Source organism: Streptomyces sp. NPDC004327 (assembly GCF_042873935.1).
Classification (GTDB): domain Bacteria; phylum Actinomycetota; class Actinomycetes; order Streptomycetales; family Streptomycetaceae; genus Streptomyces.
In genome coordinates this window covers 222,946-449,347 of sequence record NZ_JBIAME010000006.1, presented here as the reverse complement: position 1 = coordinate 449,347, position 226,402 = coordinate 222,946, and the positions used below count along the sequence as shown (strand labels likewise).

Below are 226,402 nucleotides of genomic sequence, written 5' to 3'. Positions count from 1 at the left end.
TTCAACGCCTCGGCCAACGCCAACGGTCCGGTCACGATGACGGCCCAGCTCTACACCGAGGACGGGACGCCCTATGGCGCCCCGATGACGTTCACCGTGAAGGTCTCCGAGATCACCCCGACGGTGATGCTCGTGATCGCCGGCGGTGTGCTGCTGCTCGTCCTCGCCGGCATCCGGATGTACTCCCAGCGCAAGCGGGCCGCCGCCCGGAACGCCGAGGCCGAAGCCGCCGCCGAGGCCACTGAAGAGGACGCGGACGAGACCTCTCACGACGCCGAAGCGGAGTCGGCCAAGGCTGCCGAGGCCGCCGAAGACGCGGGCGAGACCGCCGACGAGGGCGCCGAACCGGAACCGGACGGCAGCCCCGAGACGGCGCAGCCGAGTGACCCGACGCCAAACACCGGGCCCGAAAGCGGCGACCCGTCCGGCACGGGTGAGAAAGTGGACCGTTGAGCGATGTCGTGGCCGGTCGGCCGGGGACGATGAGGTGGGGTAACCATGAACGCGCCGTACGACGGTGACCGCGGCCAGGGCGCGGGCAACGCGCCGTCCGGTGGGACGCCCGCTGCCCCGCCGCCCGGCCCCGCGCCGGTCCCGCCGCCGCAGCAGGCCGCCGCTGACCCGCACGCGCCGCAGCAGCCGAACCCGTACGCCCCGGACGCCTACGGCCAGGACCCGTACGTCCAGGACGCCTACGCCCACGATCCGTACCAGGCGCGCGACCTGTCCGCCCAGGACCCGGTGACCGAGGCGCTCTACGACCGGGCCGCGCACCCGCCGCCCCCGCCGGGCACCTACGCGGAGCCGCAGCCGCTCTACCAGCAGCCCGCGGCCCCCGCGCACGCCCCGGACCCCCGCGTATGGGCCCAGACGCCCGCGCCCGAGCCCGACGGCCCCTCGCGCCACCTGCCGTACGGCGACGACGCCCGCACGGTCCAGTTCACCGGTGTCGACGACCTGGTGACCCGGGCGGGAGAGGAGGAGCCGGAGCCCGACGCCTTCGCCCACCTCTACCGGGACCAGCAGGCGCCCGGCCAGGTGCCGCCGCCGTCCCCGGAGCCGACCCCCATGCCCGCGCCCGCCCCGAAGAAGGCCGGCCGCGCCTCCGGGCTGCTCAAGTCGAGCGCCGTGATGGCCGCCGGCACCCTCGTCTCCCGGCTGACCGGCTTCGTCCGCAGCCTGGTGATCACCGGCGCCCTCGGCGCCGCGCTGCTCGGTGACACGTACACCGTCGCCTACACGCTGCCGACGATGATCTACATCCTCACCATCGGCGGCGGCCTCAACTCGGTCTTCGTGCCGCAGCTGGTCCGCTCGATGAAGAACGACGAGGACGGCGGCGAGGCGTACGCCAACCGGCTGCTCACCCTCGTCATGGTGGCGCTCGGCGTGATCGTCGGCATCGCCGTGTTCGCGGCACCGGTGCTGATCCGGCTGATGTCGAGCACGATCGCCGACGACGCGGCCGCCAACAGCGTCGCCGTGACCTTCGCCCGCTACTGCCTGCCCACCATCTTCTTCATGGGCGTGCACGTGGTGATGGGTCAGATCCTCAACGCGCGCGGCAAGTTCGGCGCGATGATGTGGACCCCGGTCCTCAACAACATCGTCATGATCACCACGTTCGGCCTGTTCATCTGGGTCTACGGAACCTCCGCCGAGTCCCACATGGGCGTCCAGACGATCCCCGACGACGGCGTCCGGCTGCTCGGCATCGGCACCCTGCTCGGCCTCGTCGTGCAGGCCCTGGCGATGATCCCGTACCTGCGCGAGACCGGCTTCCGCTTCCGTCCCCGCTTCGACTGGAAGGGCCACGGCCTCGGCAAGACGGTCAAGCTGGCCAAGTGGACCGTGCTGTTCGTGCTCGCCAACCAGGCCGGTGTCCTGGTCGTCACCCAGCTCGCCACCGCGGCCGGCGAGGAGTCCGGCAAGAACGGCGCCGGCTTCCTCGCCTACTCCAATGCCCAGCTGATCTGGGGCATGCCGCAGGCCATCATCACCGTCTCCGTCATGGCCGCCCTGCTGCCCCGCATCTCCCGCGCCGCCTCCGACGACGACCCGGGCGCCGTCCGCGACGACATCTCCCAGGGTCTGCGCAACTCGGCCGTGGCCATCGTCCCGATCGCCTTCGCCTTCCTGGCCCTCGGCGTCCCGATGTGCACCCTGCTCTACGCCTCCAGCGGCATCGAGGCCGCCCAGGGCATGGGCTTCATCCTGATGGCCTTCGGCCTCGGCCTGATCCCGTTCTCCGTGCAGTACGTGGTGCTCCGCGGCTTCTACGCCTACGAGGACACCCGGACGCCCTTCTACAACACCGTCATCGTCGCCGCCGTCAACGCGGCCGCCTCGGCGGTCTGTTACGTCGTGCTGCCCGCCCGGTGGGCCGTCGTCGGCATGGCCGCCTCCTACGGCCTGGCCTACGCCGTCGGCGTCGGCGTCGCCTGGCGCCGGCTGAGCAAGCGCCTCGGCGGCGACCTGGACGGCGCCCATGTCATCCGCACCTACGCCCGGCTGTGCCTGGCCTCCCTGCCGGCCGCCGTCGCGGCCGGAGCGGCCGGCTTCGGCCTCCTGAAGGTGCTCGGCGAAGGCGCCCTGGGCTCGCTCGCCGCCCTGCTCGTCGGCGGCGCGGTGCTGCTCGGCGTCTTCTTCGTGGCGGCCAAGCGCATGCGGATCGCGGAGCTCAACTCCATGGTCGGCATGGTCCGCGGCCGTCTGGGACGCTGATCGAACGACAGGTGCGCGGGGTTCGCACAACCATCGCCTGCCGACGCGTGTCGTGCATAGCGCCGGACTGTGGGCACAATTGGCATGGCTGTTGGATGTGGCGCAACGGATGGGGAGGCAGGAACGACGGTGGCGGAACGTAGCACGGCTGCCGTCGACGTGGCCGACAACAGCGGTGACGACCCGCTGACCGCCAAGGCGGACACGGCCGCGACCGACGGGGTGGCGGAAGCGCAGAAGAAGGCGGGCACACCCGCCGAGGCCAAGAAGAGCAAGGCGGTCGAACGACAGAACGGCGAACAGTCCTCCATCACCGCACCCGAACTGCACAGCGGCCACAAGCTGGCGAGACGGTACCGGCTGGAGGAGTGCGTCACCCGACTGGACGGATTCAGCAGCTGGCGTGCCGTCGACGAGAAGCTGCGGCGTGCCGTCGGCGTGCACATCCTGCCCGCAGACCACTCGCGTGCCCGCTCCGTCCTCGCCGCGGCCCGCTCCGCCGCGCTGCTCGGCGACCCTCGGTTCGTACAGGTCCTCGATGCCGTCGAGGAGAACGACCTGGTCTACGTCGTGCACGAATGGCTGCCCGACTCCACCGAGCTGACCGCGCTGCTCGCGGCCGGCCCCATGGAGCCGCACGACGCCTACCAGCTCGTCAGCCAGGTCTCCCAGGCCATGGCCGCGGCGCACCGCGAGGGCCTCTCGCACCTCCGGCTCACGCCGAGCGCGGTGCTGCGCAGCTCCACCGGCCAGTACCGGATCCGCGGGCTCGCCGTGAACGCCGCCCTGCGCGGCATCAGCGCCGAGCGCCCGCAGCGCACGGACACCGAGGCGATCGGCGCCCTGCTCTACGCGGCGCTCACCCAGCGCTGGCCGTACGAGAACGACGCCTACGGGCTCTCCGGCCTCCCCAAGGGCGTCGGGCTGCTCGCACCCGACCAGGTGCGGGCGGGCGTCCACCGGGGCCTGTCGGAGATCGCCATGCGCGCCCTGGCGAACGACGGGGCCACCGCCTCGCGCCAGGAACCGCCCTGCACCACCCCGGACGAGCTGGCCAAGGCCGTCGCGGCGATGCCGCGCATCCGCCCGCCGGAGCCGGAGTTCCCGCTCCCCACGCCGCCCGAATACCAGCGCACCACGTACCAGCAGGGCACCTACGGGCGTCCCCAGCCGCGCCCCCAGGTCACCCAGCCGGTCATGGCCCCGCCGCCCCCGCTGCAGAGCCGTACCGGCAAGGCTCTCAAGTGGGCCGTCTCGGCCCTGCTGATCGCCGCCCTCGGCCTGGGCAGCTGGCAGATCGCGGACCGGCTCCTGGACCAGGGCAAGAAGGCGGATCCCCCGCCGACCCAGCAGCAGCCGTCGAACGAGGACAACAAGCCGAAGGCGGACGGCAAGCCGGTCGCGATCGTCGGCGCCCGGGACTTCGACCCGCAGGGCAGCGACGGCAGCGAGAACCCCCGGGACATAAAGAACGCCTACGACGGTGATCCGAACACCACGTGGACGACCAGCAGTTACAAGGGGTACTCGAAGCTCGGCAACCTGAAGGACGGGGTCGGCATCATCCTCGACCTCGGCAAGGTCCAGCAGGTCGCCAAGGTCGAGGTCATGTTCCACGGCGTCACGACCGTCGAACTGCGCACGACTCCGGAGAACTTCTCCTCGGAGCCCAGCGCGCTCGGTGACTTCACCAAGCAGGCCACGAGCACGGGATCCCAAGTGGGCCTCGTCCCCGGCAAGCCGCTGATGACGCGCTACGTGCTCGTCTGGCTGACCGATCTGCCGGCCGGCGGAGACGGCTACCGGGGCGAGATCTCGGAGATCAAGGTCACCAGCTGACGTCACCCCGGGGGAGGGGCTCACCGTTGGACGACGTCCCGCACGACGAGCGGAGCGACCAGGATCTGCTGGCCGACCATGTGGCCGGCGATCCTGACGCCTTCGGCGAGCTCGTACGGCGTCACCGCGACCGGCTGTGGGCGGTGGCCCTGCGGACCCTGGGGGACCGCGAGGAGGCCGCTGACGCCGTCCAGGACGCCCTCGTGTCGGCATTCCGGGCCGCCCACACATTCCGGGGCCAGTCGGCCGTCACGACCTGGCTGCACCGCATCACGGTGAACGCCTGTCTCGACCGGGCCCGGAAGGCGGCCTCGCGCCGCACCTCGCCCATGGACGACACCGCACGGTTCGAGCAGCTCCTCGAACCGCACGAGTCGGCCGAGGCACCCGCCGAGCGTCAGGATCTGCACCGCCAGCTCCTGGCCGCACTCGCCACGCTGCCGGCGGAGCAGCGGGCGGCGCTCGTCCTCGTCGACATGCAGGGATACCCGGTGGCCGAGGCCGCTCGTATCCTCGATGTTCCCACCGGGACCGTGAAGAGCCGCTGTGCGCGGGGGCGGGCGAAGCTGCTGCCGATGCTCACTCATCTGCGCGGGGACACGGTGGGTAACGAAGGCCCCGACGGGGGAAGGAACCGGACGCCGGGGGCATCCGTCCCACCGGTGCCGGGACCGACGGATACCGGACCGAGCAATCCAGCTGCTGTGAAGGGCGGAGGTGGGCGCGCGTGACTTCCACGGCCGACACGACTCAGCACCCGGACGTCTCGGAGATCTCCGATCTCACCGAGGGCCTGCTCTCCCCCACGCGCGGCGCGGCCGTGCGGCAGCACGTCGATGCCTGTTCCCTCTGCGCGGACGTACGGACCTCCCTGGAGGAGATCCGGGGGCTCCTGGGCACGCTTCCCGGCCCGCCCCGGATGCCCGCCGAGATCGCCGGGCGGATCGATGCCGCCCTCGCCGCCGAAGCGCTGCTGAACGCGACCGCGCCGGACTCCGACGCGCATGTTTCACGTGAAACAACGCACACCCGCCCCGAGTCGTCCGTCCCGGCCGACCGACCCGCGGCCCCGGCCACGAACCGGCCCGCGGACCGTCCCGCCGGACGCCCCTCCGCCGCCACCGGCCCCGGCCGGCCCCGCCGCTCCCGGCGCCGGGTCGCCGCGCTGGGCGCGGCCTTCGGCGCAGCCGCCCTGGGTCTGGGCCTGTTCTTCACCCAGTCGGGTGTGCTCGGCGACGGCACTGCGGCCGGCGACAAGAAGGCCGATGCCGTCGTCGCCGCGAGCGCGGCCTCGTTCGACGGCCGGCCCGTCGAGTCCACCGTGCAGAACCTGCTGCACCGCAGCAGCCTCAAGACCACCCAGAACCGCAGCAGCGCTCCCGAATCGCTCTCGGCCGAGAGCGGCGGCGACGGACAGGCCCGTACGACGAACGCCGCCCTCCCCGACTGCGTCAAGGCCGGCACCGGCCGCACCGACCCGGTCATCGGCTTCCAGCAGGGCGACTACCAGGGGACGCCCGCCTATCTCGTCGTCCTCCCCGACACCGAGGACGGCGGCCGGGTGCAGGTGTTCGTGGTCGATTCCTCCTGCGCGTCCGGCGGCGGGAACGGCAAGGCCGAGGTGCTTCTGAACGAGTCCGTCCCCCGCTCCTGACCTGCGCCCCGTCTCGACGCCGGTCTCACCATCCGTCTCGCGCCGCGCCGGGTGGCCGTCTCGGGAATGCTCGCCCCTTAGGATCCGTTGGGTGGGGTGAGAGTCACCGAGCCGCCCCGTAGGCAGTAGGCAGTCTGCAGAGACGAGGAAGAAACCCGTGAGCGACGTCCGTAACGTGATCATCATCGGCTCCGGTCCCGCGGGTTACACCGCGGCGCTGTACACCGCCCGTGCGTCGCTGAAGCCTCTCGTTTTCGAGGGTGCCGTCACCGCCGGTGGCGCCCTGATGAACACGACCGAGGTGGAGAACTTCCCCGGCTTCCGTGAGGGCATCATGGGCCCGGACCTCATGGACAACATGCGCGCCCAGGCGGAGCGCTTCGGCGCCGAGCTCATCCCGGACGACATCGTCGCCGTGGACCTCACCGGTGACATCAAGACCGTCACGGACACGGCCGGCACCGTCCACCGCGCCAAGGCCGTCATCGTCACGACCGGCTCCCAGCACCGCAAGCTCGGCCTGCCGAACGAGGACGCCCTCTCCGGCCGCGGTGTCTCCTGGTGCGCCACCTGCGACGGCTTCTTCTTCAAGGACCAGGACATCGCCGTGGTCGGCGGCGGCGACACCGCGATGGAGGAGGCCACCTTCCTCTCGCGCTTCGCCAAGTCGGTCACGATCGTCCACCGCCGTGACACCCTGCGCGCCTCCAAGGCGATGCAGGAGCGTGCCTTCGCCGACCCGAAGATCAAGTTCGCCTGGGACAGCGAGGTCGCCGAGATCCACGGCGACCCGAAGCTCTCCGGTCTGACCCTGCGCAACACCAAGACGGGCGAGACCAGCGAGCTGCCGGTCACCGGTCTCTTCATCGCCGTGGGCCACGACCCGCGCACCGAGCTCTTCAAGGGCCAGCTGGAGCTGGACGAGGAGGGCTACCTGAAGGTCGACGCCCCGTCCACCCGCACCAACCTCACGGGTGTCTTCGGCGCCGGCGACGTCGTCGACCACACCTACCGCCAGGCGATCACCGCCGCCGGCACCGGCTGCTCCGCCGCGCTCGACGCGGAGCGCTTCCTGGCCGCCCTCTCCGACAGCGAGAAGCTGGCCGAGACCCCCGCGGTCTGACCCCTCCGCCTTCCTCACCCCACACCCCGCCAACCAAAGGAGGACGCCGTGGCCGGCGCCACCGTTATCGCCACCGACGCTGACTTCGACGAGAAGGTCCTCAAGAGCGACAAGCCCGTCGTGGTGGACTTCTGGGCCGAGTGGTGCGGCCCGTGCCGCCAGATCGCCCCGTCGCTCGAGGCCATCGCCTCGGAGCACCCCGAGATCACCATCGTGAAGCTCAACATCGACGAGAACCCGACCACGGCTGCCAAGTACGGCATCATGTCGATCCCGACGATGAACGTCTACCAGGGCGGCGAGGTCGTGAAGACCATCGTCGGCGCCAAGCCGAAGGCCGCGCTCCTGCGTGACCTGGACGGCTTCATCGACGCGAAGTAACGCTCTCGCTGTTTCACGTGAAACAGCAGCGGCCCGCCCCCTTCCCGAGGGGGCGGGCCGCTGTCGTCTGTCCGGCGGCCTCCGTCAGAGCGGCCGCAGCACCGGCTCCTTCTGCACGGCCCCGAGAAGCCGGTCCAATGCCATCTCGACGTCCTCCTTCCAGGAGAGCGTCGTCCTCAGCTCCAGCCTCAGCCGCGGAAAGCTCGGGTGCTGCCGCACCGTTTTGAAGCCCACGGCGAGCAGATGGTCGGCCGGGAGCACACAGGCCGGCTCCTTCCAGCGGGCGTCGCCGAACGCCTCGATCGCCTTGAAGCCGCGCCGCAGCAGGTCCTTCGCCACCGTCTGCACCATCACCCGCCCGAGCCCCTGCCCCTGATAGCCCGGCATGATCCAGGCCGTCATCAGCTGCACCGCGTCCGCGGCGACCGGACTCGTGGGGAAGGCGGTGGAACGAGGCACATAGGCCGGAGGCGCGTAGAGCACGAAGCCGACGGGCACGTCGTCGACATAGACCACCCGGCCACAGGAGCCCCACTCCAGAAGCACGGCGGAGATCCAGGACTCCTTCTCCAGCTCCGGGCGGCCGGCCTTGACGGCGGCCTCCCCGCTCACCGGATCGAGCTCCCAGAACACACAGGAGCGACACCGCTTGGGGAGATCCGGAAGGTTGTCCAGCGTGAGCGGTACGAGCCGACGCCCCACGGCTGCTCCTCGCTTCTCTCGGCCTTCGCTGTACGCATATGCCTTTTCAGAATCGTAACGAGGGGCCGAGAAGGGCGATACCGCGGAGAGGCAAAGGGCGGAGCGCGTTCCGATGAGTGCCGGAACACGCCCCGCCCGGGACGAAAACGAGGGCTCAGCCCGCCGATTGACTAGTCGTCCTGCTCGTCCTTGCCCTGGTCGAGAACCCGCCCCTCACCCGGGGCCAGCGTCGAGAGGATCCGCTCCAGATCCTCCATCGAGGCGAACTCGACGACGATCTTGCCCTTCTTCTGGCCCAGGTCGACCTTCACCCGGGTCTCGAAGCGGTCGGAGAGCCGAGTGGCGAGCTCGCTCAGAGCCGGGGAGACCCGGGCGCCGGCCCGCGGCCCCTTGGGCTTCACCGACGAGGAGGGCTCCGAGCCCATCAGCGTGACGATCTCCTCCACCGCCCGCACCGAAAGCCCCTCGGCGACGATCCGGTAGGCGAGCTTGTCCTGGGCCTCCGGGTCCTCCACGGAGAGCAGGGCACGGGCGTGACCCGCCGAGAGGACGCCCGCGGCGACCCGGCGCTGCACGGGCGGGGAGAGGCGCAGCAGACGCAGCGTGTTGGAGACCTGCGGACGCGAGCGCCCGATGCGGTCGGCCAGCTGGTCATGGGTGCAGTTGAAGTCCTTGAGGAGCTGGTCGTAGGCGGCGGCCTCTTCCAGCGGGTTCAGCTGGGCCCGGTGCAGGTTCTCCAGGAGGGCGTCGAGGAGCAGCTTCTCGTCCTCGGTGGCCCGCACGATCGCCGGGATCCGCTCCAGGCCGGCCTCACGGCAGGCCCGCCAGCGGCGCTCGCCCATGATGAGCTCGTAGCGCTCGGGACCGATCTGGCGGACGACGACGGGCTGAAGCAGACCGACCTCCTTGATGGAGGTGATCAGCTCGGCCAGGGCGTCCTCGTCGAAGACCTCGCGCGGCTGACGTGGGTTCGGCGTGATGGAGTCCAGCGGCAGCTCGGCGAAGTGCGCCCCGGCGGGGGCCTCCGGCTCGGGCTCGGCCACCGGCACCACGGAGTCCGGGGACTGAGGGCTCGCGGGAAGCGTCGCCAGCTTCGCGGCGGCCACACCCCGCTCCGAGCCGAGCGCCGGAAGGGCACCGGTGGTGGCCGTGACGGTGGTGGTGCCCCCGCCGGCCGCGGGGAGCTGTCGTTCCTGGGGAGCAGCCGGGATCAGCGCACCGAGCCCACGCCCCAATCCCCTACGTCGCTCGCTCACTGGATCCCCTCCGACATTCGCTGGTTGTTCTGGTGGCCCGGGTGCGGGTGTCCGCCATGGGCCTGACTGGCGTCGTAGGCGAGATCGACGCCACGCAGCGCGATCTCACGCGCCGCTTCGAGATACGACAGGGCACCGCTGGAGCCCGGGTCATAGGTGAGCACGGTCTGCCCGTAGCTCGGCGCCTCCGAGATGCGCACAGACCTCGGGATGCTGGTCCGCAGCACCTCCTCGCCGAAGTGCGTGCGCACCTCGTCGGCGACCTGCGAGGCGAGCCTCGTCCGGCCGTCGTACATGGTGAGGAGGATCGTCGACACATGCAGCGCGGGGTTGAGGTGCCCGCGCACCAGATCGACGTTCCGCAGCAGCTGACCGAGGCCCTCCAGCGCGTAGTACTCGCACTGGATGGGGATCAGCACCTCTGCTCCGGCCACCATCGCGTTGACCGTCAGCAGGCCGAGCGAGGGCGGGCAGTCGATGAGGATGTAGTCCAGCGGCTGCTCGTACGCCTGGATCGCCCGCTGCAGCCGGCTCTCGCGAGCCACCAGCGACACCAGCTCGATCTCCGCACCGGCGAGGTCGATGGTGGCGGGCGCGCAGAAGAGTCCTTCGACGTCCCTGACGGGCTGAACGACCTCGGAGAGCGGCCTGCTCTCCACGAGGACGTCGTAGATCGACGGGACCTCGGCGTGGTGGTCGATGCCGAGCGCGGTGGAGGCATTGCCCTGTGGGTCGAGATCGATGACCAGGACCCGGGCGCCGTGCAGCGCGAGAGAGGCGGCCAGATTGACGGTCGTGGTGGTCTTGCCCACGCCGCCCTTCTGGTTGGCGACCACCATCACGCGGGTCTGGGCAGGCCGGGGAAGTCCTTCTCCGGCACGGCCCAGGGCCTCCACGGCCAGTTGGGCCGCACGGCCGATGGGGGTGTCGTCCATCGGAGGCGGTGTTTCACGTGAAACATCCGCCCCTACCGATTCGGTTCGGGGACCGGGGACCGGTTCGGTCATCGGTCCCGCGATGTTGGCGTCGGACCGCAAGGACTCACTCTCCTCGGCTTCAGACTCGCGATGGAGAGAGCCTGCCATGCCTTCGGGGTCCTGAACCAGCGAGGCCCGTGGTTCTGTGGATGAATCCACCTCTGTGGACAACCCCCTCACCCTCACGGAGGGTTTCGCCGGAGGTTGACGGTCCCGGGGCGTGGCAGCCGCGCGGCCACGGCTGATGATGCCCTGCAGCAGTGAACGACGTTTCACGTGAAACACGATGCACGCGCCGCAGGGCCGGGACCGCCCGACACTCCGAAATCAGCCCGTATCGCAGCAGCCCGACAGATCGGCGGGGCCGGATCGACGTGGCCAGATCGACGGGGGCCCGATCAGCAGTGCTGGATCAGCGGCAACGGATCAGGGCAACGGATCAGCGGCTGCGGCGACGGGGCCGGCTGGTCCGGGCCGCCTTGGCCCGCTTGGCGGCGAAGCGCACACCGCCGGGGCTCTCGCCGACCTCGACCCGGACCACCGTGGTCAGCGGGTCGACGATCCCCTCGCCCGCGTGCAGCACGGACGCCTCCACGACACCGAGCTTGGCGAGCGCGGCGCGGGCGCCGGAGATCTCCTCCTCGGCGGTGTCGCCCTTGAGGGCCAGCATCTCGCCGTAGGGACGGAGCAGCGGCACGCCCCAGCCGGCGAGCCGGTCGAGCGGTGCCACCGCCCGGGCGGTCACGACGTGCACGGACTGGAGCTTGCCCAGCATCTCCTCGGCGCGGCCGCGGACGACGGTCACGTGGTCGAGGCCGAGCAGCTCGACGGCCTCCTGGAGGAAGGTCGTCCGGCGGAGCAGCGGTTCGAGCAGGGTGATCTTCAGGTCCCGGCGGACCAGGGCCAGCGGGATGCCCGGCAGGCCGGCACCGGAGCCGACGTCGCAGACCGTGACGCCCTCGGGGACGACCTCGGACAGCACGGCGCAGTTCAGCAGGTGGCGCTCCCACAGACGGGGGACCTCACGCGGGCCGATGAGGCCGCGCTTGACCCCGGCGTCCGCCAGGAGCTCGGCGTACCGGACCGCCTCCGGGAAGTACTCGCCGAAGACTGTCCGCGCCTGCTCCGGCGCCTGGGGAAGCTCCGTTGCCTCCGTCACGGGGAACCGTCCTTCCGTACCGCGCGCGTACCGTCCGAGCGCAACTGGGTGCTGACTATCAGGCTGACAAAACGCGGCCCCGTCTGCGAACAGACGGGGCCGACTTCAGATGAGGGTTCAGGCAGGGAGCACGACGACGAAGCGCTGCGGCTCCTCGCCCTCGGACTCGCTGCGCAGACCGGCGGCGGCGACCGCGTCGTGCACGACCTTGCGCTCGAACGGCGTCATCGGGTCCAGCTTGACCGGCGCGCCGGTGGCCTTGACCTCGTCGGCGGCCTTGGCACCCAGCTGGGCGAGCTCCTCGCGCTTCTTGGCACGGAAGCCCGCGATGTCCAGCATCAGCCGGCTGCGGTCGCCGGTCTCCCGGTGCACGGCGAGCCGGGTCAGCTCCTGCAGGGCCTCCAGCACCTCTCCGTCACGGCCGACGAGCTTCTGCAGGTCGCGGCCGCCGGAGTCGCTGATGATCGAGACCGAGGCCCGGTCCGCCTCGACGTCCATGTCGATGTCGCCGTCGAGATCGGCGATGTCGAGCAGGCCCTCGAGGTAGTCGGCCGCGATCTCACCCTCCTGCTCCAGGCGGGTCAGGGTGTCGCCACCCTCGGCGGCGGAGGTGGTGCCTTCCGTCACGGATGGACTCCTTCTAGCTTCGTCGAGGCTTACTTCTTGGAGGAGGGGTGCTTGGGCCGCTGCTGGCCCTTGCGCTGGCCGGAGTTGGCGCGGCTCGGCCGGGCCGGCTTGTCGCCCGCGGCCGCACCGCCGGCCTTGGTGCCCTTGGCCGAAGACTGCGGCTTCTTCTCCAGCGAGGGAGCGGCCTTGTCCTCGGTCCCGGCGTCGGAAGCCTGCTCGTCCGAAGCCTGCTCGTCCGAGGACTTCGACTCCGCCTGCTGGCCGCCCGCGGCCTGGCGCTGGGCCTTGGTCTGGCGCTTGGGCTGCTGGCGCCGGGTGGCGGCACCGCCCTCCGCCTCGACGGAGACGCTGTCGCTCTTGATCACGGTGCCGTCGGCCTGGGCGGCGAAGCCGGCCTTGGCCAGGCCCGCGAAGAAGCGGCGCTCGTTGTCGTTGCGGTCGGCACCCTTGGCGACGATGGCCTTGACGATGTTCTTGCGGCGGCGGCCGCGGACCTCACCGTGCTGACCGACGTTCTTGAGCAGGCGCTGCAGGTAGGCGTCCTGGGCCTTGCTGCCCGGGGTCGGGTTCTGGTTGATCACGTACATCTGCTGGCCCATGGTCCACACGTTGGTGGTCAGCCAGTAGACGAGGACACCGACGGGGAAGTTGATGCCCATGCCCGCGAAGATCAGCGGGAAGATGTACATCAGCATCTTCTGCTGCTGCATGTACGGGGTCTTCACCGACAGGTCGACGTTCTTCATCATCAGCTGGCGCTGCGTGTAGAACTGCGAGGCCGACATCATCACGATCATGATCGCGGTGACGACGCGCACATCGGTCAGCGAGGCACCGAGGGAAGCGACCTTCTCGGCGCTGTCCGTGAACTTCGCGGCCAGCGGGGCGCCGAAGATGTGGGCCTTACGGGCGCTGGCCAGCAGGTCCTCGTTGATGACGCCGATCGTCTGACCGTTGGCGATGCTGGAGAGCACGCGGTACAGGGCGAAGAAGAACGGCGACTGGGCCAGGATGGGAAGGCACGAGGAGAGCGGGTTGGTACCCGTCTCCTTGTACAGCTTCATCATCTCTTCGGACTGACGCTGCTTGTCGCTCTTGTAGCGCTCCTGGATCGCCTTCATCTTCGGCTGGAGCGCCTGCATGTTCCGCGTCGACTTGATCTGCTTCACGAAGAGCGGGATCAGGCAGATGCGGATCAGCACCACCAGGGACACGATGGACAGACCCCAGGCCCAGCCCGTGTCGGGGCCGAAGATCGCCCCGTACATCGAGTGGAACTGGACGATCACCCAGGAGACGGGTGTGGTGATGAAGCTGAACAGACTGGCAATCGTGTCCACTAATCAGGCTCCTTGAGCATTGGGCGAGGTCTCTGCGGCAGGGCTTGTCTCGCCGGAGAACCCGCCCTTGTCGCCACGAAGGGCGGCGCGCAGCATCTCGTGCCAGCGCGGCCGCTTGCGCGGGGGGACATGGTCCACGCCGCCGGGCGACCACGGGTTGCACCGCAGGATGCGCCAGGCGGTCAGGGCTGTGCCCTTGATCGCGCCATGCCGGTCGATGGCCGTGAATCCGTAGCGGGAACACGACGGGTAGTACCGGCAGACGGGGCCCAGAAGCGGGCTGATCGTCCACTGGTACAGCTTGATGAGAGCCAGCAGCGGGTACTTCATCGCGTGCCCCCTCCCAGCAACCGCTGGAGAGCGGCATCCAGGTCTCGGGCCAGCTGTGCGTGGTCGGCGTCGCCGGCTCCGGGCAACGCCCGTACGACCACCAGGCTACCGGGGGGCAGCTGGGTGATGCGGTCGCGCACGAGATGGCGAAGACGGCGCTTCACCTGGTTGCGGACGACCGCTCCGCCAACGGCCTTGCTCACGACGAAACCCGCACGCGTCGGGGGAGCGCTCTCCCCAGGCGCGTGCGGGTCCGTTGCACCGCTGTTGCGTAGATGGACGACGAGGAGCGGGCGGCCGGCCCGGCGTCCTCGGCGTACCGCGGTCGCGAAGTCCTCGCGCCGCCTCAGCCGATTCTCGGTAGGCAGCACGTCATGACCTGTTTAGACAGATCAGGCGGACAGGCTCGCGCGACCCTTGGCGCGGCGGTTCGCCAGGATGGCGCGGCCGGCACGGGTACGCATGCGCAGGCGGAAACCGTGGGTCTTCGCGCGACGACGGTTGTTCGGCTGGAAGGTGCGCTTGCTCACTCGGGGGCTCCAGAAATGAATCGTTGGTGGCGGGACATCGCCTGGCTGTCACCGTGCGCCCACGATTAGCTCGCATACGCTCGAGTGCACCGCTTCGCGATCACATAGAGTGATCTTCGCCCATCGGTAGGCAGGCGGCAGCAGCCATCGACAACTCGACCTGGTTACGGTACGCGCGGCTACGCCATCCGGTCAAACCGGCTGGTCGTGGGGGCATCCTTGTACACAGGCTGTGGACAACAACTTGAACCACGTCAGCCGCCCCGACTACCGTGGCTGAACTCCACAATCTTTTCCGATCTGTCCTTACCTGTCCTTACGGACTCCGACCGACCGTCCCCGAGAACCACACCTTCGTGGGACCTGCGAGGAAGCGTGCCCCGTGGCTGACGTACCTGCCGATCTTGCCGCAGTGTGGCCGCGTGTCCTCGAACAGCTCCTCGGCGAAGGCCAACAGGGCATCGAGTCCAAGGACAAGCAGTGGATCGAGCGCTGCCAGCCGCTCGCGCTGGTGGCCGACACCGCACTGCTCGCCGTGCCCAACGAGTACGGCAAGCAGGTCCTCGAAGGCCGGCTCGCCCCGCTGATCAGCGACGCGCTCAGCCGCGCCTGCGGCCGGCCGATCCGGATCGCGATCACCGTCGACGACTCCGTCGGCGAGCCGACGCCGCCCGCGCCGCCGGCCCAGCCCATGCGGCCGGCCCCGCAGCCGTACGGCCAGCGCGAGACGTACGACACGTACGAGAAGTACGACGACTACGGGCGGCCGATGCCGGAGGACGGGCTGCCGACGGCCCGCCCCGCCTACCCCGAGTACCAGCAGCAGCGCCCCGACCCGGGCGTCTGGCCGCGCGCCCAGGAGGACGTCACCTGGCAGCAGCAGCGGCTCGGCGGCTTCCAGGAGCGCGATCCGTACGCGACGCCCCGCCCGCAGCAGCCCCAGCCGCCGCGGTACGACGAGCGCTCCGCCTACGAGCAGCCGCAGCGCCCCGAGCGGGCGGAGCTGCCGGAGCCCGAGGGCCGTGGCGCGGGCCACGGGCCACGTCCCGGCGTCCCCGGCGGCGGCGTCTCCGGCTCGTCCGGCCAGGGCGGCGGCACCGGCGCGCCCGGTGAGCAGCACGCCCGCCTGAACCCCAAGTACCTCTTCGACACCTTCGTCATCGGTTCCTCGAACCGCTTCGCGCACGCGGCGGCGGTCGCCGTCGCCGAGGCGCCGGCGAAGGCGTACAACCCCCTCTTCATCTACGGCGAGTCGGGGCTCGGCAAGACCCATCTGCTGCACGCGATCGGTCATTACGCGCGGAGCCTCTACCCCGGCACCCGGGTGCGGTACGTGAGCTCGGAGGAGTTCACCAACGAGTTCATCAACTCGATCCGCGACGGCAAGGGCGACGCGTTCCGCAAGCGCTACCGGGACGTGGACATCCTGCTGGTCGACGACATCCAGTTCCTCGCGAGCAAGGAGTCGACGCAGGAGGAGTTCTTCCACACCTTCAACACGCTCCACAACGCCAACAAGCAGATCGTGCTCTCCTCGGACCGGCCGCCCAAGCAGCTGGTGACCCTGGAGGACCGGCTCCGCAACCGCTTCGAGTGGGGCCTGACCACGGACGTGCAGCCGCCGGAGCTGGAGACGCGCATCGCGATCCTGCGCAAGAAGGCCGTGCAGGAGCAGCTCAACGCCCCGCCGGAGGTACTGGAGTTCATCGCCTCCCGGATCTCGCGGAACATCCGTGAACTGGAGGGCGCGCTGATCCGGGTGACAGCGTTCGCGAGCCTCAACCGGCAGCCGGTGGACCTCGGACTCACCGAGATCGTCCTCAAGGACCTGATCCCGGGCGGCGAGGACACGGCGCCGGAGATCACCGCCGGCGCCATCATGGCGGCGACGGCCGACTACTTCGGCCTGACGGTGGAGGACCTGTGCGGCTCCTCGCGCAGCCGGGTCCTGGTCACCGCCCGTCAGATCGCCATGTACCTGTGCCGGGAGCTCACCGACCTGTCGCTGCCGAAGATCGGCGCGCAGTTCGGCGGCCGCGACCACACCACGGTCATGCACGCGGACCGCAAGATCCGCGCGCTGATGGCCGAGCGGCGCTCCATCTACAACCAGGTCACCGAGCTGACCAACCGCATCAAGAACGGCTGACGACGCCCCCTCGCAGGGCGGGCACGAAGGGCGCTCCGGACACCTCCGGGGCGCCCTTCGGCATTCCCGGACGCCTCATGCCGCCCCTCGCGACAGCCTCCGACGGCCCTCCGTGACCCCCTCCCGGCATCCCCAGAGGCGCTCGCAACGCCCCTGCGAACCCGTCCCGACGCCCTTCCGGACAGCTCCCGGCGCCCCTCAGAGGCCCTCCCGGCACCCCTCCGGCCCTCTTCCGCCACCGCTCCGGCCGCTCTCGGCGCCAGCCCGCTGTTCGATTACTCCGTTCCGGTGGCGGGTTCTCCACAGATTGGGGGATGATCTCCCGTCCACAGGGTGGGGACTTCCGAGTTATCCGGATTGCATCCACAGGCAGCCCTGGTGACAGAGCATCACCCCAGCTCAGAGCCTTGTGGAATTGTTGGCAACCGATCTCCACAGCCTGTGGATGAAAAATCTGTCCACAGGGGTCCCGCGCGGTTGTCCACGGGCAACCCACAGGGAGGCGGCGGTTGCCCACAGCTTCTCCACACCGCTGTCCACTGTTCGGCAACGAAACGCCCGGGCTCACTGGGGCGAGTGAAAGCGGTCACACCAAGGGAGACGTTTGGGCTGTGGGGAACCTGGGGAAAGCTGGGGACAGCACTGGGGAGAACTCCCCATGGCCTGTGAATCGGGTGTGCAGAACTTTGCTGTGTCCACAGCGCACCCCGGTTGTCCACCGGTGCCATGCACAGGGGCAGTGGACAAAAAACCGGCTCTGACCTGCGTGGACGGCGTTATCCACGGTTTCCACAGCCCCTACTACTACTCCCACTCATAGTTAGCCCGGAATCCGCTTCGAAGTGGGGTGTGTGGACAACTCGAGCCCGGAGCCTCGGCGAGCTCTTGTCGCGACTTGACCCCGAGCCGCACCGAGTGTCGGCGGCGTGCGTCAGACTGGTTCCCGCAGTCGACGAAGAGCCAGCAACAAGCAGGAGGCGGTTCCGGTGAAGATCCGGGTGGAGCGCGATGTACTCGCGGAGGCGGTGGCATGGGTGGCCCGCAGCCTTCCGGCCCGTCCGCCGGCTCCCGTCCTCGCGGGCCTTCTGCTGAAGGCCGAGGACGGCGCGCTGAGCTTCTCGAGCTTCGACTACGAGGTCTCGGCCCGCGTCTCCGTCGAGGCCGAGGTCGAGGAGGACGGCACCGTCCTGGTCTCCGGCCGCCTGCTCGCCGACATCTGCCGCGCCCTGCCGAACCGTCCGGTGGAGATCTCCACAGACGGTGTACGGGCGACCGTGGTCTGCGGCTCCTCCCGCTTCACCCTCCACACCCTGCCTGTGGAGGAGTACCCGGCGCTGCCCGAGATGCCCACCGCGACCGGCACCGTCCCCGGTGAGGTCTTCGCCTCCGCCGCCGCGCAGGTGGCCATCGCCGCCGGCCGTGACGACACGCTGCCCGTCCTCACCGGTGTGCGCATCGAGATCGAGGGCGACACGGTCACCCTGGCCTCCACCGACCGCTACCGCTTCGCGGTCCGCGAGTTCCTGTGGAAGCCGGAGTCCCCGGACGCCTCCGCCGTCGCCCTGGTGCCCGCGAAGACCCTCCTGGACACCGCCAAGGCGCTCACCAGCGGCGACACGGTGACCCTGGCGCTCTCCGGCTCCGGCAAGGGCGAGGGCCTGATCGGCTTCGAGGGCGCGGGCCGCCGCACCACCACCCGCCTGCTCGAGGGCGACCTGCCGAAGTACCGGACGCTCTTCCCCACCGAGTTCAACTCAGTCGCGGTGATCGAGACCGCCCCCTTCGTCGAGGCCGTCAAGCGCGTCGCCCTGGTGGCCGAGCGCAACACCCCGGTCCGGCTCAGCTTCGAGCAGGGCGTGCTCATCCTGGAGGCCGGCTCCAGCGACGACGCACAGGCTGTGGAGCGCGTCGACGCGCAGCTGGAAGGCGACGACATCTCGATCGCCTTCAACCCGACCTTCCTCCTGGACGGCCTGAGCGCGATCGACTCCCCGGTCGCCCAGCTCTCCTTCACGACCTCCACCAAGCCGGCTCTCCTGAGCGGCAAGCCCGCGGTCGACGCCGAGGCGGACGAGGCCTACAAGTACCTGATCATGCCGGTACGCCTGAGCGGCTGACCCCACAGGTGTGCACAGGGGTCCGGGCGTAGGCTCGGACCCGGGTACACCGCACACGACGCTTAAGGAATCTCTGATGGAGCTCGGTCTCGTCGGTCTCGGCAAGATGGGCGGCAACATGCGCGAGCGCATTCGCCGCGCCGGCCACACCGTCATCGGATACGACCGCAACCCGGACCTCGCCGATGTCCACAGCCTGGAAGAGCTTGTGGGCAAGCTCAAGGGTCCGCGCGTCGTGTGGGTCATGGTCCCCGCCGGTGCCGCCACCCAGTCGACCATCGACGAGCTGGCCGACCTGCTCTCCCCCGGCGACATCGTCGTGGACGGCGGCAACTCCCGCTGGACGGACGACGAGAAGCACGCGGAGGAGCTCGCCGCCAAGGGCATCGGGTTCGTCGACTGCGGCGTCTCCGGCGGCGTCTGGGGCCTGGAGAACGGCTACGCGCTGATGTACGGCGGCGACGCCGAGCACGTGGCCCGCGTCCAGCCGATCTTCGACGCGCTCAAGCCCGAGGGCGAGTTCGGCTCGGTGCACGCCGGCAAGGTCGGCGCCGGCCACTTCGCGAAGATGGTCCACAACGGCATCGAGTACGCGATGATGCAGGCGTACGCCGAGGGCTGGGAGCTCCTGGAGAAGGTCGACTCCGTCACCGACGTCCGCGAGGTCTTCCGCTCCTGGCAGGAGGGCACCGTCATCCGCTCGTGGCTGCTCGACCTCGCGGTCAACGCCCTCGACGAGGACGAGCACCTGGACAAGCTGCGCGGCTACGCGTCGGACTCCGGCGAGGGCCGGTGGACCGTCGAGGCCGCCATCGACAACGCCGTGCCGCTGCCGGCGATCACCGCGTCGCTCTTCGCGCGGTTCGCCTCGCGGCAGGACGACTCGCCGCAGATGAAGATGATCGCCGCGCTGCGCAACCAGTTCGGCGGCCACGCGGTCGAGACGAAGAAGTAATCCACAGGCTGTGCACCCCGCGGTGCACAGCAGCCGCGGGGAAGGTCGGCGCCCACCATGCACGTCACGCATCTGTCGCTGGCCGACTTCCGCTCGTACGCCCGGGTCGAGGTTCCGCTCGATCCGGGCGTCACCGCTTTCGTGGGCGCGAACGGCCAGGGCAAGACCAATCTCGTCGAGGCCGTCGGCTATCTCGCCACCCTCGGCAGCCATCGTGTCGCCTCCGACGCCCCGCTCGTGCGGATGGGCGCGGAGCGGGCGGTCATCCGGGCCGCCGTCACCCAGGGCGAGCGCTCCCAGCTGGTCGAGCTCGAACTCAACCCGGGCCGCGCCAACCGCGCCCGCATCAACAGGTCCTCGCAGGTCAAGCCGCGTGATGTGCTCGGCATCATCCGCACGGTGCTGTTCGCGCCGGAGGACCTGGCGCTGATCAAGGGCGACCCCGGCGAGCGCCGGCGCTTCCTCGACGAGCTGATCACGGCGCGCTCGCCGCGCATGGCGGGCGTGCGCTCCGACTACGAGCGGGTGCTCAAGCAGCGCAACACGCTCCTCAAGTCCGCCGCCATGGCCCGGCGGCACGGCGGACGCGGCATGGACCTGTCCACCCTCGACGTCTGGGACCAGCACCTGGCCCGGGCCGGCGCCGAGCTGCTCGCCCAGCGGCTGGACCTCATCGGCATGTTGCGGCCGCTCGCCGACAAGGCGTACGAGCAGCTGGCGCCCGGCGGCGGGCCGGTCCAGCTGGAGTACAAGCCGTCCGCGCCCGGCGACGGGCACACCCGCGAGGAGCTGTACGGCCAGCTGATCGCCGCCCTCGCCGACGTGCGCAAGCAGGAGATCGAGCGCGGCGTCACGCTCGTCGGACCGCACCGCGACGACCTGCTGCTGGGGCTCGGCGACCTGCCGGCCAAGGGGTACGCGAGCCACGGCGAGTCCTGGTCGTACGCGCTGGCGCTGCGGCTCGCCTCGTACGACCTGCTGCGCGCGGAGGGCAACGAGCCGGTGCTCGTCCTCGACGACGTCTTCGCGGAGCTGGACGCCCGGCGCCGGGAACGGCTCGCGGAGCTGGTGGCGCCCGGCGAGCAGGTGCTGGTCACGGCGGCGGTGGACGACGACGTGCCGGGGATCCTGACCGGGACGCGGTACGCGGTGTCCGCCGGAGAGGTGGAGCGCGTATGAGCGAGAACCCGTCCGCTTCCCCACAGCCTGTGGACAAGGTTGCGACTCCCGCGACCCCCGAGCCCTCCGGCGTCGACCTCGCGCGGGTCGCGCTGCGCGCCGCCAAGGAGCAGGCGCGCGCCCGGGGCGCCGCCGCGGCGCAGAAGAAGCAGGCCCGGCGCGGCGGCGGCCTGCGCTCCGGCGCGCGCGCCGACGGACGCGACCCGATGGCGCTCGGCGCCGCGATCAACCGGCTGATCACCGAGCGCGGCTGGGAGACGCCGGCGGCGGTCGGCGGGGTCATGGGGCGCTGGCCGCAGATCGTCGGCGAGGACCTCGCGAAGCACTGCGTACCGCTGAAGTACGACGAGGACCCGGAGGAGCGGGTGCTGACCGTGCAGTGCGACTCGACGGCGTGGGCGACGCAGCTGCGGCTGCTGGCGCCGCGGCTGGTGGCGCGGCTGAACGAGGACCTGGGGCACGGGACGGTGCGGATGATCAAGGTCCTGGGGCCGGGTGGGCCGCGGCGAGGGTACGGGCCGCTGCGGGCGCCCGGGTCCACGGGGCCGGGCGACACGTACGGGTAAGCGCGCCGGCGGGTCCGTCGGGGCGGGAGTCCAGGCGGGAGGGGCGCCGTGCGCGTGGGGTTTTCGTGTCCGCCCTCTCCCGGACTCCGTCCGGGGAGACCCCCGGCCCGGCGGAACGCATGCCCGCAAACCGACGACGTCGCGACGGGCCGCCACTACGCGCTACGACCCGAAGCGCTAGGTGGCCGCCAGGGGCGCCTGGAGCCCCTCTCCGGATATGGGGAGTCGTCTGATGCCCGGCTAGGGCGGCACATGAGCATTCAGGGACCGGCAAACCCCCATGACTGTCAGTGGTACCGGTAGACTGGGAGACAATCCCGCCACCCTGCGGAACATGTCGAACGACGCAGCCGCTCCCGTATGCCCGGAGAACGGCCTGTGCTGTGCCAGAAAGGGCGCTTCGTGGCCGATTCCGGCAACCCCAACGAGAACAACCAGTACACCGCCAGCAACATCCAGGTCCTCGAGGGTCTGGATGCGGTGCGCAAGCGCCCCGGCATGTACATCGGCTCGACCGGTGAGCGCGGTCTGCACCACATGGTGCAGGAGGTCGTCGACAACTCCGTCGACGAGGCCCTGGCGGGCCACGCGGACACCATCGACGTGACGATCCTGGCCGACGGCGGCGTCCGCGTCGTCGACAACGGCCGCGGCATCCCGGTCGGCATCGTCGAGTCCGAGGGCAAGCCGGCCCTCGAGGTCGTGCTGACCGTCCTGCACGCCGGCGGCAAGTTCGGCGGCGGCGGCTACGCCGTCTCCGGCGGTCTGCACGGCGTCGGCGTCTCCGTCGTGAACGCCCTGTCCACGAAGGTCTCCGTCGAGGTCAAGACCGACGGTCACCGCTGGACGCAGGACTACAAGATGGGCGCCCCGACCGCGCCCCTCGCGAAGCACGAGGCCACCGAGGAGACCGGCACGTCGGTCACCTTCTGGTCCGACCCGGACATCTTCGAGACGACCGAGTACTCCTTCGAGACGCTCTCGCGCCGCTTCCAGGAGATGGCCTTCCTCAACAAGGGCCTCACGATCCAGCTCACCGACGAGCGCGAGTCGGCGAAGGCCACGGTCGGCGCGGACGACCCGGACGCCGAGGCGGCCGCCGAGCCGACCGCGCGCACGGTGAAGTACCACTACGAGGGCGGCATCGTCGACTTCGTGAAGTACCTCAACTCGCGCAAGGGCGAGCTGATCCACCCGACCGTCATCGACGTCGAGGCCGAGGACAAGGAGCGCCTGCTCTCGGTCGAGATCGCGATGCAGTGGAACTCCTCGTACAGCGAGGGCGTGTACTCGTTCGCGAACACGATCCACACCCACGAGGGCGGTACGCACGAGGAGGGCTTCCGCGCCGCGCTGACGACGCTCGTCAACAAGTACGCGCGCGAGAAGAAGCTGCTGCGCGAGAAGGACGACAACCTCACGGGTGACGACATCCGCGAGGGTCTGACCGCGATCATCTCGGTCAAGATCGGCGAGCCGCAGTTCGAGGGCCAGACCAAGACGAAGCTCGGCAACACCGAGGCGAAGACCTTCGTCCAGAAGGTCGTCTTCGAGCACCTCACGGACTGGTTCGACCGCAACCCCAACGAGGCCGCGGACATCATCCGCAAGGGCATCACCGCCGCCACCGCGCGCGTGGCCGCCCGCAAGGCCCGCGACCTGACCCGCCGCAAGGGTCTCCTGGAGTCGGCGTCGCTGCCGGGCAAGCTCTCCGACTGCCAGTCGAACGACCCCACCAAGTGCGAGATCTTCATCGTCGAGGGTGACTCCGCCGGCGGCTCGGCCAAGTCCGGCCGCAATCCGATGTACCAGGCCATCCTGCCGATCCGCGGCAAGATCCTGAACGTCGAGAAGGCCCGGATCGACAAGATCCTGCAGAACACCGAGGTCCAGGCGCTGATCTCCGCCTTCGGCACCGGTGTCCACGAGGACTTCGACATCGAGAAGCTCCGCTATCACAAGATCATCCTGATGGCGGACGCCGACGTCGACGGCCAGCACATCAACACCCTGCTGCTGACCTTCCTCTTCCGCTTCATGCGCCCGCTGGTCGAGGCCGGTCACGTCTACCTGTCCCGTCCCCCGCTGTACAAGATCAAGTGGGGCCGGGACGACTTCGAGTACGCCTACTCGGACCGCGAGCGCGACGCGCTCGTCGAGCTGGGCAAGCAGAACGGCAAGCGGATCCGCGAGGACTCGATCCAGCGCTTCAAGGGTCTCGGCGAGATGAACGCCGAGGAGCTGCGCGTCACCACCATGGACGTCGAGCACCGCGTGCTCGGCCAGGTCACCCTGGACGACGCCGCCCAGGCCGACGACCTGTTCTCGGTGCTGATGGGCGAGGACGTCGAGGCGCGGCGCTCGTTCATCCAGCGCAACGCCAAGGACGTTCGCTTCCTCGACATCTGAGTCGGTCTCAGCTGACCGTACGAAAGGACTGACGACCAGCAATGGCCGACGAAAACACTCCTGTGAACACCGAGACCCCGGAAGAGGAAGAGCCGCAGCTGCGGATCGAGCCGGTCGGGCTCGAGACCGAGATGCAGCGCTCGTACCTCGACTACGCGATGTCCGTCATCGTGTCCCGCGCGCTGCCCGACGTCCGTGACGGTCTCAAGCCGGTGCACCGCCGCGTGCTCTACGCGATGTACGACGGCGGCTACCGGCCCGAGAAGGGCTTCTACAAGTGCGCCCGCGTCGTCGGCGACGTCATGGGCAACTACCACCCGCACGGCGACTCCTCGATCTACGACGCCCTGGTCCGCCTCGCCCAGCCCTGGTCGATGCGGCTGCCGCTCGTCGACTCCAACGGCAACTTCGGCTCCCCGGGCAACGACCCGGCCGCCGCCATGCGCTACACCGAGTGCAAGCTGGCGCCGCTGTCGATGGAGATGGTCCGCGACATCGACGAGGAGACCGTCGACTTCACGGACAACTACGACGGCCGCTCCCAGGAGCCGACCGTCCTGCCCTCCCGCTTCCCGAACCTGCTGATCAACGGCTCCGCCGGCATCGCGGTCGGCATGGCGACCAACATCCCGCCGCACAACCTGCGCGAGGTCGCCTCCGGCGCCCAGTGGTACCTGGAGAACCCCGAGGCCAGCCACGAGGAGCTGCTCGACGCGCTCATCGAGCGCATCAAGGGCCCCGACTTCCCGACCGGCGCGCTCGTCGTCGGCCGCAAGGGCATCGAGGAGGCGTACCGCACCGGCCGCGGCTCCATCACCATGCGCGCGGTCGTCGAGGTCGAGGAGATCCAGAACCGCCAGTGCCTGGTGGTCACCGAGCTGCCCTACCAGGTCAACCCGGACAACCTCGCGCAGAAGATCGCCGACCTCGTCAAGGACGGCAAGATCGGCGGCATCGCCGACGTCCGCGACGAGACCTCCTCGCGCACCGGCCAGCGCCTGGTCATCGTGCTCAAGCGGGACGCCGTCGCCAAGGTCGTCCTCAACAACCTGTACAAGCACACCGACCTGCAGACGAACTTCGGCGCCAACATGCTGGCGCTCGTCGACGGCGTGCCGCGCACCCTCTCCCTGGACGCGTTCATCCGCCACTGGGTGACGCACCAGATCGAGGTCATCGTCCGCCGGACGAAGTTCCGGCTGCGCAAGGCCGAGGAGCGCGCCCACATCCTGCGCGGTCTGCTCAAGGCGCTCGACGCGATCGACGAGGTCATCGCCCTCATCCGGCGCAGCGAGACGGTCGACGTCGCCCGCACGGGCCTGATGGACCTCCTCACGATCGACGAGATCCAGGCCAACGCCATCCTCGAGATGCAGCTGCGCCGGCTCGCCGCCCTGGAGCGCCAGAAGATCGTCGCCGAGCACGACGAGCTCCAGGCGAAGATCAACGAGTACAACGCGATCCTGGCCTCGCCCGAGAAGCAGCGGGCGATCGTCAGCGAGGAGCTCGCCGCCCTCGTCGACAAGTTCGGCGACGACCGCCGCTCCCAGCTGGTGCCCTTCGACGGTGACATGTCCATCGAGGACCTCATCGCCGAGGAGGACATCGTCGTCACCATCTCGCGCGGCGGCTACGTCAAGCGGACGAAGACCGAGGACTACCGCTCGCAGAAGCGCGGCGGCAAGGGCGTGCGCGGCACGAAGCTGAAGCAGGACGACATCGTCGACCACTTCTTCGTGTCGACCACCCACCACTGGCTGCTGTTCTTCACCAACAAGGGCCGGGTCTACCGGGCCAAGGCGTACGAGCTGCCGGACGCCGGCCGGGACGCCCGCGGCCAGCACGTGGCCAACCTGCTGGCCTTCCAGCCGGACGAGCAGATCGCCCAGATCCTCGCGATCCGCGACTACGAGGCCGCGCCGTACCTGGTGCTCGCCACCAAGGCCGGCCTGGTGAAGAAGACCGCGCTGAAGGACTACGACTCGCCGCGTTCCGGCGGTGTCATCGCGATCAACCTGCGCGAGCGCGAGGACGGCAGCGACGACGAGCTGATCGGCGCCGAGCTGGTGTCCGCCGAGGACGACCTGCTGCTGATCTCCAGGAAGGCGCAGTCGATCCGCTTCACCGCGACGGACGAGGCGCTTCGCCCGATGGGACGCGCGACCTCCGGCGTCAAGGGGATGAGTTTCCGCGAGGACGACGAGCTTCTCTCGATGAATGTCGTCCGCCCGGGTACCTTCGTGTTCACCGCGACCGACGGTGGCTACGCCAAGCGCACCGCGGTCGACGAGTACCGCGTCCAGGGTCGCGGCGGCCTCGGCATCAAGGCCGCCAAGATCGTGGAGGACCGCGGTTCGCTCGTGGGCGCGCTGGTGGTGGAGGAGACCGACGAGATCCTCGCCATCACCCTGTCCGGCGGTGTGATTCGTACGCGAGTCAACGAAGTCAGGGAGACCGGCCGTGACACGATGGGCGTCCAGCTGATCAACCTGGGCAAGCGCGACGCCGTCGTCGGCATCGCCCGCAACGCCGAGGCCGGCAGCGAGGACGATGACGCCGAGGATGGCGTCGACGTCGTGGAGACGGCTGAGTCGGCTGAGTCGGCCCTGGGCACGGAGCCCACGGCCGGGGAGTAACGAGGAGCAGAGCGTGAGTGGAGCCACGGGCACCGGTCCGGTCGACGGACGGTCCACAGGATCGGGCGGTGCCCGTGGCTCCGCCACGGACTCCCAGGGGGTTACGGTGACGGACACTCGGGGGCAGCGGCCCTACGACACGTACAACGGGCCGCTGCCCGGCGAGCGGGCGGGGGCGGCCCAGCAGGGCCCGTACCACCCTCCGCAGGCGTACGGCACGCCGGCGCAGGGCACGCCCGCCCAGGGCGGCCAGGCGGCCGGTCACACGGCCGGCGGGCAGAACGGCGCCGCCGCCGCGCGCAAGCCCCGCACCGGGGCGCGCACGACCCCGCGGACGCGCAAGGCGCGGCTGCGGGTGGCCAAGGCCGATCCGTGGTCGGTGATGAAGGTGAGCTTCCTGCTCTCCATCGCGCTCGGCGTCTGCACGGTGGTGGCCGCGGCCGTGCTGTGGATGGTCATGGACGCCATGGGCGTCTTCTCGACCGTCGGTGGCACGATCAGCGAGGCGACCGGCTCCAACGAGTCGAACGGCTTCGACCTGCAGTCCTTCCTGTCGCTGCCGCGCGTCCTGATGTTCACGTCGGTGATCGCGGTGATCGACGTCGTCCTGATGACGGCGCTGGCCACGCTCGGCGCGTTCATCTACAACCTCTCCGCCGGTTTCGTGGGCGGTGTCGAGCTCACGCTCGCCGAGGACGAGTAGGGCGCCGGGGGCCGGTCCCGGGATCGGATTTTGGGACTGGCCCCCACGTGCGCTAATCTTCAGGAGTCAGCGAGCGGGACACACACCGCGAAGCAACGGCGGGGCTATAGCTCAGTTGGTTAGAGCGCATCCCTGATAAGGATGAGGCCACAGGTTCAAATCCTGTTAGCCCCACACAGAAGATCGGCCCGGACGGTTCACCCGTCCGGGCCGATTGCTTTGTCGGCGCTTACCCATGTGTAGAGTGGGCGTCAGAAGTCTCCTACGTCAACGAAAGACGAGGTCGCGCGGTGAAGAAGCTTCTCCTGGTCGCACTGGCCGCCATCGGCGGGCTCCTCGTGTACCGCCAGATCCAGGCGGATCGCGCCGAGCAGGATCTGTGGACGGAGGCGACCGACTCCGTGCCCGCAGGTTCGGGTGTGTGAGACGAAACCGTCCGGGCGAGGCCCCGGCCGCGAAAGCGGCCGGGGCCTCGCTCTGTTCGCGGCAGTGAACGTTCTGATTGCTTTTGTGAAGCCTAGGCCGCGATGAGCGCCCAGATCCCCACGGCGAAGCACACCAGCGCGGTGAGCAGCACCGGCACCGCGACCTTCGCGGGCGGCCCCAGGCGGCGCACGGGGACGGCCGCGGTCGGTGCGAGCGGCACGGCCGGCGTGGTCGGTGCGGTCGCCTCGTAGGGCAGCGGGGCCGTGGGGGCGTACGCCGGGGGCGGCGGAGGCAGCGGCGGCGGTGGCGGTACGGGTACGGGCGCGCGTACGGGCTCCGGAGCGTGCGCCGGGGCCGCCGGCGTCCCAGTGGCGGCCTCCGGGACGGTGGCCTCCGGGGTGGCGGCCTTCGCAGCGGTGCCCTGCGGGCCGTCGGGGCCGAAGCCGGGCGGCAGCGGGCCGATCTGGTCGAAGATCTCGACCGGTTCCTCGCCGGCCACCGGCTCGGGCAGCAGTTCGAGCGCCGCGTGCAGCGCCTTGCGCGCCCCCGTGGCCGTACGGAACCGGTTCCGCGGATCGGGCTGGAGCAGGCCCGCCAGGACCTGCCAGAGGGGCTCGGGGACGCCCTGGGGGGCGCCGGGGGTGCCGCGCTCCAGGAAGACGCGTACGACGGCCTGGGAGTCCGGCTTGCGGCCCTCCAGGAGATAGAGGCCGACCAGGCCGACCGCGAACAGGTCGGCCGTGAAGTCGGGTTCGGCGCCGGTCAGTTGCTCGGGCGCGAAGTAGCCGGGCGTCCCCATCACGTGGTCGGTCTCGGTGAGCCGGGGCTCGCCCTTGCGCATCGAGATGCCGAAGTCGGAGAGCCGCAGGTGCGGCCGGCCGCCGCCGGTGGCCTCCAGGAGGATGTTGGCCGGCTTGACGTCCCGGTGCACGACCCCCTCCGCGTGCACCGCGGCGAGCCCGGAGAGCAGCTGGTCGAGCAGCACGCACACCAGCCGGGGCGGCAGCGCGCCGTAGTCGCCGATGACGTGGGCCAGGGAGCCACCCGCCACCAGGTCCATGGTGAACAGGACCTTGTCGTCGTCCGCGGCCCAGCTGGCCGGGGCGAGGACGTGCGGGTGGTCGATCCTGAGCGCCTGCTCGCGCACGAAGCGCAGCAGGGTGTGGGCGTCGCTCTGCTGGAGCACCTTCGCCGCCACGTAGCGGCGGCGCCGGTGGTCCCAGGCCCGCCACACCGCGCCGATCCCGCCGCGGCCGATCGGGTCGACCAGCTCGTACCGGCCCGCGAACACCTCACCCATCGCGCTGCGCCCGCTCCCCGCCCCGTACTACGGCGTCAGTTCCGGTGTCGGTACCCGTGCCGGTACCGGTGTCAGTTCTGGTGCGACTCGTAGTGGGCGACCGCGTCCGCCGTGCGCCCGGCGCCGTACACCCGGAGGAACTCTGCCAGTTCGGGGTGGGCGGGCGCGAGGGTGTCGGCCGCGTCGAGGATGTCGCCGGCCGCGGCCACGGAGCGCAGCAGGGACTGGATCTCACGGACCACCCGGCGCACGGTGGGCGCGCCGCTGGTGCCGGTGGTCTGGCTGTTGGCGGTGAGCACCGAGCCTCCCTGGGACTTCTTGATCTCGTCCATCCGGTCGCCGGCCTCGGCGGCGCTGACGCTGCCGTCGGCGACCTGGCCGGCCAGCTCCTGCAGGGCCTGCACCCGCTGCACGACGGCGGGGTTGCCGATCTTGGCCCGCTGGCCGCTCATCAGCTGGGAGAGCATGGGCGCCGAGAGCCCGAGCACGGCCGCCAGCCTGGCCTGGTTGAGCCCGAGATCGTCGATGAGCCGGCGGAAGAGCGCCCCCAACGGCTCCCCGTACCAACTGCGCTGAAGCTCCCGGGCTCTGGCCGTGGCTTCCTGCTGCGCTGTATCCATTACCACTTCTCCCCATCCCTGGGTTCACCACTGCGAACCCCGGTCAGCATCTTACGGAGCGTGGTCGTCTCGGGGGAGTCCCAATCCTTTTGCGGGATACGGGGGGTGACCCGGTACTCTGGTCTCGTTCCGGGGCCTTAGCTCAGTTGGTAGAGCGCTGTCTTTGCATGGCAGATGTCAGGGGTTCGACTCCCCTAGGCTCCACTCCGAGACGCCCTCGCTGACCTGCGGAAACGTGGTCAGCGGGGGCGTTTTTCGCGGTCAGGACCCGGCCGAGGTCGAGGACGCTGAGGCCGAACATCAGCACGCCGAGCGGGACGTGCAGCGCGGGCTGGTGCGCGATGCCGAGGACGACCTGGGCGGAGGCGAGGACCAGGAAGCCGGACGAGTAGAGGACCGGCCGGGGCGAGCCGCCGCCCGGGCGCCAGGCGAGGACCGCGGCGAGGACGTAGAGCATCGTGGCCCCGTACATCACCCGGGCTCCGACGCCGTGCAGCGTCTCGCCGTAGGAGGTGGAGAGCAGCAGGCCGGCGGTGGTGGCCTGGAGGAAGAGGGTCAGGGTCTGCAGGGCGACCGAGACCTTGACGAAGGTCCTGGTCCTTCCGGCCGCGGTCGTTTTGGCCGCCGTCGTCTGGGCCGTGGTGTCTGCGGCCGTGGTGTCTCCGGTCATCGTGGTGCGGTCCTTTCCGGTGTTCAGCGGAGGGTGAGCGGGGTCCCGGCGGTGACCCGGGTGAGCTTCTCGGGGTTGCGAACGAAGTAGATGCCGCTGATGCGGCCGTCCTCGACGCGCAGGGCCATCACGCCGTCGAGTTCACCGTCGAGGTGGACGGCGAGCGCGGGGCTGCCGTTGACGAGGGTCGGTACGCAGGTGATCGCGGCGCCGGCCCGGCGGGAGCCGCCGAGGTAGAAGCGGACGAACTTGTCGGCGCCGACGACCGGGCGCAGCGCGGCCTTCTTCAGGCCGCCGCCGTCGGCGAGCAGCACGACCTCGGGCGCGAGGACGTCGAGCAGGCCCTGCGGGTCGCCGGTCTCGATGGCGCGGCGGAACGATTCCATGGCGGCCCACGCCTCGCTCGCGGAGGCCGTCTTGCGGGGGCGGCGGGCGTCGACGTGCTGCCGGGCGCGGTGGGCGATCTGCCGGACGGTCGCCGGCGTCTTGCCGACGGCCGCGGCGATGTCCTCGTAGCCGACGTCGAAGACCTCGCGGAGCACGAACACGGCCCGCTCGGTGGGGGTGAGCGTCTCCAGGACCAGCATCATGGCCATGGACATGCTCTCGGCGAGTTCGACGTCCTCGGCCACGTCGGGCGCGGTGAGCAGCGGCTCCGGCAGCCACTGCCCGACGTACGCCTCCCGGCGCCGCTTGACCGTCCGCAGCCGGTTGAGCGCCTGCCGGGTGGTGATGCGGACCAGGTACGCGCGCGGGTCGCGCACCTGGCCGTGGTCGACGCCGGCCCAGCGCAGCCAGGTCTCCTGGAGCACGTCCTCGGCGTCGGCGGCGGAGCCGAGCATCTCGTAGGCGACGGTGAAGAGCAGGTTGCGGTGCGCGACGAAGGTCCCGGTCGCCGGGTCGGCGGTTTCGGGGGCTTCGGGGAGACCGGGTGCTTCGGGAAGATCGGGCGCTGCGGGGAGATCGGGCACTGCGGGGTCGGGATGGTCGGCGTCCACGGCAAGGTCCTTTTCCTCGGGGGCGGTCGGCCGGGTCAGAGTGCCCGCTCGGCGGCGGAATCCGCCATGTCGTTTCGTCCGCGCAGGAGTTCGTGGCGGTACGGGCCCTTGGGCCAGTGGTGCGAACCGGGCCTGCGGGCCTCGGTGACCAGGTGCTTGACGCTGAACTCGCAGGAGATCTCCTTGAGTCGGGCCCCCGCGCGGCCGCCGACGTAGAGCCGCTTCGCGGTGTCGTCCCTGTTCGCGAGCTGGAAGACCGCGGCCCGCCGGCCGAGGCTCACGCACATCGCGTTGAACGAGAGGTCGACGGGCGCCGCCGGCTCGCCCGCGATCCGGTGCAGCACCGTGTCGGCGGCGTGCGCGCCGAGGCAGCCCGCGACGTACGCGCTCATCCGGAACGGCAGGCCGGACGGCGCGGCCGAGTCTCCGGCGGCGACGATCCGTTCGTCGTCGAGGCTGGTCAGCGTCTCGTCGGTGAGCAGCCGGCCGGCCGCGTCCGTGCGCAGACCGCTGAGGCTCGCCAGGTCGGGCACGTCGAAGCCGGCCGTCCAGACGGTGACCGCACCGGCCACCTCGCGACCGTCGGCGAGGGTGACGGCGCCCTGCCGCACGGCGGTCACCTCGGTGCCGGGCCCGTCGAGCACCGTCGCGCCGAGCGCGGCCAGCCGCCGGGCCGCCGAGCGCCGCGCCTTCGGGTGCAGATACGCGCCGAGCACGCCGCCGCACACCAGCGTCACCGGCCGTCCCCGCTCGGCCAGCTCGGCGGCCGTCTCGATGCCGGTCGGGCCGCCGCCGACGACCGTCACGGGGGCCTCGGCCGGCGCCCTGTCCAGGGCCGCGCGCAGCTCCCGGGCCGTCTCCAGGGTGGCCATCCGGTGGGCGAACTCGGCGGCGCCGGGGACGCGCGGCTCGGCGCCGTGGCTGCCGACCGCGTAGACCAGGTAGTCGTAGCCGAGCGATCCGCCACCCCACAGCGTGACCCGCCGGCCGGCCGGGTCGATCCGGGTCACGTCGTCGACGACGATCCGTACGCCGGCGGCGAGCACCTCGGCGTACGGGACGGTCGCCTCGTGCGTCCCGGCCACCAGCTGGTGCAGCCGGAGCCGCGGGACGAAGAGCGGGCGTGGATTGACGAGCGTGACGTGCACGTCCGGGCGCCCGGTGAGGCGGTTGGCGGCCATGACGCCCGCGTACCCGCCGCCGATCACGAGCACCTCGGTGGTGGTGTTCCGCCTGGTGTTCCCGCTGTCGTCCATGGTCTGTCTCCTCCGTCTCCCGGCCCGTTTCCGGGGGGTCGGCCTCAAGACACCGGAGGCCCTCCCGGCGTGACACCCTGTGACCCGGATCACTTCGGCCGGGTTCGTCTCGCCGCGGTGGAGGAGGGCGCACACTGGCAGAAGGGGGCAGCTTCGGAAGAGGGTGCTCGGATGGCCAGAACGCGAACGGGGTCGCGCTACGCCCCGGACCGTGGGCTCTCGGCGCGCATGGCGACGACGATGTTCCTGATCGGACTCCTGTACGTGGTGTTCGTCGGCGTCCTGATGGTGCTGCTGCGCGGGTCCTGGCCGATCATCCTGCTGCTCGCGGGCGGCCTGTTCGTCGCACAGTTCTGGTTCAGCGACAAGATCGCCGCCATGGGCATGGGCGCGCGCGAGGTCACCCGGGAGGAGGCGCCCGAGCTGCACGGCACGGTGGACCGCATCTGCGCGCTCGCCGACATGCCGAAGCCCAAGGTGGCGATCGCCGACAGCGACGTGCCCAACGCCTTCGCCACCGGCCGAGGCGAGAAGACCGCGCTGGTCTGCGTCACGACCGGGCTGCTGCGCCGCCTGGAGCCGGAGGAGCTGGAGGGCGTCCTCGCCCATGAGATGTCCCATGTGGCGCACCGCGACGTCGCCGTGATGACCATCGCCTCGTTCCTCGGCGTCCTCGCCGGGATGATGACCCGCGTCGCGCTCTACAGCGGCCTCGGCCGCAGCCGGGACAGCAACACGGCCATCGCGATGATCATCATCCCGGTGGTCAGCGGGTTCGTGTACGTGATCAGCTTCCTGCTGACCCGGGTGCTCTCCCGCTACCGCGAGCTCGCCGCCGACCGGGCCGCCGCGCTGCTCACCGGCCGGCCGTCGGCGCTCGCCTCCGCGCTGACCAAGGTCACCGGGCAGATGGCCCGGATCCCGACCCAGGACCTGCGCAAGGCGGAGCCGTACAACGCCTTCTGGTTCGCACCGGCCTTCTCCTCGAAGGAGAGCCTGAGCCGGCTGCTCGCCACCCACCCCACGCTGGAGCAGCGGCTCGACCAGCTGGCCCGGATCTCGGCCCAGCTGGGCGAGGGCTGAGGGCGCGGTCCGATGGGACTGCTCGACAGCATCCTCGGGCGCAGCAAGCCGGTACGGCCCGACCTCGACCGGCTGTTCGCGCTGCCGGCGGCCGCGCTGACCCTCCAGGCCGGCACCGGCTACGTGCCGACCGGCGCCGGGTCGGTCTGCTTCGCGGGCGTGGAGGGAGGCGCGTTCACGCAGCTGAAGGAGGAGGTGCGGGAGCTCCTCGACGTCGACGTCGACGTCGACGCGGCAGCGGCCGCGGGCGCGGGCGCGGACGGGGGCCGGGGCGGGGCCGCCGTGACCTTCACCCGGGACGCGTACGGCTACACCTGGCTCGCCGCCCACCGTCCGGCCGGCGACCTCGTCGCGCTGGTCAACGACCTCCACGCGGTCAACACGCTCCTGGAGGAGGCCGGCTTCGGCCCGCACCTGCTGTGCTCGCTGACCGCGTTCCAGGCGCCGGAGGCCGGCCACGACCTGGCCCTCGTCTACCTCTACAAGCGCGGCACCTTCTATCCCTTCGCGCCCCGCGCGGACGGTTCCGAGAGCCGTGACAACACGCTGGAACTCCAGGTCAGAGGGCTGCTCGCGGGCGATCTGGCGATGGAGCCGGAGCTGGAGCGGTGGTTCCCGGTGTGGGGCGCGCCGGGGCTCGGCGGCACCTGAAGTGGCCCAGTGATCCAAGGGCTTAATGGACCAGGAACGGTGGGCCACTGAGCCATAAAGTCGTGTCCATGGCGAAGACTCACCGGGCGCTGCTCCTGGCCCAGCTCAGCAACTCCGTCGGCGACGGAGCCTTCTACACCACCTCGGCGCTCTACTTCTCCAAGATCATCGGCCTGTCCGCCCCGCAGATCGGCGCCGGCCTCGCCGTCGCCTGGGGCGTCGGCTCGCTCGCCGGCGTTCCGCTCGGGCACCTCGCCGACCGGCGCGGACCGCGCGGCAGCGCCGTCCTGCTCGCCCTGACGACCTCGGCGGCCGTCGCCTCCTTCCTGCTCATCCGCTCCTTCGTGCCCTTCCTGCTCGCCGCCGTCGCCTACGCCACCGCGCAGAGCGGCCTCGCCGCCGCCCGCCAGGCCCTGCTCGCCGGACTGGTCGAACCGGCCGACCGGGTCGCGACGATGGCCAGGCTCCAGGCCGTGCTCAACGCCGGACTCGCCGTCGGCGCCGCGCTCGGCGGCCTCGCCCTGAGCGAGGGCACCCGCTCCGCCTACCTCGCCGTCTTCGCCCTCGACGCGCTCGGCTTCCTGCTCTGCGCCGCACTGCTGCGCGGCCTGCCGCCGGTGCCGGGGACGGCGGCCGCGGCCGCATCCTCGTCGGGGTCGGGGTCGGGGTCGGGGTCGGGGTCGGGGTCGGGATCCGCATCGTCCGCATCGGGGTCGGGGTCCGGGTCCGGGTCCGGGCCGCGGCTCGTGGTGCTGCGGGACCGCCCGTACGCCCTGCTCACCCTTCTCAACGCGGCCCTGCTGCTCCGGCTGCCGCTGCTCAGCCTCGCCCTGCCGCTGTGGATCGCGGAGCGCACGACGGCGCCCGGCTGGACGGTCTCGGCCCTCTTCGTCCTCAACACGGGCGCGGTGATGCTCTTCCAGGTCCGTGCCGCGCGCTCGGTGACCGGGCTGCCGGAGGCGGTACGGGCGGTGCGCGGCTCCGGCTTCGTGATGCTGGTGTCGTGCGCGGTGTTCGCGGTGACGGCGGCGGCCGGCCTCGGGACCCGGACGGTCGTCGCGGTGCTCGTGCTGGGCGCGGTCCTGCAGGTCGTCGCCGAGATGCGGCACTCGGCGGGCTCCTGGCAGATCGGCCTCGGGCTCGCCCCGGCCGACCGGATCGGCCAGTACCAGGGCTTCTACGGCACGGGCGTGCCGGTCGCGAGGACGCTCGGCCCGCTGCTCGTCACCACGCTGCTCATCGGGCAGGGCGCGGTGGGCTGGCTGGTCCTGGGCGGGATCTTCCTGGTGGCGGCGCTGGCCACGGGCCCCGCGGTGCGGTGGGCGCAGTCGCGCGCCGCAAGCCGTACTGAGCCGGACGGGTGGTGTTCATCCGAAGAACTGCACGGCGACGGCGTCGTTCCGGGGCATTCCGGTCGCGCTTCCTCATGATGAGGACTGTACGAAAAGCGCGCAATCCGAAATGAACCATCCGAGAACACCCGGAACTCTCGGAACGCCCACATCGGACCACGAAAGAAAGTGAGGGGTCATGGCCGCCGCCAAGCAGTGCTGGACCGCCTTCGTCTCCGTCCTCTTCGCCCTTCTCGCCTCCCTCGGCCTCGCCACCCCGGCCGCCGCCGCCGCCCAGCCCGCGCTCACGCAGGGCGAGGAGCCGGCGCTCACCGGTGCCGCCGCGACCGCCGCCGCGCGCCCCGCCGTCCCCGTACCCGCGCAGCGCTCCCATGAATGGCGCCGCGCCCAGGGCCGCGCCCTGCCGCCCACGATGAAGCAGCGCATCGGTGCCGAGGCGCACGGTTCCTCTCCCGCCGTCCGCCACCTGCGCTCGGACGCGCTCACCGACGGTGCCGACGGTGCCGACGGCGACCTGACGGGCCTGGCCCTGGCCGCGGCCGGCGGCTCGACCGCCTCCGGTCCGACCGCCCTCGCTTCTACCGCCTCCGGTTCCACCGCCCTCGCCCCGACCGCTCGTACGGCCGCCGGCTCCGCGGCCGCGTAGGGCGTGGCGGAACGCTCCGCCGCGCCCTGCCGGCCCGTGATCCGGCGGCGTGACCCAGCGACAGCGGCACCGGCTCAGCGCCGGTCCTCGCCGCGGTCCGAGGGCCCTTCCGCCCCGGCCTCCTTGGCCTCCTTGGCCTCCACCTCGGGATCGAGGGACGCGTCGTCGTCGACCGACGACCGCGGGTTCCGCTCGTCCACCTCGGTGGGCGCGGGCGGCTCGACCAGCCAGTCGGGGTTGGCCTGCTTGTCCCACCACTTCCAGGCGACGAAAGCGCCGCCGACCACCACGCCGAGGATCACCAGACCCTTGGCGACGCGTCCGGCCCTGGCCCGGCGCTCACGCTTCCTCATGATCTTCCGGACGTCCTTCGGCGTCACCTGCCCGCGGAGCGCGGCCCAGGCGGCAGCCGAACGCGACCCGGCCTCCTCGTAGAGCTCCTCGAGGACGGGACCGGTCGCTGCGACCGCGTGCTCGACACGCGGAACGGTGTAGTCGGTCGCCTGACGGGCGGCCTTGCGGGTCACGGCCGCGGCGCGTTGCGCGGCCTCGTCGACCCGCGGCGGCACATGTGGTGCGACATGCGCGTCGTACTGCAGACGGGCCTGAGTGCGGGCCTGCGACGCCGCCTTCGAGACTTTGGGTGCGAGCCTGTCACGCGCCTCCTGCGCGTACTGCGCGGTCACCTGCGCGTACTGAACGGCCTGGTCCTTGGCCGTGCCGGCGTACGGCGCCACCACGTCCGCGGCGTGCAGGACGCTCTCCTTCGCCGAACCTGTCGCGGCGCGCACGCTCTCCATGCGGGTCACGGGCTTCCTCCTCCTCGGTGGCGATGTCGGGTTTTCACCTTTCCATCCTTTTCGGAATCATGCCTGTCCGTCCGCCGCCCGGCATGCGGGGCGGGCATCCGGGGCATGCGAGGATGCGGACGGACGTGAAGTGGTGGAGGAAGGCGGAACGTGGCCGAGCAGCTGTACGCGACTCTGAGGACCAGCCAGGGGGACATCGAGATTCGGCTGCTGCCGTTCCACGCCCCGAAGACGGTCCGCAACTTCGTCGAACTCGCCCGCGGTGAGCGCGAGTGGACCGACCCGGCGAGCGGCGCGAAGTCCACGGCCCCGCTCTACGACGGCACGGTCTTCCACCGGGTGATCAAGGGCTTCATGATCCAGGGCGGCGACCCGCTGGGCAACGGCACGGGCGGCCCCGGCTACGAGTTCGCCGACGAGTTCCACCCCGAGCTCTTCTTCGACAAGCCCTACCTGCTCGCGATGGCCAACGCCGGCCCGGGCACCAACGGCTCGCAGTTCTTCATCACGGTCGGCGCGACGACCTGGCTGAACCGCAAGCACACGATCTTCGGCGAGGTCGTCGGCGCGGAGAGCAGGAAGGTCGTGGACGCGATCGCCGCCGCCGAGACCAACCCGCGCACGGAGCGCCCGGTCGAGGACGTGGTCCTGGAGACCGTCGTCATCGAGAGCCGCTGAGCCCCTGCCGCTGAGGCACGCCGCCGAGGCACGCTGCTGAGCCGCGCCCACCGAGGCACGCTGCTGAGCCGCGGCCGCTGAGCGCCGTCCCGCATACGGGAAACTTTGCGCCCCGCCCGTCCGTATGGAGGGCGGGGCGATGTGCTGCCCCGCCGAACCGCCCTCGGAGGACCTGATGCACTGTTATCGCCACCCGGACCGCGAGACCGGCATCCGCTGCACCCGCTGCGACAGGCCGATCTGCCCGGAGTGCATGGTTCCGGCGGCCGTCGGCTTCCAGTGCCCGGACTGCGTCAGGAACGGCTCCGGTACGGGCCACGCGCCGTACGCCAACCAGCCGCGGACGATCGCGGGCGGCCGGGTGACGGCGGACGGGCGGCTCGTCACCAAGATCCTCATCGCGGTCAACCTGGCGCTCTTCATCGCGGCGCAGGCGGCCGGGAACCGCTTCGTGGACGAGCTGGTCATGATCGGCTACGCCTACAACCCGGCGCTCGGCGAGGTCGTCGGCGTCGCGGACGGCGAGTGGTACCGGCTGATCACCTCGGCCTTCCTGCACCAGGAGGTGCCGCACTTCGTCTTCAACATGATCGGCCTGTGGGTGATCGGCGGGATCGTCGAGCCGGAGCTCGGCCGCTTCCGCTACGCCGTCCTGTGCCTGCTCTCCGGGCTCTCCGGCTCCGCGCTCGTCTATCTCCTCGACGCCCCGAACCAGGCGTCGCTCGGCGCCTCCGGGATCGTCTACGGCCTGATCGGCTCCTGGGTGGTGCTGGCCCGGCGCCGGCGCTACGACATGCGGCCGGTCTTCCTCTTCGTGGCGATCTCGCTCGTCTTCACCTTCGCCCGGCCCGGGGTCTCCTGGCAGGCGCACATCGGCGGTCTGGTGGCGGGCGCTCTGGTGACGTACGCGATGGTGCACGCGCCGCGGGTCAGGCGGGACCTCGTGCAGTACGGGGTCTGCGCGCTGGTGCTGCTGATCGACCTGGGGATCGTGCTGGCCCGGACCGCTGCGCTCACCTGAGCGGGGAGGGCTGTGGACGAGCTTCCGGGAAAGCTTTCCCCAGAGTTATCCACAGTGTGTGCCGATCAGGTCACGCTGATCTGGGCATGACCAAGCCCTCCACCTCTGACCAGGTGTTATCCGTCAGAAGTGGAGGGCGAGGCAGGTGCGTGAATGAGTTCGACCGGTGATCTCGCGGTCGTACCGGCGTCAACCTGGTGCGAGTTATCCACAGATCTTCGTAAGTTATCCAGTGCTGTGCACAACGCTGTGGATAACTCAGGGCAGAGCTTTACGCGACGGTCGCGCGCGTCACTTCCACTGCGTGGAGACGCCGAACCCGGCCGCGATGAAACCGAAGCCCACCACGATGTTCCAGTTGTTGATGGCCTTGACCGGCAGCGTGCCGTCGGTGACGTAGAAGACCACGATCCACACCAGTCCGATGGCGAACATCGCCAGCATCACCGGCGCCACCCAGCTGCGGTTCGTCAGCTTGATGGACGCGGCCTGCTTCGTCGCGGGCGGCGGCGTGTAGTCGGCCTTCTTGCGGATCCGTGACTTCGGCACGAGGGACTCTCCTGTCGATGCGCTGCGTGACCGCGCAGGGAACTGTGGCTGGCCGGGACGGACGGGCGCGGGACGTGACGCAGCGAACCGCTTGGTCCCCCGGGCGTCCGTTAGCGTAGTGGTTCCACGGCACTGAAGGGGATCAGGGTACGTTGAGCAATTCCGCCGACACTCCCGCAGGGCCGGGCCGAAGCCTCAGGTGGCGACCGGTCCGGGTGCTGACCGCTGCCGTCTTCGCCCTCGCCGGACTGATCTTCGTGACCAGCTTCCTCGCGGCCAAGGGCACCAACCTGCGCACCGACGCCTCGCTGCTGCGGCTCTCCGACCTGATCGAGGAGCGCAGCCACAAGAACGCCGTGCTCGACGAGAACGCCGCCGGCCTGCGCCACCAGGTCGACGCCCTCGCCGCCCGCGACGACGGCTCCACCCGGGCCCAGGACGCCCGCCTGCGCGCCCTGGAGACCGCCGCCGGCACCACCGAGACCTCCGGCCCCGGCCTCAGCGTCACCCTCAACGACGCCCCGCCGAACGCCCAGGCCGCCCCCGGCTACCCCGAGCCGCAGGCCAACGACCTCGTCATCCACCAGCAGGACCTCCAGGCCGTCGTCAACGCCCTGTGGCAGGGCGGCGCCAAGGGCATCAAGGTCATGGACCAGCGGCTCATCTCCACCAGCGCCGTGCGCTGCGTCGGCAACACCCTGATCCTCCAGGGCCGCGTCTACTCGCCGCCCTACAAGATCACCGCCGTCGGTGACCGCGACAAGCTGAACAAGGCCCTCGCCGACTCCCCCGCGATCCAGAACTACCGGCTCTACGTGAAGGCGTACGGCCTCGGCTGGAAAGTCGACGAGCACAAGGCGGTGACTCTTCCCGGCTACTCGGGCACAGTGGACCTCCACTACGCGAAGCCCGTGGGCTGAGCCGGGGGGAGCCGGATGCGGTGACGGTTCGACTGGTCGTACGGACCCTCAGCGAGCTGTGCATCACCGCCGGCGCCCTGATCGTGCTCTTCGTCGCGTACGTCATGTACTGGACCGGGATCCAGGCCGACGGCGCCGTCGCCGGACAGCTCGACACCCTCCAGCGGGAATGGGTGGCCGCCCCCGCCGACCCCGACCCCGACCCCGCGCCCGCCCCGCCCGCCCGGCGCCCCTACGCGGCGGGCCGGGGCATCGCCGTCATGTACGTGCCCCGGCTCGGCGACGACTGGGAGTGGCCCGTCCTTCAGGGCACCGGCACCGGCGTCCTGAAGAAGGGCCTCGGCCACTACGCCGGCACCGCCCGCCTCGGCGCCACCGGCAACTTCTCCGTCGCCGGCCACCGCCGCACCTACGGCGACCCCTTCAAGGACTTCCCCCGGCTGCGCCCCGGCGACGCCGTCGTCCTCACCGACGGCACCACCTGGTTCACCTACCGGATCGACCGCGCGCCCTACCGGACCGTCCCCACCGACGTCGCCGTCATCGACCCCGTACCGCGCAAGTCCGGCTTCCACGGTCCCGGCCGCTATCTCACCCTCACCACCTGCGACCCGGAGTGGGGCAGCAGCCACCGGCTGATCGTCTGGGGGCACCTGGACGCCACCCAGCCGGTGACGGCCGGCCGTCCGCAGGCTCTCGACCGACCCTAGGTTCCGGGTTGTCCACAGGTTCGGACAGCTGACCCCTGCGCACCGCCGCGACCCGTACTCTGGTCCCCGTAACGAACGGAAGGGGCTGCGGACGTCATGTACGGATGGATCTGGCGGCATCTGCCGGGCAACGCCTGGGTGAAGGCGCTGATCTCGGTCGTGCTGGTCCTCGCGGTCGTCTACGTCCTCTTCCAGTACGTGTTCCCCTGGGCGGAGCCGCTGCTTCCGTTCAACGATGTGACGGTGGACGGCCAGTGAGCGCGCGAATTCTCGTCGTCGACAACTACGACAGCTTCGTCTTCAACCTCGTTCAGTACCTCTACCAGCTCGGTGCCGAGTGCGAAGTGCTCCGCAACGACGAGGTGGAGCTCTCCCACGCCCAGGACGGCTTCGACGGCGTGCTCCTGTCGCCCGGTCCCGGCGCGCCCGAGCAGGCCGGCGTCTGCATCGACATGGTGCGCCACTGCGCGGCGACCGGCGTGCCGGTCTTCGGCGTCTGCCTCGGCATGCAGTCGATGGCCGTCGCGTACGGCGGGATCGTCGACCGCGCGCCCGAGCTGCTGCACGGCAAGACGTCGCCGGTCACGCACGAGGGCAAGGGCGTCTTCGCGGGCCTGCCCTCGCCGTTCACCGCGACCCGCTACCACTCGCTGGCCGCCGAGCCCACCGCGCTCCCGGCCGAGCTGGAGGTCACCGCGCGCACCGAGGACGGCATCATCATGGGGCTGCGCCACCGTGAACTGCCCGTCGAAGGCGTGCAGTTCCACCCCGAGTCGGTGCTCACCGAGCACGGCCACCTGATGCTCGCCAACTGGCTGGTGGAGTGCGGCGACAAGGGAGCGGTCGCGCGGTCCGCGGGGCTCGCGCCGGTGGTGGGCAAGGCCGTCGCGTGACGCCCGGGTCGCCCGGGTCGCCGTGGTTCCGGGCGACGCCCTCGCCCGGACCGGACGGCGAGCCCGGCCCCGCACAGCAGCCGAGGCCACCACAGCCGCCGTACGAGGCGGAAGGCCCCGTCTACGGGCCGATACCCGGCCAGAGCGGCTACGGGGCCCCTGAGCGGCCCCAGGCGCCCCAGGAGGCCTCCCAGGCCCCGTACGAGCACAGCAGCGCCTACGGGTACGAGACCCCGCAGCCGTACGAGCCGCCCTACGAGCGGTCGCACGAGGCGCCGTACGAGCCGTCGCACGCGGCCCCGTACGCACCGGCCTACGAGGAGCCGTACGAGCCCGCGTACGAGACCCGCGCGTACGAGACGCCGGACGAGCCCGCCTACGAGACCCGGGCTTACGAGAACCCGGCCTACGAGGCCCGCCCGTACGAGACCGGCGCGTACAAGACGCCGGACGAGCCGGAGCCCGAACCCGAGCCCGAGTCCGAGCTCGACGAGCCCTCCGCGCGGACCGCCGGCCCGGTCTCCGAGCCGCTGCCCGGGCCCGGACGGGCCGAGCGCCGCCGCGCCGCCCGGCGCAAGGGCCGCGGCGCCGCCGGACCGGCGCCCGCCGCCACCGCACCCGCCGAGCAGCCCGCCCGGCCGCTCTCCCGCGTCGAGGCGCGGCGAGCGGCCCGCGCCGCCAAGGATTCCTTCGGCGTCGTCCTCAGCCGCGGCGTCGGCGAGCTCTTCATCACCTTCGGCGTCGTCATGCTCCTGTTCGTCACCTACCAGTTGTGGTGGACGAACGTCCGCGCCGGGCAGCAGAGCGACGAGGCCAAGCAGCAGATCGAGAACTCCTTCGACCAGGGCGGCGGCCAGCCGGGCGCCTTCGAGCCCGGCAAGGGCTTCGCCATCATGTACATCCCCAAGCTGGACGTCGTCGTCCCCATCGCCGAGGGCACCAGCAAGACCGAGGTCCTCGACAAGGGCATGGTCGGCCACTACGGCGAGGGCAGACTCAAGACCGCCATGCCCGCCGACAAGCAGGGCAACTTCGCGGTCGCCGGCCACCGCAACACCCATGGCGAGCCGTTCCGTTACATCAACCGGCTGCAGCCCGGCGACCCGATCGTCGTCGAGACCCGCGACGCCTACTACACGTACGAGATGGCGAGCATCCTGCCGCAGACCCCGCCGTCGAACGTCACGGTCATCGCCCCCGTACCGAAGCAGTCCGGCTTCAAGGGCCCCGGCCGCTACATCACCCTGACCACCTGCACCCCCGAGTTCACGAGCACCTACCGCATGATCGTGTGGGGCAAGATGGTCGAGGAACGCCCGCGCAGCAAGGGGAAACCGGCCGCGCTCACAGGCTGACACCTCACACTCAGGTCACTCAGGACGGGACGACGCAGTGGCACGTGCGCGCAACCGGATCGCCGGGATCATCAGCGTCTTCGGTGAACTCCTCATCACCGCGGGCCTGGTGCTCGGCCTCTTCGTCGTCTACTCGCTGTGGTGGACCAACGTCGTCGCCGACCGCGCCGCCGACAAGGAAGGCAGTCAGGTCCGCGACCACTGGGCCGCCGCCGGCCCCGGCGCGCTCGACACCAAGGACGGCATCGGCTTCCTGCACGTGCCCGCCATGGCCAACGGCGAGGTCCTCGTGAAGAAGGGCACCGGCAGCGACGTCCTCAACGGCGGTGTCGCCGGCTACTACACCGACCCGATCAAGGCCGGCCTCCCGCAGGACAAGCAGGGCAACTTCACGCTCGCCGCGCACCGCGACGGCCACGGCGCCAAGTTCCACAACATCCACAAGCTGAGGAACGGCGATCCGATCGTCTTCGAGACCAAGGACACCTGGTACGTCTACAAGGTCTACAAGATCCTCCCGGAGACCACCAAGTACAACGTGGACGTCCTCAAGGCCGTCCCGGAGGAGTCCGGCAAGACCCGGCCGGGCCGCTACATCACCCTGACGACCTGCACCCCGATGTACACCTCGGACTACCGCTACATCGTGTGGGGCGAACTGGTCCGCACCCAGAAGGTCGACGCGGCCCGCACGCCGCCGGCGGAGCTGCGCTGACCCCGTCCTCGACCAATGGAGCGAGCCCCGGCATCCACGGATGCCGGGGCTCGCTCCATGAGCGGGAGGAGAGGGGCTTACTGGCCGAACCAGCCGTTGCCGCCGCTCTTCTCCGTCTTCACGTTGACCGCCTGGTTCGGCTGGCCCTGCGTGCCGGGCTGCGGGTCCTGCTCCTTGACCTTCGCGTCGCCGCTGTTGGGGCCGTCGACGCTGCCGAGCTGGTAGCCGAAGGCGGCGAGCGTGGCGCGGGCCTGGTCGAGGGTCATGCCGGTGATCGGCGGGACGGGCTGCCCCGTCTGCTGCTGCGGGCCCTTGGAGACCTTCAGCGTGATCTGGACGTCCTTCGCCTGGCCCGTGTTGCCCTTGGGGGTCTGGTCGATGACGGTGCCCGCGGGCTGGTCCGAGTCGACGTCCTGCCGGGCGATGTTGGTGAAGCCGAGCGTCTGGAGCTGCTGGACGGCCACGTCGTAGCTGCGGGTGGTGACGTCCGGCAGGTTGGACTTCTGCTTCTTCGCCACGGTGATCGTGACTTTGGAGTTCTTCTCCGCCTTGGAACCGCCGTCAGGGCTCTGCTTCAGCACCCGGCCCGGCTCCTGGTCGGACTCCTCCTCCTCGATGGAGACCTGGAAGCCCTTCTCCTTGAGCAGCTCCTCGGCCTTGTCCTGGAACTTGTCCGTGACGTCCGGGACCTCGATCTGCGGAGCGCCCTCCGAGACGACGACGGTGATCGTGTCACCGACGTTCATCTTGGCGTCCTGCGCGAACACCGGGTTCTGGCTGCAGATCGCGCCCTTGGGCTGGTCGCAGCGCTGGCTGCCGTTCTGCTCGACCTTCACCTGCGAGTTCGTCGCCAGGCCCTGGGCCTCCTTGAGCGACTTGCCGACCAGCAGCGGCACGGGCACCTGGTTCGCGTTGTCGTTGCCGGAGGTCAGCGAGACGCCGATGAAGATCGCGCCGATGAGCACCAGGAGGCCGGCGACGGCCAGCAGTATCGTCGACGTGTTCGACTTCTTCTGGCGGTTCTGGCGGCGGCCGCCCGAGCGGTCGTCGTAGCCGTAGCCGCCGTCGTCCGGGTTCATCGGCGGCAGCATCGAGGTCTGCGCGCCCGCCGGATCGGCCTGGCGCAGCGCCGTCGTCGGCTGGTCCGGCGGCGGGTAGCCGCCGTAGCCGGCGCCGTAGCCGACCGCGCCCATCGCGGCGGTCGCCGCGACCGGCTGGCCGTCCAGGCACGCCTCGATGTCCGCGCGCATCTCGTCGGCGGACTGGTAGCGGTAGTCGGGGTCCTTGACCAGCGCCTTCAGGACGATGGCGTCCATCTCGGGCGTGATCTCGGGGTCGTAGACGCTCGGCGGCTGCGGCTCCTCGCGCACGTGCTGGTACGCGACGGCGACCGGCGAGTCGCCGACGAACGGCGGCCGCACGGTCAGCAGCTCGTAGAGCAGGCAGCCGGTGGAGTACAGGTCGGAGCGGGCGTCGACCTGCTCGCCCTTGGCCTGCTCCGGGGAGAGGTACTGGGCCGTGCCGATCACCGCGGCGGTCTGCGTCATCGTCATGCCCGAGTCGCCCATGGCGCGCGCGATGCCGAAGTCCATGACCTTGACCTGGCCGGTGCGGGTCAGCATGACGTTCGCCGGCTTGATGTCGCGGTGCACGATCCCGGCGCGGTGCGAGTACTCCAGCGCCTGCAGGATGCCGACGGTCATCTCCAGCGTGCGCTCGGGCAGCAGCTTGCGCCCGGAGTGCAGCAGTTCCCGCAGGGTGGACCCGTCGACGTACTCCATCACGATGTACGGGATGGAGACCTCGTCCACGTAGTCCTCGCCGGTGTCGTACACGGCGACGATCGCGGGGTGGTTCAGGGAGGCGGCCGACTGGGCCTCACGGCGGAACCGGGCCTGGAAGGACGGGTCACGGGCGAGGTCGGCCCGCAGCGTCTTCACGGCGACGGTGCGGCCGAGCCGGGTGTCGTGCGCGAGGTACACCTCGGCCATGCCACCACGGCCGAGCACCGAGCCCAGCTCGTACCGGCCGCCGAGGCGACGCGGCTCTTCCATAGCTTCTCCAGCCCTCTCCGACTGTCCCGACCGCACCCATGGGTGGTCCGGCGGTGTGTGCTGTTCGCGCATACGCTACCGGCCGCGGCGAGGCCGTTCGCCCGTCGACCGCCACCTGATACCCGACCGGTACACGGCCCCGAGCGGCCCGGAGCCCTTCCGGAACGGTCCCTTCCCAGGTCGCGGGCGGGGTCCCGGCCGAGGGCGTGGCATCGGTCACGGTTCCGCCCGGTTCGATGGGATCGAACCGTTTTCCGGCCGCTTCCCCGGCGAGCTCCCGCGGGTCTCCGCGGATTTCGGTGGGGCCCGTGGGACCGGTGGGACCGGATGCCCACGGAACCCGTGGATTCCGTGGGCATCCGGTCGGAAGGATCAGCTCTTGCTGTTGAGCACCGCCTTCATCACGGCCTTCGCGATCGGCGCCGCCAGGCCACCACCGGTGATGTCCTCACGGTCGGTGCCCTCCGAGTCCTCGACGATCACGGCGACCGCGACCGGCGAACCCTGGTCGGTCTTCGCGTACGAGATGAACCACGCGTACGGCCGCTTCGAGTTCTTCTCGCCGTGCTGCGCCGTACCGGTCTTGCCGCCGACCTTCACGCCGCCGCCGAGGGCCGCGTTCTGGCCGGTGCCGTTCTCGACGACGTTCTCCATCATCGCCTGGAGCTGCTGCGCGGTCTTCTGCGAGACCGGGCGGCTGAGCTCCTCCGGCTCCGTCTTCTTGATGACGTCGAGGTTCGGCGCCCGCAGCTCGTCGATCATGTACGGCTTCATCAGCTTGCCGTCGTTGGCGATCGCGGCCGTCACCATCGCCATCTGCAGCGGCGTCGTCGCGGTGTTGAACTGGCCGATCGAGGAGAGCGCGTTGCCACCGGCGTCGGCGTTCTTGTCGTAGACGGACGCGACGGCGCGGACGGGCACGAACTGCTCGGAGTTGAAGCCGAACTTCTGCGCCATGTCGACCATCTTGTCGCGGCCGACGTCGGCACCGAGCTTGGCGAAGACCGAGTTGCAGGAGATCCGCAGCGCCTCGTTGATGCTGGCGTTGGCGCAGCCGGTGGCGTGGTTCTTCATCGGCACCGTCGAGAGCGGGATCTTCCAGCCCTCGGGAGTGTCCGTCGGCGCGTTGATGTCGCTGATCTTGCCGCTCTCCAGCGCCGCCGCGGCCGTGACGACCTTGAAGACGGAGCCGGGCGGGTAGATCTCACGCAGCGCGCGGTTCAGCTTCGGCTTGTTCTTGTCCTTCTCCAGCGCGTTCCACGCCGCGGAGTCCTTGTTGTGGTAGCCGGCGAAGGAGCCCGGGTCGTACGACGGCGTGGAGGCGAGCGCCAGGATCTTGCCCGTCGACGGCTCGATCGCCACGACGGCGCCCGTCTTCGAGCCGAGGCCCTTGAACGCGGCCTTCTGGGCGGCCCCGTTCAGAGTGGTGACGACGTTGCCACCCTTCTTCTCCTCGCCCGTGAACATCGCGAGCGTGCGGTCGAAGAACAGCCGGTCGTCGTTGCCGGTGAGGACGCCGTCCTCGAGCTTCTCGATCTGGCTGGCGTCGAACGCCTGCGACGCGTACCCCGTCACCGGCGCCCACATGGGGCCGTCGACGTACGTCCGCTTGTACCGGTAGAACGTGTCACCGGAATCGACGGAGCCGGTGATCGGCTTGCCGTCGACGATGATGTTCCCGCGCTTGCTCGCGTAGCGCTCGATCGTCACCCGCTTGTTCTTCGGGTTGGCGTTGAGCTCTTCGGCGCGGGCGAACTGCAGCCAGTTGTCCCGCAGCAGCAGGGCGAGGACCAGCAGGCCGCAGAAGATCGCGACTCGGCGCAGCGGCTTGTTCACGGACGGACCACCTGCGTCATCTCGGCGTCGGGGTTCGGGGCGGGGGAGGGCGCGGGACGGCGCGCCGTGTCGCTGATACGGATGAGGATGCCGATCAGCGCCCAGTTGGCGATCACGGACGAGCCACCGTAGGCGAGGAACGGCATCGTCATACCGGTCAGCGGGATCAGGCCCATCACACCGCCGGCGACGACGAAGACCTGCAGCGCGAACGCGCCGGACATGCCCATCGCGAGGAGCTTGCCGAACGGGTCGCGGGCCGCGAGGGCGGTGCGCACACCGCGCTCGATGATCAGGCCGTACAGCAGCAGGAAGACCATGACGCCGGCCAGGCCCAGCTCCTCGCCGACCGTGGCGAAGATGAAGTCGGAGTTGGCGGCGAAGCCGACCAGGTCCGAGTTGCCCTGGCCGAGACCGGTGCCGAGGATGCCGCCGGAGCCGAACGACATCAGCACCTGCGTCATCTGGTCGCAGGCCATGGCCATGTTGGAGCCCTCGGGCGCCGTCTTCAGGCACTCGAACGGGTCGAGCCACGCGGCCACACGGGACTGGACGTGGGAGGCGGTCGAGCCGACGACGACCGCGCCAGCCGTCGACATCAGCAGACCCATGACGACCCAGCTGGTCCGCTCCGTCGCCACGTACAGCATGATCACGAACATGCCGAAGAACAGCAGCGACGTACCGAGGTCGTTCTCGAAGACCAGGATGAGCAGGCTGATCGCCCAGATCGTCAGGATCGGGCCCAGGTCACGGCCACGGGGCAGGTAGAGCCCCATGAACCGGCGGCTGGCCAGCGCCAGCGCGTCCCGCTTCACCATCAGATAGCCGGAGAAGAACACGGCCAGGACCAGCTTGGCGAACTCACCGGGCTGGATGGAGAAGCCGCCGATGTGGATCCAGATCTTGGCGCCGAAGACGTCCGAGCCGAGGCCCGGCACCAGCGGCAGCAGCAGCAGGACGAGGGCCGCGGCCATCGAGATGTACGTGTAGCGCTGTAGCACGCGGTGGTCCTTCAGGACCAGCAGCACGCCCACGAACATGGCGACGCCGATCGCCGAGTACAGCATCTGCTTCGGCGCGTCCGGGCTGAAGCTGTTGAACTGCGCCATCGACCGGGCGATGATGCGCGGCGACTGGTCGAGGCGCCAGATCAGCACCAGGCCAAGCCCGTTCAGCAGCGTCGCCAGCGGCAGCAGCAGCGGGTCCGCGTACGGCGCCCACTTGCGCACCACGAGATGCGCGACGCCCGCGAGCAGCGTGAGGCCGGCCCCGTACCCGAGCATGCCCGGCGGCACCTTGCCGTCGATCGCCAGACCGACGTTCAGGTACGCGAACACCGGGATGGCGACGGCGAACGCGAGCAGCGCCAGCTCGGTGTTGCGACGGCTCGGCGCCTCGATGGCGCCGATGGTGGTCGTGTTGGTGACAACGCTCATGGTGGTGAAAGGCCCCCTACGGGTCTGCTTACTGCTTGCCGCAGTTCGAGGCCAGCTTCTGCTCCTCCGCGGACAGGGTCGGTCCGGGCGACGGCGCGGCCGTGGTCGGCTTCTTGTTCGGCGAGGCGGCGCCTTCGGTCGGCGGCGGGTTGCTCGCCTTGTCCGCGGCCTCCGCGGCGGCCTTGTGCCGCTGTTCGGTCTTCCTGCAGGCGGACGCCTGCAGCCCCAGCTCGGCGATCTTCGTCTGCGCCTTGTCGAGGCTGCCGCCCGCGATGGTGTCCTCGACCTGCTTGCGCTGGTACGCCGGCAGGTACTTGAGTTCGATCTCGGGGTGGTCGGTCTCGACCTCCGAGAGCTTCACCCAGGCCAGGTCCTGGCTGATGCCCCGGTACAGCGCCACGTGCCCGTCCTTCGAGCCCACGAAGTACTGCGTCTGCGTCCAGCGGTACCCGCCGTACAGGCCGCCGCCGACGACGGCGAGGGCGAGCACGAGGAAGAAGGAGCGCTTCAGCCACTTCCGGCCGGCCGAGCGCGGCTTGACGAAGTCGTCGTCCGTGTACGCGTCGAAGGAGCCCTGAGGCGGCATCCCGCCGTACCCGTAGCCGTGCTCCTCGCCGCTGCCGGGCGGGCCGAAGCTGCCGGCCGGCGGCTGCTGGTGCGGGGCCGGCCGGCCGAGGCCGGAGGCGCGGCCCGCGGGCGTGTGCATGGCGCCGCCGTCGTGCAGCTGCGGCTGGTTCTCGGCGACCGCGCCCACGATCACCGGGGTGTCGCTGATGTGGCCGGCGAGGGTGTCGCCGCCGTCGACGTCGAGGACGTCGGCGATGATCACCGTGATGTTGTCCGGGCCGCCGCCGCGCAGCGCGAGCTGGATCAGCTCCTGCACGGTCTCCTGCGGGCCCTGGTAGCTGGCGAGGGTCTCCTCCAGCGTCTGGTGCGAGACGACACCCGACAGACCGTCGGAACAGACCAGATAGCGGTCGCCGGCCCGCACCTCGCGGATGGAGAGGTCCGGCTCGACGTGGTCGCCGCTGCCGAGCGCCCGCATCAGCAGCGAACGCTGCGGATGGGTCGTCGCCTCCTCCTCGGTGATCCGGCCCTCGTCGACGAGCCGCTGCACCCAGGTGTGGTCCTGCGTGATCTGCGTGAGCACGCCGTCGCGCAGCAGATAGGCGCGGGAGTCGCCGACGTGGACGAGACCGAGGCGCTGGCCGGTCCACAGCAGGGCGGTGAGCGTGGTGCCCATGCCCTCCAGCTGCGGGTCCTCCTCGACCATCATCCGCAGCTGGTCGTTGGCGCGCTGCACCGCCGTACCCAGCGAGGTGAGGATGTCGGAGCCGGGGACGTCGTCGTCGAGCGTCACCAGGGTGGAGATCACCTCGGACGAGGCGACCTCACCTGCGGCCTGGCCGCCCATGCCGTCGGCGATCGCGAGCAGCCGGGGACCGGCGTAGCCGGAGTCCTCGTTGCCCTCGCGGATCATGCCCTTGTGCGAGCCCGCGGCGAAACGCAGTGAAAGACTCATGCCCACCTGCCCTGTCGGCGCAGCCTGGGGGTGCCGCCGGTCTCGAGCCACACTGCCCACCCTCCGGTCGCTCCGGTCGCTCCGGTCGGGAGCCCGTACCCGCCCGGGCCCGCTGCCCGGGCTGCCGCGCGGTCCCCGGGGCGGCCCGTCGTGGGAACCGTCCCGGCGCGCTCGCTCCGCTCGCGCTCACTCATGATGTAGCACTACTTCCGAAGCTCGATGACGGTCTTGCCGATGCGGATCGGCGCGCCCAGCGGAATCGGCGTGGCCGTGGTGAGGCGGGTCCGGTCGAGATACGTGCCGTTGGTGGACCCGAGGTCCTCGACGATCCACTGACCGTCCCGGTCCGGATAGATCCTGGCGTGCCGGCTGGACGCGTAGTCGTCGTCCAGCACGATCGTCGAGTCATGGGCCCGGCCCAGCGTGATGGTCTGGCCCTGCAGGGCGACCGTCGTGCCGGTGAGGGTGCCCTCGGAGACGACCAGCTTGGTCGGCGCGCCGCGGCGCTGCCGCCCGGCCGCCGGCGCGGCGGCCGGCTGGCCGCCTCGCTGCTGCGGGGGCGCGGCCTGGCGCCCGCCCTGCTGGGGGCGCGCCTCGGCACGGCGGGAACCGCGCTGGGTGACCCGCGTGCCGAACAGGTCACTACGGATGACCTGGACGGCCACGATGACGAACAGCCACAGAACGGCCAGGAAACCCAGCCGCATGACCGTCAGGGTCAGCTCTGACATTGCCCCCGCTTCACCCTTCGGCTTGCCGGTAAACGATGGTGGTGCTGCCCACGACGATCCGCGAGCCGTCGCGGAGCGTAGCGCGGGTGGTGTGCTGCCCGTCCACCACGATGCCGTTGGTGGACCCGAGATCCTGGATCGTCGAGGGCGTGCCGGTCCGGATCTCGCAGTGCCGGCGCGAGACGCCGGGATCGTCGATCCTCACGTCCGCGTCGGTGCTGCGGCCGAGGACCAGGGTCGGACGAGAGATCTGGTGGCGGTTGCCGTTGATCTCGATCCAGCGACGCACCTGGCCGCCGCCGCCCGAAGTGGGCGCGGACGGACGGTGCGCGGGCATGGCCGGGGCGCCGGGCGGCGGCCCCGCGGGCATCGGCGGGGCGCCGGCCGGCGGGTAGCCGTAGCCGCCGCGGGGCGGCTGCGGGTGGCCCTGGCCGTGTCCCTGACCGGGGTGCGGGGACTGGCCGGCGGGCGGCTGCGGCTGTGACGAACTCGACGCGAGCGTACGGCTGCGCACCCGGTACAGACCGGTGTCGAGGTCGTCGGCCTTCTCCAGGTGGACCTTGATCGGTCCCATGAAGGTGTACCGCTGCTGCTTGGCGTAGTCCCTGACCAGGCCGGCGAGCTCGTCGCCGAGCTGACCCGAGTAGGGGCTGAGGCGCTCGTAGTCCGGCGCGCTCAGCTCCACGATGAAGTCGTTGGGGACGACGGTCCGCTCGCGGTTCCAGATCGTCGCGTTGTTGTCGCACTCGCGCTGGAGCGCGCCGGCGATCTCGACGGGCTGGACCTCGGACTTGAACACCTTGGCGAAGGTGCCGTTCACCAGACCTTCGAGTCGCTGCTCGAACCGCTTCATGACTCCCATGGGGCACCTCCTCCGTCGTTGTCGTCCTGGTACTGCTTACTGATCGTATCCACGCGTCGGGAAATCGGCTGGTTCCCCTTCTCTGCCCTGTGGACGAGTGTCACCTCTCACAGACCTTCCGCCGGGCTTTCCCCACGGATCGTAGAGGCGGCCTGTGGACAGTGTCCCGCACCGGGCGCCGAAGCAGGAGGGCCCCATGCGTCACCTGTCTCACCCTCTTCTCCCGCCGCGTCCGCTGCCGCGCTCCCCGCGGAGCTCTCCCGCCGCGCTCTCCTGCGGCGTTCCTCCTCGTTCCTCCTCGTTCCCCCTCTCTCCTTGGTCGGTCGGGGCGGGGTCGAAACAACGGATGTGAATCCACGGCCCGCGACGTGCTAATCTTCAGATGTCGCCAGGCAAACGAACCGAAAAGGTGAGGGAGCCGGGAGACCACCCAATGCGCGGGTGGCGGAATAGGCAGACGCGCTGGATTCAGGTTCCAGTGCCCGAAAGGGCGTGGGGGTTCAACTCCCCCCTCGCGCACCAGACGGAAGCCCCGTAGGTCTCAGACCTACGGGGCTTCCGCGTTGTCGTCTCCGGGTCTCTGCCTCTGTCCTCTGCCTCCTGTCTTCTTGTCTTCTTCTCCTCGGTCTTCGTTCTTCAGCGGAGGGGCTCCCGTCCGACGTCCGACGTCCGTCTTTCGTCGTCGTCCGGCATCGACCTTCGTCGGCCCGGGGAGCGACGAAAGAGGAACGCGCAGGGACCGGGCAGTTGCCTATCGTTCGGGCGTGGAAGCTCGTACGAAGATCCGGGACGTCGTGAACATCCGGACCGTCAGGTCGTGGCCGGCCGCCGCGTGGCACTGGTTCGTGGTGCCCGGGCACTGGTCGCGGCGCAGGACCGCCGGCGAGCTGGTGCTCGCGGTCGTCATGGCGCTGCTCGCCGCCGGTACGCAGGAGATGCTCGGCGGAGAGGGCTGGAAGACCGCCGCGGTCGCGGTGGCCTCCGCCGTGCTGTCGCTGGTGCGGCGCCGGCTGCCCGCGAGTGTGCTGGTCGTCACGTCACTCCTCGCACCGTTCATACCGGGCTTCATGGCGCTGCTGATCCTCATCGGCTGGTCGGCCGGCCGCTACATCGCGGGCGCCGGCAGGGCGCTCGCCGCGTTCTCCACCGCGTACGCGGTGAACATCGTGGGCACCCTCCTCGAAGCGTGGGACCAACGCACGATGCTGACGGTGTCGTTCCTCTCCACGCTGTACTTCCTCGGTACGACGCTGGCACCCGGTCTCGCCCACCGCTACTGGACCCAGCGCCGGACCCTGCTCCACGCCCTGCAGGAGCGCAACGTGCAACTGCTGCGCGAGCGGGCGATGCTCGTCGGGCAGGCCAGGATGCGGGAGCGGCAGCGCATCGCCCAGGACATGCACGACAGCCTCGGCCACCAGCTGGCGCTGATCTCCGTGCACACCGGCGCCCTGGAGGTGGACCGGGACCTGACCGACCGCCAGCGGCAGGCCGTCGCGGTGCTGCGCAACGCCTCGGTGGACGCCATGCACGAACTGCGGGAGGTCGTCGGCATCCTGCGCGACGGCGTGGCGGCCCCCGACGACGGCCTGGGCGTCCCCGTCCTGCCGCCCGGCGACGAGACGGGCAGGGCCGCGCGCGGCACCGCGGGCATCGAGGGGCTCGTGACGGCCGCCCGGCACGCCGGGACCGCGATCAGCCTGACCCGGCACGGCGACGCCCGCGCGCTCGCGCCCGCCGTCGACCACGCCGCCTACCGGATCGTGCAGGAAGGCCTGACGAACGCGTACAAGTACGCGCCGGGCGCCACGATCTCCGTCGAGGTCCGCTACGAGCCGGACGCGTTCATCGTCGAGGTCTTCAACGAGGACCCGGCCGAGCCGCCCGTCGGAGTCGTCAGCGGCGGCCAGGGCCTGACCGGACTGCACGAACGGGCCCGGCTGGTCGGCGGCATCATCCACGCCGGCCCGGCGGACGGCGGCGGCTTCCGGGTCGCCGGCGTGCTGCCGTACGGGGCGGTGGAGGCCGCGCCGTACGTGGATCCGTTCGCCGTCCCCGACGACAACCCGTACGCGGCGCCGTCCGACAACCCGTACGCCGTGCCTTCCGCCGCGCCTTTCGTCGATGCGGCCGACGACTTCCGGCAGCAGATGAAGGGGCCCCTGCGCGGCCATCGTGGCCGGGTCGCAGTCGGACCGTCCGACTGGACGGTGAGCGAGCGGGAGCTGGCGATGGCGATGCAGGCGGGCAGGGGTCGGAGCACGGGGGCCGGGATCGCGATCGGCTGCGGGATAGCGGCTGTCGTCGTGGTCCTGCTGATCGTGGCGGCGGGCTTCGCCCTGTTCTTCGGCGTGAAGAACGCGATGAGCGACGGAATGATCGACCAGGGCCAGTACGACTCGGTCACGATCGGGCAGAACGAGCAGGAGGTCCGCGACAGCCTTCCTTCGGGGGACACCATCGCCACCACCGGCCTGCACGGCAAGGGCCCCAAGGAGCCCGCGGGATCCACGTGCCTGGTGCTGATGAGCGCGGAGGTCAACGACGACGTGGAGAAGGAGCCGGTTTTCCGGTTCTGCTTCAAGGACGGCAAGCTGATCGAGAAGAAGTCGTACGACGTGGTGCGCTAGCGCGGACCGGTGGGGGGCGCGGCCAGTGGCCGCCGCCGCGGCCGGGCGCGGGGCGCGGCCGGGCGTACCGGTAGCCGGTGGGGAGTGGCTGTGGCTGGGGCAGGGCAGCGAATCAGGGTCGTGATCGCCGATGACGAGCCTCTGATCAGGGCGGGGATCCGGATGATCCTCACCTCGGACCAGGAGATCGAGGTCGTCGCGGAGGCCGTGAACGGCCGGGAGGCCGTCGACCTGGCGCGCGCGCACGCGGCGGACGTGCTGCTGCTCGACATCCAGATGCCCGTCCTCGACGGCCTGTCGGCGCTGCCGGAGCTGCGCCGGGCGGCGCCGGCGACGCGCGTGATCGTGCTGACCACCTTCGGCGAGCGGGAGAACGTGCTGCGGGCCCTGGAGCACGGCGGTGCCGGGTTCCTGCTCAAGGACACCGCCCCGGCCGAGCTGATCCGCGCCGTGCGGGCCGCCGCCGCGGGCGACGCCTATCTGTCGCCGGCCGCCACCCGGCATGTGGTCGAACGGCTCGCCTCGGGCCGCGAGGCGGCCCGCGCCGAGGAGGCGCGGGGCCGGCTGACGGCGCTCAGCGAGCGCGAGCGCGAGGTGCTCGCGCTGCTCGGGGAGGGCCTGTCCAACGCCGACGCGGGACGGCGGCTGCACATGAGCGAGGCCACGGTGAAGACGTACGTGAGCCGGATCCTGGCCAAGCTGGGCTGCGAGAACCGGGTGCAGGCGGCGCTGCTCGCCCGGGACGCCGGGCTGTAGACCTATGCCTGGGTGCCGGCGCGGGGGAGGCCGGCGTCGCCGGCCTCGTTGTAGCGCAGCAGATAGCCGGCGAAGGCGGCCAGGTCCTCGGCCGACCAGTCCTTGAGGCGCTCCTCGTACGCGGCGAGCCGGCTGGCCTGCGTCGAGGCGAGGACCTGGGTGCCCGCCTCGGTCGGGTGCAGCACCTGGACCCGGTGGTCGTCCGGGTCGGGCCGCCGCTCGACGAGCCCGAGTTTCTCCAGCGTCGCGAGCTGCCGGCTGACCGTCGACTTGTCGAGCAGGTAGTGGGCCGCCAGATCCGTGGCCCGGCAGCCCTTCTGGTCGTCGATATGGGCCAGCAGCGTGTACGAGACCAGCGGCAGCTCCGGATGGAGCCGGGCCGCGGCGGCCCGGGCACGGCGGGCGAAGGCCGTCAGTTCCCGCTGGATGGTGTCGAGGGAGTTCTCCCGCGCGCCGCCGCTCATGGTGGCTCCTTGGTGCTGCCCATGCTGTCAGTTGTATAGTACAACGGTTGTGTAGTTGTAAAAGCCAACCATGGAGGTTCAGGTGTCCGCAGGACCCACCACCAAGGGAGCGTTGCGCCACGTCCTCGGGCATCTGCTCACCCCCCTGCTGATGTGCGTCGGCATGGGCCTCGCCTACCTCGGCGCCTTCCACGCCCCCGAACCCCACGACCTGCGCGTCGACATCGTCGGCTCCGGCCCGCGGGCCCAGGTCCTCGCCCAGACCCTCCAGGACAAGGGCGCCGGCGCCCTCGACGTCCGCACCGTCCCCGACCGCGCCACCGCCACCGCCGCCCTGCGCGACCAGTCCAGCTTCGGCGCGTACATCCCGGGCGGGGCCACCGGTGCCGCTACGGGCGGGAGCGCCGGCGCGGGAGCGGGCGGAGGTACGGGCGCGGGCCCGGGTACGGGCGCCCCGGAGCTGCTGGTCGCCTCGGCCGCCTCCGACACCACCGCCATGGCCGTCGAGAAGGTCTTCACCAAGGTCGCCGCCACCCAGGGCGAACCCCTCAAGGTCACCGACGTCGCCCCCGTCTCCTCCGGCGACCCCACCGGCCAGGGCGTCTTCTTCCTCCTCGTCGCCCTCAGCATCGGCTCCTACGCCTCCGTCGCCGTCATCGGCGGCGCCGGAGCCGTCCTGCCCCTGCGCCTCCGGGCCCTCCTCGCCGCCGGCATGTCCCTCGTCGTCAGCCTCGTCGGCGCCGTCTTCGCCGGACCGCTCTTCCACCTCGTCGACCACGGCCTCGGCGGCGTCTGGGCGCTGTCCTGGCTGTACTGCGCGGGCATCCTCTTCGTCGGCGTCGGACTGCACACCTATCTGAAGCGATGGACCACGCTCGGCGTGATGGTGCTGTTCGTGATGCTCAACTTCACCAGCTCCGGCGGCATCTACCGGCCCGAACTCCAGCCCGGCTTCTTCGGCTCGCTGCACGCCTTCTGGAACGGCGCCGGATTCGTCGAGGGCGTCCGCGGCCACGTCTACTTCGACGGCCACGCACTCGGCCGCAACGTCCTCGTGCTCGCGCTGTGGTTCCTCGCCGGTCTGCTCCTCGTCGCCGCCGCCGGCCTCACCGAGAGCCGTCGCCGGGCCGCCGTCGTACCCGCGCCCCGGACCGAGAAGGACACCGCCGAGGCCGTGAAGGCCGCCGAGGCGGAGGAGGAGATGGAGGAAGCGGTCGGCGTCTGACCGCGCCGAACAGGCCGCCGAAGCCGCCCGGGAAAGTTGTCCACAGGCCGTTGTCCACAGGGGGAGACGGCCTGACGGCCCCGGCTGTACCGTCGTGCCCAGCCGACCGAGTTGATGTTGGTCAGCCGGTCGGCGGCACGACAGCGAACAGCGGGGGAGGGCGTCCGATGGACGAGACCACGACAGCGGTACCGGAACAGCGCGGACACGAGCACGCCACGGACACGGCGGGCAGCGCGGCCACCGCGGGCAGTGCCGGCGCCATCGGCGGCACCGGCCGCGGCGACAGCCCCGTCCGTATCCCCCACGTCCCCGGCTTCGTCCGCCGACGCACCGCTGATGCCGACGCCGACGCCGGTGCCGCCGACGCCACCGCCCGGCAGCGGGGCAAGACACTCCGGCACCACGTCCCCCGCTCCGCACACGCCGAGCTCACGGCCGTCAGCGGCCGGCCCGACGCCGTCGGCGCCGTCGAGGAGTCCAGCCGCGGCCGCGTACCCGAGCTCACGCCCATCAGAGTCGGCCGCATGGCGGCCAGCCCCTTCGCCTTCCTCCGCGGCTCCGCCGGACTCATGGCCCACGACCTCACCGGCTCCCCCGTCACCGGCATCCCCGCCCAGCTCTGCGGCGACGCCCACGCCGCCAACTTCGGCATCTACGGCGACGCCCGCGGCCGGCTCGTCATGGACCTCAACGACTTCGACGAGACCGTCGTCGGCCCCTGGGAATGGGACCTCAAGCGGCTCGCCACCTCCCTCGTCCTCGCCGGACGCGAGGCCGGCGCCGACGAGGACACCTGCCGCGCCGCCGCCTACGACACCGCCGGCGCCTACCGGCGCACCATGCGGCTGCTCGCCAAGCTCCCCACCCTCGACGCCTGGAACGCCATCGCCGACGAGGAACTCGTCTCCCACACCGACGCCCGCGACCTCATAGGCACCCTCGAACGCGTCGAGGCCAAGGCCCGCAACAACACCAGCGCACGGTTCGCCGCCCGCTCCACCGAAGCCGTCGCCGAAGCGGACGGCGGCGGCAGACGCTTCGTCGACGCGCCACCGGTGCTGCGCCGCGTCGGCGACGCGGAGGCAGCGGCCGTCGCCGCGGCCCTCGGCCCCTACCTCGACACCGTCTCCGAGGACCGGCGACCGCTGCTCGCCCGGTACGCAGTCCACGACGTGGCCTTCCGCGTCGTCGGCACCGGCAGCGTCGGCACCCGCTCCTACGTGGTGCTGCTCCTCGACCACCGAGGCGAACCACTCGTCCTCCAGGTCAAGGAGGCCCGGCCCTCCGCGCTGCTGCCCCACCTGCCCGCCGTCGGCTTCAGCACGCCGGACACCGGGCACGAAGGCCGGCGCGTGGTGCTCGGGCAGAAGCGGATGCAGGTCGTCAGCGACATCCTGCTGGGCTGGACCACGGTCGAGGGCAGGCCCTTCCAGGTCCGCCAGTTCCGCAACCGCAAGGGCAGCGTCGACCCCGCCGCCCTGACCGCCGACCAGTTCGACGACTACGGCCGCATGACCGGCGCCCTGCTCGCCCGCGCCCACGCCCACAGCGCGGACCCGCGCCTGATCGCCGGCTACTGCGGCAAGAACGAGGAACTCGACGACGCCATAGCCGCCTTCGCCGTCACCTACGCGGACCGCACCACCGCGGACCACGCCGACCTCCTGTCGGCCATCCGCACGGGCCGCATAGCGGCGGAGACGGGCGTCTGAGCCACGGCCGGGCCGCCGCGGGGCATCGAGTGACGCCGGTGGCGTCCGGGTAGCCGGCGACGTGGGTGTCGCAGGCGACGCCAGGCGTCGTCGGTGGCCGGGGCGTCGCTGGTGAGCGGGGCGATGTCGGTGACCGGGGCGATGTCGGCCATGCCGGTGACGCCCGGCTTCAGAGCAGGACCGAGGGGGAGGGGAGGGAGGGGGAGGGAGGGGGGAGGCCCCCCCGGAAGGACCGTAGGCTGGGGGCGACGAGCCGGAACGAGGACGTGGACGGGCGTGGACGTGAGCGTGGACCAGGGCGTGGGTGGCGAGTCCCAGGACCGGCCCGAAGGCGAGCCGGGTGCCGGTGCGGGTGAGCAGCCCGCCGGCGCGCACTTCACCGAGGGCGCGGCGGCCACGGATGACCGGCCCGAGGACGGGCGGACCGATGGCGAGCGGCCCGAGGCGCGGCTGGATCACGCCGTCCGGGTCGCGGAGCAGGCGCTGATCGAGTTCGAGATCGCGGTGGAGACGTTCCGGGTCGAGGTGGAGAACTTCTCCCGGCTGCACCACCAGCGGCTGGGCCCGGTGTACGCGCGGCTCGACGAGCTGGACGCGCAGATCGCGGAGGCGAAGGCGGCGCGTTCCGGTGACCCGGAGGACGTGCGGCGGGCGCAGGACGCGCGGGCCGCGGTCATGCCGATGCCCGGGGTCGAGGAGCTGTTCGACGACTGGGTCGACTCCGAGGGGCTGTCGCCCGAGGCGGCGGCGATGCTGACGGAGCGGTCGGTGCAGCCGCCGAAGCGGGTGCGGCCGTCGGACGAGGCGCGGAAGCTGTACCGGGATCTGGCGCGGCAGGCGCATCCGGATCTGGCCCGGGAAGAGGACGAGCGTAAGCGCCGCGAGGAGTTCATCACGCGGGTGAACGCGGCCTACGCCCGTGGCGACGAGGCGCTGCTGCGCGAGCTGGCCGCGGAGTGGGCGGCGGGCCCGGTGCCTGAGGTGCGGCTCAGCGAGAGCGAGGAGCTGTACGCGCGGCTCGAGTGGCTGTCGCAGCGCAAGGAGATGCTGTCGCTGGTCGCGCGGGAGCTGGAGGAGAGCGCGATCGGCGCGATGCTGCGGCTGGCGCCGGACGACCCGGACCGGCTCCTGGAGGAGATCGCGGAGCAGTTGCGTACGCAGGTCGCCGAGCGTGAGGCGGAGCTCGCCGCGCTCGTGCGGTAGGCGGCGTGCAGTAGGTTCGATGGTGGTGCGCCCGGGTGTGGCGCGTGGTTCGCAGAGAGAAGGCCAGGTCCATGAATTTCGCCCAGCTGCCGTCGGTCGACGTGGCCTCCGTTCCGGCTGACGCCCTGGTCCTTGACGTCCGTGAGAACGACGAGTGGGCGGCCGGTCATGTCGAGGGTGCGCTGCACGTGCCGATGAGCGACTTCGTGGCGCGGTTCGGTGAGGTGACGGAGGCCGTGGCCGACGGGCGCCGGGCGTTCGTGATGTGCCGGGTCGGTGGCCGGTCGGCGCAGGTCACGCAGTACCTGGTGCAGCAGGACATCGACGCTGTGAACGTCGACGGCGGCATGCTGGCCTGGGAGGGCGCGGGGCGCCCGATGGTGACGGACGGCGGCAGCGCGGCGTACGTGCTGTAGTTCCCGGCCGTCGGCCGGCTCCTGTCGGTCGCCGTCGGTCGCCCTTATGCCGGCCGGCTCCCGCTGGTCTTCTCGCGGCTGTCTGTTGTCGGTTGTCGGCTGTTGCCTCTCGCCGGTCAGGTGAGGGGGTGGGTGGCGAGCAGGTCGCCGAGTTCCTCTTCGTGCTGGGCGGCGGGGCCGAGGGACAGTTCGAGGTGTTTGGCCCAGGCGTGGTAGCGGTGCAGGGCGTAGTCGGTGTCGGCGCCGAAGCCGCCGTGGAGGTGCTGGGCGGTCTGTACGACGCGGCGGACGCCTTCGGCGGCCCAGATCTTGGCGACGGCGATGTCCGCGGCCGCGGGGAGTGCGGCGCCGGCGTCGGTGGTGATGCGCCAGGCGGCCTGCCAGAGGGTGACCTCCATGGCGCGCAGGTCGATGTAGCGGTCGGCGGCCTGGACGGCGACGGCCTGGAAGGTGGCCACGGGGTGGCCGAACTGTTCCCGTTTGCCGGTGTACTGGCTCGTCAGGCTGAGGACCTGTTCGCCGAGTCCGAGGGCGAGGGCGCAGGTGCCGGTGGCGAGGAGGCCGTGCAGCCATTCCCAGGCGCCGTCGGTGTCGATGACGTCGGCGTTGTCGAGGCGGACGTCGTCGAGGCGGAGTGCGGCGAGGAGTTCGCCGTGGGTGCCGTACTGGTCGGTCAGGGTGAGGCCGTCGTGGCCGCGGGGCAGCAGGGCGAGGACGGTGCGGCCGTCGGGGGTGTGCGCGGGCACGGCGATGTGGTCGGCGTGGTGGGCCCAGGGGACGGCGGCGGTGTGGCCGTCGAGGGTCCAGCCGGTGGCCTCGCGGTGGGCGGTGACGGCGAGCGGGGCCGGGTCGTGGCCGGTGCGGCCGTGGGCGGCGGCGGTGAGGACGAGTTCGCCGCGGGCGACCCGGGGCAGTAGGGCGGCGGCGGTGCCGGCGGGGGCGTACCGCTGGAGGGTGAGCGCGACGGCGCTGGTCTCGAGGAGCGGTACGCGGGCGAGGACGCGGGCGGATTCGCGCAGTACGAGGCAGAGCGCGACGGGGTCGAGTCCGGAGCCGCCGTGGGCGGGGTCGAGGACGAGGCCGAGGAGGTCGGCGTCGGCGAGGCGGGCCCACAGGGCGCGGTCGTGGTCGTCGGCGACCGCGCCGGGGGTGAGGGCGGGGCTGGGTACGGCGTCGGGGGCGACGCCGGCGAAGACGGCCTTGGCCGCCTCGACGGCGGCTTGCTGTTCCTCGGTGAAGGTGAAGTCCACGGTCCTGTCCCTTCCGGCCCTGCCCTGACGGGATCTGACGGATCGTCAAGATAGAACAGGTTCTACCGGAAGGGAATGGCCGGGCGGCGGCGGGCCGGGTCCGTCAGCGGTCGAAGTCGAGCTCGACCTCCGGGGTGGCGGGGTGGGACTGGCAGGCGAGCACGTATCCCGCGTCGGTCTCCTCGGGCTCCAGGGCGAAGTTGCGGTCCATCCGGACCTCGCCGGAGACGAGGAAGGCACGGCAGGTGCCGCAGACGCCGCCCTTGCACGCGTACGGGGCGTCCGCCCGGGCGCGCAGCACCGTCTCCAGGAGCGTCTCGCCCTGCTGGACCGGCCAGTTGCCGGAGCGGCCGTGCAGGGTGGCGGTCAGCGTGGCGTCCGCGGGGGCGTCGGCCACGACGGCCGGGGCCGGGGCGGAGCCGTCGTCGACGTGGAAGATCTCCTGGTGGATGCGGGTGCGGTCGACGCCGAGGCTGCGCAGCGCCTGTTCGGCGCTCTGCACCAGGCCGAACGGGCCGCACAGGAACCAGCCGTCGATGGCGTCGACCGGGAGGAGTGCGGGCAGCAGGCCGGTGAGCCGCTCGCGGTCGAGCCGGCCGGAGGGCAGGCCGGACTGCTGCTCCTCGCGGGAGAGCACGGTGACCAGCTGGAAGCGGTCGGGGAAGCGGTCCTTGAGGTCGGCGACCTCGTCGAGGAACATCGTGGAGGACGCGGTGCGGTCGCTGCGGACGAGGCAGAAACGGGCCTCGGGCTCGCGGGCGAGCAGGGTGGCGGCCATGGACAGCACCGGCGTGATGCCGCTGCCGCCGACCACGGCGGCGAAGTGTCCGGGGCGCGGGGGCAGCACGAAGCGGCCCATCGGCTCCATGACCTCGACGGTGTCGCCGACGGCGAGCTCCTTGAGGGCGTACGTGGAGAACTCGCCGCCGTCGACGAGGCGGATGCCGACGCGCAGGACGGGCGACTCGCCCTCGGCGGCGGCCGGGGCGCAGATCGAGTACGTCCGGCGGATCTCCTCGCCGTTCTGCCCGGTGCGGCGCAGCGCCAGGTGCTGGCCGGGGGTGTGGCGGTAGGTCTCGCGCAGCTCGGGCGGGACCGCGAAGGTGACGGCCACGGAGTCGTCGGTGAGCGGCTCGACCTCGCTCACCCGGAGCGGATGGAACCCGGCCCGTGCGGAGTTCGGGGACGCCATCTACAACTCCTTGAAGTGGTCGAACGGTTCGCGGCAGGAGACGCAGCGGCGCAGTGCCTTGCACGCGGTGGAGGAGAAGCGGCTGAGGAGTTCGGTGTCGGTGGAGCCGCAGTGCGGGCAGCGGATCGCCAGGGTGAGCGCCACCGGTGCGCCGGCCGGGCCCTGCGGGCGGGGCGGGGCGATGCCGAACTCGGCGAGCTTGCGGCGGCCTTCCTCGGTGATGTCGTCCGTGGACCAGGCGGGGCTGAGGACGGTGACGACGGAGACCTCGGGCACCCCGTGCTCGTGCAGGGCGTGCTCGATGTCGGAGGACATCGCCTCGATCGCCGGGCAGCCGGTGTAGGTGGGGGTGAGCTCGACCTCGACGCGGCCGGGGCCGTGCACGTGGACACCGCGGAACACGCCGAGTTCGGCGAGGGTGAGGACCGGCAGCTCGGGGTCGGGGACGGCGCCGGCGATCCGGGCCAGCTCCCGCTCCAGGGCGGTCGGAGCCGTGCCGGTGCCCGTCGGACCGGTGGTGCCGGCGGCGCCGGGCGCGCTCGGGGCGGTGGTCACCATGACGCCCCCGGGTGGCTGCGGTGCAGGTGCTGCATCTCGGCGAGCAGCCGGCCGAAGGACTCGGTGTGCAGGCCCTGGCGGCCGGCGCCCGCGCGCCAGGCGCCGGTGCGCGGTCCGGTGGGCACGGTGAGCGTGGCCCGGCGAAGGACGGCGGTGACGGAGTCGAGCCAGGCGCGCTCCATGGCCGCGGTGTCGATGCCGAGGCCGTCGAGGGGCTCGAACAGCTCGCCCGTGTACCGCCACAGGGCGTCGCAGGCGTGCTGCATCCGCCGGTGGCTCTCGTCGGTGCCGTCGCCGAGGCGCAGGGTCCAGTGCTCGGCGTGGTCCTGGTGGTAGGCGACTTCCTTGACGGCCTTGGCGGCGAGCCCGGCGAGCGGGCTGTCGCCGGCGGCCAGCTGTGCGTACAGGAGCCGCTGGTAGGTGGAGAAGTACAGCTGGCGGGCGATGGTGTGGGCGAAGTCGCCGCCCGGCTGCTCGACGAGCTGGCAGTTGCGGAAGGCGCGCTCCTCGCGGAGGTAGGCCAGCTCGTCCTCGTCGCCGACGAGGGAGAGCAGCACCCGGGCCTGGCCGAGGAGGTCGAGCGCGATGTTGGCGAGGGCGACTTCCTCTTCGAGGACGGGCGCGCTGCCCGCCCACTCCCCCAGGCGCTGGGCGAGGATCAGGGCGTCGTCGCCGAGGGCGAGCGCCGCCGCCGGGACGGCGGTGGTGGCCACGGTGGTGGCCTCGGTGCCGGTCACAGGTGCTTCACCCCGTCCGGGATCTCGTAGAAGGTGGGGTGGCGGTAGGGCTTGTCCGCGGCCGGCTCGAAGAACGGGTCCTTCTCGTCCGGGGAGGAGGCGGTGATGGCGCCGGAGGGGACGACCCAGATCGACACGCCCTCGTTGCGCCGGGTGTAGAGGTCGCGGGCGTTGCGCAGGGCCATCTCCGCGTCGGGCGCGTGGAGGCTGCCGGCGTGGGTGTGGGACAGGCCGCGGCGCGAGCGCACGAAGACCTCCCACAGCGGCCATCCTTCGGTGGTCATGCCCGTGCCTCCCCGATCCCGTTTCCGTGCGTGTGCTGGTCGTGCTTGGCGGCGTAGGCCGCCGCGGCGTCCCGGACCCAGGCGCCGTCCTCGTGTGCCTGGCGGCGCTTGGCGAGCCGCTGCTCGTTGCACGGCCCGTTGCCCTTGAGGACGTCCCAGAACTCGGCCCAGTCGATCGGGCCGAAGTCGTAGTGCCCGCGCTCCTCGTTCCACTTCAGGTCGGGGTCGGGGAGGGTGAGGCCGAGGGACTCGGCCTGCGGGGCGGCGATGTCGACGAAGCGCTGGCGCAGCTCGTCGTTGGAGTGGCGCTTGATCTTCCAGGCCATGGCCTGGGCGGAGTGCGTCGACTCGTCGTCCGGCGGGCCGAACATCATGAGCGACGGCCACCACCAGCGGTCCACCGCGTCCTGGGCCATGGCGTGCTGGGCCTCGGTGCCGCGGGAGAGGGCGAGCAGAGCCTCGTACCCCTGGCGCTGGTGGAAGGACTCCTCCTTGCAGACGCGGACCATCGCGCGGGCGTACGGCCCGTAGGAGCAGCGGCACAGCGGGACCTGGTTGGTGATCGCCGCGCCGTCCACGAGCCAGCCGATGGCGCCGACGTCGGCCCAGGTCAGCGTGGGGTAGTTGAAGATCGAGGAGTACTTCTGGCGGCCGGAGTGGAGCTTGTCGAGGAGCTCGTCGCGGCTGGTGCCGAGGGTCTCGGCGGCGCTGTACAGATACAGGCCGTGGCCGGCCTCGTCCTGGACCTTGGCCATGAGGATCGCCTTGCGCCGCAGGCTGGGCGCGCGGGTGATCCAGTTGGCCTCCGGCTGCATGCCGATGATCTCGGAGTGGGCGTGCTGGGCGATCTGGCGCACCAGGCCGGCCCGGTAGGCGTCCGGCATCCAGTCGCGCGGCTCGATGCGCTCGTCGGCGGCGACGGCGGCGTCGAAGACCGCCTCCAGAGCGGCCTGGCTCACGGCCTGCGCCGCTGCCGACCCCTCTGTCGCTGTGGTCTCTGCCGTACCTGCGGTCACCGGAACCCCCTACCGACCGATCGTTCGGTTGAATGACTTCAATGGTCGTTCGGGGGCCCGTATGGTGTCAACCTCTGTGGATAACTCCTTAGGCCGAGCGGGAGCGGGGCGCGATGGACTCGTACGACGACACGGGTGCGGACGGGCCCGGGCCGCAGGCTTCGCCCGAACGGGTGACCGCACCCCGCGCCGCCGGAGCCCAGGCCCCCGACGCCCCGGCCGCCGACGCGCCGACCTCCGACGCACCGGCCCCTGACGTACCGGCCGCCGACGCACCGGACTCCGCCTCGTCCGGCTCCGCCGCCCCGCGCGCCGGCATCGCCGCGCTCTCGATGCCGTACCAGGTGGTCGCGGCCGTCGCCCTCGCCGTCCTCGGTGTCTTCGCCTGCGTCCACCTCGCGATGGTGTTCCTGCACGTCGCGCCGTCGAACACGCTGACCAAGCAGCACGGCGAGGCCGTGGACGACTGGATCTACCCCGAGTTCGAGCAGAACTGGAAGCTCTTCGCGCCCAACCCGCTCCAGCAGAACATCGCCGTCGAGGTCCGCGCCCAGATCGCCGGCGCGGACGGTGCCCGCCGCACCACCGATTGGATCGACCTCACCGCCCAGGACGCGGCGAAGATCCGCGGCAGCCTCGTCCCCAGCCACACCGCGCAGAACGAGCTGCGCCGGGCCTGGGACTTCTACCTCGGCTCGCACACCGACGACGACCGGCCCAACGGGATGCGCGGCGAGCTCTCCGAGAGCTATCTGCGCCGGATCGTGGTCGCCCGGCTCGACGAGCGCGAGCTCGGCGGCCGGGTCCTGAAGATCCAGCTGCGTTCCGCCACCCGGTCCGTGCCGGCGCCCGCGTGGAGCGCCGAGAAGATCGACACCCGGCCCTCGTACCGCAACTACCGCTGGTGGCGGATCACCGACGCCGACCGGCCCGCCGGAACGACCGCCACCACCGCGACGACCGCGACGACCGCGACGACCGCGACGACCGCGACGACCGCGACGACCGCGACGACCGCGACGACCGCGACGACCGCGACGACCGCGACGACCAAGACCGAGGCGGCCGCCCGATGACCCACAGCCCCGCCCCCGCGTCCGCCCCCGCGCCCGCGCCGGCTCCCGCCGTCACGCGGCCCCGACCGCCCGCGGGCCGCCCGCCCTTCGACCGCCGGCTCGCCGCCGCCGTGCAGAAGGTCACCGCGCACGCCCTCGGCCCGTACCAGACGGCGATCGTCCGGATCGGCTTCTCCCTCACCTGGCTGCTGTTCCTGCTGCGCGAATGGCCGCACCGCCTGGAGCTCTACGGGCCCGACAGCCCCTGGTCCTGGGAGATGGGGCGGCGGCTGATCGCCGACAACCGCTCCTTCAGCGTGCTGATGTGGTCCGACGGCCGGCTCTGGTTCGAGGTCGTCTACGCGCTCGCCGTGCTCTCCGCCGTGCTGCTGCTGCTCGGCTGGCACACCCGGGCCGTCTCCGTCGTCTTCATGGCCGGCGTGCTGTCCCTGCAGAACCGCGCCATCTTCATGGGCGACGGCGGCGACAACGTCGTCCACCTGATGTCGCTCTACCTCGTCCTCACCCGCTGCGCGCAGGTCTGGTCGCTCGACGCCCGCCGGGCCAGCCGCGGCAGGACGGACGACCGTGTCGTCGGGCCGCTGCTGTGGACCGTGCTCGGCGGCTTCCTGCTCGCCGCCACCTGGTTCTCCGACGTCACCGGCGAATGGTGGCTGCTCGTCCTGCTGTGGGTGCTGTGGCTGGGCCACGGCCTGTGGTGGCTGGTGAACCGCTACGCGCCCGACGAGCCGCGCACGCTCCTCGACGTCGTCGCCAACCTCACCCACAACGCGACTCTCGTCGTGATCATGGCGGAGGTCTGTCTGATCTACGCGACGGCCGGCTGGTACAAGGTCCAGGGCTCGCGCTGGCAGGACGGCACCGCGCTCTACTACCCGCTGCACCTCGACTACTTCTCCCCCTGGCCCGCCCTGTCCGGCGTGCTCGGCGGCAGCGGCACGATGGTGCTGCTGCTCACCTACGGCACGGTGATCGTGCAGGTCGCGTTCCCCTTCACGCTCTTCAACCGCAAGGTCAAGAACGTCCTGCTCGCGGCGATGATGCTGGAGCACGCCGGCATCGCGCTGCTGCTCGGGCTGCCGTTCTTCTCGCTCGCGATGATCGCCGCGGACGCCGTGTTCCTGCCAACCGGCTTCCTGCTGTGGGCCGGGGCGCGGGTGGCGCGGGGCCGGGACCGGGTGCTGGGGCGGTTCGGGCCGTCCGGCCGGACGGCCGGCGACGCGCCCGTGCCGGCGCCGGTGCCCGAGCAGAGCCGCACGGGCGACGAGGCCGGTCCCCGTACCCTCGTCGGGTGAGCACCACCGAAGAACAGCCCATCCAGTACGACGAGGGGTTCGCCCCCGAGATCGGCGTCGGGCCGCACCCGCGGCCGTGGCCCGAGGACGCCGAAGGCGGGCGCTACGACCCCGAGCTGCTCGCCGACGGCGACCGGCGCAACGTCGTCGACCGCTACCGCTACTGGACGCGCGAGGCGATCGTCGCCGACCTCGACACCCGCCGCCACGACTTCCACGTCGCGGTGGAGAACTGGGGCCACGACTTCAACATCGGCTCCGTGGTGCGCACCGCCAACGCGTTTCTCGCGAAGGAGGTGCACATCGTGGGACGGCGGCGCTGGAACCGGCGCGGGGCCATGGTCACCGACCGCTACCAGCATGTGCGCCACCACTCCGACACGGCGCAGCTGACCGCCTGGGCGGCGGCCGAGGGTCTGCCGATCATCGGCATCGACAACCTGCCGGGCGCGGTGCCCCTCGAGCGGACGGTGCTGCCGCGGCGGTGCGTGCTGCTCTTCGGGCAGGAGGGGCCGGGGCTGACCGAGGAGGCGCGGGAGCACGCGCAGATGGTGTGCTCGATCGCGCAGTTCGGTTCGACGCGGTCGATCAACGCGGGCGCGGCCGCGGCGATCGCGATGCACGCCTGGGTGCAGAGGTACGCGCAGATCGACTGAGGAGACCGGCGGAAAGGGCCTGGGCCGGGGCGGGCGGCCCCGTGGCTCCGGCCGGGTGTGGCGGGGCCCCGCCCCTCCCCGGGGCCCCGCACGTCTACCGCGTCAGGTCGGACGGCTCGCGTCAGACCTGACGGCGCACCTCCACCACGCGGAAGCGGTTGGAGACGAAGGCGCCGTCGCACAGGGCGGCGTTCGCCGCCGGGTTGCCGCCGGAGCCGTGGAAGTCGGAGAAGGCGGCGGTCTGGTTGACGTAGACACCGCCGGTGAGGTTCAGGGAGAGCTGGGCGGACTCGTCCAGGCAGACCTCCTCGACGGCGCGCTCGGTGTCGGGCGAGGTCGTGTAGGCGCCGACGGTCATGGCGCCCTTCTCGCGGACCGTGCGGCGCAGGAGCTCCAGCGCGTCGGCCGTGGAGTCGACCGAGACGGCGAAGGAGACCGGGCCGAAGCACTCGGAGAAGTAGGCGGCCTCCGCGTCGGGCTTGGAGCCGTCGAGCTTGACGATGACCGGCGTACGGACGACCGCGTCCGGGAACTCCGGGTTGACGATCTCGCGGGAGGCGAGCGCCACCTCGCCGAGGCCGGCGGCGGCTTCCAGGCGGGCCTTGACGTCGGGGTTGACGAGGGCGCCGAGGAGCGCGTTGGCGCGGGCGTCGTCGCCGAGCAGGCCGCCCACCGACGCGGCGAGGTCGGCGACGACCTCGTCGTAGGACTTGGGGCCCTGGTCGGTGGTGATGCCGTCGCGGGGGATCAGCAGGTTCTGCGGGGTGGTGCACATCTGGCCGCTGTACAGCGACAGCGAGAACGCCAGGTTGGAGAGCATGCCCTTGTAGTCGTCGGTGGAGTCGACGACGACCGTGTTGACGCCGGCCTTCTCTGTGTACACCTGCGCCTGGCGGGCGTTGGCCTCCAGCCAGTCGCCGAAGGCGGTCGAGCCGGTGTAGTCGATGATCCGGATCTCGGGGCGGACGGCGAGCGTCTTGGCGATGCCCTCGCCGGGACGCTCGGCGGCCAGCGCCACCAGGTTGGGGTCGAAGCCGGACTCGGCGAGGACCTCGCGGGCGACGCGGACCGTGAGGGCCAGCGGCAGCACCGCGCGCGGGTGCGCCTTGACCAGCACCGCGTTGCCGGTGGCGAGGGAGGCGAACAGGCCCGGGTACCCGTTCCAGGTCGGGAAGGTGTTGCAGCCGATGACCAGGCCGATGCCGCGGCCGACGGCGGTGAACTCCTTGGAGAGCTCCAGGGGGTCGCGCTTGCCCTGCGGCTTGGACCAGGCCGTACGGCCGGCCGGGGTGCGGGTCTGCTCCTCGTACGCGTACGCCACGGCCTCCAGGCCGCGGTCCTGGGCGTGCGGGCCGCCGGCCTGGAACGCCATCATGAACGCCTGGCCGCTGGTGTGCATGACGGCGTGGGCGAACTCGTGGGTGCGGGCGGAGATCCGGGCGAGGATCTCCAGGCTCACCAGGGCGCGGGTCTCGGGACCGGCGTCGCGCCAGGCGGCGAGGCCGGCGCGCATCGCCGGGAGGAGGACGTCGAGGTCGGCGTGCGGGTACTCGACGCCGAGCGCGGGGCCGTACGGCGAGGTCTCGCCGGGGACCCAGCCGTCGGTGCCGGGCTGGTCGAGCTCGAAGCGCTTGTTCAGCAGGTCCTCGTAGGCCGCGAGGCCGGCGGCGGCGTCCAGCGAGCCGTTCTCCCCGTAGGCCTTCGGGTGCTCCGGGTACGGGGACCAGTAGGCGCGGGTCCGGATCGTGGCGAGCGCCTGGTCGAGTGTCGACCGGTGCTTCTCGGCCAGAACGTCGGTGGTCAGCTGAGCGGTGGCCATGGATGGACCAACTCCTCGTCGAGCTGGGCAGGGAGACGCGTACGGAGTTAGAGTAACCGAACGATCGGTCGGGACAAGGGGGTCCGGCGATCCTGTGGAAAACCCATCGGGGAGGATCACTCCTATGAGCGCCAGCACGACCGTCCAGGGAAGCGGCGACACGGTGTCGGCCGACGGAGCCCGCCCCATCGAGCCCGGCATCGACCGGAACGGTGTCGTCGCCGTCGTCGGCACCGGGACCATGGGGCAGGGGATCGCCCAGGTCGCCCTGGTCGCCGGCCATCCCGTACGCCTCTACGACAGCGCCCCCGGCCGGGCCGCGGAGGCCGTGAAGGCCGTCGCGGGCCGCCTGGACCGGCTGGTCGAGAAGGGCCGGCTCGGCAAGGACGAGCGGGACGGGGCGGTCGCCCGGCTGCGCGCGGCCGACGAGCTCGCCGGCGTCGCGGACGCCGCCCTGGTCGTCGAGGCGATCGTCGAACAGCTCCCGGTCAAGCAGCGGCTCTTCGCCGACCTGGAGGAGGTCGTCGGCGCGGACACCGTGCTCGCCACCAACACCTCCTCCCTCTCCGTCACCGCCATCGCGGGAGGGCTCCGGCTGCCGGGCCGCTTCGTCGGACTGCACTTCTTCAACCCGGCGCCGCTGCTGCCGCTCGTCGAGGTCGTCAGCGGCTTCGCCACCGACCCGGACACCGCCACGCGCGCGTACGCGACGATGAGGAACTGGGGGAAGACGCCGGTGCGCTGCGCCGACACCCCCGGCTTCGTCGTCAACCGGGTGGCCCGCCCCTTCTACGCGGAGGCGCTGCGGATCTTCGAGGAGGGTGCCGCCGACCCGGCCACCATCGACGCGGCGCTGCGCGAGTGCGGTGGCTTCAGGATGGGCCCCTTCGAGCTGACCGACCTCATCGGGCAGGACGTCAACGAGGCCGTGACCCGCTCGGTGTGGGAGTCCTTCTACCAGGACCCCAAGTTCACGCCCTCGCTCGCCCAGCGGCGGCTCGTCGAGTCCGGCCGCCTCGGCCGCAAGACGGGGCACGGCTGGTTCGCGTACGCGGAGGGCGCCGAGCGCCCCGAGCCGCACACGGCGCCGCCGGCCGAGGCGCCGGCGCGGATCACGGTGCGGGGCGACCTCGGGCCGGCCGAGCCGCTGGTCGGCCTGTTCGAGCGGGCCGGGATCGCGGTGCGGCGCAAGCCGGGCGAGGGGTCCGTCGAGCTGCCCGGTGGCGCCCGGCTGCTCCTCGCGGACGGCGAGACCGGCTTCGAGTACCACCAGGACGAGATCGTCTCCTTCGACCTCGCGCTCGACTACGAGAAGGCGAGCAGGATCGTTCTGTCGGCCCGGCGGGGCATCGACCCGGACGCCCTCGCCGAGGCCGTCGGCCTGTTCCAGGCGCTCGGCAAGCAGGTGTCGGTCATCGGCGACGTGCCCGGCATGATCGTGGCCCGTACGGTCGCGATGCTGGCGGACGTCGCCGCCGACGCCGTGGACCGGGGCGTGGCCTCGGCCGAGGACGTGGACACCGCGATGCGGCTCGGGGTCAACTACCCGGCGGGTCCGCTGGAGTGGGCCGCCCGGGTCGGGCACGCGCGCGTGCGGGACCTGCTCGGCAACCTGCACGAGCGCTACCCCACGGGCCGTTACGCGCCCTCGCTCGCGCTCGCGCGCCGGGCGTCCGAGGAAGAAGCCGCAGAGGCGGAGGAGAGCCGATGACCACCGCGCGACGCGACACGTACACCCCCGAGACACTGCTCTCGGTCGCCGTCCAGGTCTTCAACGAGCGCGGCTACGACGGCACCTCCATGGAGCACCTGTCCAAGGCGGCCGGGATCTCCAAGTCGTCGATCTACCACCACGTCGCCGGCAAGGAGGAGCTGCTGCACCGCGCCGTCAGCCGGGCGCTCGACGGGCTCTTCGCGGTCCTCGACGAGCCGGCCGCGGGCCGCGGGCGGGCCATCGAGCGGGTCGAGTACGTGACCCGGCGCACCGTCGAGGTGCTCATCGAGGAGCTGCCGTATGTGACGCTGCTGCTGCGCGTGCGGGGCAACACCCAGACCGAGCGGTGGGCGATGGAGCGGCGCCGCGAGTTCGACCACCGGGTGGCCGATCTCCTGAAGTCGGCCGTCGTCGACGGCGACCTGCGGGCCGACCTGGACATACGCCTCGCCACCCGACTGCTCTTCGGCATGATCAACTCACTGGTGGAGTGGTACAAGCCGCAGTACGCCTCCCCCGCGGAGCGGGAGCAGCTGGTGGACACGGTCGTCCACATGGCCTTCGACGGGCTGCGGACGGCGCCCTAGGGGGTGTCCTGCCCCCTGTTACGCCGGAGCCCGTCCGTACGACCTGTCCGAGCCCGCCCGGGTGTCCCCGGGCGGGCTCGTGCGTTTCAGTCCCCCAGGTCCGTGCACGGGTCGAGGTCCGTCTCCTCGAAGACCAGCAGCGTGCGGGTCGACAGGACCTCGGGGATCGACTGGAGGCGGGTGAGGACCAGCTCGCGCAGGGTGCGGTTGTCCGGGGTGTGGACCAGCAGCAGGACGTCGAAGTCGCCGCTGACCAGGGCGATGTGGGCGGCGCCCGGCAGGGCCCTGAGCTGTTCGCGGACGGTCCGCCAGGTGTTCTGGACGATCTTGAGGGTGATGTAGGCGGAGGCGCCGTGCCCCGCGCGCTCGTGGTTGACGCGGGCGCCGAAGCCGCGGATCACCCCGTCCTCGATGAGGCGGTTGATCCGCGCGTAGGCGTTGGCGCGCGAGACGTGGACCCGTTCGGCGACCGAGCGGACCGAGGCGCGGCCGTCGGCCTGGAGCAGCCGCAGGATGTCCCGGTCGATCGCGTCCAGCGGGCGGGCCGGCGTGCCCGGGGGGATCATGACGGGAGGGCCGGAAGTCGTCCCCTGGTACGTCTGCGGCCCGCCGGCCGGCCCCGTCGGGAAGGCGCCGCCGGGGAGCGCGTTCAGGCGCTCGTCGTCCGGGCGTACCTCGATGTCGGCCATTTGTTCTTCCGCCATAGCCCCCCGCCTCTCTATCGTGGACGACCTGCACCCATCCCAGGCTGTGGAGAACCGTTTGTCCACAGGCTTGAGGCGCCTGTAGCCAAAATGCCTCCACGACCGAACAATCGGTAGGTGAGGCGCGCCACATTTCGCGCCACCCGCCTTCGGGTCTTATGCCCGCTCCCACGAGGAGGTGGACTCGTTGCAACAGCGCAGTTCGACAGTCCAAGCGCCCCCCGGTGCTTCCCGCGCCTACCGGCCCACCCCGCCCCCGGCCTGGCAGCCGCGTACCGACCCCGCTCCGCTGCTGCCGGACGCGGAGCCGCTGCGCGTGCTCGGCACGGACGCGGTGGCCGACGCCGATCCCGCGCTGCTGCGCCGCCTCTACGCCGAGCTGGTCCGCGGCCGCCGGTACAACGCGCAGGCCACGGCCCTGACCAAGCAGGGCCGGCTCGCGGTCTACCCGTCCACGACCGGACAGGAGGCCAGCGAGGTCGCCGCCGCGCTGGCCCTGGAGGAGCGGGACTGGCTCTTCCCCTCGTACCGCGACACCCTCGCGGCCGTCGCCCGCGGACTCGACCCCGTGCAGGCCCTGACCCTGCTGCGCGGCGACTGGCACACCGGCTACGACCCGCACGAGCACCGCATAGCCCCGCTGTCCACGCCCCTCGCCACCCAGCTCCCGCACGCCGTGGGCCTGGCGCACGCCGCCCGGCTCAAGGGCGACGACGTGGTGGCGCTCGCCATGGTCGGCGACGGCGGCACCAGCGAGGGCGACTTCCACGAGGCGCTGAACTTCGCCGCGGTCTGGCAGGCCCCGGTGGTCTTCCTCGTGCAGAACAACGGCTTCGCGATCTCCGTGCCGCTCGCCAAGCAGACCGCCGCCCCCTCCCTCGCCCACAAGGCCGTGGGATACGGGATGCCGGGCCGGCTCGTCGACGGCAACGACGCCGTCGCCGTCCACCAGGTCCTCACCGAGGCCGTCGCCCGCGCCCGGCGCGGCGGCGGGCCCACGCTCGTCGAGGCCGTGACCTACCGGATCGACGCCCACACCAACGCCGACGACGCCACCCGCTACCGCGGTGACGCCGAGGTCGAGGCGTGGAAGGCGCACGACCCGATCGTGATCCTGGAGCGCGAGCTGACCGAGCGCGGACTGCTCGACGACGACGCCCGGCGCGCCGCGGCCGAGGACGCCGAGGAGATGGCGGCACGGCTGCGCGAGCGGATGAACGCGGACCCCGTGCTCGACCCGATGGACCTGTTCGCCCACGTGTACGCCGAGAAGACCGCGCAGCTGCGCGACCAGGCGGCACAGCTGCGGGCTGAGCTCGACGCCGAGAGCGAGGCGGGATGACCACCCAGGCGACAGCACGGCGGGCCGCGAAGGCGGCCAAGCCCGCGACCATGGCGCAGGCCCTCCAGCGGGCCATGCGGGACGCCATGGCCGAGGACCCCACCGTCCATGTGATGGGCGAGGACGTCGGCACGCTCGGCGGCGTCTTCCGCGTCACCGACGGGCTCGCGAAGGAGTTCGGCGAGGACCGCTGCACCGACACGCCGCTGGCCGAGGCGGGCATCCTCGGCGCGGCCGTCGGCATGGCGATGTACGGGCTCCGGCCGGTCGTCGAGATGCAGTTCGACGCCTTCGCCTACCCGGCGTTCGAGCAGCTCATCAGCCACGTCTCGCGGATGCGCAACCGCACCCGCGGCACGATGCCGATGCCGCTCGTGGTCCGCGTGCCGTACGGCGGCGGGATCGGCGGCGTCGAGCACCACAGCGACTCCTCCGAGATCTACTACATGGCCACCCCCGGCCTGCACGTCGTCACCCCGGCGACCGTCGAGGACGCCTACGGGCTGCTGCGGGCCGCCATCGCCTCCGACGACCCGGTGGTCTTCCTGGAGCCCAAGCGGCTCTACTGGTCGAAGGCCGACTGGTCGCCCGAGGCGCCGCCCGCCGTCGAGCCGATCGGCAAGGCCGTCGTCCGCCGCCCCGGCACCAGCGCCACCCTCATCACCTACGGCCCCTCCCTGCCGGTGTGCCTGGAGGCCGCCGAGGCGGCCACGGCCGAGGGCTGGGACCTGGAGGTCGTCGACCTGCGCTCGCTCGTGCCCTTCGACGAGGAGACCGTCTGCGCGTCCGTGCGGCGCACCGGCCGGGCCGTCGTCGTCCACGAGTCGACCGGCTTCGCCGGGCCGGGCGCGGAGATCGCCGCCCGGGTCACCGAGCGCTGCTTCCACCACCTGGAGGCGCCGGTGCTGCGGGTCGCGGGATTCGACATCCCGTACCCGCCGCCGATGCTGGAGCGCCACCACCTGCCGGGCGTCGACCGGATCCTGGACGCGGTCGCGCGGCTCCAGTGGGAGGCGGGGAGCTGATGGCCCAGGTGCTCGAATTCAAGCTGCCCGACCTCGGCGAGGGCCTCACCGAGGCCGAGATCGTGCGCTGGCTCGTCGACGTCGGCGACGTCGTCGCCATCGACCAGCCGGTCGTCGAGGTCGAGACGGCCAAGGCGATGGTGGAGGTGCCCTGCCCGTACGGGGGCGTGGTCACCGCCCGCTTCGGCGACGAGGGGACCGAACTGCCCGTCGGCGCCCCGCTCCTGACGGTCGCCGTCGGCGGCAGCCCGGAGCAGGCCGCCGCGCCGGCGCCCGAGGCGCAGAAGGCGCCGGCCGCGTCGGACGCCGAGTCCTCCGAGTACTCGGGGAACGTCCTCGTCGGATACGGCACCACCGGGCCCGCCGCCCGGCGCCGCCGGGTCCGCCGCGAGACGCCCGTGTCCGCCGCCGCCGTCGTGGCCGCTCCGGTGGTCCCGGCCCAGGAGCCGGTCGCCGCGCCGCCCGGGCCGGTGGCCGTCATCTCGCCGCTGGTGCGCAAGCTCGCCCGGGACCGCGGGCTCGACCTGCGCGAGGTGCGCGGCTCGGGGCCCGAGGGGCTGATCCTGCGGGCCGACGTCGAGAGCGCGCTCGCCGTACGGGACCGGGCCGCCGAGGCCCCGGCCGCCCCGGCCGCCGCCCCGGCACCGGCGCCCGTCGCCGTGGCCGCCGCGGGCGGGCGAAGCGGGATGGGGGTACCCCCGGCCGAAGGCCAGGGGAGGGTCCCGCTGCGCGGAGTGCGCGGCGCGGTCGCCGACAAGCTCTCGCGGAGCCGTACGGAGATCCCCGACGCGACCTGCTGGGTGGACGCCGACGCGACCGAACTCATGGCCGCGCGGGCGGCGATGAACGCGGCGGGCGGGCCGAAGATCTCCGTCCTCGCGCTGCTCGCCCGGATCTGTGTGCACGCCCTGTCCCGCTTCCCGGAGCTCAACTCGACGGTCGACACGGCCGCGCGGGAGATCGTCCGGCTGCCGTCCGTGCACCTCGGGTTCGCGGCCCAGACCGAGCGCGGTCTGGTCGTCCCCGTGGTCAAGGGCGCCGACGGCCGCACGGCCGAGTCGCTGAGCGCCGAGTTCGCCCGGCTGACCGAGGTCGCGCGGGCGGGTTCGCTGACCCCGGCGGACCTGACCGGCGGCACGTTCACGCTGAACAACTACGGGGTGTTCGGGGTCGACGGCTCCACGCCGATCATCAACCACCCCGAGGCGGCCATGCTCGGCGTCGGCCGGATCGTGCCCAAGCCATGGGTGCACCAGGGCGAGCTGGCGGTGCGCCAGGTGGTGCAGCTGTCGCTCACCTTCGACCACCGGGTCTGCGACGGCGGGACGGCCGGCGGCTTCCTGCGCTATGTCGCGGACTGCGTCGAGAACCCCGCGGTGCTGCTGCGCACGCTCTGACCGCGGGACGGTACGACCGCACGACGGCATGACCGCACGACGGTACGGCCGCGGGACCGCACGAACGCGGTCCCGCACCGACTCCGCCGGGGCGGAAGCCGGCCGGGGCAAGGGGCCCCGCCGGCTCCCGGCGGCCTTGTCCGGGGCCCAACCCCACGCCGGGCCCCGGACCGTCGTACCGCCCGGTTGTTTCGCTCCGCGGCACCGCCCGGCCGCGCCCGGGCGGTGCCGGACCATACTGCTGGGATGACGATCGCTTACGACGCCATCGTGCTCGCGGGAGGCTCGGCCCGGCGGCTCGGCGGGGCCGACAAGCCCGGCGTACGGGTCGGGGGACGCCCCCTGCTCGACCGGGTCCTCTCGGGCTGCCGCGACGCCGGCCGCACCGTGGTCGTCGCCGCGCCCCGGGCCACCGCCCGCCCCGTCGCATGGGCCCGCGAGGACCCGCCCGGCGGCGGCCCCGTCGCCGCGCTCGACGCGGGCCTGCGCCGCCTCGCCGACCCGGCCGCCCCGGAAGAACCGGGCGCGCCGCTCGTCCTCCTCCTCTCCGCCGACCTTCCCTTCTTCGCGCCCGACACCGCCCGGCGGCTGGTGGCCGCGCTCGACGCGGAGCCCGGCGCCGACGCGGCGGTCACCGTCGACGCCGACGGGCGGGAGCAGCCGCTCGTCGCCGTCTACCGGGCCGGGCCGCTGCGGCGGGTCCTCGGCGCTCTCGCCGCCGAGCGCGGCACGCTGACCGGACTGCCGTTGCGCCTGGTCACAGGCGGTCTGACGGTGACCCGTGTGGCCGCCGACGGATCGGGCGACGCTCTGGGAGCGGCCTTCGACTGCGACACCTGGGAGGACATCGCCGCGGCCCGAGCGCGGATCAGGGAGCATGGGCACGTGCTGAACGAATGGATCACCGCGGTCAAGGACGAGCTGGGCATCGACCTGGACGTCGACACGAACGTGCTGCTCGACCTGGCGCGCGACGCCGCGCACGGCGTCGCGCGGCCCGCCGCGCCGCTGACCACGTTCCTGGTCGGGTACGCGGCGGCCCAGGCGGCCGGCGGCAAGGGCGGCCCGGAGGCCGTCGCGGAGGCCGCGCGCAAGGCGGCCGCGCTCGCCCAGCGGTGGGCAGCCGAACAGGACGAGGCCGGATGACCATGACCGACCGCGCATCCGACCGCGCACCCGACGGCGCACCCGACGGCGCCGAGACGCCCGGCGCGGAGCCCCCCGGCGCCGAGACGGCCGGTGCGCGGAGCTCTGACCTCCACCCGCCCGGCACGGAGGGATCCGCCCCCGCCGCCCCCACGTCCGACGACGGTGTCGACGACGCCCTCGCGCTCGTCGGGCGACCTCAGGCGGCTCCCTCGGCCCGCACGGCCTCCCCGGCCCCACAGGACCCTCCCGCCCCCGCCGGGCGTCACCGGGCCACCCCGTGGCCCGAGGCCCGGGCCATTGCCGCGCGGGCCGGGGCCGAGGCGGCGGGTGGGCGGCGGGGCGAGGCCGTGCCGCTGGACGAGGCGCTCGGGCGGGTGCTCGCGGGGGCGCTTGAGGCGCTCACCGATCTGCCGCCGTTCGACACCTCGGCCATGGACGGCTGGGCGGTCGCCGGGCCCGGTCCCTGGCGGATCGAGTCCGAGAACGCCGTTCTCGCCGGGCACGCCCCCGCCGGGGCCCTCGCCGACGGTGACGCCGTGCGGATCGCGACCGGCGGCCGGGTGCCGGCCGGGGCCACCGCCGTGGTCCGCAGCGAACACGCGCGCACCGAGAGCACCAAGAGCAGCAAGAGCACCGAGAGCACCAAGAGCACCGAGAGCACGAAGAGAACCCAGAGCACCAACGGCGCGCACGACACCAACGCCCCCACCCCCGGCCGCCTTCACGCCCTGCGCGACGTCGTTCCCGGTCAGGACATCCGGCCGCGTGGTCAGGAGTGCCGCAGGGGCGACCGGTTGCTGCCCGCCGGGAGCACCGTGACCCCGGCCGTGCTCGGGCTCGCCGCCGCGGCCGGGTACGACGCGTTGACCGTGCACCCGCGGCCGCGGGTCGAGGTGCTCGTGCTCGGGGACGAGCTGCTGGCCGCCGGGCTTCCGCACGAGGGGCTGATCCGGGACGCGCTCGGGCCGCTGCTCGCGCCGTGGCTGCGGGCGCTCGGGGTCGAGGTCGTCGGGACCCGGCGGATCGGCGACGACGCCGAGGCGCTGTACGCGGCGGTCACGGGCTCCGCCGCCGACGTGGTCGTCACCACCGGCGGCACCGCGGCCGGGCCGGTCGACCACGTTCATCCGGTGCTGGCGAAGGCGGGCGCCACCCTGCTCGTCGACGGTGTGAAGGTCCGCCCCGGGCATCCCATGCTGCTGGCCCGGCTCGCGGACGGCCGCCCTCTCGTCGGGCTGCCCGGCAATCCGCTCGCCGCCGTCTCCGGGCTCCTCACGCTGGCCGAGCCGCTGCTGCGCACCCTGGCCGGGCGGCCGGCCCAGGATCCGTACCGGGCGGTCGTGCGCGAGGAGGTGCACGGCCATCCGTACGACACCCGACTCGTCCCCGTCCTGGTGCGCGGTGCCGAGGCCGTGCCGCTGCGCTACAACGGGCCCGCGATGCTCCGGGGCATCGCCACCGCCGACGGCGTGGCCGTGATCCCGCCCGGCGGGGCCCGGCCCGGGCAGTCGCTCGACGTCCTCGATCTGCCCTGGCCGGCCACCGTCGCCGACGCGGCCCCCGACGGAGGGTGTTTCACGTGAAACTTCCCATGCGTGACGCGATGGCCCGCCAGGCCGACGAGCGGGTGGCGGGCGCCCGCGTCCGACTGCCCCGTCGGGTGGTCGAGAAGCCGCTGCAACAGGTCGCCAAACGCCTGCTGATGGCGCTCGGCGTGCTGCTCGCGACCGTCCTCATCGTCTATCTCGACCGGGCCGGCTACCACGACAACGCCGACGAGACGGTCGACTTCCTCGACAGCGTCTACTACGCGACCGTCACGCTCTCCACCACGGGCTACGGTGACATCGTCCCGTACAGCGACTCGGCGCGGCTCGCGAACATCCTGCTGGTCACGCCGCTGCGCGTGCTGTTTCTGATCATCCTGGTCGGAACCACTCTCGAGGTCCTGACGGAACGGACCCGGGAGGAGTTCCGGCGGAACCGCTGGAGGGCAACCTTGCGCGACCACACCGTCATCGTCGGCTTCGGCACCAAGGGGCGCTCGGCGATCCAGACGCTGTGCGCGACCGGGCTGCGCAAGGACCAGATCGTCATCGTCGATCCGGCGACGAAGGTCATCGACGCGGCCAACGCCGACGGGTTCGTCGGCGTGGTCGGTGACGCGACGCGCACCGATGTGCTGCTGCGCGCCGAGGTGCAGAAGGCCCGTCAGATCATCGTCGCCACCCAGCGCGACGACACCGCCGTGCTGGTCACGCTGACGGCCCGCCAGCTCAACAAGGGCGCGAAGATCGTGGCCGCCGTCCGCGAGGAGGAGAACGCGCCGCTGCTGCGCCAGTCCGGCGCCGACGCCGTGATCACCAGCGCCAGCGCCGCCGGCCGGCTGCTCGGGCTCTCCGTCCTCAGCCCCAGCGCGGGCACCGTGATGGAGGACCTCATCCAGCAGGGCTCGGGACTCGATCTCGTGGAAAGGCCGGTGACCAAGGCCGAGGCGGGCAGGAGCGTGCGCGAGACGAAGGACCTGGTGGTGAGCGTGCTGCGCGGCCACCGGCTGCTCGGCTACGACGACCCCGCCGCGAGCCCGCTCCAGCTCACCGACCGGGTCATCACCATCGTGCGCGCCACGCCCGTCACGCCGCTGACCACCCCCGACGAGGACTGAACGCGGCCGGCGGCTGCCGCGGGAGTAGCCTCGCCGCCATGCATGCGATCACGATTCCGGAACCCGGCGGGCCCGAGGCGCTGGTCTGGGCCGAGGTGCCCGACCCCGTCCCCGCCGAGGGCGAGGTCCTCGTCGAGGTGGTGGCGAGCGCCGTCAACCGTGCCGATCTGCTCCAGCGCCAGGGCTTCTACGACCCGCCGCCGGGCAGCTCCCGCTACCCGGGGCTCGAATGCTCCGGGCGGATCGCCGCGCTCGGCCCCGGCGTTTCGGGCTGGTCCGTCGGCGACGAGGTGTGCGCGCTGCTCGTCGGCGGCGGTTATGCGGAGAAGGTCGCCGTGCCGGCGGGGCAGCTGCTGCCCCGCCCGCAGGGCGTGGACCTGGTGACGGCCGCCGCGCTGCCCGAGGTGGCCTGCACCGTCTGGTCGAACGTCTTCATGCTGGCCCACCTGCGGCCCGGCGAGACGCTGCTCGTGCACGGCGGCGCGAGCGGCATCGGCACGATGGCGATCCAGCTGGCCAAGGCGGTCGGCGCCCGGGTCGCGGTGACCGCCGGCAGCGCCGAGAAGCTGGCCCGCTGCGCCGAGCTCGGCGCGGACATCCTCATCGACTACCGCGAGCAGGACTTCGTCGAGGAGCTCCACAAGGCGACGGACGGGGCCGGGGCGGACGTCATCCTGGACATCGTCGGTGCCAAGTACCTGGACCGGAACATCAAGGCCCTCGCGGTCAACGGCCGGCTGGTCGTGATCGGTCTCCAGGGCGGCGTCAAGGGCGAGTTGAACCTGGGCGCCCTGATGGCCAAGCGTGGCGCGGTCCTGGCGACGACCCTGCGCTCCCGCCCGCTGAGCGAGAAGGCGGCGGTGGTGGCCGCCGTCCGCGAGCACGTCTGGCCGCTGGTCGAGGCCGGCACGGTCACCCCGGTCGTGGACCGCACGGTGCCGATGGCGGACGCCGTCGAGGGCCACCGCGCCGTCGAGGCGAGCAGCCACGTCGGCAAGGTGCTGCTCGTCGCGCCCACGGCGTAGTGAGGCGGGCATGACGAGGGCCCGTCGGCCGCGGCGTACACACCGCGGCCGGCGGGCCCCTCAACTCACTGGCCCTGTCTACAGATACGGGCCCGAGCCGACCGCCCGGCCGTGGTGCGGGCCGTGGTCGTCGTCATCGTCGTGCGACGCGCCCGGCGGCAGCGCCCGGCGCATCTGCTCCAACTGGGCGCGGGCCGCCATCTGCTGGGCGAACAGCGCCGTCTGGATGCCGTGGAAGAGTCCTTCGAGCCAGCCGACCAACTGGGCCTGCGCGATGCGCAGTTCCGACTCCGAGGGGATGGCCTCGTCGGTGAACGGCAGGGAGAGCCGCTCCAGTTCCTCGACCAGTTCCGGGGCGAGCCCGTCCTCCAGCTCCTTCACCGAGCTGGCGTGGATCTCCTTGAGCCGAACGCGGCTGGCCTCGTCGAGAGGTGCCGCCCTGACCTCTTCCAGCAGCTGCTTGATCATGCTGCCGATGCGCATGACCTTCGCGGGCTGCTCCACCATTTCCGTCACCGGGACCTCGCGGGGTTCGTCGTCACCCTGAGTGCCGCCGAGTGCCATCCCGTCCTGGCCCACCACGAGGACCTTGGGGCTGCTCTCCTGCGACCTGTCATTCCTCGGCATATCCATGCCGCCATTCTCTCGCACACACGCCTCATCACACGGTGTGCCCCCGGAGGAGGGTGATCCACCCTCCTCCGGGGACAGGACATGTGTCTCAGTGCGCGGCGCGGCGGGCCAGCGCCCCGCGGGAGCGGGTCACCAGGGCCGCGAGGAGCGCGGCGCCGAGCGGTACGAACACCAGGAGCGCGGCGAGCGTCTGCCAGGGCACCACGATCGGCACCTCCGGCGGGCCGTCGGTCACGCCGCCCCAGCCGTTGTCCAGGGCCTCCTGGTAGTACGCCAGCTGCTGGCGCTCGTCGGTGAGCCGCAGGCCCATCGCGGGCAGGACGCCCGCGACCGAGCCGAGCAGCACGCCCATGGCCGCGACCACTCCGCACTGGAAGCCGCTGAGGATGCGCCGCACACGGGGCGGGGCGCCGACCGCGGCGAGCGTCTTCAGGTCGGCCTCGGCGTCGGCCTGGGCGAGGCCGGTGGCGATGCCGGCGGCACCGATGGTGACCAGGCCCGCGAAGATCGTCAGCGCGATCAGCACGATGTCGTACCTGCTGACGTAGCCCTGCTCGACGGTGAGGTCGACGCCGCCGCCGAGCTTGGCGAGCTCGGCGTCGAGCCGCTGCCGCTGCTCCGCGTTCGGCATCCGGTCCGTGCTGAAGTACGTGCCGAGCGGGACCGTGGTGATCCCGGCGGCCTTGGCGGCGGCGGGGCTGAGCAGGCCCTGCATGCCATAGGTCTTCGGCGAGCCGGGCACCTGGTAGGCGGTGAAGGTCTTGACCTCGCCCGGCGTCGGCTTGTTCTGCTCGGAGGCGCGCTGGGCGGCCTCTGAGTCGGTGACCAGCTTGACGCCGACCTTGCCGGCCTTGTCGACCTGCGGCCGGGAGAAGCTGACGTACTTCCCGTCGGCGAGCGCCTGGACGGCGCCCGGGTCGGTGATGCCGAGGACCTTGAGCAGCGCGGCGTCGGCGATCAGCAGGGAGCCCGGCGTCGAGACGGAGCCGCCGTCCTCGCCCGTGGCGCAGCGCCAGTCCTTGGCGAGCGCGTGCCGCTGTTCCTTGGTGAACCTCGACGCCGGGTCGGTGCCGTCGGCGGAGGCCGTCCACAGCGGGCACTGGTTGGCGGCCGGGATGACGATCTCGTACTGGCCGCAGCCCTTGCTGGCGTCCCAGGTGGAGCAGCCGGTCCGGCCGACGGAGATCCGGGAGACGTCGGCGCGCAGGTCGACGGGGAGCGTGCGCAGCACGGCGTCCCGGGCCGCGGCCGCGTCGCGTCCGCCGTCCTCGCCGGTGAGCACCCGCACGGCGCCGTAGGGCAGGCTGGGGTGGTACCCGGCCTCGTTCTGGGCGTCGTTGCTCGCCGCGTACGTGGAGACGGCGACGGTGCCGGCGACGGCGGCCAGGACGGCGGCGACGGCGGGCGCCGTACGGCCCCGGTTGCGCACGGCGTCGCGCAGCGCGAGCCGCGGCGACAGCGGCAGCCAGCGGCCGGTGCGGCCGAAGAGGCCCACCAGGGCCGGGGTCATGGCGACCACGCCCAGCTCGGCGATCGCGGAGCCGCCCGCGACGATGATGAACGAGTCGGTGACGACCGAGCCGTACAGGGCGATCACGGCGCCGATCAGCAGCGCGGCGAGGCCGAGCAGGGGCAGCACCCGGCTGCTCTTGCGCACGCCACGGCGGCCGGTGAGGGAGGCCAGGACGGTCTCGCGGGAGGCGGTGATCGCCGGGACGATCGCCGAGAGCAGTCCGGTGAGGACGGCCAGCGCGCCGATCGCGAGGATTTCGAGCGGCCGGACGGTGAAGCTGCCGAAGCGCTGGCCCAGGTACTCCTCCAGGTACGGCCGGAGCGCGAAGGTCAGGATCACCGCGAGGACCGTGCCGACGACGGCCGCGGCGACGCCGATGACCAGTCCGCCGCTGAGCACGATGGCCCGGATGTGGCTGCGGGCACCGCCGTTGGCGCCGACCAGGCCGAGCTGGCGGCGGGAGCGGCGGGCGCCGACGGCGAACGCGGGGCCGGCGAGCAGGCAGATCTCCAGCATCGCGAGACCGACGACGGTGCCGGCGGCGGCGAGCGCGGCGGCCTTGGCGGCCGTGCTCTCCTCGTACGCGCCCCAGCCCTCGCGCTGGTAGAGCGGCACCTCGGCGTCCGGCGGCGGGTTCAGCACCACGGCACGCGAAACGACCTGCACGCCCTTGGTGTTGATCTCCTTGACCATGTTCCACGTGAAACCACCGGAGGCCGCCCCGGGCATCCGCACCAGAAACGAGCCGGAGTAACCGGGCGCCGGCAGACCGGACTTCTCGACGGCCGCGCCGTACGGCTTCAGGAAGGCGCCCGGCAGGGCGTTGATCTGCTCCTGCTTGAGGTCGCTGGGCAGCTCGTACTCACCGGTGATCGTGTACGAGCGGTCGAAACCGCGCGCGGAGAGCGTGGAGCCGAGCCGCAGTCCGCTGGACTCCAGGAAGCTCGTGGTCACGGCGACCTCGTCGGCCTTCTCCGGGAAGCGGCCCGCACGCAGCCGCATGATGCCCTTGGCGACCGGGTCGGCGGCCTTCAGTTCGCGGACGTCGGTGGTCAGCAGGCCGTAGGCGGTGGTGAGTTTGGCGCTGCCGGAGGTGTCGGTGAGGACCGTCGCACCGGCCGGGATGGTCTTGCGGACGTCGGTCGGGCCGTCGGGCCAGGGCTTGTCGCCCTTCGAGTAGTCCTCGACCGTGGTGCTCTGGTCGCCCTTCGGGTCCTGCACGATCGGCGTGCCGTCGGTCAGGGCGTCGCTGAAGCGGGCGTCGGCGGCGCCGATGTCGCGCTCCAGCTTCTGCCCGGGGGTGAGTTCGGCGCTGCGGAACGTCAGCGAGAAGGCGCTCACGCCCAGGATCGGCAGCGCGATCATCGCGAGGACGAGGAAGCTGCGGCCCTTGGAACGCCAGGCGTCACGGCGGGCGATCCGGATCGCGGCCCGCCAGGAGTGGAACAGGTTCGTCACCGCTGCCCCGCCCGGCCGCTCAGGAGCGAGTCGGCCTCGCTGCGCACGGTCTGGTCGACGACGGCGCCGTCCCGCAGGAACACCACGCGGTCGGCCCAGGCGGCGAAGCGCGGCTCATGGGTGACGAGGATGCCGGCGGCACCCGCGTCGCAGCGGGAGCGCAGCAGGGCGAGCACGGACTCGCCGGTCTCGGAGTCGAGGGCGCCGGTGGGCTCGTCGGCGAGGACGAGGCGGCGGTCGCCGACCAGGGCGCGGGCGATGGCCACGCGCTGCTGCTGGCCGCCGGACATCTCGTCGGGGAAGCGGTCGGCGAGATGTCCGAGTTCCATCTCCGCCAGGGCGGCGAGCGCCTCGGTGCGCGCCTTGCGGGCGGAGACGCCGTCCAGCTCGCGGGGCAGGGCCACGTTCTCGGCGGCGGTGAGCGCCGGTATGAGGTTGTAGTCCTGGAAGACGTAGCCGATGCTGCGGCGGCGCAGTGCGGCGAGCTCCTTGCGGCCGGCGGTGGTGATGTCGGTGTCCTCGACGATCACCTGTCCCGAGGTGGGGGTGTCCAGGCCGCCGGCGATGGTCAGCAGGGTGGACTTGCCGGAGCCGGACGGGCCCATGACGGCGACGAGTTCACCCGGGTAGACGTCGAGGTCGATGCCGCGCAGGGCGTGTACCTCGGTGGCGCCGGAACCGTGCACGCGGGTCAGGTTCTGCAGGCGCAGCACGGGCTGTGGCTGTTGCTGTACGGACATGGGAGATCCCCCTCGGGGTACGCCTCGGACGGCCGCGTGACGGGCGGCCGTTGGCGGAGCCGGGCGTACGGTCTGGGTCTGGTCTGGTCTGGTCTGGTCTGGGTCTGTTCTGGACTCGTCTGGGACGAGGTACTGCTCTGGGACGAGGTACCGCTCTGGGACGTGGTACCGCTGTGCGACGAGGTACAGCCCTGGGACGGGCCGCTCGGGTACCGCTCCGCGGCGAGGTGCGGCCGGGGAGCCGAAGGTGCGGGTGGCTCAGCGCCGGGTGGCGGAGCCGGTGCGGGGCCGGGTCTGTGGAGCCGGCGGTGACGGTGTCGCCTCCGGTGTCGCGGCCGCGGCGGCCGAGAGGCGGATCAGCCGGGACTCGCAGTGGTCGAGCCAGCGCGCCTCCGCCTCGGTCTGGAAGATCAGCTGCTCCAGGACGAGCAGCCAGGCGACGTCGTCGCGGGCCCGGGCCCCGTTCTTCTCGACGGCGCTGATGGCCTGCGCCTTGAGCCGGGTGTAGTCCTGCATGGCCTGCACCGTGTGCCGGCGCTGGGACTGGATGACGTCGCGGATGTCGACCCCGGGTGCGCCGACGGCCATGGCGAGCTTGATGGACAGCTCGTCACGGGCCGGGCTGGTCCGGTCCACGGGCCGCTCGAACCAGGTGTGCAGCTCGGCGCGTCCGTCGTCGGTGATCGCGTAGAGCGCGTGCCCTGCCTCGTCCTCGCCGTCCTGCACGACCATGCCGTCCCGTTCGAGCCGGCTGAGCGTCGTGTAGACCTGGCCCACGTTCAACGGCCAGGTGGAGCCGGTGCGGGACTCGAACTCCGTGCGGAGCTGGGAGCCGTAACGCGGGCCGTATTCGAGGAGGGCGAGGAGCCCGTGGCGGATCGACATACTCAGTATGTATACCGAGTATGTCGTCGCTGCCAAGCGCCCTGAGACGGATGCGCCGGGTCCGACTCAAGGGGGACCCGGGCCGGTTCGGGTCCCTGGCGGAGCCGTCAGCGGCGGCGCATCCGCAGCCCCAGGAAGCCGATCCCGAGCCCCACCAGGGCGAGCCCGACGCCCAGCGTGAGCACGGGAATCCGCCGGTCGGAGAGGGACGCGGCGGCCTCGGCGCCGATCCGCGCCGCGGGTGCCGGGTCGGCCGCGGGCGTGGTCCGCGCGGCCGGGACGTCCGGCTCGGGGACGGCCTCGGCGGTGTCCTCGGACTCCGCGGCGGGCTCCTCCTCTGTTGCCGTTTTGGTACGAGCGGGGGGCGCCGGATCCGTCGGCGTGGGCGACTCGGGCGCGGCGGCGGGCCGCCCGGGATGTTCCCGGCCCTCCCCCGCCGGGCGCCCGGCGAGCGAGGCGGTCCCGTTGGGCGCGGGCGGCTCGGAGGGTTCGGCGGGATCCGCGGAATCGGCGGGCTTCGCGGAATCGGACGGCTCGGCCGGCTCGGACGGCTCGTCCGGATCGGGCGGGTCCGGCGGACCGGGCCGGCCGGAGCCCGTACTCCCGGCGCCGGAACCGCTCGGTGCGGGCGCGGGGGAGACGGTCGCGGAGGGCCGGGCGGAGACGCCGGTGGGCGAGGGCGGTCGCGGGGCGCGGGTGGCGGCCGGCGCCGTGGCCGACGGCGCCGAGGGGGCCGCGGAGGCCGGTGCCGAGACCGCGGGCGTGGCCGCGGCGCCGTACGCCGCCGTGGCCGGCGCCGGGACTGCCGCCGGGGCCGCCGCAGCGGCCGCGCAGGGCGCCCACGCCGTGAAACAGCAGGCGAGGACGGGTGCGAGCACCCGTGTCCTCGTCGCGCGGAGTTCTGGAGCCACCGGGTGACCCCCTCCCGTACCGAGCCCGTACCGAGCCGCCGAGTCGTTCGACTCAGCGTCACATGGCGGGACGGACCCGGCACCCGGGATGGTCCGCCCGGGGAGCCCCGGGGAGCCCGGGGCTACTGCTGCGGGTTGCCCGTCGACACCTGGAAGGTGAACTCGGCGTCGTCCTTGGCGATCTCCGTGCCCTGGCGCGGATACTGGGTGATGACGGTGCCCTGCCCGTACGTCGCCTCGTCGACCGACGACTCGGCCTTGACCTTCCAGCCCGCGGCCTGGATGCAGTCCTTCACCGACTGGATGTTCTTGTAGGTGAAGTCCGGGACCTCGAACTTGTTCGGGTCGGAGTCCGACTCGCTCGGCTCCGTGCACTTCTTGGTATCGATGGTCTTGGTGAGGTCCGGACCCTTGTGGCCGGGCGCGCTGCTGGCGCTCTGGCTCGGGTCGCCGCCGCCGCCCGCGTTGTCGTCCGAGTTCCGGTTCATGACCGTGATGCCCACGATCACGCCGACGACGGCCAGGAGGCCGATCGCGCCGATCAGGATCTTGTTCATGCCGTTCTGCCCGCCGCCGCCGCTCACCGGCGCCGGCTGCTGCACGGTGTACGGCCCGGGCGTGGGCGCGGGGGCCTGCGTCTGGAAGGCCGGGGGCGGGGTCTGGTAGGCCGGGGCCTGCTGCGGATAGCCGTACGAGGGCGCGGGCGCCGGCGTCGGCACGCCGTACGGGCCGGGCTGCGGGGTGGGCATCGGCGCCTGGTACGGGCTCTGCACGCCGTGCGTGGCCGGCGGCGGGGTCTGGCCGACCGGCGGGAAGACCGCCGAGCCGACGCCCGCACCGCTCTGCACCGGGCCGCCCGCGACGATCACCGGCGCGCCGGTCTGCCCGGCGGAGAGCACCCGCAGGCACTCGTCGCGCATGACGGCGGCGCTCGGGAAGCGCTCGTTCGGGTTCTTCTTCAGCGCGCGGGCGACGAGCGCGTCCATCGCCGGCGTCACCGAGCGGTTGACGGAGGAGGGCGCGACCGGCTCCTCCTGGACGTGCGCGTAGGCGATGGCCAGCGGCGAGTCCGCGTCGAAGGGCAGCCGGCCGGTGAGCAGCTGGAAGAGCATGATGCCGACCGAGTAGAGGTCGGAGCGGGCGTCGACGGCGCGGCCCAGGGCCTGCTCGGGGGAGAGGTACTGCGGGGTGCCGACGACCATGCCGGTCTGGGTCATGGAGGTGACGCCGGACTGCATGGCGCGGGCGATGCCGAAGTCCATGACCTTGACGACGCCGCGCTTGGTCATCATCACGTTGCCGGGCTTGATGTCGCGGTGGACCAGGCCCATCTCGTGGCTGACCTCGAGGGCCGCGAGCACGTCGGCGGTCACCTTCAGCGCCTTGTCGGCGGGCATCGCGCCGTAGCCCTGCACGTCCGCGGCGAGCACCGAGCCGAGCGGCTGGCCCTCCACGTACTCCATGACGATGTACGGCATCACGGCGCCGTCGAGGGTGTCCTCGCCGGTGTCGAAGACCGAGACGATGTTGGTGTGCGACAACTTGGCAACAGCCTGCGCCTCACGCCGGAACCGTTCGCGGAAGGACTGTTCGCGCCCGAGCTCGGTGTGAAGCGTCTTGATCGCGACCTGGCGGTCGAGGGCGCTGTCGTACGCCAGGTACACCGACGCCATGCCGCCCTCACCGAGCAGGTCACGCAGTTGGTAGCGGCCACCCGCGACCGAACCGCCGGCATAGCGGCCCTGTGCGCCGTCCTGGCTCATCTGTGCTTCCCCCTACGCGCGCGCGGCGGCAATGATCGGAATTTCTCGGCCAAGTCTGCCCGAGGGCAGTGACACGTCAAGCCGCGCACCGGTTCGGTGCCCGTTCCGTGACCCTCCGCACAGCGACGGGCACCGGCCGTTCCGGAAGCGCGACCGGAAGCGTGACCGGAAGCATGAGAAGAACACCATCGGATTTGCACAGGTGTACGTGTGTGGAGTGGGATGGCCGGTCCAGCACGGACCGTGATGTCGTACGGAGCCTGTAGCGTGACGACTGGACACGGCACGAGAGACGACGGCGAGGACTGATGGCACCCGAATCCGGAGCAGGCGGCGGTGTGCCGGACGCCTCGGCCGAGTCCTGGGGTTTCGGCGGCGTCGTGGGAGACGGCCGCTACCGTCTGACGCACCGTCTGGGCCGCGGCGGCATGGCCGAGGTGTTCGCGGCGGAGGACGTACGGCTCGGGCGCACGGTCGCCGTGAAGCTGCTGCGTCCCGACCTGGCCGAGGACCCGGTCTCCAAGGCGCGCTTCACGCGTGAGGCGCAGTCGGTCGCCGGACTCAACCACCACGCGATCGTCGCCGTGTACGACTCCGGCGAGGACGTCGTCGGCGACAAGCACGTGCCGTACATCGTGATGGAGCTGGTCGAGGGCCGCACCATCCGCGACCTGCTGATCAGCGCCGAGGCGCCCGGTCCCGAGCAGGCCCTGATCATCGTCTCCGGCGTCCTGGAGGCGCTCGCCTACTCCCACCAGCACGGCATCGTGCACCGGGACATCAAGCCGGCGAACGTGATCATCACGGACAACGGCGCCGTCAAGGTCATGGACTTCGGCATCGCCCGCGCCCTGCACGGCGCGTCGACGACGATGACCCAGACCGGCATGGTCATGGGCACGCCGCAGTACCTCTCCCCCGAACAGGCGCTCGGCAAGGCCGTCGACCACCGCTCCGACCTGTACGCGACGGGCTGCCTGCTCTACGAACTGCTGGCGCTGCGGCCGCCGTTCACCGGCGAGACCCCGCTGTCGGTGGTCTACCAGCACGTCCAGGACACGCCGATCCCGCCCTCCGACGTGGCCCAGGCCGCGCCGCCGGAGCTGGACGGCCTGGTCATGCGCTCGCTCGCGAAGGATCCGGACGACCGCTTCCAGAGCGCCGAGGAGATGCGCGGCCTGATCCAGTACGGGCTGCAGATGCTCCAGGACCAGGGCGGGCACACCGGCCGCTGGAACACCGGCCCGGTCGAGATGTACGACGGCGGGCACACCCCGCCCGGCGGCCACTCGCCGGTCGGCGCGACGGCCGTGATGGGCATGGGGCATCCCCTGCACCACGACACCGCGCAGGGCCCGATCCTGCCGCCGATGAACCCGGACGACGGCGCCGCCGGCGGTTACGGGGGCTACGACAGCGGCTCCGGCGGCTACGGAGGCACCGGCGGCTACGGGCCGGACGGCGGCGCGTACGGCGCGCAGGGCGGCAAGGGCGGGCGCGGCAAGGTCGTGCTGTTCCTGGCGCTCGCGCTGGTCGCGATGGTCGCGGGCGTCGTCTACGCCATCGACGCGGCCGGCAAGAAGGACGACGGCGGCAACACCAAGCAGCCCGCGGTCACCGACTCGCCGTCCACGAAGGACGAGTCGCCCCCGCCGTCCGACGAGCCGTCGGACGACTCGTCGACCCCCGACGACTCGTCGTCGGGCGGTGGCAACGACCAGCCGTGGACGCCGCCGACCAGGCACTCGTACCGGCCGACGACTCCGCCGCCGACGACGCAGGAGCCGTCGACGGACCCGACGGACACCTCGGACGGCGGCACGTCGACGGGCACCTCGGACGGCGGCACGTCGACCGGGACCACGGACGGCGGCACCTCCACGGGCACCACGGACGGCGGCACGTCGACCGGCACCACGGACGGCGGCACGTCGACGGGGACGACCACCGGGACCTCGGCCGGCAGCACGGGCACCACGACCGGATCGACCGCCGGCAGCACCGCCGGCACCGGCGCCACGCCCTGACCTGCCGCACGACCGCTCAGCCCGCGAAGGCGTCGCGCACCGCCTCGTACTCGCGGGTCCACCACACCACCAGGGCCGACACCGCCGGGAACAGCGGGTCGGCCCTGCGGTCGTGCAGCTGGTAGCGCCAGCGCAGCGTCCAGAAGTCGTTGAGCCGCTCCCACCAGACCCGGTCGACCGCGGCGGCCAGCTCGGCGCGGTCCGCGCCCGCCGCCCGCCGGTAGGCCCGCGCGTACGCCCGCACCTTGTCCAGGGCCAGCTCGCCGCCCGGCCGCACGAAGAAGATCGCGGCGGCCCGGACGGCCTCCTCGGCGCGCGGCCGCACGCCGAGCCCGTCCCAGTCGACGATCGCGGCCGGCTCGGCGCCCCGGTAGAGCAGGTTGAAGGGGTGGAAGTCGCCGTGCACCCAGCCGGTCGCGGCGGCGGCCGGCGGGCGGCGGTGGGCGTGGGCGGCGAGCAGCACCCGGCGTTCGCGCAGCCGGTGCTCGGCCAGCTCGTCGAAGCCGTCGCGGGGCCGGCGGGCGCGGACCAGCCGCAGCAGCTCGTCGATCAGCCGGAAGGTGTCCTCGGGGCGGGCGCTCTCGTGGCCGGCGTCGGCGGCGGGAGAGGGGGCCGGCGGCTCCATGACCCGGTCGAGGCAGGTGTGGACGTGCCCGAGGAGGGTGCCGAGGCGGCGCGAGCCGGCGGTGGTCAGCTGGGCACCGTCGCGGTGCCGGCCGTCGATCCAGGGGTGCAGGGCGTAGCAGTGGCCGCCGATGACGGCGACGGTGCGGCCGGTGGCGTCGGGCAGCGGCGGGGCGACGGGCAGGCCGAGGGCGTGCAGGCGCTGGGTGGCCCCGTGCTGGCGGACGATGGTGTCCCGGTCGGCGGTGCGGGCGTCCAGGTGCTGTTTGAGGAAGTAGCGGCCGCGGGTGGTGGCGAGCCGGTAGCCCCGGTTCAGTAAGCCCTGGGCGACCGGTTCACAGGACAGCGGTTCGCCCGCGTCCGTGTAGCGGCGCAGCAGGGGGCCGACCGGGGGGTGCGGGGGCGCGGAGGGGCGCGAGGCAGCGGAGCGGGATGCAGATGAGCGCAACACTCCGCAGATGTTAGATCACGCTGTGTGGTGGATTTCCTCGGTCGAACGGCCGAGCGAGTGCACCGTGACGAACCGGGGCTCGATCCGCATGAAGACCGGGTCGAAGGGCTCGCCGTCCACGCTGCGCGGGTCCGGCCCGAAGGCCGCCAGCTGCCCCTCGGTCGGCTCGACGATCCCCGCGGTGCCGGTGAACTGCACCGACCACAGCTCCGCCGCGCCGGAGTTGAGGTTGTCCGCCCCGTAGGCCACGACGCTGCCGTTGCAGGCCCGGTGGTAGCCGAGGCCCCGGTGCAGCCGGATCAGGACGTCGCCGCCGTCCACGAGGTGCCGGGCGGGCGCCACGAACGGCATCGCGCGCATGCTCGTGGCCACCCGCCCGTACGGCACGCGGGTCAGCAGCTCGATGGCGCGGAGCTCGTCGGTGGGCATGCCTCCCACTCTCGGCCACCGCCACCGGGTCGGGAAAGGGGCCCTCGCCCCGGTCCGGAGGGGACGTTGGTCCCGAAAACGTCAGTGGCTGCGCTCGGCCTGCATCCGCGCCACGTACGCCGCGGCCTGCGAGCGCCGCTCCATGCCCAGCTTCGACAGCAGGCTGGAGACGTAGTTCTTGATGGTCTTCTCCGCGAGGTGGAGCCGCTCGCCGATGGCCCGGTTGGTCAGGCCCTCGCCGATCAGATCGAGGATCCTGCGCTCCTGCTCGGTGAGATTGGCGAGCCGGTCGTCGCCCTTGCGGCCGTTGCCGTCGCGCAGCCGTTCCAGGACCCGGGCGGTGGCCACCGGGTCGAGCAGCGACTTGCCGTCGGCGACGTCACGGACCGCATTCAGGAGCTCGTTGCCGCGAATGGCCTTCAGGACATATCCCGAGGCCCCGGCCATGATCGCGTCGAAAAGGGCCTCGTCGTCCGCGTACGAGGTCAGCATCAGGCACTTGATCGAATCGTCCGCGGAGCGGATCTCACGGCACACCTCGACGCCGCTGCCGTCCGGCAGGCGCACGTCGAGCACGGCGACGTCGGGGCGGACCGCGGGGATCCGGACCAGCGCGTCGGCGGCTGTTCCGGCCTCGCCGACGACCTCGATGTCGGACTCCACGGAGAGCAACTCATGGACGCCGCGCCGTACGACTTCATGGTCGTCCAGCAGAAATACCGTGATTTTTCCTTCTTCGCGCACGGGGTCAGTCTCACATATTGGCTCTTCCCGCGCCCGGGGTGCCCGGGATAACCTCCCGGGTGTTCCGACGACGGCGTCGGGCCCGTTGTCCACGCCCTGACCAGCGGAGAGTTCCCCTTTTCTCGATTTACTTGGAAATCCAAGCAAAATCGCAGGTCAAGTGGGGTTTCGCGGAAATGTCGCGGTGTGGGTAACGTGCCTATGACGGCGCTCACCGGGACACCTGTCACGCCCGACCCGGCCGCGTCGCACCCACCCCGTGCGAAGGCACGGACAAGGCGGAGCCGCACTGGCTTCCCGGTAACCCCGGGCGCCGGACCGACGGAGGAGCACGCACGTGACCGTGGAGAGCACTGCCGCGCGCAAGACGACGCGCAGCAGCGGCACCAAGCGCACCGCAAGCAGCGCCACCAAGAAGACGACAGCGAAGCCGGCCGCCAAGGCCACCCAGGCGCCGCAGCAGCCCCAGGAGCCGGAGCTCATCCAGCTGCTGACGCCCGAGGGCGAGCGCGTCCACCACCCCGACTACGACGTCGACCTGACCGCCGAGGAACTGCGCGGTCTCTACCGCGACATGGTCCTCAGCCGTCGCTTCGACGCCGAGGCCACCGCGCTGCAGCGGCAGGGCGAGCTGGGCCTGTGGGCCTCGCTGCTCGGCCAGGAGGCCGCCCAGATCGGCTCCGGCCGCGCGCTGCGGGACGACGACTACGTCTTCCCCACCTACCGCGAGCACGGCGTCGCCTGGTGCCGCGGGGTCGACCCCACCAACCTCCTCGGCATGTTCCGCGGTGTGAACAACGGTGGCTGGGACCCCAGCAGCAACAACTTCCACCTGTACACGATCGTGCTCGGCTCGCAGACCCTGCACGCCACCGGCTACGCCATGGGCATCGCCAAGGACGGCGCGGACTCCGCCGTGATCGCGTACTTCGGCGACGGCGCCTCCAGCCAGGGCGACGTCAACGAGTCGTTCGTCTTCTCCGCGGTCTACAACGCCCCGGTCGTGTTCTTCTGTCAGAACAACCAGTGGGCCATCTCCGAGCCCATCGAGAAGCAGACCCGCGTCCCGCTCTACCAGCGCGCCCGCGGCTTCGGCTTCCCCGGCGTCCGGGTCGACGGCAACGACGTCCTGGCCTGCCTGGCGGTCACCCGCGCCGCCCTGGAGCGCGCCCGCCGCGGCGAGGGCCCGACCCTCATCGAGGCGTACACCTACCGGATGGCCGCCCACACCACCTCCGACGACCCGACCCGCTACCGCCGCGACGCGGAGCGCGAGGCGTGGGAGGCCAAGGACCCGATCCTGCGCCTCAAGGCGTACCTGGAGAACGAGGGCCACGCCGACGCGGCCTTCTTCGAGGAGCTGGAGACCGAGAGCGAGACCCTCGGCAAGCACGTCCGCGAGGTCGTCCGCGCCATGCCCGTCCCGGACCACATGGCGATGTTCGACAACGTGTACGCGGACGGGCACGCGCTCGTCGACGAGGAGCGCGCGCAGTTCGCCGCGTACCAGGCGTCCTTCGAGGGCGGAGAGGCCGAGTAATCATGGCTGTTCAGAAGCTTCCTCTCGCGAAGGCGCTCAACGAGTCCCTGCGCAAGGCCCTGGAGACCGACCCCAAGGTCCTCGTCATGGGCCTGGACGTCGGCAAGCTCGGCGGTGTCTTCCGGATCACCGACGGCCTGCAGAAGGACTTCGGCGAGGACCGGGTCATCGACACCCCGCTCGCCGAGTCCGGCATCGTCGGCACCGCGATCGGCCTCGCGCTGCGCGGCTACCGGCCGGTCGTGGAGATCCAGTTCGACGGCTTCGTCTTCCCGGCGTACGACCAGATCGTCACCCAGCTGGCGAAGATGCGGGCCCGGTCGCTCGGCACGGTGAAGATGCCGGTCGTCATCCGCATCCCGTACGGCGGTGGCATCGGCGCCGTCGAGCACCACTCCGAGTCCCCCGAGTCGCTCTTCGCGCACGTCGCGGGCCTCAAGGTCGTCACCCCGGCGAACTCCTCCGACGCCTACTGGATGCTCCAGCAGGCGATCCAGAGCGACGACCCGGTCATCTTCTTCGAGCCCAAGCGCCGCTACTGGGACAAGGGCGACGTCGACGTCGACGCCATCCCGGGCGAGCTGCACAAGGCCCGGGTCGCCCGCGAGGGCACGGACCTGACGCTCGCCGCGTACGGCCCGATGGTGAAGACCTGCCTGGAGGCCGCCGCGGCCGCCGCCGAGGAGGGCAAGTCGGTCGAGGTCCTGGACCTGCGCTCGATCTCCCCGCTCGACTTCGACACGATCCAGGCGTCGGTCGAGAAGACCGGCCGGCTGGTCGTGGTCCACGAGGCCCCGGTCTTCTTCGGCTCCGGCGCGGAGATCGCCGCCCGCATCACCGAGCGCTGCTTCTACCACCTGGAGGCCCCCGTCCTGCGGGTCGGCGGCTACCACGCGCCGTATCCGCCGGCGCGCCTGGAGGAGGAGTACCTGCCGGGTCTGGACCGCGTGCTCGACGCCGTCGACCGCTCGCTGGCGTTCTGAGGAGAGCACGATGACGATCCGCGAATTCAAGATGCCCGACGTGGGCGAGGGCCTCACCGAGGCCGAGATCCTCAAGTGGTACGTCCAGCCGGGTGACGCGGTCACCGACGGCCAGGTCGTGATCGAGGTCGAGACCGCGAAGGCCGCCGTCGAGCTCCCGATCCCGTTCGACGGCACCGTGGACGAGCTGCGCTTCCCCGAGGGCACCACGGTCGCCGTCGGCGAGGTCATCATCACGGTGAACGTGGGCGGCGGCGCCGAGCCCGAGGCGCCGGCAGCGCCGGCCGTGGCCGCGGCGCCCGCGCAGGAGCCGGTCGCCGAGCCGGCCGCCGAGGAGCCGGCGGCCGAGGGCCGTCAGCCGGTCCTGGTCGGCTACGGCGTGTCCGCCTCGTCCACCAAGCGCCGCGCGCGCAAGACGACGACGCCGGCTCCCGTGGCCGCGGCACCCGTCGCCGTCACCGTCCCCGAGCAGCTGAACGGCCACGGCCCCGCCGCCGGCGACCGCCCGCTGGCCAAGCCGCCGGTGCGCAAGCTCGCCAAGGACCTCGGCGTCGACCTGGCGTCGGTCACCCCGACCGGCCCGGACGGCGTCATCACCCGCGAGGACGTGCACCGCGCCGCGGCCCCGGCCCCGGCGGCTCCGGTGACCGAGGCCCCGGTCGTGGCCCCGGCGGCCGCGCCGGCCCCGGTGGCGGCTCCGGTCGCCGCGTCCCTGGACGCCCGCGAGACCCGTGTCCCGATCAAGGGCGTACGCAAGGCCACGGCGGCGGCGATGGTCGGCTCGGCCTTCACCGCCCCGCACGTCACCGAGTTCATCACCTTCGACATCACGCGCACGATGAAGCTGGTCGAGGAGCTCAAGTCCGACAAGGACATGGCGGGCCTGCGGGTCAATCCGCTCCTGCTCATCGCCAAGGCCGTCCTGGTCGCCGTGAAGCGCAACCCGGACATCAACGCGGCCTGGGACGAGGCGAGCCAGGAGATCGTGCTCAAGCACTACGTCAACCTGGGCATCGCCGCGGCCACCCCGCGCGGTCTGATCGTGCCGAACATCAAGGACGCGCACGCCCAGACCCTGCCGGAGCTGTCGAAGTCCCTGAGCGAGCTGGTCGCCACCGCCCGCGAGGGCAAGACCACCCCGGCGGCCATGCAGGGCGGCACCTTCACCATCACCAACGTCGGCGTCTTCGGCGTCGACACCGGTACGCCCATCCTCAACCCGGGCGAGTCCGCGATCCTCGCGGTCGGCGCGATCAAGCTCCAGCCCTGGGTCCACAAGGGCAAGGTGAAGCCCCGCCAGGTCACCACCCTGGCACTGTCCTTCGACCACCGCCTGGTCGACGGCGAACTCGGCTCCAAGTTCCTCGCCGACGTCGCCGCGATCCTGGAGGAGCCGAAGCGGCTGATCACCTGGGCGTGAAGCCGCCCGGGTGCGAAACCACCCGTGGGTGAGGCCACCTGGGCGACACGCCCCAAGTGACCGTTTCACGTGAAACATGCCGGGCAGGCCCGTCCGCGATGCGGACGGGCCTGTCTGTTGCACGCCTCATGTATCTAAGCTGTGTCCATGGCATCCGCACCCCCAGCCGCAGACCGCGTCTACATGCACGTCAAGCAAGCCGTCCTCGACCGCCGTTACGAGGGCGGCACCCTGCTCACCGAGGGCGAGCTGGCGCAGGCCGTCGGGGTGTCGCGGACGCCCGTGCGCGAGGCGCTGCTCAAGCTGGAGATGGAAGGGCTGCTCAAGCTCTATCCGAAGAAGGGCGCGCTGGTGCTCGCCGTGTCCGCGCAGGAGATCGCGGACGTCGTCGAGACACGGCTGCTCGTCGAGGAGTTCGCGGTGCGGCGGGCGGTGCCGGCGCCGTCCGCGCTCATCACCCGCCTGGAGGAGCTGCTGGAGGAGCAGAAGCGCAGGGCGGCGGCCGGGGACCTGGCCGAGGTGGCGGCGACCGACCGCTGCTTCCACGCCGAGATCGTCAAGCACGCCGGCAACCAGATCCTGGCCCGGCTCTACGACCAGCTGCGCGACCGGCAACTGCGGATGGGCGTCGCCGTCATGCAGTCGCAGCCCGACCGGATCGCCAAGAACATCACCGAACACGCCGAGATCCTCCAGCGGATCCGCGAGGGCGACGCCGAGGGCGCCGCGCGCTGCGTGCGCCGGCACCTCAGCTGGGTGAAGGTCCTGGTCCGGGGAGAGGCCCGATGAGCTCGGCAGGACTGCCCGGCGACCCGCCCGGCGGCAGGCGCGCCGCGCTCGTCTGGGGCGTCGGCGTCGCCGTCTACTTCGTCGCCGTCATCTTCCGCACGTCCCTGGGCGTGGCCGGCCTCGACGCCGCCGACCGCTTCCACGTCAACGCCTCGGCCCTGTCCACCTTCTCCATACTCCAGCTGCTGGTCTACGCGGGCATGCAGATACCCGTCGGCCTCATGGTCGACCGGCTCGGCACCAAGAAGGTGCTGGCCATCGGCGTCGTGCTCTTCACCCTCGGCCAGCTCGGCTTCGCGCTCTCCCCCTCGTACGCCATGGCGCTGGCCTCCCGCGCCCTCCTCGGCTGCGGTGACGCGATGACCTTCATCAGCGTGCTGCGGCTCGGCTCCCGCTGGTTCCCGGCCCGCCGCGGGCCGCTGATCGCCCAGGTCGCCGCGCTGTTCGGGATGGCCGGCAACCTCGTCTCGACGATCTTCCTGTCGCGCGCGCTGCACAACCTCGGCTGGACCACCACCTTCGTCGGCAGCGCGGCGGCCGGCGCCCTCGTCCTCGTCCTCCTGCTGCTGTTCCTGAAGGACCATCCGGAGGGGTACGAGCCCGCCCCCGCCACACACGCCGGAGCCGCGTTCGTCCGCCGCCAGATCGCCGAGTCGTGGCGCGAGCCCGGCACCCGGCTCGGCATGTGGGTGCACTTCACCACCCAGTTCCCCGCGATGGTGTTCCTGCTGCTCTGGGGCCTGCCGTTCCTCGTCCAGGACCAGGGCCTCGACCGGGGCACGGCCGGAGAACTGCTCACCCTCGTCGTGCTCTCCAACATGGCCGTCGGCCTCGCCTACGGGCAGATCATCGCCCGGCACCACGCCGCCCGCGCCCCGCTCGCGCTCGGCACCGTCGCCGCCACCGCCCTGCTGTGGGGCGCCACCCTCGTCTACCCCGCCGACCACGCCCCGATGTGGCTGCTGGTCACCCTCTGCGCGGTCCTCGGCGCCTGCGGACCCGCGTCGATGATCGGCTTCGACTTCGCCCGGCCCGCCAACCCGCCCGAGCGGCAGGGCACCGCATCCGGCATCGTCAACATGGGCGGCTTCGTCGCCTCCATGACGACCCTGCTCGCCGTCGGTGTGCTGCTCGACGCGACCGGCGACGACTACCGGATCGCGTTCTCCTCCGTCTTCGTGCTCCAGGCCCTCGGCCTCACGCAGATCCTCCGCCTCAAGTCCGCGAGCGCCCGCCGCGAACGCGAGCGCCTCGTCGCGAGCCGCGTGGAGGCCGTCCACGTACCGGCCTGAGACGCATGGCGGTGCCTGTGGTGCCTGGTGATGCCTGGTGACGCCTAGTTGGGCGTCACCGCGAAGTTCGCCAGGATCGCCGCGGCGAGCGCCTCGTCGCCCTCGGTCTTGATCCGGTCGGCCACGTCGGCCGGCCGGACCCGGCCGCAGGCCAGGCGGACGTACGTCTCCCAGTCCGTCGCCAGCGTGACCGCCGGGCCGAGCGAGGGCGCGCCGTCGATCGAGCCGCGGCCCTCCGCGTTCACCCGGACCGTCCGCAGGAACTCCACCGGACCGGTGATGTCGAAGACCACCGCCGAACCGGCCGGCGCGCCCGCGTCGTCGGCGACGACCTTCGGCAGCGCCTCCAGGAGCACGTCACGGGTGACGTACGCGCCGGGGGAGTCCAGGTTGCCGGGGACGCCGAGCGTGGCGCGCAGGTCCTGCTCGTGCACCCAGCAGTCGAAGGCCCGCATCCGGTAGGCCAGTTCCAGGGTCTGCTCGGCGCCGAGCGGCGCGCGCATCATCGCCTCGGGGCCACGGCTCTCGTTGCGCAGCTGGCGGGCCCGGCGGATCAGCACGTAGTCGAACTCGGCCGTCATCTCCGGCGCGGTGTGGTGCCGCCGCACGTCGACCTGCATCTCCATGTATCGGGCGAAGTCCGAGCGCACGTGGTAGAGATCGCGGGGCAGCGAGTGGATCGGGCGCGGGTCGCCGAGCATCTCGGTCTCCATGCCGATGACATGGGAGACGATGTCGCGGACGGACCAGCCCGGGCACGGCGTGGCGCGGTTCCACTCGCCCTCGACGAGCGGCTGCACCAGCTCGAATATCGCTTCCACGGAGTGGGTCCAGGCGTCGGCGTAGTTCTGGAGGCTGGGATGGAGCGTCACGGGACCCCTCGGCGGTTCTGCGGTGCGGCGCGGTCTTCAAGCGGCGGGCGGGCTGGAAGTGCTTCTGGCGGGCGGGCTGAAAACATGACTGCGTGGGCGGCTCGGACGCTAAGTTACGCTGCCCGAAGGCACCCCGGCAGTGCTTTCGTGTGACGATCGTAGGCCGGTGTTGACGGCTCCCGAGCCAGGACGGTGGTAGTGTGCGCGCCTCGCTGATCCAGATCGCGGTAGACCCGGACGAACCGGTCGAGAGCAGGCGGGCGCGCGTGGCGCGCCTGGTCCGCGAGGAGCACGGCCGCGCCGAGCTCGTCGTCCTGCCCGAGCTGTGGCCCACGGGGGCCTTCGCGTACGAGGAGTTCGCGGCCGGGTCCGAGCCGCTGAAGGGCCCCACGTACGAGGCGATGGCGGCCGCCGCGCGCGACGCCGAGGTGTGGCTGCACGCCGGCTCCGTCGTGGAGGCGGCCTCCGGCGGCGCCTCCGGCGCGGTCCTCTACAACACCTCGCTCGTCTTCTCCCCCGACGGCGAACTCGCCGCCTCCTACCGGAAGATCCACCGCTTCGGCTTCGACAAGGGCGAGGCCGTCATGATGGCGGCCGGCGAGGACCTCGTCACCGTCGACCTGCCGCAGCTCACCGTCGGCGTCGCCACCTGCTACGACCTGCGCTTCCCGGAGCTCTTCCGCGGCCTGGTCGACGCCGGCGCGCAGGCGTTCGTCGTCCCGGCCGGCTGGCCGGCCCGGCGCCTCGCCCACTGGACGCTGCTCGCGAAGGCCCGCGCCGTCGAGAACCAGGCGTACGTGCTGGCCTGCGGCACCGCGGGGACGCACGCCGGGGTCGAACAGGCCGGGCACTCGATCGTCGTCGACCCGTGGGGCGAGGTCCTGGCGGAGGCCGGCCCGGACGAGGAGATCCTGCGGGTCGTGCTCGACCCGGCGAAGGTGACGACGACGCGCGAGCAGTTCCCGGCCCTGAAGGACCGGGTGCTCTGACGTTCCCTCACGCGGCAGCGGGCCGCAGGCGCGGACGCAGGCGCGGACGCGGGCGCGGGGGCGGGGGCGGCGCGCCGCCGGGCGGCGGCACGCGCTCGACCGGGCGCCGGGACAGGCGGTCGACCGGGCGCCGGGACGGGCGCTCCGCGGCCCGAGCCCGTGGGGCCTGACCCTCCGGACCGGCCCTACTCCTCCCGCTCTCGCTCCGCCATCCGGATCACGCACACCGCGACCGCGATGAGCAGCGACGGATCGGCGTCCTCGCGGACCACGTTCACGGCGTAGGTGTCGCGGACGTGGAACCACTGGCGGGAGATGTGGGCCAGGAGTTCGCCCTCGTACTCGACGGCGAACTCCCGGTCCAGGATGCGGCCGCTGACGTCCAGTCCGGTGCCGTCGACGAGCGTGACCCGGAAGTGGTTGCGCAGGAGCGAGAGGCGCTTGCGGCGGATGGTGGCGAGCGGGCGGTCGTCGCGCTCGATCGTCATCGCGTCGCGCAGGCTGAACATCTTCTGCCGCAGCGTGATCAGGACCTGCCCGTCCGGATCCTTCAGTTCGAGCGTGTCGCGCAGCCGCAGCGCCTTGCCGTCGACGAGGAAGGCGTGGCGGCCGCGCTCGTCCTCGATCCAGTAGTCGTCGCCGATGGCGAGGAGCTTGTCCCGTACCAGGTATTTCATGTCGGAAATGCCTTCCCCGTCAGGTGCCGAAGTACCGGGTGAACGGGTCCGGGCTCGCGCCGAGCATGTCGCCGAAGGGCGCGTCGAGCTGATGGATCAGCAGCACGGTGAACGCGATGAAGCCGGCGAGGCCCATCACCATCACCACATGGGTGGTGCTGCGGCTGATCCCGAACAGGAACATGAAGGCCAGCGTCAGCAGACCGCCGATGATCAGCCCGGCCCACAGCACCGGCGACAGGCTCTCCTGCGCGGCCGACTCCCGGCTGCGGCGGGCGTCGTCCACCGAACCGATCTGCGCGAGGATCTCCTGCCCGGCGATCTGCTGGGCGGTGGTGCCGTTGCCCTGGATCTGGCCGGCGGTGCGCAGGTGCCGGAGCAGGCCCCAGCCCTCCTGGCCGAGGGGCTCGCGCGCGGCCATCCGCGGCCACTCGACGTCGACGACATGGGTGGCGTAGGCGCGGGCCGCGTCCCGCAGGGGCTGCTGCTGGGCGGCCGGGAGGGCGTCGGCGAGCAGATACGTCTGGTGCAGGGCGCTGGCCTCGGCGGCGACGGTGTCGGACGCGACGGACCGGGTGTCCCAGACGGAGACGAGGCACAGGCCGAGCACGATCGCGTAGAGGACCGACACCATCATCGCGATGTACTCGGCGACGTCCTCGCGCGGCTCCTCGTCCTCCCCGACCGGGAACAGCCTCGTCTTCAGATACACGGCGAACGCGGAGACCAGGGCGACGACGATGACGACGGCGAGCGTTTCGAACAGGGCCAACGGGGTCTCCCGGAAGATCGCTCGGAGGTGGCTCGGCAGGGGCTCGGCAGGGGCTCGGCGGTGGCTCAGATGCGGCGCGACCCGAGGAGGGCGGCGGCGACGGCGGCGGGGATGAGCAGGAGCAGCAGCATCAGCGTCATGCCGAGGTGCGGGAGCTGCCGGGCCCGCCGGTGCAGCCGCGGCAGGATGCCCTCCTGTCCGGCGGCCACGGGCGTCCGGGCGGTGGGTCGCCGGGGCTGCTGGGGCTGCTGGTTCGCCGGCGCGGTGCCGGGCGGCGGCTGGGCGGCGCTGTTCGCGGGCGCCTGCCCGGCGGGGGCCGCGCCCGGCGGCGCAGCACCGGCGGCCGCCGTGCCCGGGGCCGCGGCTCCGGGCGGTACGCCCCCGGGCAGGGCCAGCGCCTCGGCGGCAGCGGCAGCGGCAGCGGCGGCGGCCGCCTCGCCCGGGGCCGCGGCGGCACCGGCCCCTGCGGCCCCCGCGCCTGCGGCACCGGCACCAGCACCGGCCCCTGCGGCACCCGCCCCTGCGGCTCCGGCGGCGGGGCCAGCGGCGGGGCCAGCGGCCACACCGGGCGCGCCCGGAGCGGCGCCCACCGCGCCCTGCACCGCGCCCGCGCCCGCTGCCGCACCCGGAGCCGCGGCCGTCGCGCCGGGCCGGGCCGGCACCGAGGAACCGGGCCGCGCCGAGGCCGGACCCGAGGGCTGCCCCGGTGGCGGCCCCGCGGTCGTCGTGGAGGGCGCGGGGGACGGCCTGGGCCGGCTGCGGACCGGGGGAGGCGGCGGTGCGGGGAGTCGGAAGGCGGCCGCGGCGCGGGCGGTGAGCAGCGGGGCGGCGACGCGGTCTCCGTGCTCGTCCACGGTGGTCACGCGGTCGCTGCCGGAGGCCAGCCCGGCGCTGCGGTACGTGCCCGGGGGCCGCCGCACCGTCGCCGAGCACCCGGCGACGGCGCCCGGCGCGAGTTCCGCCACACACGCGACGGAGCCCGCGACGGCACCGAGGACCGGGTCGGCGAGCCGGACCGCGTACACCGTCCGGTTGCCCGGGTTGGTGACCGTGTACGTGACGGCGGCCGAGCGCAGCGCCACCGCCCGCCCGGCGCCGAGCGGCGGCCCGACCCGGACCGCCTCCGTCAGCACGAGCGCGCCGGCCACGCCCTCGTACCCGGAACGCGCGGTGGCCGTGACCCGGCTCCCGAGCGAGGGGATCGAGCCGGTGGCGCGGGCGGTCGCGGTGTGGCGCCCGGGCACGGCGCGGAAGCGGGCCGTGCACACCATCGACCGCAGCGCGCCGAGCGTCCGCCGGGGACACCCCACCCGCCCGCCGGGCACGCCCGGATCGCTGACCCCGACCCCGTACAGATCGGCCTCACCGCGGTTGACCAGCCGGTACTTCTTCACCACGAGGCCACCGGTCCGCACGGTGACGGCCGCGGCCCCGCGCAGCGTGTTCACGGTGACGCTCATCCCGAGCGCGTTCTCGCCGGCGCCGCCCGCGAGGGCGGTCTGCGGGCAGGCCGAGACGAGGAGCGACAGCAGTATCAGCGTCAGCGGCACGTGCCGAGCCCGCATGGCGTCTCCCTCTCCCGGCCGAATAGTCGGATGATCGTTCCGCAACGCCATGCTGACCACGCCGCCCCCGCCCCACCCCGCCAAGACACGCCGCCCCCACCCCACCCGGACCCCGCATTCACCCGTCCGGCCATCCGTGCGGCACAGTTGAGCCATGAACGACGTCTCTCCGCGCGCTCGCGCTCGTGTCCGCGCCCCCGAGCTCATCGGCAAGGGCGGCTGGCTCAACACCGGCGGAGACGATCTGACCCTCGCCGACCTGCGGGGCAAGATCGTCGTGCTCGACTTCTGGACCTTCTGCTGCATCAACTGCCTGCACGTCCTCGACGAGCTGCGCGAACTCGAGGAGAAGCACCGCGACACGCTCGTGATCGTCGGTGTGCACTCGCCGAAGTTCGTGCACGAGGCCGAGCACCAGGCCGTCGTCGACGCCGTCGAGCGGTACGAGGTGCAGCACCCGGTGCTCGACGATCCGGAGCTCGCGACCTGGAAGCAGTACGCGGTGCGGGCGTGGCCGACGCTCGTCGTGATCGATCCCGAGGGGTACGTCGTCGCCCAGCACGCGGGCGAGGGGCATGCCAACGCGCTGCGGGCGCTCGTCGAGGAGCTGGAGGCGGAGCACGAGGCGAAGGGGACGCTGCGGCGCGGTGACGGGCCGTACGTGGCGCCGGAGCCCGTCGCGACGGATCTGCGGTTCCCCGGCAAGGCGGTGCTGCTGCCGTCCGGGAACCTGCTCGTCTCCGACACCACCCGGCACCAGCTCGTCGAGCTGGCGGAGGATGGCGAGACGGTCGTCCGGCGGATCGGTGACGGTGGTGGGTTCAAGGAGCCGCAGGGGCTCGCGCTGCTGCCCGACGGCAAGGTCGTGGTGGCCGACACGGTCAACCACGCGCTGAAGGTCTTCGACCCGGAGAGCGGCTCCGTCGAGCGGATCGCCGGCACCGGCCGCCAGTGGTGGCAGGGCTCGCCGACCTCCGGTCCCGCCCTCGACGTCGACCTGTCGTCGCCGTGGGACGTGGCCTGGTGGCAGGACAAGGTGTGGATCGCGATGGCCGGTGTGCACCAGATCTGGACGTACGACCCGCGCACGCGGACCGTCGAGGTCGCCGCCGGCACCACCAACGAGGGCCTGGTCGACGGGCCGGCCGCCGAGGCGTGGTTCGCGCAGCCGTCCGGGCTCGCCGCGACGGCCGACCGGCTGTGGATCGCCGACTCCGAGACCAGCGCCCTGCGGTACATCGACACGGAGGGCCGGGTCCACACCGCCGTCGGCACCGGGCTCTTCGACTTCGGGCACCGCGACGGCGCCGCCGACCAGGCGCTCTTCCAGCACCCGCTCGGCGTGACCGCGCTGCCCGACGGCTCGGTCGCCGTCTCCGACACGTACAACCACGCCCTGCGCCGCTTCGACCCGGCGACGGGCGAGGTCACCACGCTCGCCACGGATCTGCGCGAGCCCAGTGACGCCGTCGTCGTCGGCGAGGACGTCGTGGTCGTCGAGTCGGCCCGGCACCGGCTCACCCGGCTGCGGCTGCCCGAGGAGGCCGTCCAGGTCGAGTCGGTCGCCCACCGCACCCGGCGCGAGGCCACCGAGGTCGCCCCCGGCAGCCTCCGTCTCGACGTGGTCTTCCAGGCCCCGAAGGGCCAGAAGCTCGACGACCGCTACGGCCCCTCGACCCGGCTCCTGGTCTCCTCCACCCCGCCCGAGCTGCTGCTCGCCGGCGAGGGCAAGGGCACGGACCTCTTCCGTGACCTGGAGCTGAACCCGGCCCTCACCGAGGGCGTGCTGCACGTCTCGGCGATGGCCGCGTCCTGCGACGACGACCCGGAGAACGAGTACCCGGCCTGCCACGTCCACCAGCAGGACTGGGGCGTTCCCGTGAAGATCACCGAAGGCGGCGTGGCCCGGCTGCCGCTGATCCTCGCGGGCATGGACGGCTAGGGCCCGTCCGGCGGACCGGGGTCGGACACCTCCTGGGAGCCGGAGGAGCGCGGCCTGGCGCGGTGTTCGCGCCAGGCCGCGAGTGCCTCGGCCCGGCCGGACGCCGGGTGGGCGGCGTGCCAATCCCGCAGGAAGCGGTTGAGTTCGAACTGGGCGCCGATCTCCTGCGGGCGGGCCGCCTCGTCGCGTGTCCCGCGCCAGTGGCGGGCGGCGTCGGCGAGGGTGCGGCCGGCGTTCTCGGCGACGTACGCGCGCATGTGCGCGTCGAAGTGGAAGGCCGGGCCGAGTTCGGCCGTGAACCAGGCGCGCAGCACCTGGCTGCAGCGCTGGCCCTCGGGGATCACGGTGTCCCCGTCGACCGGCGCGGCGAGCTGCCGGCCGGCGGCCCCGGCCGGCCTTCGCCGGGCCGGGGCGGGCGGCAGCGGGCGGCCGTCGAGCGCGGCCGCGAGCCGCTGGGTGACGGCCTGTTTGCCGCCGCCGGCGGACAGGCCCAGGGTGCGGGCCAGCGCGGTGAGTTCGGCGAGCGTCCAGTACCAGCGCAGGAGTTCCGCTCCCGTCAGCTCCGTCGTGAGCGGGGGCCGTTCCCCGTCGGAAGCCGGTACGGACACGGGTGTCAGCCCTCCAGGAACGCGACCAGCGCGTTCGCCAGGTGGTACGGGTCCTCCGCGCCGCACAGCTCGCGCGCGCTGTGCATCGACAGACAGGCGACGCCGATGTCGACGGTCGAGATGCCGTGGCGGGCGGCGGTGATGGGGCCGATCGTCGTGCCGCACGGCATGTCGTTGTTGGAGACGAACGACTGCCACGGCACGCCCGCCTTCTCGCACGCGGCCGCGAACACCGCGCGCCCGCTGCCGTCGGTGGCGTAGCGCTGGTTGACGTTGACCTTGAGGATGGGGCCGCCGTTGGGGCGCGGGTGGTGCGTCGGGTCGTGGCGCTCACCGTAGTTGGGGTGCACGGCGTGGCCGACGTCGGAGGAGAGGCAGACGGAGCCGGCGAAGGCGCGCGCCTTGTCCTCGAAGCTGCCGCCGCGCGCGTACACCGAGCGCTCCAGGACGTTGCCGAGCAGCGGGCCCTGGGCGCCGGTGTCGGCCTCGGAGCCGTTCTCCTCGTGGTCGAACGCGGCGAAGACCGGGATGTACGGCAGGTCGTCGCCGTGCGCGGCGACGGCGGCGAGCGCGGCGGCGCAGGCGTGCACGGAGATGAGGTTGTCCATGCGCGGCCCGGCGAGCAGCTCGCGGTCCCGGCCCAGGTAGGCGGGGGCCTCCAGCGCGTGCACCATCAGGTCCCAGCCGGCGACGTCCTCCGCGTCGACGCCCGCCTCCTTGGCCACGAAGTCGACCAGGTCGCCCTCGTGGACGTCGCCCAGGCCCCAGATGGGCTGCATGTGGCGCTGGCGCTCCAGCTTCATGCCCTCGTTGACCTGGCGGTCGAGGTGGATGGCGAGCTGCGGGACGCGCAGCAGCGGCCGGTCCACGTTCACGAGCCGGTGGGAGCTGTCACGGAGGGTCAGCCGGCCGGCGAGGCCGAGGTCCCGGTCCAGCCAGCTGTTGAGCAGCGGTCCGCCGTAGATCTCGACGGCCACCTGCCGCCAGCCCTCGCGCCCGAAGTCGGGCTGCGGCTTGACGCGCAGGTTGGGCGAGTCGGTGTGCGCGCCGACGATCCGGAACGGCGTGTGCGGGCCGGCGCCCTCGGGCACGTACCAGGCGATGATCGCGCCGCCGCGGACCACGTACTTCCCGCCGGTGGTCCCGTCCCAGGCGTGGGTCTCCTCGACCTTGCGGAAGCCCGCCTCCTCCAGCCGCCCGGCCGTGTTGGCCACCACGTGGTACGGCGACGGCGAGGCCGCGAGGAAGGACATGAGGTCATCGGTGTGGCCGCGGTCGAAGCGGGCGGGTGCGCTACTCATGGCGTTCACCTTACGGGGGTCCCGGAATGCGGACTCGGCCCAGACCAACGGGCCCGGGGGCCGCCCCCGGCGGACGCGGGGGCGAGTGAGCGGAGGGGCCGCGCCGCGCGAAACGCCCCGGAGGCGAGGCGGACAGAGCCCCGGAAAGGACGGAACGGCCCGCTCCCCTCCCCGGGAGCGAGCCGTTCCGCTGTGTGGACTCAGGCGTGTTCCTGTGCGTTAGAACGCGGCCTCGTCCAGGTCCATGATCGCGTTGTCGACGCCCTCGGCGATGGCGCGCTCGGTGGAGACGTTCGGCAGGATGTTCGCGGCGAAGAACTTCGCGGCGGCGATCTTGCCCTGGTAGAACGCGACGTCCTTGGCGTTGGCGCCGGCGGCGAGCTTGTCGGCGGCGACGGCGGCGGCGCGCAGCAGCAGGTAGCCGACGACGACGTCACCGGCGGCGAGCAGCAGGCGGGTGGAGTTGAGGCCGACCTTGTAGATGTTCTTGACGTCCTCGCCGGTGGCGGTGAGGTCGGTGATCATCGTGCCGACGATGGCCTCGAGGTCGACGGCGGCCTTCGCGAGCGAGTCGCGGGCGCCGGCGAGCTCCTCGCCACCGGTGCCGACGGCGAGGAACTTCTTGATCTCCTCGGCGAGGGCGTTCAGGGACGCGCCCTGGTCGCGGACGATCTTCCGGAAGAAGAAGTCCTGGCCCTGGATCGCGGTGGTGCCCTCGTACAGGGTGTCGATCTTGGCGTCGCGGATGTACTGCTCGATCGGGTACTCCTGCAGGAAGCCGGAGCCGCCGAAGGTCTGCAGCGACTGGGCGAGCTGCTCGTAGCCCTTCTCGGAGCCGTAGCCCTTGACGATCGGGAGCAGGAGGTCGTTGAGGCCGTGGAGCGCCTTGGCGTCCTCGCCGGCCGCTTCCTTGATGGCGATCTCGTCCTGCACGGAGGCCGTGTAGAGGACGAGGGTGCGCATGCCCTCGGCGTACGCCTTCTGCGTCATGAGCGAGCGGCGGACGTCGGGGTGGTGGGTGATGGTGACCTTGGGCGCGTTCTTGTCCATGAAGTTGGCCAGGTCGGTGCCCTGGACGCGCTCCTTGGCGTACTCCAGGGCGTTGAGGTAGCCCGTGGAGAGGGTGGAGATCGCCTTCGTGCCGACCATCATGCGGGCGAACTCGATGATGAGGAACATCTGGCGGATGCCGTCGTGCTTGTCGCCGATGAGCCAGCCCTTGGCGGGGTGCTTGTCGCCGAAGGTCATCTCGCACGTGTTGGAGGCCTTGAGGCCCATCTTGTGCTCGACGTTGGTGGCGTAGACGCCGTTGCGGGCGCCGAGCTCGCCGGTCTCCCAGTCGAACTCGTACTTCGGGACGAGGAAGAGGGAGAGGCCCTTGGTGCCGGGGCCGGCACCCTCGGGGCGGGCGAGGACGTAGTGGAGGATGTTCTCCTCCATGTCGTGCTCACCGGAGGTGATGAAGCGCTTGACGCCCTCGATGTGCCAGGTGCCGTCCTCCTGCTGGACGGCCTTGGTGCGGCCGGCGCCGACGTCGGAGCCCGCGTCGGGCTCGGTGAGCACCATGGTGGAGCCCCAGCGGCGGTCGACGGCGATCTTCGCGACCTTCTTCTGCGCCTCGTTGCCCTCGTTGAAGAGGATGCCGGCGAAGGCGGGGCCGGAGGAGTACATCCAGATGGCCGGGTTGGAGCCGAGCAGCAGCTCCGCGTAGGCCCAGATCAGGGAGCGCGGGGAGACGGTGCCGCCGATCTCCTCGGGGATGCCCAGACGCCAGTACTCGGACTCCATGAAGGCGTTGTACGAGCTCTTGAAGGTCGCCGGGACCGGGGCGGTGTTGGTCTCCGGGTCGAAGACCGGCGGGTTGCGGTCGGCGTCGGCGAAGGACTCCGCGAGCTCGTTCTCGGCGAGGCGGCGGATCTCGTCGAGGATGCTCTTGGCGGTCTCGACGTCCATCTCCTCGAACGGACCGGTGCCGTACACCTTGTCGCGGCCGAGGACCTCGAAGAGGTTGAACTCGATGTCGCGGAGATTCGACTTGTAGTGCCCCATGGCGACGGCTCCGTAAAGGCTCGGGGAGGGAATGTCCTCGTACGTACTGCTCACGAGTCACTACTCATGAGTAGCTCACGCTCTCTACGATGATGCTACCCACCGGTAATAAGGGCAACCCCTTTCCGGACATCTGTGATGCGGACCGCACCCCGCCCGGCGCCCCTCGATACTCTTTGACCATGTACGGCTACGACCAGACCCCGGGTGCTCAGCAGTACGCGCCGCCTCAGCAGCAGTACGCCCCGCAGGACGGGATGCAGGGCGGCATGCCGGGCATGCAGGGCGGGTACGCCCAGCAGCCCCCGCTCTACCCGGAGCCGTCGCCGCCGTCGCTCGCGGACGCGGTGCGGGCCTTCACGACCGGGCAGATGGCGGCCGAGGACTTCCAGCAGATCTTCGCGACCTCCAAGGTCTACTGCCCGCGCGGCGACAACCCGGGCTTCCTGGCGCTGCACAACACCCAGCAGCCGGTGATCCCGATGTTCACGTCGCTCAAGGAGCTGCGGCGGTACGCGGGCAAGGAGTCGAAGTACTTCGTGATCACGGGCGCGGAGGTGATCGACCTGCTGCCGACCGGCTACGGCTTCGTGCTCGACATGGAGGGCGACCACCGGATGGTCTTCGACGCGAAGGCCGTGGAGCAGATGGTCGACTTCGCGATGCGCCGGATGTACGGCTGACGCAGGCTGGACGGTAGGTGGGAACGCCCGGGAGGAATTCCTCCCGGGCGTTCCGCGTTCCGGGTAGCAAGAAGTTCAGGATTCAACTAACCTGGACGTACAACGTTCCGTCACGCGATCAGGACGCGCGAACGATGACGGACGACGAGGAGGTCCCGCCATGCCCGCCGTGACTGTCGAGAACCCGCTGACCCTGCCCCGCGTCGCCGCGCCCGCCGACGCCGCCGCCCGCCCGGTGCTCGCCGTGACCACGGCCCCCCAGGGCTTCGAGGGCGAGGGTTTCCCGGTGCGCCGCGCCTTCGCGGGCGTCAACTACCAGTACCTCGACCCGTTCATCATGATGGACCAGATGGGCGAGGTGGAGTACGCCCCGGGCGAGCCCAAGGGCACCCCCTGGCACCCGCACCGCGGCTTCGAGACCGTCACCTACATCATCGACGGCATCTTCGACCACCAGGACTCCAACGGCGGCGGCGGCACCATCACCAACGGCGACACCCAGTGGATGACCGCCGGCTCCGGCCTCCTGCACATCGAGGCCCCGCCGGAGAGCCTGGTCGTCAGCGGCGGCCTCTTCCACGGCCTCCAGCTGTGGGTGAACCTGCCGGCGAGCGACAAGATGATGGCCCCGCGCTACCAGGACATCCGCGGCGGCCAGGTCCAGCTGCTCACCTCCCCGGACGGCGGCGCGCTGCTCCGCGTCATCGCGGGCGAGCTCGACGGCCACGAGGGCCCCGGCATCACCCACACCCCGATCACGATGATCCACGCCACCCTCCGCCCCGGCGCCGAGATCAACCTGCCGTGGCGCGAGGACTTCAACGGCCTCGCCTACGTGCTGGCCGGCCGCGGCACCGTCGGCGCCGAGCGGCGGCCCGTCCACCTCGGCCAGACCGCCGTCTTCGGCCAGGGCGGGGTGCTCACCGTGCGCGCCGACGAGAAGCAGGACGGCAACACCCCCGACCTGGAGGTCGTGCTCCTCGGCGGGCAGCCGATCCGCGAGCCGATGGCGCACTACGGCCCCTTCGTCATGAACACCCAGGCCGAACTGCGCCAGGCGTTCGAGGACTTCCAGGCGGGCCGGCTCGGCACGATCCCGGCCGTGCACGGCATGGGCGAGTAATCCGGGCACCGGGCGTCACGGGCTGACGGCCGTACGAGGCAGGGGTACGGGGACGAGGGCGCGGCCCCCGTCCCCGTACCCCTGCCGTACCTGCCGTCCGTCCGGTACCTGCCGTCGGTGCCGTACGCGCCCTCCCGACGCCTGACGTCACGTCACGTCGCGTCACCCGTACGGTCCGGCAGCGCGCGACGACACGCCGACCGCCGTGGTCCGGTGGACCCATGCCCGCCGAACCGCGCCCGCTGCTGCCCGAGGGCGCCCGCCGCACCGCCGCCTGGTGCGCGGTCGCGCTGCTCGTCGCCGCGGTGGCGGCCGTCTTCGTCTGGCTGTGCATCTACTTCAAGGCCGTCGTCACGCCCGTCCTGCTCGCCCTCCTCGGCACCGCGCTGCTCGGTCCGCTCTACCGGCGGCTGCTGCGCATGAAGGTGCGCAAGGACCTGGCCGCCGGGCTGACCGTGCTCGCCGTGCTCGTGGTCGTCGGAGGCGCCACGTACATCGTCGTCGCCGCGCTCATCAAGACCGGCGGACAGATCGTCGACTCGCTCCAGGAGGTCGCCAGGGGCGTCGCCGACCACTTCGGTCCGGCCGGCACCTCGATCGCCGATCTCGCCAGGAACGCCAAGGAGCTGCTGGAGAAGTTCGGCGGTACGGCCGCCTCCGGGGTGATCTCCGGGCTCAGCGTCGTCGGCCAGGCGCTCGCCACCGCCGTCATCGCCCTGCTCCTCATCTTCTTCTTCCTGCGCGACTCCGACCGGGCCGCGGCCGGCCTGCGCGCGCTCGCGCCCCGCGCCACCGGCGACATCGTGGAGGCCATGGGACGGCGGGCCTTCGAGGCCGTCGAAGGCTTCATGCGGGGCACCACGTTCGTGGCGCTCATCGACGCCGTCCTCATCGGCACCGGGCTGCTCGTGCTGCGCGTGCCGGGCGCGGTCGGCCTCGCCGCGCTCGTCTTCGTCACCGCCTACATTCCGTACCTCGGCGCCTTCCTCTCCGGCGCCGTCGCCGTCCTCGTCGCGCTCGCCGACCGGGGCTGGGTCATCGCCCTGTGGGTGCTCGGCGTCGTCCTGGCGGTCCAGGTCGTCGAGGGCAACGTGCTCCAGCCGATCGTCCAGTCCCGGACCGTGCAGATGCATCCGGCGGTGGTCATGCTGGCCATCACCGCCGGGGCGTCCTTCGCCGGCATCCTGGGCATGCTGCTCGCCGTACCGCTGACCGCCGCGTTCTTCGGGATCATCGGCGAGCTGCGCACCCGCTACGGGGCCCCCGGGCCGGCGCCCGGGCCGGAGCCCGGGGAGTGATCAGGCCGGGGCCATGCCGCCCCGCTCGAAGGACCGCAGCATCGCTTCCAGGGCCGCCTGGTCCGGGCCGGTGAACGGGTCCGCGTCCGGGGCCATCGTGAGCGTCTCGACCATGTGGGAGGTCATCCGCACGGCCGGCGGCAGATGGGTGCTCAGCACGATCTCGGGGTTCATCTCGCGCAGCTGGTCCACCCACAGCCCGTACTTCAGCCGGTCCACGATCTGCACCCACGGGCTGTCGACCGTCGCCCACAGCAGCTGCGCGGCCCGCAGCTCCTCCGGCTTGAGGTCGTTGGCGTGGCCGCTCTCGGCGAGCTCGGCGGTCGGCATCGGGCCGCCGAAGCAGTCGGAGCTGAAGCAGATGCGGGTCTTCTCGTCGTAGAAGCCGGTGGTGGCCGGGTTGTCGAAGAGCGGCGGGCGGAACGAGTCCAGGACGCGGTCGCCGACGTCCAGGCTCTGGCCCGGGTTGAGGAAGTACACCCGGTCCATCGGCAGGGCGCGTTCGGTGGTCATGATCCCGGCGCCGACGAACGTGGTCACGACCTTGGCGTCCGGTGCGGCGTCGAGCAGGTCGAAGATCCCGCCGGTGTGGTCGCGGTCGGGGTGGGTGAGCCAGATCCAGCGCACGTCGGCCGGATCGATGACCGAGCCGAGCGTCGCGACGAAGTCACGGTCGGAGACCGACAGACCCGTGTCGACGACGACCGGTTGGCGGGAGGTGAGGACATAGGCGTTGACGGGGATGTGGCCGATCCCCGGCACGTCCAGGCTGTCGCCGATGACGGTGGTGTCGCTGCCGACCTTGTGCGTGTCCATGGCGAGCTCCGTGGTCCCCCCGGCGGCCGTACGACACCAGTCTCCGCCGCCCCGGGGACGCGCGCCCGTCAGGCGCCCCGCCGCCGGTGCGCGCTACGCGGCGGAGCCGGTCTCCGACGCCCGTACGCACTACGCGGCGGGGCCGCTCCCCGCCGGCCGTTCGTGCAGCTCGTGCAGTTCGTGCCGTTCGTGCAGCTCGAACCAGATCGCCTTGCCCTCGCCGCGCGGGTCGACGCCCCACGTGTCCGCGAGCATCTCCATCAGCAGCAGTCCGCGGCCGCTGGACGCCATCTCGCCCGGGTGCCGCTTGTGCGGCAGCTCGTCGCTCGCGTCGGAGACCTCGACGCGCAGCCGGCGGGCGTCGCCGAGGCAGACGACCTCGGCGACCAGCAGCGCGTCGCCGTCCGTGTGGACGAGGACGTTGGTGACCATCTCGGAGACCATCAGGACCGCCGAGTCGACCTGGTCGGCGTCCGACCAGTCGTGGAGCAGCTGGCGCACGTGCTCGCGGGCGGTGGCGATGCGTTCCTGCTCGGCCTGGGCGATGGTCATCATCGTGCGGCGCGGGGCCTCCCGTACCGCCGTGCCCGGCTGGCGGGAGAGCAGCAGGACGGCGATGTCGTCCTCGCGGCGGTCGGCGAGCGGGCCGGTGGTGTGGTGCGAGCCGGGCCCGTGGACGGCCTCGACGAGCCGGTCGGCGAGGGCCGCCAGGTCGTCGCCCTCGTCGGCCTCGAGCAGCTTGCGGACCCGTTCCCAGCCGCTGTCGAGGTCGTGGCCGCCGGTCTCCAGGAGGCCGTCGGTGCAGATCATCAGGGTCTCGCCGGGGCTCAGGGTGAGCCGGGTGGTGGGGTAGTCGGTGTCGGGGTCGATGCCGAGGGGCAGACCGCCGGCGGTGGGCCGGAGCAGGACCGTTCCGTCGGTCATCCGCACCGCGGGGTCCGGGTGGCCGGCCCTGGCGATGTCGACCTGTCCGGTCTCCAGGTCGACCTCCAGGTAGAGGCAGGTCGCGAAGCGCGGCCCGGCGCCGGGCCGGTCGTCGTCGTCGCTCACCTCCACCGCGTCGTTGATGCCGTAAAGGAAGCGGGAGGCGCGGGAGAGCACGGCGTCGGGGCGGTGGCCCTCGGAGGCGTAGGCGCGCAGCGCGATCCGCAGCTGGCCCATGAGCCCGGCGGCCCGAACGTCGTGGCCCTGCACGTCGCCGATGACCAGGGCGATCCGGCCGGCGCCGGGCCCGCCGGGCAGCCGGATCATGTCGTACCAGTCGCCGCCGACCTGGAGCCCGCCGCCGGTGGGCACGTACCGCGCGGCCACCTGGACGCCGGGGATGCCGGGCCCCAGGACCGGCATCATCGTGCGCTGGAGGCCCAGCGACAGCTCGCGCTCGGACTCGGCGACCCCGGCGCGGGCGAGGGCCTGCGCGAGCATCCGGGCGACGGTGGTCAGGACGGAGCGCTCGTCGGGGGTGAAGGCCACCGGGTGCTTGAAGGCGGCCATCCAGGCGCCCATCGTGCGGCCGGCGACGACGAGCGGGACGAAGGCCCAGGAGCGGCGGTTGAAGCGCTGGGCGAGCGGCCAGGTCATCGGGAAGCGGCGGCCGTACTCCTCCGGCGTCGGCAGGTAGATCGCCCGCCCCGTCCGGACGACCTCGGCGGCCGGGTAGTCGGTGTCGAGCGTCATCGACGTGAACGGCCCCTCGTCGCCGTCGCCGTGCCCGTGGTGGCCGATCACGGTGAGCCGGTCGCCCGACATGCCGAAGACGGCGAGCCCGTCGGGCGAGAAGCCGGGCATGGAGAGGGACGCCGCCACGCGCAGCACCTCGGCCGTGGACCGCGCCTCGGCGAGCGCCCGGCCCGCGTCGAGCAGGAACGCCTCGCGGGAGCGGCGCCAGTCGCCGGTGATGGGGGTGTGCGGGCCCGCGGTGCCGGGCTGCGGCTCGGCGACCTCCTGGAGCGTGCCGACCAGCTGGTAGTCGGACCCTTCGATCAGCGGCTTGGACCTGCTGCGCACGGTGCGGATCACCCGCCCGTGCTCGTCCATGATCCGCAGCCGGGCCTCGGCCAGGGTGCCCTCGGCGACGGCGAGGGCGACGACCCCGTCGATCTCGTTCCAGTCGACCGGGTGGAAGCGCGACCGCACCGCCGCCTCGCTGAGCCGTACCGGCATGGCGGGCAGCCCGACGAGCCGGGCCGCCTCGGCGTCGAGCGTGACGGTCCGCGAGGCGTTGTCCCAGCGCCACAGGCCGGTCGCGATGGCGGCCAGGACGTCCTCGGTGCGCATTGCCCCACTTTAAGAAGAGCGGACAGGTCGTCGCCACAGATCGCCACCCAGAGTATTCGAATCGCGATCTTGGGTGTCCCGGTACCCTGGGACGGCTGGACGTGTGTATGTCCGGCGGCCACCACGGATCCCGAAGAACTGGATGAACGACGATGCATCGGTACAGGTCCCACACCTGCGGCGAGCTCCGCGCCTCTGACGTCGGCACCGACGTCCGGCTGAGCGGCTGGCTGCACAATCGGCGCGACCTGGGCGGCATCCTCTTCATCGATCTCCGCGACCACTACGGCATCACCCAGCTGGTCGCCCGCCCCGGTACCGCCGCGGCCGAGGTCCTCGACAAGCTGACCAAGGAGACCGTCGTCCGCGTCGACGGCAAGGTCGTCTCCCGCGGCGCCGAGAACGTCAACCCGGAGCTGGCCACCGGCGAGATCGAGATCGAGGCCGCCGAGGTCGAGGTGCTCGGCGCGGCCCAGCAGATCCCGTTCACCATCAACACCGACGACGGCGTGAACGAGGAGCGGCGGCTCGAGTACCGCTTCCTCGACCTGCGCCGCGAGCGCATGCACCGCAACATCATGCTGCGCTCCGCCGTCATCGCCTCCATCCGCTCCAAGATGGTGGCGCTCGGCTTCAACGAGATGGCGACCCCGATCCTCACCGCGACCTCCCCCGAGGGCGCCCGTGACTTCGTCGTCCCGTCCCGTCTGAACCCGGGCAAGTTCTACGCGCTGCCGCAGGCCCCGCAGCAGTTCAAGCAGCTGCTGATGATCTCGGGCTTCGACCGCTACTTCCAGATCGCGCCCTGCTTCCGCGACGAGGACGCCCGCGCCGACCGCTCGCCGGGCGAGTTCTACCAGCTCGACGTCGAGATGAGCTTCGTCGAGCAGGAGGACGTCTTCCAGCCGATCGAGAAGCTGATGACCGAGCTCTTCGAGGAGTTCGGCGGCGGCCGCCACGTCACCTCCCCGTTCCCGCGCATCCCGTTCCGCGAGTCGATGCTGAAGTACGGCAACGACAAGCCCGACCTGCGCACCTCCCTGGAGCTCGTCGACATCTCCGACGTCTTCGAGAACTCGGAGTTCAAGGCGTTCGCCGGCAAGCACGTCCGCGCGCTCGCCGTCCCGGACACCGGTGACCAGCCGCGCAAGTTCTTCGACGGCCTCGGCGACTTCGCCGTCTCCCTCGGCGCCAAGGGCCTGGCCTGGGTGCGCGTCGGCGAGGAGGGTGCCCTCACCGGCCCCATCGCCAAGTTCCTCACCGAGGAGAACGTCAAGGTCCTCACCGAGCGCCTGGGCCTGGCCGCCGGGCACGCCGTGTTCTTCGGCGCCGGCGAGTTCGACGAGGTCTCCAAGATCATGGGCCCGGTCCGGGTCGAGGCCGCCAAGCGCGCCGGCCAGTTCGAGGAGAACGTCTTCCGCTTCGCCTGGATCGTCGACTTCCCGATGTACGAGAAGGACGAGGAGACCGGCAAGATCGACTTCTCGCACAACCCCTTCTCGATGCCGCAGGGCGGCCTGGAGGCCCTGGAGACGCAGGACCCGCTGGACATCCTCGGCTGGCAGTACGACATCGTCTGCAACGGCATCGAGCTGTCCTCCGGCGCCATCCGGAACCACGAGCCCGCCATCATGTTCAAGGCGTTCGAGATCGCGGGCTACCCGCGCGAGGTCGTCGAGACCGAGTTCGCCGGCATGCTCCGCGCCTTCCAGTTCGGCGCCCCGCCGCACGGTGGCATCGCCCCGGGCGTCGACCGCATCGTCATGCTCCTCGCCGACGAGCCGAACATCCGCGAGACCATCGCCTTCCCGCTCAACGGCAACGCCCAGGACCTGATGATGGGCGCCCCGACCGAGCTGGACGAGGCCCGCCTGCGCGAGCTGAACATCCAGCTCCGCAAGCCGGTCGAGCCGAAGGTCGTCGACGGCGGCCGCCCGGTGACCGAGTCGGTCCACCCGGACGCCGCGCGCGGCTGACGCCATAGGTGACCCGAGGGGCCCCGGAACCGTACACGTACGGTTCCGGGGCCCCTCGGCGTTCGGTTGGGCGGTGCCGGCGCCAGTGGACCGGGTGACGGGCGCAGGCAACCGGCTCAGGGCCGGCCGCACTGGGCCGCTCGGTGTCCGGCCGCGCCGGGCCGCTCAGAGCCAGCCGCGCTGGGCCGCCTTCAGGCCCGCCTCGAAGCGGCTCGTGGCGTCGAGACGCTCCATCAGGGCGGCCATCTGGCGGCGCACGGTCCGTACGGAGACCCCCAGGCGCTTGCCCGCGGCCTCATCGGTCATGCCCGAGGCCAGCAGCTTGAGCAGACCGCGCTCCGCCGACGACAGTCCCTCCTCCTCGGCGCTGCTGCGGTGGTCGGCGCCCAGCGGCACCGCCGTCTCCCAGGTCTGTTCGAAGAGCGAGACGAGCGACGCCACGATGCCGGGCGCGCTCGTGCACAGGGCGCCCCGGCGGGTGTTGGCCGGGTCGATCGGGACGACCGCCACCCGGCGGTCGAACACCAGCAGCCGCGGCGGCGTCTCGGGGCAGGTGCGGACCTGGCCGCCGAGGTCGCTGACCCAGCGGGCGTACGCGTAGGTGGCGGGGTCGTTCCGGGCGCTGTCCTGGTAGATCGTCAGCAGCTGCACGCCCCGCCCGAGCGCGCTCTCGTCCAGCGGCCGGGCGGCGTCCAGGCTCGCCTGGGACTGGGCCCCGCCCGGCTCGATGGCCAGGCATTCCTGCTCCAGCCCCCGGGTGAGCGACTCCAGGCGCCGCTGGATGGCGTCCAGCCCGATCAGCTGCTCACCACCGCCCGTGTCGGTGTCCTGGCGCTCCTCGGCGAACGCGGCCAGCGTGCGGGCCATCGCCTCCTTGCCCCGGGCGAGTTCCTGCTGCCGCCGGATCAGCTCGGCCTCGTGGCGGCGCAGGATGATCTCGAAACCCATCTCCGGGCTGACCGCCCGCAGCAGTCCCGGCCGGTCGCGCGAGGGCTGCAACAGCCCCAGGTCGACCAGCCGGTCCAGGCACTCGCCGACCTCGACCTCCGAGAGCGCCAGCCGGGCGCTCAGTTCTCCCACCCCTTCGGAGGACTGTCTCAGCAGACTCCGATAGACGGCCTCCTCGGCCAGGCTCAGGCCCAGGGCCTCCAGGCCCGCGGTCTTCTGCATTTCCCCACCCCCCAGTGGCGCACACGTTCATGGCATGTGCACGGAACGGACATGTGCCGTCATCCTAGGTGCCCGTCCCGGGCGGGTCCCAGGGGCAATCCTCGATGTGGACGGGGCGCGACCGGGAATCTGTCACCTTGGTGCCAGGCACCTTCGTGACGCCCTGAAGGTCTTCTTCCCGGCGGTCCGGTGGCACAGGATGGTCCGTGTCGAGAGGGAAACGCTCCGAAAGGAATGAACCCCCGCGGCACACACAACAGTTGTCGTCCGAGTCCCCGAGCGCCCGAGCCCCGGCTTCGTGCCCCACCGAGAGGAACCCCCGTGATCCCGTCCGTCCGCCGCCCGATCGTCCTGGCCGCCCTCGCCCTCGCGCTCACCGGCCTGGCCTCCGAGCCCGTCATCGGCTGGGACTCCCACCCCGCCGACACGGCGGTCGTCGCGGCCGGCCCGGACGGGGTCATCGGCTGGGACGCGCCGCCGGCGGACGTCATCGGCCGGGACGCGAAGTCCGCCGGCGTCATCGGCTGGGACTGACCCTCCGACGGCGGCCCCTCACGCCGAGACGCCATGTTCATCGTCCGCGCCCTGCTCAAGGGCGTTCCCGAAGCCGCGACGCCGGTCGCCCAGGGCACCCACCTGATCCACGACCTGCTGTGGGCGCACGCCGCCCCGGCCGACGGACTCGAACACATCACGGTACGACCCGCCCCCTGCGGGATGGTCGCCGTCTTCTTCCTCACGGCAGCCTCCGACGAGGCCGCGCTCCAGCGCGTACGAGGTCTGGTCGTCCGCACCCGCGACCCGATCGCCGCGCAGGGCTACACCGCCGAAATCCCCGCGTAGACAGGCCTCTTCACGAGGCCGTCGCCTTCGCCGGGTCCTGAGACCTCCCCCGGGCCGGCGGCCTCTTCGCCGCGCCCATCTCCTCCCCGAGCGCGTTTCTTCTGCCGCGCTCGTGGCGCTTGCTCTTGGCGCTTGTTCTTCCGCTCCTCCTTTCGCTCCTCCCTTCGTTTGTTCTTCCGTTTGTTCTTCCGTTTGTTCTTCCGCTTGTTCCCGCGCTCTTCCGCGCGTCCTCCGCTTCCGCAGGCCCGCCGGGCCTCGCTGCGGCCTGCCCTTCTTCTTCCTTCCCACTCACAGGAGTTACCAGCATGAACACGTCCGCTCGTGTCGCCGCCGTCGCCGCCCTCGCCGCCGTGGTCCTCGGTGTGACCACCCCGAGCCAGGCCGCGCCGGCCCCGGCGCCCGCCGCGGCCGCCACGGTCACGGCGACCTCGACCGTCGGCGGCTCGATCACCCGTACGGAGATGATCGAGCGCGCCCAGTACTGGGTCGACAAGGCCGTCCCGTACAGCCAGAGCGCCTACTACGGCGACCCGCAGGGCCGTACGTACCGCACGGACTGCTCCGGCCTGGTGTCCATGGCCTGGCACCTGCCGACCAGCGCCACCACGTGGACCCTGCCCAACTACTCCACGAAGCTGGCCGACCTGGACGACCTCCAGCCGGGCGACGCGCTCAACAACATCAACACGCACGTGGTGCTCTTCGCCGGCTGGACCGACGCCAGCCACACCACCGCCAACATCATCGAGCACGCCCGGACGGGCACCGATGCCCGCCGCAGCACGTACAGCCGCAGCTACATCACCGCCAACGGCTTCAAGCCGTACCGCTACAACAAGGTCGTCGACAGCCCGGTGACCGTGCCGGACAAGGGCATGACCAACATCACCGCGGTCGGCGACCTCACCGGTGACGGCGTGAACGACATCATCGCCGTCGAGTCCGCGACCGGTGACCTCTACCGCTACTCCGGCCCGAACTTCACGGGCGGCACGTCGCGGGTGAAGATCGGCTACGGCTGGGACGCCATCAGCGACATCGTCGGCGTCGGTGACCTGACGGGCGACGGGGTGGCCGACATCATCGCCGTGGACGCGAGCAACGGGAACCTGTACCGCTACTCGGGCCCGAACTACAACGGCGGCACCAAGGTGCAGATCGGTACCAACTGGGACTCGATGACGAACATCTCGGCGGTCGGCGACCTGACGGGCGACGGCCAGCCGGACCTCGTCGCGGTCGAGAAGGCCACCGGTGACCTGTACCGCTACTCGGGCCCGTCCTTCAACGGCGGTTCGCGCGTGAAGATCGGCAACGGCTGGAACATCTACTCGACGATCGTGGGCGTCGGGGACATCACCGGCGACGGCGTGGCCGACATCATCGCCGTCGAGACCGCGACCGGGAACCTGTACCGCTACTCGGGCCCGAACTACAACGGCGCCACCAAGGTGCAGATCGGCACCAACTGGGACTCCATGATCAACATCACGGGCGTCGGCGACCTCACCGGCGACGGTGTCCCGGACCTGCTCGCGGTCAACACCGCGACGCAGAAGCTGTACCGCTACTCGGGTCCGTCCTTCAACGGCGGCAGCGCGGTGGAGATCGGCACCAACTGGTAGTCCCGGCAGGTCCGTTGGACCACGGGTCACGATCGCGGCGAGGGCCGCAGCACCCCCCTCGGCCCTCGCCGCCCCCCTCTCCCGCGCGTTTCGCCCACGCGCCTTCTTCCCACGCGTTCCTCCCGCCCCACTCGCCCAGCTCGCCCCACTCGCCCAGCTCGCCCCGCTCTCCCCGCCCCGCCCTGCTCTCTCCTCCCCGCCCCGCCCACTCACCGAGGAACCGGTATGCCTTCCCGCGCCCGCAGGATGTTCTCCCGGGCGGCCCTCGTCGCCGCCCCGCTCGCCGCACTCACCCTCTGCCCCCTGACCGCGACGACCGCCACCGCCGCGTCCGTCTCCACCTGGGACAAGGTCGCCCAGTGCGAGTCCAGCGGCAACTGGAGCTACTACAACGCCAGTCGGCCGTACTACGGCGGCCTGCAGTTCCTGAAGTCCACCTGGGACGCGTTCGGCGGCAAGCAGTACGCCGAGTACCCGCACCAGGCCACCAAGGAGCAGCAGATACGCATCGGCGAGAAGGTCCTCGCCACGCAGGGCGAGGGCGCCTGGCCGACCTGCGGTCCCGCGGCCGGCCTCGGCAGCGACCACGCGGAGCCTTACCCGGACGAGCCGTCCGCCCCCCAGTCGAAGATGGCCCACCTCACCCCGGTCGGCGACCTCACCGGTGACGGCGTGCCCGACATGATCGCCGTCGAGGCGGCGAGCGGCGACCTGTACCGCTACTCCGGCCCGAACTTCACGGGCGGCACGTCGCGGGTGAAGCTCGGCTACGGCTGGAACGGGATGAGCGACATCGTCGGCGTGGGTGACCTGACGGGCGACGGGGTGGCGGACATCGTCGCCGTCGACGCGAGCAACGGGAACCTGTACCGCTACTCGGGCCCGAACTACAACGGCGGCACCAAGGTGCAGATCGGCACCAACTGGGACTCGATGACGAAGATCGCCGCCGTGGGCGATCTGACGGGCGACGGCAAGCCGGACCTCATCGCGGTCGAGAAGGCGACGGGCGACCTGTACCGCTACTCCGGTCCCTCGTACGGCGGTTCCTCGCGCGTGAAGATCGGCACCGGATGGAACGCGATGAGCGACATCGTCGGCGTGGGTGACCTGACGGGTGACGGCGTGGCCGACCTCATCGCCGTGGACGCGGCCAACGGGAACCTGTACCGCTACTCGGGCCCGAACTACAACGGCGGCACCAAGGTGCAGATCGGCACCAACTGGGACGCCATGACCCATCTGGCCGGCGTCGGCGACGTCACCGGCGACAAGGTCCCCGACCTGCTCGCCACCGAGATCGCCACCGGCAACCTCTACCGCTACTCCGGCCCGTCCTTCGCGGGCGGCGCGTCACGGGTCCAGGTCGGCACCAACTGGTAGCCCCCGGAACTGGCAGCCCCCGGACCCCTCCCCGTTCCTCCCCACCCCAGGACACCCCAGGAGCTTCACGTGAGACTACGCAAGGCCCTCGGTGCCGCAGGCGCCCTGCTCGGTGGCACGATCGCCGCCCTGACGCTCGCCCCGACCGCACAGGCCGACAGCGTGGCGGGCGCGGACGCCCCGCCGCTGCGGTACCTCAGCTACAACATCTGCGGAAACAACTGTTCCGACGCCAAGGGTTACGACAACCAGCGGCGCATCGACACGGTCGTCGCCGAGGCGAGCGGCACCACCTGGAACGCCGATCAGATCCACCTCCAGGAGGTGTGCCGGACGCAGTTCGACGCGCTCGGCAGCCGCCTCCAGGCGTACGGCTTCCAGGGCCACTTCGCCACGGCCCTGCCCGGCGGCAACCCCGCCGTCTGCGGCGGCGCCGACTACGGCAACGCCGTCTTCGTCAAGGGCAGCGTCGCCGAGACCAAGGTGCTCGACCTGACCGTGGGCGGCGAGGCCGAGCCCATCACGGTTCCGTGCGTGAAGACGTACACCCAGAGCCGTGCCAACTGGGCCTGCTCGGTCCACCTCTACTGGAACGACGCCACGCTCCGCGAGCAGGAGGCCGCCAAGCTCGCCGCACAGGCCAAGTCCTGGCAGGACGCCGGGCTCCCGGTCGTGCTCGGCGGCGACTTCAACACCACTCCCCGGTCCAAGACGGCCTCGTACTTCTACGAGCCCGGGATCAACGACGGCGGCCTGGGCACCTTCGTCGAGGCGGACGAGACGGACGCCGACAACTTCGTGGCGGACCCGTGCTCCGACGGCCGTACCCGGTGCCGCAGCGGCGAACCCAGCTTCAACACCTCGAAGATCGACTACCTCTTCCTCTCCGCCGCCCACTTCAAGGGCGCCAAGGCGGACGTCCTTCCGCTGGACGGCCTGGTCTCCGACCACAAGGCGCTGCGCGGCGCCGCGTACTGGTCGGACTGCGGTCCCTCCGCCGCCGGCGCCGGGGCGGTCTTCCGCCGCGACGCCAAGGGCGCCCTCTTCCGCTACGCCGGCCGCGCCAACGGGACCCTCGCGGGCGCCTGCAAGGTCGGTACCGGCTGGGGCGGCATGAAGCAGGTCGTCCGTGACGGCTCCGCCGTCGTCGCCGTCGACGCCACCGGCACCCTGTGGCGCTACCCGGCCGACCCCGCCACCGGCACCTACTCCGGCAGCACCCGCGTCCAGGCCGGCACCGGCTGGACCAACGACACGCTGCTCGCCCCCGGCGACTTCTCCGGCGACGGCAAGTCCGACCTCATCGGCCGCGACGCGGCCGGCGTGCTCTGGCTCTACCCGGGCGACGGCGCCAACGGATACGGCGCCCGCAAGAACATCGGCACCGGCTGGCAGTCCTACGACACGCTGCTCGCCCCCGGCGACTTCTCCGGCGACGGCAAGTCCGACCTGATCGGACGCGACGCCAACGGCGACCTGTGGCTGTACAAGGGCGACGGCGCCGGCTCCTACAGCCCGCGCGTCAAGATCGGCAACGGCTGGCAGATCTACACCGCGCTCGCCGCCCCCGGTGACCTCAACGGCGACGGCAAGGCCGACCTGACCGGCCGCGAGGCCAACGGCACCCTCTGGTACTACGCGGGCGACGGCGCCACGTCCTACACCCCGCGCACCCAGGTCGGCAACGGCTACCCCGACGGCGAACTGCTCTTCTGACCAAGAGCCCCCCGTTTCCCCCACCTCTGCCTCCGGGACCCACTAGGGCCCCGGAGGCAGAGGCCGTCGTCCTGCTGGGAAACCCAGAGCCGACTCCCACGCTCGTGACAGGGCGGCTGCCTGACGTCCTCGCGCATGAGCGAACACGAGAACCGGTAGGAAGCACCGCCGGACCATGACCCGGCGCTGGGACTCCTCACGGGCGGCGGCGCCGCGGTCCTGGGCGCGGCGACCGCGGTCGCCTAGGCGCCGGAGGGTTCGGCGTCGGAGGCCTCGACGGGAGAGGCTTGCTACGTCCTCACCTCGGAGACCGCCGAGGGTCCGTACTACTCACCGTGCGGCGGTACGCCTTCCGCCCGATGCAGTGATCTCGCATACGCGGGCAAGAGGCCTCAGGTGGGAAGGAGTGTGCTCACCAGGACGGTTCCTCTCTGGAGGTCGGTGAGCGGGGCGCCGGAGAGATACACCATGGCGGAATGTGGAGGATCGAAGAATTCCACAGGCTGTCGGTATCGTTCGATCCGGTCCAGGGTGAGCGGGCGGACCTTTGCGCTGCTGTCCGAGGCTTCGGGCAGGAAGACTTGCCCTACCCGGGCGACTCCGCTGATGCAGCGGACGATACAGACGCCCCCGTCCTCGTCACATTGCTCGATCGAATAGACCTGCAGACTACTGGAGTCCGGCATATCGGTATGCCTCCTTGACGAATTGGGCTATCTGGGTACGGCTCAGCTTGGGTATGTCGAATTCAAGGGCGTCACTGATGTCACCAATGCTGCGGAGATTGGGGACGTGGACATCCATCGACGCAAGCATTTTCCTGGCGACATCCGACGGGAGGGTAACGCTCGCGCGTCTGGCGAGTTCGGCGGCCGGAAGCCCGACCGCCACCTCTGCTTCGGCGCGGATGACGCCCCTCTCTAGAGGGATTCCTTCCAGGGCGCTTCTCGGGATCAGGTGAACGACGGCATCGCCGAATTGTTCGGAATGTCGAGCAAAGGCGGCTGCGACGCCAGGGTCCGTAGAGGTGGGAGTGAAGCCTGATGCGGCTGTTCCGCTGCTCGCGTCGAATCCTCGGGTTGTGCCCCGGAAAAGATGCTCCTCGTCGCACGGCGCCAGCCCCAGCGGGTCGCTCCACGTGTGCGGGTTGTCGACGTATGTCGCCGGGTTCGGGGCCGGGGCCAGGCCCAAGGGGTCCTGGGAGAGGTAGCGGCCCGGTTCGGGGTCGTAGTAGCGGAAGTAGTTGTAGTGGAGGCCGGATTCCGGGTCGAAGTACTGGCCGGGGAAGCGGAGGGGGGTGTAGGCGGTGGCGGTGCGGGTCCAGGTGGTGCTGCCCCAGAGGGTGGTGCGGGCGCGCCAGGCGAGGGTGCCGGATTCGTCGACGAGTTCCGTCGGGGTGCCGATCAGGTCCGTGACGACGGCGAAGAAACGGGTCTCGTCGGTGTCGCGGCGGTGTTCCATCTGGGTGAGGGGGCGCGGGCCCGCGTGGTCCCAGGTGAGGGTGAGGGTTTCGGTGGACTGCTCGCAGAGGGTGGCGCCGTCCCAGGTGAAGTGGACGGTCTCCGTCGGGGAGTGCTTGGCGACACGGCGGCCCAGCGGGTCGTAGACGTAGCGCCATTCCGTGCCGTCGGGCGTGGTCACCGAGGTGAGGCGGTCCTCCGCGTCCCATGCGTAGCGCCAGGTGTCGGGTTTGCGGGACAGGCGGGTCTTCCGGCGGAGGACGACGCGGCCCTGGGCGTCGTGTTCGTAGCGGACCGTGCCCGCCCGGGTGATGCGGTTGCCCGTGTACGCGCGCGGGCCCGCTGCCTCCGTGGGGGCACCGGCGCCGGGCCAGGACGCGTCGGTCTGGTTGCCGGCCTCGTCGTACGCGTAGCGCTCGGTCCAGCGGTCCGCGTGCACCGCCGTCACGCGGCCCGCCCGGTCCAGGTCGAAGCGGCGCGGGCCGGCGAGGTGGTCGTCGATGCCGACCAGGCCGCCGTCGGGCCGGTAGTGGTAGGCCCGGTGCTGGAGGCGGGCACCCCGGCCCGTCACCTCGTGCGACGTCAGCCTCCCGAGCTCGTCGAACGAGGAGGTGAACGATGCGAAGTCGCCCGTCGTACGGGCCGTCTCGCGGCCCACCGCGTCATGGGCGAAGGACAACGACCGGCCCGACGTGGTCAGTCGTGTCCGCCGGCCCGCCGCGTCGTACGCCCACTCGCTCACCGCCCCGCCCGGCGTCCGACGGCCCGTCCTCCGCCCCGCGGCGTCGTAAGCGAAGGTGAGCGTGCGGCCGTTGACCGTTTCCGAGACCAACTGCCCGTTGCGGTCCCGCAGGCGGGTCAGCGTGACGTCCGGGCCCGCCGCCAAGGCCGGTTCGTCGAAGATGTCGTACTCGTACGTCGTGACCGCGCCGTCCGCGTCCTTGCGGACGACCTGGCCGAGGGCGTTCCGGTCGAAGGCGACCGTCTGGCCGAGCGCGTTCGTGCGGGCGGAAAGCCGGCCCGCCGGGTCGTACGCGTACGCCAGCGTCCGGGCGTCGAAGTCCGTCTCGGAGACCGTGCGGCCCGCCTCGTCAAAGGCGTAACTCCAGGTCAGTCCCTGTGGGTTGGTGACCCGCGTCAGCTGGAGCGCCGCGTCGTGCGCGAAGGCGTACCGCGTGCCGTCCGGTCGGTGCGGGACGTGAGGACGTCGAAGTCGCCGTAGGTGAAGGCGGTGGTGCCGCCGAGGGCGTCCGTGTGGGTGAGGCAGTTGCCCTCGCCGTCGTACGTCCAGGACTCCGCCGACCCGTCCGGTGCGATCCGGCGGGCGAGCCGGCCCTCCTGCGTCCACTCCAGGCGCGTCTCCGCGCCCATCGCGTCCGTCATGCGGACCGTACGGCCGAAGCCGTCGCGCTCGTACACCGTCGTCGCGCCCAGAGGATCGGTGACCGAGACCGGCAGGCCCGCCGGGTCCGTACGGATACGGGTGACGGCGCCCAGCGGGTCCGCGACCGACTCCAGCCGGCCCCGGTCGTCGTAGGCGAACTCCGTCCGCGCGCCCGAGGGCTCCGTCACCGACGTGCGGTTGCCGCGCGCGTCGTACGTCTGCCGGATCCTGGTGCCGTCCGCGCGGGTGACCTTCACCGGCAGGCCGAGTTCCGGGTCGTACTCCGCCGACAGCTTCCGGCCGTCGGGGCGGGTGACGGAGGAGAGCCGCCCCTCCTCGTCGTATGCGAAGAGAGTGGTGTGCCCGAGCGGGTCGGTACGGGAAAGGACCCGGCCACGGCCGTCGTGCGTGAACCGGGTGACCGCCCCGTCCGGGCCGGTCTCCGCCGTGATCCGGGCCCGCTCGTCCACCTCGAAGCGAGTCGTGCGGCCGAGCGCGTCCGTGTACGTGGACTCACCGACGTTCCACGTGAAACGTCCGGCCATCACACCGTCGCGGCCCGACTGCCAGACACAGCGGTCGTGCTCGTCGTACACGTAGTCGTAGCGATGGCCGTTGGTGTCGGTCCACGACGTCATCCGGCCGTGCTCGTCGCAGCCGAACACCGTCGGCAGGCCCGAGGAGTCCGTGACGGACGTCAGATGGCCGTCGGTGTAGCCGTAGCGCCGGACCTGCTGGCCGTCCAGCCGCAGGGCGGTGACCCGGGCCCCTTCAGTGGTCAGACGGAGCCGGTAGCCGCCGTGGTGGACGACCTCCGTGGGCGCGCCCTCCGCGTCGTACCCGAAGGTGATCCAGTTGCCGTTGCGGTCGTCGATCTGGACCAGCGCCGCCTCTTCGCCGCCCTCGGCGGTCGCGAAATGCCGGACGGCACCCGTCTCCGGGGCCGTGACGGTGTACGTGTCGCCGGACGCATCTCGGTCCAGCGCCCAGCGGCGGGCGCCGTGCGTCGGCAGCACCGGCACCCCCGGCGCCGGGTGCGGGAAGGCGAGGATGCTGCCGTCCTCGCAGAGCAGGACGACGCCCTCCGCGTCGATCTCCAGGCGCTGGTCGAGCGTGCTCGCCCAGGTGGGGCCGAACCACCGGCCCGTGCGGCGCGAGGACTCGTAGTGCCGGGTGAACAGCAGCGGCAGAGCGCCCGGGAGGGCGATGTCCGTCTGGGGCAGCACCACCCGGCCCGTCGCCATGTCGACCGGGTCGCCCTCGCACGTCAGGTCGTTGTGCGTCCTGCCCGCGGCGTCCGGGGCCTTCTCGTGCCCTCCCCTGACCGACCCCTTGCCGCCCGGCGCAGCCTCCTCCAGCCGCTCCAACTGCTTCAGGCGCGTCAGGCTCTTCAGCCCGCCCACGCCCTTCGTCCCGATCAGCTCCGGCAGCAGCCGGCCCACGAACTCGCTCGGATCGGCCTTCGCCGATCCCCAGGCGTTCTTCAGCGCCCGGTCCGGGTGCGCGGCCGTCGACGCGAGCCCGGCCAGGGTCATGCTGAGGTTCTCGTAGTAGGCGGCCGGATGCGTGATGTTGTACGGATCCAGGGGATAGACCGACCGGACGAAGTTGGTCATGCCGACGACGCCCTTGGCGACCCCGCCCGCCAGGTGCAGCAGCTCGGTGCTCTGCGCCAGGACGAGGTCCCCGGCATCCATGCGGAGGCGGTCCTTCGCCGACGGCTCGGCCGGGGCGTGCGCCAGGGCGGCGGTGATCGCGCCCTTGGCCCGCTCGGCGGCCTCGTCGCGCTGACGGCGGGCGTCGGCGAGGATCTCGCCGGCGCGGGCGCGCTGCGCGTCGGCCGGGTCGGTGAACGCGGCGGGCTCCGGCAGCGGGTCGTCGCCGGTGCGGGCTGCCTCGTAGGCGTCGACCTTCTTCTTGTACGCGTCGGCGGCCGCCTTGGAGGTGCTCTCGGCCTCCTTGTGGAGCCCGATCGCCTCGCGCGCTCTGCCCTGTGCCCAGGTCACCGTGTGCGCGTACGTCTCCAGGGCGCCGGCGGCCGCGCCGAAGGCGTCCGCCGCGCGCAGCCAGTCCGGCGGCAGGGCCCGGAACTTCTCCCGGAAGGCCTGGGCCGCCTCGCCCTTCCACTGGTCGGCCGGCAGCCCCTTGAGGCCCTTGCCGACGCTGTCGAAGGCTGACTGGAAGTCGCGGAGGTTCCGCGCCGTGGCGTTGATGTCGCCGGCCTTGCCGTGGACCAGTTCGTCGGGCTCGTCGGTCTCGCCGAGCCGTGCCTCGCCGACGGCCGCGCCGAGCTTGGAGGCAGCCTCGTCGCCCCAGTCCTCGACCTTGTCCGCCCAGCCGGCGGCGCCCACGTGCTCCAGGCCCTCGCCGACGAGGTCGGTCGCCTCGTCGACGCCCTCGCCGACCTTCCGCGTGCCCCAGTCGATCCCGTCGCCGACCGCCTCGGCGCCCTTCTCGAACAGCTCACCCCAGCCGGCCACGGCTCAGCGATCTCCCCAGTTCGGCTCCTGCGCCCGGCGGACCGTCTCCTCCGTTGGCTCCAGCTGCTCGCGCATCCGCGCGTCGATCGCCTCGCGCGCCGCCGGGTCGAGGAGTCCGGCGTTGCGCACGGTGTCGAACACGCCGTCCCCGACGTCGTACGTGGTGTCCCGCCACGCCTGCTCGACACGGCTCTGGGCGTCGCGGAACGACCCCTCGCTCCAGTCGGCGCCGTCATACGGCGACTGGTCGCGGATCTCGGCCCAGCTCTTCTGCCCGACCTCGTCCTCGGAGAGGTGCGGGTTCCCGTTGACCCCGTTCGTGACGATCTTGAACGTGCCCTTGACGTACTCCTCCTGCTCGCCGATCGCCCCGGCCGTCAGCCCGAGCGCCGTCGTGAACACGCCCGCCTTCTGCATGAGATCCCGCACGCCCCAGCCCCACCGGTCGCAGAACGTCCCGAACTCCTCGGCCAGGCCCTGGTGCCCCAGCTGCACGCCGGTCAGCGACAGCTTCGAGAAACCCCGGCCCGAGACCGCCTGCTGCCCGACCGACAGATCCTTCAGCTCCTGGTGCGCCTTGTCGATGCCCTCGGCGATCCGCCGCAGTGCGCCGTCGCCCGCCTCCAGGTCCGGGTCCGCCCCGCTCAACGCACAACCGCCGACTCCGGTACGACACCCTCGACCGGCGGGAACAGCACCCCGTCGGCGCTTCCCGCGTCCAGCGCCACCCCGGCCGGCGCCCCCGCCGTCTCCGTCAGTGCCGGCGCCAGGACGTCGAGCAGCCGGGCCCCGAGGAGCGTCCGGTACTCCCACTCCCGTGCGGCGTCCCGCTGTGCGTACGCGAAGCGGGCCAGCGCCGCCTCGTCGGAGAACGCGCAGATCCAGCGCACCCCGCCTTGCTCGGCGGTCCACGGGCTCCCGTACGGATCGACGGGCACGAGCACCGCCGTACGCCGGAATTCGCCGAGAAGCACCGCGAACGCGCGGCGCGGGTCGGTCATCGGTTCGGCCATCTGCATGCGCGTCTCCCCCTGCTCGCCCATGGAGTCGCGATGCTCGCAGGGCGGAGTTTCCGGGTGCAACGGAGATGCGCGTCTCTGTCAGGTTCGGGACGGACCGGGGTGGTGGAGACGGCGAAGGCCGCCGGCCCGGGTGGGGCGGCGGCCTTCGTGTGCGTGCGCGCGAGGGCGCGGCGTCAGTCCTTCTTCGGGTCCTCCAGGCGCGGGAAGAGGACCGCGCCCTTCGTCACCGTGGCGCCGGCCGGGAGGAGACCCCAGGTGGCGGCGTCCTGGACCGGCTGGGCGGCGAGCGTGCCCAGGGCGGGCTCGGCGCCGAGGGAGTCCCAGAGCTTCTGGGAGGTCTCGGGCATGATCGGGTTCAGCAGGACCGCGACCGCGCGGAGGGACTCGGCGGCCGTGTAGAGGATGGTCGCCAGGCGGGCCCGGCCCTCCTCCGACTCGTCCTTCGCGACCTTCCAGGGCTCCTGCTCCGTGATGTAGCCGTTGACCTGCTTCACGAAGTCGAAGATCGCCAGGATGCCGCCCTGGTAGTCCAGCTCCTCGCCGATCTTGGCGTCGGCGGTGGCCACGGCCTTCGCCAGGCCCTCCTGGATCGCCTTCTCCGCGTCGCCGTCGGCCGTCGAGGCCGGCAGCTCGCCGCCGAAGTACTTGCCGACCATCGCCGCCACGCGCGAGGCGAGGTTGCCGTAGTCGTTGGCGAGCTCGGAGGTGTAGCGGGCGGAGAAGTCCTCCCACGAGAACGAACCGTCGCTGCCGAACGCGATCGCCCGCAGGAAGTACCAGCGGTACGCGTCCACGCCGAAGTGCGAGGTCAGGTCCTGCGGCTTGATGCCGGTCAGGTTCGACTTCGACATCTTCTCGCCGCCGACCATCAGCCAGCCGTTGGCCGCCACCCGGCCCGGGACCGGCAGGCCCTGCGCCATCAGCATCGCCGGCCAGATCACCGCGTGGAAGCGCAGGATGTCCTTGCCGACCAGGTGCGTGTTGGCCGGGAACGTCTCCTCGAACTTCGCCGGGTTCTCGTTGTAGCCGACCGCCGTCGCGTAGTTCAGGAGCGCGTCGACCCACACGTAGATGACGTGCTTGTCGTCCCACGGGATCGGGATGCCCCAGTCGAACGTCGAGCGCGAGATGGAGAGGTCCTGCAGGCCCTGCTTGACGAAGTTCACGACCTCGTTGCGGGCCGACTCGGGCTGGATGAAGCCCGGGTTCGCCTCGTAGAACTCGAGCAGCTTCGGGCCGTACTCGCTCAGCTTGAAGAAGTAGTTCTCCTCCTTGAGGATCTCCACCGGCTTCTTGTGGATCGGGCACAGCTTCGTGCCGTCCTCGGCCTCGATGAGATCGCCCGGGAGCTTGTACTCCTCGCAGCCCACGCAGTACGGGCCCTCGTAGCCGCCCTTGTAGATCTCGCCCTTGTCGTACAGGTCCTGCACGAACTCCTGGACGCGGTCGGTGTGCCGCTTCTGCGTGGTGCGGATGAAGTCGTCGTTCGCGATGTTCAGGTGCTCCCAGAGGGGCTTCCACGCCTCCTCGACGAGCTTGTCGCACCACTCCTGGGGCGTGACGTTGTTCGCCTCCGCGGTGCGCATGATCTTCTGACCGTGCTCGTCCGTGCCGGTGAGGTACCACACCTTCTCACCGCGCTGGCGGTGCCAGCGGGTGAGCACGTCGCCTGCGACGGTCGTGTAGGCGTGGCCCAGGTGAGGAGCGTCGTTGACGTAGTAGATGGGGGTCGTGACGTAGAACGCCTTCGAGCCCTGCTTCTCGGATCCAGTGGCCGCCATGGTGCGAATTTTAACGGCCGGGGCGAGTCCCTCTCACACGGATAAACCCCGGGCCGAGGGGATGCCCCCCTCGGCCCGGGGCCGGGTCGATCAGTGAGTGATCAGCGGGTGATCGGTGAGTGAGCGGTGAGTGAGCGGTACGCGGTCACGCACGCGGTCGGTACGCCGTCACGCACGCGGTCACGCACGTGGTCGGTACGCGGTCACGTACGCGGTCACAGGGACCAGTCGGCGAGCAGGGCGCCGTAGAACTCGGCGTGCGGCGTCTCGACCGGCGTCGGGCCGGCGAAGTGCACAGCCGTACGAGGGGTGGCGAGCTTACGGAGGTAGTCGAACGCCTTCGTCTCCTCCTCGCCCCACACCGTGAACCGCCAGTGCGTCGCGTACGGCCGGTCCGCGGCCTCCGTCAGCGCCTGCGTCGCCGTCGTCTTCGACTCCGGCGCGCCGTCCGTCTGGAACACGACGAGCGCCGGCCGGGACGCGTCCCCGCCCGTCTCGTGGAGCGCGAGCACCTCCTCGACCGCGCGGTCGTAATTGGTACGGCCCATCCGCGGCAGCGTCGCGTTGATCTCCTCGACGCGGGTCGGCGTGAGGTCCGCCGGGCGCAGGACGGCGGTGCCGTCGATCTCCGTCGAGAAGAACACGGTCGTGACGGCGGCGTCCTCGTCGAGGTGCGCCGCCAGCGCCACGGTCTGCTCGGCCAGGCGCTGCACCGAGCCGTCCTTGAAGTACGACCGCATCGACCCGGACCGGTCCACGACGAGGTAGACGGCGGCGCGCGCCCCGGTCAGCCCCTGCTTCCCGAGGACCTCGCCCGCGGCCTCGTAGGCGTCGACGAGGTGCGGGGCGGCGGCCTTGAGGCCGGCGAGGGAGAGGGCGGGGGCGAGCTCGGCGGGGGCGGCGGCCTCGGGCTCGGGCTCGGTGTCGCCCTCGGACTCGGCCTCCGGCTGCGCGGGGGCCTCGGCCTCCGGCTGTATGGGGGTGGTGGCCGGTTCTTCGGCTGCCGCGACGAGCGCTGCGGCCTGGGGCTCGGCGGCCTCCTCCGATGCGGGGGCGTCGTCCGCGGCGGCGGGGGCGGCGCCCTGCGGCTCCTCGGCGGGCGCCTCCTCGGCGGCCGGGGCGTCGGCCGGGGTGGTGTCGCCGGTTGCCGCGACGACCGGCTCGGCCTCGGGCTCGGGGGCCGTGGTGGTGTCGGCCGGGGCGGTCTCGGTCTCGGCGCTGTCCTCGACCGAGGTGGTCTCATCGGCGGCCTCGACCACCGGCGCCGCCGCGTCAGCGGCGACGGTCGGCTCGGCGTCGGCCTCGACGACGGTCTCCGGCTCGGCCTCGGGCGCGGTCTCGGTCGCGGACTCCGCGGCCTCCGCCTCGGCAACCTCTGCCGCCGGCTCCGTAGGGGCCTGCTCCGGCTCCCCGTCGGCTTCAGCATCGACGACCGTCGCCTCAGCCTCGGCGGCCGGCTCCGTCGCCTCGGCGTCCGCCTCATCCGCGGCCTCGGCCGTCGGCTCGGCCTGCGCCGCATCTCCGGCGTCCGCCTGCTCGGTCTCCGGCTCGGCGTCCGCCGCGGCCTCAGCCGCCGGCTCAGTCTCGGTGTCGGCCTCTACGTCGGCCACAGGCTCCGGAGCCTCGGCGGCCGGCTCGGCCTCGGCCTCTGCCACGCCCTCTGCCACGGGCTCTGCGTTCGCCTCGGCCACGGGCACCTCGGCGTCAGCCACCGGTTCAGCCGCAGCCTCGGCTACCGGCTCGGCCTCCGCCGCCAGCACCTCAGCCTCAGCCGCCGGCTCAGCCTCGGTCGTCGCCTCACCCTTGGCCTCTTCCTCAGCCACCGGCTCCGCGACTGCCTCGGCCGCCTCCTCGGCCACCGGCGCCTCGGCCTCAGCCACAGGCTCGTCGTCACCCTCAGCCTCGGCTACCGGTTCCGCCTCAGCCTCTGCCTCAACCGCGGCCTCAGCCTCAGCCTCGGCCACCGGCTCAGCCTCGGCCACGGGCTCCGCCTCGGCCACGGGCTCCGCCTCAGCCACCGGCTCCGCCTCAGCCACCACCGAGGCCTCCGCCACGGCCTCAGCCGCGGCCTCCGCCACAGCCTCGTCCCCGGCCTCCGCCTCGACCGCCGGCTCCGACCCGGCCTCTTCTCCCTGGCGTGCCTGCGGGATCAGCGGGTTGTCGAACGAGGCCGCCACCAGGTCCGCCGCCGCGCGCTCGGCCGCCGACTGGGCCGGGACCGTCGGCTGGGCGGCCGGAGCCGGTGTCTCGGTGGAGTCGGTGGCGGGCTCCGGTGCGGGCTCGGGGGCGGCGGCCTGGGCCGGGACCGACGTGGCCGGGGTCGGGGCCTGGGGTTCCAGGGTCGTCGCGGTCGTCGTGCGGTCGCGGCCGAAAACCTTGCGCAGCAAGCTCCGGATACCCATGGGCGAACCCCTTCGCATGAGTTGGGTGCGGTATGCGTCCTTCATCCCTGGCCAGGGCGGACACGTAAGGTTAGCGGCCGCCGTTCCCGGCCCCTACGACCCGGGCGGCCCCTGTCGCCCAGTGTTCATCAGCCCGCCCCCGGGGCCGCCCCCGGCCCCACGCCGAGGCCCTCCCGGAACCGCACGAACTGCTCCTCCGGATCCCCGGTGTACCCCCACGGCACCCACGCGGCCCGCGTTCCGAGCAGTCCGAGCAGTTCCCGGGCGATCTCCACCTGGCCCGCGTAACAGGCCGCGTGCGCGAGGTAGTTGAGTTCGGCGACCTCTTCCGGGGCGACGGGGGCGACCGGGGCGCCGTCTCCCTTGCCGCCGTCTCCCCTGCCGCCGATCCAGCGGGCGTGGGTGCGGCGCAGCTCGGTGACCGCGAGTTCGTGCTTCCAGTGCTGGTCGAAGCCGCGGACCGGGCCGCGGCCTAGGGCACCGTCGGCGATGTAGCGGTATTCCTCGACGCGGGCGATCTGGACGAGGACGGGGAGCGGGGAGCCGGGCGGGGCGACGCCGGCGGCGTCGCGGGCGAAGTCGTACATGGCGCCGTGGGTGCCGTGCCAGCGGGCGGACCAGTAGCGCAGGACCTGGGTGTGGCCTTCGAGGTTGTACGGGTCGCGGTGGCGCAATTCGTCGAACCAGCGGCGCAGTTCGCGGCGCGGCACCCCGCCCTCGTACAGCCGGGCGACGGAGAGCAGCGACACCCAGGGCATGGGGTCGCGCGGCGCGGCCCCGGCGGCCGCGAGGCAGGCGTCGACGGCGGCGTCGACGCGGCCGCGGTCGACGGTGGCGCCGCGGCCCGCGGCGATGGCGGTGTCGAAGACGCGGACGACCTCGGTGGCGGCCCGGAGCACGGCCGCGTCCGGGTTGCCCGGTTCGGCGGCGCGCCAGGTCTCGACGGTGGCGCTGCCGGCGGCGGCGTGCGAGAGCAGCCGCAGCCGGTGGGTGCGGCGGGCCCAGTCGTCGCCGGTGGCGGCGAGCAGGTCGCGGACGCCCTGCCAGCGGCCGATGACCATGTCGTGCCGGGCCTCGGTGAGCGCCCGGTCGCCGAAGTCCGGGTCGAAGTCCGGTACGAACCCCCGGCCCTGCCGGGCCGAGCGGCGGCGCAGAGCGGCCATCCCGGTACCCCCTCTCGAACGAAGACCGAAGACGGAAGACGGAAGCCGACGGCCGGGGACCGCCAGGAGGCGGCGCCCGTGGCCGTGGCGGAGTCAGAAGTCGGTGGCCGGGGACTCGTCCGCGCGGCGGGCGCGCGGCGAGTCCGGGGAGCTGAACGTCCCGGCGGCGGCCAGTGCCGCGACCGCGTCGAGCGGGGCCGGGCGGTAGTAGGCGCTGCCCTTCCTCACGTACACGAGCAGCGGTACGACTCCGGCGGCGAGCCCGCCGAGTCCGATGATCAGCGCGCTCACGGAGAGCTCGCTCAGCGACTCGACGAACGCCCACAGCATGAACGCGGAGCCGAGCAGCGGCCACACGCCGCCGAGGACGAAGTCCTTCACGGAGGTGAGCAGCAGCTTCTTGTACGCGACGACGGCGGCGATGCCGGCGAGCGCGTAGTAGAACGCGATCTGGAGGCCGATCGCCTTCACCGCGTCGCCGAGCACCTCCTGCACCGAGTCGGCGGCGGCCGAGGCGGCGAAGAGGACGAGCGCGGCGGCGCCGACGGTCAGCACGGCGACCCACGGGGTGTTCCAGCGGCGGTGCACGAGGCCGAGGGCCGAGGGCAGGGTGCGGTCGCGGCCCATCGCGAAGAGCGTGCGGGTGACCTGGATGAGGGTGGTCTCCAGGGTGGCGACGGTCGACAGGAGCACGGCCAGGATCAGCATCTTGCCGCCGACGCCGGGCCAGATCTCCTCGCCGAGGACGGCGAGCACGTTCGCGCCGCCGTGCTCGATCTGCTCGGAGGTCAGCAGCACGTTGACGGCGACGGTGAACGTGACGAAGAGGAGGAAGACGGTGCCGACGCCGACGAGCGCGGCGAGTCCGGCCGTGCGGCGGCTGTCCCGGGTCTCCTCGCTGAGGTTGCTGGTGACGTCCCAGCCCCAGTAGTAGAACGCGGCGATCAGCGCGCCCGACGCGAAGCCGGAGGCGCCGCCGAAGTGGCCGAGCCCGAACCACGACCAGTCGAAGGCGGTGGCGTGTCCGTGGTGGGCCAGCGCGCCCAGGACGAAGACGACCAGGATCGCCGTCTCCACGCCCGACAGCAGCAGCTGCGCCCGCACGGTCAGCCGCGCGCCGCCGAGGACGACGAGCAGCATCATCAGGAACCAGCCCGCGCCGACGACGGTCGACAGGGCGGTGTTGTCGGCGTGCCGCGGCGCGAGGAGGGAGAGCGTGAGGGTGCCGGCGGGCAGCGAGCCGGCGACCATGAAGACGGTCGCGGCGAAGACCAGCGCCCAGCCGGACAGGAAGCCGAGGAACGGGTGGAGGGTGCGGCCCACCCAGGAGTACGCGGCGCCCGCGTTGACGTCGATCCGGCCGAGGCGCGCGTACGCGAGGACGATCCCGAGCATCGGTATCGCGCAGTAGAGCAGCGCGGCGGGCCCGGCGAGACCGACCGCTCCGAAGAGCACCGCGGTCGTCGCGGCGAGTGAGTACGCGGGGGCACTTCCGGCCACGGCCATCGTGATGGTGTCGAACGTGCCGAGGGCGTTCGGCTGGAGCCCTCTGCCGGGGCCCTTGCCGGGGCCTCTGCCAGGGACTTTGCCTGAAGGTGTGCGCATACGGTTCGTCCTCGGGGCGCGTGGGGGGAGGGGCGGGGAGAGCGGACGCAGGGCGAAGTGACCGTGCCACGGGGTCGCTTGGGGGGCGGCTTGTGGCCGGAACGGAGCGTGGATCACGGTGAATTCGAGCGCATCGTAGTCGTACCTGTGAGTTTCGGTAACGGCGGTGGGAGGGTTCGGTTCCGCAACCGCCGGTAAGGGCTTCCGTACGCCCCTTTGGTCGCGTTTATTTACGCCGGCACGGGCTCGCCCACGCGCCCGCGCCTACGAGCCCGCTCTCACGCACCCTCTCCCGTTCCCGTCCCCTCTCCCGCACCCGCCCCGCCCTCACTTCCGCGCGCCCGGCGTGGCGATCGCCCGGGCCGCCCGCACCTCCTGGCGCAGTGGTTCGAGCACCCCGTCCTCGTCGCCGCCGAGGTCCGCCCGCACCTCCTCCAGGACGTCGCTGGAGCGCAGTCCGTCGGCGAGTTCCCGCAACTGACGTTCCACGGCGGCGACCTCGTCCGGTTCGGGCGCGGGCGCGCCGTGGTCGACGCGGATGCGGGCGGCGGTCGTCGCGTCCACGATCCGTTCGACGGCGATGGCGAGCGGCCACCAGGCGGCGGCCAGGTCGCCGGCGGGCGGCGGCTCGGTCAGCGCGCGCTGGAACTCCGAGCGCACGGTCGACATGTCCCGGTACAGCTTGCGCCGGGCCCGGTGCCGGGCGGCCGTCCCGCTGTCGGTCACGAAGGCCAGGTGGACGTACCCGGCCGTGTCCGCGACCGCGTCCGCGAGCCGGTCGGCGACCCGGGTGTGCCAGGACTCCGGCCACAGCAGGTAGCCGGCGACGAGCGCGATGCCGCAGCCGATGAGCGAGTCGTAGAGGCGGGGCAGGACCAGGTGGAAGCCCTGGCGGTTGAGCAGGTCGGAGAGGAGCAGGATGACCGGGGTGATGGCCGCGGTCTGGAAGGCGTACCCCTTCGCGGAGAACGCCGGGATCAGCGCCGCGAGCACCATCATCACCGGCACGTCCCACCAGCCGCGCGGCACCGCGGCCAGCACCGGCGCGGCGATCAGCAGTCCGCCGGCGGTGCCGAGGGCGCGCAGCACCGCGCGCGAGAAGACGGAGCCGAAGTCGGGCTTCATGACGAAGGTGACGGTGAGCGCGACCCAGTACGAGCGGGGTACGGCGATCAGCGAGACGAGCGCCTGCGCGAGCCCGATGCACAGCGCGAGCCGCAGCCCGTAGCGCCAGGACGCACCGGACAGCAGCACTCCGCGCGTGGTGCGCCGCATCCGGACCCGCAGGGCGGCGGGGCGGCCGAGCCGGTCGTCCACGTTGTACGGCCGGGGCTCGGCCTGATGTACGACCGTCGCCGCGTGCCGTACGGCGGCGTCGACGGCCTTGTCGGAGGGGCGGCGGGCCTCGGGCAGGTCCAGGGCCGGGGTGCCGCGGCGGTCCAGCTCGACGGCGTCGGCCATGTCCCGTACCGCCGCCGGGATCTCGGGGGCCAGCGGGCGGTGGAAGCGGCGGGCCGCGAAGTGGGCGGCGGGCGCGGCCTCCAGGATCGGGATGACGGCGTTGAGCTGGGAGAGCAGCCGGACGAGGGTGGGCGCGCGGCCGTGCTGGCGGGTGCGGCGGGCGAGCACGAGGTCGTACGACTGGTTCAGCGAGTCGGTCACCACCTGCCGCTGCTCCTCGTACGCGTCGCTGCCGGCCGCTTCGAGCAGGTCGGCGATGGCGCGGTAGGTGCGGGCCACCGCCGCCCGCTCCGGCTGTTTGCCGCGGAACGGCCAGCCGAGGAGGGTGAGGGCGAGGACGACGACGCCGCCGAGGCCGAGCAGCAGCGGCGCCTTCCACCAGGGATCGGGCAGCGGCAGGCCGGCGCCGACGACGGCGTTGAGCAGCAGGAGCAGGCCGGACACGGAGGCGACCGCGCCGATCGACGAGATCATCCCGGAGACGAGCGCGACGAGGGTGAGCGCGGCGACCGCGAGCCAGCCCTGGCCGTGCACGAGGGTGCCGAGGGTGACGCCGAGCGCGCCGAACAGCTGCGGGACGGCGATGTTGAACACCCGCATGCGGTACGCGTCGGCCGTGTCGCCGATGACGCCGGACAGGGCGCCCATCGACACGAGCGCGCCGAACGCGGTGTGGCCGGTGGCCATCCCGACGGCGAGGGGCGCGGCGAGCGCGACGGACGCGCGGGCGACGGCGGCCCACGGCACGGGCGTGGGCTGCGGGCGCAGGCCGGCGGTGAGCCAGGCGGGTGGTGCGAGGCGGGCGGCGCCGGAGGTCCGTGCGTCCGGCGCGGGGCGGTCGGTCCGTGCGGGGGACGCGTGGCGCGCGTCCCTTGCGTTCCGTCCGGTCCGTGCGTCCCGTGCGTCCCGCGCGTCCCGTGCGTTCCGTGCGTTCCGTGCGTTCCGTGCGGTTCTGCCCATGCGGCCAACCTACGACGGGGGCGGGGGCGCCCGGCCGGCCAGGGGGTCAGCTGCGGTAGCCCTCCACCTCCTTCGGCGGGCGGACCGCCGCCGTGTCCGGGTCCTCGCCGAACTCGGCCTTGGCGCGGCGCTGGCGCAGCAGGTCCCAGCACTGGTCGAGCTGGACCTCCAGTTCGGCGAGGCGGGACCGCTCCTCGTCGAGGAGGCCGCCGGTGCGCTGCCGCAGCGCGCGCTCCTCCTCGACGAGGGCGCCGATGTTCTGGAGGATCTCGTCGTTGTCCATGCCCTCCAGCGTGGCCGATGGGAGCCCGGTGCGCAGTTCGGGACACCCGTCGGGGACGCCGTGCGGACGAGGGTCAGTGCCGGAGGGCCTGGGCGACCTCGGCCTTGGTGGCGCCGGACAGCGTGCGATTGCTCCGTGCGGTACCGGACTTGGCGGCGCCGGCGCCGACGCCGTCGATGTTCAGGACGACGGCGTCGAGCAGATTGCCGTTCTTGTCGCGGAAGTTGACCCAGATCGTGTAGTCGGCGGCCTTGCCGGTGGGGTTGGTCGCGGTGATCGTGGCGACGGTCCGGTCGTTGTCGGTGGAGGTGGGGCCCGCGGTGACGTCGCCCTTGGCGTCGATGCCGTTCTTGACCTCGTTCATCTTCTGCTGGGCGGCCGAGGCGACCGCGGCGGTCGCGGAGGAGACGATGCCGCCGGCCGCCTGCTTGGCCTGGTCGCAGCCGGTGAGGGCGGGGAGCCCGAGAGCGAGGGCGGCGAGCAGGGCGGCCGCCGTGGTCGTACGCCTCATGCGGTGCGGCCCTCCTTCTTCCCGTTCCTCCCGTAGGACTCGTCCGCGGCCAGCGCCCAGATGACGAAGACGGACACGGCCATCGAGAACAGCGCCCACCACGGCTGGTACGGCAGGAAGAGGAACTGGGCCAGGATGTTCAGCGCGGCGAGCGCGGTGCCCGCGACCCGGGCCCATCCGGCCTCCTTGAGGATCCCGATGCCGGCGATCGCGACGACGACGCCGAGGCAGAGGTGGATCACGCCCCAGGACGTCAGGCTGAACTTGAAGACGTAGTCGCCGAGGCGGGCGTAGACGTCGTTCGAGGCGAGGCCGGCGATGCCCTGGAAGACGTCCATGATGCCGGTGACCAGCATCAGCACACCGGCGAAGAGGGCGCCACCGGAGGCCCAGGAGGCGTGCGGCGAGGCGGTGTTCTGGCTCATGGGCCCATCGTCGGAGCGATCGTTGGGCGGCGAACCTTCTGCTGGGCCGTACGGGTGAGGGGCCGGGACCGCCGGCTGATCCACTTGCGGGGCGTGCGGGCCGGGTGTGCCCTGGAGGGTGCAGGAAAGGCGCGCTAGGCGCAAGGCGCGGGAAAGGAGTCTCCGCCATGGCCGCACACGCAGCGGTACGACCCGCCCGGAGGCAGCAGCTGAGCACGCACGGCTGGGGTCTGCCCGTCCTCCTCGGCATCTCCTACGGCCTGTACGCCCCCGTCATCGCCCGGCGCGGTGGGCCGCTGAGCTGGGGCCAGTTCTGGCTCGGCCTGATCAGCGGCGTCGCCGTCGCCGTCGGCGTCTGGGCCCTGCGCCGCTACGGCCGGACGCTGCCGCGCGAACTGCGCGCGGCGGCCTGGGGAGTCCTGGTGGGCGGCGCGATCGGCTTCCTCTTCAGCCTCTCCGACCACAGCGTCCTGTCGTCGTCCATCCTCGGCCTGATCGTGGGCGGCGGCGTCACCATGGGCTCGTACTACCTCTTCTACACGCACGAGGACGCGAAGGGCCGGCCGGCGCCCTACTGAGAAGCCGGGCAGGCGCGACGGCGGGACCGCCCGACTGAGGGGCTCGGCGACGGCGGGCCGGACCCGCCACCTCGCTCCGACGGCCCGAACGTCTCCTCTCCGACGGCCCGAACGCCTCCGCCCGCCGCGCGGCGCAGGCGTTCGGGCCGTCGTCCCTCAGCCGGCGCGCGGCGTGGTCTGCTGCACCGCCCACCGGTTGCCGTCCGGGTCCGCGAAGTACACGAACGACCCCCACGGCAGATCGGCGATCGCGCTCACCTCGACCCCCCGCGCCGTCAGCTCCGCGTGCGCCTCCTCGATGTCCGCGACGACGACCTGCATGTTGTCGAGCGAACCCGGCTCCATCTCCGTGATCCCCCGCCCGAAGGCGATCGAGCACGCCGAGCCGGGCGGCGTCATCTGCACGAAGCGGATCGCCTCGCTCACCGTCACGTCGTGATCGGCCCGGAACCCGACCCGCTCGTAGAACGCCTTGGCCCGGTCCACGTCACTGACCGGGACCCCGACCAGCTCCAGTCTGATGTCCATGCGGGCATCATCCGACGGGCGGCGCGCGGCCGCCCGTCGGAATCCGTCAGTCCAGCCGCAGGTCCGCCAGTCCCGCCAGTTGCTGTTCGAACGGGACGACCTCCTCCTCGGCCTCCTCGCGGGCCGGGCGGGCCGCGACCAGGGTGGCGAACTCGGTGCCGGCGCGGGTGATGCGGGCCGGCAGGCCCTCGGTGTACTCGTCGCCGGTGGAGCCCCAGTCCTCCGAGGCCGCGTAGACGGCGGTGGGGGAGACGGAGGCGCGGAGGTAGGCGAAGAGGGGGCGCAGGGCGTGGTCGAGGACGAGGGAGTGGCGGGCGGTGCCGCCGGTGGCGCCGAGGAGGACGGGGACGCCGGTGAGCGCGGCCGGGTCGATCAGGTCGAAGAAGGACTTGAACAGACCGCTGTAGGAGGCCGTGAAGACCGGGGTCACGGCGATGACGCCGTCCGCGCCGGTGACCTTGTCGATCGTCTCCTGGAGCTTCTCGGACGGGAAGCCGGTGACGAAGTTCTTCGCGATGTCGACGGCGAGGTCGCGCAGTTCGACGACCTCGACGTCGACGGCGTACTCCTGCTCGGCCAGCCGGTAGCGGGCGGCCTGGAGGAGCCGGTCGGCGAGCAGCCGGGTGGAGGAGGGGCTGCTGAGGCCGGCCGAGACCGCGATCAGCTTCAGGGTGCGCACGGTCAGACCTCCTTGGTGGTGACGGCGGGGTGGAGCGGGGCGGTGGCCGGGACGTCCGCCGGGCGGAGGTTGTCGAACTCCTTGCGGAGCACCGGGACGACCTCCTCACCGAGGATGTCGAGCTGCTCCAGGACGGTCTTCAGCGGCAGGCCCGCGTGGTCGACGAGGAAGAGCTGGCGCTGGTAGTCGCCGACGTAGTCGCGGAAGGACAGGGTGCGTTCGATGATCTCCTGCGGCGAGCCGACGGTCAGCGGCGTCTCGCGGCTGAACTCCTCCAGGGACGGCCCGTGGCCGTACACCGGCGCGTTGTCGAAGTACGGGCGGAACTCCCGCACCGCGTCCTGCGAGTTCTTCCGTACGAAGACCTGCCCGCCGAGGCCGACGATCGCCTGCTCGGGCGTGCCGTGGCCGTAGTGGGCGTACCGCTGGCGGTAGAGGCGGACCATCTTCTCGGTGTGCTGCTTGGGCCAGAAGATGTGGTTGGCGAAGAAACCGTCACCGTAGTAGGCGGCCTGCTCGGCGATCTCCGGGGAGCGGATGGAGCCGTGCCAGACGAACGGCGGCACGCCGTCGAGCGGGCGCGGGGTGGCCGTGAAGCCCTGGAGCGCGGAGCGGAACTTGCCCTCCCAGTCGACCACGTCCTCCCTCCACAGCCTGTGGAGGAGCGCGTAGTTCTCGATGGCGAGCGGGATGCCCTGGCGGATGTCCTGGCCGAACCACGGGTAGACCGGGCCGGTGTTGCCGCGGCCCATCATCAGGTCGACGCGGCCGTCGGCGAGGTGCTGGAGGGTCGCGTAGTCCTCGGCGATCTTCACCGGGTCGTTGGTGGTGATCAGCGTCGTGGACGTGGACAGGATCAGGTTCTCGGTGCGCGCGGCGATGTGCCCGAGGAGCGTGGTCGGGGAGGACGGCACGAACGGCGGGTTGTGGTGCTCGCCGGTCGCGAAGACGTCCAGGCCGACCTCCTCGGCCTTGAGCGCGATGGCGACGGTGTTCTTGATCCGCTCGTGCTCGGTGGGGGTACGGCCGGTGGTGGGGTCGGTCGTCACGTCGCCGACGGTGAAGATCCCGAACTGCATCGTGCTCACCTCTCGCCTTTCGATCACTACTGGTTGAATCTTAAACCATCGCGTCCAACGGTGCACCCCCGCGCCGTATTCCCCGGCCCCCTCCCGCCGGCCCGTACCCTGATGGGCATGGCCGATTTCGACATGGAGCGCTGGAAGGAGCGGGGCGTGATGCTCCGCGTCTTCGTGTACGTCTTCGTGACGCACGCCCTCGCCGGGTTCATCTGGCTGCTCTTCTACGTGGGCGAGCACGCCCCGAAGTAGCCGCGCGGCAGCCGCTCCGCAGGGGCTTGCGGGCCTCACGTAGAGTCGCCGACGTGAACGCTGCGATATCGGTCGTCGGAATCGGCGCGGACGGCTGGGACGGGCTCCCCGAGGCATCCCGCCGCACCCTGGGCGCCGCCGAGGTGCTGATCGGCGGCCCCCGCCAGCTCGACCTGCTGCCCGCCGCCGACTGCCCCGGCACCCGCGTCGCCTGGCCGCGCCCGCTGCTCCCCGCCGTGCCCGGCCTGCTCGCCGCCCACGAGGGCCGCCGGGTGGCCGTCCTCGCCAGCGGCGACCCCATGTTCTACGGCATCGGGCGCACCCTCACCGCGCTCGCCGGCCCCGGCCGGCTGCGCGTCCAGCCGCACCCCTCCTCCGTCTCGTACGCCTGCGCCCGCCTCGGCTGGCCCCTGGACGCCACCGAGACCGTCTCGCTGGTCGCCCGTCCCCTCGACACGCTCACCGCCGCCCTGCACGACGGCCGCCGGCTGCTGCTGCTCGGCGAGGACGCCGACACCCCGGCGCGGGTCGCCGCGCTGCTGCGCGAGCGCGGCTGGGGCGCCACCCGCATCCGGGTCCTGGAGCAGCTCGGCGGCCCGGCCGAGCGGATCCTCGACGGCACGGCCGACGCCCGCCCGTACGAGGACGGGGACGTCGACCCGCTCCACGTCATCGCCCTCGACTGCGTGCGCGACAGCGGCGCGCTGCGGCTCGGCACGACGCCCGGCCTGCCCGACGAGGCGTACGAGCACGACGGCCAGCTCACCAAGCGGTACGTGCGCGCCGCCACGCTCGCCGCGCTCGCGCCCGCCCCGGGCGAACTGCTCTGGGACGTCGGCGGCGGCTCCGGCTCCATCGGCATCGAGTGGATGCGCGCGCACCGCGCCTGCCGGGCGATCGCCGTGGAGAGGTCGGCGGACCGGGCGGCCCGGATCTCCCGCAACGCGGCCGCCCTCGGCGTACCCGGCCTGAAGGTCGTGACGGGCCCCGCGCCCGCCGCGCTGGCCGGCCTGGACACCCCGGACGCGGTCTTCATCGGCGGCGGGCTCACCGCCCCCGGCCTGCTCGACGCCTGCTGGGACGCGCTCCCGGCCGGCGGCCGGCTCGTCGCCAACACCGTGACGCTCGAGTCCGAGGCGCTGCTCGCCGACCGCTACCGGCGCCACGGCGGCGAGCTGGTCCGGCTCGCGGTCGCGGCCGCCGTGCCGGTGGGCGGCTTCACCGGCTGGCGCCAGGCGATGCCCGTCACCCAGTGGTCCGTAACGAAGGGTTCTACGAACGCATGACCGTCTACTTCATCGGCGCGGGCCCCGGCGCGGCCGACCTGATCACCGTGCGCGGCGCGCGGACCCTCGCCCGGTGCGGGGTGTGCCTCTACGCGGGCTCGCTCGTGCCGCGCGAGCTGCTCGCCGAGTGCCCGCCCGACGCGAAGCTCGTCGACACGGCGAAGATGGACCTCGACCAGATCGTCGCCGAGATCGCCGCCGCCCACGAGGCCGGCCAGGACGTGGCCCGGCTGCACTCCGGCGACCCGTCCGTCTTCAGCGCGATGGCCGAGCAGATGCGGCGGCTCGACGCGGCCGGCATCCCCTACGAGGTCGTGCCCGGCGTCCCGGCCTTCGCGGCCGCGGCGGCCGCGCTGAAGCGGGAACTGACCGTGCCGACCGTCGGCCAGACCGTCATCCTCACCCGCATCGCCCAGCAGGCCACCCCGATGCCCGACGGCGAGGACCTGGCGACCCTCGGCCGCAGCGGCGCGCTGCTCGTCCTGCACCTGGGCGCGCGCTACGTCGACCGGATCGTCTCCGAGCTGGTGCCGCACTACGGCACGGACTGCCCGGCGGCGGTCGTCGCGATGGCCAGCCGCCCGGACGAGCTGGTGCTCCGCGGCACCCTGGAGGACATCGCGGAGCAGGTGAAGGCGGCCGGCATCACCAAGACCGCCGTCATCCTCGTGGGCCGCACGCTGGCCGCCGCCGAGTTCCGCGACAGCCACCTGTACGACCCGGCCCGGGACCGCCACACCTGCTGACGGCCCCGGGCACCTCGCCTACGCGTTGGGCCGCTTGCCGTGGTTGGCCTTCTTCTTCTTGCGGGCCCGCTTCTTGTTGCCGCGCTTCGCCATGGGACTCCCTCTCGGTATCTCGGTAGGGGACTGCCGTGGCCAGCCTAGGTTCGGCAACGGGGGCCCGCACGCCGAATGTCAGTGCCGTCTGCTCTGAACCCGGGGTGACCGTCTACGACGTGGCCGGAGTGGCGCTCCACTCCGGCGCGATCACCGACATCACCGTCGCGTCCACCCGTTCGCCCTCCCACAGCAGTGCCCCGCGCAGCACGCCCTCCGCGCGGAAGCCCGCCTTCTCGTAGGCGCGTCGGGCGCGGGGGTTGAACGCGTACACCTCCAGCCACACCCGGTACAGGCCGAGGCCCTCGAAGGCGTGGCCGACGATCAGCCGGGTGGCCTCCGTGCCCAGGCCGCGGCCGAGGGTGTCAGGGGCCAGGCAGATGCGGAAGCCGCAGCTCTCGTTCGGCGCGTCCCACTCGTTCAGGACGGCCTCGCCGACGACCCGCCCCGTCGCCCGCTCCACCACGGCGAGGTCGAGCCGGTTGGTCTGGGCGCCCCGGGTCGCGTACCACTGCCGCAGCGCGGCCTCGGGGAAGTCGGCGTGCGAGCCGGTGAGCCGGCCGATCTCGGGGTCGTTCAGCATCGGCAGGAGGGCCGGGACGTCGTCCTCGGTGACGGGGCGGAGGGTGACGAGCTCGCCGCGCAGGGTGGGCTTGTACGCGAAGTCGGTCATCCCCGCATTCTGGGGACCCGGGTCCGCCTTGTCGCGTGCTTTACGCGCCAGGCCCCGCCACGTCCGACCGGCCCACGACCACGCCCGCCCGGTCGATGCACACCACGTCCACCGCGACCGGCGCGCCGCGCAGCACCGCGAGGGCCTCGTCGCGGGCGCGGGCGGCGACGAGGTCGCCGAGGGGGACGGAGGCGGCCTCGCAGAGGCGGAGGGCGGCGAGGCCGGTGTTGGCCGTGGCGATCTCGGCTGCGAGGGCGTCGGAGGCGCCGCCCGCGCGGGCCAGGCCGGCGAGGAAGGGCTTGTCGACCTGGGAGCGGGCGGAGTGGAGGTCGAGATGGCCGGCGGCGAGCTTGGAGAGCTTGGCGAAGCCGCCGCAGAGGGTGAGCCGGTCGACGGGGTGACGGCGGATGTACTTGAGGACGGCGCCCGCGAAGTCGCCCATGTCGAGCAGGGCGATCTCCGGCAGCTCGTACAGCTCGGTGACGGTCCGCTCCGAGGTGGAGCCGGTGCAGCCCGCGACGTGCGTCAGGCCGCCGGCCCGCGCCACGTCCACGCCGCGGCGGATCGAGTCGATCCAGGCGGAGCAGGAGTAGGGGACGACGACGCCGGTCGTGCCGAGGACGGACAGGCCGCCGAGGATGCCGATGCGGGGGTTCCAGGTGGAGCGGGCGATCTCGGCGCCGTTGTCGACGGAGACGGTGATCTCGACGTCGCCGGCGCCGCCGTGCGCGGCCGCCACCTCGGCGACGTGGTCGCGCATCATCTGGCGCGGCACCGGGTTGATCGCCGGTTCGCCGACCTCCAGGGGCAGCCCGGGCAGGGTGACCGTGCCCACCCCGGGGCCCGCGCGGAAGACGACACCGGAGCCGGGCGGCAGGAGCCGCACGGTCGAGCGGATCAGCGCGCCGTGCGTGACGTCCGGGTCGTCGCCCGCGTCCTTCACCACGCCCGCGGTCGCCGAGTCCGCGTCCCGTGACTCCACGGCCAGCGCGAAGGACGGCGTCTGGCCCTTCGGCAGCGTGATCGTCACCGGGTCCGGGAAGTCGCCGGTGAGCAGCGCCGTGTACGCGGCGGTCGTCGCCGCCGTCGCGCAGGCGCCGGTCGTCCAGCCCGGGCGCAGACCCGTGTGCTTGAGTTGGGCCGCACGCCCGCCGGAACCCCCGGGACTCCCGGAATTCATGAATGGACTCCCATGCACGTACTCATCCTCGGCGGGACGACCGAGGCCCGCGTCCTGGCCGGGCTGCTCCACGACGCCGGCCGGGTCAGGGTGACCAGCTCGCTCGCCGGGCGGGTCGCCGCGCCGCGGCTGCCGGCCGGCGAGGTGCGGATCGGCGGGTTCGGCGGGCCGGCGGGGCTGGCGGCGTGGATACGGGAGCACGCCGTGGACGCGGTCATCGACGCCACCCATCCCTTCGCCGAGCGGATCAGTTTCAACGCGGCCGCGGCGGCCGCCACCGCCCATGTTCCCCTGCTCGCGCTGCGCCGTCCCGGCTGGGTCCCGGTGGAGGGCGACGACTGGCACGAGGTGGCGTCCCTGGACGAGGCCGCGCGCGCCCTCGACGGCCTCGGCGACCGCGTCTTCCTGACCACCGGCCGCATGGGCCTCGCCGCCTTCGCCGGCTGCCCCCAGTGGTTCCTGGTCCGCTCGGTCGACGCGCCCGAGGCCCCGATGCCCGCCCGCACCGAAGTCCTCCTGGACCGCGGCCCCTTCACCCTCGAAGGCGAGCGCGAGCTCCTGGCCCGCCACCGCGTCGACGTCGTCGTCACGAAGGACAGCGGCGCCGCCGCCACCGCCCCCAAGCTCCGGGCCGCCCGCGAGGCCGGCATCCCGGTCGTCCTGGTCCGCCGCCCGCCGGTCCCGGCGGGTGTGCCGACGGCCGCCTCCCCGGGGGGGGCGGCCGCCTGGGTGCGCGCGGGGCGCGGGTGACAGGGCCGGTCACGTGCGGCCGGTCGCATCCGGCCCGTCACGTCCGGCTGGTCACGTTCGGGCGGTCGCACCCGCTCCGTCACGTCCGGCCGATCCCGTCCGGCCGGTCACTTCCGCCCGGTCCCGTCCGCCCGGTCCCGTCCGCCCTGTCTCAGCCGGCCGTCGGGGCGCCCAGCTCGGTGACCTCCACCCAGGACACGTCGTTGATGTCCGTCGCGAGGGTGTTGCCCCACTGGTCCACCGCCGCGAGCGCGTACATGCTCCGCTCGCCGTCCGGCACGGCCGGGTACAGGTGCGAGGTCGCGGCCTTGTCGATCCACTCCACCTGGCGGAACAGCCACACGCCGCCGCCGGGCTCGGTGTCGTCCGGGATCCACTCGCCCCGGTAGAGGTCGTAGCGCGCCAGGTCGGGCTCGGTGTTCGCCTGCCACTCCAGGAGGACGCCGTCCTCGCGGGCGGTCGCCTTCAGCCCGGCGACGGGAGCCGGGGCGATCTTGTCGCCGTCCGTGGTGGCCGAGGCCGCGCCGGAGGGCGCTGAGCGGTGGCCGGCCTTGTCGACGGCCTTCACCGTGTACGTGTACGTGGTGCCGTGCTCGACGGTGACGTCGGTGTACGCGGTGCCCTGGACGCCCTCGCGGTACAGCGAGCCGTCCCGGTACACGTCGTACGTGGCCAGGTCCGCGTCGGCCGGGGCGGTCCACGCGAGGGAGATGCCCCGCCCGGCCGTGAAGGCCGCCGTCAGACCGGTCGGGGTGCCCGGCGCGTAGTCGCCGCGGGCGGCGGAGACGGTGGCGCGCGCGGAGGCGTTGCCGGCGGCGTCGACGGCGGAGACCGTGTACGTGTAGCCGGTCTTCTCGGCGGCGGCCGCGTCCGTCCAGGAGGCGCCGGTGACCGTGGCGACCTGGGCCGCCGCCTCGGTCGTGCCCGTGCGCTGCCGGTACACGGCGTACTTCGCCGCACCGGGCGACGGCTGCCAGGAGAGCGCGATGCCGGCCGGGCCGTCGGTGGCCTTCAGCCCGGCGGGGACTGCGGGAGCGGTCCGGTCGACGGTGGTGACGGTGCCGTCGGCGCTGCCGGCGGACTCGCGGCCCGCCTTGTCGACGGCGCGGACCTCGTACCCGTACGCCTCGCCGGTGGGCGGCGGGGTGTCGGCGAAGGTGCGGGCGGTGAGCAGGGCGGTGCCGCTGACCCTGGTCCAGACGGCACCCGTGCGCCGGTAGACGCGGTAACCGGCGAGGTCCATCTCCTTGTTGGCGGCCCAGGCCACGGTCGCCCGGTTCGCCGCCCGGTCGTAGGCGGCGGACACGCCGGTCGGCGCCAGCGGCTTCACCGTGTCGACGGCGGCCGAAGTCCGGGGCGCGTAGGCGAACTTCACGTTCGCCGCGCCCGTCCACGTCACGAAGTCGACGCGGATGCTGTGGCGGCCGGCCGGGACGGTGAGGTCGACGGACTTCTTCTGGGTGGTGGAGACGTTGCGCCACAGGTCGATCCTGCGGACGCCGTCGAGGTAGACGCGGATGCCGTCCTGGGTCTCGGCGGCGAAGGTGAAGGGGCCGCCGGAGCCGAAGTCGCGGGTCAGGGACCAGCGGACGGAGAAGTTGTCCTTGGGGAGCGTCACGCCGGCCGGGTCGCCGTAGCCGTAGTTCTCGGCGATGGCGGAGTCGCAGGCGGTCAGCTTCGGGGTGCCGCTGAAGGTGGTGTTGGCGTAGTACTGCGCCGTCCACACCGGGGAGTTGCAGGTCACGGCCGCGGCGGCGGGCGTGGCGGTGGCGGTGAGGAGACCGCCGGAGGCGGCGAGGGTGACGAGGCCGGCCAGGGCGGCCGACACCCTCGTCCGGGTGCGCGTGATCACAGGCGTGTGGGGCCCTTTCCGGGGACCGCGTACGGGACGGACGGACAGGAGGGCGTGGGGGAAGGGCGGTGCGGGTGGGGCCGGTGGTCCGCCGCTGGGGACTCTACCGGCACCGATCGTGCGCACGACATGCCTTTCGGGCCGCCCGCCCCGCCCCTTCACCCGGGGCGGCGGCGGACGGCCCGTCAGGACCGGCGCCCGCTCAGCCGTAACGCCGCGGCGTCCACGCGATCGTCCGGCCGTCCGCCCGCTCCGTCACCCGCGTCTGGGAGGAGCCGATGAGCAGCAGCGTGCGCATGTCGACCTCGGACGGCTCCAGGGTCTTCAGGGTCAGCACGCGTACGGACTGCTCCGGGCCGCCGACGTCACGCGCGACGACCACCGGGGTCTCGGGTGCGCGCAGTTCCAGGAGGAGGTCGCGGGCCGCGGCGACCTGGTGGGTGCGGGACTTGGAGCCCGGGTTGTAGAGGGCGAGGACGAGGTCGGCCTCGGCGGCGGCGCGCAGCCGGGCGGCGATGACGTCCCAGGGCTTGAGGCGGTCGGACAGGGAGATGGTGGCGTAGTCGTGGCCGAGCGGGGCGCCGGCCGCGGCGGCCGCGGCGTTGGCGGCGGTGACGCCCGGGAGGACCCGGACGGGCACGTCGGCGTAGCGTTCCTCGGCCGCGATCTCCAGGACCGCCGTCGCCATCGCGAAGACGCCCGGGTCGCCGCCGGACACGACGGCGACGCGCCGTCCGCGCCGGGCCAGTTCGAGGGCGAACTCGGCGCGCTCCGACTCGACCTTGTTGTCCGAGCCGTGGCGGCGCTGCGAGGCCCGCAGGACCGGGACGCGGTCGAGGTAGGTGGTGTAGCCGACCAGGTCGTCGGCGTTGACGAGGGCCCCGCGCGACTCGGGCGTCAGCCAGGGCGCGCCGGCCGGGCCGGTGCCGACGACGACGACCTCGCCGACCGTCTCGCGGGACTCGGGGGCCACGGCGTCGATACGGGAGGGCAGCACGGCGACCGAGAAGTACGGGACCGACTCCGGGTCCACGTCCGTGAGGCGCTCCGTGCGCTCGCCCGCCATGAACGCCCGCTCCACGTACCGCGCGTCCTCGATCCGCCCCGCCCGCTCCAGGGCGCGGCGCACGGTCGGGAAGGTGCGGCCGAGCTTCATCACGACGGCCGAGTCGGTGCCCGAGAGCCGGGCCGTCAGCTCGTCCTCCGGCAGCGTGCCGGGGATGATCGTGAGGACCTCCTCGGCCTCGCACAGCGGCTCGCCGAGCCGCGCCGCTGCCGCGCTCACGGAGGTCACGCCGGGGATGACGGTCGTGTCGTAGCGGTCCGCGAGCCGCTTGTGCATGTGCTGGTACGAGCCGTAGAACAGCGGGTCGCCCTCGGCGAGGACGGCGACGGTGCGGCCGGCGTCGAGGTGCGCGGCGAGCCGGGCCGCGGCCTCCTCGTAGAAGTCGTCGAGCGCGCCCCGGTAGCCGCCGGGGTGGTCCGTGGTCTCCACGGTGAGCGGGTACATCAGCCGCTCCTCGACGTGGTCCTCGCGGAGGTGCTCGGCGGCGATGGAGCGGGCGATGGAACGGCCGTGGCGGGCCGAGTGGTAGGCGACGACGTCCGCCTCGGCGATGGCCTTCACGGCCGCCACCGTCATCAGGTCCGGGTCGCCGGGGCCGAGCCCGACCCCGTACAGCTTGCCCCGCTTCTGGGTGGTCGTGTCGCTCACTTCTGGATCTCCGCTTCGTGCGCGAGCGCGTTGAGCGCCGCCGCCGTCATCGCGCTGCCGCCGCGCCGACCCCGCACCACCAGGTACTCCAGGCCGAGCTCGTTCGCGGCGAGCGCGTCCTTGGACTCGGCGGCGCCGATGAAGCCGACCGGGATGCCGAGCACGGCCGCCGGCTTCCCGGCGCCCTTCGCGATCATCTCCAGGAGGTGGAAGAGCGCGGTCGGCGCGTTGCCGATGGCCACGACCGAGCCCTCCAGGCGGTCGCGCCACAGCTCCATCGCCGCGGCCGAGCGCGTGGTGCCCAGCTCGGCGGCGAGCCCGGGCACGGCCGGGTCGGAGAGCGTGCAGACCACGTCGTTGTCGGCGGGCAGCCGCTTGCGGGTCACACCGCTCGCGACCATCTGCGCGTCGCACAGGATCGGCGCGCCGCCGCGCAGGGCGGCGCGGGCGGCGGTGACGACACCGGGCGAGTACGCGACGTCCTGGACGAGGTCGGTCATGCCGCAGGCGTGGATCATCCGCACCGCGACCGTGGCGACGTCGGCGGGCAGCGCCGCGAGATCCGCCTCGGCGCGGATCGTGGCAAAGGAGCGGCGGTAGATCTCCGCCCCGTCCTTCTCGTACTCGAACATCCTCTTGCTCTCGCTCATCTCGTCGTGGCGCGGGCGCTGTGGACCGCTTCGGACAGGGAGGTACGGGGGGTGGGCACGCCGTCGACCAGGTACGTGTCGTCCCCGGTGGCGACGACGTCGATCCAGGTGCCGTGCGGGTGCCCGCAGCGCCGCTCGCAGCCGGCGAAGTGCACGGGCAGCGTCCCGGCGGGCGCGCGCCCGGCGTCGGTCCGCACGTCGGCCAGCGACTTGGCGCACCCGGGCCGGCCGGTGCAGGCGGTGACTCCGGCGCCGGGGGCGTCGGCGGTGGTGACGAGGCCGGCGGCGGCGAGCGCGAGCAGCCGGTCCGGGTCCGTGAGGACGACCGCTCCGCGCCACGGCGTCAGCCGCACCTCGGCCGCCGGCAGCAGCGCCCGCAGCTGGGCGGCGGTCAGCCGGCCGAGCGGGGCGAGGACGTGCAGGGCACGGTCACCGAGCGGTCCTGGGGCGGGCGCGGGGGCCGGGCCGGGCACTGGTGCGGACGCGGGGACGGGCCGTGCCGCGATGCCGGCGGCGGCGAGCGCGGCGGCCCAGTCCGGGGCGTGGCCGTCGGGCAGCTCGCGCAGCCGCCAGGCGCCGTTCCCGGCGGCTTCGGCCGCGTCGAGGAAGGCGAGGGCGGCGGTCAGGGCCGCGCGGACGGCGTCGCCGGCCGGCACGCGGAACACCCGCCGTCCCAGCCGCATCCTGACGTCCCCGGCCGGCCCTGCGATCAAGGTCACATCGCCGCCGAGCCCGGCCACGTCCTCGCGCCCGTCGTCCAGGACGAACAGGAACCGTCCCGAAAGGGACGCCGCCCGCGGCTCGGCGCACAGCAGCGCGTCCAGCTCGCGCGCCCACAACTGCACGTCGGCGTGGCCGAGTCCGTCGAGGCCGGCGGCGGGGGAGGCGAGGACGTTGCGGACGCGTTCGTGGGTGGGGGAGGGGAGCAGGCCGGCCCGGTCGAGGAGGCCGGCGAGGCGGTCTCCGCAGCCGTCGGGGAGGCCGCGCAGTTCGAGGTTGCCGCGTGAGGTGACGGTGACGCTGCCGTCGCCCAGGGCCTCGGCGGCGTCGGCCAGGACCGCGACCTGAGGCTCCGTCAGGCGTCCTGCGGGCAGCCGGAGTCGGGCGAGGAAGCCGTCGGCGGCGGCGTGCAGGCGAAGCGCGCCCGGGCACGCGTCGCCGCGGTCCCGTATGACGGGTTCGCCCCGTTCGGGTGCCGGGGGTGGGGTGGGCGGCATGGCGGCGAGCATACCCACGGGGAACCGCCCGGCCACCGAGTGTGATCCGGTCGACGTCCGGCGCGATCCGGCCGTCTTGTCCGGTGTGATCCGGCCGACCCCGCCGCCCCCTCCGGCCGGCCGCCCGCACGATCTAGGATGCAGATCGGCATGGGGTCCCAGGGCCCCGGGGAGGAAGCCCGGTGAGAATCCGGCGCGGTCCCGCCACTGTGAGCCGGTCCCGGGCACGTCCGGAGGCCGGTGAGTCAGGAACTCCCGCCGTCCACACGACCACCCGGGGCGCGGACAACCCCGAGGAAGGGCCTGAGCCCCGCCATGCTCCTGCTGCTGTCGCACTCCGACACCGACCTGCTCAGCGCCCGCGCGGCGAACACCCACGCCGCCACCGGTGACGAGGGCGTCGAGTGGCGTTACGCCAACCCCGCCCGCCTCCCCCACGACGACCTCGCCGGTCTCCTCGACGGCGCCGAGCTCGTCGTCGTCCGCCTCCTCGGCGGCATCCGCTCCTGGCAGGAGGGCCTGGACGCGGTGCTCGCCGCCGGGAAGCCGGTGGTCGTGCTGAGCGGCGAACAGGCGCCGGACGCGCAGCTCATGGGCGCCTCCACGGTGCCGGTCGGCGTCGCCACCGAGGCGCACGCCTATCTCGCGCACGGCGGCCCGGCGAACCTCGCCCAGCTCGCCCGCTTCCTCTCCGACACCGTCCTGCTGACCGGCCACGGCTTCGAGCCGCCGGCCGCCGCCCCCACCTGGGGCCCCCTCGACCGGACCGCGAAGGCCCCGGCGGGCGACGGCCGTCCGACGATCGCGGTGCTCTACTACCGCGCCCACCACATGAGCGGCAACACCGCCTTCGTCAGCGCCCTCTGCGACGCCGTCGAGGACGCCGGTGCCCACGCCCTGCCGCTGTACGTGGCCTCGCTGCGCGCCCCCGAGGCGGAGCTGCTCGACACCCTGCGCACCGCCGACGCGATCGTCACCACCGTCCTCGCCGCCGGCGGCACCAAGCCGGCCGAGGCGCAGGCGGGCGGCGACGAGGAGGCGTGGGACGCGGGCGCGCTGGCCGCGCTCGACGTGCCGATCCTGCAGGCGCTGTGCCTGACCGGTTCGCGCGCCGCCTGGGAGGAGAACGACGAGGGCCTGTCGCCGCTGGACGCGGCCAGCCAGGTCGCCGTGCCGGAGTTCGACGGCCGGCTGATCACCGTCCCGTTCTCCTTCAAGGAGATCGACGAGGACGGCCTGCCCGCGTACGTGGCGGACGCCGAGCGCGCCGCCCGGGTCGCCGGCATCGCCGTCCGGCACGCCCGCCTGCGCCACATCCCGAACGCCGACAAGAAGCTGGCGCTGGTCCTCTCCGCGTACCCGACGAAGCACTCCCGGATCGGCAACGCGGTCGGCCTGGACACCCCGGCCTCCGCCGTGTCCCTCCTGAAGCGGCTCATCGCGGAGGGCTACGACTTCGGGCCGGTCGAGGACATCCCGGGCCTGGTCTCCGGCGACGGCGACGAGCTGATCTACGCCCTCATCGAGGCCGGCGGCCACGACCAGGACTGGCTGACGGAGGAGCAGCTGGCCCGCAACCCGGTCCGCATCCCGGCCGCCGACTACAAGCGCTGGTACGCCGAGCTCCCGGCGGAGCTGCGCGAGCAGGTCGAGGAGCACTGGGGCCCGGCGCCCGGCGAGATGTTCCTGGACCGCTCGCGCAACCCGGAGGGCGACATCGTGCTCGCCGCCCTGCGCCGCGGGAACCTGCTCGTCCTCATCCAGCCGCCGCGCGGCTTCGGCGAGAACCCGATCGCGATCTACCACGACCCGGACCTGCCGCCGTCGCACCACTACCTGGCGGCCTACCGCTGGATCGCGGCCCGCGAGCAGGACGGCGGCTTCGGCGCCGACGCCATGGTGCACCTGGGCAAGCACGGCAACCTGGAGTGGCTGCCCGGCAAGAACGCCGGCCTGTCCGCCGCCTGCGGCCCCGACGCGGCCCTCGGCGACCTGCCGCTCGTCTACCCGTTCCTGGTCAACGACCCGGGCGAGGGCACCCAGGCCAAGCGCCGGGTGCACGCCACGCTCGTCGACCACCTCGTGCCGCCGATGGCGCGCGCCGACAGCTACGGCGACATCGCGCGCCTGGAGCAGCTGCTCGACGAGTACGCGCAGATCAGCAGCATGGACCCGGCGAAGCTGCCGGCCATCCGGGCGCAGATCTGGACGCTGATCCAGGCCGCGAAGCTCGACCACGACCTCGGCATGCAGGAGCGTCCGGAGGACGACGGCTTCGACGACTTCCTGCTGCACGTCGACGGCTGGCTGTGCGAGGTCAAGGACGCCCAGATCCGCGACGGTCTGCACGTCCTGGGCGGCGCCCCGGCCGGCGAGGCCCGGGTCAACCTGGTCCTGTCGATCCTCCGCGCCCGCCAGATCTGGGGCGGCACGCAGGCGCTGCCCGGTCTGCGCGAGGCCCTCGGCCTGGACGAGTCGGCCGCGACCCGCACCACGGCCGACGAGGCCGAGGCGAAGGCCCGCGAGCTGGTCGAGGCGATGGAGGCGGCGGACTGGGACGTGGCGGCCGTCGCCGCGGTCGCCGGCCCGTACGGCCCGGACGTCGAAGCCGTGCTGCGCTTCGCCTGCGAGCAGGTCGTGCCGCGCCTGGCCGCCACCACCGACGAGCTCACCCACGCCGTGCACGCCCTGAACGGCGGCTTCGTCCCGGCCGGCCCGTCCGGCTCGCCGCTGCGCGGCCTGGTCAACGTGCTGCCGACCGGCCGCAACTTCTACTCCGTCGACCCCAAGGCCGTGCCGTCCCGGCTGGCCTGGGAGACCGGACAGGCGCTCGCCGACTCGCTGCTGACGCGCTACCGCGACGACAACGGCGAGTGGCCGACCTCCGTGGGCCTGTCCCTGTGGGGCACGAGCGCGATGCGCACCGCCGGCGACGACGTCGCCGAGGCCCTCGCGCTGCTCGGCGTCCGCCCGGTGTGGGACGACGCCTCGCGCCGCGTGAAGGGCCTGGAGGCCATCCCGCTCGCCGAGCTCGGCCGCCCGCGCGTCGACGTCACGCTGCGCATCTCCGGCTTCTTCCGCGATGCGTTCCCGCACGTCATCGGGCTTCTCGACGACGCCGTCCGGCTCGTCGCGGGCCTGGCGGATGAGTCGGCCGAGGACAACTACGTCCGCGCCCACGCCCAGGCCGACCTGGCCGAGCACGGCGACGAACGCCGTGCCACCACCCGTATCTTCGGCTCCCGGCCCGGCACCTACGGCGCCGGTCTGCTCCAGCTGATCGACTCGCGCGACTGGCGCACGGACGCCGATCTGGCCGAGGTCTACACGGTGTGGGGCGGCTACGCGTACGGGCGCGGTCTCGAAGGCCGGCCGGCGCGCGCCGAGATGGAGTCCGCGTACAAGCGGATCGCCGTCGCCGCGAAGAACACGGACACGCGCGAGCACGACATCGCCGACTCGGACGACTACTTCCAGTACCACGGCGGCATGGTCGCCACCGTGCGGGCGCTGCGCGGCACGGCCCCCGAGGCGTACATCGGCGACTCCACCCGCCCCGAGACCGTCCGCACCCGCACCCTCGTCGAGGAGACCTCGCGCGTCTTCCGCGCCCGCGTGGTCAACCCGCGCTGGATCGAGGCGATGCGCCGGCACGGCTACAAGGGCGCGTTCGAACTGGCCGCGACCGTCGACTACCTCTTCGGCTACGACGCCACGACCGGTGTGGTCGCCGACTGGATGTACGACAAGCTGACGCAGGCGTACGTCCTCGACCCGGAGAACCAGGCCTTCCTCAAGGAGGCCAACCCGTGGGCCCTGCACGGCATCGCCGAGCGGCTCCTGGAGGCCGAGTCCCGCGGCATGTGGGAGAAGCCGGACGCCGAGACCCTGGCGGCGCTGCGTCAGGTCTTCCTGGAGACTGAGGGCGACATCGAGGGCGCGGCGGATTCCGCGGGCGGGGAGGACTGACCACATGACGGCGGTGCGGAGAGCGGCGGTACGGCGGGCGGCGGGGGCGGCGGCCGCGCTGCTTGGCCTGGGCCTGGCCCTGGGGGCCTGCTCGGGCGGCGGCGCCGACGACGGCGGTACGAAGGGCGGCACCGGCGGCGCCACGGCGCCGGAGCCCGGTGCCACCACGGCCCCGGCCACGCCCGGCGAGACGGCGCCCGCGAGCCCGTCCGCGCCGCCCCCGGCGCCGTCCTCCGCGACGGACGCGCCGGGGTCGACCCCGGCCGCCACGCCGTCCCGCGTCCACATCAGCCCGCGGGCCGGCACCGGCTGGAAGGTGAAGACCTTCCCGCCGGTCACGCAGCCCACCCCCTAAACCACGCCGACCGGGTCCGGCCACGGCTCCAGTTCGAGCCGGCGGCCCCGGAAGCCGTCCCGCAGCCGGCGGTCGTGGCTGACGACCACGAGCGTGCCGGGATAGTCGGCGAGGGCCGCGTCGAGCTCCTCCACCAGGCCCGGGGCCAGATGGTTGGTGGGCTCGTCGAGCAGGAGCAGGTCGACGGGGCGGCTGACGAGGCGCGCGAGGTCCAGCTTGCGGCGCTGGCCGACCGACAGCCGCCGGACGGGCACGCCCAGGTCGCGGGCCGTGAACAGGCCGAGGGCGAGCAGTTCGTCACCGCTGTCCCGGCCGCCGTCCCGGCCGTCGGCGAAGGCCGTCGCCAGCGGCCGCGGGTCGGTCGGTGGCGCCGTGTCCTGCCGGAGCAGGCCGACCCGGCCGGGGCCGGGCGCGGTCACCTTGCCCGTGTCCGGGGCGAGTTCGCCCGCGAGGAGCCGCAGCAGGGTCGTCTTTCCGGCGCCGTTGGGACCGGTGACCAGGAGCCGTTCGCCCGGTTCGAGGCGCAGCGCGTCGAGCCGGAGCCGCCCCTCGACCCGGATGTCCGCCAGCTCCACGGCCGCCGCCGCGCCGTCGATCCGCGCGGTGAGGCGCAACGGGTCCGCGGGCCGGGCCACCGGGTGCTCGGCGAGCTCCCGGAGCCGGGTGCGGGCGGCGCGGATGCGGCTCATCGCGCCGTGCGTCCGTGACCGGGCCCTGAAGGCACCCGCGCCGCTGAAGCCGCGGGGCACCTTGCGCGGGATCGCGGCGAGGTGGTCGGTGTGGGTGTCGGCGAGCGCCGCGTACCGCGCCCGCTCGGCCCGCCACTCCTCGTACGCCCGCTCCCTGCCCGCCCGTTCGGCGGCGCGCCCGGCCAGATAGCCCGTGTACCCGTTGCCGTACCGGCGCAGGCTCCGGGTCTCGTGGTCGACCTCGACGATCGCGGTGGTGACCCGGTCCAGGAAGGCCCGGTCGTGGGTGACGGCGACGACCGTGCCCCGGTGCGTGCGCAGCCGCTCCTCCAGCCAGGCCACGGCCTCGTCGTCGAGGTCGTTCGTCGGCTCGTCGAGCAGCAGCAGTTCGGGGTCGGCGGCGAGTGTCGCGGCGAGCGCGAGCCGGGAGCGGCGGCCGCCGGACAGGGTGCCGAGCGGGCGTTCCCGGTCGAGCGGGGCGCGCTCGCCGAGACGGCGCAGCACCGTCGCCACCCGCAGGTCGGCGTCCGCGCCGCCGCGCGCCTCGTAGGCGGCGAGCAGGGCGGCGTACGCGTCGAGGGTGCCCTCCGCGCCGGGGCGGTCCCGGCCGCCGGGCCGGTGACCCGCGTCGGGACGGCCACTCGCGCCGAGCGTCGCCTCGGCCTCGCGGATGCGTCGTTCGAGCTCCCGGATGTCCGCGAGCGCGTGGTCGATCGCGTCGCCGACGGTGGCGGTGCCGGGCAGGTCGAGGGTCTGCGGGAGGTGGCCGGTGCCGCCGGGGGCTTCGACGGTGACGGTGCCGTGGTCGGGGGCCTCCTGGCCGGCGAGGAGCCGCAGCAGGGTGGACTTGCCGGCGCCGTTCTCGCCGACGACGCCGACGCGTTCGCCGGACCGGACGGTGAGCGAGACCCGGTCGAGGACGAGCCGGTGGTGGACGTGCCGGTCGTCGTAGAGCTTGGTGACGTCGGTGAGCTGGAGTCGGAACAGGGTGACCTCCGGGGTCGGGCGACAGGACTGGTCCGCGGCGAGACGTGTCGTCTCGCCGTGACCTGCCCTACCGTACGGCGACGTTCCACCATTGGCAAGACGCAACGTCTCGTCTTGCAAAGAGGGGGATGGTCGCCGTCCGGCGTCGCGCGGATCCGCGCCGGACCTCTGCACCCTTCCCACTTGTTCTAGTAGAGTGCGAACAACTAGAACCAAGGGGGTTCCATGAAGCGTCTCCGCGCGCTCACCGCCGCGCCGTTCGTCCTCGCACTCACCACCCAGCTGCTGCTGTCCGCCCTCTGGCGCGACCGCCTCCCGGACCCCCTCGCCACCCACTTCTCCGGCACCGACGGCCGCCCCGACGGCTACACCGGCCGCGCCCTCTTCCTCGCCGTCGGCGCCGGCCTGGTCCTGGCGCTCGGCGCCGGCTGGACCCTGTTCGCGCGGCGCCGGGTGCTGTGGGGCGCCTGGGCCACGGCCGGGTTCACCGGCGCGCTCCTGGCCCTGCTGCTGCGCGCCAACCTCGACGCCGCGCAGGGCGCCGACGCGCGCTACCCGCTCGTCGACCTCGCCCTCGCCGCTCTCACGGCCGCCCTCGCCGCGCTCGCCGGACTCGGCCTCGCCCGGCTCGTACCGCCCGAGCCCGCACCGCCCGCCGTCCCCGCCGCCGGCGCGCCCCGGATCGAGCTCGCCGCCGGCGAGGCCGCCGGCTGGTCCCGCGTCACCGGCTCCCGCCCGCTGACCGCGCTGTCCGCCGGCTTCCTGCTCGCGGGCGCCGCCGGCCTCGCCCTGGCCCCGCTCCTCGGCCCCTGGCCGTACCTCCTGTTCGGCCTCGTCGGCCTGGTCGTCGGCGCGCCCGGGCTCGCCTGCGCCCGGGTCCGGGTGACCGTCGACCGGCACGGCCTGACCGTCGCCCCGGCCGGCCTGCCCCGCCCCCGCACCCGCATCCCGCTCGACGACGTCGCCGAGGCGGAGGCCGGCACGGTGAACCCGCTGGGCGACTACGGCGGTTGGGGCTACCGCACCCGCCCGCACCGGTCCGCGCTCGTCCTGCGCTCCGGCGAGGCCCTCGTCGTACGGCGCCGCTCCGGCTTCGAGTTCGCGGTGACCGTCCCGGACGCCGAGACCGCGGCCGCCCTCCTCAACGCCCTGGCCACCCGCCCGGACGGGGCCCCGGGACCTGAGAGGATCTGACCGTGCTCTTCCGGGTCGACCCCGCCTCCGCCGTCCCGCTCGGCGACCAGATCGCCGCCTGCGTCCGCGGCGCCCTCGCCGACGGCTCCGCCGCGCCCGGCGAACGGCTGCCCGCCGCCCGCGAACTCGCCGACTCCCTCGGCGTCAACGTCCACACCGTGCTGCGCGGATACCAGCGGCTGCGCGAGGAGGGCCTGATCGAGCTGCGCCGCGGCCGGGGCGCCGTCATCATGGCGGGCGCCGAGGCGCCCGACCGCGCCCAGCTCGTCGAACGCCTCCGCGTCCTCGTCACCGAGGCTCGGCAACTCGGCATCACCGACGCGGAGTTCCTCGACCTGGCCCGCACGAGCCTGGGCTGAACCGGCATCCACCGGTACGAGCCCCCGCCTCAGCCGACGGGGCCGCCCAGGCGCACGTTCCAGCGACCCGATCGTCCCGACAGTTCGACCCGCGCCAGCGGGCGCACGTCGAGGCGCCAGAAGGCCGTCTCCGGCGCGCCGAGCGCGTGCGCGGCGGCCGCGCGGATGACGTCCGGTTCGGCGATCGCCCAGACCGTCCCCGACTCCAGCGCGTCCATCCAGGCGGCGACCCGGGCGCGCAGCTCGCGCAGCGACTCGCCGCCGTGCGGGGCGGCGTCCGGGTCGCCGAGCCACGCGGCCACCGACTCCGGCTCCGCGGCGGCGAGTTCGTCCAGGGTCCGGCCCCGCCACCGGCCCATCGCGCAGCCCGCGAGCGCCGGTTCGACCTCGTACGCCGCCGTGTCGACGCCGAGCGCCCCGGCCGTCGCCCGGCAGCGTCCGGACGGCGAGCACACCACCCGTACCCGCGCCGTGGGGCACAGCGGATCGTGGGAGACCGGCTCCACCGGCCCGTCGTCGTCGAACCGGGCCTCGCGCAGGGCCCGGCTCATGGCGGGCGCGATCAGGGAGAGGTGCACGGTCATCGGTGATTCATCCCTCAGCGTTTCAGGCGGTCTTGGCGTGGTGTGAGCGGCGCGGTACCGTCAGTCGACATTTCCGAATGAACGACGACGGCGAGACGGAAGTCCGGTGCAAATCCGGCACGGTCGCGCCACTGTGAGCCGCTCCCAAGCCCCGGGAGCGGTGAGTCAGACCCGACGACCGTCGTCGCGCACCACCGTATGGGACGCGAGTTCCCGAGGAGGTTCCACCATGGCCGAGGCCATTGCGTCGCCCGCCGTTCCCACCACCCCCGCCATCACCGCTCCGGTCTCGCTGCCGGTTCGCGCGGTGCTGCCGTGGGCGGCGTTCGCGGGCATCCTGATGCTCGTCGCGCTCTACTTCGTCGGTGCCGAGCAGGGCGCCACGTCCCTGTTCGCGGGCGCCGACGTGCACGAGTGGGTCCACGACGGACGCCACCTGCTCGGTTTCCCCTGCCACTGAGCCGTCAGGCACCGAGGCAAAGGGCATCCGAGTACATGTCATCCCCCACCACACCCACGAGCGCGCCCACCGGCTCGCTCGTGGGCAGGCTTCTGGTCCGCGGCATGCTCGCGGGCCTGATCGCCGGGCTGTTCGCCTTCGCCGTCGCGTACGTCGCGGGTGAGCCGTCCGTCAACGCGTCGATCGCCGTCGAGGAGGCCACGGCCGCCAAGGCGGAACACGCGGCGCACTCCCACGACCACGGCTCGAACGGTGCCAACGGGGCGGCCACCCAGGCCGACTCCGAGGAGGAGATCGTCAGCCGGGACCTCCAGTCCACGGCCGGCCTCGCCACCGGCGTCCTCGTCTACGGCGTGGCGCTCGGCGGCATCGCGTCCCTGGCGTTCTGTTTCGTCCTCGGCCGGGTCGGCCGGTTCACGGCGAGGGCGACGGCGGCGCTCGTCGCGGCGGCGGCCTTCACCACGGTCTATCTCGTGCCGTTCCTGAAGTACCCGGCGACGCCGCCGGCCGTCGGCAACCCGGACACCATCGGGCAGCGCACCACGCTCTTCTTCCTGATGATCCTGCTGAGCGTGCTGCTCGGCATCGCCGCGGTCATCGCGGGCCGCCGGCTCGCGCCGCGCCTCGGCAACTGGAACGCGACCGTGCTCGCGGGCGCGGGCTACGCCGCCGCGATCGTGATCGCCTGCGTGTTCCTGCCGGACAACACGGACGCGGTGCAGCCGGAGTTCCCGGCGGCCGTGCTGTGGGACTTCCGGGTCGCGACCCTGGGCATCCAGGTGGCCCTGTGGGCGGCCTTCGGGCTCGCCTTCGGGTGGCTCGCGGAGCGGCTGCTCGCGCCGAAGGAGCAGCCGGATCCGGCGTCCGCGCCCGTGGCCGCCTGAGCGCGGGCGGCCGGGCTCCGGCCACCCGGGCGTCGTGCCTCCGCCCCCGTACACCTCGGTGTGCGGGGGCGGACGTGCGTTCACGCCAGCTCGCGCACCGGCCCGCCCGCCAGGAAGGCCTCGATGTCCTCGACCGCCTGGCCGAAGTAGCGGTCGTAGTTGCCCGCCGTCACGTACCCGAGGTGCGGCAGCGCCAGCACGTTCGGCAGCGTGCGCAGCGGATCGTCCGCGGGCAGCGGCTCCGTCTCGTACACGTCGAGGCCGGCCCCCGCGATCCACCCCTCGCGCAGCGCGCGGAGCAGCGCCGGGCCGTCGACGAGGCCGGCGCGCGAGGTGTTGACCAGGTACGCGCCCGGGCGCATCGCGCGCAGTTCCCGCTCCCCGAGCAGGCCGCGGGTGCGGTCGGAGAGCACCAGGTGGAGCGAGGCGAAGTCGGCGGCGCCGAGCAGTTCCGGGAGGCTCTCCGCGCGCCGTACGCCGTGCTCGGCGGCCCGCTCGTCGGTGAGGTTCGGGCTCCAGGCGACGACGTCCATGCCGAAGGCGAGCCCGATCCGGGCCACCCGCCCGCCGATCTTGCCGAGCCCGACGAGGCCGAGCGTCCGGCCCGCGAGGTCCGTGCCGAGCGTCGACTGCCAGGGCCCGCCCTCGCGCAGCGCGCGGCTCTCGGTGTGCAGCTGCCGGGCGAGGCCCAGGATCAGCGCCCACGTCAGCTCGGTGGGCGGCTCGGAGGCGCTGGCGGTGCCGCACACGGTGATCCCCTGGGCGCGGGCGGCGGCCAGGTCGATGGAGGCGTTGCGCATCCCGGACGTGACGATCAGCCGGAGCCGGGGCAGCCGGGCGAGGAGTCCGGCGCCGAGCGGGGTGCGCTCGCGCATGACGACGAGGATCTCGCAGTCCTCGACGGCGGCGACCAGCGCGTCCGGGTCGTCGAGGTGCTCGCGCAGCACGCGCACCTCGACGCGGCCGTCGAGGCGGCTCCAGTCGGCACGGGTCAGGGCGACGCCCTGGTAGTCGTCGAGGATCGCGCAGCGCGGCGTCATGGTGATGTCCCCGCTCACTTCCAGTTGATGCGGCTGCGGACGGCGCGGGCGGCCTTCCAGCCGAAGCTGAAGGCGTACGCGGAGACGGCGGACGGCGCCGGCTTCAGCTGGAGCACCAGCTTCCCGTCGCGGGGCCCGACGCGCACGGTGTGCAGCTTCTTCGCCTTGCCGCCTCCGGCGCCCGCCAGGGAGACGGCGTGCTCGTCGGCCCGCTTGCTGACCTTGCCGCCGAGCGCCGTGCCCAGCTCGCCGCGGGCGGTCAGGCCCTGGGCGGTGCAGCGCAGCGCGACCTGCCAGTCGCCCTTGGGCAGCGCGCCGCCCTGGTCGGCGGTGGCCAGGTCGATCGAGACGCGGAAGCAGGCGCGCCCGTAGTCGTACGTCTCCTTGCCGCGGCTGACCGTCATGTGCGGCGACGGCACGTGCTCGACGGGCACGGCGATCTCGCGGCCGGTGCCGGCGTGCTTGAGGACGACCTCGGTGACCAGATCGTCGGTGTCGACCATGTCGATGTACGCGTAGCCGGTCAGGTCCAGGGCGGTGCCGCGCCACGCCATGCTGTCGACGCGGCGGCGCGGGCTGGCGCCGAGCGCCGCGCCGGTGATGTCGCACAGCTCCTCGTACACCGGAGAGTCGGCGGCCGGGAACGGCGGCGTCGCGAAGATCCTGCCGCCGCGCACCAGGGCCTTGCCCGGCCGGCCGGCGAGCTGCCAGGCGACGACCTCGGCCAGCTCCTCCACCAGCCCCTCGCGCAGGCAGTGCGCGACCAGCTTCTCGTTGACCGGCATCTTCGCCAGGATCGCCGGCGTGATCCACTTCTGCGCGTACGGGCCGGCCAGCCGGGCCATCGCCGTCCGCTCCTCGGCGTCGGCGTCGAGGAACCGCTGGTCGAAGCGGCGGATCATCTCGACGTTGACGTGCCGCCCGATCAGGTGGTCGCGCAGCGCGCCCGGCTCGGTCAGCCCGGTGACCAGCGCGACCATCTCGTCGGCCTGCTCCAGGGCGATCGTGAAGTCGATGCCGTTCGCGGTGATGTTGCCCTCGTCGCCGCGCTTGACGACGTAGTAGCAGTCGTAGTCGCCGACGGTCGAGACGACCTTGCTGTGCAGATAGGCGCGGGCCACGAAGTGCTGGTCCTCGCTGATCCGCATGTGTTCGGGGAAGCGGATCGCGTGCTTCTCGATCATCTCGCGCCGGAACAGCTTGAACGGCATCAGCGTGTAGTACGCGTCGCCCTTCGACAGGTCGACCTTGTCGACGTTCTTCGCGAAGACCGCCTTCGGCACCCGCCGGCCGACGCCGACCAGCTTGGCGAGCACGGTGTCCGCGCCGTTCTTCTCCGCCATGGCGACCAGCCGCTCCAGCGCCTCGGGCCCCAGGCAGTCGTCGCCGTCGACGAAGAACACGTACGTGCCCGTCGCGTTGTCCAGTCCCACGTTCCGCGGCCGGCTCGGCCCGCCCGACGCCTCCTGGTGGATCACCTTCATGACCCCGGGGTGCGCCTTCGCCCACGCGTCGAGCGTCTCCCCGCTGCCGTCACTGCTGCCGTCGTTCACGGCGACGACCTCGATGGCGTCGAGACCGATGGTCTGCTGCTCGATCGACTGCAGCGTCAGCTGCAGGTACGGCATCGCGTTGTAGACGGGGATCACGAGCGAGACCGTGGGCGTGCGCGGGACGTTCATCTGTCGGATCCCCCAGTGCAGATCTTGTGAAAGGGCTGGTCGCGATGGCGCATCGTATCGCCCAACCGGCGGTATGCGGGAAGCCGGGAGAGGGGCGGGGGCGGTCGCGGATCCCGGAGCTCAGAGCCGCAGCAGCACTCCCCGCCACGTCCAGCCCGCGTCCAGCACCGCCTGGCGCAGCGGGTCCTTCATCGAGCGGGTGTCGAAGCGGAAGGTCTCGACGCGGCGGGGGCGGCCGTCGGGGCCCGGGGTGATGCCCCAGACGCGGTAGACGGTGTTGGCGGGGCCGCGGGAGTACTCGGCGCGGGTGGCGGTGGACGGGTTGAGCTCCACGCGTTCGTCGAGGGCGCGGACCTCGTGGGTGTCGGGGGCCAGCCGCATCCGGGTGAGGAGGCGGACGCGGAGCTGGGGGAGGCGGCACTCGGCGACCAGGTCGCCTTCCGGGCCGGTGCCCGCGCGGACGAGGAAGGGGACGCCCGTGCCGTTGAGGGCGAGGAGCGCCCGGTGGACGTCCGGGGGCGGGAGGGGCGCGGTGGCCCCGTCGGGGTGGCGGGTGCCGAGGTAGTCGTTCCAACGGCCCATGGCGGGCCCTCCCTTCGCCGGTGCTGACGGCACCATGGTGGGGCCTGCGGGCCGTACGACGGCACCATGGTGGGGCCTGCGGGCCGTGTGACGGCACCATGGTGGGGCCTGCCGGGCCGTTTGAGGAGTGTCAGCCGTCGGACAGCTTCGTCGCCACCGCCAGGAACCAGGCGCCGTACGAGAACGGCTCGGGCGGATCGACCTCCAAGCCGAGCTCGGCGGCCGCGAGCGCGTAGTCCGCCTCGTCGAGGGGGAGGGCGAGCAGCTCGTGGAGTTCGCCGACGAGGCGGGCGCGCAGCTGGGGGTGGGTGGTGGCGGCGTAGTCGGCGACGGCGGCGTCGTGGTCGGGGAACTCGTCGACGACGTCCTGCGAGAACCAGCCGCCGAGCAGCTGCGCGGTCTCCGGGAAGCGCACGTGCCACTCCCAGTGCGTCTGCGGCGAGGCCGGCTCGGGGACGTCGCCCTCCTCGATGCTCCGCTTCAGGTGGTCGGCGAGGACCATGAGCCAGTCGCCGATCGCCGCCTGGGGCATCCCGGTGTCCGGGATCGAGTAGAACTCGCCGAGGCTCTGGCGCAGCCGCCCCGGCGGGTTGCGGCTGTACGCGCGCAGCTGGCGCTCCGCCTCCGCGACGGCCGAGGGGCGGGTGTGCCAGGTGTGGCGGAGGTACGCGTCGAGGGCGCGGCCGCGGCGCTCCGGGGTGTCGTCGGCGGGCTGGCCCAGGTACGCGCGCATCACCTGGTCGAGCTCGCCGTACCGGCGGTCGTGTTCGAGGGGCTTCATGGACATGTGCGGACGTCCCCTACAGGTAGAACGGAACGGTCGTGTGGACGACGAAGCCGTGCGGGCTCGACGGCTCGCGGCGCAGCACCACGCGCGCCGCGCGGACGTCGACGGGCCCGAGCCCGGCCAGCAGGTCGCCCGCCAGCTGGACCCGGCCCACGGGCTCCTCGCGGGACGGCCAGGCGGCCTCGATGGTGAGGCGGGCGCGGGTGCCCTGGGCGAGCCAGCGGTGGATGGCCTGCTCGTTGGCGGTCACCACCTGCTGGGTGGCCCACTGGGCGGTCTCGCGGTCGGGGTAGGAGGCGGAGCGGGTCAGCACCTGCGAATCCTGTCAGTAGTCGGAGAAGTTCCAGAACACGGCGACCTCGGTGTCCGTGACGACGACCAGGCCGTAGTCCTCCGAGTAGACGCTCAGCGGGCTGTACGCCCAGTCCCGCGTCGTGAAGTCCAGAGTGCCGGGCCCGCGGCCGGGCCTGTCGACGTTGGTCAGGTACACGGCTCCGTCCCCGTACCGCGCGAGGACCGTGCGCGCCATCGCCCGCAGCTCCTCCTCGCTCTCCGTGAAGCGTTCCAGGCCGGCGAGGGTGCAGCCGTCGTCCGTGAGGGCCAGGAGCAGGTTCTCCGCGCTCTCCCGGTCGATCTCCTTCAGGCGCGCCGCGACGTACTCGGGCGGGTGGCCGGCGAAGGCGGCCCCGTCGTCGAGGCCGGCCCAGCCGCGCGGGTCCGGGACGGCGCGGGCCATCACGGCGAGGACGTCGAGGACCCAGTCGTCGTGGCGGCGCGGGCCCGTGGCGTCGTACGGGTACGCGTCCTCGTACAGGTGGCGTACCGCGGCTTCCCAGGCGGTCTGGTCGACGGACATGGAGGGCCTTTCTAGGACTTCGACGGCATGGACGTCATGACGGTGAACGGAGGCGTACGACTGCTGTCGTACCGGATCCGCGTGTCGATGCCGTACACGTCGGACGCCTTCGCGGCCAGTCCGCCCTGCTTGTACCCGGACAGCGGGTCGTTCGGGTCCAGCGGCTGCTTGCTCACGCTGCGCCCGCTCGGCTGGTTGTCGGGCGTCGTCGCGTAGAACGACTTGACGTCGCCGTCGGCCGCCGGCGGCGGGCCCTTGATCCAGGCGTCGATGTCGGCCTTGTTCTTGTTGAGGTTGTACTCGGTCAGATCCTCGGCCCGCTGGTAGTCCGGGAAGGCCGAGGAGCCGCTGGGCATCGGCTTGCCGTACGGCCACGCCTGCGTCGGCCCGTTCGACTGCTGGTCGCGCAGGCGCTGCGCGAGCTGCTCGTCCGTCTTGCCGACGTGCTTGTCGAGGGTGTGGCCGTCCGCCATGTACTCGTTGGCGGCCAGGTTCAGGTCGTAGTTCCCGTTGGAGTCGACCTTCAGCCAGACCTTCGAGTCCTTGAACTCCTCCAGGGCGCGGGCGCCGAAGCCGTACGCCCGGGCCTCGCCGGCCTCGAACTTCGGCGCGCTCAGGAACGCCTCGTCCAGCGGCTCCTTCAGCGCCTCCATGCGGGTGGTCAGGCCGCCGAGCTTGCCGGTGTACGTGTCGACGATGCCGTTCAGCTTCGAGGTGTCGAGGTTGAAGACGGTCTTGACGTCGAAGGAGAGGAGCAGGCCCGCGCCCTTGCCGATGACGTTCGTGACGGCGCCCAGGAAGCTCTTGGGGTCCTTGGGCTTGGCCAGGTCGTCGACGATCTCCTTGGCGGCCTTGAGCATGGCGCGTTCGAGCTCGTCGTAGACGTCGCGGTTCAGGTCGACGGCGGCTTCCGCGTACTCGCGCAGGATGGTCGCGACGTTGTCGGCCGTGTCCTTCAGGACGGCCAGGACGGGCTCGCTACCGGTGGGCAGCCGGGGTGTGCCCGGGCCGGAGTTGGCGGTCTGTCCCCACTGGTAGCCGACCCGCTGCTGGCCCCAGGCCGTCGCGCCCCACAGGGCGCTGCAGAAGGTCCGCATGGCGGCTTCCCAGTCGGCCTGCTGGTGGTTGGTGATGGTGCCGACGGCCTGGGTGAGCTGGTCCGCGACCATCGTGCCGACGACGGAGACGTCCATCCAGCTGTGGCACAGCGAGTTGAGGTAGTGCTGCTGGGGGAAGGGGTAGACGTCCGCGACCTTGCCGACCCGGAACACGTGCTTGCACAGCGGGTGCAGGATGTCCCGGACGACCTGCGGGAGGTGTTCGAGCAGGCCGCGCAGGAGGTCGTCGCCGCCGTCGTCGTCGCCCCACTTGATGTCGGGGACGGCGCCGAAGTGCGGGGCCTTGTCGACGACCGCGGGCCGCGGCCGCTGCTCGGGCGCCTTGCCGGGCTGCGGGTGGGAGGCGGCGTCCGCCTTGGAGTACGCGTTGGCCGTCTCGGTGAAGCCGACGGCGACGCCGCCGACGCTGAGCACGCTGCGGCCCCAGACCTCCAGCCAGCGGTCGCCGATCTTCTTGTACGCCTGTGCGAACTTCTCGGCCTCGGTGCCGGCGCCGCCGGCGTCCGGGTACTTGCCCAGCTCCTGGAGCAGCTTGTTCGCGCCGCGCATCAGGAGGTCCTGCTGCTCGGCGACCCGCCCGGAGACCCGCCAGAGGTCGCTCGGCTTGACGTCGATGGTCCCGGAGCCGCCGGGGGACGGGGTGGGAGTGCCCATCAGGCGCCGCCTCCCCAGCCCTGGAGCACGGACCTGTTGGCGGCGGCGTAGTTGAGGTGCCCCTTGGTCACGACCTCGTGCAGCCACGCCTGCGCGGCCTTCAGGTCGTCGGCCTGGTGGCTCCACTTGTCCAGCTCGTCGACGAAGGTCTCGCGGGCCTCGCCCTCCCAGGTCACGACGACCTTGGCGACCCGCCCGTAGAGCGTGTCCAGCTTCTCGTTGAGGGAGCGGAGGATGTCCTCCAGGTCTCCCGAAAGGCGTTGCAGAGTGGCGAAGTCGACGGTGATCCGGTCGTCTCCCGGGCCCTGTTCCGACATGTGCTGATCCCCCGTGATGTCGCTTCGGATGCGGTCCGGTTCAGAGGTCTTCGAGGCGGCTCTTGGGCGCGGGCGCGGGTGCCGGGTCGGGCACGGTGAGCTCGCGGGCGGCGGCGGTCACGTCCTCGCCCCGCTGCACCTGCCGCATCTGCGCGAGCACGTCGAGCTCCTGCTCGGTGAAGCCGTCGCGCGAGGCGCGCATCGCCGCTTCGAGGAGTTCGAGCACCTGCCGGATGCGTACGGCGTCCTCGGCGACGCCGCGGTGCAGCGAGCGGTACGCGGTCGCGGTGGGGCCCTGCCAGCCGGCGGCGATGGTGTCGACGACCTCGTCCATGCGGCGGGTCTGCCGCTCCAGGTAGCCCTGCATGGCGTCGAGGTCGTCGGCCAGCCTGGTGAGGTTGTCCTCGGTGTACTTCAGGCCGGCGTTGCCGCCCGGTCCGTTCGCGTTGTCGGCGTCCGCCATCCTGAGCCCCCGCTCGTCGCGCCGTCCGTACACACGTTCCTGCGTACGGCAGTTCACTTTAGCAAGCGGGAAATCGGCCAGGCCACGGATCGCCGACCCGGGGCCGGGGCGTGCTGGTGGTCGTCCGTGCCGCGTCGGGGGGTGTCAGGGACAGGCTGTGGAGCGGCTCCTGACGGGCTGGCATACTGCACGCGTAGCCCTTCGCGCATCCCCCGTCGCGAAGGGCTACATACGTAGTGCGCGCCGGGGGGCACCGGCGCACGAAGTTTTCACACGGTCAGGGGACTCCCCTGTGGCCCCCTGGCCGTGTTTTTTGTAGTTAACAGTGACGTAGAGTGTTTACGCAAGCCCGGCACTTGCGCCGGTGCATGATGCGAACGTAGGTAACGGGATGGACATCGGCGAAGAGCACGTACCTGAACTGCACACGCTGCGGCAGAAGGTCGAGTACATGCTGGAGAAGACCTTCCCCGGCCAGAAGGTGTCCGGACGGACCTTCGCCGAGCTGGTCAAGGAGCGCGGCGGCTCCCTCTCCCACAGCTACTTCTCGAACATCCTGGCCGGCAAGGTCACCCAGCCCTCCGAGGAGATCCTCAAGGCGCTCGGCCTCGGCTTCGGCGTGGACTGGCGTTTCTTCAAGGAGGAGTCGGAGGTCGTCGGCGACGTGGTCGCCGGACTGAAGTTCCTCGCCAAGCGGCGCACCGGCGAGATCAGCGGCGTGGCGGGCCGCGGCGTCGACGACGACGGGCTGCCGGCGGAGCTGCTGGAGTTCGCGCTCTCTTTGCTCGCGGACACCAAGGACGGGCAGCAGCGGACCGACGGCGCGGCGGACGGAGCGGCTGACGGCGGCGGCGGACGGACCGGCTGACGGCGGCGACTGACGGCGGCGGCGAAAGGGAACCCGGGCGCCGGCGGAAGCGTCTTTCGTGGGCGTGACGGGCGTTGGCTAGACTCGCCGAGCGCATGTCACACACGCGTGACGACGACCAAGAGGCCCCCATGTCCCTGCGCGAACTGCGCAAAGAATGTGAAGCCGGACTGGCCGACCTTCCCATACCGGCCCCCTTCACCATCGAGGGCCTGGTGGCGAACATGGAGGCGGCCCGCGGCCGGACCATCGTCCTCCAGGAACTGCCCGAGCGGCTCGCGCGCGTCAACGCCGCCTGCGGCCTGCGGCTCAAGTCCGGCACCACCAGTTACGTGCTCTACCGTCGCCGCCCCACCGCGTACCAGACCCAGCACGTCATCCTGCACGAGCTGTGCCACGAGTGGTTCGACCACGGCACCAGCCTCGACGCCGACCAACTGCGCATGCTGCTCCCGGTGTTCGACACCTCGCTGATCAAGCGGGTGCTCTCCTCCGACACCGTCCAGGCCCGCGCCCAGTACGACACCCACGACGAGCGGGTCGCCGAGTTCGGCGCCTCCCTGATCCCCCGCATGGCCAGGGACGTGACCAGCGACGACATGGTCGGACGGCTCGCCAACTCGCTCTCCCGGCCCGTCGCCCACCGCCGCCGCTCGCTGTTCGGCCGCTCGTTCTTCCGCCGCTCGTAGCACCACCGACGATCCCCCCACCCCGAGGAACTCACGTGACCGCGCTCGACCTCGCCGGCTACCTCATCGCCGGTCTGATGACTGCCGTCGCCCTCTGGCGCATGCCGGCCGCACTATGGGGCGACGAGGAGGACAAGCGCCGCCGCGCCCTGTGGGGCTGCTACGCGGGCTTCGCCATCGCCCTGTGGACCAAGACGCGCGTGGTCCGCATAGGCCTCAACAACAGCCCCGTCGTGGACCTCGCGGTGCTCATCAAGCACTACACGGCCACCATCGCCATCCTGGCGATCCTCAGCTACATCGTCGCCATCTACGGGCACTTCCCGGAGGGCGGGCCGATCCCGCGCCACGTCCGCTTCGCCCGGCTCGTCCAGCAGGTGGCCGCCAAGGCCTCCGTGGTCACCCTCGTCCTGCTGACCGTGCTCTTCTTCACGGTCGTGGACCGCTCGGTCCCCGCGGACCGCTTCGTGGCCGAACACGCCGGCCAGTGGGGCGCCACGCTCTACATGAGCGTCTTCTACGTGTACTTGGGCGCCGCGTCCGCCGTCTGCGCCTACCAGTGGGCCCTGGCCACGGCCGACGCCAAGCTGCTCCACCTCCGGGTGGGCCTCGGCATGATGACCTTCGCGATGTTCATCGGCGTCGGCTACACCCTCAGCCGCACCCTGTTCCTGTGGATCAGCGTGATCGACCAGCCCAGCGAGAGCTTCGCGCTGGCCTTCGACGAGGCCACCGAGGCCGCCCAACTGGTCCTCTTCGCCTTCTTCGCGCTCGGCGCCTCCATCCCCGCCTTCAGCAAGGGCTGGCGGCGGGTCCGGCTCTGGCGGGCCCAGATGGACCTCCACCCGCTGTGGCGCGAGCTGATGACGGCCTTCCCCGACCAGCCCTTCGCCCCGCCGGCCTCCCTCACCCGCGAACTGACCCGCTTCGACACCCCCGCCGACCTGCGCGTCGACCGCTGGGCCGCCGACATCGCGGACGCGGTCGAGAAGCTGCGCCACTACGTGCCCGACAGCCTGCTGACCGCCGCCAAGGACGCCGCCGCGGGCCAGGGCTCGGACCCCGGGAAGGCCGGCGCGCTCGCCGACGCCTACTGGATCAAGGCGGCCCTGCTCGCCAAGGCCGAGGGCGCGCCCGCCGGGAAGGCCGCCGCCTTCGACACCAAGCACGCCACCGACCAGGACGGCGAGGTCGCCTGGCTGCAGCGGGTGGCCGCCGCGTACAAGGCCATCCCGGAGCAGCGAAGCCGGGCCGTCCTGAACTCCTGCCTGGAGGCGAGCGCGTGACCGGCACCGAGCACACCGACACGACGGACCCGACGTTGACCACCGATGCGGCCCCGACCGCCGGTACGTCCCCGACTGCGGGTACGCCCGTGGGCGCCGGGTCGCCCGTGCCTGCCGATACGCCCGTCCCCGCCGGTACGCCCCTGACCGCCGTGGCCCGCGTCGTCACCGACGTCCTGCAGCCCCGCAACGTCCTGCTCGCCGGCATGCTCGGCATGGGCCTGGCCGCCGCCGGCCACTGGACCGGCCTGCTGTGGGGCTTCCTCGGCGCCCTGTGCGCCGGGCTGATACCGGCCGGCTACATCGAATGGGAGCGCAAGCGGGGCACCTGGGGCGACCGGCACGTCGTCGACCGCACCCAGCGCGCGCCGATCTTCTTCGTCATCCTCGGCTCCATCGGCACCGGATCGCTGGTCATGCTCCTCGGCGGCGCCCCCACGGCCATCCTCGTCGCGATGCTCGCCCTGTGGGTGATGACCATCGGCCTCCTCGCGGTGAACACCGTCTGGAAGATCTCGGTGGACTCCGCCGTGGCCTCGGCGGTGGTCGCCCTGCTCGCCGCGATCCACTCCCCGTGGTGGCTGCTCGCCTTCGTGCTCACGGCCGCCGTGTGCTGGTCGCGGGTCGCCCTGACGTACCACACGGTGGCCCAGACGCTGGCCGGAGCGACGCTCGGCGCGGCCACGGCCACCGCGTTCCTCTTCTAGCCGCCACTCCCACTCCGCTCCCGGCTCCGGGCGTTCACGAAGGCTTCTCGGCCAGGACGCCCGAGCCGCGGTTCCCGTAGGAACCTACGAAGTGCCGTTCACGGAACGATCAAGGTTTCATGGTTTCAACGCCTGCCCGGAACAAGCCAGTTGGCGATCTACTCCAGGGACAAGCCGAACCAACGAACGGGGAAAGCCTTGTCCGAGAAGCTGCCTGGCCGTCAGATCGAGATCTCCTGGCCCGACCTCGGCATCACGGTCACCGCCGACCTTGACGGCCGCAACGCGGCACTCGCCGACGCCCTGTGGGAGTCGCTGCCGTACCGGAGCCTCCAGGGACACGCCCTCATCGCGGGCGAGCACCTCTACCACGTGTCGCCGATCCCCGCCCTGCTGCACACCTCCCACGACACCCGGATCCCCGACCGGCGCGAGGCCCCCGACGGCACCGTGTTCTGCTCCGGCCTGCAGCACCTCGGCATCAAGTACGGCACCCTGACCGAGCCGATGCCCGCCACCCCCGTCGGCCGGATCCGCGAGGCGGACATGCCCGCCCTGCTGGAGGCCGGGGCCGCGATCTGGGACGCCGTCTACTCCACGAAGAAGCAGATCATCGCCGAGGTCCGGCGCGCCGGCGAGCCGGGCGGCCACCGCGTCCCGATGCTCCACGCCGGCCACGCCGTCGCCGACCGGCTGATCGCCGACATCCACGCCGAGACCGAGCGGATCTGGCTCGCGCCGCCCGCCGAACTCGACGGCCTCCACCAGGGCGTCATCCCCTCGCGGGCGGGCAACTTCGGCACCGTCCTGCCCACCCTGCTGTTCGTCAACGGCGAGACCAGGCCGCTGGGTTACGCGGCGTACGGCGGACTCGTCCGCGCCGCCGTCCAGGGCATGGCCATGGACTCGCTCGTCCACATGACCCGCCTCCTGGTCGGCGTGCCCGCCGAGTTCCTCGGCTACTGCGGCCTGGAGAAGCTGTGGGCGTTCACCCAGCGCTTCCTCGACGTCCTCGACGACCTCGACCGCGAGGACTTCTACGCCGTCACCAGCCAGATGGCCCTCTACATCAACTGCCTCGGCGGCTGGAACCTCCAGCTGTACCCGTGGGAGACCGGCGACCACCTGCGCCAGCAGGCGGCCGTCCAGGACGCCGCGTAACCCACGCCCGCGGCCCCGCCCCACAGGACAGACACAGGAGAGGACCACCCTTGAGCGCCCTGCCCGCCCGCGCCGGCGCCGTCGTCATCGGCGGCGGAGTGATCGGCACCTCCGCCGCCCACCACCTCGCCGAAGCCGGCGTGGACACCGTGCTCCTCGACCGCGGAGGGCTCGGCGGCGGGGCGTCCGCGCACACCGCGGGCATGGTCCGCACCTACTTCCCCGGCAACCCCGACACCGGGCGGCGGGCCGTGCGCAGCCTGGCCGCCTACCAGGACTTCGCCCGCCGCACCGGAGCCCCGCTCGGCCTGCGGCGGCTCGGGTTCATGGCGCTGTTCACCGACGAACGGCAGATCGCCGACTTCGAGGCCGAACAGCCGGCCCAGCGGGCCGCGGGCGTCGGCGTCGGCCTGATCAGTGCCCGTGAGGCGGCCGCGCTCAACCCGCTGATCGACGAGCGCGCCGTCCTGGCCGCCGCCTGGTCCCCGGAGGCGTACCACGTCGACGGCCTCGACATCGTGCGGGGCTACGCGGCCGCCGCCCGTGACCACGGCGCCCGCCTGTTCACCCACACACCCGTCACCCGCATCGACGACGACAACACCGTCCACACGCCGCGGGGCAGCATCGCGGCGGACGCCGTCGTGTGCGCGGCCGGGCCCTGGTCCGGCGAGGTGGCCGCCCTGGCCTCGGTCGACCTGCCGCTGGCACCGCGCACGATGGAGATGCTGTTCACGGACGCCCTGCCCGCCCTGGCCGTCCCGTCCGCCGCCGTGCCCGCCTCGTCCGACGCGCTGGCTGCCTCGTCCGACGCCCTGCCCGCCTCGACCGCCTCGTCCGCCGTCCCGCGCGGCGAGCTGCCCATGACGATGCACGCCGCGTCCGGGCTGCGGATCCGCTCCTGGAAGGACCGCGTGCTCCTCGCCATGGGCGCGCCGCGGCCCGGCGAGACGCGCGACGCCTGGCTCGGCCGGATCGCCGGCCATCTCGGCACCCTGTTCCCCGCCCTGGCCGGCACCGGCCTGCACCGCGCGTGGAGCGGCGACTTCGACGCCAGTCCCGGCAACGGTCCCCTCATCGGGCGACACCCCACCCGCCGCTTCGTGTACGCGGCCGGATTCACCGGTGCCGGCCTGTGCCAGGCGCCCGCGGCCGGGGAGCGGCTCCGCGACCTGCTGATCGCCCCGTAGCCGGCCCCCTGCCCCCATGTCCCATGACAGGAAAGACCGCTGTGATCGTTCTTGGATGTAATGGCTTCAGCCGGGTCGCGGAGTTCTTCTCCGAGCGCCTCGGCGCGACCGGCATCAACAAGCACTACCTCCTGGGCCACGACGCCGCCGCCGCACTCCTCGTCGACGGCCGTCTCGTCGCCGCCGTGGAGGAGGAGCGCCTCAACCGGGAGAAGAAGACCACCGACTTCCCGGCGCGGGCCGTCGACTGGTGCCTGGAGGAAGCCGGGATCACCTTCGACGACGTCGACCTCTTCGCCTTCCCCTGGAACTGGACCCCCCAGGTCCTGGACGAGCTCCTCGACGGCATCCGCGGCTCGTCGCTGGCCGAGGACGCGAAGCGCCGCCTCCTGGGCGACATGGCCGACCTGTTCGACCAGGTCGTCAGCCACGAGGCGATCCTCGCGGACTTCGAGGCCCGCACCGGGCACCGCCCCGACCCGGCCAAGGTCCGCTTCGTCCCGCACCACCTGGCCCACGCCACGACCGGCTACTACCTCGCCGGCATGAAGGACTCCGCGTTCCTCGTCAGCGACGGCCGCGCCGAACGCTTCTCGACCCTGACCGGCGAGATCCGCGACGGCAGGATCACCGTCTTCGACGACACCGCCACCGGCGCCCAGTACTCCATCGGCACCCTGTTCTCCTCCATCACCCGCTTCCTCGGCTTCGTCCCCAACAACGACGAGTACAAGGTGATGGGCCTGGCCGGATACGCCGAGCCGCCGGCCCCGAACCCGTTCCTCGAACACCTGCTGAGGCTCCACGACGACGGCCGCTACAGCTTCACCACACCGTTGCGCACCGACGACCTGCACAGCCACGACGCCCTGTTCGAGGAGTACTTCGGACCCTTCGAGGACACCCTCGCGTACACCTCACGGGTCGCCGCCGCCGCGCAGCAGATGCTGAACGTCGCCACCGCCCACCAGGTCGCCCACCTGGAGAAGCGGACGGACCTCGACCGGCTCCTCTTCGAGGGCGGCGTCGCCCTCAACTGCCTCAACAACACCCCGCTGTTCGAGGGCTCCCGCTTCACCGACATGCAGGTCAGCTTCGGCGCCTCCGACACCGGCATCACCATCGGAGCCGCCGCCCACGCCTGGCTCGACCACCCCGGCACCGGCCCCGCGGACATCCTCGCCGCCTCCGCGCCCGTCACCCCCTACCTGGGCCCGGCCTACGACGACACCGCCATCGAGGAGGCGATCGAGGCCTTCGCCGGCCGTGTCACCGCCACCCGCCTGACCGACGAGGAGGTCGTCGGCAAGGTCGCGGAGCTGCTGACGGAGAAGGTCGTCATCGGCTGGTTCGAGGGCCGCGTCGAGCACGGGCCGCGCGCGCTGGGGCACCGCAGCATCATCGCCAACCCCGGCTTCGACGACATCAAGGACATCATCAACACCCGGGTCAAGCACCGCGAGCCCTTCCGCCCGTTCGCCCCCCTCGTCCTGGAGGAGCGGGCGCCGGAGATCTTCGACATGGGGCGCAAGACCAGCTCCCCGTACATGACGTTCGTCTTCCCCGTCCGCGACGCGTACCGCGACCGCATCCCCGGCGCCGTACACGTGGACGGCACCTCCCGGATCCAGACCCTGACGGACGAGGGGACGCCGCGGCTCACGGCGCTGCTGCGGAGGTTCACCGAACTCACCGGCACGCCCTGCCTGATCAACACCTCGTTCAACGTCGCCGGCGAACCCATCGTCTGCACCCCGACCGACGCCCTGAACTGCTTCATGGGCGCCGAGATCGACTACCTGGTCCTCGGAAACCACCTCGTCACCAAGGCCGGCGGCGCCGACTAGCCGCCCGCGAAAGCCGGAAGAACAGCCAGCCACAAGGAGCATCCGTGTCGATCCAGATCCAGCGCAAGCACACCATGTACCACTCCACCGTCCTCGACGCCGACCCCGAGACCGTGTGGGCGACCGTCCGCGACGCCATGCAGATCCTGGAGATCGTCTCCCCGGGCGACCTCGACATCCACACCGACGTCACCTGGACGGACGGCGGCTCCGTCGACACCGTCCCGGCCCGCTACGACTTCAGGCTCACGCTCAACGGCGGCCTCGTCCAGCAGGAGATCGCCGCCCGCGACGAGATCAACAAGACCCAGTCGTACCGCGCCGTCGCCCCCACCAGCGGCGTCCAGAGCTACCAGGCCACCATCCGGGTCCTGCCCGTCACCAACGACCCGGCCCGCAGCTTCTTCGACTGGTCGCGGGTCCTGGAGATCGCCGAGGACGCCGACCTGAACGTCGTCGAGCGCATCATCGACGTCATGGAGAAGCAGACCGACGCCGTACGCGACCACTTCGCGCGGTCCGCCCACTGAGCGGCCGGGACACAGCGGCAGGCCCAGGTCACCGACCTGGGCCTTCGCGCTGTGCGCGGGTGCGCATGTGCGCTGGTGCGCATGGGCTCACCGGCTCACCGGCTCACCGGCTCACCCGCTGACGTGCTCGCGGGCTCATGTGCTCACCGGCCGGGCGCGGGCCGGAGGGTGTCGAGGGTGTCGAGGGTGGCCTCGAAGCCGCGGATGAGGGCGGCCAGGCCCGCGTCGAACGCGATGTCGCGGTAGTCGGGCGGGGGGTTCAGGAACGGCTCCAGGCCCGGGGGGAGTTCCTCTTCCGGCGGAGGCGGCTCGGTCGGTGCGTCGACCAGGGCGAGGGCCGAGCCGGTGAGGAAGTACTCGACCGACCGCACGAGGGGCATCAGGTGCTCCTCCGGCCATCCCGCCGCGCGCAGCAGGTCGAACGCCGCCGCGTAGCCGCGCAGGGCGGAGAGTCCCCGCGCGGGCCGTCCGACCAGCAGCGGGATCGCGTGCGGGTGAGCGGCGAGCGCGGCCCGGTAGGCGCGCGCCCAGCCGTCCACCGCCGCGGTCCACGGGCGGACGGTCATGTCGAGGTCCATCTCGCCCAAGATCAGCTCGCGGATGCCGTCGAGGATCTCGTCCCGGCCCGAGACGTGGTTGTACAGGGAGGGCCCCTTGACGCCCAGCCGGGCGGCGAGGCGCGGCGTCGACAGCGCGGCCGCCCCCTCCTCGTCCACCAGGTCGAGGGCGGCCCGCATGATGCCGTCCCGGCTCAGCGCGGGGCGGTGCGGCCTGCCCATCTGCCCGTCCTCTCCCCGGCTGCTCTCCGGATGCCGCGCGTGGCCTGAAGTCGACGGTCAGGCAAGGGTGTTGACCGCGCTTTTTCATCTGCGGGTGCCGGTCAGTGTACGGTCCCCCAAGAAACTACAGGCTCTAGTCCCGGCGTACGGCGGATGCGGCGCCGACGGGTGTCCGCGCACCGGGGCGCAACCGGTGCGCACCGGCGGCGGACCGGGGACCGCCCCGTCCGGGCCACCTCGTGCGGCCGCTCGGCGGGACGTCATGAGCCTGCTTTCTCCCGGCCCGGGCCCGAGTCCGCGCCCGCCGCCTCTCTCCCACGCATCGAATCTGACCAACTCGACGTCGAAGGTGACCCCCCACATGTCCATACGCACCCGAGGGCTGACCGTGCTCACGGTGACCGTCGCGCTCGTGCTCACCGGCTGCGGCTCGACGGCACCGGCGGCCCGGCCCGCCGCCGCCGACGACGCTCCCGTCGCCTTGGCCGCACCCACCCCGGACGGCGACGGCCCGCCCTACGACCCGGCCGCCACCGCCGCCGCGACGGCACCCCGGCACACGCCCGGCCCGGGCGGCCGGCCCGTCACGCCGGTCACGCCGGTCATGCCGGTCAGGCCCGTGGCCAAGGGGAAGTCCAGGCTGGCGCTCGCCACTCCCGACAAGAAGGGCGGGCCCGCCAAGGCCACCACACCCGCCCTCGCGCTCACGTCGTACGACCGAGGGACCGGCCGGGCCGTCCTGGCCCCCGCCAAGGACGCTTCCGCGCCCGCCGCCGACGCTTCCGCCCCCGCCAAGGCCCCTTCCGCGCCCGCCGCCGACGCTTCCGCACCCGCCCACCACGGCGACACCAGCGGGACGCGGATCCGGCCCGGACAGCTCATCGACAGTCCGCCCACACCGGCCGCGCCGCGCGGCGCGCTCCTCGCGGTCACCGACGTGCAGCCGTCCGACGACGGGAAGACGGTCGTCCACACCCGCCCGGCCACCCTCACGGAACTCCTCGGTGAGAGCTCCGCGAGCCTGCGCACCGCCCTGGATCCGCGCAACATCGAGGTGAAGCCGCAGGTGAAGGACCTGAAGGTGTCCTTCACCAAGGGCCCCGACGGCGGCGCGGGATCCGCCTCCGCCGGCCTGCGACTGGACGCCGACACCACGGTCCCGCTGCCCCACGGGGCCTCGGCGAAGCTGGACGGCTCGATCGAACTCGACCCGACGCTCGGCTTCTCGTACCAGGGCTCCGCCCTCCGTCCCCAGCAGGCCGGCGTCGGCTTCGATCTCGGCGCGCACGCCACCTGGCACGTGGGTGCCGCGATCACCGACCCCGCCCAGCCGATCCGGATCCCTCTCGCCACGCTCACGGCGAGCCCTGTGGTGATGGTCGGTCAACTGCCCGTCGTCATCCACCTGGACCTCACGCTCTACGCGACGGTCGACACCGACGGCAAGGTCACCCTCGACACCGAGCAGCGGATCGACGGCAGTTGGGGCGTCCACTCCGCGTACACCAGGAGCGGCGGCTGGCACACGGACACCAGGCCCGGCACCCTGACCGTCTCCCCGGTGAAGGCCACGCTCGCGGGCACCGCTTCCGTCCGCACCGGCCTGGACGTCGAGGGTTCGGTCGCCCTGTACGACGCGGTGGGCCTGAAGGCGACCGTCTCGCCGTATCTGCGGACGGCGGTCGAGGGGCAGGTCACCGTCGACACCAGCGGCGCCGCACCGGTCGTCACCGGCACGGCCGGCCTCTACGGCGGGCTCGACATCAGGGGCGCCCTGATGGCCCGTATCGCCGTCTTCGGCACCCCGCTCTTCGAGAAGGAACTGCCCTTCCCGGCCTACCGGCACGAATGGCCCCTTGCCGCGTACGGCACTCCCGGCGGCGCCACGGCACCGCCCCGGCCGAGCGGCCGCTGAAGCCGGAGCAGGCGGTCAGTCCTGTCGCGGGAGCTCGATGTACTCGAAGACCGCGCCGTCCGGATGCCGGGCGATCATGCGCGGTCCGGAGGGGCCGGGTGCCGGGCCGTCGAGGACCTGACCGCCTGCCCGCCGCAGGGCGCTGGTGACCGGAGTCAGGTCACGGACCACGAGCGTGGCGCGGCGGTCGGAGAACTCCGCGGCCCGGTCCCCGGAGAGCAGCAGGAAGGGGCTGACCGAGGCGAGGTGGACGCCCGCGTACTGGAAGGTCGAGGCGGCCTCGGCTCCGCCCAGCTCCTGGTAGAAGGGGACGGCGGTGGAGAGTTCCGGCACGGTGACGCGGGCGATCACCTGGACGATGTTGCTCAACGGGGCCTCCGTTGCGTGGGTTGGCGTGGGGCGGGTGGCGTGGCACGGGGCGGCGCACGGGTGCCGTCCGGTGCGGTGCTCACCAGGTGAGGGGCAGGGCGTGCAGTCCGTAGGTGACGTTCGACCTGCGGAAGGGGACCTCGCCGTGCGGCACGGCGCAGCGCATGCCGGGGAACCGGCGCAGCAGCGCGGGCAGCGCCACCCGGAGTTCGAGCTGGGCCAGCGGGGTGCCGACGCAGTGGTGGACGCCGTGCCCGTAGGCCAGATGCGGGCGCGGCGGGCGGGTGAGATCGAGGACGTCGGGCGCCTCGATGCCGTCGGGATCCCAGTTGGCCGACGGCAGTGAGACGAGCACCTGCTCACCGGCCCGCAGCAGGACGTCGCCGACGCGCACGTCCTCGGTGGCGGTGCGCAGCTCGCCGTGGTGCGGGATGGTGACGTAGCGGACCAGCTCGTCGATGGCCGAGTCGCACAGCTCCGGCCGGTCGCGCAGCACGTCCGCCTGGTCGGGGTGGTGCAACAGCGCCAGCACGCCAAGGCCCAGCATGTGCGCGGTCGTCTCGTGGCCCGCGACCAGCAGGAGGTTGCCGATCCCGACGAGTTCCTCGTCGGTCACCGACGCCCCGGAGTCGCGGATGACGCGGCCGAGCAGGTCGTCCCCGGGATCGCGCCGCTTGCCGCGTACGACCTCGCGCATGCCCGCCCTGAGCGCGTCGCGCGCCTCGATGAGCTCGGGCAGCGGCGACATGACGTCCGTCATGACCCGGGTGTACCCGGCGAAGTCGTAGGTGTTCCCCTCCGGCAGTCCGAGGATGGCGCAGATGATCCGGGACGGGACGGGCAGGGCGAAGGCCGCCATCAGGTCGACGGGGTGCGCGGCGGTGGCCATCGTCGCCAGATGCTCCTCCACCACCGTCTCGACGTACGGCCGGAGCAGGCGCATCCGCCGGGTCGTGAACTCCCGGGTCACCAGGGCCCGCAGCCGCGTGTGCTCGGGCGGGTCCTCCTCGATGAACGTGCCCGGCTGGCGGGACTGCAGCGCCGCGCTCAGCCCCTGGTCCTCGGACGGGGGCACCACCACGCCGATGGGCGTGAGCCGGCTGCTGAACCGGGGGTCGGCGAGGACCCGGCGGGCGTCGGCGTACCGGGTGACCAGCCACGCCTCCGACCCGCCGGTGAGCCGGATCCGGGAGACGGGTTCCTCGCGGCGGAGCCGGGCGAACTCCGGGTCCGGAGCGAACGGGCACACCGGGTCCCTGCGGTAGGGCAGGGGAGCCGGGTCGCTGCGGCAGGGCGGGGGCGCCGGGTTGCTGCCGTAGGGCAGGGGAGCCGGGTCGCTGCGCACCGGCGCGCTCATCCGGTCGCCCCGGCCCGGTCACGGGACGCGTCACGGGATGGGTCACGGGATGCGTCAAGGGATGCGTCACGGGATGCGGAGGGCACCGGCACCGTCCAGTGGCAGCCGCGTTCCGCCAGTTCGACGCCGGCGCTGATGCCGAGGTGCGCGGCGGTGCGCTGATGCAGATCGACGCAGAACTCGCAGGGCCGGTCCAGCGTGAGGGTGACCCCCCGCCGTGCGGCCTCCTCCCGGTAGTCGAAGATGCCGCAGCGCCGCACGGTGAGTTCGGTCGACTCCGCCGAGGCGCGGGTCTCGGTGTCGGAACCGTAGACACCGAGCATGGCGCGCAGCCCGGAGAGCAGGTCCCTGGACTGGTCGTCCCTGTCCGGCAGCCGGTGCCGCATCGCGTCGGAGTTGATCCTGGCCACGTGCTCGGTCCACTCGGGGAGGTTCTCGCGCCCCATGTACCGCTCGATGGCGGCCTGGGTCCGGAAGTACACCCCGAGGACGAACTCGGCCTTCTCCTTGTCGGTCATCGTGTTCTCGGTCATCACTGTCCTCGTCTCTCTCAGCGTGCCATCGCGGGGTGGGCCGTGAGCCGTTCGATCTGGCTCAGGGACTGCTGGACCGCCTCCTGCAGGGGAGGCGGGAGGCAGCCGTGCAGCGCCGGGTCGTCCAGGTCGACGAGCCGGGAGAGCTTCCAGCCCACGTAGGCGCCCATGGAGGCCAGCGGCGGCAGCGCGGGCACCGTCCGGGCCACCACGTGGTGCTCGGTGAAGAGGGGATCGAGGCGCCGGGCGAGGTCCTCCTCCCACGCGGCGGTCGTCCCGCGGTCGGTGATCACGAGGCACACGACCGAGTCGCCCTTGATCACGAGCATGTAGTTGAGCACGACGGGTTCCCGATCGTCCCGGGGCGCCCACAGGACGGCCTCGCACTCCTCCTGCCGCACGCCGTCCCGGGCCAGCTTCGCCGCGTCCTGCTGCCGGCCCAGCGGCCGCAGCACCGGGGTGCGGACACCGCACGGACAGGGAACGCCCTCGACCTCCACGAGATCGCCCGTCCGGTAGCGCACCAGCGGCCGGGCCGGCAGATCCAGCGTCGTCACCACCAACTCCCCGGCATCCGCCCGGCCTTCCGCGACCGGACGGGTCCCCGCCTCGTCGTGCACTTCGAGGAGGTAGCTCTGGGGCTGCGTGTGCAGCGCTCCGAACTCGCACGTCACCGCGACGGTCCCGGTCTCCGAAGAACCGAAGGTGCCGACGCGCGCGGTGGCACCGGTCAGGCCCTCCAGATGCCTGAGGAAGCTGGCGCCGGTCTGCTCCGCGATCAGCAGCAGCTTGGCGAAGTCGGGCGCCGGCTCCCCCTTCGACAGGGCGTACTGCAGCAGCTCGGTGAGCCGGGACGGAGCACCCACGTACGTGTTGATGCCCAGCTCCCGGATGATGCGCAGCACCCGTGAGTAGTCGCCGGTGACCTGATCCACCCACAGCCGCACCGACGTCAGGCCCAGGTACTCGAGGACCTTCTCGAACTGGTACCCCGCCGGCGCGAACGGCCCGTTGATCAGAACGAGCGCCGAATCCCCCTCGTGCAGGACGCGCCCCCACATCTCGCCGATGTTCATCGTGTTGACGATGAGGTCGTCGACGGCCTTGGGGGCGGCGACCGGGTCCCCGGTCGTGCCCGAGGACTCGTAATAGTGCAGGAAATGCCGCATGGGCCGCGTCAATGCCCCCAGCGGGGACCGGCGCAGGGTCGAACGCGAAAGAAGCGGAATCGCCGGAAAGAATTCGTTCAGCAGACGGTCGGGGGTTTCGCCGAGCATCTTCCGGAAGAATTCGCTGTCGCGCCATTCTTTCAGATTCTCGCCATGAATTTCGGAGCCGGCGGCCTCTCTCAGGATCCGCACCAGTTTTCTCGCCTGAATTCCCGGAAGGTCGCTCCGACCGGCCAGTGTCGAACGTACGTCGGCCAAGTGGACCCGCATGAGGTCCGAGGCCGCGACGGCAGACGTGCCATCACGCATGAGCAGCATGGGTCTTACCTCCTGCCTGGAATCTAGAGCACCGGACCGGTCGAAAAGCAAATCGCTTCCGACGGCCTCACGGCAAGAGTCGAGCGTAATTTCAGGACGTCACACCGTCGCCTCGCGTGTTGATCGGGAAAGATGATGTGGCGCCTGTCCTACCGATTTTCGGCGGCCTGTTCCGGTTGGCTGAAAAACGGGCGGCGGCGTTTCGTCGAGTTGATCTCCGGTTAGCTAGCCTCGGGGCGAGGGCGGGTCTGGTGTTTGGTTATTCACCTGCGCCGCCGTTCTCGTTCCGCCCCAAAACCCCGAGCAAAAGGAGAGACCCATGGCCACTGCCACCGCCGACCCGTTGGCCCGCAAGTACAAGCGCGTCTTCGAGCACCTCGACGCCGACGGCAACGGCTACATCGAGCGGTCCGACTTCGCGTCCTTCGTCGACCGCCTGGCGAAGGAGTACAAGCTGACCAAGAAGGACCAGAAGGTACAGGCCATCACGGCGGCGTTCGACATGCTCTGGAACGAGCTGGTGCGCCACGCGGACACGAACCACGACAACCGCATCTCGGAGGAGGAGTACATCGCCTCGGTCCGCGTGACGGTCGACGACACCACCCGCTTCAACGCGACCGACGCCCTGGCCAACGCCCTGTTCGACATCATGGACGTCAACGGCGACGGCCAGATCAGCAAGGAAGAGTTCACCCGGCTGCAGCAGAACGTCTGGGGCATCAGCGCTCCCGACGCCCTCGACACCTTCACCGCCCTCGACACGGACGGCGACGGCCACCTCTCCCGCGAGGAGTGTGTGAGGGGCTGCCGGCAGTACTTCAACTCCAACAGCCTCGACGAGCCGGGCAGCTGGTTCTTCGGCCGCTTCTGACCGCGGCCGTGACCGTGCCCGGGCGCTGAGCCCGGCACGGGTCTGCACGACGAAGCCCCGGGTCACCGACCCGGGGCTTCGTCGCTTCCGCAGTCGCTCCTGGCGCTGTGACGCAGGGCACATCCTCCGGGGCGATGACTCCGTCCGCTGCCGTCGGTCATATCAGCGACAACGCCGACGCGAGGAAGGCCCGTTCATGACCCACACGCTCAACGCACCCCAGCACGTCGTTCCCGCCGGGTCCGCATCCGGCCTCGCGGCTCGGTGGGCGGTGGCCGGCGGTGTGGTGGCGGGGCCGTTGTTCCTGGCGGCCGGAATCGCCCAGGGCCTCACGCGCGACGGCTTCGACTTCACCCGGAACGCGATCAGCCAGCTCGCCCTCGGCGAGGCGGGCTGGATCCAGACCGCGAGCTTCCTGCTCACCGGCGCGCTGCTGGCCGCCGGTGCGGCCGGACTGCGGCGGGCGCTGCGGGGAGGCCCCGGCGCGGCGTGGGGGCCCGCCCTGGTCGGCGTCTTCGGCGTCTCCTTCTGGGCCGCGGCGGCCTTCCCGGCCGACGCCGGTGCGGGCTTTCCGGCCGGGGCGCCCGCGACCACCGGGATGAGCGGGCACGGGGCCGTCCACATGGCCGCCGGCATGCTCGGCTACCTCGCCCTGTGCGCCGCGTTCCTCGTCCTGGCCCGTCCGCTCGCGGCACGGGGCCGGCGCGGCTGGGCCGTCGCGTCCCGCGTCGTACCCGTGCTCGTCCTCGCCGGTTTCATGGCCTCGGCCGCCTCCGTCCTGGCGTTCACCGCGGGCGCCGGCCTCGGGCTGCTGTGGCTGAGCGCGGTGACGGCCCGCTTGGCCGACGCACCGGCCGACCGGTAGCCGACCGCCGGACGACCTCCGGAGCACCGCCGGACGACCTCCGGACCGCGGCTGGACGCTGGACGACCGCCGGTCCGGCGTGGAAGATCGACCTGACCAAGATCATGACGATAGGAAACGGGGCACCCCATGACCGACGCGGTGAAGGGTCCTGCCAGCTACTTCCCCTCCATCGAGAAGAAGTACGGCCGTCCGATCGCCGAGTGGAAGGACCTCATCCGGTCCTCCCCGCTGGCCAAGCACATGGAGCTGGTGAACTGGCTCAAGGCCGAGCACGGGCTCGGCCACGGCCATGCCAACGCCCTCGTCGCCCACACCCTCGCCGAGGACACCGCCAAGTGATCACGGCTCCGATGCGCGAGCGCTGGACGCGTCCGGACGAGGCGAAGTAGACGTAGGAGACGTAGGAGACGTAGGAGACGTACACACGCCGTGGCCCGGTGCCGAAGCCGGGCACGGCGGCGGCCCTACAACTTGCTCATCTTGGCGTACGGGCTCAGGATCCGCTCTTGCGTCGAGCCGAAATCCACGAACGCCGCGATCCCGCCCTCGATGCCGATGACCCGGCCGAGGCCGTACACGTCGTGCGTGACCTGGTCGCCCACGGCGAACTGCCGGGGAGGCGGCGTGACCGGGGCCTTGAAGGGGCTGGTGGGCAAATGGCGCTTCGGTGCACTGGGCTTTGTCATTGCTGCCAGTATGCGCCCCGCGGGCGTCGGTTCGCTGCGTCCGTTCACGTCCGCAGCGCGAGGCAGCCGGGAAGGGTCTCGGCGAAAACAACAACTCCAGGTCGATGACCAGCGGTTTTCAGATTTTCCGTACGGTGCGGGCCAGGGGGGCGGCAGGGGAACGACCCGGAGGTCACCGAGGTCATTCCGCGCCTCCCGTGCCCGGCGGGGCCGAGGCGGCCCCGCCTCAGTCCGAGTCCGGTGGCGGGGCTGATTCCGCGGCGCGGCGGTACTCGGCGTTGATGCGCTGGGCTTCTTCGAGTTGGTCTTCGAGAATGATGATGCGGCAGGCGGCTTCGATGGGGGTGCCCTGGTCGACGAGTTCCCGGGCACGTGCGGCGATGCGCAGCTGGTAGCGGGAGTAGCGGCGGTGGCCGCCCTCGGAGCGGAGCGGCGTGATGAGGCGGGCTTCGCCGATGGCGCGAAGGAAGCCCTGAGTGGTGCCGAGCATCTCGGCAGCCCTGCCCATGGTGTAGGCGGGGTAGTCGTCGTCGTCGAGACGCCCGAATGAGTCGTCTGCTGTCATTTGCACCTCTCTGTGAAACGCGTCGAGGGGCCCTGGTGCCGTACGGCACCAGGGCCCCGAAGGAACTACTACACCACCTGTCGGCCCTGATACTGCGCCGACCTTCTCTGTCCGCCGACCCGACCCACTGGCTGCCGGGTGTGCGGGGATCGCGGTTGCTTGACCGGAGACCACCTCACTATCGATGTCCTGCGGTACCCGGACTCGAGAACTTCCGGCCGGGCGATCCTGATGGCGCTGCGTTCCTCCGTTCTTCCTTCGGTGATCAATTTCCTACCACGGGGGTACCGCGTACCGCTGGTGCTGCTGCACCGCGGGTTGTCGAACTGCTCGGTGGCCTGGGTGAGCGCCACCGAGCGGGTACTGCGCACGGCGGCCCCTGATCACTGCGGGCCACCCGGTCCGGCCGTCAGTTCCGTCGCCATCCTGCGAAAGCCCCGGCTTCGAAACTCCACTGCCGCACCGTCCTGCGACTTCCTCTACTGCTGGTACTGCTTGCCGGCAGTTCATGTCTGCCAGGCCACACTGTCTCTCTTGGCTACAGAAGAAAGCATAAGCAGGCCACCACCCAATGTCTACTCCGGCGAGAGTAGATTTTCATGTGTCCGGCGATCAGGTAATCGACCTCGCCGAGCGATGCGGGACGGTCGCGGAGGGTCGCGGAGGGGTCGCGAAGGCGCGCTGAGCGATCATCGCCAGGTTGACCACCGCGCATCCGTGCACAGGGCGCGGCCGTCCACTCGATACGCGAGAGGGCCCGACCGGCGTGTGCCGGTCGGGCCCTCTGAGCTGACCGCGGTCAGTTCACGGTCGTTCGCGGATGACGGTCAGGGGTGACGGTCATGGATCACGGTCATGGGCGACGGTCAGGGATGACGGTCAGGCCGCCGCCGCGGCGGGACCGCGCCGGCCGCGGGAGGGCGTGCCGCGCCCGCGTCGCTCGGCCGGTGGCGCGGTGATCGTCACGGGCACGCCCGACGGGGCCTGGGCGCCGGTGATCCTGCGGAGCGCTTCCTCGCCGGAGCGGACCTGGGTGGTCTTCGGCACGATGCCGGCGTCCCGCAGGAGCCGGGCCATCCCGCGGCGTTGGTCGGCGGTGACCAGGGTGACGACGGTGCCGGACTCGCCGGCTCGCGCGGTACGGCCGCCGCGGTGGAGGTAGTCCTTGTGGTCCGCCGGCGGGTCCACGTTGACGACGAGGTCGAGGTCGTCGACGTGGATGCCGCGCGCGGCGACGTTCGTCGCCACCAGGACGGTGACGTGCCCGGTCTTGAAGCGGGTGAGGGTGCGGGTGCGCTGCGGCTGCGACTTCCCGCCGTGCAGGGCGGCGGCCGGGACACCGCAGGCGAGGAGGTCCTCGGTGAGGCGGTCCACGGCGTGCTTGGTGTCCAGGAACATGATCACTCGACCGTCGCGTGCCGCGATCTGTGTCGTCAGCCGGTGCTTGTCGGCGCCGTGCACGTGCAGGACGTGGTGCTCCATCGTGGTGACCGTGCCCTGGGAGGGGTCGACGGAGTGGACGACGGGGTCGGTGAGGTAGCGGCGGACCAGCAGGTCGACGTTGCGGTCCAGGGTCGCGGAGAACAGCATCCGCTGGCCCTCGGGGCGGACCCGGTCCAGGAGCGCGGTGACCTGAGGCATGAAGCCCATGTCGGCCATCTGGTCGGCCTCGTCGAGAACGGTGATCGCGACCTGGTCCAGTCGGCAGTCACCGCGGTCGATGAGGTCTTTGAGACGGCCGGGCGTGGCCACGACGACCTCGGTGCCGCGGTGCAGCGCGTTCGCCTGTCGGCCGATCGGCATGCCGCCGACGACGGTGGTCAGGCGCAGCTTCACGGCGCGGGCGTAGGGGGTGAGGGCGTCGGTGACCTGCTGGGCGAGTTCCCGGGTGGGGACCAGCACCAGTGCCAGCGGCTGACGGGGCCCGGCGAGCCGTCCGGCGATGCGGGCCAGCAGGGGCAGACCGAAGGCGAGGGTCTTGCCGGAGCCGGTCCGGCCGCGCCCCAGGACGTCACGGCCGGCGAGGGAGTTCGGCAGCGTCGCGCCCTGGATGGGAAACGGGACCGCCACTCCCTGCGCGGCGAGCGCGGCCAGGAGGCGCCGGTCCAGAGCCAGGTCGGCGAAGGTCTCGACGGCGGGCAGCGCCGGAGTGATCGTCTTCGGAGGGGTGAACTCCCCCTGCACGGTGGCGGGACGCCTGCCGTGTCCGCCCGACCGGCTCGGGCCTCCCGACCGGCTCGCGGCGGGCGAACCGGGACGACCGCCCCGGTCCGTTCCGGCGGAGGAGTCGTACGTGTGGCCGCCGTTGCGGCGGGTGCGGGAGGTACGGCCGTTCGTGCGTGTGGGGTTCATTCAGAACCTTCCTGGATACGGCACCTACCGAAGAATCCCGGCAGCGGATGAACAGCTTTCGGAATCACGAGGACGGCCGAATGGAATGACGAAGAGGGCGGCTCGGCAGGGTGACTCATTGGCGGCATGTCATCGGGCCGGCGAAATGAAGGAGGGTGGCGCGGGGCGGTGAGACCCTGCCGAATGAATACAGCTGGGGCCCGCACCCCGAGGGATGCGGGCCCCAGCTGTGTAGGGAGCGTCAGCGTCAGGCGCGAACGATGTTCTCCGCCGTCGGGCCCTTCTGGCCCTGCGCGATGTCGAAGGAGACCTTCTGGCCCTCCTGGAGCTCGCGGAAGCCCTGCGCGGCGATGTTCGAGTAGTGCGCGAACACGTCAGGGCCGCCACCGTCCTGCTCGATGAAGCCGAAACCCTTTTCCGCGTTGAACCACTTCACGGTGCCAGTAGCCATGTCATTTCTCCTCTGGGCAAGTACGACGGAATCCGTACCGTACGGACTCCGTGTCGCTGTGATGATGCCCTGCCGGGAAAATGACCGGAAATACAAAGCGCTTCCGTGGGGCACGCGGCCGACGGGAGGCGCTTGAAGTCTTTGGGTACCAAAACTGCAACTGGCTTCGACCGTAGCACGTCGCCGCGGTCCGTGCGTTGCGAATAATTCTCCCTGTGTGTCGCCGGTAAAAACTCTGTCCGCGGCGGCCGTCAAAATCTCAGGCCGCGAACACAGGTATTCGTGTACTCCGAATGCAGCGTTTCGGAAGCGAGGTGGCCGACCAGCTGGGGCGCCGGCGGTCGTCGTCCGTCATCAGCCGTCATCGGCGGTCATCGTCCGTCATCGGCGGTCAACGGCGGTCAACGGGGTTCGGCACCATGCCCGCGCCGCACCGGCCACCAGATCCCCCGCCCCACCAGCGCCGCGGCCGACGGCACCAGCAGGAGGGACACGACGAAGGCCGAGAGCAGGATGCCCAGCGCCGTGGCGAAGCCGATCTGCCGGGTGGACGGCTCCGCGTTCACGGCGAGGCTGCCGAAGGAGGCGGCGAGGACCACGCCCGCCGTGGCGATCGCCGGCGCCGTGTGCCGTACGGCGCGGGCCACGGCGGCTCGAACCGTGCCCGCCCGGGCCATCTCCTCGCGCAGCCGGTCGCTGACGAGGATGTTGTAGTCGGTGCCGAGGGCCACCACGAACAGGAACAGCACCAGCGGCAGGACGAAGTCCACCCCGGGCCGGCCGCCCAGATGCTGGAAGACCAGGGCCGAGGCGCCGAGCGTCGCCGCGAAGCACAGCCCGACCGCGAGCATCAGCACGACCGGGGCCGGCACACTGCGGAGCAGCACCAGCAGGATCAGCGCGATCAGTGCCGCCGCCACCGGGAAGACCCTCCGCAGGTCCTCGTCGACCGCCGCGGCCACGTCGGCGAACACGGCCGCCGTGCCACCCACATGAGCGGTAAGCCCGGAGGGCGTCGCCTTCCGTACGGCTTCGCGCACCGGTCCCGCCACGAGGTCGCGAGCGGCCTGGCTCTGCGCGTCCGCTGTCAGATACGCGTCCAGCCGTGCGGCGGTCCGGTCGGCGTTGAACACCGGAGAGCCCACCTTGCCCACGCCCTCCACCCCGGCCAGCGCCCTCGGCAGCCCGCCCAGCGCGGCGGTGTCCAGCGCGCGGCCGTCCGCGGCGGTGACGTACACGGCCGTCGGGTCGGACACCCCGCGCGGCAGCGCGCGGGCGATCTCCCGCGCCGTTGCCTCGGCCGCCGTCCCGTGCGCCGTACCGCCGGTGCCGAAGTCCATGCGGACTCCCTTCACACCGGCCGCGAGCGCGCCGAGGAGGACGACCGAGGCCATGAGCACCAGCAGCGGGCGGCGCGCCACGAGCTCTCCGGTACGCGCGGCGAGACCGGGCCGCTCGGCCCTCGTCAGGCTCCGCGACGGCCAGAACATCCGCCGCCCCGTCACCGCGAGCAGAGCCGGCATCAGGGTCAGGCTCGCGACCAGCATCACCAGCACCGAGACCGCCACCGACGGTCCGAGCACGCGGAACTGGCCGAACGTCGCCGTGCCCAGCGTCGCGAACGCGGCCACGATCGTCAGCGCGGCCGACGTCACCGCGGTGCCCACCCGGCCGGCCACCTGCGCGGCCACCACCCGGTGGTCCGCCTCCGGGTGCCGCCGCAGTTCCTCACGGAAGCGGAACAGCAGGAACAGGAAGTAGTCGATGCCGATGCCGACCAGCACGGTCCCGATCAGGCTCGGGGTGCCCGGGTCGAGGTCGAAGCCGGTCAGCAGGGCGGCCGCCACGACCGTGCCGGCCGCCGCGCCGCCCACCACGGACACCGCGAACAGCGGGACGAACGCCGCCAGGACACTGCGGAACACCAGGACGTTGATCAGCACGATCAGCCCGACCATCACCAGCCCCACCACCATCTGCGTGGTTCTCTCCGCGTCCGCGCGGTCCACCACGTCCGCCACGCCGCCGGTGAACCCGGTGCGCAGCCCGGCCGCGCCGAACTCCGCCTCGACGCGGTCGTGGAAGGCCCGGTACAGCGCGTGCATCCCCGGGTCGGTCACGTTGCCCCGCAGCCGCGCGTCCAGCAGCGCGAAGGACCCGTCCGGCGCGGTCATCGCCGGCGCCACCCGCGGGACCTGGGAGTAGTCCTTGGACAGCCCCGGTATGTGGTCTTCGTCCCGGGGCATCTCCACGCGCCGGGCGCTCAGTTCGCGCGCGGCCCCGGCCACCCGGTGCCGGTCCGCACCGGACAGCGGCCTGCCGTCGCGCCGCGCCACCAGCACCGTCACCGTGGCGGCGTCGGGCTCCGCGCCGAACTCCTCCTCGGCGACCCGCAGCGCCGCGGCCGCGTCGTACTCCGAGGGCAGGAACCCGGCGCTGTCGGTCTGTGTCACGCGGAAGACGAGAGCTTGGCCCATGACGGACAAGAAGATGCCGATCACCGCCCACGAGGCGATCACACGCCAGGGTTTGCGGGTCGAGAATCCGGTCAGAGCGCGGATCACGGAATTCCTCCGGTGCGGGTGCGGGTGCGGGTGCGGGTGAGGGATGAGGGTGCGGGTACGGGTGAGGGCGACGGTGCGCGCGAGCGATGGCGCAGCGGGCAGTTCCCGGTGAGCGATGGCGCACCGGGCGGTTCCCGGTACCCGTCCAGGACATCAGCGGTGACCGGCCCGGACCTCGGCGCCGGGAACGAGAAACCGCCCGGGACCACGGCCCTCCGGCCGCCCCTCGACTGGGAGCCTGCTCCCAGTCCCCGCTCCTCCCTGCTCCCGGCCCGGAGCCGCGTACCGCGCTGACAGAATGAGACGCACCGCGAGACGCACGGCGGACGAGCCGCGGCCCGGCAGGCTGCCGCGGTGATCCAGGAGGAAGGGCCCGGGGGGCGACATGAAGCGGCACGAGGACGAGAAGCGCCTGTGCCACGTACCGGGCACGACGGACTCGCGTTGGGGCGGCGCGGATCCGCGGCGCCGGGGCTCCGGACCGTGGAGCCGGCACGACGGGCTCGTCGCCGCCGGCGCCGCCGCCGTCGACCTCGTCGGATTCACCGTCGCCAGCCAGATGGACCAGGGCCACGTCCCGGCGGCCGGCTGCCTGGTCGTGGTCGCCTCCGCGCTGCTGCTGCTCGCCCGCCGCCGCGCACCGCTGTGCGCCCTGGCCGGGGTCCTGGCGGTGAACGTGTCACTCGACTGGTTCAGCGCCGTCGGCCAGCACTACGGTGCCGCCACCGTCGTCGCGCTCTTCACGGTCGTACGCCGTCACCGTGCCGCCGTCGGCGCCGCCGCCGTCGCCGGCTGCGTCGCGGTGCTTCAGTTCGTACACCCGGTACTGCCCGCGCCGTCCCTGCTGGAACTCGCCGCCAACGTCTCGTCCGCGCTGTTGGTTTCCGGGGCCGCCGTCGCCGTCGACCGCTGGCAGCGCAACGCGGAGACCCACCGGCGGCTCCTCGCCGACCGGGCCGTCGCCGACGAACGACGCCGCATCGCCCGCGAGCTGCACGACATCGTCGCCCACCACCTCACCACCATGCAGTTGCTGGCCGGCGGCGCCCGCGCCAATCTCGACCGGTCACCGGAGACCGCCCGCGAGGCCCTCGTCACGCTGGAAGGCTCCGGGCGCACCGCCCTGCGCGAGATGCGCCACCTGCTCGACGTGCTGCGGGCCGGTGACGAGAACGACGACGAGGGCGAGGCGGTCGCGCCGCAGCCCGGCATCGGCGACCTCGACCGCATCGTCGAGGACAGCCGCCGCGCCGGCCTGCCCACCACCCTCACCACGGAAGGCGACCCGCGGACCCTGCCGTCCAGCGTCGCCCTCGCCGTCTTCCGCATCGTCCAGGAAGCCCTCACCAACGCGCGCAAGCACGCGGGCCAGGGCACGAAGGTGGACGTCCGCCTCACCTACGAGCCCCACGAGGTACGCGTCAGCGTCACCGACGACGGCCCCTTCGCCGACCACCACCGCCACGCCACCCGCACCCCCGGCTACGGCCTCCTGGGCATGCGCGAACGGGTCGCCCTGCACGGCGGCACCCTGCACGCAGGCCCCGGGGAGAGCGGTTTCACCGTCCGCGCCGGCCTGCCCCTCCCTGTGTCCTCCGACCACCGGCAGGCATACGCGTGACCCCGCCCATCAAGGTCCTCATCGCCGACGACCAGGCCCTCGTCCGCCGCGGCCTCGCCCTGATGCTCGCCCCGGAACCTGACTTCGAGGTCGTCGCCGAAGCCGCGGACGGCGACGAGGCGGTACGCCTGGCCCATGAGCACCGGCCCGACGTGGTCATCATGGACATCCGCATGCCCGTCCTCGACGGCATCGCCGCCACCGAGCGCCTCGCCGCGGAACAGCCCGGCTGCCGCGTCCTCGCCCTGAGCACCTTCGACATGGACGAACTCGTGGTGGCCGCCCTGCGCGCCGGCGCCTGCGGCTTCCTCCCCAAGGACATCTCGCCCGAGGAACTCGTCACCGCCCTGCGCGTGGTCCACGCCGGCGAGGCGATCCTCGCCCCCAGACTCCTCACCCGTCTCATCTCCCGGCACGTCACCGCGCCCGGCCACCGTGCGACACCCCCGGCGCCCTCCCACGCCGACGGGCTCACACCGCGCGAGCGGGAGGTGTGGCGGCTGATCGCCACCGGCCTGGACAACACGGAGATAGCCGACCGGCTCGGCGTCAGCGCCTCCACGGTGAAGAACCACATCACCGGCCTCTTCGCCAAACTCTCCGTCCGCGACCGCGCCCAGGCGGTCATCGCCGCATACGAAACGGGCCTGGTAGCGGCACGCCGCGAAGCGTGATCCGGCCGGGAGGGGTGACGGGTAGTGAGCCATGCGCCCTCAGGGCCGGCGCTTCCTTGCAGACGCGGCGCTTCCTGGCCGTGCTCGGTGGACGGTGATCAGTCGTCGGGCGGGCCGGCCGCTTCCTGGATTCTCTCGGCGATGTCATCGGCCCACTCCTGAGCCCACTGGCGCAGCTCGATGGTCTGGTGGTCGTCGAGTCCGTACGCGGCGAACTCGGTGTCATCGATCCAGTCCGCGCCGGTGAGCCGGGCCTGGAGTTCGGAGAGGTCGAAGGCATCGCGGGCGTGGCGACGGCCGAGTTCTTCGAGCTCGATGTGACTCCATCGGTCGGCGGCTGCTCGGACGTCGATCAGATCACGCGCCAGGCCGCGGTCTGCCAGTGCACGGACCTTCGTGCCGACCACGTCCTCCAGGGAAAGCACCAAGCCGTGCCGAGTCTTCACGGGCGGACGCCAGAGTGCTTCCTTGAGGACGTCGACCTCGCACTCCTCACCGGTGGTTGTATCGGTGACGATCAGCCGCGCGGACAGCGGGTCGGTTTCCAGCGCTCGCACCTGCCAGCCGCGTTGTTCCAGCCCAACGCGCACGGCGGCGGCGATCTTCTCTAGCGGCTCCGGGTTCTCGGTGGCGACATCGAGGTCCTTGCTGAGCCGGTTGACCAGTCCGTGTGCCTGGACGGCGTAGCCACCCGTGAGCACGAGCGGGTAGACCTCACCCACGGCGAGAACATCCGCGAGGAGCCGTCGGTGCAGTTCCGTGAGATTCACGCAGCGGCCCGGGCGTCGGGCGTCAGTTCGCTGAAGGCGTCCTCCCAGACGTCGCGGATGTCCCGGCTGATCAGCGTGCGCAGGACAGGCCACATGGCGACCAGCAGGTCCTGGTTCAGATAGTGGGCCAGGTCGTCGTGCTGTCCCTCGGCCAGGACGATCCGGTAACAGCTCATCCGCAACCGGGGCTGGTCGAGGTCGAACCGGGACAGCCCGGACCACGCGAGGTGCAGCGGAAGGTCGACGTGACCGTGGGCAGGGCCGCCGAGCTCCGAGAGCTTGGCGGGAAGCCGCCTGGCGAATCTGGTGCGGCGGAGCTCGGGGACGCTGGGCGTGGCTGCCATGCCTTGATTATTCCGTAGAAGGGCGAGGCGGCTGGTGATTCCGGAACAGGCAACACCTGGCCCAGGGCTTCTACCTGGCCGTAGTGGCGGTTGATGCAGGTCAGGGGCTCATCTGTGAGCCGGCGAGACGCTGCGGGGTTCGTGCCCTCCACGTGCCCCGTCTCGCGGGACTCCAGGGTGTGCGGGCGGCGAGACTCGTCTGCCAACGAACAAGGCCCAGGTCGCTGACCTGGGCCTTCGTTCAAGAGCGGATGACGGGAATCGAACCCGCGCTATAAGCTTGGGAAGCTCATGTTCTACCATTAAACTACATCCGCAAACATGCCGCCCTGATGATCAGTGCCGCATCGTTGCACACGATACCCCATCCCGCATGTCAGGCGAAGCGGCCTTCCGCCGGCCGGCCCCCGGAGTGCCCTCCGCGGAGTGGGGGTGCGGATCCCCTAATGTGGCTGTCTCGTCCACCACTTGTCGGGGAAGGGACTTGATGGGTTCGATGGAGCGCACCGTCGTCCGTTGTGCCGAGGGGCACGTGTTCAGTACCGCTTCGTTCCCGCTGGCGCATCTCGGTGCCGGGCGGATCGGGCCCGGGCGGCTGCTCAGGTGTCCGCGGTGTGCGCGGTTGCGGCAGGCGGTGCCCGTGGAGATCGGGCAGCGCTGACGGATCGCGGGTACCGCGGTGTACTGAAGGGCGCGGGGTCTCCCGATTGGGGGAGCTTCGCGCCCTCTGCGTATCGTGGGAGGGTGCTTCTCTCAGACAAGGACATCCGGGCCGAGATCGACGCCGGACGGGTGCGCATCGACCCGTACGAAGAATCCATGGTGCAGCCCTCGAGCATCGACGTGAGGCTTGACCGCTTCTTCCGGGTGTTCGAGAACCACCGCTACCCGCACATCGACCCCGCCATCGAGCAGGCGGACCTCACGCGCGAGGTGGAGCCGGAGGGTGACGAGGCGTTCATCCTGCACCCGGGCGAGTTCGTGCTGGCCTCGACGTACGAGGTCATCACGCTGCCCGACGACATCGCCTCCCGACTGGAGGGGAAGTCCAGCCTCGGGCGGCTCGGGCTGGTGACGCACTCGACCGCCGGGTTCATCGACCCCGGTTTCTCCGGGCACGTGACCCTGGAGCTGTCGAACCTCGCCACCCTGCCGATCAAGCTGTGGCCGGGGATGAAGATCGGACAGCTGTGCATGTTCCGGCTGAGCTCGCCGGCGGAGTTCCCGTACGGGAGCGAGCGCTACGGCTCCCGGTACCAGGGCCAGCGGGGGCCGACGGCGTCCCGTTCCTTCGTGAATTTCCATCGGACCCAGGTGTGAGGCGGTAGCCGGCATGAGTGAAGTACGCGAGAACCTGACGTACGAGGGCTTCGGCCGCGCGATCCGCGAGCTCGCCCAGACGATCGCCGACGACGGCTACGAGCCCGACATCGTGCTCTCCATCGCCCGCGGTGGCGTCTTCGTCGCCGGTGGTCTGGCCTACGCGCTCGACTGCAAGAACATCCACCTGGTGAACGTGGAGTTCTACACGGGCGTGGGGACCACCCTCGAGATGCCCGTCATGCTCGCGCCCGTCCCCAACGCGATCGACTTCTCCGACAAGAAGGTCCTGATCGCCGACGACGTCGCCGACACCGGCAAGACCCTCAAGCTCGTGCACGACTTCTGCGTCGACCACGTCGCCGAGGTCCGCTCCGCGGTCGTCTACGAGAAGTCGCACTCGCTCGTGAAGTGCGAGTACGTCTGGAAGAAGACCGACGACTGGATCAACTTCCCGTGGTCCGTCGAGCCGCCCGTCGTGCAGCGCGAAGGACAGATCCTCGACGCCTGACCCCTAGGGTCCCGGCCCATCCGGAGTCGAGAAGGGCCCCCGCCGGAGTGTTCCGGCGGGGGCCCTTTTCCGCGTCCGCGCGTCCGCGGCTACAGCGTGCCCAGCTTGATCAGGCTCAGCAGCGCCACCAGCTGGATCGCCGACGCGCCCAGGGCCTTCGGCCACGGCAGGTCGTGCGAGCGGCTCACCATCACCGTGAAGAGCGCGCCCGCCGCCAGCCAGGTCAGCCAGCCGACGACCTGGACCAGGCCGTTCTCGCCGCCCAGGAAGAGGGCGAAGAGGAGACGCGGGGCGTCCGTGACCGACATGATCAGCATGGAGAGGCCGACGGTCGGCTGCCAGGAGCCGTCGCCGCCGAGCTGGCGGGCCACGGTGTGGGTGACCGCGCCCAGGATCAGGCCGCCGAGGACGAAGCCGACGCCGGTCAGCAGGACGTACGGGACGGCCGCCGACAGCGTCGCGTTGATGGCCTGCTCGCGGGCCTGGTCGAAGCCGAAGATCGCGAGCATGCCGTAGAGGAACGTGACGACCAGCGCCGGGCCCCAGACGGCGTGGTCGCGCATCCGCAGGAACGTCTCCGCGGGGCGCAGCACGATGCCGCTCAGCAGGGGCTTCCAGGGCAGCCGCGGGCCCACGGGGGCCGCCGGGGCGGCGCCGGCCTGGTACGGGGCGCTCTGGGCGTAGGGGTCGTCGTGGACGCTGAAGACCTGGGTGTGGCCCGGGTTGTTCGCGGCGTAGTGCTGCTGCGGGTGCCGGTCCTGCGGCGCGTTCGGGTCGCCGAAGTACTCCGGCTCGCCGTACGCCTGCTCGCCGTACGCCTGCTGCTGCGACCACTGCTGCTGCGGGTGCTGCCGCTGCCGGCGCTGCTGCTGCTGCGGGTACCCCGGCGGGGGCGCCTGGTACCCGTACGGCGCCTGCTGCGGTTGTTGTTGCGGGGGGCCACCGGCCCGGCCGCGTCCGTTCCTGAATCCAGCCACGTCAATGAACGTACCCGGTCCTGACGGTGTATCGCCTCCCAGGGGCAGAGTGCGGCAGAGCTGTGACATCCCCTAGGGGACCGCCAGGGGATCCCTAGGGGGCCGCGGGAGACCCTTGAGGGACGGACGAGGGACGGACGAGGGACGGAAAAGGGCCGCCCCCGCGCATCCGCGGGGGCGGCCCTTCGTCACGTACCGGTGGCGATTACGCCGCGGGCTCCGGCTCCGGCTCCGCCGTCTCGGCCTCCGGCTCCGCCGGGGTCTTGACCGAGTCGAGGAGCAGCTGGGCCACGTCCACGACCGTGACGGACTCCTTGGCCTTGCCCTCGTTCTTCTTGCCGTTGACCGAGTCGGTCAGCATGACGAGGCAGAACGGGCAGGCGGTGGAGACGATGTCCGGGTTGAGGGAGAGGGCCTCGTCGACGCGCTCGTTGTTGATGCGCTTGCCGATCCGCTCCTCCATCCACATCCGGGCGCCGCCGGCGCCGCAGCAGAAGCCGCGCTCCTTGTGGCGGTGCATCTCCTGCTGACGCAGGCCCGGGACGGCCGACATGATCTCGCGCGGGGGCGTGTAGACCTTGTTGTGGCGGCCCAGGTAGCACGGGTCGTGGTAGGTGATGAGGCCCTCGACCGGGGTCACCGGGATCAGCTTGCCCTCGTCGATGAGGTGCTGGAGCAGCTGGGTGTGGTGGATGACCTCGTAGTCGCCGCCGAGCTGCGGGTACTCGTTGGCGATGGTGTTGAAGCAGTGCGGGCAGGTGGAGACGATCTTCTTCGCCGACTTCGGCTTCTTGGTCGCCTCGTCCTCGTCATCCTCGCCGAACGCCATGTTCAGCATCGCCACGTTCTCCTGGCCGAGCTGCTGGAACAGCGGCTCGTTGCCCAGGCGGCGCGGGGAGTCACCGGTGCACTTCTCCTCGCCGCCCATGATCGCGAACTTCACGCCCGCGATGTGCAGCAGCTCGGCGAAGGCCTTGGTGGTCTTCTTGGCGCGGTCCTCCAGGGCGCCGGCGCAGCCGACCCAGTAGAGGTAGTCGACCTCGGTGAGGTCCTCGATGTCCTTGCCGACGATCGGGACCTCGAAGTCGACCTCCTTGGTCCACTCGACGCGCTGCTTCTTGGCGAGACCCCAGGGGTTGCCCTTCTTCTCCAGGTTCTTGAGCATCGTGCCCGCCTCGGACGGGAACGCGGACTCGATCATCACCTGGTAGCGGCGCATGTCGACGATGTGGTCGATGTGCTCGATGTCGACCGGGCACTGCTCGACGCAGGCGCCGCAGGTGGTGCAGGACCACAGGACGTCCGGGTCGATGACGCCGTTCTCCTCGGCGGTGCCGATGAGCGGGCGCTCGGCCTCCGCGAGCGCGGCGGCGGGGACGTCCTTGAGCTGCTCCTCGGTCGCCTTCTCCTCGCCCTCCATGGTCTTGCCGCCGCCGGCCAGCAGGTACGGGGCCTTGGCGTGGGCGTGGTCCCGGAGGGACATGATGAGGAGCTTCGGCGAGAGCGGCTTGCCGGTGTTCCAGGCGGGGCACTGCGACTGGCAGCGGCCGCACTCGGTGCAGGTGGAGAAGTCGAGGATGCCCTTCCAGGAGAACTGCTCGACCTGGGAGACGCCGTAGACGTCGTCCTCGCCCGGGTCCTCGAAGTCGATCGGCTTGCCGGCGGAGGTCATCGGCTGCAGCGCGCCGAGGGCGGTGGAGCCGTCGGAGTTGCGCTTGAACCAGATGTTCGGGAAGCCGAGGAAGCGGTGCCAGGCGACGCCCATGTTGGTGTTGAGCGAGACCGTGATCATCCAGGTGAAGGACGTGACGATCTTGAGCGCGGCGAAGAAGTAGGTGAGGTTCTGGATGGTGCCGAGGTCGGCGCCGTCGAGCAGGCTGATCAGCGGGTACGAGGCGAAGAAGCCCGGCTCCCAGCTGGTCACGTGGTGCTGGACGCCCTCCAGCGCGCGCAGCGTCATGATGCAGACGCCGACGATGAGGATGACGGCCTCGACGAAGTACGCCTGGCCGGTCTTGGAGCCGGCGAAGCGGGACTTGCGGCCGGCCTGGGTCGGCTTGCTGAGCTGGCGGATCACGATGAGCGTGACGATGCCGAGGACGGTCATCAGGCCGAGGAACTCGGTGAAGATCTCGTACGGCAGCCAGTCGCCGATGATCGGGATGAGCCAGTCGGCCTGGAAGAGCTGGCCGAAGGCGTTGACGATCGTGAGCAGCAGCGAGAAGAAGCCCACCGCCACGAACCAGTGCGCCACACCGACGACGCCCCAGCGGTTCATCCGGGTGTGGCCGAGGAACTCCTTGACCAGTGTGATGGTGCGCTGCGTGGGGTCACCGGTGCGCGTTCCCGCGGGCACCGGCTGACCGAGCCGCACGAAGCGGTAGATCTGCGCGATGGCGCGGCCGAACAGCGCGACGGCTACCACCGTGATGACGATCGACACGACGATCGCGGCGAGTTGCATGTGGGGCTCCTCGGGCGGGCCTCAGCTCAGGGCCTACTAAGCGGTAACTTATTTAGTCCGTGCTGAGATTACCCGTTGGGGCTGCCGCGCTGTAAGCGGAGCTTGCGGTGATCTGTGTCGCTCAGGCAACCCTTGCCGTGCGGGCCGGCGTCCGGCCCGCCGTGCCGCCTGCCCTGCGACGTCGACGGACTGCTGGCAGCGTACGCGCCAGGATCACCAGATCCATCCCCAGCCAGTGATGGTCCACATAGTGGAGATCCAGGAGCTCCCGCTCCTCCCACGGTAGCTCCGAGCGCCCGCTGATCTGCCACAGTCCGGTCATCCCGGGCCGTACGGAGAGCCGCCGCCGGCCGTCGCCGGTGGACTCCCGGTGGCCGGGCGCCAGCGGGCACGGCCCGACCAGCGACATCCGCCCCCGTACGACGTGCAGCAGCAGCGGCAGCGAGGCCAGCGGGCTCTTCGTGCGGAAGGTCAGCAGTGTGAACGTCGTCCCGCCGCGGCCCGCGACCGGGCGGCGGCGCAGCACCGCGCCGTCGCCGGCGGCGGCGAGCAGGAGGGAGACGGCGGCGATCAGCGGGGACAGCAGGACGAGGAGCGCGAGCCCGGCCGTGACGTCCAACGCGCGCTTCGTCGTCATGTACCCACACTTTCCGGTTCCGGGCGAGAACATGGCATAAGGGACAAGGGGTGTGTGCGGACCCTCTCACGGGGCGGTCCCGGGAACCCGGAATGACGCGCGTTCGTCCTTCTGGTGAGCCCTATTGAGTGGATCGCAGGACGAAGAGTTGAGTCGGGCACGCTCAGGTCTGTTGACTCCAACCCGTCCCTCGTGCATCCTTGAGTCAGTTCCACTCAAGTCAGTCAGCTGGAGGAATCGAAATGGCACGTGCGGTCGGCATCGACCTGGGTACGACTAACTCCGTCGTCAGCGTTCTGGAAGGCGGCGAGCCCACCGTCATCACCAACGCCGAGGGCGCCAGGACCACGCCGTCCGTCGTCGCCTTCGCCAAGAACGGCGAGGTGCTCGTCGGCGAGGTCGCCAAGCGTCAGGCGGTCACCAACGTCGACCGGACCATCCGGTCCGTGAAGCGTCACATGGGCACCGACTGGAAGATCGAGCTGGACGGGAAGAACTTCAACCCGCAGCAGATGTCCGCCTTCATCCTCCAGAAGCTGAAGCGCGACGCCGAGGCGTACCTGGGCGAGAAGGTGACCGACGCGGTCATCACCGTCCCGGCGTACTTCAACGACTCCGAGCGCCAGGCCACCAAGGAGGCCGGCGAGATCGCGGGCCTCAACGTCCTGCGCATCGTCAACGAGCCGACCGCCGCCGCCCTGGCGTACGGCCTCGACAAGGACGACCAGACGATCCTCGTCTTCGACCTCGGTGGCGGCACCTTCGACGTGTCCCTCCTGGAGATCGGCGACGGCGTCGTCGAGGTGAAGGCCACCAACGGTGACAACCACCTCGGTGGTGACGACTGGGACCAGCGTGTCGTCGACTACCTGGTGAAGCAGTTCCAGTCCGGTCACGGCGTGGACCTGTCCAAGGACAAGATGGCCCTGCAGCGTCTGCGCGAGGCCGCCGAGAAGGCGAAGATCGAGCTGTCCTCCTCCACGGAGACCTCGATCAACCTGCCCTACATCACGGCGTCCGCCGAGGGCCCGCTGCACCTGGACGAGAAGCTCACCCGCGCCCAGTTCCAGCAGCTGACCGCGGACCTGCTCGACCGCTGCAAGACCCCGTTCCACAACGTCATCAAGGACGCGGGCATCAACCTCTCCGAGATCGACCACGTCGTTCTCGTCGGTGGCTCCACCCGTATGCCGGCCGTCGCCGAGCTCGTCAAGGAGCTGACCGGCGGCAAGGAGGCCAACAAGGGTGTGAACCCGGACGAGGTCGTCGCCATCGGCGCCACGCTCCAGGCCGGTGTCCTCAAGGGCGAGGTCAAGGACGTCCTGCTCCTCGACGTGACCCCGCTGTCCCTCGGCATCGAGACCAAGGGCGGCATCATGACCAAGCTGATCGAGCGCAACACCACGATCCCGACCAAGCGCTCCGAGATCTTCACGACGGCCGAGGACAACCAGCCGTCCGTCCAGATCCAGGTCTACCAGGGCGAGCGCGAGATCGCGGCGTACAACAAGAAGCTCGGCATGTTCGAGCTGACCGGTCTGCCGCCGGCCCCGCGCGGCGTCCCGCAGATCGAGGTCGCCTTCGACATCGACGCCAACGGCATCATGCACGTGACCGCGAAGGACCTGGGCACGGGCAAGGAGCAGAAGATGACCGTCACCGGCGGCTCCTCGCTGCCGAAGGACGAGGTCAACCGCATGCGCGAGGAGGCCGAGCAGTACGCGGAGGAGGACCACCGCCGCCGCGAGGCCGCCGAGACCCGCAACCAGGGCGAGCAGCTCGTCTACCAGACGGAGAAGTTCCTCGCGGACAACGCGGACAAGGTCCCGGGTGAGGTCAAGACCGAGGTCGAGACCGCCGTCGCCGAGCTGAAGGAGAAGCTCAAGGGCGAGGACACCGCGGAGATCCGCACCGCCACCGAGAAGGTCGCGGCCGTCTCCCAGAAGCTCGGCCAGGCGATGTACGCCGACGCCCAGGCCGCCCAGGGTGCCGCCGGCGCCGAGGGTGCCCAGCAGGCCCAGGCCGACGACGACGTCGTCGACGCCGAGATCGTCGACGAGGACAAGCCGAAGGGCGGCGCTGCCTGATGTCGGAGGAGACCCCGGGCTTCGAGGAGAAGCCCGACGTCCCCGCCGACGGCACGCCCGAGGAGCCGAAGGCCGCCGACTCCGCCGCGGAGGCGGAGGGGGCGGCCCCGGCCGGGGACGCTACGGACGTAGCCCTGCTGGCGCAGCTGGACCAGACCCGTACGGCGCTCGGTGAGCGCACCGGTGACCTCCAGCGGCTCCAGGCCGAGTACCAGAACTACCGCCGCCGCGTGGAGCGGGACCGGGTCACGGTCAAGGAGATCGCCGTCGCGAGCCTCCTGACCGAGCTCCTTCCCGTGCTCGACGACATCGGCCGGGCCCGTGAGCACGGCGAGCTCGTCGGCGGGTTCAAGTCGGTCGCCGAGTCGCTGGAGACCGTCGCCGCCAAGATGGGCCTCCAGCAGTTCGGCAAGGAGGGCGAGCCCTTCGACCCGACGATCCACGAGGCCCTGATGCACTCGTACGCGCCGGACGTCACCGAGACGACCTGCGTGGCGATCCTGCAGCCGGGGTACCGGATCGGCGAGCGCACCATCCGCCCCGCGCGGGTGGCCGTCGCCGAGCCCCAGCCGGGTGCGGCGGGCAAGGCGGAGGAGTCGGAAGACTCCGAGAAGGACAACGATTAAGAGCCGGACCCGCGAGCGGGAGGAGGGACGTCGATGAGCACGAAGGACTTCGTCGAGAAGGACTACTACAAGGTCCTCGGCGTCCCCAAGGACGCCACCGACGCCGAGATCAAGAAGGCGTACCGGAAGCTCGCCCGCGAGAACCACCCGGACGCCAACAAGAGCGACACCAAGGCCGAGGAGCGCTTCAAGGAGATCTCCGAGGCGGCCGACGTCCTCGGTGACCCGAAGAAGCGCAAGGAGTACGACGACGCGCGTGCCCTCTTCGGCAACGGTGGCTTCCGAGCGGGCGGCCCGGGTGCGGGCGGCTCGTTCAACTTCGACCTGGGCGACCTCTTCGGGGGCGCCCAGGGCGGGGCCGGTGGCGCCGGCGGCTTCGGCGGCGGCGGTCTCGGGGACGTCTTCGGCGGCCTGTTCAACCGGGGCGCCGGCGGCGCGGGCACGCGCACGCAGCCGCGGCGCGGCCAGGACGTCGAGTCCGAGGTGACGCTCAGCTTCACCGAGGCCATCGAGGGCGCCACCGTGCCGCTGCGGATGTCCAGCCAGCAGCCCTGCAAGGCGTGTTCGGGCACCGGCGACAAGAACGGCACCCCGCGGGTGTGCCCGACCTGCGTCGGCACCGGACAGGTCTCGCGCGGCAGCGGCGGCGGCTTCTCGCTGACCGACCCCTGCCGGGACTGCAAGGGCCGCGGCCTGATCGCGGAGAACCCCTGCGAGGTCTGCCACGGCAGCGGCCGCGCCAAGTCGTCCCGCACCATGCAGGTGCGGATCCCGGCCGGCGTGTCCGACAACCAGAAGATCCGACTGCGGGGCAAGGGCGCGCCGGGCGAGCGCGGCGGACCCAACGGCGACCTGTACGTCGTCGTGCACGTCGACGCCCACCCGGTGTTCGGCCGCAAGGACGACAACCTCACCGTCACGGTGCCCGTCACGTTCGACGAGGCGGCACTCGGCGGCGAGGTCAGGGTGCCGACCCTGGGCGGCCCCGCCGTCACCCTGAAGCTGCCCGCGGGCACGCCCAACGGCCGCACCATGCGAGCCCGGGGCAAGGGCGCGGTCCGCAAGGACGGCACCCGCGGCGACCTGCTGATCACGGTCGAGGTCATGGTGCCGACCGACCTCGACGACAAGGCGCGTGAGGCCCTCGAGACGTTCCGCGAGGCGACGTCGGGCGAGGACCCCAGGGCAGAGCTGTTCCAGGCCGCGAAGGGAGCATGAGCATGGACCGCCGCCGCAACCCCTATGAACTGACGGACGAGACACCGGTGTACGTCATCTCGGTGGCGGCCCAGCTCTCCGGTCTGCACCCGCAGACGCTCCGTCAGTACGACCGTCTCGGCCTGGTCTCCCCGGACCGCACCGCGGGCCGGGGCCGCCGCTACTCGGCCCGCGACATCGACCTGCTGCGCACCGTCCAGCAGCTGTCGCAGGACGAGGGCATCAACCTGGCCGGCATCAAGCGCATCATCGAGCTGGAGAACCAGGTCGCCGCGCTCCAGGCCCGCGTGGCCGAGCTGTCGACGGCCGTCGAGGGCGCGGCGCAGGCGATGCGCCAGCGCGAGGCCCAGGTCCACGCCTCCTACCGGCGCGACCTGGTCCCGTACACCGACGTGCAGCAGGCGAGCGCGCTGGTGGTGTGGCGCCCGGGGCACAAGCGCGGCGAGTGAGCCGTCCGGTTCCCGCTTCTCGTGACGAGGCCCCCTCCGCAGTGGCGGAGGGGGCCTCGTCGCACGATCCGTGGGTGCGGGCCTCTCAGCAGTCGCGGTCGTCCAACAGGCCGGACTGGGCGATGAGAAAGCCGAGCTGGGCCCGGCTGCCGCTGCCGAGGGCGGCGGCGAGCTTGGCGATGTGGGCGCGGCAGGTGCGGACGTTCATGCCGAGGCGGCGGGCGATGGCCTCGTCGACGTGGCCCTCGACGAGGAGCCGGGCGATGGAGCGCTGGACGCCGCTGATGCCGTTCTTGGGCAGGGCGCCGGGGACCTGTTCGCCGAACGGGGTGGCGCGGGCCCAGGACTGCTCGAAGACGGTCGCGAGGTATTCGACGAGACCGGGGTGGCGCAGTTCGAGGGCGACCTGACGGTCCTGGCGGGCCGGGATGAGCGCGACCGTGCGGTCGATGATGATGAGCCGCTCGATGCTCTCCTCCAGCGTGCGCACCTGGAGCCGGTCCATGCCGGCCTGCTCCAGATAGACCTGCATGCCGGGGCTGTGGCGCACGGTGTGCTGGTAGAGGGTGCGGACGCGGACGCCGCGGTCGAGGAGTGGCTGGATGCGGTGCAGGGCGGTGTTGAGGGTGTGTTCGCTGCGTCCGCCGCCGGGCTGGACGGTGAGCAGCTCCTCGGAGCACTCGGCGGTGGCCCGGCTGAGCACGGCGTCGATGCGGTGGATGCCCTCGAGCACGGTGATGGCGTGCGTGGTCGAGGGGTCCTGTGCGCTGATCGCCATGAACGGCTCGAATGTGCTCGACAGGTCCGTGGCCAGGGCGCGGCGGTCCTGGATCTCCCGCTCCAGCGGCTGGACGAGCCGGGCGAGGGCGGCCGACGGAGGCACCGGACGCAGCCATGACGGGTCGTCGGGATCCGGGTGCAGCAGGTCGAGGTCCATGAGGCAGGGCGCGGCTTCTGCCTCGGTCCTGGTTATTCGTCCGATCCGCAACGCACTTGCGTACAAGTCCGATCCGGCTGCACAGAGGTCGACATGCCCGTGGGGATGTGTCGTTTCTGTCTGTTTTTGCGGCATTTGCACACCCCCCAGGATCCTGTATTTCAGGAACATGATGCATTGCCTCAGTGGTGCGAGCGCAAAGACTGAGCCATCGTTTTGTGCGCGGGGGTAGAGGAAACCATCAAGTGAGGTCGAAGCCGCTCATGTCCAGGAAAATGCTTCGCTCGATACTTGCTTTCGTCTTCATGGGGGCGGCAGCAGTAGGAGCGCTGGCCGTCAACGACCCGGTGTGGGACAGCACGCCGGCGCACGTGGTCGCCGCTCCGAACGACCCGGTCTGGGACGTCGCTCCGGCCGGCAAGCGCGACCCGGTCTGGGACGCCGCTCCGGCTGCCAAGCCCGACCCCGTGTGGGACCTGGGTCCGGCGGGCGCGGGAGCATGACCGTGCCGCCGGACGACCGGTCCTTCCGACGCGAGATGGCCTCGGCGTACCGCTCCGGGTGGCACTTCATCGATCTCGTCACGGCCATCCCCCACCGTGGTGACTCGCTGATGGTGACCCTCTTCGGAGAGCCGATCGTCGTCGCTCGCGAACAGGACGAGGACGTCCGTGCCTATCGGTGTCTGCGTCGCCCGCGCGGTGCGCCGCAGCCCGTTCGCTGTGCCATCCGGTACGGCATGATCTTCGTCAATCTCGATCAGCGTGACCATCAGCTGCTTGAGCCCCAGCTGGTCGACACCGAGACCATCACCGCCACCCCCCGCAGTGCCTGAACGATTCCCCCGTCGTTGTAGATCGTTCGGGCGCTTCCCCCACACAGCGGCGCCATCGCGGACCTGAAACGCGATGGCGCCGCTGTGCTTTTGCGTGCGTGCATGCATGCGTACACGCCGGCGTGCCGTGGGTGCGTACGCGTACGGGTCAGGCCCGGCCCATCGCGCGCGTGAGCGCGATCTCGATGACGACCCGGTCCGGGTTCGGCGTCGGGACCCGGTTGTAGCGGGCCGCGTAGCGCTCGACCGCGTCGGCCACGGCCTCCGCCTCGGTGCGGATCCGCGCCACGCCCTCCAGCGTCGCCCAGCGCCCCTTGTCCACCTGGCAGACCGCCACCTTCGCGCCGTCCGGGCCCGCCGCCAGGACGTTGGCGACCTTGCGGCTGTGCTTGTTGGTGATCACCCGGGCGATGCCCTTCTCGCCGCCCTCCGGGTCGTACGTGACGCCGACCGCCACGACGTGCGGCGTGCCGTTCGGGCGCGGGGTGGTGAGGGTGCACATGTGGTACTCGCGCCAGAAGCTGAGGTACGAGTCGCTGGGCTTGCTCGGGTCGATGGCCATGCCCGGAAACTACTCCCGCGAGGGCTCCCGCCGATACCTTGAGCGGAATAGACTCAACTTTGTGTACGTTGGATGAGTCATAGCAGTCGTAGACCCTCACGCTCGCCGAGGAAACAGGAGGAGAACTCGCACGTGGACGCCGAACTGACCAACCGGAGCCGGGACGCGCTGAACGCGGCCAGCAGCCGCGCCGTGTCCCAGGGGCACGCCGATCTGACCCCCGGGCACCTGCTGCTCGCACTGCTCGCCGGTCAGGACAACGAGAACATCACCGACCTGCTCGCCGCCGTCGAGGCCGACCAGGCCGCCGTGCGCTCCGGCGCGGAGCGGCTGCTCGCCGCGCTGCCCAGCGTCACCGGGTCAACGGTCGCGCCGCCGCAGCCGAACCGCGAGCTGCTCGCCGTCATCGCCGACGCCGCCGAGCGCGCGAAGAAGCTCGGCGACGAGTTCCTTTCCACCGAGCACCTGCTGATCGGCATCGCCGCCAAGGGAGGCCGGGCCGGCGAGGTCCTCGACCAGCAGGGCGCCACCGCCCGCAGACTCCAGGACGCCTTCGAGAAGGCGCGCGGCGCCCGCCGGGTGACCACCGCCGACCCCGAGGGCTCGTACAAGGCCCTGGAGAAGTTCGGCACCGACTTCACCGCCGCCGCCCGCGAGGGCAGGCTCGACCCGGTCATCGGCCGTGACCACGAGATCCGCCGCGTCGTCCAGGTCCTGTCCCGGCGCACCAAGAACAACCCGGTCCTGATCGGCGAGCCCGGCGTCGGCAAGACCGCCGTCGTCGAGGGCCTCGCCCAGCGGATCGTGAAGGGCGACGTCCCCGAGTCGCTGCGCGACAAGCGGCTCGTCTCGCTCGACCTCGGCGCGATGGTCGCCGGCGCGAAGTACCGCGGCGAGTTCGAGGAGCGCCTGAAGACCGTCCTCTCCGAGATCAAGGAGAGCGACGGGAAGATCATCACCTTCATCGACGAGCTGCACACCGTCGTCGGCGCGGGCGCCGGCGGCGACTCCGCGATGGACGCCGGCAACATGCTCAAGCCGATGCTGGCCCGCGGCGAGCTGCGCATGGTCGGCGCCACGACCCTCGACGAGTACCGCGAGCGGATCGAGAAGGACCCGGCCCTGGAGCGCCGCTTCCAGCAGGTCCTGGTCGCCGAGCCGTCCGTCGAGGACACCATCGCCATCCTGCGCGGCCTCAAGGGCCGCTACGAGGCCCACCACAAGGTGCGGATCAACGACTCCGCGCTGGTCGCCGCCGCGGCACTCTCCGACCGCTACATCACCTCCCGCTTCCTGCCCGACAAGGCCATCGACCTCGTCGACGAGGCCGCGTCCCGGCTCCGCATGGAGATCGACTCCTCGCCGGTCGAGATCGACGAGCTCCAGCGCTCCGTCGACCGGCTGAAGATGGAGGAGCTGGCCCTCTCCAAGGAGACCGACGAGGCCAGCCGGCAGCGCCTGGAGAAGCTGCGCCGCGACCTCGCCGACCGCGAGGAGGAGCTGCGCGGCCTCACCGCCCGCTGGGAGAAGGAGAAGCAGTCCCTCAACCGGGTCGGCGAGCTGAAGGAGCGCCTCGACGCGCTGCGCGGCCGCGCGGAGCGCGCACAGCGCGACGGCGACTTCGACACCGCCTCCAAGCTGCTCTACGGGGAGATCCCGGAGCTGGAGCGGGAGCTGGAGGCCGCCAGCGAGGCCGAGGCCGAGCACGAGGCCGCCATGGGCTCCGGGGACGCGAAGGACTCGATGGTGAAGGACCAGGTCGGTCCGGACGACATCGCGGACGTCGTCGGCTCCTGGACCGGCATCCCCGCCGGACGCCTCCTGGAGGGCGAGACGCAGAAGCTGCTGCGCATGGAGGACGAGCTGGGCAAGCGGCTCATCGGCCAGAGCGAGGCCGTGCGGGCCGTCTCCGACGCGGTGCGCCGCACGCGCGCCGGCATCGCCGACCCCGACCGGCCCACCGGCTCCTTCCTCTTCCTCGGCCCGACCGGTGTCGGCAAGACCGAGCTGGCGAAGGCGCTCGCCGACTTCCTCTTCGACGACGAGCGGGCCATGGTCCGCATCGACATGTCGGAGTACGGCGAGAAGCACTCCGTCGCCCGGCTCGTCGGCGCCCCGCCCGGCTACGTCGGCTACGAGGAGGGCGGCCAGCTGACCGAGGCCGTGCGCCGCCGCCCGTACAGCGTGGTGCTCCTGGACGAGGTGGAGAAGGCCCACCCCGAGGTCTTCGACGTCCTGCTCCAGGTCCTCGACGACGGCCGGCTCACCGACGGCCAGGGCCGCACGGTCGACTTCCGCAACACGATCCTGATCCTCACGTCCAACCTGGGCAGCCAGTTCCTGATGGACCCGCTGACCGGCGAGGACGAGAAGCGGCGGCAGGTCCTGGAGGTCGTCCGGGCGAGCTTCAAGCCCGAGTTCCTGAACCGGCTCGACGAGATCGTGGTCTTCTCCGCCCTCGCGGGCGACGAGCTGGCCCGTATCGCCAGGCTCCAGATCGACCGCCTGGCCCGCCGTCTCGCCGACCGCCGCCTCACCCTCGACGTCACGCCCGAGGCGCTGGCCTGGCTGGCGGAGGAGGGCAACGAGCCGGCGTACGGCGCCCGCCCGCTGCGCCGTCTGATCCAGTCGGCCATCGGCGACCGCCTCGCCCGCGAGATCCTGGCCGGCGAGGTCCGCGACGGCGACACGGTACGGGTGGACCGCTTCGAGGACGGCCTGATCGTGGGCCGGGCGGAGTAGCGGACGGAGCGGGAAGGGCGTCCCCACGGCCGATCGTGTCAGCCGGTAGCTGATCGCGGCCGTGGGGACTTGCCACCCCCCGCCCGCCATGGGAGAGGATGGCGGCATCCGTACGAAGGGAAGAACCCGGTGAGCATCGACCCGTCCTCGATTCCTAATTTCGGGGCCCAGCCCCAGCCGCAGGCAGGACCGGCGGGCCCCGTCGTTCCCGACCAGGACCTGGTCAAGCAGCTCCTCGAGCAGATGGAGCTGAAGTACGTCGTCGACGACGAGGGTGACCTCGCGGCGCCGTGGGAGGAATTCCGCACGTACTTCATGTTCCGCGGCGAGGGGGAGCAGCAGGTCTTCTCGGTGCGGACGTTCTACGACCGCCCGCACGCCGCCGACGACCGCGCCCGCATCCTCGACGCGATCGACGACTGGAACCGCCGCACCCTGTGGCCCAAGGTCTACACCCACCTGCACGAGGAGGAGGACGGCTCCGCCACCCTCCGTCTCATCGGTGAGGCCCAGATGCTGATCGGCACGGGCGTCGCGCTCGAGCACTTCGTGTCGTCGACGGTCAGCTGGGTGCGCGCGTCGATCGAGTTCGACAAGTGGATCGTCGAGCAGTTCGGCCTGGAGTCCCCGGAGGACAAGGAGCCCGGCGAGGGCGACGCCTCCGCCGAGTAGTCCCGGAGCCCGAGCCGCACCGGCTCACAGCGCCGCACCGCTCACAGCGCCATCCGCGCGAGCGTCAGCGCGTACGGCGCGTAGGCGAACGAGAGCCCGGCCATGCCCGTGATCACCGTGATCGCGGCGCGCGGCCGGGCTCTCGTCAGTGCGCGGGCGAGCGGCAGCAGCAGCGGGAACGCGGGCAGCAGGAAGCGCGGCTTCGACTCGAAGAAGCCGGAGCCGCCGACCGTGATGAGCACGAGCACCCCGGTGTAGACGAGGACCGGCAGCGGCGGCCGTTCGTCCGGGTCGAGCAGCAGCAGCGCGAAGAGCAGCACGCCGATCCCGGTGACGACGAGCGCCATGACGTAGCCGAACTGCGTCGGCCCCTTCAGCATGTCCCGGACGAAGTGGGCCGCGCCCGCCCCGAAGTCGAAGCGGCTCGTCCAGCCGTCCTGGACGGCGAAGTAGCCGCCGAAGAGGTCGCCGCGCCGGGCGCCGACCCACAGCAGGTACGAGGCCCAGCCGAGCGGTGCGAGCGCGGCACCAGCCCAGACGCGCCGGCCGGCCCGCCCGCGCCGCCGCCACAGTTCGAGCGCCGCGGCGGCGAGGACGGCGGCGGCGATGGCGACCCCGTTGGGCCGGGAGAGCCCGGCCAGCGCGGCGAGGGTGCCCGCCCACAGCCAGCGGCGGGTCAGCACCGCGTACAGCGCCCAGGCCGCGAAGGCCGTCATGACCGGCTCGGTGTACGCCATCGTCAGCACGAACGACGTCGGCAGCAGCGCCCAGAGCAGCACGGTCAGCGAAGCGACGCGACGCCCCGCGAGCCGCTCCGCGACCAGGTAGACGCCCCAGGCGGCCGCGCCGGCCGCCAGCCACGACAGCAGCAGCCCGGCCGTCCCGTACGCGATCGGCAGCACGCCGGTGACGGCCCGGATCAGCCCCGGATAGAGCGGGAAGAACGCCAGGTCGGACATGGGCGCGCCGTCGGGCCAGTGGAGGGTGCGGCCGTAGCCGTTGGCCGCGATGCGCAGATACCAGTCCGAGTCCCACGAGGTCGCGAGCAGCGCCCGCGGCGAACGCCCGATGTGCCACGCCCACAGCGCGAACACCAGCGTCCCGGTCAGCCGCGCGGCGGCGAACAGGCCGAGTGCGGGCGCCGCCCGGAGCAGCGCGGCCCGCAGCCGCGGCAGGGGCCGCCGGTCGGGCGCGACGGCGGGGGCGGGGGCGGCGTCGGCCGTCGGGCGGTCGATCGTCTCGGCGGACAGGGGGTACCTCCGGTGCGCGCGGGAATCCGGCCTGCTCAAGGATCTTGGATCTTGGATCCAGGAGCCCGGATCCAGGAGCCCGGATCCAGAAACCTGCATCCAAGATCCAAGATCCAAGCTTCAGAAGCCAGGATCCAGGGCCTGGATCCGATCCTGAAGACAGGCACTAGCCGACAGTCGGTTTACCCGACAATCCCGCCGCGGCGCGCGGGGGCGCGCCGCACGCGCCCCACCCGGCCCTAGCCGAGCTTCCGCAGCCGCTCCACCGCCTCCTCCAGCACCTCGGTCTTCTTGCAGAACGCGAACCGCACGAACGGCGCGCCCTCCTCGCGGTGGTCGTAGAAGACCGCGTTCGGGATGGCGACGACCCCGGCCCGTTCCGGCAGCGCCCGGCAGAAGGCGAAGCCGTCGTGCTCGCCGAGCGGGCGGATGTCGGTGGTGACGAAGTAGGTGCCGGCGGGCCGGTGGACGCCGAAGCCGGCCGCGGCCAGGCCCGCGCTCAGCAGGTCGCGCTTGGCCTGGAGCTCGGCGCGCAGGCCGTCGGTGTACGTGTCGGGCAGCCGCAGCGCCTCGGCGACCGCGTACTGGAACGGGCCGGAGGACACGTAGGTGAGGAACTGCTTCGCGGAGCGCACCGCGCTGGTCAGCTCGGGCGTCGCGGTGATCCAGCCGACCTTCCAGCCGGTGAACGAGTACGTCTTGCCGGCCGAGCCGATGGTGACGGTGCGCTCGCGCATGCCGGGCAGTGAGGCGATCGGCAGGTGCGCGGCGCCGTCGAAGACCAGGTGCTCGTACACCTCGTCGGCGACGACCAGCAGGTCGCGCTCCTGGGCGAGTTCGGCGACGGCGGTCAGCTCGGCGCGGCTGAGGACGGTGCCGGTGGGGTTGTGCGGGGTGTTGAGCAGGATCAGCCGGGTGCGGTCGGTGACCGCCGCGCGCAGCTCGTCGAGGTCGAGGACGAAGGCCCCGTCGTGCGGGCGCAGGGTGACGGGGACGCGGGTGCCGCCGGCCATGGCGATGCAGGCGGCGTACGAGTCGTAGTACGGCTCCAGGGCGATGACCTCGTCGCCCGGCTCGACGAGCGCCAGCAGCGCGGCCGCGATCGCCTCGGTGGCGCCCGCCGTGACCAGGACCTCGGTGTCGGGGTCGTACGCGAGGCCGTAGCGCCGCTGCTGGTGCTCGGCGATCGCGGAGCGCAGCTCGGGCACGCCGGGGCCGGGCGGGTACTGGTTGCCGCGGCCCTCGCGCAGGGCGCGGACGGCGGCCTCGCGGATCTCCTCCGGCCCGTCGGTGTCAGGGAAGCCCTGGCCCAGATTGATCGCGCCGGTCCGGGTGGCGAGCGCGGACATCTCGGCGAAGATCGTCGTCCCGAATTCGGCGAGCCGGCGGTTCAGCAGCGGACTGGTACCCATCGATGCTCCTCAAGGCTCGTCGTCAGGGGGCCATCCTCTGACGACGGGCGAGGAACGGACAAGCGGGCACCGGCATTTCGGCCGGGCCCGGCCGGGGGCTCAGCGCCGGCGCTGCCGGGGCACCCGGCGGGCGGTGTGGCGCGGCGAGGGGCGGCGGGCGCGGGAGGCGGCGGTGAGCTGCCGCACCAGCTGGTGCAGGCAGGCGGCCGCGGTGATCGGCGGCAGACCTGCGACGACGACGTCGACCAGGTCGACCGGGGTCCGGCACGCCTCGAAGACGCACAGCCCCGTCGCGATGCCGGAGAAGACCACCACCATGGCCCAGGCGTGGGCGAGCCGGCGCGCCTCCAGCGCGCTGCGCAGCACCGAGAGGCTGCCCACGAGCCACGGCGCGTAGACGATCGCCGGCCACAGGAGGTCGAGCCCGTGCGGCACCCGGGACTGGGCCAGGTCGCGCAGCGGGTTGTAGCAGAGCAGCCAGTCCAGGACGCAGACCCCGGTGACCGTGACGATGGTCAGCAATCCGAACAGCGAGCGGAAGAGCAGCGGCCAGGACGTCACCGGAGGCAGGTGGCGGCGCCGGGCGGGGCGCGCGGGCTCCGGCGCCGGCGGGTGCGGCACGGCGTCCAGGGACATCGTGTCGAGGGACATCATCTCGTCGAGCGGCACGGTGTGGAGCGGCATCGAATGGAGCGGCACGCCGTGGAGGGCCGCGGCGTCGTCCAGGGGCGGGTGGTGGAAGTGGAGAGGCCCGGTCCGGTCGTCGTCGGGCCAGCCGTCCCAGCCTTCGGTGGCGGGGACGCCGACGATCCCGTTCCCGTACTCGGACCAGGTGAAGGGGTCGTTCATCGACTCGTACACGCCCGACCCTCACGCCCGGCGCGGGCGAGGCCCGCCGCGAAGCCCTCTTCCAGCTGGCGGATCCGCAGCAGGAAGTCGGCCAGCAGCCGGGAGGTGTGCCGCAGCACGACCCGCTCTCCGTCGCGCGACAGATAGCCGCTGCGCATCTCTCCGGTGGCGTCCCGGCGGTCGGGCACGAACAGCCAGCCTCCGGCGGGCCAGACGGGGCCCCGGTCCGTCCGGGGCAGGACATTCGGTCGGCTCATTGCACTCATGCCCCGGTCAACGAAAAACCCCACGAACCGAATGTCCGCAATACGGGCGTCCTTTCATATTCCATTCCGGGAGTGCTCGGGAGAATTCCTCAGCGGGTCCTCGACCGGTCCACAAGAGGGCGCCCGGCAAAGACTTTATATAGTGCTCCGGCAAATTCCCCACCCCCCGGAGCGGTGGTCGTATTGTCACAACACGCCGCGCCTGCTTGGCGATTTTCCCCGGGTGGCGCGTTGGGTGGCGCACTTCGCGAGGGTGCGCTGCGCGAAAATCCGACGCCCCGTCAGGGAATATATTTGGCCAGCTTCGCAAATTCATGCTTCTCGGGTATGGTCTCTGGGCGAAATTGTGAGACGACTTCGGCGAGGGGGCTGGAATGCTCACCAGGGGCGAATACCTGGAGATGCGGGAACTGCGCCGCAAAGGCTGGTCGATCTCGGCGATCGCCCGGCACCTGGGGCGCGACCGCAAGACGGTGCGCTCCTATCTCGGCGGCGACCGGGTCGCCGGCGTGCGCAGCCCGGCGCTGGACGTGTCCCTGCTCTTCCTGCCCTACTGCCGGCAGCGGCTGGCCGACGACCCGCACCTCCTGGCCAGCCGGCTGTTCGCGGAGGTCGTCGAACTCGGCTACCCCGGCGGCTACTCCACCTTCACCCGGGCGCTGCGCCGCCATCTGCTGCGCCCGCCGTGCGCGGAATGCCGGCCCGACGCCCACCCGGACGGACCGGCGGACGTGCCGGAGGACGCCGGCCAGGAGATCCGCTTCGACTGGCTCCGGCTGCCCGCCCCGCCGCTGCGCTGGGGCTGCGGCACGCACGCGCGGCTGCTGGTCGGCACCGAGACCGCTTCGGGCCGCTGGCGCGGCGTCCTGAGCGACGGCGACGACCTCCCGCACCTGACCGAGGCGATCGACCGGACGCTGCGCCGGCTCGGCGGCACCCCCCGGCGCTGGCGGCTCGACCGCACGCCGGTCGTGTGCACCATCGCGACCGGCTGGCCGAATCCCGCCTTCGCGCAGGTGGCCCGGTACTACGGCGCGGCGGTCCGGCTCGGTCCCGCCGACCCGGCCGATCCGCCGGACGAGGCCAGGGGCGCGGCGCTGCGGGACTGGTGGAACGCGATCGGGCACGACAGCCGGCTGGCCGGCGCGCAGGACGAGCTCGACCGGCTCGCGGCCGGGCAGGAAGCCCCGGACGGCCCTCGGCCGGCCGCCCTGCCGGCGCTGCCGCCCACTCCCTTCCCCGCCTGGCTGCGGGCCCGCCGGATCGTCGGACCGCAGGGGCTCGTGCCGTACCGCGACAGCTACTACGCGGTCCAGCCCGACCTCGCCGGCTCGCGGGTGGAGGTGCACCGGCGCCTGGACAACCCGTACCTCTCGATCGCCACCCCCAAGGGCGCCGTCATCGCCCGGCACCGGCTCGCGCCGCCCGGGACGGCCCGGACGCTGGCCGACGGTGCGGGCGCGTGCGCCCTGGAGCGCCCTGTGCGCCCGGCGCACTCCCAGGGTCCCGCCTGCCGGGGCGGCCGGGGCGTCCGGCCGCCCTCCCGTCAGGCGCTGGCGGAGGCACGGGCGCTGCGCGCACGCCTGGCGGCGGACGGGGCTGTGGAAGCGGCCGTGGATGAGGCGGCCGACGAGGCGGTGGATGAGGTGGGGGACGAGGCGGCCGACGAGGCGGTGGATGAGGTGGGGGAGGAGGCGCTGGACGAGGTGGGGGATGTGAGGGGGGACGGGAGAGTGGGCGCGAGGGAGGCGGCCGGCGCCGGCCCGGAGTTCGAGGTTCCGGAACGTTCGTGAGCCGTACGCGCGGGCGAAGCTCTGGACTTGCTCAAGTGCGGGCCCGGCGCGCTTCGAGCCCGGCCGGGGCGGGAATCCCCCTCGCACAGCCACTCGGCTGATGTGCACGCTCGAACGCACGGGGGATTCACCATGGGCGCACTCATCGTCATCGGACTCGTCATTCTCGTGGTCGTCGGATTCGCGGCGGCGACCAGCGGCAGCCGGTCCCGCAAGCGGCGCAAGCGCCGGGGCGGCTGGGCGAGCGGCGGCTCCTCCTCCTCTTCCTCCTCCTCGGGCGGCGGCTGCGGCTCGTCGTCCTCCTGCGGCTCCTCTTCCTGCGGTTCGTCCGGCTGCGGCTCGGGCTGCGGCGGGGGCGGCTGCGGCGGTGGCAGCTGACGGGCGTCCGGCGGGGGACAACACGCGTCTGTCACCACTCTGTTGAGCGATTGTGGGAATCACGCGATCGATTCCGATTGAACAGTTGAACCGTGGGGCCCCCGAGGGGATGGAAACCACGCCAAGTTGGGCAAAAACGCTGCGACTCGGCCACGGTTCATGATTCCCTCGTTGTCGAGAACATCCAGCCCTCGGACCGTGTGTGGACCCGAGCCGGCGATCCCCACTCCCGGTCGAAACCCTTCACCGGGACGCCTCCGGCCCACCCGCCAACCGTGTTTGCGGAGCCGATCCATGCTCACGACCCTGAAAACCTCCTACACCGATACCCGCGCGGCCGACCTGGCCTGGGCGCTGGGGCGCGACCCGCTGCCCGCGCTCGCCGTGCTCGACCTCGAACTCGCCGGTGCCAAGCTGCAGTTGCGGCTGCTCGGCGCGTCCCATCAGGTGCTTCTCCAAGAGGAGGACCGCAGTTGCTCGGAGACCGTCGCCTGCATGCCCGGCAGCAGCACCCCGCTGCCGCTGGGCGTGTCCAAGCGGGTCGGCGAGTGGGAGTACGAGTTCGCCGCCCGCGTCGAGACCCTCACCCAGGGCTCGTTCGCGGGCCGCGCGCAGGAGTTGCTCGCACTCGTCGCCGACCATCCGCACGGCCTCGCGGGGACCTTCCCCGGCTCGCCGCACGCCTTCACCGCGATGCTGGCGCAGCGCCACGAGGGCCAGGTGCGCTGGCGCACCTGGCACGCCTACCCGCAGGAAGGGCAGTTGGTGGTGACCAGAACGCGGATCGGCGCCCGGATGCCGGCCGTGCTCTGACGGTGCCGGCGGCCGGGCGCCGCACCGTCGCCACCCTGACGCCGCACATATGCCTCGGATGCACTCGCGCGGGTGACGCTCCGCGGAACAGGTGTGACGTAGCGTTACGGGCATGATCGACCCGCCCGTGACCATGCCCCCGCCGACCGAGCGGGCCGGCGTCGCCGCGGTGCGGCGGCCCGTCCGGCCGGGCGCGGTGCGGTATCCGGTCCTGGCGACGGTCTTCGTCTGCGCCGCCTGCGGCCTGGTCTACGAACTCGAACTGGTCGCCCTGGCCTCGTACTTGATCGGCGACTCGGTCACCCAGGCGTCCGTCGTGCTGTCCGTCATGGTCTTCGCGATGGGCGTCGGCTCGTTGCTCGCCAAGCGGCTGCGCTGTCGCGCCGCCGTCGGCTTCGGCCTGGTCGAGGGCGGGCTCGCGCTGATCGGCGGCTGCTCGGCGATGGTGCTGTACGCGGCCTTCGCCTGGCTCGGCCAGGCACAGTGGGTGCTCGTGACGTTCGCGCTGGCCATCGGCGTGCTGATCGGCGCCGAGATCCCGCTCCTGATGACGCTCATCCAGCGGGCCCAGTCGGCGCGTTCGCCGTCGAGACCCGTCGCGGGAGCGCGGGTCGTCCCGGGCGGCACCCGGCGCGGGCGGGCCCGGGCGCAGCGGGATCCGTACGACGCCGCCGGGACCGTCGCCGACCTGTTCGCCGCCGACTACGTGGGCGCGCTGGTCGGCGGGCTCGCCTTCCCGTTCCTGCTGCTGCCCTGGCTGGGCCAGCTGACCGGCGCGCTGGTCACCGGCGCGGTCAACGCGGTCGCGGGCGGCACGCTCGTCCTGTGGCTGTTCCGGCACGACCTGACGGCCCGTTCGCGGGCGCTGCTCATCGGCGCGAACCTCGCCGTGCTCGCCGTCCTCGCCACCGCGACCGTCCTCGCCGGCGACTTCGAACAGGCCGCGCGGCGGGCGGTGTACGGCGACAGCGTCCGCGTCGCCCTGCGCACCGACGTCCAGGAGGTGGTGGTCACCGGCGCGCGCGGCGGGCCGCCCGACCTCTTCCTCGACGGCCGGCTGCGGGTCGGCGGCCGCGACGAGTACCGCTACCACGAGGCCCTGGTGCACCCCGCGATGAACGGCCGGCACGCGCGCGTGCTGATCCTCGGCGGCGGCGACGGGCTCGCCGCCCGCGAGGTGCTGCGCTACGGCGACGTGCGCTCCGTCACCGTCGTCGAGCTCGACCCCGGCGTCGCCCGGCTCGCCCGCACCGACCCCGACCTGGCCAGGCTCAACGGGCAGGCGTTCCGCGACCCGCGGGTGACGGTCGACTACGGCGACTCCTTCGGCTGGCTGCGCGGGCACCGCTCCGTGCAGGAACGGTACGACGTGGTGATCTCCGACCTGCCCGACCCCGGACCCGGCGGCACCGCCGGCGCCACGCTCTACTCCGAGGAGTTCTACGGGCTCGCCGCCGACGTCCTCGCCGACGGCGGCCGCCTCGTCGTCCACGCCGGCCCGGCGACCGGCCGCCCCCGTACGTACTGGACCGTCGACGCGACCCTGCGCGCCGCCGGCTTCACCACCCGCCCGTACGCCGCGGCCTCGGGCGGGGGAGCGGAGTGGGGTTTCCTGCTCGCGGCCCGGGGCGGCCGGCCGCCCGTCCTCGGCCTCGCGCCCGGCGCTCCGCGGCTCCGCTCGGTCACCGCCGCGGCCCTCACCGAGGCGGAGAGCCGCGTCGAGCGCACCCGCACCGGCGGCCCCGCCGGCCTGCCGCCGTCGACGCTGGTGCATCCGCGCTACTGACGGCGCCGCCGAGCCGCCCGGGGGCCCGCAAACAGGCGACGAGCGGGCCCCGGCTGAGTAGGCTCGGCTCCCATGGAGCATGAGGTGTTCGTCCCGGTCCCGGCCGAGGTCCTGCGCGCCACGCTGACGGACCCCGCGCGGGTCGCACGCTGCGTGCCCGGCTTCCAGCAGGACGCGGACGCGGCGGCCGGGCCGCTCGCGGGCCGGCTGAAGGTCCGGGTCGGCGGCAACACCATCACCTACCGCGGCACCCTCACGATCTCGGAGCGCGACGGCGGCACGGGCTTCGCCGTCGCGGGCGAGGGCACCGAGGTCCGCGGCAAGGGCACGGCGTCGATCGCGCTGGCGCTGACCCTCACCCCGGTGGCCGAGGGCACCACCATCCGCTTCAGCGGCGCGGTGCGGGCGGCCGGACGGCTCGCCGACGCCGACGCGGCGGCCCGCGGCACGGTGGGCGCGCGGCTGCTCGACCGCTTCGCGGAGGCGCTGGTCGCGGTCGCGGACGTGGAGGCCGAGATGGCCGCGGCGGAAGCGGCCGAGCACGACGAGCACCCCGAGCACGACGAGCACCCCGAGCACGACGAGCACGACGAGGGCGAGGAGAGGGCGGAGCCGGAGGAGCCGGAGGAGCCGGAGGAGCGCACCTCGGTGTTCGACACGCCCGTGCCGCCGCCGTCCCTCGATCCGCTCGCCGACGAGGACTTCGAGGCGCCCGCCACCGGTCAGCCCGCCGAGGCCGCGCACGCCCGGCGCACCATGATCGGCCGCAGCGCCGAGGAGGTCGACCACGCCCCGCCGCGCGGCCGCTACGCCCCGGTGCCCGCCGCCGAGTCCTCCGGCGCCGGCGCCAGCCTGCGCTGGATCGCCCCCGCCGCCGCGCTCGCCCTCGCCTCCGCCGTCGTCGTCACCCGCGCCCTGCGCCGCCGCCGCTGAGCCGATGCGCCCGCCGAGCCGATGTGCCCGCCGAGCCGCTGAAACGCTTCCGCCCGGCAGGAGATCGCCTAGGGTCGGACCGTGAGCAATCTGACGCGACTGACGGCCGGTGACGCCGAGCTGACCATCGACCCCGAGCACGGCTGCCGCATCACCGGGCTGCGCGTCGGGGGCACCGAACTGCTGCTCCAGGGCGCGCACTTCGGTTGCTTCGTGATGGCGCCCTGGGCGGGCCGGACCGAGAACGCCCGCTTCCGCAACGGCGCGACCACCCATGAACTCCCCGTCAGCGAGCACGCCGCCCCGCACGCCATCCACGGCACCGTCCGCGACCTCCCGTGGAAGACCGCCCACGTCACCGACACCGCGGCCGCGTTCACCTCCGAACTCGGCTCGCCCTGGCCGTACGCGGGGAAGGTCACCCAGATCGTCGAGCTGGGCGAGGGCTCGCTCACGCTCACCCTCGGCGTCGAGACCGCGTCCGACTCCTTCCCGGCGCAGGCCGGCTGGCACCCCTGGTTCCGGCGCTCGCTCGGCGGCGCGGACGTCGAGCTCGGCTTCCACCCGGCCTGGCAGGAGGAGCGCGGCGCGAACCACATCCCGACCGGCCGCCGCATCGACCCGACCCCGCGCCCCTGGGACGACTGCTTCGGCATGCCGGACGGCGTCGACGTCACCCTCACCTGGCCCGGGCAGCTGGAGCTGCGGATCACCAGCCGGGCCGAGTACGTCGTCGTCTACGACGAGCCCGAGGACGCCGTCTGCGTCGAGCCGCAGACCGGCCCCCCGAACGGCCTCAACACCCTCCCGCGCCTGGTCACGCCCATCGACCCGCTGGAGGTCTCGACGACCTGGACCTGGCGCCGCCTGTGAGCGGCGGGCCCGAGGGCAGGCCCTAAGCTCGTGAGCATGACTGACGTACGCGCTGAGCTGCTCCAGCAGATCAAGGACAAGGCCGTGGTGCA

Annotated in this window: 207 protein-coding genes, 4 tRNA genes, 2 pseudogenes and 2 riboswitches (2 of these 215 running past the window's edge); of the genes and pseudogenes, 108 read left to right on the top strand and 105 right to left on the bottom strand. The window is 72.1% G+C overall.

Annotated features, from left to right (window positions below; translation table 11 throughout):
- The 7 genes from ACFYU9_RS22800 to trxA form a co-directional block, all read left to right on the top strand.
- Positions 1 to 453, top strand: partial view of a DUF6049 family protein gene (locus ACFYU9_RS22800; RefSeq protein ID WP_389345821.1) — the 3' end only. 1,959 nt of this gene lie to the left of the window's left edge; 453 of the gene's 2,412 nt are visible here — the last part of the coding sequence; the start codon falls outside the window, past its left edge; the stop codon is at positions 451 to 453.
- A gap of 45 nt (positions 454 to 498) precedes the next feature.
- Entirely contained in the window at positions 499 to 2,724 is a 2,226-nt protein-coding gene (murJ, locus tag ACFYU9_RS22795) for a murein biosynthesis integral membrane protein MurJ (protein WP_389210750.1), read from the top strand.
- 129 nt (positions 2,725 to 2,853) lie between these two features.
- Entirely contained in the window at positions 2,854 to 4,563 is a 1,710-nt protein-coding gene (locus tag ACFYU9_RS22790) for a serine/threonine protein kinase (protein ID WP_389210752.1), read from the top strand.
- Between the two features lie 26 nt (positions 4,564 to 4,589).
- Positions 4,590 to 5,294 carry an RNA polymerase sigma factor SigM gene (sigM, locus tag ACFYU9_RS22785; RefSeq protein WP_389210754.1) on the top strand — a complete coding sequence of 235 codons (705 nt, stop codon included), beginning with the start codon at positions 4,590 to 4,592 and terminating at the stop codon, positions 5,292 to 5,294.
- On the top strand, positions 5,291 to 6,217 hold the full coding sequence (locus tag ACFYU9_RS22780; RefSeq protein ID WP_389345820.1) for a hypothetical protein: 927 nt from the start codon (positions 5,291 to 5,293) through the stop codon (positions 6,215 to 6,217). Before sigM ends, ACFYU9_RS22780 begins: the two co-directional genes overlap by 4 nt.
- A gap of 157 nt (positions 6,218 to 6,374) precedes the next feature.
- Positions 6,375 to 7,340, top strand: coding sequence for a thioredoxin-disulfide reductase (gene trxB, locus ACFYU9_RS22775; RefSeq protein ID WP_389210757.1), 966 nt, complete (start codon positions 6,375 to 6,377; stop codon positions 7,338 to 7,340).
- Positions 7,341 to 7,388: 48 nt separating this feature from the next.
- Positions 7,389 to 7,721: a thioredoxin gene (gene trxA / locus ACFYU9_RS22770; RefSeq protein WP_389210759.1), complete on the top strand. Its 333-nt coding sequence runs from the start codon at positions 7,389 to 7,391 to the stop codon at positions 7,719 to 7,721.
- An 84-nt stretch (positions 7,722 to 7,805) separates the two neighbouring features.
- On the opposite strand, the gene ACFYU9_RS22765 is transcribed toward trxA, so the two are convergent.
- The 9 genes from ACFYU9_RS22765 to rpmH form a co-directional block, all read right to left on the bottom strand.
- Entirely contained in the window at positions 7,806 to 8,423 is a 618-nt protein-coding gene (locus ACFYU9_RS22765; RefSeq protein WP_389210761.1) for a GNAT family N-acetyltransferase, read from the bottom strand.
- Positions 8,424 to 8,593: 170 nt separating this feature from the next.
- Positions 8,594 to 9,679 (bottom strand): ParB/RepB/Spo0J family partition protein, encoded by a 1,086-nt coding sequence (locus ACFYU9_RS22760; protein WP_389210762.1) that lies wholly within the window; start codon positions 9,677 to 9,679, stop codon positions 8,594 to 8,596.
- Positions 9,676 to 10,764: a ParA family protein gene (locus ACFYU9_RS22755; protein WP_389210764.1), complete on the bottom strand. Its 1,089-nt coding sequence runs from the start codon at positions 10,762 to 10,764 to the stop codon at positions 9,676 to 9,678. Before ACFYU9_RS22755 ends, ACFYU9_RS22760 begins: the two co-directional genes overlap by 4 nt.
- A gap of 331 nt (positions 10,765 to 11,095) precedes the next feature.
- Positions 11,096 to 11,815 carry a 16S rRNA (guanine(527)-N(7))-methyltransferase RsmG gene (rsmG, locus tag ACFYU9_RS22750; RefSeq protein WP_389345819.1) on the bottom strand — a complete coding sequence of 240 codons (720 nt, stop codon included), beginning with the start codon at positions 11,813 to 11,815 and terminating at the stop codon, positions 11,096 to 11,098.
- Positions 11,816 to 11,932: 117 nt separating this feature from the next.
- Positions 11,933 to 12,442 carry a protein jag gene (locus ACFYU9_RS22745; RefSeq protein ID WP_389210768.1) on the bottom strand — a complete coding sequence of 170 codons (510 nt, stop codon included), beginning with the start codon at positions 12,440 to 12,442 and terminating at the stop codon, positions 11,933 to 11,935.
- A 29-nt stretch (positions 12,443 to 12,471) separates the two neighbouring features.
- Positions 12,472 to 13,782, bottom strand: a complete 1,311-nt coding sequence (gene yidC / locus ACFYU9_RS22740; protein ID WP_389210770.1) for a membrane protein insertase YidC — start codon at positions 13,780 to 13,782, stop codon at positions 12,472 to 12,474.
- 3 nt (positions 13,783 to 13,785) lie between these two features.
- Positions 13,786 to 14,112, bottom strand: coding sequence for a membrane protein insertion efficiency factor YidD (gene yidD, locus ACFYU9_RS22735; protein WP_389210772.1), 327 nt, complete (start codon positions 14,110 to 14,112; stop codon positions 13,786 to 13,788).
- Positions 14,109 to 14,483 carry a ribonuclease P protein component gene (gene rnpA / locus ACFYU9_RS22730; RefSeq protein ID WP_389210774.1) on the bottom strand — a complete coding sequence of 125 codons (375 nt, stop codon included), beginning with the start codon at positions 14,481 to 14,483 and terminating at the stop codon, positions 14,109 to 14,111. The genes yidD and rnpA overlap by 4 nt, the downstream gene beginning before the upstream one ends.
- Before the next feature lie 21 nt (positions 14,484 to 14,504).
- Positions 14,505 to 14,642 carry a 50S ribosomal protein L34 gene (gene rpmH / locus ACFYU9_RS22725; protein WP_015659252.1) on the bottom strand — a complete coding sequence of 46 codons (138 nt, stop codon included), beginning with the start codon at positions 14,640 to 14,642 and terminating at the stop codon, positions 14,505 to 14,507.
- A 382-nt stretch (positions 14,643 to 15,024) separates the two neighbouring features.
- Here rpmH and dnaA point away from each other — a divergent pair, with 382 nt between their 5' ends.
- From dnaA to ACFYU9_RS22675, 10 genes are all read left to right on the top strand, one after another.
- A complete protein-coding gene (dnaA, locus tag ACFYU9_RS22720; protein WP_389345818.1) occupies positions 15,025 to 16,791 on the top strand; it encodes a chromosomal replication initiator protein DnaA in 1,767 nt (588 codons plus the stop codon).
- 986 nt (positions 16,792 to 17,777) lie between these two features.
- Positions 17,778 to 18,908: a DNA polymerase III subunit beta gene (gene dnaN / locus ACFYU9_RS22715; RefSeq protein WP_030205035.1), complete on the top strand. Its 1,131-nt coding sequence runs from the start codon at positions 17,778 to 17,780 to the stop codon at positions 18,906 to 18,908.
- A 76-nt stretch (positions 18,909 to 18,984) separates the two neighbouring features.
- The gene (gnd, locus tag ACFYU9_RS22710; RefSeq protein WP_351176502.1) at positions 18,985 to 19,863 is read left to right on the top strand and encodes a phosphogluconate dehydrogenase (NAD(+)-dependent, decarboxylating); all 879 of its coding nucleotides are present in this window, start codon (positions 18,985 to 18,987) and stop codon (positions 19,861 to 19,863) included.
- A 57-nt stretch (positions 19,864 to 19,920) separates the two neighbouring features.
- The gene (gene recF, locus ACFYU9_RS22705; RefSeq protein WP_389210778.1) at positions 19,921 to 21,042 is read left to right on the top strand and encodes a DNA replication/repair protein RecF; all 1,122 of its coding nucleotides are present in this window, start codon (positions 19,921 to 19,923) and stop codon (positions 21,040 to 21,042) included.
- The gene (locus ACFYU9_RS22700) at positions 21,039 to 21,608 is read left to right on the top strand and encodes a DUF721 domain-containing protein (RefSeq protein ID WP_389345817.1); all 570 of its coding nucleotides are present in this window, start codon (positions 21,039 to 21,041) and stop codon (positions 21,606 to 21,608) included. Before recF ends, ACFYU9_RS22700 begins: the two co-directional genes overlap by 4 nt.
- 378 nt (positions 21,609 to 21,986) lie before the next feature.
- Complete coding sequence (gene gyrB, locus ACFYU9_RS22695) at positions 21,987 to 24,017, top strand: DNA topoisomerase (ATP-hydrolyzing) subunit B (RefSeq protein WP_389210782.1); 2,031 nt, start codon at positions 21,987 to 21,989, stop codon at positions 24,015 to 24,017.
- Positions 24,018 to 24,058: 41 nt separating this feature from the next.
- On the top strand, positions 24,059 to 26,653 hold the full coding sequence (gene gyrA / locus ACFYU9_RS22690; protein ID WP_389210784.1) for a DNA gyrase subunit A: 2,595 nt from the start codon (positions 24,059 to 24,061) through the stop codon (positions 26,651 to 26,653).
- A gap of 106 nt (positions 26,654 to 26,759) precedes the next feature.
- Positions 26,760 to 27,356: a DUF3566 domain-containing protein gene (locus tag ACFYU9_RS22685; RefSeq protein ID WP_389210786.1), complete on the top strand. Its 597-nt coding sequence runs from the start codon at positions 26,760 to 26,762 to the stop codon at positions 27,354 to 27,356.
- 100 nt (positions 27,357 to 27,456) lie between these two features.
- A tRNA-Ile gene (locus ACFYU9_RS22680) sits at positions 27,457 to 27,530 on the top strand.
- A gap of 116 nt (positions 27,531 to 27,646) precedes the next feature.
- Positions 27,647 to 27,781, top strand: coding sequence for a DLW-39 family protein (locus ACFYU9_RS22675; RefSeq protein WP_003958712.1), 135 nt, complete (start codon positions 27,647 to 27,649; stop codon positions 27,779 to 27,781).
- 92 nt (positions 27,782 to 27,873) lie between these two features.
- Here ACFYU9_RS22675 and ACFYU9_RS22670 read toward each other — a convergent pair whose 3' ends face one another.
- Both ACFYU9_RS22670 and ACFYU9_RS22665 read right to left on the bottom strand, forming a co-directional pair.
- Positions 27,874 to 29,082, bottom strand: a complete 1,209-nt coding sequence (locus ACFYU9_RS22670) for a serine/threonine-protein kinase (protein ID WP_389345816.1) — start codon at positions 29,080 to 29,082, stop codon at positions 27,874 to 27,876.
- A 71-nt stretch (positions 29,083 to 29,153) separates the two neighbouring features.
- A complete protein-coding gene (locus ACFYU9_RS22665; protein WP_389210790.1) occupies positions 29,154 to 29,702 on the bottom strand; it encodes a helix-turn-helix domain-containing protein in 549 nt (182 codons plus the stop codon).
- 131 nt (positions 29,703 to 29,833) lie between these two features.
- On the opposite strand from ACFYU9_RS22665, the gene ACFYU9_RS22660 reads away from it, so the two are divergent.
- Positions 29,834 to 29,906: transfer RNA gene (locus ACFYU9_RS22660), tRNA-Ala, on the top strand.
- A gap of 64 nt (positions 29,907 to 29,970) precedes the next feature.
- On the opposite strand, the pseudogene ACFYU9_RS22655 reads toward ACFYU9_RS22660, so the two are convergent.
- From ACFYU9_RS22655 to ACFYU9_RS22645, 3 genes and pseudogenes are all read right to left on the bottom strand, one after another.
- Positions 29,971 to 30,372 (bottom strand): annotated as a pseudogene (locus tag ACFYU9_RS22655) (hypothetical protein); the annotation flags it as partial.
- A gap of 23 nt (positions 30,373 to 30,395) precedes the next feature.
- Complete coding sequence (locus ACFYU9_RS22650) at positions 30,396 to 31,370, bottom strand: RNA polymerase sigma-70 factor (protein WP_389345815.1); 975 nt, start codon at positions 31,368 to 31,370, stop codon at positions 30,396 to 30,398.
- Positions 31,371 to 31,405: 35 nt separating this feature from the next.
- On the bottom strand, positions 31,406 to 32,626 hold the full coding sequence (locus ACFYU9_RS22645) for an NAD(P)/FAD-dependent oxidoreductase (RefSeq protein ID WP_389345814.1): 1,221 nt from the start codon (positions 32,624 to 32,626) through the stop codon (positions 31,406 to 31,408).
- Between the two features lie 171 nt (positions 32,627 to 32,797).
- On the opposite strand from ACFYU9_RS22645, the gene htpX reads away from it, so the two are divergent.
- From htpX to ACFYU9_RS22625, 4 genes are all read left to right on the top strand, one after another.
- Positions 32,798 to 33,709, top strand: a complete 912-nt coding sequence (gene htpX, locus ACFYU9_RS22640; RefSeq protein ID WP_389210796.1) for a zinc metalloprotease HtpX — start codon at positions 32,798 to 32,800, stop codon at positions 33,707 to 33,709.
- A 12-nt stretch (positions 33,710 to 33,721) separates the two neighbouring features.
- The gene (locus ACFYU9_RS22635) at positions 33,722 to 34,360 is read left to right on the top strand and encodes a hypothetical protein (RefSeq protein WP_389210798.1); all 639 of its coding nucleotides are present in this window, start codon (positions 33,722 to 33,724) and stop codon (positions 34,358 to 34,360) included.
- 68 nt (positions 34,361 to 34,428) lie between these two features.
- Positions 34,429 to 35,790, top strand: coding sequence for an MFS transporter (locus ACFYU9_RS22630; protein ID WP_389345813.1), 1,362 nt, complete (start codon positions 34,429 to 34,431; stop codon positions 35,788 to 35,790).
- Positions 35,791 to 35,890: 100 nt separating this feature from the next.
- A complete protein-coding gene (locus tag ACFYU9_RS22625; protein ID WP_389345812.1) occupies positions 35,891 to 36,358 on the top strand; it encodes a DUF6344 domain-containing protein in 468 nt (155 codons plus the stop codon).
- A 74-nt stretch (positions 36,359 to 36,432) separates the two neighbouring features.
- Here ACFYU9_RS22625 and ACFYU9_RS22620 read toward each other — a convergent pair whose 3' ends face one another.
- Positions 36,433 to 37,167, bottom strand: a complete 735-nt coding sequence (locus ACFYU9_RS22620; protein WP_389210803.1) for a DUF5324 family protein — start codon at positions 37,165 to 37,167, stop codon at positions 36,433 to 36,435.
- Positions 37,168 to 37,317: 150 nt separating this feature from the next.
- Between ACFYU9_RS22620 and ACFYU9_RS22615 the strand changes: the two genes are divergently transcribed.
- Together ACFYU9_RS22615 and ACFYU9_RS22610 are read left to right on the top strand one after the other, a co-directional pair.
- Positions 37,318 to 37,845 (top strand): peptidylprolyl isomerase, encoded by a 528-nt coding sequence (locus ACFYU9_RS22615; protein WP_389210805.1) that lies wholly within the window; start codon positions 37,318 to 37,320, stop codon positions 37,843 to 37,845.
- Positions 37,846 to 37,984: 139 nt separating this feature from the next.
- A complete protein-coding gene (locus ACFYU9_RS22610) occupies positions 37,985 to 38,866 on the top strand; it encodes a rhomboid family intramembrane serine protease (protein WP_389345811.1) in 882 nt (293 codons plus the stop codon).
- Positions 38,867 to 39,157: 291 nt separating this feature from the next.
- Here the strand turns inward: ACFYU9_RS22610 and crgA are convergent, their stop codons facing one another.
- Complete coding sequence (crgA, locus tag ACFYU9_RS22605; RefSeq protein WP_389210809.1) at positions 39,158 to 39,415, bottom strand: cell division protein CrgA; 258 nt, start codon at positions 39,413 to 39,415, stop codon at positions 39,158 to 39,160.
- 152 nt (positions 39,416 to 39,567) lie between these two features.
- On the opposite strand from crgA, the gene ACFYU9_RS22600 reads away from it, so the two are divergent.
- The 6 genes from ACFYU9_RS22600 (at position 39,568) to ACFYU9_RS22575 (ending at position 44,008) form a co-directional block, all read left to right on the top strand.
- Positions 39,568 to 40,335 (top strand): DUF881 domain-containing protein, encoded by a 768-nt coding sequence (locus ACFYU9_RS22600; protein WP_389210810.1) that lies wholly within the window; start codon positions 39,568 to 39,570, stop codon positions 40,333 to 40,335.
- 20 nt (positions 40,336 to 40,355) lie between these two features.
- Positions 40,356 to 41,045 (top strand): class E sortase, encoded by a 690-nt coding sequence (locus ACFYU9_RS22595; protein ID WP_389345810.1) that lies wholly within the window; start codon positions 40,356 to 40,358, stop codon positions 41,043 to 41,045.
- A gap of 96 nt (positions 41,046 to 41,141) precedes the next feature.
- Positions 41,142 to 41,303, top strand: a complete 162-nt coding sequence (locus tag ACFYU9_RS22590) for a hypothetical protein (protein ID WP_030493741.1) — start codon at positions 41,142 to 41,144, stop codon at positions 41,301 to 41,303.
- On the top strand, positions 41,300 to 41,938 hold the full coding sequence (locus ACFYU9_RS22585; protein ID WP_389345809.1) for an aminodeoxychorismate/anthranilate synthase component II: 639 nt from the start codon (positions 41,300 to 41,302) through the stop codon (positions 41,936 to 41,938). Before ACFYU9_RS22590 ends, ACFYU9_RS22585 begins: the two co-directional genes overlap by 4 nt.
- Entirely contained in the window at positions 41,935 to 43,293 is a 1,359-nt protein-coding gene (locus ACFYU9_RS22580; RefSeq protein WP_389345808.1) for a class E sortase, read from the top strand. Before ACFYU9_RS22585 ends, ACFYU9_RS22580 begins: the two co-directional genes overlap by 4 nt.
- A gap of 37 nt (positions 43,294 to 43,330) precedes the next feature.
- Positions 43,331 to 44,008 carry a class E sortase gene (locus ACFYU9_RS22575; RefSeq protein ID WP_389210819.1) on the top strand — a complete coding sequence of 226 codons (678 nt, stop codon included), beginning with the start codon at positions 43,331 to 43,333 and terminating at the stop codon, positions 44,006 to 44,008.
- A 77-nt stretch (positions 44,009 to 44,085) separates the two neighbouring features.
- Here ACFYU9_RS22575 and pknB read toward each other — a convergent pair whose 3' ends face one another.
- The 6 genes from pknB to ACFYU9_RS22545 form a co-directional block, all read right to left on the bottom strand.
- Entirely contained in the window at positions 44,086 to 46,062 is a 1,977-nt protein-coding gene (pknB, locus tag ACFYU9_RS22570; protein WP_389210821.1) for a Stk1 family PASTA domain-containing Ser/Thr kinase, read from the bottom strand.
- Positions 46,063 to 46,434: 372 nt separating this feature from the next.
- Positions 46,435 to 47,898, bottom strand: a complete 1,464-nt coding sequence (locus ACFYU9_RS22565; RefSeq protein WP_389210823.1) for a penicillin-binding transpeptidase domain-containing protein — start codon at positions 47,896 to 47,898, stop codon at positions 46,435 to 46,437.
- A complete protein-coding gene (locus tag ACFYU9_RS22560) occupies positions 47,895 to 49,337 on the bottom strand; it encodes an FtsW/RodA/SpoVE family cell cycle protein (RefSeq protein WP_389210824.1) in 1,443 nt (480 codons plus the stop codon). The genes ACFYU9_RS22565 and ACFYU9_RS22560 overlap by 4 nt, the downstream gene beginning before the upstream one ends.
- 28 nt (positions 49,338 to 49,365) lie before the next feature.
- The gene (locus ACFYU9_RS22555; protein WP_389210826.1) at positions 49,366 to 50,859 is read right to left on the bottom strand and encodes a Stp1/IreP family PP2C-type Ser/Thr phosphatase; all 1,494 of its coding nucleotides are present in this window, start codon (positions 50,857 to 50,859) and stop codon (positions 49,366 to 49,368) included.
- A gap of 203 nt (positions 50,860 to 51,062) precedes the next feature.
- Positions 51,063 to 51,590, bottom strand: coding sequence for an FHA domain-containing protein (locus ACFYU9_RS22550; RefSeq protein ID WP_389210828.1), 528 nt, complete (start codon positions 51,588 to 51,590; stop codon positions 51,063 to 51,065).
- Positions 51,591 to 51,600: 10 nt separating this feature from the next.
- On the bottom strand, positions 51,601 to 52,452 hold the full coding sequence (locus ACFYU9_RS22545) for an FhaA domain-containing protein (protein ID WP_389345807.1): 852 nt from the start codon (positions 52,450 to 52,452) through the stop codon (positions 51,601 to 51,603).
- A 435-nt stretch (positions 52,453 to 52,887) separates the two neighbouring features.
- Between ACFYU9_RS22545 and ACFYU9_RS22540 the strand changes: the two genes are divergently transcribed.
- The 3 genes from ACFYU9_RS22540 to ACFYU9_RS22530 all read left to right on the top strand — a co-directional run bounded on the left by ACFYU9_RS22540 (position 52,888) and on the right by ACFYU9_RS22530 (position 55,838).
- Positions 52,888 to 52,974 (top strand) — tRNA-Leu (locus ACFYU9_RS22540).
- A gap of 242 nt (positions 52,975 to 53,216) precedes the next feature.
- Entirely contained in the window at positions 53,217 to 55,082 is a 1,866-nt protein-coding gene (locus tag ACFYU9_RS22535; protein ID WP_389210832.1) for a sensor histidine kinase, read from the top strand.
- 120 nt (positions 55,083 to 55,202) lie between these two features.
- On the top strand, positions 55,203 to 55,838 hold the full coding sequence (locus ACFYU9_RS22530; protein WP_389210834.1) for a response regulator: 636 nt from the start codon (positions 55,203 to 55,205) through the stop codon (positions 55,836 to 55,838).
- Between the two features lie 2 nt (positions 55,839 to 55,840).
- Here the strand turns inward: ACFYU9_RS22530 and ACFYU9_RS22525 are convergent, their stop codons facing one another.
- Positions 55,841 to 56,302: a MarR family winged helix-turn-helix transcriptional regulator gene (locus tag ACFYU9_RS22525; RefSeq protein WP_389210836.1), complete on the bottom strand. Its 462-nt coding sequence runs from the start codon at positions 56,300 to 56,302 to the stop codon at positions 55,841 to 55,843.
- 82 nt (positions 56,303 to 56,384) lie between these two features.
- Here ACFYU9_RS22525 and ACFYU9_RS22520 point away from each other — a divergent pair, with 82 nt between their 5' ends.
- The 4 genes from ACFYU9_RS22520 to ACFYU9_RS22505 all read left to right on the top strand — a co-directional run bounded on the left by ACFYU9_RS22520 (position 56,385) and on the right by ACFYU9_RS22505 (position 60,861).
- Complete coding sequence (locus ACFYU9_RS22520; RefSeq protein ID WP_389345806.1) at positions 56,385 to 57,527, top strand: hypothetical protein; 1,143 nt, start codon at positions 56,385 to 56,387, stop codon at positions 57,525 to 57,527.
- A 167-nt stretch (positions 57,528 to 57,694) separates the two neighbouring features.
- Positions 57,695 to 59,242 (top strand): DUF2252 domain-containing protein, encoded by a 1,548-nt coding sequence (locus tag ACFYU9_RS22515; RefSeq protein WP_389345805.1) that lies wholly within the window; start codon positions 57,695 to 57,697, stop codon positions 59,240 to 59,242.
- A 276-nt stretch (positions 59,243 to 59,518) separates the two neighbouring features.
- On the top strand, positions 59,519 to 60,445 hold the full coding sequence (locus ACFYU9_RS22510) for a hypothetical protein (RefSeq protein WP_389210842.1): 927 nt from the start codon (positions 59,519 to 59,521) through the stop codon (positions 60,443 to 60,445).
- Positions 60,446 to 60,516: 71 nt separating this feature from the next.
- Positions 60,517 to 60,861, top strand: coding sequence for a rhodanese-like domain-containing protein (locus tag ACFYU9_RS22505; RefSeq protein ID WP_389345804.1), 345 nt, complete (start codon positions 60,517 to 60,519; stop codon positions 60,859 to 60,861).
- A gap of 116 nt (positions 60,862 to 60,977) precedes the next feature.
- Here ACFYU9_RS22505 and ACFYU9_RS22500 read toward each other — a convergent pair whose 3' ends face one another.
- The 6 genes from ACFYU9_RS22500 to paaA form a co-directional block, all read right to left on the bottom strand.
- The gene (locus tag ACFYU9_RS22500; RefSeq protein ID WP_389345803.1) at positions 60,978 to 62,111 is read right to left on the bottom strand and encodes an acyl-CoA dehydrogenase family protein; all 1,134 of its coding nucleotides are present in this window, start codon (positions 62,109 to 62,111) and stop codon (positions 60,978 to 60,980) included.
- A gap of 103 nt (positions 62,112 to 62,214) precedes the next feature.
- Complete coding sequence (locus ACFYU9_RS22495; protein ID WP_389345802.1) at positions 62,215 to 63,303, bottom strand: 2Fe-2S iron-sulfur cluster-binding protein; 1,089 nt, start codon at positions 63,301 to 63,303, stop codon at positions 62,215 to 62,217.
- The gene (gene paaD, locus ACFYU9_RS22490) at positions 63,304 to 63,861 is read right to left on the bottom strand and encodes a 1,2-phenylacetyl-CoA epoxidase subunit PaaD (RefSeq protein WP_389345801.1); all 558 of its coding nucleotides are present in this window, start codon (positions 63,859 to 63,861) and stop codon (positions 63,304 to 63,306) included. It lies immediately after the preceding gene.
- Positions 63,855 to 64,598 carry a 1,2-phenylacetyl-CoA epoxidase subunit PaaC gene (paaC, locus tag ACFYU9_RS22485; RefSeq protein ID WP_389345800.1) on the bottom strand — a complete coding sequence of 248 codons (744 nt, stop codon included), beginning with the start codon at positions 64,596 to 64,598 and terminating at the stop codon, positions 63,855 to 63,857. Before paaC ends, paaD begins: the two co-directional genes overlap by 7 nt.
- Positions 64,595 to 64,882, bottom strand: coding sequence for a 1,2-phenylacetyl-CoA epoxidase subunit PaaB (gene paaB, locus ACFYU9_RS22480; protein WP_389210854.1), 288 nt, complete (start codon positions 64,880 to 64,882; stop codon positions 64,595 to 64,597). Before paaB ends, paaC begins: the two co-directional genes overlap by 4 nt.
- On the bottom strand, positions 64,879 to 65,841 hold the full coding sequence (gene paaA / locus ACFYU9_RS22475) for a 1,2-phenylacetyl-CoA epoxidase subunit PaaA (protein ID WP_389345799.1): 963 nt from the start codon (positions 65,839 to 65,841) through the stop codon (positions 64,879 to 64,881). The genes paaB and paaA overlap by 4 nt, the downstream gene beginning before the upstream one ends.
- A gap of 170 nt (positions 65,842 to 66,011) precedes the next feature.
- Between paaA and ACFYU9_RS22470 the strand changes: the two genes are divergently transcribed.
- Genes ACFYU9_RS22470 through ACFYU9_RS22460 form a run of 3 tightly spaced genes read left to right on the top strand, consistent with a single transcriptional unit; the run spans position 66,012 to position 68,925 of the window.
- The gene (locus tag ACFYU9_RS22470) at positions 66,012 to 66,974 is read left to right on the top strand and encodes a DUF5819 family protein (RefSeq protein WP_389345798.1); all 963 of its coding nucleotides are present in this window, start codon (positions 66,012 to 66,014) and stop codon (positions 66,972 to 66,974) included.
- Positions 66,971 to 68,269 (top strand): HTTM domain-containing protein, encoded by a 1,299-nt coding sequence (locus ACFYU9_RS22465; RefSeq protein WP_389210860.1) that lies wholly within the window; start codon positions 66,971 to 66,973, stop codon positions 68,267 to 68,269. The genes ACFYU9_RS22470 and ACFYU9_RS22465 overlap by 4 nt, the downstream gene beginning before the upstream one ends.
- Positions 68,266 to 68,925 (top strand): TrmH family RNA methyltransferase, encoded by a 660-nt coding sequence (locus tag ACFYU9_RS22460; RefSeq protein WP_389345797.1) that lies wholly within the window; start codon positions 68,266 to 68,268, stop codon positions 68,923 to 68,925. Before ACFYU9_RS22465 ends, ACFYU9_RS22460 begins: the two co-directional genes overlap by 4 nt.
- A 121-nt stretch (positions 68,926 to 69,046) precedes the next feature.
- Here the strand turns inward: ACFYU9_RS22460 and paaN are convergent, their stop codons facing one another.
- Positions 69,047 to 70,744, bottom strand: coding sequence for a phenylacetic acid degradation protein PaaN (gene paaN, locus ACFYU9_RS22455; protein ID WP_389210864.1), 1,698 nt, complete (start codon positions 70,742 to 70,744; stop codon positions 69,047 to 69,049).
- Between the two features lie 124 nt (positions 70,745 to 70,868).
- On the opposite strand from paaN, the gene ACFYU9_RS22450 reads away from it, so the two are divergent.
- Complete coding sequence (locus ACFYU9_RS22450) at positions 70,869 to 72,455, top strand: 3-hydroxyacyl-CoA dehydrogenase (RefSeq protein WP_389210865.1); 1,587 nt, start codon at positions 70,869 to 70,871, stop codon at positions 72,453 to 72,455.
- Complete coding sequence (locus ACFYU9_RS22445; RefSeq protein WP_389210867.1) at positions 72,452 to 73,045, top strand: TetR/AcrR family transcriptional regulator; 594 nt, start codon at positions 72,452 to 72,454, stop codon at positions 73,043 to 73,045. Before ACFYU9_RS22450 ends, ACFYU9_RS22445 begins: the two co-directional genes overlap by 4 nt.
- An 86-nt stretch (positions 73,046 to 73,131) precedes the next feature.
- Here the strand turns inward: ACFYU9_RS22445 and ACFYU9_RS22440 are convergent, their stop codons facing one another.
- Complete coding sequence (locus ACFYU9_RS22440) at positions 73,132 to 73,734, bottom strand: Lrp/AsnC family transcriptional regulator (protein ID WP_389210869.1); 603 nt, start codon at positions 73,732 to 73,734, stop codon at positions 73,132 to 73,134.
- 193 nt (positions 73,735 to 73,927) lie between these two features.
- On the opposite strand from ACFYU9_RS22440, the gene pdhA (ACFYU9_RS22435) reads away from it, so the two are divergent.
- The 7 genes from pdhA (ACFYU9_RS22435) to ACFYU9_RS22405 all read left to right on the top strand — a co-directional run bounded on the left by pdhA (ACFYU9_RS22435) (position 73,928) and on the right by ACFYU9_RS22405 (position 82,352).
- On the top strand, positions 73,928 to 75,091 hold the full coding sequence (gene pdhA / locus ACFYU9_RS22435; protein WP_389210871.1) for a pyruvate dehydrogenase (acetyl-transferring) E1 component subunit alpha: 1,164 nt from the start codon (positions 73,928 to 73,930) through the stop codon (positions 75,089 to 75,091).
- Positions 75,088 to 76,116 (top strand): alpha-ketoacid dehydrogenase subunit beta, encoded by a 1,029-nt coding sequence (locus ACFYU9_RS22430; RefSeq protein WP_389345796.1) that lies wholly within the window; start codon positions 75,088 to 75,090, stop codon positions 76,114 to 76,116. The genes pdhA (ACFYU9_RS22435) and ACFYU9_RS22430 overlap by 4 nt, the downstream gene beginning before the upstream one ends.
- Positions 76,116 to 77,513, top strand: a complete 1,398-nt coding sequence (locus tag ACFYU9_RS22425; RefSeq protein ID WP_389345795.1) for a dihydrolipoamide acetyltransferase family protein — start codon at positions 76,116 to 76,118, stop codon at positions 77,511 to 77,513. Before ACFYU9_RS22430 ends, ACFYU9_RS22425 begins: the two co-directional genes overlap by 1 nt.
- 246 nt (positions 77,514 to 77,759) lie before the next feature.
- Positions 77,760 to 78,659, top strand: a complete 900-nt coding sequence (locus tag ACFYU9_RS22420; RefSeq protein WP_389210877.1) for an NTP transferase domain-containing protein — start codon at positions 77,760 to 77,762, stop codon at positions 78,657 to 78,659.
- Between the two features lie 2 nt (positions 78,660 to 78,661).
- Positions 78,662 to 80,245, top strand: coding sequence for a molybdopterin molybdotransferase MoeA (locus ACFYU9_RS22415; protein WP_389345912.1), 1,584 nt, complete (start codon positions 78,662 to 78,664; stop codon positions 80,243 to 80,245).
- Positions 80,242 to 81,327, top strand: a complete 1,086-nt coding sequence (locus ACFYU9_RS22410) for a potassium channel family protein (protein WP_389345794.1) — start codon at positions 80,242 to 80,244, stop codon at positions 81,325 to 81,327. The genes ACFYU9_RS22415 and ACFYU9_RS22410 overlap by 4 nt, the downstream gene beginning before the upstream one ends.
- Before the next feature lie 38 nt (positions 81,328 to 81,365).
- Positions 81,366 to 82,352, top strand: coding sequence for an NAD(P)H-quinone oxidoreductase (locus ACFYU9_RS22405; RefSeq protein WP_389210883.1), 987 nt, complete (start codon positions 81,366 to 81,368; stop codon positions 82,350 to 82,352).
- 78 nt (positions 82,353 to 82,430) lie between these two features.
- Here ACFYU9_RS22405 and ACFYU9_RS22400 read toward each other — a convergent pair whose 3' ends face one another.
- The 6 genes from ACFYU9_RS22400 to ACFYU9_RS22375 all read right to left on the bottom strand — a co-directional run bounded on the left by ACFYU9_RS22400 (position 82,431) and on the right by ACFYU9_RS22375 (position 90,255).
- Positions 82,431 to 82,985 carry a bacterial proteasome activator family protein gene (locus ACFYU9_RS22400; protein ID WP_389210886.1) on the bottom strand — a complete coding sequence of 185 codons (555 nt, stop codon included), beginning with the start codon at positions 82,983 to 82,985 and terminating at the stop codon, positions 82,431 to 82,433.
- 88 nt (positions 82,986 to 83,073) lie between these two features.
- Positions 83,074 to 85,956 (bottom strand): FtsX-like permease family protein, encoded by a 2,883-nt coding sequence (locus ACFYU9_RS22395; protein WP_389345793.1) that lies wholly within the window; start codon positions 85,954 to 85,956, stop codon positions 83,074 to 83,076.
- Positions 85,953 to 86,696: an ABC transporter ATP-binding protein gene (locus tag ACFYU9_RS22390; RefSeq protein ID WP_389345792.1), complete on the bottom strand. Its 744-nt coding sequence runs from the start codon at positions 86,694 to 86,696 to the stop codon at positions 85,953 to 85,955. Before ACFYU9_RS22390 ends, ACFYU9_RS22395 begins: the two co-directional genes overlap by 4 nt.
- A gap of 258 nt (positions 86,697 to 86,954) precedes the next feature.
- Positions 86,955 to 87,581 (bottom strand): PadR family transcriptional regulator, encoded by a 627-nt coding sequence (locus tag ACFYU9_RS22385; RefSeq protein WP_389345791.1) that lies wholly within the window; start codon positions 87,579 to 87,581, stop codon positions 86,955 to 86,957.
- Positions 87,582 to 87,688: 107 nt separating this feature from the next.
- Positions 87,689 to 88,492, bottom strand: a complete 804-nt coding sequence (locus tag ACFYU9_RS22380; RefSeq protein WP_389345790.1) for a hypothetical protein — start codon at positions 88,490 to 88,492, stop codon at positions 87,689 to 87,691.
- Positions 88,493 to 88,614: 122 nt separating this feature from the next.
- Entirely contained in the window at positions 88,615 to 90,255 is a 1,641-nt protein-coding gene (locus ACFYU9_RS22375; protein ID WP_389345789.1) for a protein kinase, read from the bottom strand.
- A gap of 308 nt (positions 90,256 to 90,563) precedes the next feature.
- On the opposite strand from ACFYU9_RS22375, the gene ACFYU9_RS22370 reads away from it, so the two are divergent.
- A complete protein-coding gene (locus ACFYU9_RS22370) occupies positions 90,564 to 92,282 on the top strand; it encodes a protein kinase (protein WP_389210899.1) in 1,719 nt (572 codons plus the stop codon).
- Positions 92,283 to 92,298: 16 nt separating this feature from the next.
- Here ACFYU9_RS22370 and ACFYU9_RS22365 read toward each other — a convergent pair whose 3' ends face one another.
- From ACFYU9_RS22365 to ACFYU9_RS22355, 3 genes are all read right to left on the bottom strand, one after another.
- The gene (locus ACFYU9_RS22365) at positions 92,299 to 93,357 is read right to left on the bottom strand and encodes a phosphotransferase (protein WP_389210901.1); all 1,059 of its coding nucleotides are present in this window, start codon (positions 93,355 to 93,357) and stop codon (positions 92,299 to 92,301) included.
- Between the two features lie 15 nt (positions 93,358 to 93,372).
- Positions 93,373 to 93,786: a pyridoxamine 5'-phosphate oxidase family protein gene (locus ACFYU9_RS22360; RefSeq protein WP_389345788.1), complete on the bottom strand. Its 414-nt coding sequence runs from the start codon at positions 93,784 to 93,786 to the stop codon at positions 93,373 to 93,375.
- Positions 93,787 to 93,867: 81 nt separating this feature from the next.
- Complete coding sequence (locus tag ACFYU9_RS22355) at positions 93,868 to 94,530, bottom strand: response regulator (RefSeq protein ID WP_389210905.1); 663 nt, start codon at positions 94,528 to 94,530, stop codon at positions 93,868 to 93,870.
- A gap of 337 nt (positions 94,531 to 94,867) precedes the next feature.
- Here ACFYU9_RS22355 and pdhA (ACFYU9_RS22350) point away from each other — a divergent pair, with 337 nt between their 5' ends.
- The 5 genes from pdhA (ACFYU9_RS22350) to ACFYU9_RS22330 all read left to right on the top strand — a co-directional run bounded on the left by pdhA (ACFYU9_RS22350) (position 94,868) and on the right by ACFYU9_RS22330 (position 100,554).
- The gene (gene pdhA / locus ACFYU9_RS22350) at positions 94,868 to 96,070 is read left to right on the top strand and encodes a pyruvate dehydrogenase (acetyl-transferring) E1 component subunit alpha (RefSeq protein WP_389210907.1); all 1,203 of its coding nucleotides are present in this window, start codon (positions 94,868 to 94,870) and stop codon (positions 96,068 to 96,070) included.
- Between the two features lie 2 nt (positions 96,071 to 96,072).
- Entirely contained in the window at positions 96,073 to 97,053 is a 981-nt protein-coding gene (locus tag ACFYU9_RS22345; RefSeq protein ID WP_389210908.1) for an alpha-ketoacid dehydrogenase subunit beta, read from the top strand.
- A gap of 10 nt (positions 97,054 to 97,063) precedes the next feature.
- Positions 97,064 to 98,473 (top strand): dihydrolipoamide acetyltransferase family protein, encoded by a 1,410-nt coding sequence (locus ACFYU9_RS22340; protein WP_389345787.1) that lies wholly within the window; start codon positions 97,064 to 97,066, stop codon positions 98,471 to 98,473.
- A 147-nt stretch (positions 98,474 to 98,620) separates the two neighbouring features.
- On the top strand, positions 98,621 to 99,262 hold the full coding sequence (locus ACFYU9_RS22335; protein ID WP_389210912.1) for a GntR family transcriptional regulator: 642 nt from the start codon (positions 98,621 to 98,623) through the stop codon (positions 99,260 to 99,262).
- On the top strand, positions 99,259 to 100,554 hold the full coding sequence (locus ACFYU9_RS22330; protein WP_389210914.1) for a nitrate/nitrite transporter: 1,296 nt from the start codon (positions 99,259 to 99,261) through the stop codon (positions 100,552 to 100,554). Before ACFYU9_RS22335 ends, ACFYU9_RS22330 begins: the two co-directional genes overlap by 4 nt.
- 44 nt (positions 100,555 to 100,598) lie before the next feature.
- On the opposite strand, the gene ACFYU9_RS22325 is transcribed toward ACFYU9_RS22330, so the two are convergent.
- Positions 100,599 to 101,426: a maleylpyruvate isomerase family mycothiol-dependent enzyme gene (locus ACFYU9_RS22325; RefSeq protein WP_389210916.1), complete on the bottom strand. Its 828-nt coding sequence runs from the start codon at positions 101,424 to 101,426 to the stop codon at positions 100,599 to 100,601.
- Positions 101,427 to 101,626: 200 nt separating this feature from the next.
- Between ACFYU9_RS22325 and ACFYU9_RS22320 the strand changes: the two genes are divergently transcribed.
- On the top strand, positions 101,627 to 102,415 hold the full coding sequence (locus tag ACFYU9_RS22320; RefSeq protein WP_389210918.1) for a carbon-nitrogen family hydrolase: 789 nt from the start codon (positions 101,627 to 101,629) through the stop codon (positions 102,413 to 102,415).
- A gap of 185 nt (positions 102,416 to 102,600) precedes the next feature.
- Here ACFYU9_RS22320 and ACFYU9_RS22315 read toward each other — a convergent pair whose 3' ends face one another.
- From ACFYU9_RS22315 to ACFYU9_RS22305, 3 genes are all read right to left on the bottom strand, one after another.
- Positions 102,601 to 103,092 (bottom strand): LURP-one-related/scramblase family protein, encoded by a 492-nt coding sequence (locus ACFYU9_RS22315; RefSeq protein WP_389210920.1) that lies wholly within the window; start codon positions 103,090 to 103,092, stop codon positions 102,601 to 102,603.
- A gap of 19 nt (positions 103,093 to 103,111) precedes the next feature.
- Positions 103,112 to 103,864 carry a hypothetical protein gene (locus tag ACFYU9_RS22310; protein WP_389210922.1) on the bottom strand — a complete coding sequence of 251 codons (753 nt, stop codon included), beginning with the start codon at positions 103,862 to 103,864 and terminating at the stop codon, positions 103,112 to 103,114.
- Positions 103,865 to 103,929: 65 nt separating this feature from the next.
- The gene (locus ACFYU9_RS22305) at positions 103,930 to 105,429 is read right to left on the bottom strand and encodes a hypothetical protein (protein WP_389345786.1); all 1,500 of its coding nucleotides are present in this window, start codon (positions 105,427 to 105,429) and stop codon (positions 103,930 to 103,932) included.
- A 154-nt stretch (positions 105,430 to 105,583) separates the two neighbouring features.
- Here ACFYU9_RS22305 and ACFYU9_RS22300 point away from each other — a divergent pair, with 154 nt between their 5' ends.
- A complete protein-coding gene (locus ACFYU9_RS22300) occupies positions 105,584 to 107,371 on the top strand; it encodes a thioredoxin-like domain-containing protein (protein WP_389345785.1) in 1,788 nt (595 codons plus the stop codon).
- On the opposite strand, the gene ACFYU9_RS22295 is transcribed toward ACFYU9_RS22300, so the two are convergent.
- The 3 genes from ACFYU9_RS22295 to ACFYU9_RS22285 all read right to left on the bottom strand — a co-directional run bounded on the left by ACFYU9_RS22295 (position 107,368) and on the right by ACFYU9_RS22285 (position 111,329).
- Positions 107,368 to 107,979, bottom strand: coding sequence for a DUF6434 domain-containing protein (locus tag ACFYU9_RS22295; protein WP_389345784.1), 612 nt, complete (start codon positions 107,977 to 107,979; stop codon positions 107,368 to 107,370). The two genes, ACFYU9_RS22300 and ACFYU9_RS22295, sit on opposite strands and share 4 nt — an antisense overlap.
- Before the next feature lie 5 nt (positions 107,980 to 107,984).
- A complete protein-coding gene (locus ACFYU9_RS22290) occupies positions 107,985 to 109,280 on the bottom strand; it encodes a M18 family aminopeptidase (protein WP_389210930.1) in 1,296 nt (431 codons plus the stop codon).
- 219 nt (positions 109,281 to 109,499) lie between these two features.
- Entirely contained in the window at positions 109,500 to 111,329 is a 1,830-nt protein-coding gene (locus ACFYU9_RS22285; protein WP_389211488.1) for an acyl-CoA dehydrogenase, read from the bottom strand.
- Between the two features lie 182 nt (positions 111,330 to 111,511).
- Between ACFYU9_RS22285 and ACFYU9_RS22280 the strand changes: the two genes are divergently transcribed.
- The 3 genes from ACFYU9_RS22280 (at position 111,512) to ACFYU9_RS22270 (ending at position 114,433) form a co-directional block, all read left to right on the top strand.
- Entirely contained in the window at positions 111,512 to 112,012 is a 501-nt protein-coding gene (locus tag ACFYU9_RS22280) for an SseB family protein (protein WP_389210932.1), read from the top strand.
- A 160-nt stretch (positions 112,013 to 112,172) separates the two neighbouring features.
- Positions 112,173 to 113,135, top strand: coding sequence for a pirin family protein (locus ACFYU9_RS22275; RefSeq protein WP_389345783.1), 963 nt, complete (start codon positions 112,173 to 112,175; stop codon positions 113,133 to 113,135).
- 221 nt (positions 113,136 to 113,356) lie between these two features.
- Positions 113,357 to 114,433, top strand: a complete 1,077-nt coding sequence (locus ACFYU9_RS22270; protein WP_389210936.1) for an AI-2E family transporter — start codon at positions 113,357 to 113,359, stop codon at positions 114,431 to 114,433.
- Here the strand turns inward: ACFYU9_RS22270 and ACFYU9_RS22265 are convergent, their stop codons facing one another.
- The gene (locus tag ACFYU9_RS22265; protein WP_389210938.1) at positions 114,434 to 115,249 is read right to left on the bottom strand and encodes an MBL fold metallo-hydrolase; all 816 of its coding nucleotides are present in this window, start codon (positions 115,247 to 115,249) and stop codon (positions 114,434 to 114,436) included. It lies immediately after the preceding gene.
- 129 nt (positions 115,250 to 115,378) lie between these two features.
- Positions 115,379 to 117,526 (bottom strand): SpoIIE family protein phosphatase, encoded by a 2,148-nt coding sequence (locus ACFYU9_RS22260; protein ID WP_389345782.1) that lies wholly within the window; start codon positions 117,524 to 117,526, stop codon positions 115,379 to 115,381.
- A gap of 152 nt (positions 117,527 to 117,678) precedes the next feature.
- Here ACFYU9_RS22260 and aspS point away from each other — a divergent pair, with 152 nt between their 5' ends.
- Complete coding sequence (gene aspS / locus ACFYU9_RS22255) at positions 117,679 to 119,502, top strand: aspartate--tRNA ligase (protein WP_389210942.1); 1,824 nt, start codon at positions 117,679 to 117,681, stop codon at positions 119,500 to 119,502.
- 165 nt (positions 119,503 to 119,667) lie between these two features.
- Here aspS and ACFYU9_RS22250 read toward each other — a convergent pair whose 3' ends face one another.
- The gene (locus tag ACFYU9_RS22250) at positions 119,668 to 120,672 is read right to left on the bottom strand and encodes a helix-turn-helix domain-containing protein (RefSeq protein WP_389345781.1); all 1,005 of its coding nucleotides are present in this window, start codon (positions 120,670 to 120,672) and stop codon (positions 119,668 to 119,670) included.
- Between the two features lie 321 nt (positions 120,673 to 120,993).
- On the opposite strand from ACFYU9_RS22250, the gene ACFYU9_RS22245 reads away from it, so the two are divergent.
- From ACFYU9_RS22245 to ACFYU9_RS22225, 5 genes are all read left to right on the top strand, one after another.
- Positions 120,994 to 121,206 carry a hypothetical protein gene (locus ACFYU9_RS22245; protein WP_389345780.1) on the top strand — a complete coding sequence of 71 codons (213 nt, stop codon included), beginning with the start codon at positions 120,994 to 120,996 and terminating at the stop codon, positions 121,204 to 121,206.
- Between the two features lie 33 nt (positions 121,207 to 121,239).
- Positions 121,240 to 121,515: a hypothetical protein gene (locus ACFYU9_RS22240; protein ID WP_389210947.1), complete on the top strand. Its 276-nt coding sequence runs from the start codon at positions 121,240 to 121,242 to the stop codon at positions 121,513 to 121,515.
- 305 nt (positions 121,516 to 121,820) lie between these two features.
- Entirely contained in the window at positions 121,821 to 123,140 is a 1,320-nt protein-coding gene (locus tag ACFYU9_RS22235; RefSeq protein WP_389345779.1) for an FG-GAP repeat domain-containing protein, read from the top strand.
- Between the two features lie 225 nt (positions 123,141 to 123,365).
- Positions 123,366 to 124,523, top strand: coding sequence for an FG-GAP-like repeat-containing protein (locus tag ACFYU9_RS22230; RefSeq protein ID WP_389345778.1), 1,158 nt, complete (start codon positions 123,366 to 123,368; stop codon positions 124,521 to 124,523).
- Positions 124,524 to 124,592: 69 nt separating this feature from the next.
- Positions 124,593 to 126,239: an endonuclease/exonuclease/phosphatase family protein gene (locus ACFYU9_RS22225; protein ID WP_389345777.1), complete on the top strand. Its 1,647-nt coding sequence runs from the start codon at positions 124,593 to 124,595 to the stop codon at positions 126,237 to 126,239.
- A 392-nt stretch (positions 126,240 to 126,631) separates the two neighbouring features.
- Here the strand turns inward: ACFYU9_RS22225 and ACFYU9_RS22220 are convergent, their stop codons facing one another.
- The 12 genes and pseudogenes from ACFYU9_RS22220 to ACFYU9_RS22165 all read right to left on the bottom strand — a co-directional run bounded on the left by ACFYU9_RS22220 (position 126,632) and on the right by ACFYU9_RS22165 (position 143,176).
- Positions 126,632 to 126,925 (bottom strand): hypothetical protein, encoded by a 294-nt coding sequence (locus ACFYU9_RS22220; RefSeq protein WP_389345776.1) that lies wholly within the window; start codon positions 126,923 to 126,925, stop codon positions 126,632 to 126,634.
- Positions 126,909 to 131,563, bottom strand: a pseudogene (locus ACFYU9_RS22215) (putative T7SS-secreted protein). The gene ACFYU9_RS22220 and the pseudogene ACFYU9_RS22215 overlap by 17 nt, the downstream one beginning before the upstream one ends.
- Positions 131,564 to 131,566: 3 nt before the next feature.
- The gene (locus ACFYU9_RS22210; RefSeq protein ID WP_389345775.1) at positions 131,567 to 132,211 is read right to left on the bottom strand and encodes a hypothetical protein; all 645 of its coding nucleotides are present in this window, start codon (positions 132,209 to 132,211) and stop codon (positions 131,567 to 131,569) included.
- Positions 132,208 to 132,606, bottom strand: a complete 399-nt coding sequence (locus ACFYU9_RS22205; RefSeq protein WP_389345774.1) for an SseB family protein — start codon at positions 132,604 to 132,606, stop codon at positions 132,208 to 132,210. Before ACFYU9_RS22205 ends, ACFYU9_RS22210 begins: the two co-directional genes overlap by 4 nt.
- Before the next feature lie 152 nt (positions 132,607 to 132,758).
- On the bottom strand, positions 132,759 to 134,366 hold the full coding sequence (gene metG, locus ACFYU9_RS22200; RefSeq protein ID WP_389345773.1) for a methionine--tRNA ligase: 1,608 nt from the start codon (positions 134,364 to 134,366) through the stop codon (positions 132,759 to 132,761).
- 215 nt (positions 134,367 to 134,581) lie between these two features.
- Complete coding sequence (locus ACFYU9_RS22195) at positions 134,582 to 136,768, bottom strand: VWA domain-containing protein (protein WP_389345772.1); 2,187 nt, start codon at positions 136,766 to 136,768, stop codon at positions 134,582 to 134,584.
- Positions 136,769 to 136,896: 128 nt separating this feature from the next.
- Entirely contained in the window at positions 136,897 to 137,931 is a 1,035-nt protein-coding gene (locus tag ACFYU9_RS22190) for a hypothetical protein (RefSeq protein WP_389210958.1), read from the bottom strand.
- Between the two features lie 93 nt (positions 137,932 to 138,024).
- Complete coding sequence (locus ACFYU9_RS22185; protein ID WP_389345911.1) at positions 138,025 to 139,437, bottom strand: APC family permease; 1,413 nt, start codon at positions 139,435 to 139,437, stop codon at positions 138,025 to 138,027.
- Between the two features lie 426 nt (positions 139,438 to 139,863).
- On the bottom strand, positions 139,864 to 141,744 hold the full coding sequence (locus ACFYU9_RS22180) for an FUSC family protein (protein WP_389345771.1): 1,881 nt from the start codon (positions 141,742 to 141,744) through the stop codon (positions 139,864 to 139,866).
- Positions 141,745 to 142,003: 259 nt separating this feature from the next.
- Positions 142,004 to 142,240, bottom strand: coding sequence for a DUF2630 family protein (locus ACFYU9_RS22175; RefSeq protein ID WP_389210963.1), 237 nt, complete (start codon positions 142,238 to 142,240; stop codon positions 142,004 to 142,006).
- A 73-nt stretch (positions 142,241 to 142,313) separates the two neighbouring features.
- On the bottom strand, positions 142,314 to 142,751 hold the full coding sequence (locus ACFYU9_RS22170; RefSeq protein ID WP_389210965.1) for a hypothetical protein: 438 nt from the start codon (positions 142,749 to 142,751) through the stop codon (positions 142,314 to 142,316).
- A complete protein-coding gene (locus tag ACFYU9_RS22165) occupies positions 142,748 to 143,176 on the bottom strand; it encodes a hypothetical protein (RefSeq protein ID WP_389210967.1) in 429 nt (142 codons plus the stop codon). The genes ACFYU9_RS22170 and ACFYU9_RS22165 overlap by 4 nt, the downstream gene beginning before the upstream one ends.
- Positions 143,177 to 143,343: 167 nt before the next feature.
- On the opposite strand from ACFYU9_RS22165, the gene ACFYU9_RS22160 reads away from it, so the two are divergent.
- The gene (locus ACFYU9_RS22160) at positions 143,344 to 143,754 is read left to right on the top strand and encodes a hypothetical protein (protein ID WP_389210969.1); all 411 of its coding nucleotides are present in this window, start codon (positions 143,344 to 143,346) and stop codon (positions 143,752 to 143,754) included.
- 156 nt (positions 143,755 to 143,910) lie between these two features.
- Here the strand turns inward: ACFYU9_RS22160 and ACFYU9_RS22155 are convergent, their stop codons facing one another.
- The 3 genes from ACFYU9_RS22155 to ACFYU9_RS22145 are packed head-to-tail and all read right to left on the bottom strand — an operon-like array spanning position 143,911 to position 146,040.
- Positions 143,911 to 144,282 carry a VOC family protein gene (locus ACFYU9_RS22155; RefSeq protein WP_389210971.1) on the bottom strand — a complete coding sequence of 124 codons (372 nt, stop codon included), beginning with the start codon at positions 144,280 to 144,282 and terminating at the stop codon, positions 143,911 to 143,913.
- Between the two features lie 46 nt (positions 144,283 to 144,328).
- Positions 144,329 to 144,961, bottom strand: coding sequence for an FMN reductase (locus ACFYU9_RS22150; RefSeq protein WP_389210973.1), 633 nt, complete (start codon positions 144,959 to 144,961; stop codon positions 144,329 to 144,331).
- Positions 144,962 to 144,963: 2 nt separating this feature from the next.
- On the bottom strand, positions 144,964 to 146,040 hold the full coding sequence (locus ACFYU9_RS22145; protein WP_389210975.1) for an LLM class flavin-dependent oxidoreductase: 1,077 nt from the start codon (positions 146,038 to 146,040) through the stop codon (positions 144,964 to 144,966).
- A gap of 117 nt (positions 146,041 to 146,157) precedes the next feature.
- Between ACFYU9_RS22145 and ACFYU9_RS22140 the strand changes: the two genes are divergently transcribed.
- From ACFYU9_RS22140 to cobM, 3 genes are read left to right on the top strand one after another with little or no spacing between them, the layout of a single operon-like run.
- Positions 146,158 to 146,292, top strand: a complete 135-nt coding sequence (locus ACFYU9_RS22140; RefSeq protein ID WP_389210977.1) for a DUF6126 family protein — start codon at positions 146,158 to 146,160, stop codon at positions 146,290 to 146,292.
- A 53-nt stretch (positions 146,293 to 146,345) separates the two neighbouring features.
- Positions 146,346 to 147,578 (top strand): precorrin-6y C5,15-methyltransferase (decarboxylating) subunit CbiE, encoded by a 1,233-nt coding sequence (gene cbiE / locus ACFYU9_RS22135; protein WP_389345770.1) that lies wholly within the window; start codon positions 146,346 to 146,348, stop codon positions 147,576 to 147,578.
- Complete coding sequence (gene cobM, locus ACFYU9_RS22130; RefSeq protein WP_389210981.1) at positions 147,575 to 148,324, top strand: precorrin-4 C(11)-methyltransferase; 750 nt, start codon at positions 147,575 to 147,577, stop codon at positions 148,322 to 148,324. Before cbiE ends, cobM begins: the two co-directional genes overlap by 4 nt.
- An 18-nt stretch (positions 148,325 to 148,342) precedes the next feature.
- Here cobM and ACFYU9_RS22125 read toward each other — a convergent pair whose 3' ends face one another.
- From ACFYU9_RS22125 to ACFYU9_RS22115, 3 genes are all read right to left on the bottom strand, one after another.
- Positions 148,343 to 148,417, bottom strand: a complete 75-nt coding sequence (locus tag ACFYU9_RS22125) for a 50S ribosomal protein bL37 (RefSeq protein WP_099895366.1) — start codon at positions 148,415 to 148,417, stop codon at positions 148,343 to 148,345.
- Positions 148,418 to 148,529: 112 nt separating this feature from the next.
- The gene (locus tag ACFYU9_RS22120) at positions 148,530 to 149,090 is read right to left on the bottom strand and encodes a GNAT family N-acetyltransferase (protein ID WP_389210983.1); all 561 of its coding nucleotides are present in this window, start codon (positions 149,088 to 149,090) and stop codon (positions 148,530 to 148,532) included.
- A 40-nt stretch (positions 149,091 to 149,130) separates the two neighbouring features.
- Complete coding sequence (locus tag ACFYU9_RS22115) at positions 149,131 to 150,270, bottom strand: cobalt-precorrin-5B (C(1))-methyltransferase (RefSeq protein WP_389345769.1); 1,140 nt, start codon at positions 150,268 to 150,270, stop codon at positions 149,131 to 149,133.
- Between the two features lie 12 nt (positions 150,271 to 150,282).
- Here ACFYU9_RS22115 and ACFYU9_RS22110 point away from each other — a divergent pair, with 12 nt between their 5' ends.
- Entirely contained in the window at positions 150,283 to 151,020 is a 738-nt protein-coding gene (locus ACFYU9_RS22110; protein WP_389345768.1) for a cobalt-precorrin-6A reductase, read from the top strand.
- Between the two features lie 151 nt (positions 151,021 to 151,171).
- On the opposite strand, the gene ACFYU9_RS22105 is transcribed toward ACFYU9_RS22110, so the two are convergent.
- The 4 genes from ACFYU9_RS22105 to ACFYU9_RS22090 all read right to left on the bottom strand — a co-directional run bounded on the left by ACFYU9_RS22105 (position 151,172) and on the right by ACFYU9_RS22090 (position 156,465).
- Positions 151,172 to 152,872, bottom strand: a complete 1,701-nt coding sequence (locus tag ACFYU9_RS22105; RefSeq protein WP_389345767.1) for a fibronectin type III domain-containing protein — start codon at positions 152,870 to 152,872, stop codon at positions 151,172 to 151,174.
- A gap of 202 nt (positions 152,873 to 153,074) precedes the next feature.
- Positions 153,075 to 154,514, bottom strand: coding sequence for a precorrin-3B C(17)-methyltransferase (gene cobJ / locus ACFYU9_RS22100; protein WP_389345910.1), 1,440 nt, complete (start codon positions 154,512 to 154,514; stop codon positions 153,075 to 153,077).
- 68 nt (positions 154,515 to 154,582) lie between these two features.
- Entirely contained in the window at positions 154,583 to 155,236 is a 654-nt protein-coding gene (locus ACFYU9_RS22095; RefSeq protein ID WP_389210991.1) for a precorrin-8X methylmutase, read from the bottom strand.
- A complete protein-coding gene (locus ACFYU9_RS22090) occupies positions 155,233 to 156,465 on the bottom strand; it encodes a cobalamin biosynthesis protein CobG (RefSeq protein WP_389345909.1) in 1,233 nt (410 codons plus the stop codon). The genes ACFYU9_RS22095 and ACFYU9_RS22090 overlap by 4 nt, the downstream gene beginning before the upstream one ends.
- Positions 156,466 to 156,624: 159 nt before the next feature.
- A riboswitch (cobalamin riboswitch) is annotated at positions 156,625 to 156,708 on the top strand.
- Between the two features lie 60 nt (positions 156,709 to 156,768).
- Here ACFYU9_RS22090 and cobN point away from each other — a divergent pair.
- Positions 156,769 to 160,422: a cobaltochelatase subunit CobN gene (gene cobN, locus ACFYU9_RS22085; protein ID WP_389210993.1), complete on the top strand. Its 3,654-nt coding sequence runs from the start codon at positions 156,769 to 156,771 to the stop codon at positions 160,420 to 160,422.
- Positions 160,423 to 160,426: 4 nt separating this feature from the next.
- Positions 160,427 to 160,777, top strand: a complete 351-nt coding sequence (locus tag ACFYU9_RS22080) for a hypothetical protein (protein ID WP_389345766.1) — start codon at positions 160,427 to 160,429, stop codon at positions 160,775 to 160,777.
- Here the strand turns inward: ACFYU9_RS22080 and abc-f are convergent.
- Positions 160,774 to 162,453, bottom strand: a complete 1,680-nt coding sequence (abc-f, locus tag ACFYU9_RS22075; protein ID WP_389345908.1) for a ribosomal protection-like ABC-F family protein — start codon at positions 162,451 to 162,453, stop codon at positions 160,774 to 160,776. The two genes, ACFYU9_RS22080 and abc-f, sit on opposite strands and share 4 nt — an antisense overlap.
- A gap of 225 nt (positions 162,454 to 162,678) precedes the next feature.
- Between abc-f and ACFYU9_RS22070 the strand changes: the two genes are divergently transcribed.
- Both ACFYU9_RS22070 and ACFYU9_RS22065 read left to right on the top strand, forming a co-directional pair.
- The gene (locus ACFYU9_RS22070) at positions 162,679 to 163,647 is read left to right on the top strand and encodes a hypothetical protein (RefSeq protein ID WP_389345765.1); all 969 of its coding nucleotides are present in this window, start codon (positions 162,679 to 162,681) and stop codon (positions 163,645 to 163,647) included.
- A 2-nt stretch (positions 163,648 to 163,649) separates the two neighbouring features.
- The gene (locus ACFYU9_RS22065; RefSeq protein ID WP_389210999.1) at positions 163,650 to 164,006 is read left to right on the top strand and encodes a GntR family transcriptional regulator; all 357 of its coding nucleotides are present in this window, start codon (positions 163,650 to 163,652) and stop codon (positions 164,004 to 164,006) included.
- A 29-nt stretch (positions 164,007 to 164,035) separates the two neighbouring features.
- On the opposite strand, the gene ACFYU9_RS22060 is transcribed toward ACFYU9_RS22065, so the two are convergent.
- Positions 164,036 to 164,590: a histidine phosphatase family protein gene (locus tag ACFYU9_RS22060; RefSeq protein ID WP_389345764.1), complete on the bottom strand. Its 555-nt coding sequence runs from the start codon at positions 164,588 to 164,590 to the stop codon at positions 164,036 to 164,038.
- Between the two features lie 51 nt (positions 164,591 to 164,641).
- Positions 164,642 to 164,784: riboswitch (cobalamin riboswitch) on the top strand.
- A gap of 35 nt (positions 164,785 to 164,819) precedes the next feature.
- Here ACFYU9_RS22060 and ACFYU9_RS22055 point away from each other — a divergent pair.
- Both ACFYU9_RS22055 and ACFYU9_RS22050 read left to right on the top strand, forming a co-directional pair.
- Positions 164,820 to 165,050 carry a CbtB-domain containing protein gene (locus tag ACFYU9_RS22055; RefSeq protein ID WP_389211003.1) on the top strand — a complete coding sequence of 77 codons (231 nt, stop codon included), beginning with the start codon at positions 164,820 to 164,822 and terminating at the stop codon, positions 165,048 to 165,050.
- Positions 165,051 to 165,085: 35 nt separating this feature from the next.
- A complete protein-coding gene (locus tag ACFYU9_RS22050; protein ID WP_389345763.1) occupies positions 165,086 to 165,934 on the top strand; it encodes a CbtA family protein in 849 nt (282 codons plus the stop codon).
- Positions 165,935 to 166,014: 80 nt separating this feature from the next.
- Here ACFYU9_RS22050 and ACFYU9_RS22045 read toward each other — a convergent pair whose 3' ends face one another.
- The 9 genes from ACFYU9_RS22045 to ACFYU9_RS22005 all read right to left on the bottom strand — a co-directional run bounded on the left by ACFYU9_RS22045 (position 166,015) and on the right by ACFYU9_RS22005 (position 173,466).
- Positions 166,015 to 166,974: a D-2-hydroxyacid dehydrogenase family protein gene (locus ACFYU9_RS22045; RefSeq protein ID WP_389211495.1), complete on the bottom strand. Its 960-nt coding sequence runs from the start codon at positions 166,972 to 166,974 to the stop codon at positions 166,015 to 166,017.
- A 14-nt stretch (positions 166,975 to 166,988) separates the two neighbouring features.
- Positions 166,989 to 168,656 carry a glycosyltransferase gene (locus ACFYU9_RS22040; protein WP_389211006.1) on the bottom strand — a complete coding sequence of 556 codons (1,668 nt, stop codon included), beginning with the start codon at positions 168,654 to 168,656 and terminating at the stop codon, positions 166,989 to 166,991.
- Positions 168,657 to 168,776: 120 nt separating this feature from the next.
- Positions 168,777 to 169,238 carry a hypothetical protein gene (locus ACFYU9_RS22035; protein ID WP_389211008.1) on the bottom strand — a complete coding sequence of 154 codons (462 nt, stop codon included), beginning with the start codon at positions 169,236 to 169,238 and terminating at the stop codon, positions 168,777 to 168,779.
- A gap of 130 nt (positions 169,239 to 169,368) precedes the next feature.
- Positions 169,369 to 170,025, bottom strand: a complete 657-nt coding sequence (locus tag ACFYU9_RS22030; protein WP_389345762.1) for a contact-dependent growth inhibition system immunity protein — start codon at positions 170,023 to 170,025, stop codon at positions 169,369 to 169,371.
- A 13-nt stretch (positions 170,026 to 170,038) separates the two neighbouring features.
- Positions 170,039 to 170,338: an RNase A-like domain-containing protein gene (locus ACFYU9_RS22025; RefSeq protein WP_389211012.1), complete on the bottom strand. Its 300-nt coding sequence runs from the start codon at positions 170,336 to 170,338 to the stop codon at positions 170,039 to 170,041.
- Positions 170,339 to 170,350: 12 nt separating this feature from the next.
- Positions 170,351 to 170,881, bottom strand: a complete 531-nt coding sequence (locus tag ACFYU9_RS22020) for a hypothetical protein (protein ID WP_389211014.1) — start codon at positions 170,879 to 170,881, stop codon at positions 170,351 to 170,353.
- 11 nt (positions 170,882 to 170,892) lie between these two features.
- Positions 170,893 to 172,653: an RNase A-like domain-containing protein gene (locus tag ACFYU9_RS22015; RefSeq protein ID WP_389211016.1), complete on the bottom strand. Its 1,761-nt coding sequence runs from the start codon at positions 172,651 to 172,653 to the stop codon at positions 170,893 to 170,895.
- Entirely contained in the window at positions 172,653 to 172,970 is a 318-nt protein-coding gene (locus tag ACFYU9_RS22010) for a WXG100 family type VII secretion target (RefSeq protein WP_389211018.1), read from the bottom strand. The genes ACFYU9_RS22015 and ACFYU9_RS22010 overlap by 1 nt, the downstream gene beginning before the upstream one ends.
- Positions 172,971 to 173,010: 40 nt before the next feature.
- Positions 173,011 to 173,466, bottom strand: a complete 456-nt coding sequence (locus ACFYU9_RS22005; RefSeq protein ID WP_389345761.1) for a WXG100 family type VII secretion target — start codon at positions 173,464 to 173,466, stop codon at positions 173,011 to 173,013.
- Between the two features lie 358 nt (positions 173,467 to 173,824).
- Here ACFYU9_RS22005 and ACFYU9_RS22000 point away from each other — a divergent pair, with 358 nt between their 5' ends.
- From ACFYU9_RS22000 to ACFYU9_RS21965, 8 genes are all read left to right on the top strand, one after another.
- Positions 173,825 to 174,301, top strand: a complete 477-nt coding sequence (locus ACFYU9_RS22000; protein WP_389211021.1) for a hypothetical protein — start codon at positions 173,825 to 173,827, stop codon at positions 174,299 to 174,301.
- 131 nt (positions 174,302 to 174,432) lie between these two features.
- The gene (locus ACFYU9_RS21995; RefSeq protein ID WP_389211497.1) at positions 174,433 to 174,990 is read left to right on the top strand and encodes a toxin; all 558 of its coding nucleotides are present in this window, start codon (positions 174,433 to 174,435) and stop codon (positions 174,988 to 174,990) included.
- A 35-nt stretch (positions 174,991 to 175,025) separates the two neighbouring features.
- Positions 175,026 to 176,276: an MAB_1171c family putative transporter gene (locus tag ACFYU9_RS21990; RefSeq protein WP_389345759.1), complete on the top strand. Its 1,251-nt coding sequence runs from the start codon at positions 175,026 to 175,028 to the stop codon at positions 176,274 to 176,276.
- A 107-nt stretch (positions 176,277 to 176,383) separates the two neighbouring features.
- A complete protein-coding gene (locus ACFYU9_RS21985) occupies positions 176,384 to 176,983 on the top strand; it encodes a hypothetical protein (RefSeq protein WP_389345907.1) in 600 nt (199 codons plus the stop codon).
- 198 nt (positions 176,984 to 177,181) lie between these two features.
- Positions 177,182 to 178,144 (top strand): hypothetical protein, encoded by a 963-nt coding sequence (locus ACFYU9_RS21980; protein ID WP_389211026.1) that lies wholly within the window; start codon positions 177,182 to 177,184, stop codon positions 178,142 to 178,144.
- Between the two features lie 50 nt (positions 178,145 to 178,194).
- Complete coding sequence (locus tag ACFYU9_RS21975) at positions 178,195 to 179,334, top strand: NAD(P)/FAD-dependent oxidoreductase (protein ID WP_389345758.1); 1,140 nt, start codon at positions 178,195 to 178,197, stop codon at positions 179,332 to 179,334.
- 41 nt (positions 179,335 to 179,375) lie between these two features.
- Positions 179,376 to 181,181, top strand: a complete 1,806-nt coding sequence (locus ACFYU9_RS21970) for a carbamoyltransferase (protein ID WP_389345757.1) — start codon at positions 179,376 to 179,378, stop codon at positions 181,179 to 181,181.
- Positions 181,182 to 181,225: 44 nt separating this feature from the next.
- A complete protein-coding gene (locus tag ACFYU9_RS21965) occupies positions 181,226 to 181,711 on the top strand; it encodes an SRPBCC family protein (RefSeq protein WP_389211031.1) in 486 nt (161 codons plus the stop codon).
- 143 nt (positions 181,712 to 181,854) lie between these two features.
- On the opposite strand, the gene ACFYU9_RS21960 is transcribed toward ACFYU9_RS21965, so the two are convergent.
- Positions 181,855 to 182,490 carry a TetR/AcrR family transcriptional regulator gene (locus tag ACFYU9_RS21960; protein WP_389345756.1) on the bottom strand — a complete coding sequence of 212 codons (636 nt, stop codon included), beginning with the start codon at positions 182,488 to 182,490 and terminating at the stop codon, positions 181,855 to 181,857.
- 361 nt (positions 182,491 to 182,851) lie between these two features.
- Between ACFYU9_RS21960 and ACFYU9_RS21955 the strand changes: the two genes are divergently transcribed.
- Entirely contained in the window at positions 182,852 to 184,405 is a 1,554-nt protein-coding gene (locus ACFYU9_RS21955) for a hypothetical protein (RefSeq protein ID WP_389345755.1), read from the top strand.
- Between the two features lie 15 nt (positions 184,406 to 184,420).
- Here ACFYU9_RS21955 and ACFYU9_RS21950 read toward each other — a convergent pair whose 3' ends face one another.
- From ACFYU9_RS21950 to ACFYU9_RS21935, 4 genes are all read right to left on the bottom strand, one after another.
- Positions 184,421 to 184,774 carry a VOC family protein gene (locus ACFYU9_RS21950; protein ID WP_389345754.1) on the bottom strand — a complete coding sequence of 118 codons (354 nt, stop codon included), beginning with the start codon at positions 184,772 to 184,774 and terminating at the stop codon, positions 184,421 to 184,423.
- Between the two features lie 79 nt (positions 184,775 to 184,853).
- On the bottom strand, positions 184,854 to 186,131 hold the full coding sequence (locus ACFYU9_RS21945; RefSeq protein WP_389345753.1) for a cytochrome P450: 1,278 nt from the start codon (positions 186,129 to 186,131) through the stop codon (positions 184,854 to 184,856).
- Positions 186,128 to 186,664, bottom strand: a complete 537-nt coding sequence (locus ACFYU9_RS21940) for a hypothetical protein (protein ID WP_389211040.1) — start codon at positions 186,662 to 186,664, stop codon at positions 186,128 to 186,130. Before ACFYU9_RS21940 ends, ACFYU9_RS21945 begins: the two co-directional genes overlap by 4 nt.
- Before the next feature lie 17 nt (positions 186,665 to 186,681).
- Entirely contained in the window at positions 186,682 to 188,151 is a 1,470-nt protein-coding gene (locus ACFYU9_RS21935) for a phenylacetate--CoA ligase family protein (RefSeq protein ID WP_389211042.1), read from the bottom strand.
- Positions 188,152 to 188,470: 319 nt separating this feature from the next.
- Between ACFYU9_RS21935 and ACFYU9_RS21930 the strand changes: the two genes are divergently transcribed.
- From ACFYU9_RS21930 to ACFYU9_RS21920, 3 genes are all read left to right on the top strand, one after another.
- The gene (locus ACFYU9_RS21930; protein WP_389211043.1) at positions 188,471 to 189,025 is read left to right on the top strand and encodes an EF-hand domain-containing protein; all 555 of its coding nucleotides are present in this window, start codon (positions 188,471 to 188,473) and stop codon (positions 189,023 to 189,025) included.
- Positions 189,026 to 189,221: 196 nt separating this feature from the next.
- Positions 189,222 to 189,890: a DUF998 domain-containing protein gene (locus ACFYU9_RS21925; RefSeq protein WP_389211045.1), complete on the top strand. Its 669-nt coding sequence runs from the start codon at positions 189,222 to 189,224 to the stop codon at positions 189,888 to 189,890.
- Between the two features lie 129 nt (positions 189,891 to 190,019).
- The gene (locus ACFYU9_RS21920; protein ID WP_389211047.1) at positions 190,020 to 190,232 is read left to right on the top strand and encodes a DUF4287 domain-containing protein; all 213 of its coding nucleotides are present in this window, start codon (positions 190,020 to 190,022) and stop codon (positions 190,230 to 190,232) included.
- 125 nt (positions 190,233 to 190,357) lie between these two features.
- Here the strand turns inward: ACFYU9_RS21920 and ACFYU9_RS21915 are convergent, their stop codons facing one another.
- The 5 genes from ACFYU9_RS21915 to ACFYU9_RS21895 all read right to left on the bottom strand — a co-directional run bounded on the left by ACFYU9_RS21915 (position 190,358) and on the right by ACFYU9_RS21895 (position 196,400).
- Positions 190,358 to 190,579 (bottom strand): hypothetical protein, encoded by a 222-nt coding sequence (locus ACFYU9_RS21915; protein ID WP_389211049.1) that lies wholly within the window; start codon positions 190,577 to 190,579, stop codon positions 190,358 to 190,360.
- Between the two features lie 226 nt (positions 190,580 to 190,805).
- On the bottom strand, positions 190,806 to 191,144 hold the full coding sequence (locus tag ACFYU9_RS21910; protein WP_389211051.1) for a MerR family transcriptional regulator: 339 nt from the start codon (positions 191,142 to 191,144) through the stop codon (positions 190,806 to 190,808).
- Positions 191,145 to 192,023: 879 nt separating this feature from the next.
- Positions 192,024 to 193,496 carry a DEAD/DEAH box helicase gene (locus ACFYU9_RS21905; protein WP_389345752.1) on the bottom strand — a complete coding sequence of 491 codons (1,473 nt, stop codon included), beginning with the start codon at positions 193,494 to 193,496 and terminating at the stop codon, positions 192,024 to 192,026.
- A gap of 247 nt (positions 193,497 to 193,743) precedes the next feature.
- Complete coding sequence (locus tag ACFYU9_RS21900; protein ID WP_389211054.1) at positions 193,744 to 193,947, bottom strand: cold-shock protein; 204 nt, start codon at positions 193,945 to 193,947, stop codon at positions 193,744 to 193,746.
- Positions 193,948 to 194,348: 401 nt separating this feature from the next.
- Complete coding sequence (locus ACFYU9_RS21895; RefSeq protein ID WP_389211056.1) at positions 194,349 to 196,400, bottom strand: MMPL family transporter; 2,052 nt, start codon at positions 196,398 to 196,400, stop codon at positions 194,349 to 194,351.
- A gap of 496 nt (positions 196,401 to 196,896) precedes the next feature.
- Here ACFYU9_RS21895 and ACFYU9_RS21890 point away from each other — a divergent pair, with 496 nt between their 5' ends.
- Together ACFYU9_RS21890 and ACFYU9_RS21885 are read left to right on the top strand one after the other, a co-directional pair.
- Complete coding sequence (locus tag ACFYU9_RS21890; RefSeq protein WP_389345751.1) at positions 196,897 to 198,132, top strand: sensor histidine kinase; 1,236 nt, start codon at positions 196,897 to 196,899, stop codon at positions 198,130 to 198,132.
- Positions 198,129 to 198,806: a response regulator gene (locus ACFYU9_RS21885; protein ID WP_389345750.1), complete on the top strand. Its 678-nt coding sequence runs from the start codon at positions 198,129 to 198,131 to the stop codon at positions 198,804 to 198,806. Before ACFYU9_RS21890 ends, ACFYU9_RS21885 begins: the two co-directional genes overlap by 4 nt.
- Positions 198,807 to 198,904: 98 nt before the next feature.
- On the opposite strand, the gene ACFYU9_RS21880 is transcribed toward ACFYU9_RS21885, so the two are convergent.
- The 3 genes from ACFYU9_RS21880 to ACFYU9_RS21870 form a co-directional block, all read right to left on the bottom strand.
- Positions 198,905 to 199,576 (bottom strand): nucleotidyl transferase AbiEii/AbiGii toxin family protein, encoded by a 672-nt coding sequence (locus ACFYU9_RS21880; RefSeq protein ID WP_389211063.1) that lies wholly within the window; start codon positions 199,574 to 199,576, stop codon positions 198,905 to 198,907.
- Complete coding sequence (locus ACFYU9_RS21875) at positions 199,573 to 199,920, bottom strand: transcriptional regulator (protein ID WP_389211065.1); 348 nt, start codon at positions 199,918 to 199,920, stop codon at positions 199,573 to 199,575. The genes ACFYU9_RS21880 and ACFYU9_RS21875 overlap by 4 nt, the downstream gene beginning before the upstream one ends.
- A gap of 246 nt (positions 199,921 to 200,166) precedes the next feature.
- A tRNA-Gly gene (locus ACFYU9_RS21870) sits at positions 200,167 to 200,237 on the bottom strand.
- A gap of 427 nt (positions 200,238 to 200,664) precedes the next feature.
- Between ACFYU9_RS21870 and dcd the strand changes: the two genes are divergently transcribed.
- Positions 200,665 to 201,240: a dCTP deaminase gene (gene dcd / locus ACFYU9_RS21865; protein ID WP_389211067.1), complete on the top strand. Its 576-nt coding sequence runs from the start codon at positions 200,665 to 200,667 to the stop codon at positions 201,238 to 201,240.
- A gap of 13 nt (positions 201,241 to 201,253) precedes the next feature.
- Entirely contained in the window at positions 201,254 to 201,751 is a 498-nt protein-coding gene (locus tag ACFYU9_RS21860; RefSeq protein ID WP_389211069.1) for a phosphoribosyltransferase, read from the top strand.
- Positions 201,752 to 201,840: 89 nt separating this feature from the next.
- Here the strand turns inward: ACFYU9_RS21860 and ACFYU9_RS21855 are convergent, their stop codons facing one another.
- The 3 genes from ACFYU9_RS21855 to ACFYU9_RS21845 all read right to left on the bottom strand — a co-directional run bounded on the left by ACFYU9_RS21855 (position 201,841) and on the right by ACFYU9_RS21845 (position 205,829).
- Positions 201,841 to 202,728 (bottom strand): Yip1 family protein, encoded by an 888-nt coding sequence (locus ACFYU9_RS21855; protein ID WP_389211071.1) that lies wholly within the window; start codon positions 202,726 to 202,728, stop codon positions 201,841 to 201,843.
- Positions 202,729 to 202,933: 205 nt separating this feature from the next.
- Positions 202,934 to 205,192, bottom strand: a complete 2,259-nt coding sequence (locus ACFYU9_RS21850; protein ID WP_389345749.1) for a (Fe-S)-binding protein — start codon at positions 205,190 to 205,192, stop codon at positions 202,934 to 202,936.
- Between the two features lie 121 nt (positions 205,193 to 205,313).
- Complete coding sequence (locus ACFYU9_RS21845; RefSeq protein ID WP_389211075.1) at positions 205,314 to 205,829, bottom strand: sugar transferase; 516 nt, start codon at positions 205,827 to 205,829, stop codon at positions 205,314 to 205,316.
- Between the two features lie 242 nt (positions 205,830 to 206,071).
- Here ACFYU9_RS21845 and dnaK point away from each other — a divergent pair, with 242 nt between their 5' ends.
- The 4 genes from dnaK to ACFYU9_RS21825 are packed head-to-tail and all read left to right on the top strand — an operon-like array spanning position 206,072 to position 210,209.
- Positions 206,072 to 207,916 carry a molecular chaperone DnaK gene (gene dnaK / locus ACFYU9_RS21840; protein ID WP_389211077.1) on the top strand — a complete coding sequence of 615 codons (1,845 nt, stop codon included), beginning with the start codon at positions 206,072 to 206,074 and terminating at the stop codon, positions 207,914 to 207,916.
- A complete protein-coding gene (grpE, locus tag ACFYU9_RS21835; RefSeq protein WP_389211079.1) occupies positions 207,916 to 208,542 on the top strand; it encodes a nucleotide exchange factor GrpE in 627 nt (208 codons plus the stop codon). Before dnaK ends, grpE begins: the two co-directional genes overlap by 1 nt.
- A gap of 33 nt (positions 208,543 to 208,575) precedes the next feature.
- Positions 208,576 to 209,760, top strand: coding sequence for a molecular chaperone DnaJ (gene dnaJ / locus ACFYU9_RS21830; protein ID WP_389211080.1), 1,185 nt, complete (start codon positions 208,576 to 208,578; stop codon positions 209,758 to 209,760).
- Positions 209,761 to 209,762: 2 nt separating this feature from the next.
- The gene (locus ACFYU9_RS21825) at positions 209,763 to 210,209 is read left to right on the top strand and encodes a heat shock protein transcriptional repressor HspR (protein WP_389211499.1); all 447 of its coding nucleotides are present in this window, start codon (positions 209,763 to 209,765) and stop codon (positions 210,207 to 210,209) included.
- An 85-nt stretch (positions 210,210 to 210,294) separates the two neighbouring features.
- Here ACFYU9_RS21825 and ACFYU9_RS21820 read toward each other — a convergent pair whose 3' ends face one another.
- Positions 210,295 to 211,281 (bottom strand): helix-turn-helix transcriptional regulator, encoded by a 987-nt coding sequence (locus tag ACFYU9_RS21820; RefSeq protein ID WP_389211501.1) that lies wholly within the window; start codon positions 211,279 to 211,281, stop codon positions 210,295 to 210,297.
- A 170-nt stretch (positions 211,282 to 211,451) separates the two neighbouring features.
- On the opposite strand from ACFYU9_RS21820, the gene ACFYU9_RS21815 reads away from it, so the two are divergent.
- On the top strand, positions 211,452 to 211,649 hold the full coding sequence (locus tag ACFYU9_RS21815; RefSeq protein WP_389211082.1) for a hypothetical protein: 198 nt from the start codon (positions 211,452 to 211,454) through the stop codon (positions 211,647 to 211,649).
- A complete protein-coding gene (locus ACFYU9_RS21810) occupies positions 211,646 to 211,981 on the top strand; it encodes a (2Fe-2S)-binding protein (protein ID WP_389211084.1) in 336 nt (111 codons plus the stop codon). Before ACFYU9_RS21815 ends, ACFYU9_RS21810 begins: the two co-directional genes overlap by 4 nt.
- A 148-nt stretch (positions 211,982 to 212,129) precedes the next feature.
- Here the strand turns inward: ACFYU9_RS21810 and ACFYU9_RS21805 are convergent, their stop codons facing one another.
- Positions 212,130 to 212,543 carry a pyridoxamine 5'-phosphate oxidase family protein gene (locus ACFYU9_RS21805; RefSeq protein ID WP_389211086.1) on the bottom strand — a complete coding sequence of 138 codons (414 nt, stop codon included), beginning with the start codon at positions 212,541 to 212,543 and terminating at the stop codon, positions 212,130 to 212,132.
- Positions 212,544 to 212,675: 132 nt separating this feature from the next.
- On the opposite strand from ACFYU9_RS21805, the gene clpB reads away from it, so the two are divergent.
- Together clpB and ACFYU9_RS21795 are read left to right on the top strand one after the other, a co-directional pair.
- Positions 212,676 to 215,285 carry an ATP-dependent chaperone ClpB gene (gene clpB / locus ACFYU9_RS21800; protein ID WP_389211088.1) on the top strand — a complete coding sequence of 870 codons (2,610 nt, stop codon included), beginning with the start codon at positions 212,676 to 212,678 and terminating at the stop codon, positions 215,283 to 215,285.
- Positions 215,286 to 215,414: 129 nt separating this feature from the next.
- Positions 215,415 to 215,957, top strand: coding sequence for a YbjN domain-containing protein (locus tag ACFYU9_RS21795; protein WP_389211090.1), 543 nt, complete (start codon positions 215,415 to 215,417; stop codon positions 215,955 to 215,957).
- Positions 215,958 to 215,998: 41 nt separating this feature from the next.
- Here ACFYU9_RS21795 and ACFYU9_RS21790 read toward each other — a convergent pair whose 3' ends face one another.
- The 4 genes from ACFYU9_RS21790 to ACFYU9_RS21775 form a co-directional block, all read right to left on the bottom strand.
- On the bottom strand, positions 215,999 to 217,132 hold the full coding sequence (locus ACFYU9_RS21790; protein WP_389345906.1) for a glycosyltransferase family 39 protein: 1,134 nt from the start codon (positions 217,130 to 217,132) through the stop codon (positions 215,999 to 216,001).
- A gap of 314 nt (positions 217,133 to 217,446) precedes the next feature.
- Positions 217,447 to 218,619, bottom strand: a complete 1,173-nt coding sequence (locus tag ACFYU9_RS21785; protein ID WP_389345748.1) for a pyridoxal phosphate-dependent aminotransferase — start codon at positions 218,617 to 218,619, stop codon at positions 217,447 to 217,449.
- A gap of 99 nt (positions 218,620 to 218,718) precedes the next feature.
- Complete coding sequence (locus tag ACFYU9_RS21780) at positions 218,719 to 219,480, bottom strand: hypothetical protein (RefSeq protein ID WP_389211093.1); 762 nt, start codon at positions 219,478 to 219,480, stop codon at positions 218,719 to 218,721.
- A complete protein-coding gene (locus ACFYU9_RS21775; RefSeq protein WP_389211095.1) occupies positions 219,465 to 219,725 on the bottom strand; it encodes a hypothetical protein in 261 nt (86 codons plus the stop codon). Before ACFYU9_RS21775 ends, ACFYU9_RS21780 begins: the two co-directional genes overlap by 16 nt.
- A gap of 383 nt (positions 219,726 to 220,108) precedes the next feature.
- Between ACFYU9_RS21775 and ACFYU9_RS21770 the strand changes: the two genes are divergently transcribed.
- The 7 genes from ACFYU9_RS21770 to pyrE form a co-directional block, all read left to right on the top strand.
- Positions 220,109 to 221,527 carry an IS21 family transposase gene (locus ACFYU9_RS21770; RefSeq protein WP_389345747.1) on the top strand — a complete coding sequence of 473 codons (1,419 nt, stop codon included), beginning with the start codon at positions 220,109 to 220,111 and terminating at the stop codon, positions 221,525 to 221,527.
- 132 nt (positions 221,528 to 221,659) lie between these two features.
- The gene (locus tag ACFYU9_RS21765) at positions 221,660 to 221,905 is read left to right on the top strand and encodes a hypothetical protein (RefSeq protein ID WP_389345746.1); all 246 of its coding nucleotides are present in this window, start codon (positions 221,660 to 221,662) and stop codon (positions 221,903 to 221,905) included.
- 294 nt (positions 221,906 to 222,199) lie between these two features.
- Positions 222,200 to 222,718: a DUF2617 family protein gene (locus ACFYU9_RS21760; RefSeq protein WP_389211100.1), complete on the top strand. Its 519-nt coding sequence runs from the start codon at positions 222,200 to 222,202 to the stop codon at positions 222,716 to 222,718.
- Between the two features lie 112 nt (positions 222,719 to 222,830).
- On the top strand, positions 222,831 to 224,504 hold the full coding sequence (locus ACFYU9_RS21755; protein ID WP_389211102.1) for a spermidine synthase: 1,674 nt from the start codon (positions 222,831 to 222,833) through the stop codon (positions 224,502 to 224,504).
- A 72-nt stretch (positions 224,505 to 224,576) separates the two neighbouring features.
- The gene (locus ACFYU9_RS21750) at positions 224,577 to 225,437 is read left to right on the top strand and encodes an SRPBCC family protein (RefSeq protein ID WP_389345745.1); all 861 of its coding nucleotides are present in this window, start codon (positions 224,577 to 224,579) and stop codon (positions 225,435 to 225,437) included.
- Between the two features lie 81 nt (positions 225,438 to 225,518).
- Positions 225,519 to 226,310, top strand: coding sequence for an aldose 1-epimerase (locus tag ACFYU9_RS21745; RefSeq protein ID WP_389211105.1), 792 nt, complete (start codon positions 225,519 to 225,521; stop codon positions 226,308 to 226,310).
- A 36-nt stretch (positions 226,311 to 226,346) separates the two neighbouring features.
- A protein-coding gene (pyrE, locus tag ACFYU9_RS21740; protein ID WP_389211107.1) for an orotate phosphoribosyltransferase crosses the window boundary here: on the top strand, positions 226,347 to 226,402 show its start. It continues 493 nt past the right edge of the window; only the first 56 of its 549 coding nucleotides appear in the window; its start codon is at positions 226,347 to 226,349; its stop codon lies off the right edge, out of view.

Coding starts and splice junctions, on each gene's coding strand:
- ACFYU9_RS22185 (WP_389345911.1), bottom strand. CDS start 139,437: ATGGCCGTGGCCGGAAGTGCCCCCGCGTACTCACTCGCCGCGACGACC.
- ACFYU9_RS21940 (WP_389211040.1), bottom strand. CDS start 186,664: ATGACCGAGAACACGATGACCGACAAGGAGAAGGCCGAGTTCGTCCTC.
- ACFYU9_RS22040 (WP_389211006.1), bottom strand. CDS start 168,656: ATGAACGTCCCGCGCACGCCCACGGTCTCGCTCGTGATCCCCGTCTAC.
- paaN (WP_389210864.1), bottom strand. CDS start 70,744: ATGGCCACCGCTCAGCTGACCACCGACGTTCTGGCCGAGAAGCACCGG.
- ACFYU9_RS22260 (WP_389345782.1), bottom strand. CDS start 117,526: ATGCGCACCGAGGACGTCCTGGCCGCCATCGCGACCGGCCTGTGGCGC.
- cobN (WP_389210993.1), top strand. CDS start 156,769: ATGCTCCTGCTGCTGTCGCACTCCGACACCGACCTGCTCAGCGCCCGC.
- ACFYU9_RS21920 (WP_389211047.1), top strand. CDS start 190,020: ATGACCGACGCGGTGAAGGGTCCTGCCAGCTACTTCCCCTCCATCGAG.
- ACFYU9_RS22335 (WP_389210912.1), top strand. CDS start 98,621: ATGGCATCCGCACCCCCAGCCGCAGACCGCGTCTACATGCACGTCAAG.
- ACFYU9_RS22340 (WP_389345787.1), top strand. CDS start 97,064: ATGACGATCCGCGAATTCAAGATGCCCGACGTGGGCGAGGGCCTCACC.
- ACFYU9_RS22610 (WP_389345811.1), top strand. CDS start 37,985: ATGTGCTGCCCCGCCGAACCGCCCTCGGAGGACCTGATGCACTGTTAT.
- ACFYU9_RS22305 (WP_389345786.1), bottom strand. CDS start 105,429: ATGCGGGCTCGGCACGTGCCGCTGACGCTGATACTGCTGTCGCTCCTC.
- ACFYU9_RS22090 (WP_389345909.1), bottom strand. CDS start 156,465: ATGCTCGCCGCCATGCCGCCCACCCCACCCCCGGCACCCGAACGGGGC.
- ACFYU9_RS22550 (WP_389210828.1), bottom strand. CDS start 51,590: ATGTCAGAGCTGACCCTGACGGTCATGCGGCTGGGTTTCCTGGCCGTT.
- ACFYU9_RS22405 (WP_389210883.1), top strand. CDS start 81,366: ATGCATGCGATCACGATTCCGGAACCCGGCGGGCCCGAGGCGCTGGTC.
- ACFYU9_RS22555 (WP_389210826.1), bottom strand. CDS start 50,859: ATGAGTCTTTCACTGCGTTTCGCCGCGGGCTCGCACAAGGGCATGATC.
- ACFYU9_RS21820 (WP_389211501.1), bottom strand. CDS start 211,281: ATGCCGCAAAAACAGACAGAAACGACACATCCCCACGGGCATGTCGAC.
- ACFYU9_RS21760 (WP_389211100.1), top strand. CDS start 222,200: ATGCTCACGACCCTGAAAACCTCCTACACCGATACCCGCGCGGCCGAC.
- ACFYU9_RS22290 (WP_389210930.1), bottom strand. CDS start 109,280: ATGAGTAGCGCACCCGCCCGCTTCGACCGCGGCCACACCGATGACCTC.
- ACFYU9_RS22160 (WP_389210969.1), top strand. CDS start 143,344: ATGGCCGCACACGCAGCGGTACGACCCGCCCGGAGGCAGCAGCTGAGC.
- ACFYU9_RS22450 (WP_389210865.1), top strand. CDS start 70,869: ATGAGCGCCAGCACGACCGTCCAGGGAAGCGGCGACACGGTGTCGGCC.
- ACFYU9_RS21750 (WP_389345745.1), top strand. CDS start 224,577: ATGGAGCATGAGGTGTTCGTCCCGGTCCCGGCCGAGGTCCTGCGCGCC.
- ACFYU9_RS22205 (WP_389345774.1), bottom strand. CDS start 132,606: ATGGGCGAGCAGGGGGAGACGCGCATGCAGATGGCCGAACCGATGACC.
- cobM (WP_389210981.1), top strand. CDS start 147,575: ATGACCGTCTACTTCATCGGCGCGGGCCCCGGCGCGGCCGACCTGATC.
- ACFYU9_RS21845 (WP_389211075.1), bottom strand. CDS start 205,829: ATGACGACGAAGCGCGCGTTGGACGTCACGGCCGGGCTCGCGCTCCTC.
- ACFYU9_RS22030 (WP_389345762.1), bottom strand. CDS start 170,025: ATGTCCATGAAGCCCCTCGAACACGACCGCCGGTACGGCGAGCTCGAC.
- ACFYU9_RS22145 (WP_389210975.1), bottom strand. CDS start 146,040: ATGCAGTTCGGGATCTTCACCGTCGGCGACGTGACGACCGACCCCACC.
- ACFYU9_RS22330 (WP_389210914.1), top strand. CDS start 99,259: ATGAGCTCGGCAGGACTGCCCGGCGACCCGCCCGGCGGCAGGCGCGCC.
- ACFYU9_RS22670 (WP_389345816.1), bottom strand. CDS start 29,082: ATGGGTGAGGTGTTCGCGGGCCGGTACGAGCTGGTCGACCCGATCGGC.
- ACFYU9_RS21945 (WP_389345753.1), bottom strand. CDS start 186,131: ATGAGCGCGCCGGTGCGCAGCGACCCGGCTCCCCTGCCCTACGGCAGC.
- ACFYU9_RS22495 (WP_389345802.1), bottom strand. CDS start 63,303: ATGGCGTCCCCGAACTCCGCACGGGCCGGGTTCCATCCGCTCCGGGTG.
- ACFYU9_RS22230 (WP_389345778.1), top strand. CDS start 123,366: ATGCCTTCCCGCGCCCGCAGGATGTTCTCCCGGGCGGCCCTCGTCGCC.
- ACFYU9_RS21815 (WP_389211082.1), top strand. CDS start 211,452: ATGGGGGCGGCAGCAGTAGGAGCGCTGGCCGTCAACGACCCGGTGTGG.
- ACFYU9_RS22300 (WP_389345785.1), top strand. CDS start 105,584: ATGAACGACGTCTCTCCGCGCGCTCGCGCTCGTGTCCGCGCCCCCGAG.
- ACFYU9_RS22275 (WP_389345783.1), top strand. CDS start 112,173: ATGCCCGCCGTGACTGTCGAGAACCCGCTGACCCTGCCCCGCGTCGCC.
- ACFYU9_RS22190 (WP_389210958.1), bottom strand. CDS start 137,931: ATGGCCGCTCTGCGCCGCCGCTCGGCCCGGCAGGGCCGGGGGTTCGTA.
- ACFYU9_RS22045 (WP_389211495.1), bottom strand. CDS start 166,974: ATGACGCCGCGCTGCGCGATCCTCGACGACTACCAGGGCGTCGCCCTG.
- ACFYU9_RS22390 (WP_389345792.1), bottom strand. CDS start 86,696: ATGTCCGTACAGCAACAGCCACAGCCCGTGCTGCGCCTGCAGAACCTG.
- ACFYU9_RS22440 (WP_389210869.1), bottom strand. CDS start 73,734: ATGGCCGACATCGAGGTACGCCCGGACGACGAGCGCCTGAACGCGCTC.
- ACFYU9_RS22170 (WP_389210965.1), bottom strand. CDS start 142,751: ATGAGGCGTACGACCACGGCGGCCGCCCTGCTCGCCGCCCTCGCTCTC.
- pknB (WP_389210821.1), bottom strand. CDS start 46,062: ATGGAAGAGCCGCGTCGCCTCGGCGGCCGGTACGAGCTGGGCTCGGTG.
- ACFYU9_RS21910 (WP_389211051.1), bottom strand. CDS start 191,144: ATGACAGCAGACGACTCATTCGGGCGTCTCGACGACGACGACTACCCC.
- ACFYU9_RS21785 (WP_389345748.1), bottom strand. CDS start 218,619: ATGGGTACCAGTCCGCTGCTGAACCGCCGGCTCGCCGAATTCGGGACG.
- ACFYU9_RS21935 (WP_389211042.1), bottom strand. CDS start 188,151: ATGCTGCTCATGCGTGATGGCACGTCTGCCGTCGCGGCCTCGGACCTC.
- ACFYU9_RS22015 (WP_389211016.1), bottom strand. CDS start 172,653: ATGGGCACTCCCACCCCGTCCCCCGGCGGCTCCGGGACCATCGACGTC.
- ACFYU9_RS22625 (WP_389345812.1), top strand. CDS start 35,891: ATGGCCGCCGCCAAGCAGTGCTGGACCGCCTTCGTCTCCGTCCTCTTC.
- yidD (WP_389210772.1), bottom strand. CDS start 14,112: ATGAAGTACCCGCTGCTGGCTCTCATCAAGCTGTACCAGTGGACGATC.
- ACFYU9_RS22175 (WP_389210963.1), bottom strand. CDS start 142,240: ATGGACAACGACGAGATCCTCCAGAACATCGGCGCCCTCGTCGAGGAG.
- ACFYU9_RS22140 (WP_389210977.1), top strand. CDS start 146,158: ATGGCCGATTTCGACATGGAGCGCTGGAAGGAGCGGGGCGTGATGCTC.
- ACFYU9_RS22385 (WP_389345791.1), bottom strand. CDS start 87,581: ATGTCGATCCGCCACGGGCTCCTCGCCCTCCTCGAATACGGCCCGCGT.
- cobJ (WP_389345910.1), bottom strand. CDS start 154,514: ATGACGGTGGCGGCCGTGAAGGCCATCGCCGAGGCGGACGTCGTCGCC.
- ACFYU9_RS22420 (WP_389210877.1), top strand. CDS start 77,760: ATGACGATCGCTTACGACGCCATCGTGCTCGCGGGAGGCTCGGCCCGG.
- dnaJ (WP_389211080.1), top strand. CDS start 208,576: ATGAGCACGAAGGACTTCGTCGAGAAGGACTACTACAAGGTCCTCGGC.
- ACFYU9_RS21900 (WP_389211054.1), bottom strand. CDS start 193,947: ATGGCTACTGGCACCGTGAAGTGGTTCAACGCGGAAAAGGGTTTCGGC.
- ACFYU9_RS22360 (WP_389345788.1), bottom strand. CDS start 93,786: ATGCCCACCGACGAGCTCCGCGCCATCGAGCTGCTGACCCGCGTGCCG.
- ACFYU9_RS21825 (WP_389211499.1), top strand. CDS start 209,763: ATGGACCGCCGCCGCAACCCCTATGAACTGACGGACGAGACACCGGTG.
- ACFYU9_RS22345 (WP_389210908.1), top strand. CDS start 96,073: ATGGCTGTTCAGAAGCTTCCTCTCGCGAAGGCGCTCAACGAGTCCCTG.
- ACFYU9_RS22120 (WP_389210983.1), bottom strand. CDS start 149,090: ATGACCGACTTCGCGTACAAGCCCACCCTGCGCGGCGAGCTCGTCACC.
- ACFYU9_RS22545 (WP_389345807.1), bottom strand. CDS start 52,452: ATGGGAGTCATGAAGCGGTTCGAGCAGCGACTCGAAGGTCTGGTGAAC.
- ACFYU9_RS21770 (WP_389345747.1), top strand. CDS start 220,109: ATGCTCACCAGGGGCGAATACCTGGAGATGCGGGAACTGCGCCGCAAA.
- ACFYU9_RS22095 (WP_389210991.1), bottom strand. CDS start 155,236: ATGAGCGAGAGCAAGAGGATGTTCGAGTACGAGAAGGACGGGGCGGAG.
- ACFYU9_RS22470 (WP_389345798.1), top strand. CDS start 66,012: ATGGACTCGTACGACGACACGGGTGCGGACGGGCCCGGGCCGCAGGCT.
- ACFYU9_RS21810 (WP_389211084.1), top strand. CDS start 211,646: ATGACCGTGCCGCCGGACGACCGGTCCTTCCGACGCGAGATGGCCTCG.
- ACFYU9_RS21905 (WP_389345752.1), bottom strand. CDS start 193,496: ATGAACCCCACACGCACGAACGGCCGTACCTCCCGCACCCGCCGCAAC.
- ACFYU9_RS22220 (WP_389345776.1), bottom strand. CDS start 126,925: ATGCCGGACTCCAGTAGTCTGCAGGTCTATTCGATCGAGCAATGTGAC.
- ACFYU9_RS22235 (WP_389345779.1), top strand. CDS start 121,821: ATGAACACGTCCGCTCGTGTCGCCGCCGTCGCCGCCCTCGCCGCCGTG.
- ACFYU9_RS21955 (WP_389345755.1), top strand. CDS start 182,852: ATGTCCATACGCACCCGAGGGCTGACCGTGCTCACGGTGACCGTCGCG.
- ACFYU9_RS21805 (WP_389211086.1), bottom strand. CDS start 212,543: ATGGCCATCGACCCGAGCAAGCCCAGCGACTCGTACCTCAGCTTCTGG.
- ACFYU9_RS22080 (WP_389345766.1), top strand. CDS start 160,427: ATGACGGCGGTGCGGAGAGCGGCGGTACGGCGGGCGGCGGGGGCGGCG.
- ACFYU9_RS22425 (WP_389345795.1), top strand. CDS start 76,116: ATGGCCCAGGTGCTCGAATTCAAGCTGCCCGACCTCGGCGAGGGCCTC.
- metG (WP_389345773.1), bottom strand. CDS start 134,366: ATGGCGGCCACTGGATCCGAGAAGCAGGGCTCGAAGGCGTTCTACGTC.
- ACFYU9_RS22165 (WP_389210967.1), bottom strand. CDS start 143,176: ATGAGCCAGAACACCGCCTCGCCGCACGCCTCCTGGGCCTCCGGTGGC.
- ACFYU9_RS22285 (WP_389211488.1), bottom strand. CDS start 111,329: ATGGGGCACTACAAGTCGAATCTCCGCGACATCGAGTTCAACCTCTTC.
- ACFYU9_RS21860 (WP_389211069.1), top strand. CDS start 201,254: ATGAGTGAAGTACGCGAGAACCTGACGTACGAGGGCTTCGGCCGCGCG.
- ACFYU9_RS22525 (WP_389210836.1), bottom strand. CDS start 56,302: ATGAGCGGCGGCGCGCGGGAGAACTCCCTCGACACCATCCAGCGGGAA.
- ACFYU9_RS22515 (WP_389345805.1), top strand. CDS start 57,695: ATGGACGAGACCACGACAGCGGTACCGGAACAGCGCGGACACGAGCAC.
- ACFYU9_RS22020 (WP_389211014.1), bottom strand. CDS start 170,881: ATGTCCGTCGACCAGACCGCCTGGGAAGCCGCGGTACGCCACCTGTAC.
- ACFYU9_RS22010 (WP_389211018.1), bottom strand. CDS start 172,970: ATGTCGGAACAGGGCCCGGGAGACGACCGGATCACCGTCGACTTCGCC.
- ACFYU9_RS22415 (WP_389345912.1), top strand. CDS start 78,662: ATGACCGACCGCGCATCCGACCGCGCACCCGACGGCGCACCCGACGGC.
- dnaK (WP_389211077.1), top strand. CDS start 206,072: ATGGCACGTGCGGTCGGCATCGACCTGGGTACGACTAACTCCGTCGTC.
- ACFYU9_RS22370 (WP_389210899.1), top strand. CDS start 90,564: ATGGCACCCGAATCCGGAGCAGGCGGCGGTGTGCCGGACGCCTCGGCC.
- ACFYU9_RS22630 (WP_389345813.1), top strand. CDS start 34,429: ATGGCGAAGACTCACCGGGCGCTGCTCCTGGCCCAGCTCAGCAACTCC.
- ACFYU9_RS21775 (WP_389211095.1), bottom strand. CDS start 219,725: ATGAGCCGACCGAATGTCCTGCCCCGGACGGACCGGGGCCCCGTCTGG.
- ACFYU9_RS22265 (WP_389210938.1), bottom strand. CDS start 115,249: ATGGACACGCACAAGGTCGGCAGCGACACCACCGTCATCGGCGACAGC.
- ACFYU9_RS22110 (WP_389345768.1), top strand. CDS start 150,283: ATGCACGTACTCATCCTCGGCGGGACGACCGAGGCCCGCGTCCTGGCC.
- ACFYU9_RS22505 (WP_389345804.1), top strand. CDS start 60,517: ATGAATTTCGCCCAGCTGCCGTCGGTCGACGTGGCCTCCGTTCCGGCT.
- ACFYU9_RS22035 (WP_389211008.1), bottom strand. CDS start 169,238: ATGGGCCGTTGGAACGACTACCTCGGCACCCGCCACCCCGACGGGGCC.
- ACFYU9_RS22590 (WP_030493741.1), top strand. CDS start 41,142: ATGTACGGATGGATCTGGCGGCATCTGCCGGGCAACGCCTGGGTGAAG.
- ACFYU9_RS22465 (WP_389210860.1), top strand. CDS start 66,971: ATGACCCACAGCCCCGCCCCCGCGTCCGCCCCCGCGCCCGCGCCGGCT.
- ACFYU9_RS22315 (WP_389210920.1), bottom strand. CDS start 103,092: ATGAAATACCTGGTACGGGACAAGCTCCTCGCCATCGGCGACGACTAC.
- ACFYU9_RS22050 (WP_389345763.1), top strand. CDS start 165,086: ATGTCATCCCCCACCACACCCACGAGCGCGCCCACCGGCTCGCTCGTG.
- ACFYU9_RS22155 (WP_389210971.1), bottom strand. CDS start 144,282: ATGGACATCAGACTGGAGCTGGTCGGGGTCCCGGTCAGTGACGTGGAC.
- ACFYU9_RS22115 (WP_389345769.1), bottom strand. CDS start 150,270: ATGAATTCCGGGAGTCCCGGGGGTTCCGGCGGGCGTGCGGCCCAACTC.
- ACFYU9_RS22700 (WP_389345817.1), top strand. CDS start 21,039: ATGAGCGAGAACCCGTCCGCTTCCCCACAGCCTGTGGACAAGGTTGCG.
- ACFYU9_RS22560 (WP_389210824.1), bottom strand. CDS start 49,337: ATGAGCGTTGTCACCAACACGACCACCATCGGCGCCATCGAGGCGCCG.
- ACFYU9_RS21925 (WP_389211045.1), top strand. CDS start 189,222: ATGACCCACACGCTCAACGCACCCCAGCACGTCGTTCCCGCCGGGTCC.
- ACFYU9_RS22400 (WP_389210886.1), bottom strand. CDS start 82,985: ATGGATATGCCGAGGAATGACAGGTCGCAGGAGAGCAGCCCCAAGGTC.
- recF (WP_389210778.1), top strand. CDS start 19,921: ATGCACGTCACGCATCTGTCGCTGGCCGACTTCCGCTCGTACGCCCGG.
- ACFYU9_RS22755 (WP_389210764.1), bottom strand. CDS start 10,764: ATGGCAGGCTCTCTCCATCGCGAGTCTGAAGCCGAGGAGAGTGAGTCC.
- ACFYU9_RS22195 (WP_389345772.1), bottom strand. CDS start 136,768: ATGGGTATCCGGAGCTTGCTGCGCAAGGTTTTCGGCCGCGACCGCACG.
- ACFYU9_RS22070 (WP_389345765.1), top strand. CDS start 162,679: ATGAAGCGTCTCCGCGCGCTCACCGCCGCGCCGTTCGTCCTCGCACTC.
- ACFYU9_RS21960 (WP_389345756.1), bottom strand. CDS start 182,490: ATGGGCAGGCCGCACCGCCCCGCGCTGAGCCGGGACGGCATCATGCGG.
- ACFYU9_RS21875 (WP_389211065.1), bottom strand. CDS start 199,920: ATGGCAGCCACGCCCAGCGTCCCCGAGCTCCGCCGCACCAGATTCGCC.
- ACFYU9_RS21850 (WP_389345749.1), bottom strand. CDS start 205,192: ATGCAACTCGCCGCGATCGTCGTGTCGATCGTCATCACGGTGGTAGCC.
- ACFYU9_RS22445 (WP_389210867.1), top strand. CDS start 72,452: ATGACCACCGCGCGACGCGACACGTACACCCCCGAGACACTGCTCTCG.
- ACFYU9_RS22250 (WP_389345781.1), bottom strand. CDS start 120,672: ATGCAGAAGACCGCGGGCCTGGAGGCCCTGGGCCTGAGCCTGGCCGAG.
- ACFYU9_RS21995 (WP_389211497.1), top strand. CDS start 174,433: ATGTCCCTGCGCGAACTGCGCAAAGAATGTGAAGCCGGACTGGCCGAC.
- ACFYU9_RS22055 (WP_389211003.1), top strand. CDS start 164,820: ATGGCCGAGGCCATTGCGTCGCCCGCCGTTCCCACCACCCCCGCCATC.
- ACFYU9_RS22280 (WP_389210932.1), top strand. CDS start 111,512: ATGTACGGCTACGACCAGACCCCGGGTGCTCAGCAGTACGCGCCGCCT.
- ACFYU9_RS21915 (WP_389211049.1), bottom strand. CDS start 190,579: ATGACAAAGCCCAGTGCACCGAAGCGCCATTTGCCCACCAGCCCCTTC.
- ACFYU9_RS22430 (WP_389345796.1), top strand. CDS start 75,088: ATGACCACCCAGGCGACAGCACGGCGGGCCGCGAAGGCGGCCAAGCCC.
- ACFYU9_RS21755 (WP_389211102.1), top strand. CDS start 222,831: ATGATCGACCCGCCCGTGACCATGCCCCCGCCGACCGAGCGGGCCGGC.
- gnd (WP_351176502.1), top strand. CDS start 18,985: ATGGAGCTCGGTCTCGTCGGTCTCGGCAAGATGGGCGGCAACATGCGC.
- murJ (WP_389210750.1), top strand. CDS start 499: ATGAACGCGCCGTACGACGGTGACCGCGGCCAGGGCGCGGGCAACGCG.
- ACFYU9_RS22270 (WP_389210936.1), top strand. CDS start 113,357: ATGCCCGCCGAACCGCGCCCGCTGCTGCCCGAGGGCGCCCGCCGCACC.
- paaB (WP_389210854.1), bottom strand. CDS start 64,882: ATGACCACCGAAGGATGGCCGCTGTGGGAGGTCTTCGTGCGCTCGCGC.
- ACFYU9_RS22000 (WP_389211021.1), top strand. CDS start 173,825: ATGGACATCGGCGAAGAGCACGTACCTGAACTGCACACGCTGCGGCAG.
- ACFYU9_RS22645 (WP_389345814.1), bottom strand. CDS start 32,626: ATGGACGACAGCGGGAACACCAGGCGGAACACCACCACCGAGGTGCTC.
- ACFYU9_RS22665 (WP_389210790.1), bottom strand. CDS start 29,702: ATGGATACAGCGCAGCAGGAAGCCACGGCCAGAGCCCGGGAGCTTCAG.
- ACFYU9_RS22375 (WP_389345789.1), bottom strand. CDS start 90,255: ATGAGCCAGGACGGCGCACAGGGCCGCTATGCCGGCGGTTCGGTCGCG.
- ACFYU9_RS21765 (WP_389345746.1), top strand. CDS start 221,660: ATGGGCGCACTCATCGTCATCGGACTCGTCATTCTCGTGGTCGTCGGA.
- htpX (WP_389210796.1), top strand. CDS start 32,798: ATGGCCAGAACGCGAACGGGGTCGCGCTACGCCCCGGACCGTGGGCTC.
- aspS (WP_389210942.1), top strand. CDS start 117,679: ATGCATCGGTACAGGTCCCACACCTGCGGCGAGCTCCGCGCCTCTGAC.
- ACFYU9_RS22060 (WP_389345764.1), bottom strand. CDS start 164,590: ATGACCGTGCACCTCTCCCTGATCGCGCCCGCCATGAGCCGGGCCCTG.
- ACFYU9_RS21890 (WP_389345751.1), top strand. CDS start 196,897: ATGAAGCGGCACGAGGACGAGAAGCGCCTGTGCCACGTACCGGGCACG.
- grpE (WP_389211079.1), top strand. CDS start 207,916: ATGTCGGAGGAGACCCCGGGCTTCGAGGAGAAGCCCGACGTCCCCGCC.
- paaD (WP_389345801.1), bottom strand. CDS start 63,861: ATGGTGACCACCGCCCCGAGCGCGCCCGGCGCCGCCGGCACCACCGGT.
- ACFYU9_RS22635 (WP_389210798.1), top strand. CDS start 33,722: ATGGGACTGCTCGACAGCATCCTCGGGCGCAGCAAGCCGGTACGGCCC.
- ACFYU9_RS22240 (WP_389210947.1), top strand. CDS start 121,240: ATGTTCATCGTCCGCGCCCTGCTCAAGGGCGTTCCCGAAGCCGCGACG.
- gyrA (WP_389210784.1), top strand. CDS start 24,059: ATGGCCGACGAAAACACTCCTGTGAACACCGAGACCCCGGAAGAGGAA.
- ACFYU9_RS21930 (WP_389211043.1), top strand. CDS start 188,471: ATGGCCACTGCCACCGCCGACCCGTTGGCCCGCAAGTACAAGCGCGTC.